Raw genomic sequence first — 230,686 nt, forward strand, 5'->3', positions numbered from 1 at the left:
CGGCGGCAGCGGAAAGCACTTCCACCACGGAGTCCAGGCCGAAGGCCACCAAAGCTGCGGACGACGCTACCGTTCCCGCACTGATCGCCACCACTGCCTCGATGATGTTGTAGGTGATGGTGACCGCAACGAGGAGCCTGATTCTGCGGGAGAGCACGGCCCGGCGCTCCAGGGTGGGTGCCGACGGGTGAAGTGCCCCGGCGCTCATCAGCAGCAGTCCTTCGAGTCGCTGCTGCATTCGCAGTCCGACGCCACGGCAACGACGCCGAGCAGGTCCGTGAGGGCATGGCCGAGTTTGGGGTCAGCCAGCTCATACTTCGCCTTGCGGCCCTCGGGGACGGAAACCACCAGCCCGCATCCGCGCAGGCAGGTCAGGTGATTGGACATGCTTTGGCGGCTGACTCCGATCAGCTCCGCAAGGTCGCTCGGATAAGCAGGAGCCTCCCGCAACGCCAGCAGGATCTTCGCCCTTGTCGGGTCCGACAACGCATATCCGAATCTGGCCAATACGGCCGAGTGCGTGAGTGTTTCCATGACAGCCCAAGGTACAGGGCTAGCTGGATTCACGCAAAGCTGTATCAATGGGCAAAAGGATCCTGTTAACCCAATCTTCCCCTCGCCGTCACGCTCCCTCCCCCGCCGAGTAAGCCGCCGCCAGCACGGTGGAGGGGTGAGGATCGCAATTGTTGCCGAATCATTCCTGCCGCTGATGAACGGGGTTACGCACTCCATCCTGCGGGTGCTGGAGCATCTGCAGGAACGGGGCGACGATGTGCTGGTGATTGCGCCGTCAACGCAGGACGCGGAAGTCCTCGATGTTGTCCACGGCGCGTATGTTCACCGGCTTCCCTCAGTGCCGCTGGCCGGGTACACCAACGTGCGGGTTGCGCTGGGAGGTGTGAATCGGGTCAAGCGAATCCTTGCCGATTACGCGCCCGACGTCGTCCACCTCGCCTCTCCTTTTGTCCTGGGTTGGCGGGCGGCCCAGGCTGCGCACCAGCTCGGCATCCCGTCGGTGGCCATTTACCAGACCGAGGTCCCCAGCTACGCAGCCCGCTACGGCGTCCCGTTTATGGAGAACTGGGCCTGGAACCGGGTAGAGAACATCCATCTCCTCGCCAGCAGGACGCTGGTGCCCTCCACTTTCGCGCTGAACCAGTTGCGCGGCCGCGGGATTCCGCGGGTGGATTTGTGGCGGCGCGGTGTGGATACCGTGCGGTTCAGCCCGGGAAAGCGCGACGACGGCTGGCGGGCTTCGGTGGCGCCCGGCGGTGAGCGGATCATCGGCTACGTCGGGCGGCTGGCGGTGGAAAAGCAGGTGGAAGATCTTGCCGTCCTGGCCGATATCCCTGGCACCAGGCTGGTGATTGTGGGCGACGGGCCCCAGCGTGAAACCCTCGAGGACGCCCTGCCCCAGGCCTTGTTCCCCGGCTTCCTCGGCGGTGATGAGCTGGCCCGCGTTGTTGCTTCCTTTGACCTTTTTGTTCATCCCGGCGAGCTGGAAACCTTCTGCCAGACCATCCAGGAGGCCATGGCCTCGGGAGTGCCGGTGGTGGCTACGGGCCGCGGCGGGCCCCTGGACCTGGTGGAAAACTCCCGCACCGGCTGGCTCTACGAACCGGGAAACCTTGCCGAGCTGCGGCGCCGGGTGGTGGACCTGACGGGCGACGACGCCAAGCGTCGCGCCTTTGCTGCGGCAGCCCACGCTTCGGTCCAGGGCAGGACCTGGCCCGCGCTCAGCGCCGAGCTGGTACGCCACTACCGCCAGGTCATGGCCGAGCACAGCACCGCAACCACTCCGACAGTAAGGAACCCGGCATGAACATCTCCGTGATCGGCTGCGGCTACCTTGGCGCCGTCCACGCCGCCACCCTGGCCTCCATGGGGCACAGCGTGGTGGGAATCGACGTCGACGCCGCAAAAGTTGACCAGCTGGCACGAGGCTTGGCGCCGTTCTACGAGCCCGGCCTGGACGAACTCCTGCAGGACGGGCTGGCCACCGGCAGGCTGAGGTTTTCCACTGACTTCGCGGACACCGCCCACGCACAGGTCCACTTCCTGTGTGTGGGTACACCGCAGTCCAAGACCTCCGACGGCGCCGACCTCAGCTACCTGCTTGCCGCCACCGGAGCGCTGCTCCCCCACCTCGGCCTACGCGCCGTCGTCGTCGGTAAATCAACTGTTCCCGTGGGCACCGTTGACGAGCTGGGCAGCATCCTGGCTGGGCGCCCTGACGTGATCCTCGGCTGGAACCCGGAATTCCTCAGGCAGGGAACCGCGGTAAAGGATTCGCTGGTGCCGGACAGGCTGGTCTATGGGGTGCCCGGCGGGAAGAATTCAGTGGAAGGCCGGGGCGTGACAGCCGCTCTGGACACCGTGTATCAACCCCTGCTCTGCGCCGGGATTCCGCGCCTGGTGTGCAACTACGCCACGGCGGAACTCATCAAGTCGGCGTCGAACGCGTACCTGGCCACCAAGGTGAGCTTCATCAACGCCATGGCCGAGCTGTGCGATGCCTCCGGCGCCGATGTCAACGAGCTCAGCGAGGCGATGGGTATGGACCCGCGGATCGGCGGCCGTTACCTGCACGCGGGTTTGGGCTTCGGCGGGGGCTGCCTTCCCAAGGACATCCGCAGTTTCCGGACGCAGGCTGCCGGGCTGGGCGTGGACTCTGTGGACGAGTGGATGGGGCTGGTGGATTCGGTCAATACCGGCCAGCGCTCCCGCACCGTGGAGATCGCCCGTGAACTGTGCGGCGGCCACTTGTCAGGCCGGACTGTCACGGTCCTGGGCGCCGCCTTCAAACCTGACACGGACGACATCCGCGATTCCCCTGCCCTGGACGTGGCGCTGCAGCTCGCGGCCACAGGTGCCCACGTGACCGTGACCGATCCGAAGGCCATCAACAACTCCTGGATGCGCTACCCGCAGCTGCGCTTCGAGCGGTCCGCCGAGGCTGCTCTCGATGATGCCGAGCTGGTGCTGCTGCTCACCGAGTGGGAGGAATACCGCAGGCTGCAGCCCGCCGTCGTCGGAAAGCTCGTACGACGCCGGGTGATGCTGGATGCGCGCAACGTCCTGGACGCCGGCTTGTGGCAGGCGGAAGGCTGGACCCTTAGGGGCCTGGGGAGGAATGCCGGCCTGGCCACTGCATCCCTTGCGCTTTAGTCTCTGCCCCCTATGATTTCCACAAGGGGGAGAAAACAAGATGGCTCGATTTAATACCGAATACCTTGTTTCTATTGTGTGATGTCGGAAGCCCAAAGAGAGGCGTCCGCCGCCGCCGCTTCGGAGCTCGATTTCAGCCCTGACGCGCTGCTGATTCTGGGCCCTGACGGCACCATCCGACGCGCCAACTTGGCTGCAGAGCGCATGTTCGGACGGTCCAGGGAAGAGCTGCTGGGGTCTGACCACCGGATCCTGCTGGCCGAGGGGTTCCTTGAAGCCATCGTGTGGGAATACGACGTCCTGCGGAAAAGTCCTGATCCTGTCCTCGGTAATCCGCCTATCGAGCCCATCTGCCTGCGTGGCGACGGCACCGAGTTTCCCGCCGAAATTGTCTGCTCCCTGCTTCCGGGACCACAACCAGCGGGTTCACAGCCGTCAGGCCAGTCAGCGCCCTCACTGGCAGTGTCCGTCCGGGATGCCACATATCGGACGGTGGGCAACGCACTCGCTGAGGAGGCGTCCCAGCTGAGGGCGATGGCGTTCCAGGATCAGCTCACAGGGCTCGCCAACCGGCAGTTGTTCAACGACCAACTGGCCCAGGCCATGCGGCGGCCGCGGCATATCGCCGTCGACGTCATCCTGCTGGACCTGGACGACTTTAAGGAAGTCAACGACATCCATGGCCACCACGCGGGTGATCAGATGCTGATCGAAACCGCGCGCCGTCTACGTTCCTGCGTAAGGCCTAACGACACCGTTGGGCGGCTCGGCGGGGACGAGTTTGTGGTGCTCTTGACCAATGTCGCGGATCCGGGCGCCGTGGCGGAACGCATCATGGAAACGCTGAACGTTCCGGTGAACATCGGCGGGGCGCAGCTCAAGCCAAGCCTTTCCCTGGGCCTCGCGTCCATGAGTGAAACCACCATGGAGCCCTCGGACCTGCTGCGGCAGGCGGATGTGGCCATGTACGCGGCGAAAGCCGGGGGTAAAAACCGGTACATGCGGTTCCGGCCGGAAATGCTTAAGGCCCTGGCCCAGCGCAATGACATGGAGGCCAGGCTCCGCGTTGCGGTGCTTCACGGCGAAGTGAAGGTGCAGTACCAGCCCGTCGTTTCCACCGGTTCAGGGCGCGAGGTGCAGTTGGAGGCATTGGCCCGCTGGGAGCGCGACGGCGAATTCATTCCTCCCGGTCAATTCATTCCCATGGCTGAGCGCAGCGGACTGATCAGCGATCTTGGCAACAGTGTGATGGCACGCGCCTGCGTTGAACTGCAGCCGTGGCTTGCTGCGGACAAATCCCGCTCCCTCAGCTTCAACGTGTCCGGCGGTCAACTGCACGAGCACGATTTCGCCGACGTCGCGCTGCGTATTGCATCCTCTTGCAGGGTTGATCCTGCACAGCTGGTGCTCGAGGTTACGGAGAGTGTGTTCCTGGATCCTGGCTCGCAGGTTATTGACCAGTTGAAGCATCTCCGGCGGGCACGGATGCGGGTGGCACTCGATGATTTCGGCACGGGTTATTCGTCCTTTGGGCGGCTGCAGGGCCTGCCCGTTGATTCGGTGAAAATCGATGGCAGTTTCGTCTCCATGGTGCGGACGGGCGCGGAGAAGCTTCCGCTGCTCAGTTCAATGATCACCATGGCGCACGCCCTGAACCTGTCCGTCACGGCCGAGGGTATTGAGACTCCTGCACAGGCCGAGTATCTGATGGATCTGGGTTGTGATTTCCTGCAGGGCTATCTCTTCTCGCGGCCGGTTTCTGACAACAGATTGGACATGGCCATGACACGGGCTGAAACTGCCATGGAGTCCGTCCGTGGGCTGCGGGTTGGCGGCCGGCGGTGAGGCCGAAGTGACTGCAGGAGCACGGAAAGAAATGGACCGAGGAAATGATTCTTCGCCATTGATAATTGACCTTTGCACCTTATGATGTGCTTGGGGGAAGGCGCATTATGAATAAATCTAGGTCTCAAAAAAAGGGCTCTATGGAACCGTCTTTACGCCGTGCTGCAGACGTCAATGGTGAGGTAATTCCCATCTCGGGGATTGAGCACCGCTCTGTGTTGGAGTCCAGCCCGGACGCCATCCTTGTCCTGTCCGCGGACGGCACTATCAGCCTGGTGAATTCGGCAGCTGAACGCATGTTCGGGCGCGCACGGGCTGACTTGATCGGCGCGGATCACCGCATACTGCTGGCTGAAGACTACCGCCACGGATTCCTCAAAGTGTTCGACGCCCTCCAGCGAAGCTCGCCGGAAACTCCATTGCAACCATTCGAGGCTTTCGGGGTACGCGCCGACGGCAGTGAATTCGCCGGGGAGGTGGCCTGTTCACTTTTTGAGGCCGCAAACGGTACGTATATGACGGTCACGGTCCGCGATACGGCCCACCGGAAGGAAACGGACGCCAGCCTCCGCGAAGCGATGTCACTGCTCACCGCCACGCTTGAGTCGACGGCGGACGGCATCCTGGTGGTCAGCAGCGACGGTCAGATCGCCGGCCTCAACGATCAGTTTGTGTCCATGTGGGGCATTCCCCGGGAACTGCTGGACTCCCACGACGACGACGCCGTGATGAAGTTCGTGCTGGACCAGCTTTCCGAACCGGAGAGTTTCCTGGAGAAGATCAAGGAGCTCTACGCGAATCCGGATGCTGAAAGCCACGACGTTTTGGAGTTCCTCGACGGCCGAACGTTTGAAAGGTATTCCCGCCCGCAAAAAGTTGCGAATGAGGTTGTGGGGCGCGTCTGGAGTTTCCGGGATGTCACGCCCAGGAGGAGGGCCCAGGAGCAGGCCAAGAAGGCTATGAATGACCTGGCCGAACAGGCCGCGCAACTGAAGGATCTCGCCTTCAAGGACCCCCTGACAGGGCTGGCGAACCGGCAGTTGTTCAACGATGAGCTCGCCGCAGCCCTGCGAGATCCGGCCGGCAGTTCTGTGGACGTCCTGCTGATTGACCTGGACGACTTCAAGGAAGTCAACGACATCCTGGGGCACCACGCCGGGGATCAGATGCTCATTGAAGTGGCTCGCCGCCTCCGGTTCTGCGTCCGGCCCAATGACACCGTGGCAAGGCTGGGCGGTGACGAGTTTGTGGTGCTTCTGACCGATGTTGAGGACGCTGAGGAGGTGGCTGAGCGGATCGTCGATTCCCTCAACGTTCCCGTTTTCCTTTACGGCACCATGCTTCGGCCCAGCCTGAGCCTGGGGCTTGCTTCACTGAGCGAAAAGCCCCTTGAACCCTCGGACCTGCTCCGGCAGGCCGACGTCGCGATGTACGCGGCGAAGGCCGCCGGGAAGAACCGGTACATGCGGTTCCGGCCGGAAATGATGGCCGCCCTGGTGCAGCGCACGGATATGGAAGCGAGCCTGCGGCTGGCCGTTGACCGCGGCGATATCTACGTGAACTACCAGCCGGTGATGACTCCGCGGCTTGACGCTGTGATGCAGTTTGAGGCGCTGGCCCGCTGGGACCGCGATGGCGAGATCATCCCACCCACGCAGTTCATCCCGCTCGCGGAGCGCAGCGGTTTGATCGGAGCCATCGGGGCCCTTGTTCTGCGGCGCGCCTGCACAGAGATGGGCCCGTGGCTGGCCGAGGACAGCACGCGCACCCTCGCCGTTAACGTTTCCGGTGTTCAGATCCAGGAACCAAACTTTGCTGAGGGTGTGCTTCGGGTTGCCGCCTCCTGCGACGTTGACCCTGGGCAGCTGGTCATCGAGGTCACCGAGAGCGTGTTCTTCGAAGCCGACTGCCCGGTGCTGGAGCAGTTGAACCAGCTGCGCGACGCCGGCATCCAGGTTGCGCTGGACGATTTCGGCACCGGGTACTCGTCCTTGGGGCGGCTGCAGGATCTACCCGTGGACACTGTGAAGATCGATCAGTCGTTTGTGTCCATGGTCCGCACCGGCGCAGAGAAGCTGCCCATCCTCAGCTCCATGATCAACATGGCGCACAACCTGGGTCTTCTGGTGACTGCCGAGGGCATCGAGACCCCGGAGCAGGCCGCGTACCTGATGGATCTGAAGTGCGATTCCCTGCAGGGCTTCTACTTCTCGCATCCGGAGCCCGAGGCAGGCCTGGAAATGGCCACCCTGAGGACCCTGCACGCGTTCGAGTTGATCCACAAGCTGCGGGTAAAGCCCTAACGGGTCAACTCTGAAAGTACTGGGCAGAAAACTCAGCTGAGGGCTCAATCGGCTGTATCACGTCGATGAGTACTTGATCGGGTCCAATGAGGATGAAGTGGCGCTGCCCGAAATCTTCCGAGCGAATGTCCTGCGCCATCGGGAGCCCTCCCCGGACGATCAACCGCTCGTACTCCGAGTCAACGTCATCGACCTCCACATTGATCAAAACACCACCCGCCGGACGGCCGAACCCTTCGGGAATCGTCGTGTGGGCATGGTCGAGTAGCGCCAGCTCCCACTGTCCGCGCCTGAGGCTCACGTACCAGTCCGATTCAAATGTGGTCTCGTAGCCAAATGCAGTCCGATAGTAGTCCGCCGATCCCGTCACGTCGCTCGACATGAGGACGGGGTAAGAACTGATCATCGCCACTCCTCCATTTATATACATACACCGTGTATGTATATGGGCTACGATACATACACGGCGTATGTATAGGCAAGGGGTCGAGATGGCACGAGCCACCCAGGAACAGAGCGAAGCAACAGCCCGGACAGTCTTAGTGACAGCCCAGGAGCTTTTTGCTCAATACGGCTATGAGGCAGTTGGACTGGAACAAGTTGCGGCCGGCGCTGGGGTAACGCGCGGAGCGGTTTATCACCACTTCAGAAGCAAGAAAGGGCTTTTCGAGGCCGTGCTCGATGAAGCTCAAAGCCAGGTGAGTGCTGCCATCTCCCAGGCCGCACCCGGAGAAGGGTGGGATGCCATCGAAGCCGGCTGCAAGGCATTCCTGCGGGCAAGCATCTCGCCAGGGGTGCGCAGGATCATGCTCGTCGACGCGCCCGCCGTGCTCGGATGGGCAACATGGCGGCGCTCTGACGCCAGACACTCCGCACGATTACTGGAGGAAGGCCTGGAGAGCCTCATCGGGCCGGAGGAAGACCGCGCTGCAGTCGCTGCGCTGCTCTCAGGGGCAATGAACGAGGCAGCCATGTGGATCGCCGAGGGTGGTGAGATCGGCTCGGCGGAACGTGCCCTCGCACGCCTTCTGGATTCCCTAAGATCCTCTTAAGTTCAACGGCGCTCCTGCCTATATCCACGGCGAATGAGTAGGTCTAGACTCAGCTCACACCTCGCATCGTGGCGCAATAAAAAACTGGGGCATAAATGAATACTCGTCAGATTTCCCGCGGGCAAGGCTCCGCTCTACTTCCGGTCTGTGCACTGGCCATGATCACTGCACTCAGTGCATGCGGTGGCTCACCTGCAGGCAGTCTTTCAAAGGAAGACACTTCCTCTGCGGCCCCTGAATCCACGCCCTCCCCTAGCGAAAGCAAGATTGCCGGCACCGGTTGCAGCTCTGAGGCGAGCAAAAAGTCGCAGTCCACGGAAAGCTACATCTGCACCATCGACCAGGCAGGCAAGCTGGTGTGGCTTGAGGCTTCCGCTTCCAAGGACCTGACAGATAAGCGGGCTGCGGAGGCAGCAGCCAAGGCCGCCGCTGAAAAGGCAGCAGCAGAGGCAGCTGCGGCGGAGAAGGCAGCTGCAGACAAGGCGGCACAGGACGCCGCAGCAGCGCAGGCTGCTGCGGATGCGGCAGCGCGGCAAGCGGCTGTACCGCCACCGGCTCCCGCACCTGCTCCCGCACCCGGGAACTGCGACCCCAACTACTCGGGGGCATGTGTTCCGATTGCATCGGACGTTGACTGTGCCGGCGGAAGCGGCAACGGTCCGGCGTACGTCCAGGGTCCTGTCAGAGTTGTGGGATCGGATATTTATGGACTCGATGGGAACGACAACGACGGCATCGGCTGCGAAGGCTAGAAGAAATTCTTTGCCTGGACCATCTGCTCGCTGCGGACCCAGAGCTCGCGCGCCAGCTCGGCGTCGTAGGCCTGCGTGTTTGCCTTCGACAGAGCCCGCTTGGCGTAGTACGCGCCCGAGACCCAGTCCTCCCCAGGCTTCGACGTTGCGAGCCAGACGAGTGTATCCGCGCCCTGCTCCGGGGTGAGGAGGAACCGGTTCAGGATCGTCTTGTAGGCGTGCCTGAAAGGGCTCGTGGACTCGGCCGCGAAGTTGGTGGCCACAACGCCGGGGTGGAACGCCGCCGTCGTAATTCCCGGGGTTGCCCCCTCCCCAATGGTTCCGTCAACGCCAAAGCGGCGGTGGAGTTCGCTGGTGAAGAGGATGTTTGCGAGCTTGCCGGTGCCGTAGGCGCGGTTGGTGGAGTAGTTGCGGGACGAGTCCAGATCGGTGAGGTCCAGCTTGCCATAGCCGTTGGCCGCGCTTGAGGTGTTGATGACGCTGGCCCGGCTGGCCGCGAGCACGTCCATCAGCAGGGTGGTCAGCAGGAACGGGGCAAGATGGTTCACCTGGAAGGTCTTCTCGTAGCCGTCCACTGTCAGTTCGCGCTTGCCCATGATGCCGCCGGCGTTGTTGGCCAGGACGTCGATGGTTGGATAGTTGCTCCTCAGCGCCGCGGCAAGCTCCCTGACCTGCGAGAGGTCTGCGAAGTCGCTCAGGAAGTAGTCAGCGTCGAGCTCTTTGGCCACCGCTTGCGTCTTCTCCGGTGAACGCCCGACGACGACAATGCGCTCCCCTGCCCGGCTCAACGCGCCCGCGGCTGCTGCGCCGATGCCGTCGCTGGCTCCGGTGATGACAATGGTGCGCTGGCTCATGGTGTCCTATTGTTGGGCTGCTTTTCGCGGCGGGGTGGCGCTGGTACAACGACGGCGCCGCGGGTTACGTTCCGCCCATTCCCCAACTACCCATTAGAGGCAGCGCGGCTGATACGCGGGATCGGCGGGTCCTGAAGTCCTGCCGAGGGTGTGGCTGACCAGTTGGTGGACTACGGGATCGTTGGGCGTCTGGTCGTGTTCGAACACGTCTGCGGGGCACTTGTCCTGGATGGTGATGTTGGTGACTTGGCGGGCCGGGCCGGCGAGGAACTGGCTGTTATACGGAATAACAATCTCGTCGTACCTGGTGGAGATCACTGTGTAAGAGGGGCCCGCCACGGTGTCGCCGATCGAGTTCAGCGTCTGCATAAACGCCGAGCCGGCCTGCTGATCGGCACAGGCTGCGCAGCCGAAGTAGACGAAATCGGGCTCCGGGAGGAAGCTTGGCGGCGGACTGATCGCACCCTCAGTGCCGTGGTTGGACGGGGCAATGCCGATGAGCTGGTTGACGTACTTCGCTCCGCCGAGGAAGCCCATGTAGTAACGCGGCATCATCCCGCCCTGGCTGTGGCCCACCAGGTTCACCTTTTTGGCTCCGGTCGCTGCACGGACGGCATCCACGAACGGAGCCAGTTCCCTCGCAGAGTCAGCCACCGGCGCTGTTGCATATACGCCGTTCGTCTCACCGTAGTTGAGGGCGAAGACGCAGTAGCCGGCATCCTTGAGATACGGCGACAGTGTGCTCCAGTTCTTGACCATGCTCTCGAACGTTCCGGGAACCAGGATGACCGGGTAGGGGTGTTCAGCGCTCGGCTTACAGGACCAGTCATTGGCGCCCGGAGGGGAAATCTCGACGACGGCGGCCTGGGCGGGAGCCGCAGTCAGGGAGGCAGCCAGAACGAGGCCGGCAGCGAAGGACATGATCTTCTTCAGGGGTGATTTGCTGGACAGGGTTTTAGGGAGCGACATTGAAACCTCATCGTTTTAGTGTCTGTTGGCGTGGGTGGCGAGAACTGCGGACGGGCCGGATTGTGAGCCTCGTCATCGAGGATTGGGTGTTTCGATGCTAGGCAACCTGGCCGCTTTTTCGATGGCACTTGCACGAATGTGCGGCATGAAACTGCCCGCGGCAGGCAACCCGCATCAACACCCGGTCCCGTCTTTTGCCCCAAAGTTACTGACGGGTAGGACCAGTGGGTGCAAGCTTATGGCGCGGTCCGTTCACTCCGCTTGCACAGATGTTCATACCGCGAGGCCTTCGTTCCGCCCTCTTTGCGGCATCGGAGCACTCTCGCTACCCTTGAAAGGTAAGCATGCTTAGCGTCATGCTGAACGGCTGGATTCCAGCCACAGTCCGTGTTCAGACCAATCTTTGCGGAGGAGCACCATGACCGATCAGTACACGTTCCAGAACCCTGTCACAGCCTATGAGCACATCGAACCGCCCAAGCAGCACCAGCCCGAGCCCGGGCTCGACGCCAAGCTGATCCCGAAGGCCGATCTGGGCGAGGACACCTACCGCGGCACCGGCCGCCTGGACGGCCGGAAGGCGATCGTCACTGGCGCGGACTCAGGCATCGGCGCAGCGACGGCCATTGCCTTCGCGAGGGAGGGTGCCGACGTCGTACTTTCCTACCTTCCCGAAGAGGAAGAAGACGCCACGCGCATCGCCAACCTGATCGAGAAGGCGGGCCGCAAGGCCGTCAAGGTTCCTGGTGACCTGAAGGATGCAGCGGTATGCCGGGATCTGGTGGATACAGCCGTGCGCGAGCTTGGCGGCGTGGACCTGCTGGTGAACAACGCGGGTAAGCAGGTGGCGCAGGAGGACATCGGCGAGATCAGCGACGAGCAGTTTGACCACACGCTGAAGACCAACGTCTACGCCATGTTCTGGCTGACCAAGGCCGCCGTGCCGCACATGCCTGCCGGCTCCGCCATCATCAACACGACGTCGGTCCAGGCGTACAACCCGTCGCCCACGCTGCTGGACTACGCCACCACCAAGGCCAGCATCAACAACTTCACCAAGGGCCTGGCGCAGCAACTGGCCCCGAAGGGCATCCGCGTGAACGCTGTGGCGCCCGGACCCATCTGGACCCCGCTGCAGGTGAGCAGTGGCCAGCCCAAGGAAGAGCTCCCCGAGTTCGGGCAGAGCACTCCCCTGGGCCGTGCCGGGCAACCCGCAGAGCTCGCCCCCGCTTACGTGTTCCTGGCGTCACCGGAATCGAGTTTCGTGATCGGCGAGACCCTGAACGTCAACGGCGGCAGTCCCACGCCGTAGACGTGACAGAAGCCGCGTGACCGAAGCCGGACGGGCCCTTCCTCATTGCACTGGGGAAGGGCCCGTCCCTTTCAGGCTTCAGAATGAATCCGCGGGTTCCGCGCCGCAGGGCCAGTTGATGTGGAGAAGACAGCGGCAAAGATCAACGTTTTCCAGAGTGTCACCCTCCACGGAGTTATGCAGGGGCCGGGGCGACCGGACGAGGACACCCGTGGTGGATTCAAACATGGCGGGTGGGCCAACGGCTATCAGGACTCTGTTTCCATGAACTTCGCGGCGGAGGGAATGGCTGCTGGCGGCTCTCTCCTCTTTGGCCACCGCACGTACAAGGACCTGCTGGACTTCTGGACATCGACGCCTGAGCCCAACCCGTTTACGTCTGTGCTGTTGAACTCGCAGAAGTACGTCGTCTCCAGGTCCTCGGACACTGTTTTGGACTACCCCAACTCGACTCTGCTCGCCGGCGAGGCCGCCCAGACTGTTGCCGCGCTTCATGAGAACGACGACGGCGACCTCACCATCCTGGGCAGCCGAGAGCTCGTCCGGACCCTGCAGGCAGACGGCTTGATTGATGAATACATTCTGCAGATCCACCCGATCCTGCTCGGCTCCGGCACCAAGTTGTTTGATGAGGGCCAGCGGGTGGATCTGATTCTGGAGCGCTCAATCACGACGACGACGGGCGTGATCATTGCCCAGTACTCGACGCACTAGAACACTACTTGTTGATCGGTTTATTCAAAGCGAGGCTGATGGTTTGTCCCGGCACGAGCTCCCCTGACGGCGGGCCGACGGATTCGTACCAGACTCCGGCGCCGGGGACGAGCGGGCGGTTCGCCGATGCCAGGTCCGCCAGCCCCGTCAGGCCGAAACGGAGCACTATCTGCGTCTCGCTGTCTCCCGGGGCAGTGGTGTAGGTGAGAGGAATCCCCTCGGCATCGGCAGTGAAGGTACCTTGGGCGCCGTCGATCTTTTGTTCGCCAGCCATCAGGTTCACTTTGGTGCCCGAGGGAATCGGTTTGTCTGGCACCAGGGAAGGGTTATATTGCAGCAGTTGCGCAGTAGTGGATCTGAATTCGTAGCCGAGACTGTCGAAGGAGTCGCCGTCGACGGTGGTGTAAGTGACAGTCTTACCAAAAGAGTTGGTGACCTTTTTTCCCTTACCGGATCTGCTGTCCACCGGGTTCTTCTGCAGTTGGATGTGCTTCCCTGCACGGACAAAATACTGGTTGCCCTGTTCATAGACGAATGGAACTTTGTTCGCTTCCGCCAGCTGCTCCCTGGTAAGTCCGAACCGGTAGGTGATGCCGTCCAGTGTGTCATCAGCTTCGATCACGTAGCTGTCGGGAATGCCGTCCGCGTCAAACGTAGCAGCGCCCTTCGCGCCGAAGATCGGCCCCGGAGCGGGGAAGAGGCGAAGCTTCATGTTTGGGCTTAGCGGGGTCCCAGGCTCCATGCCGTTGAACTCAATGAGTTTCGCCTCGGAGATGCCAAAGAAGGCAGCCACCGATTCCGAGGTGTCACCGGGGACAGTGGTGTAGAAGTCTGCATTGCCGAAAGAATCAGTAACCGTGGCACCTGCCAGTGACGGCTTTCCTGGATTGGCAAGCGCCGCCCCGGCTGCGGTGGCGGTGGGTGTCGCCGTCGCCGTCGGTTCCGGAGGTGGCCCGCCGGACGTGCACCCTGCCAACCCCGATGACAGCAAAATGGCGAGAAACGCCACTCCCCAGCCCTTTGACCGGAACGTCCTAATGCTTGAGAAACCGCTATTCCGCACTGCCAACCCCCAAAGTGTCCGGAGCCTAGCCTAGCGGGTCACTGACGTTACGAAGCGCCCCAGTAATCTGGGCTAATGACTCCACCGCCTTGCCCTTGTGAACCGACTCGAGAAGATCCGCTGGCATGAACGAACCTATAGCCCCTGTACGTCCAACGCGAAAGCGAAAGGGCAAATCAGTTGTGGCGCGCATCATCGTCTACACGGTTTTGGGCGGAATCATCGCGTACCTCCTCGTAATCGGAATCATCGAGCAGCGTGAACAGGGCTCCTACACAGGGACCGCTGAAGTCGTTAAGTCGTACCAACAGAAGAGTTTATGCACCATCGACGTGCAATTGTCCGACGGTACCGAATACAGCTATGTCATCCGCGTCCGGGAAAGAGGCTATTGCGAGACCTTTACTCCCGGGGCAACCATCAACATCAAAAACGGCAAAGTCGCCAACCCGGATGGCGTGAAACCCTGAGCCAAAATGGATAGGCGGTAACTCAAGAAGTTACCGCACCGGGTGCAGTTCCTTGCTCCAGAGGACGCCGCCGTTGGCATTGCGCAGGCTGACAGTGAAGACGTCGTCCTCGCTCAGGTCCACGTGGCCGAAGTACTGGCTTTCGCCGCTGCGCGGGGATTCGTTGGCGTAGGCTCCGGCTTTGAAGAAAGCCACCTCGGGTCCGAAGGTGCCGTCCAGCTGGCCGGGGCCGAATGTTCCGGCATTGATGGGCCCAGCCACAAATTCCCAGAACGGGTCGAAGTCCTGGAACGCCGCACGCTCCGGCGAGTAGTGGTGGGCGGCGCAATAGTGGACGTCCGCCGTCAGCCACACCACGTTCTTAACCCGGTTGCGCTTGAACGCCGACAGTACACCCGCAATCTCGAGTTCCTTGCCCAGGGGTGCTCCGCCGTCGCGGTTTGCGAGGGACTCCTGGTTCACCGGGCCATCAGGCACGATCAGTCCCAGCGGCAGGTCGGCCGAGATGACCTTCCACGTGGCCTTGGACCGGCTGACCTCCTTGATGAGCCAGTCCGCCTGCTCCTGGCCCAGGATGTGGGTGAGGTGCGTTTCCTTGCCGTCACTGTTCGGGTCCTTGAAGGTGCGCATGTCCAGGCAGAAGATGTCCAGCTGCGGGCCGCGGGAGATCTTGCGGTAGATGCGGGCGGGCTCGAAGCCGGTACTCCCGTCGCTCACCTCCGCGATCGGCTGGTACTCCTGCCACGCCTGGCGGCCCCGGGCGCCAAGCACGTCCACGCGGCGTTCGGTGTAGCGGGAATCGGTGAGGATCTCCCCCGGATACCAGTTGTTGGTGGTCTCGTGGTCATCCCACTGGGCGATCACCGGAACGTCCGCATACATGGCGCGTACGTTGCGGTCCATCAGGTTGTAGCGGTGCCGGCCGCGGAACTCGTTGAGCGTCTCGGCCACCTTGGATACTTCCTCAGTGACCAGGTTCCGCCAGACCTGCCCGTCTTGCTCGGTCACCTGGGCGGCGATGGGTCCGTCTGCGTAGATGGTGTCGCCGGAGTGGATGAAGAAGTCGGGGCGTGTGGCGTGCATGGCAGCGTAGCCGCGCATTCCGCCGATGTCCTCGTTGATGCCCCAGCCCTGGCCCGCGGTGTCGCCGGACCAGACGAAGCTCTGCCCGCGGCGTGTCCGGCTGGCAATCGCGCCGAGGCCGTTCCTGTTGGAACCGGGGGCCGTACTGAAGGATCCCTGCGCGGTTTCCCCGGCGTTGCCTTCGGGATCCTCGAAGTGCATGGTCAGGGCGAACCGGGTGCCGCTTGGGAGGTGTTGGGCGTTGATCTTCGACGTAAAGTCCGTGGCTTCGCTGGCGATACTCCCCCGCAGCACCCGATGGAAGGCGCGGCCGCCGCGGAGGGGCTGCCCGCCGTCGTCGACCGCCAGCAGGCTGGCCACCAGCCGGCCGGGGCCCGACGCGCGGGACCAGAGGACACCGGAATCGGCCGTCACATCGCCGGTGGCGATCCCGGACGGGAGCAGCAGCCGGTTGCGGACCAGCGCGACGGCGGCGGGCCGGGCAGCGTAGGCGGTGGAGGCCCCACCCGAAGCAGCGACGGGAACGACGGCGGCGGCACCGGCGGCGGCAAGGGCACCTTTGAGGATGTTTCGGCGGGTGAAAGCAGTCATGCGTTCATCCTTGATGGCAGGAGTGAACCGCCGGTGGCTGGGGCGTGAACGTCAGTGCAGCATTGGCTCCTGAAGGGGTCCGCCAGCGTTAAAACAGGTGCAGACTCCCCTGTCTCAAAGGGGAGCCTGCACCTGTTGTTACGGCTGCTTACTATCAGAGCCGCTTCCGGTCACCGCAACATCGGGGGCAGTGGTGACCGAAGCTTTAGATTCGGGTGGCTGCACCTTCCTCTGTTTGTGCTGCCTGGGTTTGGATTAGCTGGCGCCGCCGGACACCAACCAGAACCGCACCAGTGAGCAGTGCGAGCAGCCCAAGCAGTGCTGCTCCGGTGACAGTGGCGCCGGTGTTGGCCAACGGTGCCGGTGCGGCCGGTGTGGTGATCGGGTTGGTGGTGCAGAGGGGATCACCCGTTCCACACGCCGCCGCTGGTTGGCCGCCAGTCTGGAACACAAAGTTGGCCAAGGTGTTGTCTCCCCGGGCGCCGTCTGCCTTGACCTGCACGGTGTAAGTCACCGTCACAGTCTGGTTGGCTGCGAGTTCACCGCTGATGGTGAACGCGCCGTTCGTTATGACCGAGGCGGCCAGGGCCGGATCCGAGGATACGGGAGCCTTGATCACGTCAGCGTCATCGAGCACACCGGCCATCAGATCGGTGTAGTCCACGGCGAACGGGCCGGTTCCGGTGTTCTTGAATGTCAGAGTGTAGGTCAGTTGCTTGCCGGCGGATACCGCTGTACCGGATTCCGGATCAACACTCTTGGTCACAGTCAGGTCCGAAACATAGTGCGTGGTGCTGCGGTTCCTGGTGGTCCCGCCGGGTGTTTCGGCGGTGATTGTGTTGGTGATGGTTCCATCGCCGGCGCCCTGTGGGGAGACGGTGACGGAGTACGTGATGGTGACGACGGCACCCACGGGGAGGTCCCCGGTCCAGACCAGGGTGGGTGCGGTGACATTCACTGTTCCCGCGGACGCCGTGGCGTCGTTGTTGAACGTGGCATCGTCCAGGACAGCTGACAGGTCATCGCTGATGCTCACCCCCGTCAGGGCACCGGGACCGGTCTGGGCCACGGTGACCGTGTAGGTGATCTTTTGACCCGGGGTGGCCGTGGCACCGGAAGCCGGGTCCGAGGACTTGTCCACCGTGTAAGCGCCCACCGGGTGGGTGGTGGTGCAGCCCGGAGTTTGACCCTCGACCGGAACACATCCCGGGGAGGTTACGACGTTAGTCAGGATCTGGTCTCCTGCCGGGGGCGTATTGACCGTCACCGAGTACGTGATGGTGGCCGTTTCACCAACCGGGATCGTGCCGTTCCAGGACAGTCCGCTACCAACCACAGAGACAGTGCCTACAGAGGCGACGGCGTCGTTGTTGTAGGTGGCGTCATCCAGAACAGCACCGAGGTTATCGGTGAGTACAGCGTTGGCAGGAGCGGAGCCGGTCTGCGTTACGTTCACCGTGTAGGTAACCACCTGGCCGGGCACAACCGTGGAACCGGAAGCGGGGTCGGAGGACTTCACCGTGGTGTAGTTGGCAACCTCAATACCGGCGGCATCGGAGTTGATGCTCGGAGGTACCTGCGAGTCGGCAGGGGTGTCCGCCGTTGCCGAGGCCGTGTTCACAAACGTCGACGCCACACCTGCACCCAACGTGATTTCGAATTCGTGGGTCTGCGTCGCGCCCGGAGCCAGGGAGGCAATGGTGAAGCCGCCCTCGGCCGGGTACCTGTCATCGGCGACAACAACATTGGTCAGAGTTCCCTGCCCCATATTCGTGACCGTGATCCGGTACGGGACGGTATCGCCCGTGCGGAACGTCGGATAGTCCACGGCGTCGTTCGCATCGTGCCAGACACCATTTATATCCCTGACTTCCTTCTTCAGCGACGCCGAGTAGAAGTTCGCGACACTGATTGACGCCGAGGTGCGCATCACCAGTTCGGTGTGCTCGGCCCGGCCCTGGGCACGGTTCACAAGAACATCCCCACCGGTCACACCGGCGGTCTGGATCGCAACCGTGAAGGCCTGCGTTGCACCAGGTGCCAGCGCCGGCCCGATTACACGGACCGCGGTTGGGTTCGCCGGCTGGACAGTAGTCCAGCCCACCGTGTTCCCTGCGACGTTGCCTGCGGTGCCGTTCGCTGCACCGGCGGGGTCATCGCTCAGTGAGGCCGGATCGGCCGTCGTGTAGTACACCGTGGACCCTGCAATGGCAGTGACCCCAGTCAGCGCGTAGGAGCCGCTGTAAGAGGTGCCACGGCCATCACCGTTGAAGGGCAGGATGTCGATGGTGTCCGTGAAGGCCTGCGGCAACGGGTCGAAAGACTTCATCGTGACAGTCCACGAGCCGGCGCCAACGCCGTCGCCGTTGAGGTTTGGAATGAACGCCTCGTCAGCGGTCTTACCGATCGAAGTGAACCCGTCGGTTGCAACCGTCACCTGCGCCGTTGCCGGCCCTGTTGTAATACCGCCAAACGAGGCAGTTGCAGAGTTGGTGAGCGTCTGCCCGGGGGTAACCGTACTGTCGGCAACTGCCTGGTAGGTCAGTGCGTGATCGGCGTTTGTACCCACCCCGTTCAATGTCCAGGTCAGCACCTGCTGGCCGGAACCATTGATGGTCACGGCAGGTTCCGGCGTGGCTGAACCGGCGACATAAGTCACTCCCGAAGGCAGTGTGTCGACGATCTGGTAGCCATCCACGGTTGCCGGGATGGTGCCGGCGCCGTTTGCCGAATAGTTGAGAGTGTAGGAGGCGGGGGCACCGGGGCTCACAACACTCCGGTCAACGGACTTGCTGATAGCCGGCGTGGCAGTCACGATCCGGAGGACGTCGCGGAAGCCTGTGGTGCAGGGGTACCGCGATCCGGGCGTGGGCGTTATGCATCCGGTGCCGTTCCACCAGTTATTCAGCGGTGCATCGACGATGCCGGAGAAGAACGACCACACGTCAGTCCCGGCCGGAGTGGTCGGTTTGATCGTCTGGGTGATCACCGGGGTGATGTGTGGGTAGTTGGAGAACTCGTTGAATTGCGCCTGGGTTCCTGTGATGCGCATGGCCTTGACCGTGGTTAGGTCCGCGGGCTGCGTGGTGGTCCAGCCGCCCACAGTTCCACAGTTGAAGGCGTTCGGGTCATAGCTGACGCTGGTTGGGTCCAAGGTGGCGTCGTTCCCGACGTAAAACTCGGTTGTTGTGCCGATGCCGGCAGCACCGGGCTGGCCCCAGTGCCATCCGGCAAAGGTAACGTGCCTGGTGTCCAGCGCTGAGCACATTCCAACCTGCCGATCGGCTGGTCGTTCGCCGTGCAGCTGCATACCGGTGTCCATGTACTGGCCGACCGTAGTTCCTGCCGCCACCCGGTAGGTGTCGTCCCATTGGGTGCCGCCGTTGCCGGTGTAACCCCGGCCCCAACCTGATGAGTAGAGACCTGGTGTTGTCCAGGCCTTGGACTCGGTGTTGTTGGCTGGATCGTCCTGGGCCGTCTGTGCTGCCGTTGACGTGTAAGTGGGCGCATCCGAGGAGAGTACGGCCGACCCTGACGCCGATGTGAGAACGCGGATCCAGATCGACCCTGACGCCAGCGCCACTTGGTCGACCGGCAGCCGGTTGCCTGCCGAATCAAGGGTTGGCGGGTTGGCTGGTTCGTAGTCGATGCCTGTGATGGTCAGCTGGAAGGTGTTCGCGCCCGTTTGCGTGATCACACATGTGCCGGCCGGTGAGGTCATTTGGTTCGCAGGCTGGGTTCCACCTGACCACGGGTGTCCGTCGGCCCGGGGCGGACCTTGGAAGGGAGTGCAGCCCTGAGGGTCAACCTGAACCGCTCCACCCTGGGGGGAAGAGATGTTGAGGTTATAGGTGATGCTCTGCGGACCCGGCTCACTGCCTTTGTCCTTGCTCAGAGTCCAGTTGAAGTCCATCCCGAAGTAGCCGCTACCAGCCACGAAGTTAGGCGTGCCAACGCCCCAGCGCATGTCCATTCCGAAGGTGTTGACGATGTTGATGGGGCTCAAGTCGGCAGTCTGGCCTCCGATAGCGCCCGCTGCGGTGATCTGGCTGCCTGTGGGGCCATCCGCCACTACAGGCGTCTGGATTACGACGGCAGTGCCCTGATCAAGGGTGCCAAGGTTGCAGGTAAGCGTGGTGCCGTCGGCCGAGATGGAGGAGACCGGGGTTACGCCGGTGGTCAGACACAGGCTCGGGACAGAGTCGAACCGCCCGTTGGAAACTGTCGCCGTGAAGGTGACGTTTTCGACCGGGGCATTCGATGGAGCGGCGGCGTCGTCATTGACATTCAAGCGCCAAATGCCGGTGACAACATCTCCAGAAGTGACAGAGGCGGGAGTTCCGGTCTCCCAGTCTGCTTGGAGCTCATATACGGGAGCTGCATTCGCCACACCCGCCGGAAGCAATGCGAGAGTCAAAGCCGAAATAACAGTAACCACACCAGCCGCGAGACCCCGCTGCTTTCCTGACCCTTTTGGAGGACTATCCGCACGGGGCACATCGCCCCGGACCTTCCGAAAACTCAGCGGGTTGCGAAAAAGGTTCAACTGACTACCACCTGACGGTACGGATCAGGGCACGAACGCGACCCCGATGATTCTTCGGGTCGCATCATTCACAGCTGAAGGCTCTGTAATTTGCTTCCCCCCATGTATGAATAGTAGAGGCAAACGAGGCACTGTCAATTTTTTGATTAACGCTAACAAGGCGGACCATAATGTAAGGGAACTTAGCAGTTTCGAGAAAGTAAGTTTGCTTCTATTAGTACTGAATTTGTCCTAACAAACTTTCAGTCTTGGGCCCTGCTGAAGGGATTCCTAGGCCCGGAGCTCGCCGCCAGCCTTTAGTCGAGAGGTATCTCTTACTTGATGCCAATTGATTGGAGCAAAGCTGAAACAATCCATCCGACCGGTTTTATGGTTAACAATGGTACATAGCATTTCGTCTATGACAGTGCTGGCAAAAACAAACTATGAATGTCCAGCCAGTGAATTCTGCTCTCAAATTTTCTGCTGTTCTTAGAACATCAGCAGAACAAACCCGGCAAGGGTGCAGACCATCCCTGTCGCGGTCAGGATCCACCCGATGGTCGTGATGGTGTTGTCGTGCCGGTGCGGGTCTAGGCTCCATCTGCCGGGGTGGCATACGTCGTAATGGAGCGCTACTTCGCTGCCTGTCTCCAGGCCTTTCGTTTCCTCCGCGGTGAGGAGGGAGAGGTGTGAGGTGTCGTCCCCGTCGGACCAGCGGAAGCCCTTGAATCCTCCGGCTTCCACAACCTCTGCAGTGGTCACCGTCCAAGGGCAGCGGCGTCTGGCCAGCACCCAACCAGCGATCAGCAGCGGGATGCCAGGGATGAAGCCCACCCAGGTCATGAGTTCCAGGATGGGACCAAGAACTTCTACGGGTCCGGGCATGATTCGATCATATCCGCCGATTTTGTGGCAGCCGGACCACAGGATCCTGAGCTTCGCAAGCGCTGCCCAGGAACGGCCCCTTTTCCGTCGACTCTGCCCTTGATGCGGCTGAAGGACTACGATTTGCCCACCGGTTGTGCCGTTCCTGACGCCAGGAGAATGCAATGGCTACCTTCCTCTTCGCAACGCTCGACGCCGGCGGGAACCTGCCTCCCGCCGTCGGGATCTCCCGCGAACTGGTCAGCCTCGGTCACCGGGTCCGCTTCATCGGGCATCCCCGGCAGGAAGCTGCGATCAGGGCATCCGGCGCCGAGTTCCGGCCGTACAGCCACTCGCCAAGGATGGCCCTGGCGGAGCAGCTGCCCACACTGCAACAGATCTCCATGCTGGTGTCCGTCTTCACCGACGCGGGAATTGCCCAGGACGTGGTGGAGGAAGCCCGGAGGGAACGGGCGGACGTGGTGGTGGTCGATTGCCTGCTGCTGGGCGCCCTCGATGCCGCCGCAAAGGCCGGGCTTTACACCGTGGCGCTGGTGCACAGCTTCTATGCCTTCTTCGACGGCCCGTTCCGCCGGACGCCGATCACGGCGATGCTGGCACTTCGGCGGTTGGGCCCACGCCGGGTGATGAGACGGGCCAACCGCATCCTGGTGTGCGCGGACCGGCAGCTCGATCCAGCCGGGCGCCCAGGCAGGAAGGGGGCAGGTGACCGGAACGGGAGGGTGGTGTGGTCGGGAGCAGTGGTCGACGTCGACCGCCCGGCTCCCGCTCCCTCCCCCGGTTCCACGCCACGGGTGTTGGTCAGCTTAAGCACCACTGCCTTCAACGGGCAGGAAGCATTTATGCAGAAGGCCCTGGATGCGGTGGCGGACCTGCCGCTCGACGTGATCCTCACAACCGGACCCGCCATCAACGCCGACAGAATCTGGGCACCGGCAAACGTCACCGCGCACAGCTATGTTCCGCACCGGGAAGTCATGCCTGACTGCGTTGCGGTGCTCGGACACGGCGGGCACGCCACCACCATGCTGGCACTGGCGCACAACCTGCCGCTGGTGATCGCCCCGATGCATCCGTTGCTCGATCAGCGGATGGTGGGCAAGGCTGTGCAGGACGCCGGCGCAGGGCTGCTGATCAAGCCTTCGGCGTCGGTGGAGGAGATTGCCAGTGCCCTCAGGACGGCTGCAGACTCGGAGAGCCTGCACCTTGGGGCCGCCACCGTGGGGCAACGGCTCAGAGAGGCCGACGGCGCCCGCACCGGCGCGAAGTTCCTCGCGGAAATCGCTTGATGCGCTTGGGCGCAAATGCCCGGCCACACGTCCGAGTCCACGCAACCGAATCAGCCACCCGCCACTCCCCCGGCCCGAGTCCAACCATGCGGACAGCTGCTGGGCTAGGCTCACGTTATGACGCCTTCCGTCGGCCGCCTGCGGCTTAGCGATTAGGGATAACGTATGGACCTGTTTGAAACAATTATGTTTCCGTTCCAGTGGCTGGTGTCCGTCATCATGGTCGGCTTCCACGAGGGCCTGAGCAGCATCGGAATGCCTCCGGCCAGCGGCTGGACCTGGACATTTTCCATCATCGGGCTGGTGCTGGTGATCCGCGCCGCCCTGATCCCGGTGTTCGTCAAGCAGATCAAGGCACAGCGCGGAATGCAGCTTTTGCAACCCGACCTGAAAAAACTGCAGGACAAGTACAAAGGCAAAAAGGACCAGCTGTCCCGCCAGGCCATGGCGCAGGAGCAGATGGCCCTGTACAAGACGCACGGCACCAACCCTTTCTCGGCCTGCCTTCCCCTGCTGATCCAGATGCCGTTCTTCTTCGCACTCTTTACGGTGCTCGCCGGAATCAGCCCAGCGAAACAGCGCGGCGAGGGCATCGGTGCCATGAGCCCGGAGCAGGTGGCGCAGTTTGATGCCTCCAGCATCCTGGGCGCGCCGCTGACGTCCGCGTTGCTGCACGGCGGCTTCGAGAATGTGGCGGTCACGGCCCTGACTATCGTGATGATTCTGGCCATGACAGCCACACAGTTCATCACCCAGAAGCAGATCATGGCCAAGAACATGTCCGAAGAGGCCATGGCCAGCCCGTTCATGCGGCAGCAGAAGATGATGCTCTACATCCTGCCGGTGGTGTTCGGGGTGGGCGGCATCAACTTCCCTATCGGCGTCCTGATCTACTGGACCACCACCAACCTCTGGACCATGGGGCAGCAGTTCTTTGTGATCCGCCGGATGCCGACGCCGGGATCCCCCGCCGCGAAGGCCCTCGCCGAGCGCCGTGCAGCCAAGGGTCTTCCGGCCATGTCCAACCCCGGAAGCCAAAAAGATCCCCATGCGGAAGCCGCCGCCGCAGCTGCGATAGCGCATGCCAAGGGACACCAGCGCGTCCAGCCGCACCGGAAAAAGAGGAAGAAGAAGTAAGGCGTGGGCGCGTCATACGAGTTCCGGGGCGAGCTGTGGCATCTTCCTGAGGAAGCCGGGTGGCATTTCGTCACGCTTCCACAGGACCTGGCGGAGCATCTCCGGGAGGACTCGGCAGCTTTCCGCAAGGGCTTTGGTTCTGTAAGGGTTAGCGCTTCCATCGGCGGGCACCGCTGGTCCACTTCGGTGTTCCCGGATACCAAGACCAACTCGTACCTTCTGCCGGTGAAAAAGGCGGTCAGGAAGGTGGCGGGCATCCGCGCCGGAGACGAGGTCGACGTCGAACTTTCCCTGCTGCTCGAGGGCTGATTTCATTCGGGGAGGCTTCACCAACAGCGCGTTCCCGCGGCTCTATCCCGGCGCATTTCACAGGACTACTATGCAGGTGCGGTGCTGCGTTGAGACCGCACAGCGGCGAGTGGCGAAGCAACTTCATGGAAGGACAATGTCATGGAATGCATCACGTGGTTCGCTCCGGTCCTGCCCGGGAGGCTGGACGAGTGGAAGTCGCTCATCGAGGAGATCCACGGCCCCCGCGAGGAGGATCACCGGCGTTCCCGTGAGCGGATGGGGCTGACGCGGGAAGTGGTCAGCCACATGGAGACACCGCAGGGGGACTTTGTCTGCCTGTTCCACGAGGGCGAGGATCTGGGCCGGTCCTTCCAGGAGGTGGCTAACTCAAACGATCCGCATGATCAGTGGTTCAGGATGAGCCGCCGTGATCGAACATCCGGGTTAAACAAAAGCAGGTTAAACAAAAGCAGGGCCGGTCAATGACCGGCCCTGCTCGAAACCTTTACGGCTCCGGACTCAGAAGAGTTAGCTATAAGCTAAGTCTTAGAGAGCCTGGATGTTTACGGCCTGAGGACCCTTGGGGCCCTGCTCGGTTTCGAAGGAGACCTTCTGGTTCTCTTCGAGTGAGCGGAAGCCGGAGGAAGCGATCGCAGAGTAGTGTGCGAAAACGTCCTGTGAGGAGTCATCGGGGGAAATGAAGCCGAAGCCCTTTTCAGCGTTAAACCATTTGACGGTACCAGTAGCCATTATTTTTGTCCTTCGTGAAGGTGGAGGAAAAGTCCCGACTTTCGGGTCCTCCGGTGTGGGGTGTTCAAAACCGCTACTTCAGAAGAACGCGGACTTTCGACCGCGCGTACTGCCTGAACTACGAACTGCTAAAAACACAACAACAAAAACGACTCTACACGAGAATCTCCAGCGACGCTTAACCCTCCCCGCCCGGGCGCGTCGCGGAGGTTTATCAATTGCCGGAAGGGCCCTTCTTATCTGCCTCCACCCACGCCCCTTGTAAACAGGGCAGCCGGGCCTGTACCCGGCATTCTGACAGGCATATCCTGCAAGCAAGTCCACGCGTAGCCCGCATTTCGCAGCCCAGGGAGAATGCCACATGCAGATGCCAAAGGCGTCCGACGCCGACAAGGAACACTTCCGCTCCGTCCTGCCGCAGGACGCCGACGTTGTGGTCAAGCCGATGTTCGGCAATCTGGGCGCCTTCGTCAACGGCAATATGTTCGCCGGCCTGTTCGGCCCCACCATCGGGGTCAAGCTTTCCGAGGCCGACCGTGCCGAACTCGAGTCCACCGAGCGGACTGTTCCGTTTAGTCCTGCTGAACGCCCCATGGGCGGCTACGTCGGGCTGCCGGAAATGTGGAACGGCGACGGCGGCGATGACTCCGCAAGGGAAAGGGCATGGATTTCGAAGGCCTACGCCCATGTGGCCGGGCTGCCGCCCAAGGCTCCGAAGTAGGCGGCTCCGCGATAAAAGGGGAACGAAACCCGGACGTGTAAACGGGGTTTCCCGGGCAAGGCCAAATGGACTAGCACCTTTACGGTGTGAGAAGCTTCACAGGTTTTGCTGTGGTGCACGCCACTGCGTCCAGTGGCCGCGCGCAGCACCAATCGCATCACCCGCGCTCTTCCTGGAGGGAACCCACACTTATGAGCGACGTCCTATCCGCCATCAATAACGTGATCTGGAGCGACTGGCTTGTCTATCTCTGCCTCGCCACCGGCGTCTACTTCTCAATCCGCACACGCTTCCTGCAGGTCCGGCACGTCAAGGGAATGATCCTGCAGCTGGTCCGGGGTGAGAAGTCCGCCTCGGGCGTCTCCTCATTCCAGGCTCTGGCGATGTCCCTGTCCGGCCGTGTCGGCACCGGCAACATCGCCGGCGTCGCTACCGCGATCGCCTTCGGCGGACCGGGCGCCTTGTTCTGGATGTGGGTTGTCGCCTTCTTGGGCGCGTCGACGTCGTTCGTCGAGTCAACCCTCGGCCAGATCTACAAGACTCGCGACCCGCTGACCGGCGAATACCGCGGCGGTCCGGCTTACTACTTCTCCCGCGCACTCGCCCACACCAAGGGCGCAGGGTTCTTCAAGATCTATGGGTACGTTTTCGCGGCCGTGACCGTTCTGGCCTGTGGCGTTCTGATGCCGGGTGTCCAGGCCAACTCGATGGCCACCGCAATTGGCGGCGCATGGACCATCGAGCCATGGATGGTGGCCGTTGGCTCCGTTATCCTCCTTGCGTTTGTGATTATTGGCGGCGTAAAGCGCATCGCCAGCGTCGCCTCATTTGTGGTGCCGTTTATGGCCGTCGGCTACATCTTCCTCGCCCTGATCGTCGTCTTCATCAATGCCGCTCAACTGCCGGAAATCCTCGCGCTGGTGTTCCGCAGTGCCTTGGGGATGGATTCGGCCCTCGGCGCCATCATTGGCCTGGCCGTGATGTGGGGCGTCAAACGCGGCGTCTACTCGAACGAGGCCGGCCAGGGAACGGGTCCCCATGCCGCTGCCGCCGCTGAAGTGTCGCACCCGGCGAAGCAGGGCCTGGTCCAGGCCTTCGCGGTTTACATCGACACGCTGTTCGTGTGCTCGGCCACCGGCTTCCTGGTCCTCTCGACCGGAGCCTATCGCGTATTCTCGGGAGGCTCCGAAGACGGTGAGATCCTCGCCGAGGGCGGCCTGCTGTCGGCCACGGCCACTGTGGGTCCTCAGTTCGTGCAGACCGGATTCGACTCCGTCTTCCCCGGCGTTGGTGCAGCTTTCATCGCCATCACGCTGATCTTCTTCTGCCTGACCACGGTCATCGCCTACTACTACATGGCGGAGACCAACCTGCGCTTCCTCGTGGGCAACTCCTCGAACAAGATGATTCCAGGCATCCGTGCCAGCGTGGGACGTGTGACCACCATGGCCCTGCAGGTGCTGATCCTCATCGCCGTCGCCTACGGCTGCGTCAACACGGCCGCCGACGCGTGGGTGATGGGTGATATCGGCGTCGGCCTCATGGCCTGGCTCAACATCGTGGGTATCCTGATCCTGCAGAAGCCAGCCCTCAAGGCGCTCCACGACTTCGAGCGGCAGGAGAAGCTTGGCCTCGACCCCGTCTTCGACCCGAAGCCCCTCAACATCACCGGGGCCACCTTCTGGGAGTCCTACAAGACGGCCCGCGCCGAGAAGGAATCCGCGCGGATTTAGCCCGCTGGGCCCACCGTGCGCCGCCGTTCACGCGGCGCACGGTGCCCGACGTTAATCCGGGCCGCAGTACTCAGACTGCAGCGCTTTCCGCGAGAAATATTAAGCCCAGACATCTTCGCTGGCCTGATGGATATTCGCTGACCCAATTGTTTGATAAATTATGCTTGCCGCTCCGCAATGTGCGGGCCGGGGGGACCCATCATTCGGAAATTTGAAAGGCATCATTCATGAGCACTCCGCAGTACCAGGGCTACGCGCCCGCACCCGCTCCGGCCAAGACCAACACGCTGGCTATCGCGTCACTGATTTCATCGTTCTTCATCAGCCTGCTCGGCATCATCCTCGGGCACATCGCCCTGAACCAGATCAAGACCACGGGTGAAGGCGGCCGCGGCCTCGCTATCGCCGGCCTGGTCATCGGCTATGCATCCGTAGTTATCGGCATCATCGTAGTCATCGCTGTCGTCGGAACAGCCGCCGCTACGCAGAGCTGATCGTCCTTCAAGAACCCCCGTCCGGCGCGTCCGGGCGGGGGTTTTTGGCGTCTAGGCCGGCGACACCCAACTTCCACCTACAAATCCGAAGGATGAGCATGAACGATAGATACGAGCAGGGAAAGTCCTTCACCGGGAGGCCCAAGGATTGGGACGAGAAGTACGGCCCTTGGGGATACCCGGAAGGCTACACACCGCCGCTGACAGCGGTTTCGCCGATCCAGAATCCGCGGTATCTCCGGATTGCCGGCGTGATCTTCGCTTTCGTGGCACTGGTAGTAGATGTCACCTTCATCGTGCTGATCGGCAGCGGATACTCCGTAGGGGAGATTTCCCTCCCCATCATCATCACCTCGATCCTGTGCACGTACATGAGTGTGTGGTGCTTCTACCTGGCCGCACGCAGATCCAAGTGGATGCGTGAGCGTAGTTCCGCAGCTGGGACACACAAAGGGTAAGGAAGCCTGGGGAGATGACGACGTGTTGAGGCACTGATGGCTGGAACACACCAACTAGAGGAGAGCAGCCTTGGAGGAGCGCCGTCTGCAGCACACTCTGCTCGGGATCCGCTCGGGATGGGTCCCCCACCATGTTCGTTTAATCAATCAATCGGCATTTTCAAAGGAATGTTCAACTTATTGAACATTTCGCTATGGTCCCGGCCCGGGCGGCTGACCTGCTGAGTGGTGGAACGGCCCGCCGCACTTTGGCCTGAGGACCAACGTGCGGACATCTTAGACGTCCAAACCCTGTGGCGGGTTGTCGAGCAGCGGGGCAAACAGTTCCACTTCAGCTTGCGGTATTCCGCAGGCGTCAGCGGCTCCCCGCCAAGACTTCAGTGCGTTGGCGACAGAGCCGAAAATCATGTCCCGTTGGCTGGGCGAGACAAAGTATTCGGCTGCAGCAAGGAGAGCCTTCATTGCGTCCTCCCGAGTGGTCGCTCCATCAACTGCAGTGCTGCGCTCCGCCCCTGTGTCGGGGTTTGGATTAACGTCAAAAGCAGGTGAAAACCGCCAACCGCTGCGTCCCCGGATGAAGCCGTGGTTTCGCAGGTGGTCGTCGGTGTTGTTCACTGCAATGTTGAATGCGATCCTCCGGAAGAGTTCCTGGCGGTCGGCAGTGGCATCTTCGGAGTTTTCGTCGATCACATCCAGGAGATCGAGGTAGTCGCCATGGGCGCCGCCGCGTTGTTGAAGCATCGTCATGGCGGAGACGTAGCCAACCCTTCTCTCCCCCTCCCGGTCGAAGCGGTCGAGTACCAGAACGGGATCCGTATCGCCGACGTGCAAGAGCTGATGCTTGGGAACCGTGATTCCAGCAGTGCCAGCCATCTCCAGCAGTGCGGCTTCCCAGGCTATTACGGCCCATTGGTCCCCCTGGTGGGTGAATTTGGCGATGGCCATGCGACCGCCGTCTTGCACTGATGCCTTGGGCCGCGCACCGCCAAGGCTGCCGGTTCCGGCGTCGAGAAGTTTCTTGAGCGCACTCAGGTTATCCGGATGGTCCTCGACGTCGCGAGCGGCTTGGCGGAGCTCGGGCAACTGCACGAGTTTGGGAACGTCGGTTCCGTCACTCAGGTGGGGTCCGTCTCCCAGCCGGAAGCGCAGCGCACCCTGCCTGGTACGGTCAGAGACGCCGAGGAGGAAATCCCGTGCGGTGAGGGTCCCAGGGTTTTTTCCGAGCTGACGGGCCTCCGCCTGGAGCCGTTTGGTGATGATGTGGCGCCCCCAGCGGTCCGGAGAGGCATCATCGAATGCTCCGGGCACTCCTTTCACGGTGTGACTGCCGCCCGTGAGAGGAAGGGCCGGATCGATGGCATAGGAGCCGGGCAAGGCAAGGTAGTCCGGGGCGTAACTGAAGTTGGTGGTATCCACTCCCCGCTTGGCCGTGATGAACGCACGGCCAACGTGCACCGCGCCTGTTGCCATGTCGAGATCAACTTCGATGGGTACGCTCATCTGCGTACCCTCTGAGGCAGCTCCTGATCAGCCCGTGCCCGACCGAAGTCGCTCTCGTAGGGATCGAAGGCCACATTGAGCTGTTCGCTTAGGCCGAGGACGCGTGCCACATCTAGGAAGGCTTCGAACCCGACTCCGAGCTCTCCGTGTTCGAGCTTGCGAAGCGTATTTCGGCTGAGCCCAGCCCGGTCGGCTACCTGTTCGGCGGTGAGGCCAAGCAGCTTGCGCCACGTAACCAACTGCTCGCCGATTGTGCGTGCAGTGCGCTGTGTCTTTGGGGACGTTCTCTTGGTAGCCACCCTTAGATGATAAACCCATAAGGGTTATTATCGCATCCATAAAGTCGGTTTATGCTCGCATCTGTGACCTTTAACTTACCGTTCTCCCTACGACGGGCCCCTACTCTCATTGATTCTGATCCCGCCCAGGCGACCGCTCAAACAAAAATGTCATAGCTTGCATCGAGGCTTGGGGCATGCCAGAAAAGTGCTGACTCCGCGTTCCAGTTGATCTGTCGAATGAAAGTTGAGACAAACCGTGAACGAACTGTCCGAAAGACTTAACTCCCTCCTAGCGTTTGCAATCTGGATTGTCATCACTGCTGCAATCTGTCTCTTGCTCATTTTCTTGGCAAGCCGACTCAACCGCCGACGACTGCTGAAGCGTGCATGGGAGGAGACACCGACAGATACAGCCCGCGATTTGCAGGGGCTCCTGATCGATGCGATCAAATCCAAAAGCTCAAACCAGCGTACCGAGGTCCTCGTTACGCCTTTCTGGAAGGGCCGGAATGTCTCCCGCTATGTGCGTACAGCGCTGATTGAAGAACTTATCGATGCTGGGATCGTTACGGCGGCTCCAAGGTCTTATACGAATGAGTTCACAAAGTTTTTCGCCGACGCCTGGTCCGATTTTTTCTGTCTTCCGCCTTCGAAGCTTACGTTGAGCGACCAAGACTGGCTGCTGATGGTCAACAGCAAAATGACCGGTCAGGGAATCGTCATCGAACGACTGGTCATGACTGTAGGCAGTCACAACTCAAGCCACACAATCGACTCCGGTGGCGGCGCTGTAACCGGCGTGGCTCAAGGCGGCCGAGATGCACGAGTCAAAATCCGCGATATCAAAGCAGACACCACTCCCACCAACATCGATTCGCTCTATCAGTTGCTGCGAGCACGTCGTGCGGATGAGGCGAATACAGAAGATCCCCGGATGAGGGCTCGAATCAGAACCCACGCCGATCTGCTTGAGCAAGACATCGAGGAGCCTGAATCAGCTGAAACTCGCGAAAATCTGCTGGACCGGATAACCGGCCTCGTCAATAAGTATGGCGAGGCAATGACTACGACGATCAAGGTAATCGGGGCAATAGCACAGAGCTCACCATCTTTCACCAAAGATTAGGCCGCTGCAGGCTCACAGCGAGAGTCAGCTCTCCTGTCGTTGCAGCCACCACAAGGTGGCCGAGCCAAGCGATCTGCCGCCAGCTCCGCGACGGGGACACCATCAAATAGAAAACGGGCAGTACGCCAGTAATGTCCGCAGTACCTACCAGCCGCCGTCGCCACTTCAACACCCCTCACGACGTCGGGCGAGGCAGGCTCCGGTGTTTGGCTCAGTCCCTGTGGCGTGCGAGCAGGCTGAATGCATTCGGAACCTGGCCCTCCCACGCAGCGGCCGCCGTGCCTTCGGGCCGCCAGAACGGTTCGGCGTGCTCCTCGAAGTGCAGGATCTCGAAGTCTGCAGCGATGATGGCCATGATCGTCTCGGCGAATGTCCGCTGGTACTCCACAGCACCGCCCGCAGGAAATGAATCATTGACGTGGCTGCGGGCGAAGTACCCACGGTCACTCCGCACCTCCACCTTGTCGCGGTCCCAGCTCCACAGCGGCGTCATGGGGTGTGCTTCATAGATGAACAGGTGGCCTCCCGGTCGCAGGAGGCGGCGCATCTCGGTCAGCCAGGCCTCCAGGTCCTCAACCCAGATCAGCGCGCCCTTCCCGGTGTAGACGAGGTCCGCCATGTTATCGGGGAGGCCACTCGCCGGCAGCGTCGCGGTCACATACCTGCAGTCGACGCCGAGTTCGTCCGCCCGGCGCTGCGCTGCGGACGCGGTTGTGGGGCTGTAGTCCACACCGGTGACGCTGCGCGCACCAAGGCGTATCAGAGCGACGTCGTCGATGCCGTGGCCGCTCATCGGGTGCACCACGTCGGCGCCGGCGACGATGTCGCGCAGCAGGGTTTCCTCGACGGGGAGCAGACGCGCGTGCCTCGCCTCCTCCAGCACCTCTCGGTACTCGTCGACGTACTTCTGGGCCGCTGATTCCCACGCCTGCTGCGTGTTGTTGTGAGCGCTCATTTCCCCACCCTTCCAGAGAAAAGGTGCTCTCGCCATCCCCCGGGGCAGTCGGATTGCTGCCTACAGCGTTGAGCGGCGGAAGTAGCGTCAGGCGCGTTCCACCGGAAGCCACAACTCGGTGGTTGCGGTGCTGAAATCGGCGGCGCGGTCGAGGATGGCCACCACCGAGGGGCCGGGCCGGAGCCGCCAAGGGTTGGAGGGGAACCAGTCTGCGGCGGTCGCCGCCCACGTAGGCTGGAGGGCTGCCGGGTAGGGTCCGGTGGTGCGGAACACCGCCCAGGCGCCGGCCGGGACCGGGATGGCGTCAAGGTCCTCGGGCACGGGCGTTCCTTCGCTGACGGCGACGCCGTGCAGGTAGGTCAGCTCGCTGCCCTCGGTGTAGTCGGGGTCGACGTCGGCGCTCACTTGCAGCAGTCCTGCCGGTTCGGTGTTGCCCAGTGCCTTGAGGCGAAGGTGTTCTGCGTCGGGCAGCGAGGCAATATGCGCTTGAATGTGCGGGTTGGGGCCGTGGTGAATGAGCGGCACCCGGGCCGTGTGGCCGACGAGCCGGAAGGCCGGTTGGTCCGCGATACGCATATCCATGGTGGTATTCCCTTCTACGGTCAGGCGGAACCTGAGCTCTTGTTGTGAGCGGAGGGGTCCACCGTTCCGGCGCGCATCGCCTGGGCTGACACCGTGCACCGCCCGGAAGGCCCGGCTGAATGCCTCGGTGGAGCCATAGCCAAAGAGCACCGCGGTCTCCAACAGGTCGCGGCCTTCAATGACATCGGCCGCCGCTACGGTCATCCGCCGCCGCCGGATGTACTCGGACAACGGCATGCCCGCCAGTGAAGAGAACATCCGGCGGACGTGATACTCCGTGGTGCCCAGGCGGCTGGTCAGGCCGGCAACGTCGATCTCCTCGCTGAGGTGCTCCTCGACGAAATCGACCACTTGGTTCAGAACTGCAATCACGGTTTCCCCATTCGGAATCAAGCCTGCTACACCGGAACCTGCCCGCACCCGACTATTGCGGTCCGATTCGGTCGCGCTCCGCTTCGGCTGCCGGGCCGAATTCAGGGGGCGTGGGTTCTCCGACTTGCTTCAAAAATCATGATTGGTTCTGAGGCAGAGCCGGTAAATGGTGTGCCGTCCCAATCACTCCACGCTTGCAGGACCGTCAAACCCGCACGATTCAAGTCCGCGGTGATCTGGTCCACAGTCCTGAACTGAAGACGCTGCTCGACGTTGACTATGTGGTTCGCGTCGATGAACTCGTTGTGACACTGCATGGTGAGCACCCCGTCGGGGTCAAGCTCCGTTGTCATCGTGCTCTCGCGAAGTCGACCGACGACAGTGTTCCTCTCGGATCCCGGGTCATTCCAATTGGTCCAGGCCCGCGTTTTCGGGTTGCGGGTTTCAAAGGCCAGCACACCTCCGGGTTTCAAACCTTGGGCTATGTCCCTCAATGTCGCATGCCAGTCATCCCCGAGGATATGCATCGCAACGTTTCCAGTCATGATGACGAGGTCGTTTTCGCCGGCGTCGATCAAGTTCGATGTGCCTAAGCGCCATTCGACCGAGTCCACCGCTCCTCGAGATGAGGCAAGCGCAAGCATTGCCGCTGCGGGATCAATACCGACGACCTTCCTCCCCGGAGCCGCGAGTGTGCCCGTGAGGATGCCCGTTCCGCATCCTAAGTCCGTGATGCGAGTCGCATTGAGGTTTGTTGCCAGCGCACGGTAGTAGTCATGATCTGGGCCGTCCGGGTTGTCGCCGTCGTATATCGCTGCTAAAAAATCGTCGTTGTACTCGTCATAATCCATACCGGCTTCCCCGTGCTCCATCCCTATTGCCATTCTTCGTCGCACTCACCATAAGCGGATGCTTACCGGACTAAAACTTCCCGAACATTAGGAGCGCCATGCGTGTTCCAGTTGAAGAGCGTTAAGTGCCAGAGCTGCGGATGTTTCCGTGAAGGGTCGATTAACCCATTGGCGCCCAAGCTCTGCAGAGCTTCTCGAACTTTCCATGAAGGCGGCGTAGCACCCGCAGCAACAGCTCCTTGCCAGTCCGCCGCGGCGTCAGCGGGACTGATCGCAACGGACTTCAACGCTTCGTGATTACGGAGGTCAATAATCCGGTTGGCCTCTACATCGAACTGCAGCATTTCAAGATCGGGGGTGCGATGGTCAGTGTGGGCGATCATTGCAGCAGCAACACCTGCAGGTGACGAACTAAGGTACAGCGTTGGGACGTCTGGCGGCGAATACCGGCCGGCAGAGCGGGATCCTGCCAGAGCCGCATCGCGGTAGGCCGGATCTACAGCACGGTAGAATGAACCTTCTACAGTGCGCATCAGAGCACTTTCCCATCTGACTACTGGTTGATCTCGCTGCATGGTCTCATTATCCCCACCGTCAGTTCAGGGATTCACACTGAATCATTCCACCAAGGGATGTCCGGATTCAGCCGGGCAGCGACGGCATTGAAGGCCTCGTCGTGCACGTCAACGTACCCGGTTCCATCGACGAAGATCGCACCCGATTCAAAGGCCGTAGCGAACGTGTCAATCATTGCTGCGAGAGATCTGTACTCAACAGGGTGTTCCACCTCTTCAAAGCGGAAATGGCGGACAACGCGAGCAGGAGCGTTGCTGAAGTCAATCAAATAGAAGTCCCCACCGCCGTCCGCGAACACCGGAAACCAGTTCGGGTTCCAGCGCTGGTCGTTTCTAAAGGCAGCATAGTTTGTAACGGCTTCAGCCAGTGAGAGCAGATAAAACCCAGGTATGAGCCACAGGTCTCCCAAGAGCGCTGCCTCAGACCCTGAGCCCGTACCGTTGTGCCATCCATACAAGGTTTCGAGCTCCGGGCAATACGGGAACCCCTGTGAGGCCACGGCCTCCCGTACTTGGCTTATGGGTATGCCAGGGTTCAGGAGCCCCCAAGCTGCAGGAACTCGGCCAACCTGCAGGGCAGCGTCGAATCGCTCAAGGGCGTTCTTGGTCAGAAGGTCGCTCATGATCCATAGGCTACTGGTGCGAGGGCCTTGTCTTGCGCATCACCAACACACCCAGAAAAGCTGAGAGCCTGCCCGTCAAGGACGCTTCACGAGACACCCATATCGATCGGGCTTGCGCCCCTCTTGGGCTCCCCGTGGGTCAGAAGCTAGGCTGGCGGGGTGCGGATCGACGGCGTGGAACTCTGGGCACTCCTGCACGAGTTGGACGATCCAGCGCACCTGGAAATACCGCAAGGATTTGACTGGGAAGCCACCCGCCGACAGTTCGACTGTCTCGTAGCCCGGCTCAACGCCGCCTTTCAGACCACTTGCGCGACGGATCGGAGCATCGAAGATGCCACGTATCACGCCCAGGTAACCGTTACTGCCGACGCAACCGCTACCGGCGAGAATCTCGTAGTCCGAGTCTCGAACTTCGGCAATCTCGCCGTCCTGGCGCTTGAGAACCCGGGAGCTTATAGCCAAGAGGAGTTCGACGCGCTCGTACGCGAGAGTGACCTCGCACGCATCTCTGAATGCCTCGATGAGGGAGACTACACCCTCGTTCCAGAAGCGCCGCTCTGGAAGCCCTACGACGGCCGCGTTCCTGCCCGGGTGTTCCCGTCAAGCCAGCCGAGCTGGTGGATCAGGTACTTCGACTACCTATAGCGGCCACGACGACACCGGCAACAGTCACTGACACTGCCAACAGCCTCAGCAACACATCCTGGATGGCCGGGACGAGATCGACCTTTCCCGCAAGTCGATGCCTCCGCATTCGTCTCTGGCTACTCTCACTTATATGGATACTCCGTATCAACCGAACGGGACAGGTTTCGATGCTTTGGACGAACTCGACCAGGTCGACTGGAGCAGGCTTGAACACGGCTACGGAAAAGGCATCGTCTCGGTGGCCGCCGCCGAAGACGTAACACTCGCCATCGCAGGGGACGTCTCGCGATCGTTGGCTGCGCTTGCCACTGATCCTTCCCTAGCTATCAGTGGCGGGCTCTACTCGAACATCTGCCATCAGGGCACGGTATATCAAGCAACGGCCTATGCCGTGCCGTTCATCGCAGCTGTCGCGGCCGGCGATGTTCCAGACGAGACCCGCGCACCTCTGATAGCGCTCCTGGGCGACATCTCGATCGGGGGAAGCTATGTAGCTCCCGACGGATCTCACTCGGGCGCCTTCGGAGACCACGTAGACGTCCTCGTCACGGAATCGCTTGCCGCTTCGATGGAACGCCTTTCAACGATCCGAACGCCCAGGCTTGTGGCGCTGATCCAAGCTATCCAGTCGCTTCTTATCCAATCGACCGACGCGCGCCGTGACGCAGTCGAGTCCGCCATCGACTTTGCACTTACGCCGCCTGCCACACCCTGGGAACGGCGCCCGTAAGCCGGTCTAACCCGGCCTCTTGGCCTCGTCCTCATCACAGAATCGCTCTTCATGACGACGGCCTTCGGATAGTCGCAGGTTGTCGCCTGTTCGTAACTGCTGTGGGAGATAGACTCCCTGTTGGAACACACGGGGAGGGCCCCGGACATAAGCGGGGAGAACACCACATGAGCCAAGAACTTCAGCCGCAGGAGGACCGTGTCGGTTCTCAGAAACACCCTTGGTGCTTACTCCTCATGACGCGACGAGATCACGCCATTGGCGTTTCTGGTTAGGTCTTTTTCACCTGCTTATGGGACTGCTAATCGGCTTGGTGACCATTGCGAGCACCGTGACGGTCAATGAACAGATGCAGGAGATGCAGTCCGCGGGTCAGCGACCACCGGGCCCTTGGCTTGCCGCAGTGATTGCCATCGTTGTCGGTTTCAGCGTGGTATCCGTCGCGGGGGTAGTTATTGGCATCTGGAATCTCAGGACCCTGAAAGCAACACGTCGACCGCCGTTGATCGCTGCAATCGTCGTGTCTTTCACATCCATCGTGCTGATAATGATCTTTATTGGCGGACCCTGGGACGACCCTGTAAAAGTCGGCTGGTCTCTCCTACATGCGCTGGTCGCTGTTTGGACCGTTGGAATTCTACGGCTGAAGAAGGTTCCCACTCCGCTGGCTGCCGCTAGCTAAAGGTCCATTTGCTCCCGCCGCATAGATGATGAAGGCCGTGACGACTGCACTGCGCAGCTCCAGAACACACTGGCTGTTCCACTTCCTTAGAACTGGAGCCAGCGTCCGCCCCTTGGTAACCGGGAAGACCTCGCAAAGCTGCTTTTGCCAAGCAGTTAACCCCGCATTCACATCATCCTTAGAACCCGTCCAACCGGCCCTCGTACGGTTGAAGCCATGGACAACATTTCGCGCAGGTCCCTTCTTTCCGTCGGCCTCGGGGCCGGACTGGTCGCCGCCCTGCCGGGTGCCGCCGTCGCCACTTCCATTGCGGACGACGCCGGGCTCCGCACCGATCCGTTCCTGCTGGGCATCGCGTCCGGCGAGCCGTGGCCGGACGGTTTCGTGATCTGGACCCGGCTGGCACTGGACCCGATCGCCGAGGACGGTCTGGGCGGCATGCCCTCCCGCAACGTCCCGGTGGCGTGGGAAGTCGCCGAAGATGCGGGCATGCGCACAGTGGTGGCCCGCGGCGTCGAGATTGCCCGGATCGAAACCGCCCACTCCGTCCACGTGGAGCTGAAGGGCCTCAGGCCCGGGCGCGAGTACTTCTACCGGTTCCGCACGGGCCGGCATGTCAGCGCGGTTGGCCGTACCCTTACCAGCCCGGCCCCGCACGAAACGCCGGCGGCGCTGGCCATGGCCTTCGCCAGCTGCTCCCAGTACGAGCACGGCTACTTCACCGCCTACTCGCGGCTGGCCCAGGACCACCCGGACCTGGTGCTGCACCTGGGTGACTACCTGTATGAGTACAAGAAGGACAGCTACGTGATCGGCGGCGGCAACCCGCGCGACCACCAGGGTCCGGAGACCTCCACCCTGCAGGGGTACCGGCAGCGGCACGCGCAGTACAAGTCCGACGCCGATCTGCAGGCAGCGCACGCCATCGCACCGTGGCTGGTGGTGTGGGATGACCACGAGGTGGACAACAATTGGGCGGACGAGGTTCCGGAGAACACGGACGCCGCCCAGCTGAACGACACCACCGAGCGTTTCCGGCAGCGCCGTGCCGCCGCGTTCCAGGCGTACTACGAGAACATGCCGCTGCGGGCCTCGTCCGTGCCGGCAGGCTTCGACATGAAGATCTACCGCACCATCCAGTGGGGCCAGCTGGCCAACTTCCACATGATGGACACCCGGCAGTACCGGGACGATCAGCTCGCCGGGGACGGCTGGAGGAAGAACGTGGCCGAGCGTCTGGCCGAGGACCGCACCATCACCGGGGCGGAGCAGGAGAGGTGGCTGCTGGACGGCTTCAGGAACTCCACCCAGCGCTGGGACATCCTGGGCCAGCAGGTGTTTTTCGCCGAGCGGGACAGGAACCAGGCGCCGGAGATCGACGACGTGTCCATGGACGGGTGGGACGGCTACGCTGCGTCCCGCCGCCGGATCACGCAGGGCTGGGTGGACGCCAACGTGCGCAACGCCGTGGTCCTCACCGGCGACGTCCATCGAAACTGGGCCAACGACGTCAAGGTGGACTACAAGGACCCGGCCTCCCCCGTGGTCGGCTCGGAACTGGTGTGCACCTCCATCACGTCCACCGGCGACGGCACCGGCTCCAGCACGGATCCTGTGATGGCCTGGAACCCGCACCTGAAGTTCTACAACGACAACCGCGGCTACGTGAACACCCGCATCACGAAGGATGCGATGACCGCTGACTTCAGGGTGTTGGACTACGTCACGACGCCGGGCTCCCCCGTCAGCACCAAAGCCTCCTTCGAGATCCAAGACGGGGTGCCGGGGCTACAGGCGCGGTCGTAGATCCCTCTACCAGTGCCCGGCCGGGATTCACTGGCCGGGCGTTGCTGTTTCGGGCGGAAGTACGATCTCTCTGGAATCCTGGCAGGGAGCCAGGATTCCTTGGCGAGGCCAGCAGGAAGGACTGGAACGACGACGAAGCTAGGTTGCGTTTTACGGCTCCCTTAGCATCGGCCAACAGCGGCCCATCCCTCAGACCCCACCACCACGCGTGGATGTTATTTAATCGACGTAGTGGATAAAACCGTCCAAAGTTGGACATAAATATTCCAAATTGACTCTCCGCCTGCTACGATCGCTGTAGCTTCTATGGAAGGAAAGCATATGGACCCTCTGAGCACCGGCCATCATCTTCCGATGAGCCTGAGAGACGTGGCCCCCTTCGTAGAGGCCGATCCCGGCTTAATCCATGTGGGTAGTTGGTCATGACTTCGGCAGCACCGCAAATGGTCTCGCTCGTCCGAGAAGCAAAAGGCTGGACACAGAAAGAACTATCCGAGCAACTGCAAATGACACAGGGGTTCGTGTCCAAAGTCGAAAACGGTCTGATTGCTCTCTCCGGCGAACGACTGGAAAAGTTCGCCCAAATTCTGGGCTGCCCCGTTGAACTTCTGGTGGAGGAGCACCCCATTCGCGGCCTGGAGGTGACCTGTTTACACCACCGTCGTAGAGGTTCACTCATGCCGGTCGGCATTAAGAAGCGCGTCGAAGCCATCACGCATCTTACGAGAGTTAGCGTCGAAGGCCTCTTGACGGGAATCGATATGGTTACGGACGCGCAGCTGGATCGGATGCCGCCAGATCAGTTTGAGAACGGACCGAGCGAAGTCGCACAGGCACTTCGTGCTGCCTGGCGAATTCCGACTGGCCCCATTCGGAATTTGATTGGGCTGCTCGAAACCGTCGGCATCATCGTCGTCATCCGCCCCCTAGGAACCCACGCACAGGATGCTGTTAGTACTTGGCCTCATGAAATTGGACGCCCCCCCATGATGCTCATCAACTCGGGTCTGACCGCCGATCGTCAACGCTTTACCGCGGCCCACGAACTCGGCCACCTCGTTATGCACGTCATGCCGGGGGCGGACCAAGAGCGAGAAGCGAACGCATTCGCGGCGGAGTTCCTGGCTCCGGCTGAAGAGATTAAGCCAATGTTGGAAGGGATCCGGACAAGCGATTTTCACAGGCTACTGGATCTGAAAGTGCAATGGGGAATGTCAGTGGCCTCTCTAATTCAGCGGGCGAAAGACCTAGACTGCATCAGCGACAGGCAGTTCAAGGACTTCCGCATCAAGCTCAGCCGCCTAGGCTGGACCAGCCGAGAGCCAGTCGAGCTGTTACAAGAGAAGCCCTCAATTGTCGATCGTGTTATTGGTGTGCACCAGAACGACCACGGATACACGGTCGACGACCTTGCCAAGGTCAGCAGACTGACTCCGGCATCTCTGCGGCGTTATTACCTACATGAACCCCCCGTGCAGCTGGAGCGCACTCAATTGAGATTGGTATAAGGCAATGGCTGACAAAACGGTGAAACTATATCGTCCGACACCGACTTCGCATAGTCCACTGCCCGGCGTCCGCGAGGCAATGTTCACGACAGCCAAACATACGCAGGTCAAAACAGTCGCAGAAGTTTGCCAGGCCGAAGGGCTCGGCGCCATGTACACCGTCGATCCGCGGACACGGAGCAGCAAGGTCAGTTCCATTCTCGATGCCCACCGTTCTGTAGCAGGCTCGGACACGGGGCTGCTCCTTGACCCCAACAGGTACTCAGGAAGAAACCGAACCTTGGGTAACGCGCCCATGGACATGGACTGGGTACGGGTACAAGAGAATGCTGGCCTCGCCTACATTTCCACGCCGAGCGGCTACATAGCCGGAGGCGATACAGAATCATTGATATGTACGCTAGACCAGGCGAGCAAGATTCAGGCTGGGACTTCTACGCCAGTTCTTGCAATTCTTCCCTTGGAATGGAAATGGCTCACCCAACGGTCTAGAGAGCTTGCAGATCGAATCGGTCAATACGGGGCCCCAGTCGGTGTCATGTTTGAAAATGAGAATGACCCGCTAAGCACCGCAGCTGCCATCCGTGGCCTTCAGCACGTTCTCGAAGCAAACTCCAGCGTGGCTGTGCTCCGGTGTGATCTGTCCGTAATAGGGGCGCTTAGTCTTGGTGCTTCGATCGGCTCCTTCGGAACGAGCTCAGGATTACGCCACTTCTACCCCATGAAGGATAAGGACCCGAAGCTTCCCAAGTACGCGCCCAGCGTCTTAGTTCCGCAGGCACTTAAGCTGGCCCGGCAGGACAAGCTAGCAGAGGCTATCGCTCACACTCCCGATGAGCTGTTCTGGTTGTGCCACTGCTGGATCTGCCAAGGGCAACGCTTGGATGGGCTTCTAACGGAGGAGAAAATCTTCTCTCACAATTTAGCCGTCACAACTTCCATTCTGAGCAGCGTCATAGAACCAGGGAACTACGCAGGAAGCCTCGGATCCTGGCTGGCAAAATGTAGCGATGCGACGGTAGTCAACATGGACATTGAGTTCAACGCCGACGAGAAATGGAAGACCCCGGGGTTCTTAGGTGCATGGTCAAATGCTACGTTCAGGAGCAGTGTCGGGGAGCCGCTTTGAGTCAAGAGCATGCTGAAAGAGCTGCTCAATCCGCAACCTCCTCCAAGCTGGATGAAGATCGGTCCCTAGCTTCCTTCCTGAATCTCCACTGACAAGCATTTCAAGGCCTCCACTGGTAGACCGGACAACCGCGGTTCCGGTGTAATCACATTCCATCGCCTCGAGAGGATTCAGCTTAATCCCCGGAGGCACAGCGACTATGGCGCGCGCCAACAGCGCAAGAGACGCAGCGCTCCGTCGCGCTGCAGGGAAACGTTCGACGATAATGAATGCAAAGGGCTCTAGTACTTGGGGAATGTCCTCGTCAAACCCCCGACCGCGGAAGTGGCCGGCAAGCCGCTCCATGCTGGTAATAGGTCCTTGGCGCATTTCAAGCCGCACACGTAGTGCACGCAGATCCCAACTAACCACGGGAAGCACAAGACCCCCCGCGATCCGACAGGCCGGCAGCAGACTGCCTGCACCGACGACGCTGTCAACAATCTTCTGACCAACGGCTTCATAGTCACCACCGGCCCAATACTCAACGATCCCACCCGACTTTTGTTGGGTCTGCCTATGCGCATTAATGATATTTGCCAAAAAACTTCCTCTCGCCGTCTACACCATGCCACACCACGAGACAGCATGCAGGCAGACGCAGAATTAATGGGGGTTGTGCGCCCTAAACAGAACCGGCTTATGTACAAGGCGCCTTCCCTAGATAGCCGTCGAACCGACCATTGTGCGGCATGGGGCCCAGCGATACGATGCTGGCGGGGAGAGGTCCTGGTCTCGCACGTAGACCGTTAGGGGCAATCCAATGACTGATTTCTTCACCATGCAGCCCGGCGAGACCGCGGCGCCTTTGCCGCCGGGACCCGTCCTGTGTATGGCAACTGTCGGCATGCGGCGCATCCACCGCTTTTTCCTGTGGGCGTACGACGAGGCGCCGGGACTGGTGCGCTCCGCCGCAGCCGGCGACACCGCCCGCGCCGCTTACGTGGGCGACGCCCTGGGGAACTTCGACAAAGTGCTCCACTTACACCACGAGGGCGAGGACCAGAGCATGTACCCGCAGCTCGCGGAGAGGGCACCGGCGTGTGCGTTGCACGTGGCGCAGATGCTTGAGCAGCACCGGCAGGTGACGCAGCGGCTCGAGAGCATCGAGCCGCGCCGCCTTCGCTGGATGGAGACGGCAGACCCTGAGGTTGGCCAGGTCCTCGCTGCGCGCTACGAGGACCTGAAGGCCGTCCTCAACATTCACCTGCGCCGCGAAGTCACCGAGGTGATGCCCGTCGTGGACAGGGTGCTGACCGAGAAGGAAATGCAGGAGGGCGCGAAGCACGGGATCGATCAGCTCGACAAGAAGTTCCTGGTTGGCTACCTCGGGATGGTGTTGTCCACGAATCCACCCCAAGACCAGAAGGAAATGATCAAGGACATCCCCGCACCGGTGCGCCTTGGCTACCGCCTCGTGGGGCGCAGGATGTTCCGGAAGCAGTACGCGACGCTCTTTCCCGGACGCCCGATTCCCGAGACGCTGTAGGCCGGAGCCGCCTTTGCGGAGTCCGTCGAAACTTACGCGCCGCGGCCCGCAGACACCAGTTCGCGCTCCGGCGCGTGCTCACGGGCTGGACGATCGCTGGCGGGCTCCAGCCTTTTGTTTGCCCAGCGGCGGAGGGGCTGCTCCACCAGGCGGAAGGACGCCCAAGCCAGCAGCACGGTCAGGGCCGCAGCCAGGGCGATGCGCAGCGGCAAGTCCGGAATCAAAGGCATCAGCAGGAGGTACACAGGGATGTGCCAGAGATACATCGCGTAGGACAGGTCGCGCCCGGGTCCGGCAAGCCAGGGGTGGCTGAGGACCCGCGCCATGAAGCCGGCGGGCTGCAGGACAAGCGAGCCGATCAGCACCGCGGCCAGCAGGGAAAGCACTGTGGGGCCGGCGGTCCAGAAGGCGCTGAACCAGCGGCCGGGCATGTCTGGTTCCTTCAGCAGGAACAATGCTGCCGCCATGATGAGGGCAGCCAGCGGCGCACCCCACCGTGCAGCAGACTGAAGGGAAAGGTGGAGCGTGGAACCCGGGCGGATGCTGGTGAACAGCAGGGCCAACGCGCACCCGATCAGCAATTCATCGGCTCTGGTGTCCGGCCCGTTGTACAAGCGTCCCAACGGCGCACCGCCAAAAACCAGCAGGGACCGTTCCAGCAGGAAGGCCACGGCCAGGCCAGCCGTTGCCCAGGCGACTGTGGAGACCCGCCAGAACTTCAACATCCCCAGCAGGAGCAGCGGCCACACAAGATAGAACTGCTCTTCCACGGCGAGCGTCCAGGTGGGGCCGAGCGTCTCCCCGGTGATCGAGCCGCCGAACACCCCGATGTGCGCCAGATTCATCACGTACGAGGCCGCCGGCAGGACAAACCCCGCTTGACCGCCCCACGCGGAGTCCGGAAAGACTAGACCGACGGCGACGATCACCGCGCACAACGCCAGGAGTGCGGGCCATAGCCGGGCGAGCCGCTTGGCATAGAAAACACTCAGCCGCAGCCGTGCTGTGGCGAGCCGCTCCTTGAGGATCAGCAGGGTGATCACGAAGCCGCTGAGCGTGAAGAAGACGTCCACCCCGATGAAGCCGCCCGGGACGAGTTCGGTTGCCGTATGAAAGAAGAAGACCCCGACCACAGCCACGGTGCGAAGCCCGTCTAGGGCGTGCTTCCGTCCGGAGATCAGCCCGATTTCGGGGGCTGCAGGACGCTCTTCGGCTGATAATTTTCCGCTGCTCGACCTAAAATCCATCCGTCCAGCCTACATAACGTTTCGGTAACTGCCCTGAATGGAGTCTGGACGCAGGCTTGGAACGTGGGCTGAGCCCTCGAACTCAGACTTCTTGTTCGCGAGATTCAACCGGCCCAGAACCCGCCGAGAATAGGGTAACGAGCGTCCCCACAGCACCAGCGCAACCCCCTGCATCGGGCCGTTCATTGCACCGTTAACTCGAGGATCAGTTCGACGTCGGCCGTGAGGCAGCTGTCTTGCCTCAACGCCGCCCGCACGTCGGGACGGCAACAACGCCTCCGTCACTACCGCACATCGCTTCGGCGGACCAGGCGCCTCTTCTGGATGCGGGCAGTCGCCTTCCCGGGGCGCCTCAATGTCGTTCATCGAGTCGGCCCTCGGCGAGATCTACAGGCCCTGACCGGTTGACCAGCGAGTACCGCCGCCTTGCCCATTACTTCTCCCACGCCTTAACCCACACCAAGGGCGCCGGATTCTTCAAGGTCTATGGCTACGTCTTCGCCACCGTGACTGTTCTGGCCTTTGGCATGCTAATGCTGGGTGTCCAGGCCGACTCACGGCCACCGCAATCGGCGGCGACTGGGCCGCTCGAGCCCTGGATAGTTGCCGTTGGCTCCATCATCCTCTTGGCGATTGTCATCATCGACGGCGTGAAGCGCATCCCAGCGTCGCCGCGTTCGTCATGCCGTCGGCTACATCGTCCTTGCCATGATCGGCGTCTCCATCAATGCCGCTCTGCTGCAGGATTCGCTGGTATCCTGCGAGTCCAAACACTGGATAAATCACTTCATTCGGAGGCCCACATCAACCATCCGGCTGGGGCAGCAGATGGCTGCCCCAGCCCGCTCGTAAAGCGATTGGTCGGAATCAGATCTTACTCCTCATCAGGTTTCTCCTCTATCAAGAGGCTCTGAGAAGTCGACTGACCCGTCATCGCAAAGTCAACTGGACCCCCGACATAGTCAACAAGCCGCGATTTGATCACATCACGGTCCACCGCCGGCAATTGGAGGACTAGCGCCACTGCCGTCTCTGCTGGAGATGGGTCACGGCGTCCGTTTACGATCCACCTGAGAACATGTTTCTTGTCCCGGCCGTTCAGTTCCGCGATACGGTCCCACACCTGCTCGGCCGAGAGTCTGCTTTCTGTGAAATGCTTGACACTTTCATTGCAGCGTGCGCATTCAGTCACAAGGTCGGAGGTAGTTGAGCCCGAGCCGTGCTTGTGAGGGTTGACATGTCCGATGGTGAGACGTGCCGTGGTATCCGGATCGTCGGGGTACGGTTCCCCGGCAAGAATTCCACATCGAACACAGCGATGGGAGTCACGCTTCATGACTTCCTGGCGCATCCGGGCGGTTACTGTCCGAAGACCGGCCGCCCTGTGTTCCCGCTCCCAGACGGGGAGGCCAATTTCTTCAAGCATCAGCTCATCGGACCCGAGCGAAGCACGGTCACGATACGTAGATATTTTCCACCCTGCTGGTCGCAGATCCCGCATGCGCCTGTCGATCTGTTCAACGCCCGGCATTGCGTCCCTCAGCTGCTGTTTCCTAAAGGTCCCCCCTTCACCAACTTCCGTTGCGAGCCAAAGGGCAACACGCACCCTGGTTCCTACATTTGCGTCCCGCCAGTTGGGGAGGGGCTCAGCTCCGACCATTTTCATCATCAGTTCCCTGTCTTTCCACTCTTCGTCACCACGATTAGTCATCACGCATTTGCATGCATCACTCGTCAATACAAACTCCATAGTACTTGCCGCCACTTGCCGCGGCAAGTGGCGGCAAGTACTTGAAGATCGGCTCAGTTCAGCGTTGGTCTACCGTGATGCCCCGAGTGGATGCGTGACTTGTCAACCATCTGGCACATTTCGTGGTTCAGGGTTTTGTAAGGGCTCCGTCTCTGGGAATGGGAAAGAGGACGGTTTGCAAGGCGATGAGCGCCTGGTTTGTGGCGTTTGACATAGGCTCGTTTCCGGTCGTAGTAAGCCAGCGACGGCGGTGTGCAGGCCGCGAACGCGGAGAGGAACAAGGCACGTTTGATTTCTTGTTCCCCCGCCTGCTGGTGGGTTCGCCCCTGATCGATGTCTCGGAGCGCTTGGTGACGGGCGATGCCTGCCGAGTAGAAAGGCCAGATGGGCGGCTCTGGAGAAGTGCTTGCCGGCGACTTGGGCGAGGATGCGGTGCAGTTTCTGACGCCGATGCCGGCGATCGAGGTCACGACCTTGTGAAGAGTGTGGGCCTTCACGAGTGCTTCGACCCGGGCAACGATGTCATCACGCTGATGGCGCAGGGCCGACAGCTGTTCGGCCAGTTTCGGTAGCACGATACCGGCGGCGCTGTGCCCACGACTACAACGGTTTGTTCGCCCTCGCCGTGAAGATCGCTTCGGTGAGGCGTTCTGCTTTGGGGGGGGAGTGTGCTTCTTCGGCCATACTTTGACGTGTCTGCGGCCGATGGTCTTGAGCGCCGCGCGAGTCGGGTATCGCGTGAGCAGGTCGGCCATGGCTGGGTGGTCGAGGTGCAGGGCCAGGGTCGGCTCAAGGGCCGCTGGATCTGGGTCAGCAGCGAGCGGATCGGGTTGGAAATGGCGTTGATCTGGGTAGAGAGGTCGTCATCGAAGCCGCTGAGCACGCCGAGCTCGACCGGCGGCTCATCATTCAGGGCGATGGAGTGGAGGGTGTGCGGCATGGTGCGTGCTGGCTCTGCGATGGTCGCGGCATCACTGGCACCGCTTATCGAACCTCCCGCAGTAGCCCCACAACGTGGCTGGGATCCCTGTCGAGGACGAAACTATCGACATAGACAATGCCGTCGAGATCTGGATACTCCAGCTGCATATGGGTCGCAGCCTCAACGAGCCGCTTCGGCATGAATCCTTGTTCCGCTGACTCCAAGGGGTGCCGCAGGATTATGCCAAAACGGCCGTCCGCCTTCTTGTCCCAGATAGCACATGCAGCACTGACGTTGTCGACCGAAGTCATGGAGTACGCTGCGGCCCACCTCTGGATAGCGCCTTGATGTTGGGTGGCATCCACGATCAGTTGCTTCCCGTGCAGCACGTCAAGGAGGTCCTTTGCCAGGCGCCAGTCAAGAAGTGCGTGGTAAGCCATGTTGGAGTAGTCACGCAGACAGCGGTAACAGGAGGAAGTGCATTCGATTGCGTGGTCTCCTGCGAGCTCTGCCAGGTACAAATCGATCTTACTGAGGAACGCTGGCAGCACGTCTGGCTGCCCAAGATGGCTGCTGAATCCCGCACCGTTTTCGAGTGTGTCGGCCAGGAAGGCGAAGGTTGTCGGCTCATCTTCCTGCAGTCCCGTGAAAATCCCTGCGGTGAATTCCTGCGGCTGAATATCCAAGTGGGAAGCCGCTACAGTTCTCATCAAGAATCCCAACGAGTACCAAGCAGCTCGACGGCCCTGTATCGAATCGGTGGCACCAAACGGTTGCTTTAGTCCCGACGTCAAGTTCAGCCTCAAGCCTTCGGCCTCGATGGTGGAGTTCCGCGGTCCCAGGAAGAAGAAATCGGTGGGCTGGATCGTTCCCAGAGCGGAGATAATCGGCGTGGCGGAGGGGTCTGTGCGCAGCCTGCCGGAGCCGTCTAATGGAGATCCATCAATGGGAGACCCATCTGGAGCCGGGGCTAGATAGCCGCCCCAATAATCCGAGGATTTCATGAAAGTGAATGAATTGCCTGAATTGTCATTGATAACGTACTTGTGAGCCGGACCCGAGTACGCCGCCATGCTTTCCGTTTTACTTGAGGTGAGCGTGTCGAGATCCGTCATCGCCCTGGTTGACGTCGACCGGGGAGTCCAAGAAAAATTGCCGTCGAAGTCCCTAGCCTTCCCCGCCCGGTAGCCAAGTGGTTCTCGAAGGTCGATAGTGCCGAAGCTGCCGGAATCTGCCCCGCATCGGGGACAGGCCGTGTCCGTTGGCTCTGAACCCGTTGGCCTGTTCTCCACGTAGGCGCAATGCCGACAGAGATCGACTAGCCGCTGTTCACCGAGAGGGTGCTCTTCCGTAGCAACCGACGGGCCCGCCGGATAGTACGACGTGACACCGATGACGGGGTAGATACGTCCGTCTCGGACAAGTTCACTTCCTGGTGCAAATTGGCTGACCGCCATTGCCGAATCACGATCAATAACGTTATCCGGAGGCCAGGGGAAGGAAGAATTGGGCTTTTGCAGGTACAGGTTGCGAACCTTTGACGGAAACCCAAACATCGGCAATATTCCTTCTTCCGCCAAGCGCTGGCTGAGGTCTGAATGGCCAGGGATACCGCTTTCGGCAATCTCAGAGATACGGTCGAAGAGAGGGCAGAGAGAGTCAACCGCAGTTTCCGCTGTTGAGTTGGGCAAGTTGGACAAGATCGCCAAGCCATCTGCCACTTTTTTTACTGTTGCACTGTTGCCCTCTACCCATGCCAACAGGAGGGGTTTCACGGCAGACCAATCGGCAACTTGTCCGAATTGTCCGTGGGTGTTGCTCCCCAAACCCGAGATGTTGTCATCGATGGAGATGACGTCGGCCAAATCATTGAAGGCACGTCGTAGTACTTCGCTCCTAACCGAACGTATATATATTTCCGGGCGGCTGAGGGCCAGGTAGGGCTTGGGCGTTGGCTCATTGGTGATCAGCTCAGGGCGTCCGAAGTAGTACTCATCGTGACTGCGTCCTCTACAAACTGTCAGAGAAATTGCCATCGGAGTAGACCGGCGGCCGGCGCGTCCGACCCGCTGCTGGTAGTTGAACCGGGTCGGCGGCATGTTAGCCAGGACCACGGAATCCAGTGCCCCAATATCGACGCCCGCTTCCATTGTCGTGGTCACCGAAAGCAGTTCGATCCCGTCAGTTTTCTTGTTTTCTGATTGGTTTAGAAACACATCCTGGAACCGAGCCTGGCGGGACTGGGCGTCCAAACGGTCCGTCTGCCCGCTTAGTTCAGCCGTGTTCAGTCGGAACTGGCCCTTCCCATTAATGGCGTTGAAGCCGTAGTAGTCAGGGTCGGCCGCAGCCGTTACAGCGTCATTTGGAAGGTCCCGGCAGCAATAGGTACACACTCCACAGCCATAGATTAAATGCTGTCGGCGACAGTTTCCACAAATCCAGGCAGACTTGGTGGCACCTTGAATGGTGACGGCCCCCGGCTGAATGAGGAACTCGATCACTGCGGGCCCCCAAACCGTCGTCACGGTCGACTGAACTTCGTCCACATCCAGATTGTGCGTTTTCGCGACAGCAGCCCAGAACTTCTTCAACCGACGAGGAGCGGACAGAGACTTGTTCCTAAGCCCTGCGAATCGGCGCATGTCTGCAAGAACGCGCAGACTACCCTGCGCAATAGCTGTCGGCGATGAAGGCGAAGTCTCAATCTCAGGTTCCGCATCGATGCGTCCCAGCCAGCCCAGGCCCAGTGATTCGTAATCTCGGCCCGCACCGGAGAAGAGACCATCGACCACCTGTTCCTCCAGCGATTCATTGATTCCCCGTAATAGGTCTTCCTGAGTGGTTGAAAGGCCAGTTTTCGCATCCCCCGCAGGCTCCCATCGATATAAATGAGACCACGGGATCGGCGTCTTTTCGTTTGTTTGTTGCAAGGTCGCGCGGGGTCCCCCGGGATTCATACCGATGTCAAGAAGCCGACGGGCCACCATGGAGGAAAGAACAGACAGAGACGGACGACGTGTCAAGGCGAGCGATGCAGTGTCCTCACTGACGTCCGATTCACCATCCCAGACATCGCGCAGGGCCATGAATGCACTCAGATCTTTACTGCGGAGACGAGCAATTGCCTCTCGTGACTCGTCACTTCGGCGCCCATCCACAAAGTGCTCTCTAGCGAGTTCGACGTCGGCTTTGACCTGCCCAAGAGTCGAGATCTCCTGATGGAGGAGGAGCCTCAGAAGATCCTGGTAATGCCGCAGACTGATGCCAGAAGACAACTTGGCCGCATCCTGACGGCTGTCGGCGAAGACGATGGTCTTGCGGCTGGAGGGCCCGAGACTTTGGAGAAGCTCTGTGATCAATACTTGATTGATCTTTTCAAAGCCAGTACGCATCGCTCGAATGGGTGACCGCTGCCGCTTCTTATCTCCCGCTGCAACAGGACCATCCTTCGTATGTGTAATTTCCCAGTCGTCACTGCAGGTCGGACAGCGTGTCGGAAACGGCGAGAGCTCCTGGGGGTTTCTCCGCGAGGACGCAGCGTTCTGGCCACGCGCCTGCGCCAATAGCACGTGGAAAGTCCACCCCGTGAAGTCGTCGTCGGACGACGGGCGCAGTTCACCGGTTAGCGGCTGCAGGCGGGACCGTCGGAACGCATAGGTGACTTTGCCGCTGTCCTTGTTCCACTCTAGGTCGTCCAACTCCGGTCGACGCTTCTGCGGCCAGTACAAGAGATAATTGTCTGCCGTGCGCTCGAGTTTAGCTTGGTCCGGTAGGTGTTCGAGGTCGGACAAGTCGGCCAGCAGGGTATTTGCTTGCCCCGGTTTTTGCGTAGACCCAGACGGAACGTATCCCCCTAGGAAGACATCACCACAGTTTTGGCAGTAGAGAAGTTCCAGCACCCGCGAGCCGCACACGCACCTGCTTACCGGCTCGCTGTAGAGGCGGCCGATAGGACGCTCCGGACTCGCATCATTGCCAACGTGCGGGCATCGCGGGTCTGTGCATGCCCACATACCTGGAACATTGCGGAAGAAGAGATGGCTTCGCAGTAATGGCCACTTGGTGGCTCCCGCTTCGGACTCGGCGGCCATTTTGAGGAGGCGATGGACTGCGTTGCCTCGGGCGTCCTCCGGAAGGGCTGAGAACAGGTGTGTGCTGAGTTCCTTGATACGCCTTGCCTGAGGCCTGTCTGTTGCCGCGCCCTTTGTGTCGCGGAAGAAGGCGTTAGCCAACGCAGATGCTGCCGCTGCCTCATCCTGAGGCGTCGGCGTCTCATCCTCGCTCGCGAATGCTGTTCCAGACAGGTCAGATTCCGAGGTCTCCGGGCGTACGATCTGGCCGGGAAGGAAGTCGAAAGTCTCCCGAGGGACCGCGAAGAATTGCTCAACGTAGGCATCGTCTCGGCCCGCTTCAAGGGATGCTGAAGCCGCAATGACTTGGAGTTGGTCGCTTCGATCATCGAGTCCGAGTCTCATCTTGAGATTTCGGATGAGGAGCGCGACTTCTGTTCCGGCAGTCCCACGATACGTGTGCAGCTCGTCCACGACCAATGTGAATCTATGTTCAGGGTTTGCTTGGAGCCAGTCGCGTGTCGAGTCGAAATATTGACGGTCGCGATCGCGGAGGAGCAACACGTTGAGCATTGAATAGTTCGTGATCAAAATGTCCGGTACGGCGTCCGCCATGTCCCACCGGGACAGCATCTCTGCTCCACCCGGATGCGGCACAAAGTACCGGGATTCATCGTCGGGCAGCATTGCCTGGCTGCGCTCCTGAGTACCGTGCATGAAAGAGCGCAAGTTTTGCAAAGCCGTGCGGTTTCCCGGAGCCCCGGTGACTGGCGTCGCGCCGGTGTACCTGCCGAAGTAAAATCTGTGACCACGCCGATTCTCATCGAGCCATTGCCGCGCCGACGGGCTGTCGATGGCCTTGCGCAGACGGACCAGCTGATCGTCGACAAGGGCGTTCATAGGGTAGAGAACGATGGCGCGTACTGCCTTCGTTCGACCTGTCTCTGTCTGCCGCTGTGGGACGAACGGCCCATTTGCCGATCGCCACCACTCGACCGGGGCAGCACCGTTGCCACTCCACGATCGCGACTCGGCGAGAAGGTTGGCGAGCAGCGGCAATAGGAAAGCCTCAGTCTTTCCAGCCCCTGTGCCGGCCGTGACGACTACGTTTCGCTTTTCACGAGAGGCCGATATGAGGGCCGCCTCCTGATGTGTGTAAAGCTCGCGCCCCGAAGGTATCAGACCTCTTGCGGCAAAGTCCCCCAGCTCAGTCGGGGCATTAGCAAGTAGGGCAGATTCCTGAACCGAACGTCCAGTCGTCCGATATTCCGGCCTGAGTTCAATAAACGGTTCACGGTAGACGCCATTGTCCTGATCCAACAGGTGGCGGCGTTCAGCTTCTAGAGTGCGGTCGGCGAGGCCGAAAGGTGTGTCGTAGTACCGGAAATATGAATCCCGGAGATTCTTGAAGGTTTCGACTATGTCCACAGCCATGTTGCTGCCGCTCCCTCTACTGTGAATGGGATCATCAGGTTGTCCGAAGTTGTTGGTGCAATGACTTTGCCACTAGGTGGGCCACGGAGAGCGGAACGTTACGGTAGGTCCGCACACTCGTTCGTCTGGTCAGCGGGACCATACCACTGCACAACGTGAGAGCTCTGCGGTGAGGCGCAGGCAAAGGCAGGACCTCATCCACTAACAAGGTACCTACCGGTTCGCCGTCATCGTCCTTCACGCGGAACTCCAGAAGATCCGACCGCCGCATTCCATTGATCAGGCAGATACCTTCATCGTGGCTGGTGGCAGCCCAAGTATCCGCATCCAAAATCCAGTAATTGAATCGTCCGTTCGCTAGCTGTCTGTACAATCCATCCCGATGTGGGAAATCGACGTCGGTGAAGCCCTCCGAAGTCGTGAACATCTGCACGGGCGAGCCCAATCTGTTGGGGCCACTAGAAATCGTGGCTGCTCTAATGGGTGTGAGACTGCGGGCGACCGAAACGGCGGCGCAAGAAACGAAGGCTGCCTCAATTGCCTCGGCCATGTCGCGGAGCTCGCCTTCAGTGTCATATTCAAGAAGAAGGGTGGCTGGATCAGTGAAGTTATCATTTTCCATCGTCAAGGGCCGCAGAACGTGAAGAGCTAACTCGGAATCTACCTGCTCGTCGAATCCGACAGGTCGTTCCCCCAGAATGAGCGCGAATGCTGAGGAGCCAGGCAAATGGGTTAGTATCCGAGGACGAATTTGCCAGGTGTTCTTGCTCCACGACAGGTCGATGTGGCCAAGGTCTTCCAAACGTCGAAGGTACAGGCGGGCTCCTCGTATGTCCGAAACCCCGGACATAAGCGAGGCTGCAGTCCGGGTCGCGTCCGGTAATGTCCCGTATCGACGGGCGCTAAGCCAGTTAAGAAAAAGGTCACCGTCCATGGATACCCATCCCTATGAACTGTGCCAGATATTCACGCCATTGATGATCGGGACTTGTGATCGTCACCGGAGTGATGCGGCGCCAGAAATTCAGTGAAATTTGGTCGAGGGGACCAAACTCGCCTCGCTCGTCCCGCATACATTGCGGTTGAGACAATTGTCCGTTGCGCTCGGTGACGGCCCACGTGGCATCGTTGGGAACGGAGACCTTCCAGTTGAACGATGCCGGAAGGCCGCTTGGGAGAGGCGGTTCACGGTGCTGGCGGACGCGACCCCAGGACGTGATCAACCATATCGTCGCGTCCTTGCCCCGACGGCAGGCGATATAGGTCGGTCCAGAATCGTCAGACAAGGGATCGGTGAGGTCCTGTAAAGGTGAGTCCAAACTCGCTTCCAGAAAGGCGTCGGTGCCGGCTTTTTGGACGAAGAAATTCAGCGTGAGGCCATCCACTCTTACTTCATGCTTCCCCTCGCTCATTGGGCCTAGGTATCGAAGTGGTATCGCTGCGCCGTTCGCCTTCAGTGGAGGCTCTTGCTGCACACCATCTAGTTCCACATGCACGTACCGTTCAGAACCACCGGGCGGTATCAAGAGATCCGGCTCTCCGCCCTGCAGATAGTGACGTCCACCAACACTAGTCCTCAACGGAAGTCCGTTGACGAGCCGAGGCGACGGACCGACGTCGACTTTGAATACATGCGTATAACTATCCCCAGACGTGAATTTCGGTTCGGTCTGGTTTGATACGAACACGTCGGCGAACAGAACCCAGCCAGGGATCAGCTGATTCCGCAACCTGCGGTATCCGGGCTCAGTGCTCTGGTTCAGCAATTCGATAGTTGCCGCAGACTCGGACGCTCTGACCATCAACAGATGCTCGAGCCCGGGCTCCATCGAGTCCACCGACTGCCATTTGCCCGATTTAGGTTCGATGCCAAGAATCCAGGCATCTTGGACATCCTTGGTCAGCACAGCCCGTTTTCCAACCGCACGGAAGGGTCTGTCTATAAACCCAGCGACTTGGGCTAAGGCGCCTCCGCGCAGCTCATATGTGGAACCATAAGTTGGACGAGCAATTGATATAACCGGACCATTGTCCGGCGTCATTTCATCGGCTTCGAGGTCCTTGTGTAAGGGGATTACCCATCCAACAGTCCATTCCTCCAAATCGATACAGAGACGGAGCGAGAGGCGAATCCTGTTTCTGGCCTTAGAAATCGTTGACCGTTCTTCGGATGCGAGCTTCAGAAGCACATCTGTCAGTAGAGGATTGGATGAGTCCTGTTCCACAAGACGCAAGAACGCTTTGGAGAGGCCTCGAGGGCGGTCCAGCCAGTAACGAAGAAGCCGCAATATCTCATCCGATGACGGAGCGGATCGCCTGTCTAGGTGGATGCGTTCAAAGAAATCAGCCAGTCTCTCCCTGTCGGAGGTTTTCAACACAGTCTGAGAGAGTGGGTAACCGATCAGATTGAAAAATCGGTGGGTATTGATAGTGCTAGGTCCGAGCCTGTCCTGGTGATCGGCTATCCACGAATGCAGCTGTTGCCACATGTTGGCCACTTCGTCAAAGTGCTTTCGAACTCCCCTAACCCGCAAATCGTTTGGCTCGCATGACATTAGGTCCGCCAGCCGAGGATAGTACGCCGTCGAAGAAAACTCGCCGTCATTCCGCATCCTCGAGCCAGCAACCACCGTCAAAGCAAGCAACGGCAGACACGGGGGCGGATCCTGCTGTGGGCCTGTTATCCAAGAATCGATCCGGTGACGGATCCAGTCCAGTACACCTATTTTGTCCGTTTGCCTTAGCTCCGACATCACAGCTGAGCGAAGTGACTCCGTGGCGTCGGCGGCGTCAGGTAACATCCGGCTCAGTTCCTCGTCATCGAGGAACATTATGATAGGCGACTTCACGTGATTCGGCCGAAAGAATTCCTCCGACAATCTGGATTGCCACTCTTCGTAGCTGCTGTTGGTTCTCAAAGTGACCTTGTCCCCTGCATGTGGCAACTCTAGCTGGCACCCCTGACAATCTGGCGTCCGAAATGCATGCATCCGGGCAAGCAGGACATTAGACCTGGTCGTGTTGTTCACTTGAGACGACCAGTCAGAGATCAAATTCTTGGACGGAGCGACCGTGCAATAGGGTGAGGGCATGTTGCCCTTTGAGCTGGACAAGCCGTCCATCCCTGATGATCTTGAACTAGAAGCAGTCGCCGCGACGCTCCTAGCCATGGACCCCGATGGCGGCCGAATGGCCAAGGTGTTCCGCGCAACCTTTGACCAGCTCTATGACGGACAGCGAACCGGCCGGTACCGGTGGGATCAACTGTTCAAAACAGAGAAGACCCACTACGGGACTCTCATCGAGATCAATCTCCAGCGAGAATTTGAGTTCGATGACGGCATTATCCTCGATTACCGCATTGCTGGGTTCGAAGTTGATTGCAAGTACTCAGCCACCGCAGCGTGGATGTTGCCTCCAGAGAGCATTAATCACTTAGTGCTTGGATCCGTCGCCAACGATAAAACAGCCAGGTGGAGCATCGGTCTCGTCCGTGCCACTCCAGAAAACCGCAACGTGGGTATGAACCGGGACCAGAAGGGCAGCCTGAACGCCCTCGGGAAATCTCGTATCCGCTGGCTTTTCCGAGACCACCCCATGCAACCGAACATCTTGCTGCAGCTCCCTCAAAACGACGTCGACAAAATCTTCGCCCCAAGAAGCGGTCAAGCCAGGGTTAACGAGCTCTTCCGTGTAGCCACGAACTGGAGAATTTCTCGCAATATCATCGCGACCGTCGCGCAGCAGGACGATTTTATGAAACGGGTTCGCGAGAACGGTGGGGCACGCAGCGTGCTGCGATCAGAAGGCTACCTCATTCTTGGTGGTGATTATTCGGCGCAAACGGCCATTGCTCGGTCACTTGGTTGCACCGTGCCTGAACCGGGGGAGGTAGTCAGTGTCAGGGTTGGCCCCGTCGACTTCGCCGTGGCCAATTCAGTCGAGTTGGAAGGTCGATACTGGACAAGCATCGATGGAGAACAGCCGCACACAGGGCCGGCACCAAAAGTCCTGGCACAATGAGCGTTGATCTTCTGTCGCTGCCAAAGACAGACAGACTGGAGCTCTCGGAGCTGAACAGAAACGCCCCCGAGCCTTTAGAGTACAAAGTCTTCTCGACGATCCGTCAACCAGGATGGAAATCTGTGCCCACCTTGGCCGCAATCGGCCCTACAAGACCCTCAAGAGCTCACCAACGGCGCAAGGCCGCAGCTAGCTAGCCGCGCGCAGGTGGCGCTCTACTGACTCTTCGAATTGCTTGTTGACCGGAGCCTTGACGCCCAGCGCCGTGGCTATAGAAGTACCGATCGCCGCCGCGACAGGAGGTGGGAAGGCATTACCAATTTGCCGGTAGACCGACGTCTTCTTCCCCGAGAACTGCCAGTCCAACGGGAACCCCTGGACCCTGGCAACCATCTCGTTGGTCAAGCGAGGAACGTGATCCAGCGGAGTCTCCGGCCCTGGGACTTCGTTGGCGATGCCTTTGCCGTCGACGCCTAATTGGAGCCATGCCGCCTTAGCTCGCGTCGGGCCAAGATCAGCGCCGCCGTGCTTCTTAGATCCGCCGACAACAGTCGGAGCTACACCGTTGGCCCTGGAGGCCCAAGCCTCAGCGCCGGCCCAACCACCGCTCTTCATCAAGGGAAGCAGAACTTTTCCTACCGTTGGTGGCGTGCCGTGTGCAGCGGGCCACTCAAACTTCTTGTTGAATCGCTTTTTTACTGCGACAAGAATGAACCTAGGTCGCAGTTGAGGAACGCCGAACTCGCTGGAGTAGAACAGCTGCCAGTCCGCTTCGTACCCAAGGTTGCCGAGCGCATCGAGGATTGATTGCCTATAGGTGGAGAATCGTGCCGAGGCCAGCCCTCTAACATTTTCCAGCATCACGGCCGATGGCTTAGCTTCTTCCACCAGCCGCAGGGCTTCAGGAAAGAGGTCCCGCTCATCGTCAGCGCCCAGCTGTTTGCCGGCGATACTAAACGGCGGGCAGGGCACTCCCCCAGCGAGCAAATCTATGCCCTTATAATCCTTGCCGCTAACCTCACGGACGTCGCCATGGTGAACTCTCCACGAAGGGCGGTTGAGCGTAAGCGTGGCCGCCGCATCTTTATCAATTTCGACGGCCAAAGAGTGCCCAAATCCGGCTTGCTCCAAGCCAACTGACTGTCCCCCAGCTCCGGCGCAGATTTCGAGCACAGCAAGTTTGGAGGTAGTCATGTTTTTCATCATCTCATTTCGACGGGTCTGGTCTTGGCTCTTGGAGTTAGTGTGTCTCATGATGCCAGCAGCCTCTGACATTCACGTGGAGTCGATACAACCGCCGCGCCTTCCATCAAGATGGGCAAATTCTTTGTCTCCACGTTTGAAGCGATTGCCATTTATTACCGGGCAAGCGTCAACGCAGAACAGCCATCCATGGGCATCTAGCATCGTCAATCCTCTGTGAGAGGGTGCCGACTATGACAGATCTCGCAAGAAGCGCTGGCATTTCCTAGTCACTTGGAGTGGTGGGACCTTCAACCTTTACCCCGCCTCTGCCGCCCAGTTATTGACGAGTTCCACGACGAAACGACGAGGTCGGCACCGCCCTATTCGTCCCCGGAAGCTGTGGTGTTTGTAGCACCTGGGGAATCAGCTCGTGACTGTGCGGCCTAGCGGTAAGGTCCTACTCGGTTCAATGGTTTCCACTCGGTGAGGGCAGTTTAGAGGCACGATAAAATCAGCGCGGCCTGTCGTGACGCAATCTAGCCTGACGGTGCATACTTTCACCATGTGGGAGACGTTCTGGCCTGACACCCTTGTAGCCGTCATCGGATCAGTCCTGACTGTTGGTATTGCTTACGGCACTTTTCTGCTCCAACAACGGCGCACAGAAAAGCAAGTGCTGACCAATCTGTTTCACGATCTGCACCACAGACGCGCCCTTCGACCCATCACCGCCAGGCGGGCGCGCGGTGGTGCAGAGTCAGACGACTTCAAGCGCATCAGTGTCAGTATGCTGGAGGTGCGTGAGCAGATCCGTACAGCCAGGAACAGCCTTCCCCCTCGTTCCCATGCGAGCCCGATACTCTCCGGGATGCTCGTGGCGTGCAACCGCCATCTGAGCGAATCCGCCCGTGATCCTGATAACTACCAGATTGAGCTCATGGTGCTCCGGGCTTCCCTGCATTCCCGAGTCGTCGAAATATGCAAGAAGGTGCGTGGTTTGGAGGCCATGCCGCCAGGTGCGGCGATGAACTAAACCACACGAACAGTGGACAACCACCAGGGGAGCCGTCCCACCGTCCTCAGCCACCAGGGGACAGCTTTCTCCTTAAAGCCGTCTGCCGCGGATGCCTTCCAAAGCTGGGTGGCATCCATGGCAGAGCTTTTATCTGGGAGGCGTTGGCTACTTGTCGCAGCCGATACCGTCTCCGTCCCGGTCAAGATGTTTCCCATAGCCTGGAGTACCCGCGTAAATCGGTGCGGCTCCTGCTTCACGGGCCGCCGTGCAGTTGGCGTATTGGACGGCAGCCGGGGCCGGTGGAGCCACCGGAGCTTGAGGCGCCACGGGAGCCGGGGCCACCGGAGCCGGCGCTACCGGAGCCGGCGGCGCAACCGGAACCACCGGGGCGACTACCTCAGCAGGCACAACCGGTGCAGGAGTGGGCGTCGGCGTCGGAGTGGGATCCGTGAGGTGCTTGACGCCGAGTTTCACGGTAGACCCCTTCGCCACGGACGTTCCTTCCGTGGGGTCCTGGGACGTCACCTGCCAGTTCTTCTTTACAAGGATCGACTTGCCGTCGGCGGTATCCACAGCCTCGACCTTGAGCCCGAGATCTTTCAGTTGATCCGTGGCCTTGTCTAGCGTCAGGCTCATCACGCTTGGAACAGAGACAGCATCCTCAGCCGCTGCAACAGCGGTTGCAGCTCCTGCCGCCTGCTTGCCACTGCATCCAGTCAGCATTAGGCCCGCTAGCAAAACAAGGGCCAGCGCGGGTTTCACAGACGGCTGCCAACGACGCTCAGGGCGGGCTGGAGCAATTGAACTATTTATCATTTTTCCCCCTTGGAAAATTTGAAACTGTGGAGTGATGGAATCGGTTTAGGTCTCGCAGGCTACGCCGTCGGAGTCGCGGTCCAGCGCGGCTCGGTAACCGGCCTGCCCGGCATAGATGGGCGCGGCACCTGCTGCCTTGGCCGCCGTGCAGTTGGCGTAGTAGACGGCAGCCGGCGCGGCAGGAGCCGGTGCCGGCGCCGGAGCGGGAACGGGAGCTACAGGTGCGGGGGCGGGTGCCACAGGAGCCGGAGCAGGAGCTACCGGGGCAGCTGCCACCGCTGGTGCAGGTTCAGGAGCTGGCGCAGGCGCAGCTGGAGCCTGCTGATTTGTTGGTGCGAGCTGACCGCTGCAATCGGCGAGAATCCTCGCCATTGCGTCGTGCTCCGCCTGGGTAATCCAAAGGCTGTAGGTTGCCTTCACCGAAATCTGCCGGGCAACGTATTCGCACCGGAAACCCTTATTCGGTGGCAGCCAGGTGGCCGCGTCGCCGTTGCCCTTTTTCATGTTGGTGGGACCGTCTGTCGACTGCAGGTTCAGTGGGTCATTGGCGAAGGCCGTCCGCTGTTCCATGGTCAGCTGCTGTGCGCCCTTCTGCCAGGCGTCGCTGAGGGCAACAACGTGGTCGATCTGGACGGCGCTACTGGTCGCGGCCCCGCGCAAGAAGTTGATACCGGTTCCCGTGTAGGGGTCAGCCAGAATGCCGGACTGCACCTTGCAGGGGACGCTGTTTGTGTACCTGATGCCGGTTAGGTCGCGTTTGAGCATGTCATTCCGGGTATCGCAGCCGTTACGGTCGACGTCTGCCCACGCCTGTCCGAAAAGCGCGCGGTCATATCCCGTTTTCGGTGCCCGGCCTTTGATGGGAAGGGTGGCCAGAAGGTCCATGGCTTTGGTGGCGAAGGCCGGCTGCGTCTTCGGAGCCGTTACGGTGACGCCCTGCGCCAAGAGGTACGGGGTATCAGGATCAAGCGGTGCGCCTGTTGCCTGGGCAGTTGGAGCGGACGACGGCGTCGGGGCGGCTTTGGCACTTGCGGCGGCTATCGCGGTGGCTGGTGAAGCATTTCTCTCGGAGGAGGCGGCCTCAAGGTCCCCCGCAGTCGTTCGTGGCAAGGCGACCGCGCCGGCGACAAACAGAGCAAAGGACACGGCCAAGGCGATGGCCCCCGCCTTCCGCTTCTCCGGCAGCCACGCCCAGGAACGGCGTCCGGTGGCCAGGACATAGAGACCGGTCAAAGCGGCCGAGATGCCAAGGAAGACCAAGGCGCCTCCAAGGCCGCCACTGAACGCCCCAAGAATCATGAAGAGGCCAGTAATGCCTCCGACGATGAAAGTGGAAGCGCGTGGGGTGCGGGGCGGCTTTGTTTCAGCAGAAGGTGCTGGCCCCAGGAGCGGCTCATAGTTCGGCATTTATTTCCCCCACTAACAAAGGCGCGGAAATTAGCCGGACCTTTTTTCATTCGATAATTGCGCCGAAGCCGATCCTATTTCTTCGAACATCCGGGGGACCTGAAACTGCGAATATCCTTGGAAAGTTTCATAAGTCTTGAGCGGTTCTTGATCAAGGCACGTCGCAATTGAGCATAAATACGACGCAGGACCGGAAATCGAGATATGAATCTCGAATTTGTTCCTAGGTCCAATAAGGAGGTGGACTAAGAACCGCGCCTGACTGCTTTTATATCCACCGTCACCGCACGAGGCGTTCTGGGACGGCACACCAATCCGGCTTGCCGGATACTGGAACGTCCATCAAAGAGTCGTGGGTCACACCCCTCCGCAGCAGTCAGGTGGACAAGCCGGGCTATTTTCGGGGATGAAATTACACAGCCTGGGCGTCCGGCGGGATTCGCTGCCTACTAGCCGTCCGCGTCAGAAATGTTCTTGAAGTCTGAAACAGACTGGAGGAAACCGCGGGACACGAAGTGCGGATTGTTGGTGTTGTTGAGCACCTCGATCAGGACCGAATCTCCATCCTGAGCCAGAATGCGATACTTATCGCCAGCCCGCAGTGTGAGTCCACCATTCTCTTCGCCGTCTGAAGTAACGTCAAAGAGTTCTCCCGTGGTGTCGGAAGTAGCGCTTTTCTTCCTCTTCGCACTTTTCGTGATTTTGCCCAAACCCAGTGTGCCCGCAACGGCCACCACGCCACCGATAACAAACCCTCCGCTGGCAACGACGGTCGCCAGCATTCTAGGCCCACCGACTTTCTTGGCGAGCTCTACAACCTTTTAATAGTCACCCAAATTGCTCATTTACGTCCCTCGTCAAGTAGTAATCTCGCCGATCCTAACAGCTCTGTGGACCTCATCAGATCAGGAAGCGGCCGCAGCCAGTCACGGAACGGACGTAAGTCACTGAGCTAACCGGCACCTGCCCGCCACTTGCAGCCGGCCCGGACCAGGGGCATAATGGTTAGCGTGGCTAATTAGCACTGCTAAGTATTTCCGGCAGAAGGAGCAGCAGGATCATGAGCGCCACCGAAACGTCGAACGCGGAGCCCAGGGACAGCATCAAGCCGGACATCCTTGCCATCGACCTTCGGACAGCCGTTATGCGCACCTCCCGCCGACTCCGGGTCGAGGCAACGGGCGACGTTATCACCCCCGGCCAATACACGGTCCTCGCCCAGCTGAACGCCAATGGCCCGCAAACCCTCCGCACTTTGGCCGACCGCGAGCACGTACAGGCGCCGTCCATGACCCGGATCGTCAACGCCCTGACAGAGCACGGCTTCGTCACCAGAACAGCCCACCCCAACGATGGCCGCCAGGTTCAAGTGGGAATCACCCAGGCCGGAAAGGCTGTCTTGGAAGAGGCCAGGGAACAGCGCACAGCCTGGCTGGCCCAGCGCGTCGCCGGACTCAGCGAGGAAGACCGCGAAATCCTCAGCCGCGCCGCCCACATCATGCAGGAGATGGCCGGCAAATGAGCGCCATGTTTCGCGCCCTGGAAAACCCCAACTACCGCATCTGGGCCAGCGGGGCACTGGTCTCCAACGTCGGCACCTGGATGCAACGGGTGGCCCAGGACTGGCTGGTCCTGACAGTCCTTACCAACCACTCGGGCGTCGCCGTCGGCATCACCACGGGCCTTCAGTTCCTTCCCATGCTGCTGCTCGGCCCATACGGCGGCGTGCTGGCCGACCGCTACCGCAAGCGCACCATCCTGCTGTGGACCCAGCTGGCCATGGGCCTCTGCGGCCTGGCCATCGGACTCCTGGTGGTCACCGGCACTGCCCAGCTCTGGCACGCCTACCTTGCCGCCCTCTGCCTCGGACTTGCCAGCGCCATTGACGCACCGGCACGCCAGACCTTCGTCTCCGAACTCGTGGGGCAGGACAATATTGCCAACGCTGTGGCCCTCAATTCAGCTTCCTTCAACACCGCCAGGCTCACCGGTCCTGCCATCGCCGGTGTGCTCATTGCCTGGGTCGGCACAGGACCCGTGTTCCTCCTCAACGCGGCCAGCTTCGCCGCCGTCATCATCTCGCTGTTCCGGATCCGCACCTCGGAACTGGCACCTAGCTCCCCCGCGGTCCGTGGCAAGCACCAGGTTGCCGAGGGCGTGGCCTACGTTCGCCGCCGTCCGGATCTGATGCTGATCCTCGTCCTGGTGGGCCTGCTTGGAGCGTTCGGCATGAACTTCCCCATCACCAATGCGCTCATGTCTACCACCGAGTTCGGAGTGGGAGCTGGGGAGTTCGGGCTTCTGGGCTCCATCATGGCCGTCGGCACCCTGGCCGGTGCGCTCTTCGCCGCGCGCAGGGCCGGACCGCGGCTGCGGTTCCTGCTCGGCGGGGCGCTGGGGCTGGGGTTCTTCACGCTGGTTGCCAGCGTGTCGCCGTCGTTCTGGCTCTACGCCGTCATCCTGATCCCTGTGGGCCTGGCGTCCATCACCTTCCTGAACAGCTGCAACACCAGCATCCAACTCTCGGTGGAGCCGCAGTTCAGGGGGCGCGTGCTGGCCCTGTACCTGGCCGTGCTTCAGGGCGGGACTGCCCTGGGGGCGCCGCTGATGGGATGGATCGGCAGCGAATTCGGTGCCCGCTGGTCGGTGGCCGCCGGTGGCATCATCGTCCTGCTGGCAGGCGTGGCTGCCGTGATCGTGGTCAGCCGGAGGAACCAGCTCACCTTCCGGGACGCCCTGCGGATCGCGTTCAACCGGAACAGCCAGCCCGCCGTTTAGGATCGACGACGGCGGCACCCCAGTTGGGCGACGCATCAACTTGGAACGATGCTTGCAGGTAATCAAGAGATGGAGAAGACGATGCTCAGAACCAGCCGTACATGACGCCTCGCACTTTTGCGGGCAGAGCGTACGTATATGTCGCCTTCATCGGAGGGTTGTGGTCTGCTCAGTGGCTCCTGTTCTGGGCAACCGGTGGAGCAATACCAGAGCCGTCACTTTTCGGGCTGTTCATGCTTGCCGTGATCTCACTCTTCTGGTTTTTCATGCCGCCTAAACCGTGGTTTCGGCTAAGGAACAAACCCGAGAAAAATTAGGGAACTGAACCTACAGAGAACGTGTGTGGCCCGGCTGTTGGCGCAGCCGGGCCGAACGCCTTCCTCGCCCGGCGTGGGCGACGGAGTACGGCATTCGGGAGGCACCCTAGCTTGGACGCTCTGCAAAAATGGCAGTTGCCGGATCCTTTATAGACTTCAACCGAGGTTGCTGATGAAAACAAATATCGCCATAAAAGTACGGAACTACTGGTTGCTTTTGGCCGCTATGTACGGACTGACCTTGAGCGTAGTAGCAATGGCCGACTGGCCGTGGCCCCTAGTCATGGGGATTGCCTTTGTTGTGTTCGCCATCTTGCAGGGCATCCAATACCGGCAAATCGGCCGTAACATCCAGGGCAAACTCGCCACCGCCAGCCCAGGAATTGGAATAGTCGGCAGCTTATTTGGAGCGGGTGCCGTCCTCATTCACGGTACGCCGGTCGCCATCTGGGCAGGGCCCGTACTGGGTCTGATCACCTTCATCAGCATGTACCTGTATCTGCAGCGTTTTGGACGCTTCTATCAGGGGCCATCCGAAACAGCTGTCTGATAACCGGCGCCACTCCGCCCGGCCCCGTACCCGCACTGACCGTGGTGCGTTCCTAACCCCGGATCCTGATGAAGCCCGTCTCATAGGCCAGGATCACGGCCTGGGTGCGGTCCCTGACGTCGAGTTTGGCCAGCAGTGAGGCAACATGTGACTTGACCGTCTCGCTGCTGAGGAACATGCCGGCGGCGATTTCGGCGTTGTTCAATCCCGCCGCCAAGTGTTCTAATACCTCAGCTTCCCGGGCACTAAGCCTCGCCAGCGTCTGACTCCTGTGAGCTGTCCCGTAACTGCCAGCCAGTTGGCGGATGGCATCCGGGTAAATGATGCTTTCCCCCGCGGCCACGGTGCGGATGGCTTGGATGATCTCCTCGGGCGGGGAGCGCTTGAGCAGGAATCCCGCAGCACCACTTCGCAATGCCTCGTAGACGTAGTCATCGCTGCCGAACGTCGTCAGGACGATCACCTTCGGCGCGCCATCCGCTGCGGCCAGCAGTGTGCGGGTGGCCTGAAGCCCGTCGATGAGGGGCATGCGGACATCCATCAAAACGACATCAGGCCGCAGGCTTCTGACGAGAGCAGGCACATCAGCCCCATCGCCTGCCTCGCCGACCACTTCCAGATCGTCTTCGCCGCGCAGAATCGCTTCCAGACCGGAGCGCACCAATGGTTCGTCGTCCACAATTGCCAAGCGGATCACAGCGGCGTCCCTTCATTCCCCCAGGGCAGGCCTGCTTCGAGGAGCCATCGCCCGCCCGTCTCCCGCGCTTCCAGCGTTCCACCCAGCATAAGGGCGCGTTCCTTCAGGCCGCCAAGACCCCGGCCTCCAGTGCGGATTCGTCCGCCCCGGACCTGCGTACTGTTGGCGACGGCGATGTACAGGCTCCCTGCGCTGCGGTTCCCCTGAACTTCAAGCTGCACGGAACAGCGTAAATCCTCTGCGTACTTCATGGCGTTCGTCAGGCCTTCCTGGATAATCCGGAATGCTGCGCGCGAAACGGCCGGAGGCACCGCCGTCGTACTTTCCGGAACTGAGGCTGACACCTCCAGGCCGGCCGACCGGCTCTGTTCCAGAAGCTGTCCCAAGGACTCCAGGGAGCGGCCCTGGCTCAGCAGGACCGCTTGTTGGTCCTGCCCATCGCCTGATGGCGAGCGCAGGATCCGAAGTACCTCGTCGAGTTCGGCGAGCGAGGAGCGTCCTGCGAGTTCGACGGCGGCCATCGCCACATCTGCGGCCTCCGGATCCGCTGCCAGCAGCCGACGCGCCGCACCGGCCTGAAGCGTGGTTACTGTGAGCGCATGGCCTATTGAATCGTGGAGTTCCCGGGCGAGTGCATTTTGGCGGGCGAGCTCGTGGCTTCGGCTCTCCGCTTCCAGCCGGAGCTCGCGCTGGGTGGGTCCGAGCAAGGCCTCAGCGGCCGGCTTCAAGCCGGCGCCCAGCACCAGTGAACCCAGCAGAACTGCGGCGCAGAGGCCAAGGAGCCAAGGCAGCGACGTTGCCTCAGGCACTCCCGGGGCAAGCTGTGCCAGCAACGCGTCAACCGTGTCCCGCCGTCCCGACGCGACCAGCAGCGGCGTGCTGATCAGCGTAGGGAGGGAAAACAGCAGACCAGCGACGAAGAGCAGCCCGCCCACCGTGGAGTAGAAATACCAGACGGCTCCCCTGATCCGGGAGGGCCAGGCGGTGCTGGCCGAGGCTGCGATTCGAGCACCAAGAAGTTCGACGGCGGCGATCCGCTGCATCGCTTGGGTGACCTGAAGCAGTGGCGGCACAAAGACGGCGGCGGTTGCGATAGCCAGGGCCGAGGCGGAACTGAACCAGTCCCTTCCAGAAACGAGCAGCACATCCACGGCCCAGGCCAGCACAGCGGCGATCGGAATTGCGACGACTCCTCCGATGACCAGATGGGTGGCATGGCGAAGCATCCGCCGAAATCGGGAGGGCAAGGCGTTGGTGAACAGCTGGCCGCGTCGAGGGAAGCTCACAGGTGCCATTCTTTGCTATTTCGGACGGTCAGTCACGTCGCCGCGGCGCATCAGCCAGTAGCCGTAGGCTGCAGAGGCCAAGGCAACAGCCCACACATGCAAGAGCAGAATCGGCCCAAGAATTGCCCAGTTGTCCCAGCTGAAGGGCGGAATGCCATCGCCGCCCGGCGCCGCAAAGGCGAGCCTGAACATGTCCGTGCCGGCAGGGACCAGGATCATCGCAACAAGGCCCGCCGGCACCACTGCAAGGCCAACCGGAACAGGCCTGCCACCAGCCGACGGCACCCAATGGGGCCACCGCCTGCCCCAGCGCTGGATCAGCCCCAGAGTCAGCAGTACGCCGAGAGTGGCCATGGTGGCCAGACCCAAGGCAGAGTTCGCACCTCCCGCAGCCAGCATCTGCTCTGCTTCTTGCGCACGGATGCCCAGGGGGATTCCCGCGGCCCAGAAGAAACGGGTCACGGCGTACAGTGCCGGGATGGCTGCCGCCAGTACTGTGATTGCCACTCGATGCCTGAGCACCAGGCGGCCGATTCCGCCTGGGGTTGTCCGGCCGCCATGAGCGGGAGCTTGATGGCTCAGCCTGAAAGTCAGCAGGAACCACATGCCGGCCAGAACGAAGAGCAGCAACTGATGCGTGAGGTCCGGAAGGGCCAGCTGTTCGGCACCGGGCAGTGTTCCTGGTGCAGCCCCGACGGCGATCATCAGGATCAAGGGCAGGTAACCCAGCATGGCCAGCAGGCGCGTGTCACCGACGATCACGAGGGCCATGAGCAGCGAAACTGCGGTCATCGCCACCGCTGCCCACTTGATCCCCACCCCGCTGACTCCCCGCAGTACCGGCACCGCGATCAGTGCCCCCGTCGCGGCAAGCACCAGCAACAGGGTGCCCACCGCCTCTGTGGGGAGGAAGCTCCGGTTGCCGGCGGCGAACGGGGCGCTGTTCACGGCGAATCCATGCCCGCTGGCCAGCCAGGCGGCGCTGGCCACCAGATACAGGAGCTCCATGCCCAGGAGCGCTGCAGCATTTCCCTTGATTGTTTTCATTGTTTTGCTTCCTGCTCTGCAGAGGGCGAGGACTCGAATGGTGTTGCCGAGGTGCGGCGCAGCCAGTACGCATAGGTGGCCAACGCCAGAGCCAGTGCCCAGGGAATCCATAACAGCATGGGGCCTACTGCTCCCAGGAAGTTTTCCGCTGCCTGCTCGTCCCTTCCTTGGAGCATCTCAAAGGCGCCGGCCAGGACGGGGACCCCTGCAGAGAATATGGCGAGCGAGACGATGGCTGCCGGCACCACTGCCATGGCGACAGGTACAGGCCTGCCGGCCAGCCCGGGCATCCACCGCGGGAAAATTTCACCCCAGCGCTGTGTCAGCCCCATCGTCAGCAGGGCACCGGCGATGGCCATTCCGGCCAGAGTCAGTTCCGCCGGCTCCAGCCGGCTCGCCTTCAGCTCCGCCAGGAATGCGTCGGTGATGCCCAGGGGAACGCCGGCCGCCCAGAAAAGCCTTGTGGTCGCATAAACAAGGGGGACGGCGACGGCGAACCCGGCGGCCATTGCGCCCCATCTGCCGGCAAATGACGCCAGGGGCGGCGGTGTCGCGGGGCGGGCAGCCCGACGGAGCAGGAACGCGAGCCTTACCCAGAACGCCGCCGCGCCGAGGACCAGCGCCTGGTGGATCACCGGAGGCCAGTCGAAATTTAGCATGGCGTCCCGGAATGGTTCGTGGAACCAGCCGAAGAGAACCATGGGCAGGTATCCGAGCAGCATCAGAACCCTCTGGTCCGCTACAAGGAGCAAGCTCACGGACAGCAGGACAAGGGAGTAGATGCCCGCCATTTTGACGGTTGCTGCTGAGACCATGCCATCCCTGCGCCGGCTCTGATTGATGATCATGCCCGCTACTGCAATGGCTGCCGCCGCGAGGGTGACCAGGAGGATTGCCGCTGCCGGCCAGCCCAGCCAGGAGAGCCAGCTTCCGTCCGCGTGAACGGCATCGCCGGCACCCATCGGAAATGGCCGGCCACTCAGAAGCCAGGCCAGCACTGCCAGGAGGTAGAGGATGGAGCCGTACAGAGCAGAGCGGGCAGCGCTGGTGTGCGAGCGGCGCTTTCTTGTGGGCCCGGACGGGATGTGCCGTTGATTGGTTGTTTCCATGCCTCCAGTCTTCGGAGTATTCCTCTCCTGTGACTCACCGTGTTGAGTGAATGCCTTCCCCCATTTGGGGGAATGTTCCTGGCCTCGGCCCTGGACGAGGACCAGCGGGGTCTCCGGGAAACTTGCCGGACGGCTGCGCTCAGCGCTTGCTGGGCGACCCCAGATCCGCCTGCCCGGCAGGGGGCTGGCAATGGCCCTCTCCCGGGCGGAAAATTGAAATCCGAAGGGTGGAGAGAACGAGGCATTGAGTCGGGGCACCGGACTTACCCTATGGGGTCTTGATTCAGTTCGGGCTGCTGGAAAGGAACCGTCGCAGTTCCCGTGGGAAGGGCGGGCAATGGACAATTACGAGGGGTTCATCGAGCGGCTCGACTCTGCCACCGCCAATCTCGAGAGGCGGAGGGACCTGCTGGATAGGTCGCTGGACATCGTGCTGGTGCTGTTCAGGCAAAACATCACCGGTCTTCAGCTGTGGAGCCAGCGGAGAGGGCGTGTCACCGATCTGCTGGACAGGCACAGCGGGCGACCAGCCGGATACCGCGCCCTCAGCGAACTGAACGACGCCGCCGTCCGGATGGAGATTCTGTTCCGGAACCGGACGCGACGGATCGATGAGCACATCGCCGTTATCCGCGAGCGCACAAACGTCATTGATAAGTCGCTCGTCGAATTGGAGAAAAGCAGGGCGAAGCTCCACTCGTCCCGGGTCGTGTCGCAGGACCGGGAAAATCTCAACAAGGCCATCGCTGAACTCTCCGGCACCGCTGACAGGGCCATTACCGCCGTCCCGGACGCCCGCCTGCGGGATGCCCTTCGGGAAGCACGGGAGGCCATCTTCCTGGCCGAGGCCCTACTGGAAGTAAAAGGTATCCAGCCATGACACTTTCGACACCCGAGCGGAGAGTTCTCGCCACCTTCACATCCGAACAGTGGAGCGGGAGGCCAGGCCAGGAAGCTTTCAGCCGACTCATCGGAAGCGGCCTGTTGGGACTGGTTGTGTGCCTGCTCCTGATGATTCCCGTTCCTTTTCTCAGGAACCCCGTAGCTCTGTTCCTGTTTACCGTCCTATTTGCAGCCTTGTCCACCACAGTGTCGGTCAGGACCAAATTCTCCAATGAAACCCAGTTCCTTCAGGAACTGACGGCCGACGTGAACGAGACCATCCTCCAAGTCACCGGCAACCCGAAGGACCAGCTTTCAATCGAGGATTTTCAGGATCTGATCGAGTCCGGGAACAGACTCCCGCTGAACATCAACGGGCTCTCAGGGATTGACCTCCGCGTCATCCAGAAACGCTCGCAGCAGGCTGGGGATCCTGCTGCAAAGTGGAATGCAAAAGTCACCACAACAACCCGAGTGGTCCTGACCGTCACTCCTCCCGATTACGGGATTGAGAGCTTCGACCGATTATTGGCTGCAGCCGAAGACATGTGAAAGGGCTCCTGTGAGCGTGGCCTCAGTCCGCCGTCGTCGTGGTGAGCCGGACCGCCGCCGTCGGGCTTGGGATAATGGATTCATGACCGATCAGGATCAGGACCGGGACCCCTGGGAGGAGTTCGACCGGCTTAAGCCCGCTGCCCCGGATCGTGTGCCAGGCTACCCCGGCGGAGAGCCAATGGGCTTTGGCTTCCGGACCGGTGTTCGCAGGGCACGCGTGGCCTTCGGGCTCGCCGTTTATGCGCTGGCACGAGTGTCTCCACGTCGGCAGAACGGTCACTCAGGTGTCGCTGAATGCGCTCTGCGCTCGAGCGACTCTGCCCGGTAGCGGATGGTACCCGAGCGCGCCTGCCAGGATCCAGCCGGAGTCGCTCTGCTAGCCTCGGCAAGGCTAAGAACGGATTTTTGGGGGACAAACGAAGTGAAGAACAGCGTGCAAGGGACGTCCGGGCTGGGAGTCAGTCCGCGCCTTACCGCCGCGCAAAAATGGTCAATCGCTCTGTCACTGATCGGGGCAGTAATTTGCGTGCCGGCTGCAGCTTTCTTTGGATTCGCCCTCGGGTATTACCCTTCCCGGATGGAATGCACGCCGGAGACGTTGGGTTCGGGCTGCTACGAAGGGGACCTCCTATATGCCAGCATCTTCTTCATCGTTCTTTTTACCCCGTTCTTTGTAGTGTCCCTGAACGTGGCCTTACGGCATCACAAAACGAGCCGACCGCTCGCCAACTGGTGGCCCCTCGCCGTCCTATCCGCGGTTACGCTAACAGTCATTGCGCTGTGCGTCCTCTCTGCTACTGCAAATCCGAACGAATACTTCTAGAAGCAGAAAGCGATGCCATAGTGGTGCCGGCGGACAGGCTGACCTTCCGGGATGCGCTCCGGGTCACGCTCAGCAGGAACTGCCACGCGGCCGTTTAGGATCGACGACGGCGGCGACACCGGAGCGCCGCCGTCGGCAGCGAATTTGAAAGCTGAAAAATCAGCTTCCATTTCATCTTTTCTCAGCGCAAATTCATGCAGCATTATTAGCTATGTTGTGGCCCAAAGATTTGCTCGTAAAACTCCTGGGAAATTGCAGCGCAAGTGGTCAGGCGCCGGGCTCCAGCAGCGAGCAAGTCAAGCCGCCGGACCATGTTGTGGTCTTTGTTCACGGCATGGGCAAAGCACTCAAGGGCGGAACGCTGCAAGAGTGGGCACAGCCGTTGGCACAGAGCCTCAGCGATTTCTCATTGGATGATGTGCCCAACAGTGCATGTGCGCCGCTGATCATCGATAAAGCCACAGCGGTTGGTGACACCCCTGAAATGCGCATGTGGGTCCTCCGGGAACATGAGCAAGGAAAAGAGCCCCTTTATACATCCATCCTCATGACTGAAGCCTCCTGGGGCGCAGATTTTGCACCAGCCACGGCCAACGACACCTATTGGTGGGGCTGGAAGATGGCCCCACGAGTATTCGACCGGTCAATGTATCTTTTGTGGTGGAACCTTTACCCGGGACGCATCTCCTTGAAGAACCCATTCTGGTTCCTAAAAAGGCTCCAGCAAATCGTCCTGTGCACAGTGGCGGCCGTGGTCGGTTTTATTCTTCTCGTTCCGGCACTCGTCCTTCTCGGCGTACTGATATTGCTTGCGAATGTTCCAGGAATCGGACGTTTTGTCGGCGCTTTCGTGGCACTCTTCGCGGATTTTCTGGGCGACCCGCAGGTCTGGAAGCGCCGTCCACTTCAGGCCGCGGCCATGCGGCAGCGGATCCGCCAGACCCTGGCGCCGTGGGGGAACCAGAATATTCCCGTCACACTGGTGGCCCACAGCCAGGGGGCCGCGGTGGCGGGGCAGGTTCTTTTCCAGCACGGCAAGAACGGCAGGATTGCGACGGTCACAAACTTTGTGACCGTCGGCAGCGGGCTCAGCCTGCTCGGCTACGCCCGATGGGGCGGGTCCGGGACAGATCCGGTAGACGACTGGATGAAGAATACAAATATCCGCTGGATCAACATGTGGGGAAAGTTCGACTTCGTTCCGGCCGGACCGATCAGTACCGATCTCAACGGGACCACCCCCGTGTTCAAGAAGGTTTTCGATCGGGACAATCCGGAAGAAGCGGGTCCCGGCCCTGAAGAGCATCCTGTCTACAACCGCGCTGCAGTCATTTACGATCACATTGTCTACTCCCGAAACCGCATCGAAGTCATCGACCCCATTGCCCGGCTAATCCTCCCGGCCAAGGCGGTGCATGATGGTAGGCCGCGGCCGCCCGAACACGCTGTGCCTATCGGCGACCAGGGTGACCGCAGGCTGAAACCGCACCGTGTCCTGGTCAAAAGCCTTACCGCCGCACGTGCCCTGTCAATCGGTGCAGGGATAGGAATGGCTCCCGCATTGCTGTTCAAACTTAAGTCGTTTGACTGGGCGGGGACTCTACTGCAATGCAGCACCAGCGAGGATGAACCCGGACCTTGGTGGTCCGTATGGCTCTGCAACGCCTCGGGTTTTAGCTGGGCTGCCGCCGGGGACTGGTTGGTTCTGGGCATTTTCGCTGCCGTTATTGCGGGTGTCTACATCGCCATACTCAACGGTCCACTCTGGCGGAGTTGCCATGGAATGGTGGAACGCCGACGAAAAGAAGCACGGAGGAGGCCTCACGGCAAACCCGGAGACCTCGCCCGCAACCGGCCAGGTAAGAAAACAGGGAAACCTTGGCGCGGCGTGTACCTGTACATTGCCGGTGCCTGCGTTGCCACGCTGGTACCGCTCTTTTTCGTAGCAGGAACAAGCGCAACGCTGGTGGGCGTCCTGATCGCCGTCGTCCTGTTTTCTGAAAGTTTCCGGGGGATCGGAATCACTCCGCTTGCCGCCCGGCGGACTGCATAGCGGTTCTGCATAGGACGCGCCCATCGAGTCGAAAAAAGCTAACCGACAGTCGACGGGTCTGGCCGCCCCAGCAGCGGCCAGTCCGTTCAGGGCGTTAGCGCAGGACGCCGCAGGCGGCCGGATCTGTTGCTTCAGCGGGCAGAGCCGGGTTTAGTTCGCTTCCACCTTCGGGGTCACTGAAGTTGTAGGTGCCATTGCCGTCGTAGTCCAGGCCGTGGATGACCAGGACGGCTTCGCCGGCCCGGATGGAATCGGCGATTTCCTTGGCGGTGCCGAGTCCGTCTGGACCGGGGTAGCCGGTTCCGGCGACGTCGGTGAATTCGATGTTGTCCCGGCTGTAGTTGAAGATCCCGTCATGGGCGACAGGGAACCGGGTGACGTCCAAGAAACTGTCGGGGGTGGTGTCCCCGGTCGTGTTCAGCGACACGACGACAGGCCCGTAGGCGGGTATCCCTTCAACGGTGTTGATGCGCCCGTCCCAGTTTTCGTCCAGAGCCAGGGTCGGGCACTCGTTCAGGGCCTGGTTGCCGTAGTGGATGTGCTGGGCGTGGGGCGCGTCCGGGGTCAGGCCTTCAGCATGGACCTCGATGTGTTCGATCTTCTGGTTTTTCACCACGGCGGTGGCGGTTCCGGAAGCACCGGAACCGTTCAACTCATGAAGCATAGCTGTGAGCGTCACCGACTTATCTGACGCATTGCCGTTGTTGGCCAGGACGGGGCCTGCACCCATCGACACCGCGGTGATGACCACTGCTGCCGCTCCGCCAAGAACCAGGCTGGATTTTCTTTTCATGTTTTCGCTCCCTATCACGGGGCCACCGAGGATTCGGCGGTCTTATGTGATTCGCGCCACAACACATTGGGGATGGGTGGAGGCGTCTACCCCTCTCGTTGGCCGCGCCGGCCTGTCGGGGAGGCTTCTGGCGCATGCGGCAGTCCGTGCGGGCCCGGGTGACGAATAGGCTGCGTGGGGTAGTTTCCTGATGGGCGCGCCGTCCGGTGTGTGGAGGAGAACCCCGGTGAAGGGGATTGTCATGAAAACCATTACCCGTATGTGGGCCGTCGCCGCGGCCGTTTCCCTGGCAGGCATCACGGGGTGTGCAGCCCAGACTGGGGACTCGTCCGTCCCGCCTGCGGCCAGTTCCGGCGCCCCGTCAGTTGGTGGCTCGGCCCAGGCCGGCGCAGCGGCCATCACGATTAAGGATTTCAAGTATGAGGTGCCGGCGTCGGTGAAGCCAGGAGCGATGGTGACGGTGACGAACGGGGACAGCGCCCCGCATACGCTCACGGTCAAGGATGACGGCGGGTTCGATATTGAGGTCCCGGGTGGTGGGACGGTGACTTTCCCGGCGCCGGGTACCCCGGGTGAGTACGACATTATCTGCACCTTCCATCCGCAGATGACCGGGACGCTGGTCGTGAAATGAACCGCCCGGACCTGAGCCAGCGCGACCTGATTCTGTGGATATTGCGCGTCGGCGTCGCGGCATCCCTGGTGGTCAGTGCCGTCATCCATGTTCAGCTTGCACCGGGCTATCAGCAGGCGGCCCCGGGCGGCTTCGGCCAGGGCACCACGTTTTTGGTCCAGGCCGGCGCCGCCGCCCTGGCAGCGGTACTCGTGCTAATCAAGGGATCCCGCATGGCTTTCGCTGCCGCCGCCGTGGTGGCGTTGTCGTCCTTGGCCGCGGTCCTCCTTTACCGGTATGTCCAGGTCCCTGCTATCGGCCCGCTGCCGTCAATGTATGAGCCCGTCTGGTACACGGCCAAGGTCATCACTGCCCTCGCCGAAGCAGCCGCAGGCGCCCTGGCGGCAACCGGGTACGCCCTGCTACACAAGAGCCGGGCTGGATCAGGGCGGGTTTCCCGGGGCCGGCGCCGCGGCGCTCCGGCTGCCTGACTCTTCCTCTGGTGGCCGCCGGAAGGCACCTCCGGTCCACCCGCACGCAACTGGCGCGGAGAAATATGTGAACCCTGCCACATCGGTACCCATCCTTTTCTGGAGTTGGTGCGAAGTACTGTTGTCCCCTTTTCCGGGGCACCAACATCACACCCGTGTATGAGGAGATTTTCCTAATGAATAAGACACTCCGCTTTATGGCAGTCCCCACTCTCGCTTTGGGCGCTCTTGCCCTCTCCGGCGCCCCCGCAATGGCCCACGACGGCTCCGACCATTACCAGTCCACCCTGGGCCAGCTCAACGGCAGCGCAGGCTCGGGCAGCATCACTGTTGATGTCACTGGCAATCAGGCCCACGTGGTACTGAACGTGTCGGGCATGCCCGCGACCTTCATGGACGCCCCGTACCCGCACGTCCAGCACATCCACGGCGGAGCCCAGGGCGTGTGCCCGGACCCGTCCGCGGACAAGGACGGCGACCAGGTCATCTCTACCACCGAAGGCGCCCCGTCCTACGGCGGCATCGTCACCACCCTCTCTACCAGCGGCGACACCAGCCCGGCAGCAGGCCTTGACCTGAAGGTCGGCGGCCAGGGAGCCGCTTACACCGTTGACCGCACCTTCGAACTGAACGCCGAGACCAAGGCAGCCCTGGAAGCAGGCACCGCAGTGGTCGTCGTTCACGGCCTTGACCCGGCAACCCTCAGCGCGGCAGGGCAGGCCGCAAAGAGCGACCTAGCACCGACCCTTCCGCTGGCCGCCACCTCCCCAGCACTGTGCGGAACCTTGACGGCCGGGCAGATGAAAATGCCCGCCGGCGGCGCAGCAACCGGTGTCTCCACCGAAACCGGCACTGACACCGGAGCCGTCGCCCTCGGTTCGGGCTTTGCCCTGATCGCCCTCGTCGGCGGAGCGTATGTCGTCCGGCGCCGCAACGCAGCAGCCTAAGCACCGGCTGAGCGGATCGATACAGTGACAACCAAGAACCTCGGCCACCGTGGAGGCCCCCTGGCCGCCACGGCGGCCGGGGCTCTGCTCGCTCTGTCCCTGGCCGGCTGCGCCACCACAACCGCGGATGCTGGGTCGACACCTCCGGCCTCGGTCTTATCCCCTGCTGCGCCTGCCGCTCCCAGCGCTCCCCCGTCCGCGGCCGCCCCGGCACCCGCTGCACCCGCTGCACCCGCCGCGGTTGCACAGCAGCTTCCCCCGGTCATGGCCGCTTCGGCTCCCGTCACCCTGAACATTCCCTCCATCTCGGTCCGGACCGACCTAATCCACCTGGGACTGGAGGATAACGGCTCCCTGAAAGTCCCACAGGACACCGGCAACGGCGCACCAGCCAGCTGGTACGACGGTTCCCCCACCCCCGGCGAACGCGGACCATCAGTCCTGCTGGGCCACGTCAATGCCCTGGGCGGCAACAAGGGTGTCTTCGCTGAACTGAGAAAACTCACCCCTGGCGCTGAAATCACCATCTCCCGAATCGACGGCAGCATCGCCGTGTTCACCGTTGACCGCGGCGCCCTCTACCCCAAGAACGAGTTCCCCACCTTCGAGGTCTACGGCAACACCGGCGCCGCCGAACTCCGCCTGATCACCTGCGACGGCTACGACCCCGCCACCGGGGAATTCGACGATAACTACGTCATCTACGCCACCCTCAAAGCATGACAACGGCCCTCCACCCCCAAAGGTGGGCGGCCAGGATGGAAGAGCCATGAAACAGCACCCACCCTTGCTGGCCTCCCTGGCCCTGTCCGCGCTGCTGCTCTCCGGCTGCGCCACAGCGGCCGGATCCGTCACCGCACAGTCCAACGTTTCGACGCAGCCCCCGGCAGCAGCAACACCTGACGCCGGGCACACCGGAAGCCACGGCGGCGGACACCATGGCGGATCATCCTCACCTGGTGCCACCGGGATTGAGGGTCCCAGCGAAGCCGCCAGGATGGTGTGCGGGGACCAACCCATGGACCGTCTCACCGCAATCCTGGACCTTGAACAGGACCCGCACACCATCAATGACTGGGCCGACAGCACCTTCACCTGCACCTACCACCTGGATGAAGGCGACCTGGTCATCTCGGTCAAGGAAGCCAAGAACAAGGCCACAGCACTGACCTACTTCGATGCGATGCAGGCCCTTGCAGTAGACGCCAAGCCCATCGAAGGCCTCGCGAACCTAGGCTTCCCCGCCTACGAAACCGCAGACGGATCAGCGGTCTTCCAAAAAGACAGCTTCATCCTTCAGGTGGACGCCACCGACCTGCCCGCCAGCCTGGGCCCGGACAACATCACCAGGAACGCCCTCGCCTACCAGCTCTCCACCACCATCCTCGCCTGCTGGATTGAACACTCCTGACACCTATCTCTCCACACAACAACACACTCCAGGTGGCACCCATGAAAGGTTCACCCATGAAAGCACCCATCAGGACCGCCGGCGCACTCGGACTCGCGGCAGCAGTACTTGCGCTGGTTGTGTCCGGTTGCAGCAACCCCGGCATGTCCGGGTCCGAAACGACCGCTGTCCCCACATTGACCGAACAGTTCCCGTCAGCGCCTGCCGCCACCACCGAACCTGCTCCCTCAGCCTCCGGCCCGGGCGAAACACCGGGGGAAACACCGGCGACAATCCTGATCAGGGGCTTCAAATACCAGGGAACGGACACCGTGGTCCCCGGAGCGGAAATCACGGTCACCAACGAAGACATCGAAGCGCACACCATCACCGCAGACACCGGCAACGCCTTCGACGCCATCGCCAAAGTCGGTACCACCACTTTCACCGCCCCCATCGAACCCGGGAGCTACCCCTACCACTGCATCTTCCACGGCAACATGAAAGGCACCCTCACGGTGAAATGACACTCCGGCCTGATTTTGCCCGTCCTATGGCGTGCAGGTCCATGCCCGGCCTGAGCGAGGATCGGATCCCTCACCTAAGTTGAGGGCCCATAACGGGAGATCCCCGTCGCAGGCTCCGCGGCCACCGTCTACGGGATGGACGACGGCGCAACCGGACAGCCGCCGTCGGGCTTGGGATAATGGAAGCATGACTGACCAGGACCGGGACCCCTGGGAGGAGTTCGACCGGCTCAAGCCCGCCGCCCCTGACCATGTGCCGGGCTACCCCGGCGGAGAGCCGCTGGGCTTTGGCTTCCGGACCGGTGTGCGCAGCGCAAGGGTCGCCTTCGGTTTCGCCCACTGACCCGCGCAGCCAGCGCGGCATACAGTGCTGAACTTCACAGGCAGAACACCTCATTGATCCGGTAAAATTTATGGAGGAATTGTTCGGCCAGCAGCGCCCGGTTCCAACCACTCCCCCTTGAATGGAACCCCTTCCCCCATGTCCTCCGCGATTTCCGCGCCGGCGTCCCAGCGTTTCCCGCTGGCCGCCATGATGGTCCTGGCCACCATCGCCTTCACCGCCATCACCACCGAACTTCTCCCCTCCGGCCTGCTCCCCCAGATCAGCACGGGCCTGAACGTGTCCGAGCCGGTTGCCGGCTACCTCGCCGCCGCCTACGCCGCCGTCATCGTGGTCACCGTGGTGCCCGCCGCGCGGCTGCTGGGCAAGGTGCCGAGGCGGCCCCTGCTCGTGGCTCTCGTCCTGACGTTCGCGCTCAGCAACACCCTGGTGGGCCTCGCCCCCAACTTCACCGCAGCGATGGGAGCCAGGCTGGTGGGTGGCCTGGCCCACGGACTGCTCTGGACCACCATGGCCCCCTACGTCACACGCGTGGTCCCCGCCCACAAGGTAGGCAAAGCCCTGGCGATCGTCTTCAGCGGCAACAGCCTGGGTCTGGCCATCGGGGCGCCCATCGGCACCGCCCTGGGAGGCCTCCTCGGCTGGCGCGCGTCCTTCCTGTTCCTCGGCGGCTTCAGCCTGTTGCTCGCTGGCCTGGCCTTCTGGCTGCTGCCGTCCTCCCGGCGGGCCGCCGGCGAAGCCAGGCCCTCCCTGCGAAAGGCCATCGCCCAACCCGGGGTGAAACCCATAGCAATTGCATGGCCGCTGATGATCCTGGCCCACTTCGCGCTCTTCACCTACATCGCCCCGTACATCCGCGACGCCGGCCTGCCCGACTACTCCATCAGCCTCGCCCTCACCGTCCTGGGCGTCTCCGGCCTGCTCGGCATCTGGATCGCCGGCCTCACCGTTGATTCCCATCCCCGCCGTTCGCTCCTGATTACGACGGCGGCAGTCGCCGTCTCGATGCTCCTCTTGCCTTTTGTGGGCGGCAGCCTTCCCTTTGCCCTGGTGCTCATGACGGTGTGGGGTGCCGGGCTCGGAGCCATCGGCATCTACAACCAGTCGGCAATCCTCCGGGCCGGGCGCGAGAACAAGGATGCTGCCAACGGCCTCACGGTCCTGACCATCCAGCTGGGCATCACCATCGGCGCCCTCTACGGCTCGGCGGCCTTGGTGGTGGCCGGCCCGCTGCTTGTGCCCGCCGCCGCGGCACTCCCGGTCATCGCCGCCCTGCTGGTCACCTTCGGCGGAAAGACGGCAGCTTACCCACCGGGCCCGCGGGAATCAGTCTGGAAGAGGCCGCGGCCGGTCGACGAAACCGAGGGCACGGGCCGGTAATTGCTATCCCCCGAGGATCCAATCCAACGCATATGTACTCCTTGTTGTGATGAGCGTAGGTTCTGAAACAGAATCGATTGCACCATCACGATCAGAGGTCGACACATGCGGACGTCGACGCCGTACATTGCTTCACTCACCCTGGCCGTTTGCCTGTGCAGCTGTACATATGACTATCCCGGACCTCAGGAAACAACACGCGCCGCTGCGTCAGCATCGGCACCCACAACAGCACCGGAGCCCGCACCCTTCACGGTGGACCCCGGATATGTCCCGGGCATGTGGGGCGATTTAGCCGGCGACGGCGGAGTCAGGGTTCTGGAGGAACGCGGGCTCAAGTACGGGGTGCTGGAGTATCTGGGCCCGGGCAGCGGCTACGGCAACGGCAGAGACGTGGACCTCAGTGCAGGGCTTCAAGGATGGGACATCCTGTATACGATTCCGGGATGCGGAAGGAGCGTCGACGTAAAGGCCGGTGAACCGGTCCAGATTTTCGTCATGCGTCTGGCCAGGCCAAGGCCGAACTGTTGGTATTTAGGAGCGCCCATCTCCGCGACGCTTTGTGGCGTCAGCAGCGTCCCGTTCTGCAAAGCAGCGACTTAGGTGTTGAGGTCCGGCCTATAACCTCCGTTGCCTGAACATCGGGAACAGCTCGCGCACCCGGGCCACCGTCTCAGGTGAGACATCCACTGCACGGACCACGGGCTCCAGTCCAAGGTCAGCCTCAATCACTCCCATTGGATCAACCAGAACGCTCCGTCCCACCGAGACCGGCGGTGCCTGGCACACCCCCGCCAAATACACGCTGTTCTCGATGGCCCGCGCCGCGTTCAAGGCCAGCCACTGCTCCGTCTTGTGGGTGCCCGGCACCCAGGACGAGCAGACCAGCAGAACCTGCGCGCCGGCGTCGGCCAGTGACCTGGCCAGCTCCGGGAACCTGAGGTCGTAGCAGGTCATAAGGCCGAACCGCATTCCCCCGTGGTCGAACACCACCGGAGCGGTGGACGGGCCCGGTTTGATGAACGTCGATTCCCCGAAGCCCTGCGCATCGAAGAGGTGGATCTTCCGGTAGAAAGCGAGCCTGTCGCCGTCGGGCCCGAATGCCACCAGGGTGTTGTGCGCCTTGCCGGGTTCCTCCGAGGTTTCCACTACGCCGGCCACCAACGCGATGCGGTGGCGGCCGGCTGTGCTGGCGAGCTCCTGGCAGATGGGACCGTCGAGCGGCTCGGCCACCTCGGGGAACGTCGCGTCCACCTTCTTCTTCTCGTATGTGGCGTATTCCGGGAAGGCGACCAGCCCGGCGCCGTCGCGCGCTGCCTGGGCGGCGAACCGGTCCATCGCGGCCAGGTTGGCCTGGATGTCGGAGCCCGACTCCAGCTGCCCAAGCGCTATCCTCACGGTCTTTCCTTCCCTTAGTCAGGCGGCGGCCCGCATGAAATACCCAGACTCAGGCGGCCGCCTCAACCGTCACCTTCTCAGTGGCCGTCATTTCCGGCGGTGCCGCCTTGAAGCCGCGTGTGATCAGGGCCAGGACCAGGACACCCAGCACCAGCCAGGACACTCCCAGCGTAATGGCGTTGCTGTCCAGCTGGGAGAGCAGGTAGGCGCAGATGAGGGCGCCGATCACCGGAACCACCACGTACGAAAGGGGGTTCAGCTGGTTCCCGGCACGGCGCTGGCGCACATAGTGGAACACCACCGAGGCGTTAACCAGCGTGAAGGCGGTGAACGCACCGAAGTTGATGAACGACGTCGACGTCGCCACGTCCAGGAAGATCGCGATCAGGCCCACGATCCCGGTGATCACCAGGTTCACCACCGGGGTATGGAACTTCTCGCTGAGCCGGCCGAAGACCGCCTTGGGCAGAACCGAGTCGCGGCCCATCGCATACAGCAACCGTGAGGCGCTGGCCTGCGCGGCGATGCCTGAGGCGAACTGCGCCACCACCAGGCCGGCGAGGAACACCGCACCGAACAGCTGGCCACCGATCTGCAGGGCGATGGAGCTGGCCGCGGAGGCTGAGTCCTCGAACACGCCACCGGGGTGGACCAGCTGGGTCACGTAAGATACCGCCACGAAGATACCGCCGCCGATCAGGGCAATGAGCATGATGGCCCTGGGCATGTTCTTGCGTGGTTCGATGGTCTCCTCGGTGAGCGTGGTGACGGCGTCGAAACCGAGGAACGAGTAAGCGGCAATGGCGGCGCCGGCGGAAATGGTGGCGAAGCTCGAGGTGTCGTTGAAGAACGGCTGGGTGCTGGCCAGGCCGCCTGCCCCGGAGGTTGACATCACGTTGCCGATGGACAGGGCCACAAAGAACACGATCACCAGGAGCTGGAAGGCCATCAGGACGTAATTGGCCTTGTCCGCCACCTTGATGCCCAGGATGTTCAACGCCGTGGTGATAGCGATGAAGCCCACGATCCAGACCCCGATAGGGATTCCGGGGAACTGCGCGGTCAGGTAGGAGCCGCCGATCAGCCAGATGACCATGGGCAGGAAGAGGTAGTCCAGCAGGATGGCCCAGCCCACCATGAACCCCACCCGGGGATCGATGGACCGGCGGACGTAGGTGTAGGCGGAACCGGCCACTGGGTAGGCGATGGCCATCCGGCCGTAGCTGTGCGCGGTGAACAGCATGGCCGCGAGCGCCACAAGGTACGCGGCTGGCGCTGCGCCGCCGGTGGATTCGGCGATGATGCCAAAGATCCCCAGCACAATCAGCGGGGTCAGGTACGCCAGGCCGAACAGGACCAGCGAGGGCAATTTCAGCGTGCGGGTGAGTGTTGTTGTCACTGTGTTTCCTTAGGGCTTGTAGGACGGCGGTGTCCAGGTGGCCGGGTTGATCCGGCCTTGGTAGACGGAAAGTTCGACGGCGGGCTCCCCCTCGCGGAACTGCGACCAGGGGCGGTTGAGGTTCTCCGTGCCGTGGGTTCGGACGCGGTCGACGGCGGCCAGGTCCAGTTCCGCTGTGAGCAGCTGCGGCTGATCGTCCGGGGCTTCGGCGAGGGTGTTGCCCTCGGGGTCCACGATGATACTTTGGCCCTTGCCTGTGGGACCGGCGCAGTTGACGCTGACCATAAACACCTGGTTCACGATGGCGTTCGCCTTGGCGAGGATCAGTTCCTGTTTGCGGTCAGGGGTGGTGGTTTTGACGACGTTGAGGATCACGTCGGCACCCATCCAGGCGAGCTGGCGGGACACCTCCGGGTACCAGGCGTCGTAGCAGATGTTCAGGCCCACCCTGCCGATGCCGGGCAGGTCCACTGTGGTGAACCTGTCGCCGGGGTCGTAGGGCTCGAACGGGCGCCAGGGGAAGATCTTCCGGTAGTAGCCGGCGAGCTCCCCCTCTGGGGACAGGACCAGCTGGGTGTTGAACAGCTGTCCTTCGGGTCCGCGTTCGCAGACGCTGCCGGGGACCAGCCAGATGTTGAGGTCTTTCGCGAGCTGCTTCAGCTCCTTGACCCGCGGACCGTCCAGCGGTTCGGCACTTGCCTGGAGCATTTCAGTGCGCTGCAGGTCCGGGTCTTGGTCGCCGAAGAGATGCAGCTCGGGGAAGACCACCAGCTTGCTATTGGGTTGGGCTTGGAGGGCTGCTTTGACCTCGTCCGCAAAGACCGAGACGGGCTCGCCGATGAGCCGGGGCCGGGCTTGAGCAGCGATGAGGGGAAGGGCGCGTTGCATGGGTTATCTCCGCGTTGGGGATGTGACGTGTCTTATATTAGATCAGAATGATCAAATTATGGGAAGGGGTAGGTTTGGGCCGTAAAGTAGCGGATATGACCCGTCAGCTGGAGGACACCGCCGAGCCCTCTCCCATCGGCGCCGGCAGGATGCCCGGGCTGGAACGGCGCAGCGCCATCGACGCCGTCCGGCTGCGGATCGGCATGGCGATTTCACTGGGACTGCTGAAACCCGGGGAGCGCCTGCCAGACCAGGAGGACGTGGCCCTGGGCCTGTCGGTCAGCCCGATCACCGCCCGCCGCGCGCTGGCGAGCCTGGCGGAGCAGGGCGTGGTGGTGCGCCGCCGGGGCCGGGCGGGCGGAACCTTCGTGGCTGATTCGCCACCTACGGACGTTTTGGCAGAGCTCTCGGCGTCCCCGGCTGAGTCGCAGGCTGTGAACCGGCTGGTGGACCGCAGGCTGTTGTTCGAATGCGCAGTGACGCATTACGCGGCCGTCAACGCCACGGCTGAGCAGCTGGATGAGCTTGAGCGGCTGACGCGTGAGATGGCGCAGTCGAGTGACTGGTCCTATTACCATCGGATGGACGAGCAGTTCCATCAGCTGGTGGGGACGGCTTCGTGCCTGGACACCGCCGTCGAGGTTTATCACGAGACCCTCGCTGAGCTGTACGACTACTTCATCCCCTACCCCATCGAGAAGCTGCACAAATCCAACCAAGACCATGTGGCCCTGGTGGCAGCCCTGCGGGCCGGAAATGTTGAAGAGGCGGTGGAGGTGTCGCGGAAGCACGTGGACATCCTGCACCGGACGATGTTTATGGGGCTGGCGCAGGGCGGCACTGGCGCGATGCGGGACTGATTCTGCTGCTGCTTTCTGGCTCCCACGGGAACGAACCACGACAATACTTCGATTGGCACCGGCAACACCACTCTGTCGCCCACAGCGGACAAAATAGGGCTACGCTCGCCCAGTTCGCCCTTGTCATCTCACGAGTTCTGTCTAGCCTTTGTGCGATCGAAGCGGTCCAGTAGTTAGAGCGCGGCCGAGTCGTATTGTGCGCGATTTTCGTTCCGCCTCGGCTACGCCCACTAAGGTTCTTCCAGTAGTGGCCGAGCAGTTGCGATCATCCGGGAGACAAATGAAGAACCAGCCAAGACTTGTCCCGGCAGTTGTCGGAATGCTGATCGCCGGGGTCACGGCCTGCGCCGCATCAGCGGAGACACCGGAGCCAACACCAACTGCGGTCGCGTCCGAAGCCTTCTCGGAGTCTGAACTGGCAAAGCTGGTCATGTTTGGCCCACGGGACGGAGAGAAGTTCACCGTGGTCCCTTCCCAACAGATACGAAAGGCGCGCGACAAGGTCAGGGCTGCTATGTCGCAGTGGGAGTCGGAGCCCTCAGACTGCGCCGACATGCCCATAACAAGCGTCCTAGACCTCCCGGAAAACGCTGCCATCACTGCTGCGACTAACGGCACGCCGACGACGGCGGGGACAGTGTCCATCAGCCTTGTCTCCGAACTGGATGCTGCGGGATTGGAGCAGGCCCTCCACGCCAAGGCCGCCCTGATTGACAGGTGCCCGAGGGTTGTTATGCGTTCGGGCGCGGGTCCGATTCACGCAACAGGGAAGCACGTGACGGTCCCGACCAGAACACCGGGTTCGGTTGCGGTGCAGACAAGCGTCGACTTCCCTACAGGAGAGAAGAAGACCACGGTGTTCATCACTGCCGTAAAGGGTGGTGTAATGCTGAGCGTGCAGACCTCCGGCAGCACTCTCTCCGAAGCGGACCTCGGGGCAGCCGCTGAGATACTGGACCGAGTTGCCGACCACATCGAATGATCCCGAGGTACCGGCAGCAGGCGCGACCGAGGCACCAAAGAAGTAGTTCCTGTCGTTGGTGCCGGCAACTTTTGAAAACGACAAAGGGCGCGCCCGGCCAAACCGGACGCGCCCTCCAGGAAGCGCAACCCGCGAAACGGGTCACAGCACCTGTTTCAGTCGATAAGCACCGACTGCTTGGCACCCTCAGGCGATTCGACGGCGGGCGGAACCTTGCCCGAGCGGTGGTTGAGCCAGTTCGCCACCGCAAGAAGCGCCACGAGTCCGAAAGTGCTCAGGAGCTGGGGACGGGAATCCTCGCCGATGAAGCCCACGGTAAAGATCGCCGCGAGGATGAGGAGACCGAAACCCGTGAGCCACGGGAAGCCGGCCATCTGAAGGGGAAGCTCCTCCCCGTCGCGGTCGGCGCGGAGGCGCAGCGCGAGCTGGGCGAGGAGCGCGGACGTCCACACCAGAAGGCAGGTGGAGCCCACAATATTGAGCAGGACGGGAAGGACCATCTCGGGGAAGGCCAGCTCCAGCACAACCGTGACAACGCCGAAGGCGACGCTGGCCAGGACCGCAACAACCGGGACCCGGGCCTTGGACACGGAAGCGAGCAGGCGTGGTGCTTCGCCCCGCTCGGCGAGGGAGTACGCCATCCGGGAGGCACCGTAGAGGTTGGCGTTGAGTGCGGAAAGCAGTGCCGCGACGGCTACCAGGGTGATAGCTGCGGCTGCCCCGGGCATGCCCGCGGCCTCCAACACGGCGGCAAACGGGCTCTTCAGCCCCGCCGAACCAACAGGAACCACCGCCGCGATAATGAAGATGGCACCGATATAAAACACCAAGATGCGCCACAGCACGGTCTGGACTGCTTTCTTCACACTGCGCGCCGGCTCCGAGGTCTCGGCTGCCGCCACGGACACGATCTCGGTGCCGCCGAATGCGAATGCCACCACGAAGAGCGCCGTGGCAATCCCGGCAAAACCGTTGGGCGCGAAGCCGTCTCCCATGAAGTTGGCCAGGCCCGGCGACTGAACGCCCGGCAGCCAGCCGAAGAGCAGGGCAGCACCGACGAACAGGAACGCCACGATGGCCGCCACCTTGAGCAAAGCGAACCAGAACTCGAACTCGCCGAAGTTCTTCACGCTGGTGAGGTTCACTGCCGTCAGCACCACAATAAACACGAAGGCCATCAGCCATACCGGCAGTCCGGGGAAGATGGTGGACAGCAGCCCTGCCGCGCCCAGCGCTTCCGCGGCGATGACAACCACCAGCTGCAGCCACCAAAGCCACCCCACCGTGGCACCGGCCACCGGCCCGTAGGCCTTGGCGGTATAGACGGAGAAGGCTCCGCTGTCCGGATTGGCGGCGGCCATTTCGCCGAGGGCCCACATCACCAGGATGATGAGGGTGCCCGCGACGAGGTAGGAGATCAGCACCGCCGGGCCGGCAGCCTGAATGCCCGCTCCGGAGCCGATGAAGAGGCCCGCGCCGATGGCGCTTCCGAGCCCCATCATGGTGAGCTGGCGGGGTTTGAGGGCTGCGCCGAGTGCGCGGCGGCCAGACGTCGTTGTCTGTTGTTCCATGGGGATTCCTCTGGTTGTAGGTGGAACGGATTGGGATTGAGGTCAGTGGTTTGTCAGAGTGTGGTCTGCCAGGAGCCGGAGAACACGGTCATTGGATGCGGGGCTGGCAACGGTGATCCGAACGCCGTCGCCCTGGTACGCCCGGACCATGATGCCAGCGCGGTCAAACGCGTCCAGCAGCCTCAACTGGAGACGGTCATCCGCACGGATCCACAGGAAGTTGCCCTGGCTCGCCTTCAGTTTCCAGCCCTGGGCTTCCAACTGGGGAGCCATCCGTGCGCGCTCCTGCTTGACGGCGTCGACCCGGGCTTCCATCTCCTCCCCCGCGTCCAGCGATGCGATGGCCGCCTTCTGGGCCAGCGCGCTCACGGCGAAGGGAAGGGCGGTCCGGCGCAGTCCCTCGGCGATGGCCGGCGCCGCCACGGCGTATCCCACGCGCAGGCCGGCGAGTCCGTAGGCCTTCGAGAAGGTGCGCAGGATGGAGACGTTCGGGTGCTGGCGGTAGAGCGCCAGGGAATCAGGGCCGCTGCCCGCCTCGGCGTACTCCACATAGGCCTCGTCGATCACCACGAGGATGTCGGAGCGGACGGACTGCAGGAAGGCCTCGATCCGGTCATGGCTGATCGGGACGCCGGTCGGATTGTTGGGCGTGCAGAGCAGGATCACCTTGGTGCGGGCAGTGACGGCCGCGGCCATGGCATCGAGGTCGTGAGCCTCAGCGTCGTCCAGCGGAATACGGACCGGCCGGGCACCTGCAAGTTCAACCAGTATGGGATACGCCTCGAAGGAACGCCAGGCGAAGATCACCTCATCCCCGGCGTCGCACAGCCCGGTGATGATCTGCTGGAGGACGCCGACGCTGCCGGGTCCCACCGCGATCTCGTCGGCAGTGACGCCGAGGTGGCCGGCAATCCGTCCGCGGAGTTCGACGGCGGCCATGTCCGGGTAGCGGTTCATCGTCCCCGCCGCCGCGGCCACCGCAGCCACGGCCGCTGGAAGCGGCTCGTAGTGGCTTTCGTTGCTCGCGAGGGCCGCGATGTCCGTGCCGGCGCTGCGCCGGCCCGGGACGTAGGGCGGGAGGCCGGCGACGGCGTCGCGGAGGGTGGGAAGCGCGGTATCCGGTGCGGTCAGGAGCTGATCACTGGTCATGAAGATCGATCATGAGAGTGACCTGCCCCACATTGCAAGATACGCTCTATCCTTTGGGACTTCTGCTCAACTTCTCCTTCTTATGGTGAAAATATGCCCACCCCGAACCCTCGCACAGTGCATTCCCTCGACAGCAGCACAGGCTACTGCCGGCCCCTGCTGACCTCCCGCCGTCGTGTCACTTTGTCTCCTCCTGATGCACGAAGTCGGATTCCCAGTTGTCCTTGGCCGCCTGGTCCTTGGTGACGGCTGTGGTACCAGGCACCGCCCGGTTCAGGTGCAGGAATTCGAGGTGGGTTTCGTAGTGGTCCAGGACATCGGTGATGACCTGTTCCTTGCTGTAGCCGGCGAGGTCGTAGCTGTGGCTCCCCTCGAGGGAGAAGACCTCCATCCGGTAGTACTTCGGTTCGAGCCCGGCATTTCCGGGCGCGTAGGACGGGGTGTCGTACTGGACCGGGTAGATCTGATATTTGAACGGGCGCTCGTCGCAGAGCTTCACCAGCAAGTCGACGTGACGGATGCCGCAGGTCTCGATGATGCCGGTCGTCAGGCTCACGTTGGCATCCTGCGCCTTCAACTCGTCGTGCACCTCCTGCAACGCGGGCAGCGCCACGGTGTCCACGAAGCGGTTCGCCTGCTTCGGCCCCGGGTAGGTCATGGCACGGTTGAGTCGCTGCCGCCAGGTACGCGACGACGGTCCGTCCGCGCTGTGGCCGGAGATGATTCCCGGCAGGCTCGCGCGGTAGCTGTCCGCCAGCGCGTTCTCCACGCGCAGGGCCTTGTAGAGGCCCAGCATGATGAACAGCAGCAGGATCGAGAGCGGCAGACCCATGATGATCGTCGCGTTCTGCAGAGTTGTCACACCGCCGACGGTCAGCATGGCGAGGGTCAGGAGTCCGGTCACCAGGGCCCAAAAGACGCGCAGCCACTTGGGTCCGTCGGCGTCGGCGTCCTTCAGGTGGCTGGTGAAGTTGGCCATAACGAGGGCACCTGAATCGGCGGAGGTGACGTAGAAGAGCAGCCCTGTGAAGGTGGCCACGCCGATGATCAGCGGCGCCGCGGGGTACTGCTCGAGGAGGCCGTAGAACGCCCGCTCCGGCTGGGCCATCGCCGTCTCCCCGAAGGCAGCATTACCGTTCATCACGATGTCGAGGGCGCTGTTGCCGAAGATCGTGATGAACAACAGGATGAACGCGAAGGGGACCATGAGCGTGCCCAGCACAAACTGTCGGATGGTGCGGCCGCGGGAGATGCGCGCCAGGAAGAGCCCTACGAAGGGAGCCCAGGCAATCCACCATGCCCAGAAGAAGAGCGTCCAGCCCTGCATCCAGTCACCGGGCCGGTCATAGGCGAAGGTGTCCAGCGTCATGGCCGGGAACCGGCTGAGCACGTCGCCGGTGTTCTGGATGATCCCGTCCAGCAGGAAGCTGGTCTTGCCGGTCAGGAGGATGAACACCATGAGGGCGAGGGCGAGGATCACGTTCAGCTCGGCGAGCCGGCGGATTCCCTTTTCGACGCCGGAGAGCACGGACGCAGTGGCCATGACAACGGCAACGACGATCAGGCCGATCTGCACGGCGACATTCTCAGGCAATCCGAACATGAGGCTGAGCCCGTAGTTAAGCTGCACGACGCCGATGCCCAGGGAGGTGGCGATGCCGAAGATGGTCCCGAGGAGGGCTGCGATGTCCACACCGTCACCGAGCGGACCGTTGATTTTCTTGCCGAAGATGGGGTACAGCGCGCTGCGGATACTCAGGGGCAGATTGTGCCGGTAGGCGAAGTAGCCCAGGGCCAGTCCCATGAGCGCATACAGGGCCCAGCCCGTGATCCCGTAATGGAACAGGGTGAGGACCATGGCATGCCGGGCGGCCTCGATGGTGCTGCCATCACCCTGCGGGGGAGCCAGGTACTGGGTCACGGGCTCGGAGACCGAGAAGAACATCAGGTCGATGCCGATGCCCGCTGCGAAGAGCATCGACGCCCAGGTGAACATGCTGAACTGCGGCTTCGAATGGTCCGGGCCGAGCTTCGTTTTGCCCACCCGGGTCAGGGCGAGGACCAGGACGAACACCACCACGGCGGTAACGATCAGGAAGTAGTACCACCCCATGTTGGTGGATACCCAGGTGACCATGGACCCGATCAGGGCCTCGGCGCCTGCTGCATCGCTGATGGCCCAGATGGCGATAGCGAGGATCCCGGTGGCCGATCCGATGAAGACGGTCCAATTGACGCGGGTTCGAGCCTCGGGGGTCGTGTCACCGCCTCCAGTAACTGTTACGGGCGGAGCGTCGGCTATCTGACTCATATCGTCCCTCTCATTGTGGCGCCATTGGACGCGGGTGAAATCAACGGCAGGGCAGTAATTGTGGGCCCCGGCCGCTTCCCCCAAGTGTTTTTGCCTAGTCTGGCTGTGCCTGCGCAGGTTCCCCCGTGAGAGGAGCCGAAGCGACTCCGCTGGGTGTGGCGTAGGTCATATGAGGACACTAGTTCAGGTTGAACAAGTGTTCAAGACTTGTAATGAACAAATGTTCAAGATAGTGACGCGCTGAGTACCGCCTCCCCCGTCGTTGTTTCGCCGGTCCGGCTGGCGCGGATAAGGTCAGCGCAGCGCTCTCCGATCATCATGACGGTGATGTTGGGGTTGACCGTTACGTGTTCAGGCATCACGGAGGCGTCGGCGACGCGCAGGCCGGTGACTCCCTTGACCCGCAGCTCGGGGTCCAACGGCGACATGTCATCGTGCGCTGGACCCATGCGGACGGTACCGACGGGGTGGTAGACGGTGTTGTGCGTCTTGCGGATGTAGTCCTGCAGTTCCTCGTCGGTCTGCGCCTCAATGCCGGGCGAGAGCTCGCGGCCGGCCCATTCGGCCATGGCAGGCTGGGCGGCGATTTCACGGGCCTTGCGGATACCGGCGACCATAACGCGCATGTCATGGCCCTCCGGATCCGTGAAGTACCGCGGATCCACCATCGGCTTGTCGCGGAAGTCCCGGCTCCGCAGCCGGACCGTGCCGTGGGAGCGGGCATGCGTGACGTTTGGGGTGAGGCTGAAGCCGTTCTCCGTGGTCGGATAGCCGTACCGCAGGGTGTTCATGTCGAACGGGACGGAGCCGTAGTGCATCATCAGGTCCGGGCGGTCCAGGCCCTCCTCGGTGGGGGTGAAGATGCCGATCTCCCACCACTGCGTCGAAGTCTGCACCATCGGCTGCTTGGCCTCGAACTGCACAACGCCTTCGGGGTGGTCCTGCAGGTGCTCGCCGACGCCTGGGGAGTCGACCAGGACCTCGATGCCGTGCCCGGCGAGGTGCGCGGCCGGGCCGATGCCGGAGAGCATGAGCAGCTTGGGCGAGTCGATGGCGCCGGTGGACAGGACCACCTCGCAGCGCGCGGAGAGCCGGTGGGTCCGGCCGAACGCCGAGTCCACGACGTCGACTCCGGTGCAGCGCTTGTCCGCATCGAACACCAGTCGGCGGGCGCGCAGGCCGGTCAGGAGTGTGAAGTTCTCCCGCTCGATGATCGGGTGGATGTAGGAGACCGAACTGGAGGAACGGGTGCCGTCCGCGCGGCGGTTGATCTGGAAAAAGTTGGCGCCGTTGATAACGGTGGTGCCGGTGTTGAACTTCGCGCGCGGAATGCCGGCCTGTTCGCAGGCATCCAGGAGCGCGACGCCGGCGGGGTCCGCCGGGGGCACATTCATCAGGTGCACGGGGCCTGAGTCGCCGTGGTGCGGCGCCTCCGGACCGGCATCCTCGTTGGTCTCCAGCCGCTGGTACAGCGGCCAGGCCGCCTCAGCGTTCCAGCCGGTGGCGCCGTACTTGGACTCCCACTCGTCCAGGTCTTCACGGGGGGCCCAGAAGGCGATACAGGAGTTGTGGCTGGAGCAGCCACCCATGATTCTGGCACGGGCGTGGCGCATAAAGGAGTTGCCGTTCTCCTGCGGTTCCACCGGGTAGTCCCAGTCGTAGCCGGATTCCAGCAGCTCCATCCAGCGGTCAAGCTGCAGTACCTCGGGCACGCCGCGGTCGTCCGGGCCGGCCTCCACCAGCGCCACGGACACGGCCCGGTCTTCGCTCAACCGGGCCGCGACTGCAGCTCCGGCGGATCCGCCTCCGATGACGATGTAGTCGAACTCACGGTCGTTGAGGTTTTCGACGTTGTCGATGTGCATCTAGTTCTCCTTGCCGTGGTCAGCGAACCATCCGGTCACCTGAGGGCCGGTGTTCTGGTAGATGTGCTTGGCTTCCTGGTATTCGGCCAGGCCCGTGGGGCCGAGCTCGCGTCCGACGCCGGACTGGCCGAAGCCACCCCACTCGGCCTGCGGGAGGTAGGGATGGTAGTCGTTGATCCAGACTGTGCCGTGCCGCAGCCGGGCGGCCACACGCTGTGCCTTTCCGGCGTCCTGGGTCCAGACCGCCCCGGCCAGCCCGTAGATGGTGTCGTTAGCGGTGGCCACCGCCTCGTCTTCGGTGCGGAAGGTCTCGACGGTCACTACAGGGCCGAAGGCTTCGTCCACGACGACGGACATTCCCTTGCGCACGCGGTCCAGGATGGTTGGCTGGTAGTAGAAACCGGCGTCGTACGTCTCCCCAACAGGCGCAGCGCCGCCGCACCGCAGCCGCGCACCCTCCTCCACTCCGCGTTGGACGTAGGCGTTGACCTTTTCCCGGTGGGCCGAGGAAATCAGCGGCCCGGTTTCGGCGGCCTCGTCGAACGGGCCGCCGAGGCGGATGCCCTGGGCGCGGCGGACCAGCTCGTCAACGAAGCGCTCGGCGATCGATTCCTCGACCACCAGACGCGCCCCCGCGGAGCAGACCTGCCCGGAGTGCACAAACGCCCCGTTCAACGCATTGTCGACGGCGGCGTCGAAGTCCACGTCGGCAAACACCACGTTGGGGTTCTTGCCGCCAAGCTCCAGCGCCACCTTCTTCACGGTGCCGGCGGCGGCCGCGGCAATGCGCTTGCCGGTCTCCAGCCCGCCGGTAAAAGAAACCAGGTCGACGCCGGGGTGTTCCGAGAGCGGTGCGCCTGCCTCTGCACCGGGGCCGGTGACGAGGTTGGCGACGCCGTCGGGCAGGCCCAGGTCCTGAAGCAGCTGCATGGCCAGGATGGCGGTGGACGGGGTCAGCTCGGAGGGCTTGAGGACGAAGGTGCAGCCGGCGGCCAGCGCGGGCGCGATCTTCCACGCAGCCTGGAGCAGGGGGTAGTTCCACGGGGTGATCAAGCCGCAGACACCCACGGGCTCGTAGACTATCCTGCTGACGACGGCGGGGTCCCCGGCGTCGACCACGCGACCGGACTGCTGCCCGGCGAGCCTTCCGAAATATTCGAAGCAGGCGGCGATGTCGTCTACGTCGATCCGGCTTTCGATGATGCGCTTCCCGGTGTCCAGCGATTCGGCGCGGGCGAATTTCTCGCGGCGTTCGCGCAATTCCGCGGCGACCTTGAGCAGGAAGGCGCCACGCTCGGGTGCCGGGACCGAAGCCCAGACGCCGGAGTCGAAGGCCGCACGGGCCGCAGCGATGGCGCGCTCGGCATCTTCCCGGCCGGCCTCGGACACCGTGGCAACCAGTTCGCCGTCGGCCGGGTTGCGGATTTCGCGCACCGCGCCGGACGCGGCAGGCTCCCACGAGCCGTTGATGAACAGGGTGGATGCGGTATCGGTCATGGTGTCTCCTTGAGTAGTACGGCGACTGGAGTAGTACAGCGACGGGCTCGTCGACGGTCTTGTAGTCGGTCTCCCGGTCCGCCTGATGCGGGACATATCCGGAACCGTGCTGCAGCGTGGGGCGTCACGGTGCCGGTGCAGTAGCCATGCGGTAGCAGCCTTGGCTGCCCTCAAGCGGGGACCGCTCGGTCCGCTAGTAATTCCCGCCACCCGCTGCGGTTAGTGAGGTCTCCCGGGCCGCCGCCCGTCGTTGACTGGTGTGGCTTGGGTCATATGAGCCAGCGTAGTGCATCTTGAACAAGTGTTCAATACTCCTGTTGAACAAATGTTCAATAATGGGGAGTCCAACAGCGGACACAAGGGCGCTGCCGCCGGATGAGGTGGGCCTCCGGACTCCCGGGGCCGTGCCCGTTTTCCCGCTAAGCGGCGAAGGCGATCTGCTCCGTGCGGGCGATGCTTCTCTGGATGGATGCCTTGTCTATGCCAAGGAGCGCTGTCAGCCACATGCCGTTCTGTACGACGACAATGTCGGCCGCCCGCTCTCTGCAGACATCGCGGGAAAGCTCGGGATTGGCATTCCCTATCAGCGTCGCGAGCCCATCGAGATACCGCTCGAACGCCGCCGCGTTGATCTGTGCAAAGTCTTCATGGGCCTGCGCTAGAGCCCACAGGTGGAGACGCAGGGAGAGATATCGCGTGGTCAGGAGTTCCGGGCCCGCGACGCGCCGGAGGGCCTTGCGGAGCTGTTCGTCCGGGGGTGACGCCGGGTCGGGCTCCACCAGCCTCAGGTCATGCTCGTCGATTCGCTGCAAGGCCGCACGGACCAGGCTTGACTTGTCTTCGTAGTAGTAATTCACAAGCCCCAGTGCCACGCCGGCTTCGCGCGCCACGGCGCGCATATTGACACCAGAGATGCCGTGGCGCGACAGCAGATCCAGCGCCGCCTCGAGAATGCGCGACTGCCTGTCAACCTGTCCCCCGGACTTCACGCTGCTTGTATCCACCCGGCCAGACTATGGGGAAACCTGGATGCGTGCATCTCGCTTTCACATGATCGACCACGGAAGTGACCTGCCACACATTGCAAGATACGCTCTACCCATTGGGACTTCTGCTCAACTTCTACTTTCAATGGTGAAAATATGACCACCCCGAACCTCCGCACCCTGGATTCCCTCGATGGCAGAATCATCCTGGCCTTGGACAAGGATCCCGAAGCCAGCGCCTTGGCACTCTCCCGGACACTCGGCGTCGCACGGAACACCGTCCACGCCCGGCTGGCAAGACTTGAGCGCAGCGGAGCACTCCGCTCCTTCAGCCGCCGGCTGGATCCCGCCGGGCTGGGATATGACCTGATGGCCTTCCTCTCACTGTCCATCAGCCAGACCCGGACAGGCTCGGTGGAAGACGGGCTCGCCGCCATCCCGGAGGTCATCGAGGTGCACGCCACCACCGGCGACGCGGACCTCATGGCCAAGGTGGTGGCGCAGGGCACTGCCGATCTCTACCGCGTCACCAACCAGATCCTTGAAATCGACGGGATCGAACGGACCAGCACGGCCATTTCCATCCTGGAACTCATGCCGCCCCGCTATGACGGCCTCCTGAGCCGGCTCTCGAAGCAGGAATCCAAGCCTTCCGACTAAGCGCGGGTGACACACGCCACAAGTGGGCATATTTTCACTCTTGCTGGTGCTCTTCTGCCAATTGTCCCTATCAAAACCAACTCTCTTGCATCTCTGTGAACCAGCGCACAAGATTCCTGCATGACTTCACTTACCGTCTCCGGCCGCGTGGCGCAGGTTCTCAGCAGCTATCTCAGTGACGTCTTCGGCGTTATGGGCAACGGAAACGTCTACTTCCTGGACGCCGCCGAAAAGCTGGGTCTCCGCTTCTCCGCGGTCCGTCATGAAGGCGCCGCCATCGCCGCGGCCGATGCCTACTACCGGGCGTCAGGACGTCTCGCTGCAGGCACCACCACCTACGGTCCCGGCTACACCAATGCGCTCACCGCCCTCGCAGAGGCGGTCCAGGCACAAACCCCTGTGGTGCTGGTTACCGGGGACGCCCCGAGCAGCGGCGCCCGGCCCTGGGACGTGGACCAGGCGGCAATTGCCGCGGGCCTCGGAGCGGCCACTTTCACCGTCACGCGCGAAGCCGCGGGCTCCATCACCCAGCAGGCGGTGGAGTACGCGCTCACCAAGCGCACCGCCGTCGTGATTGCCATTCCCTACGACCTCGTGGCACTCGAGGCTGCCGAAGAGAACCTTCCAGCGCCGCTGACGCCGATGGTGAGTGACGACGTCGACGGCGGCCTTGTGCGGGTAGCGCGCCTGCTCGCCGGGGCGAAGCGGCCGTTGATCCTGGCCGGCCGCGGTGCCCATCTGGCCGGAGCGGGCCCGGAACTTGGGGAGCTCGCCGACCGTCTGGGCGCACTGACCGCCGGAACCGCCCTGGCGCTCAACCTCCTCCAGGGCGAGGGATACCTCGGCGTCGCGGGCGGCTTCGGCACGGATACCGCTGCCGGGCTCATGGGTGAGGCCGATGTGGTGCTGGTGGCAGGGGCGAGCCTGAGCCAATTCACCATGCGGTTCGGGCACCTCCTTGGCCCGGACAGCACTGTCATCCAGATCGACACCGCCCTGCAGCCGACGCACCCCCGGGTGGATACCTTCGTCCGCGCGGATGCGAAGACAGCTGCGGGACAAATCCTCCGGCTGCTGGATAGCCCGGCCTCGCCGGACACCAGCCGCGCAGAAGCCTGGCGTGCGGAAGCCCGCACGCGTCTCGCCGACGGAGCGGCCCATCACCCCGGTTCCGACGAGACTCCGGACGGCCGGCTTGACCCGCGCGCCCTCGCCACGGCACTCGATGCCGTGCTGCCGGAGCGCCGCACGGTGGTTCAGGACGGAGGGCACTTCCTCGGTTGGGCACCCATGTACTGGCGCATCCCGCGGCCCCAGGACCTGGTGATGGTGGGGACCGCCTACCAGACCATCGGGCTGGGCCTTGCGAGCGCCGTTGGGGCAGCCCGCGCACTCGAGGACGGCCGCACTCTGGTGCTGGCCTCCGGCGACGGCGGTTTCCTGATGGGCCTGTCCGACCTCGAATCGCTGATCGGGGTGGCGAGCAGCGCCGTCGTCGTGATCTACAACGATGCCGCCTACGGAGCCGAAATCCATCAGTACGGCTCCCAGGGCCTCACCGAGAAGCCCATGCTGATCCCCGAGGTGGACTTCAGCGGCGTCGCCCGCGCGCTCGGTGCCGAGTCGGCGATCATCCGCTCGCTGGCGGACCTTTCCGCGCTTCAGAAGTGGATCGGCGCCGGCGCCAAGGGAACCTTCGTGGCCGACTGCCGGATCACAGCGAGCGTCCGGGCCCCATGGCTGAGCGAGTGGATGGAGGCCCAGCAGGCGGCGAAGGCGGCGGTGGCGGGCTAAGCAATCCTGGCCGCCGCAAACGCGCGGCGGGATTCTACTGCCGGCCATGAGCTGGACGGGTGGGAAGCAGCCAGGACTCCAATCCATGATTGAGTCAGCAGGTCACAGACCATGAGGCCATGAGGTCAATCGCTGTTGTGAAGGCGTCCAGGTGCGGTCTGTTCAGGAATGCGTGGCAGGTCCCGGGTACAGTGTGCTGCTCGACGTCGGCGCCCGCGCTCAGCAGTTCGGTGGCGAATTGATCACCGGATGCGCGCATGGCATCGAGGTCGGCATTGATCATCAGGGTCGGGGGGAACCCGTCGAGGTCATGGCCTCCCGGGAACGCGTAGCGATCGGTCAGCGCGGCCCGGGAGCCCGCATAGTTGCGGTTCACTGTATTCAGGAGCCACCGGGAGTGTGTCAGCCGGCGGTGGTCACGTACCCGTAGCTGGATCTCGCGCGACCGAGGGTGCGACGAGTGGAAAAAGCCGTAGGCAAGGACGACGCCTCTTGGTGCCAAATCCATATCGAGGGCCCGGAGCGCCGCTGCTGACGCAAGGCATGCCCCGGCGCTTGCACCGCCAAGAACCACCCCTCCTGCGGACTGGCTGCTGACACTTCGAAACACTGTCAAGATGTCCTCCACCGGGAGGGGAAACCGTCCTCGGGGTCGCCCTCCTCCTCTGCCGACCCAGGGCAGCCCGGGAAGCGGGGCAAGGCGGTAGTCGACCGTGACGACCGGGAGCCCTCGTTGAGCAAATGCCCAGGCAACATCGTGTGCTTCAGGCTGATCAAGACCGCCAGCAAAGAAACCTCCGCCATGCGCCCAGACGATCGTCGGAACCTGTGTTGTCTCCGGACTCTCGACTGCTGGGTGGTACCAGCGGATCGGGACTAGACCGTGTGGCCCGGTCACTGAACCGCACACGGTTAGTTCATTCACACCACTGAAGGACACCGCCATGCACTCGACCATAGCGTCAATCGCCCGGCGGCCGCGTGGGGAGCCTTCTCCCCCTTTGCACCACCCGCCATGAGGACTACCGTGAGCTGCATCAGTGTCCACCGCCGTCGAGGAGCCGTCATGGCCGGGTTTGTGACTTCGATTCCTTTGACTCCGCGATGGAGAATTCCGGCCGGCCGGAAACATCGGAGTTCGCTGCCAAAATGGCGGCACTGTGCGATGGACCTGTGATCTTCCACAATCTGGATGTCATGTGGGAGGACACCGGAGATGGTGAGCAAACCGGCTAGATCCAGCACAGGGCTTCCGTGAGTCCCGTTCCCTAGCGGGCCGCCGTCGTAATCTACGACGGCGCCCGCCGGCAGAAGCGATCCCAAGCCTTCCCTTCAGGTGGCAGACGTTCTCCGGAGGATGGCTAGAAAGCGACCCCGCAGGTCAACAGCGCATTGGCATAGGGTGTGGCTTCCCCTGTCCGGATGAACAGCCTGGCAGACCCCGACATGGCTTTAAGCTCCTCATGACTGACGTAGCTCAGCTGCCCGATGCGGCTGCCTACCCAACCTTCGGTGTCCGCGCCAGTTGCTTCCTTCGCCAGCGTGGCACTTTCGAACACCAGGTCCCCCACCAGCGCCTCCAGAACCTCGGCAAACCGCGGTATGCCTTGGACCAGGGCCAGGTCAACCACAGGGACTCCGCGAGGGGCGGGCATGCCGCAATCGGCCAGCAGCACGAGGTCGCCATGGCCCAGCCGGCTCAGGGCAGCATTGAGCTCGGCGTGGAGAATCCCGTGCCGCTTCACGGATTCACCTCAGGCAGAACATCGCCCAGGGTGGGATAAGACGGCTGGGTTCCATGCCCTTGCACCGCGAAAGCACCAACCCGGACAGCAAACCTGGACGCCTCAAGAAGCGACTCGCCAGCGGCAAGACCCCTACTCAAAGCGCCCACAAAGGCATCGCCGGCGCCCGAGGTATCCACTGCCTGGACCCTTGGGGCCGGTACCAGATACGTGCCCGCAGCGTCCGCGCAGATGGCGCCGTCCGCGCCCCGGGTGAGGACCACAGACGGGATCCCCTGTGCCCGCAGAGAGAGGACCAGGGCCTCGTCATCTGCCGGCACCGGGGCAAGCGGGTCCAGCTGTGCAAGCACCAGGGCTCCCTCGTGCTCGTTGACCACCAGCGGGTTCGCCCCACGGATAACCGCGGGGTCGACGGCGACCACCGGGGCGAGATTCAGCAAAACCCGCCCGGTTGCAAGGCTGGCCGCCGCAGCGATCCCCTCGGCAGGAATTTCACCCTGCAGAACCACCACGGCCGCTTCGGTAATCCGGGCAGCAGCCGACTCCACCGCCTCGGCGTTCATCGAGGAGTTGGCCCCGGGGATGACAACGATGGTGTTTTCACCGCCATCCGCGACGCAAATGACAGCCACCCCCGTGGGTCCGTCCACAGTCCTGACGGCGCCGAGGTCCACCCCCGAGGTTTTCAGAAGTGCCGTGGCCAGCGCGGCGTTCGGATCGTTGCCCACCGCACCCACCAGGCTTACAGTTGCGCCGCATTGAGCCGCAGCAAGGGCCTGGTTGGCTCCCTTCCCTCCTGGAAGCAGTGTGATGGAGCTGCCGAGCAGCGTCTCCCCCGGCAACGGGTGACGCGTCAGGCGCACTACCTCATCCAAGTTGATGGAGCCAACTACAGCGACTTTTCCGCCGGGCCCTTGCTGTTCTGTCACTTGCTGAAGTCTCCGATGTTGGTCTTGTTCACGGTGACGACTGAGACCGGGACCGTGGCGTCGATCTTCTCACCCTTGAGGACCTTGGCGGCCTGTTCGACAGCCAGCTGACCCAGCTTGGCCGGCTGCTGCGCGATGGACGCCACCAGGGTGCCGGCTTTGATGGCGGCAATCCCGTCAGTAGTTCCGTCAAATCCTACGACCTTGACGTCCTTGCCGGCCTTAGCGCCCAAAGCCTGTACTGCGCCCAAGGCCATCTCGTCGTTTTCAGCGAAGACTCCTGTGACACCGGGATTGGCCTGGAGCAGGTTAGTGGTGACATCCAATGCGGCTGCCCGATCGAAGTTGGCGGTCTGCTTGGCCACAATCTTGATGTCAGGGAAGGCCTTCATGCCCTCTGCGAAACCGGCGCCCCTGTCCCGGCTGGCGGAGGTTCCGGCTACGCCCTGAAGTACGATCACAGTGCCCTGCTTGCCCAGCGCTGCAGCGAGTTCCTCCGCAGCCTGCTTGCCGCCGGCAACGTTGTCGCTGGCCACCAGAGAGTTCAGGGTGGCGTTGTTGACCGTGCGGTCCACGCCAACCACCGGAATGCTTGCCTTGGTCAAGGCTGCCACTGAGGCTGACGCTGCATCAGAATCGACCGGGTTGACGATCACGGCCTTGGCGCCCGAAGTCTGGGCGTTCGCAAGCTGATTGGCCTGGGTTGCGGAATCATTCTGTGCGTCCACCACATCCAGCTGGATGTTTGCGGTCTTGGCGGCGGCCAGGGCGCCGTCGCGGACCTCGACGAAGAAGGGGTTGTTCAGGGTGGAAAGCGCCAGAACCACTTTGGGATTGCTGGCTGCGGCTGAATCTGTACCGCGGTTGCAAGCCGTGGCTCCGGAAAGCAGGAGGCCGCCGACGGCGGTCAGTGCCAGGGCACGCTGGAGGGAGAGCTTCATTGTTCTGTCCTTTGGTTTGGGGTTTGGAAAAGAAGTTGGGGTTGGGAAATCTGTTGGAGCGTTAGCTGGAACGCGTCTTTCGACGAAGAACGTCCATGCCCACAGCCAAAGCAATAACGACGCCGATCACCACTTGCTGCCAGAAGGAGGTCACGTTGAGAAGATTCAGGCCGTTGCGGATAACCACCAGTACCAGCGCACCGACGATCGTGCCGGAGATCCGGCCGAGGCCGCCCGCCAGGGATGCCCCACCGATCACGACGGCGGCAATGGCGTCGAGTTCATAGCCCGCCGCAGCCTGGGGCTGGGCAGAGTCCAGCCGGCCAGCCAGCAGGAGGCCTGCCAGGGCGGCAAAGAGCCCTGCCAAGGCAAAAACAGTGACGGTAATCTGCTTGACCGGCAGGCCTGAGAGCCGTGCCGCCTCTGCGTTGCCACCAACGGCGTACATTGAACGGCCTATAACGGTCCGGTTCAAGATAAAGGAGGCTACAGCTGCCGCGATCACCAGGACGATGATTGGCGTGGGGACGGGCCCGATGTTGCCGCCCAGGAAAGAAACTTCCGGTGGCGTCTTGATGGGCCGGCCGTCTGAGATGACCAGTGTGAGGCCGCGGGCAACGCTGAGCATGGCCAAGGTGGCGATAAAGGAGGGCAGTTTTCCGTAGGCGCTGGCAACACCGTTGACGATTCCCACCACCAGACCTGTCAGCAGGCCTGCCAGCAGGGCCAGGCCCCCGGGCAAGCCGGACGAGACAAACATGTAGCCGGAGACCATGGCGCTCAGGGCAGCCACAGAGCCGACCGAAAGGTCAATGCCGCCAGCCACGATCACGAAGGTCATACCGAAGGCCAGGATGGCCACGGTGGAGACCTGGATGCCGATGTTGAGCAGGTTCGGCCCGGTAAGGAAATCGGGCGTGATGATGAACAGCGCCAGAGCCAGGACCAGCAGGCCCACCAAGGCGCCGTTGTTCGCCAGGAGCTTTCTGACATCAATGCCCTGAGATGGCCGGGTCAGGGTTGCAGTGGACATGTTGGTGTTCCTTGTCTGGGTCAATGGGGACTGTGACGTCGTCGTCTCGGTATTCGGGGCTCTCATTGGTCTTCATCCAGGTCCCGGGCCGCCAGGGTCATGACGGCATCCTGGGTGGCATCGGCTGCGGAGAGCACCCCGGCCACTTCGCCGTCGCGCATCACAAGAATCCGGTCGCTCATGCCGAGGACTTCAGGTAGCTCGCTCGAGACCATCACGATGGCGCCGCCGGCGGCGGTTATTTTGTTCATCAGTTCGTAAATTTCCACCTTGGCGCCAACGTCCACGCCGCGGGTGGGTTCATCGAGCAGCAGCACCGAAGACGCAGCCATGATCCAGCGCCCAAAGACGGCCTTTTGCTGGTTACCGCCCGAAAGGGATCGGATTGGCTGATCGATGTTATGCATGCGGATGCGCAGCTTCCTGGCAATGTCTTCCGCTTTTTGGCGTTGACCGGCGAAGTCGGCCAGGCCCAGACGGGAACTGGACTTCAGCGTGGCGTAACCCAGGTTTTCGTTCACCGTGGCGTCCAGCACGAGTCCTTGGACCTTCCGGTCTTCCGGGACGTGCCCGATGCCGGCGGCTATGGCTGCCCCCACGTCCCCCTTGGGCAGTCTCTTGCCCCGCACGACGACGGTCCCGGCGTCGTGCCTGTCCACACCGGCGATGGCACGAATGACTTCAGTCCGCCCGGCCCCCACCAGGCCGGCAATGCCCAGGATTTCGCCGGCTTTGACGTCGAAGGAAATGTTGCTGAAGCGGCCCTTCGAACCCAGTCCCTCGACAGCGAGGACAGTCTGGGGGTTTTCTGTCTCGACGATGCGGCGAGGGAATTGATCGTCGATGCTGCGGCCCACCATAAGCCGGACCAGCTCGTCCTCATGGGTGGATCCAGGTACTTCGGCGATGAACTCGCCGTCACGCAAAACACACACGGAGTCGCCGATTTCGGCAATTTCCTCAAGGTGGTGGCTGATGAAGAGCATGCCGACGCTCTCCGCGCGGAGTTCGTCCACTACACGGAACAGGTTTTCTGTTTCATGTTTGGTGAGCGCTGCCGTGGGTTCGTCCAGAATCAGCACCCGGGCGTTTATGCTCAGTGCTTTCGCGATTTCCACCAGCTGCTGCTGTGCGATGCCGAGCTCCCCCACCAGGGTGTCCACGTCCACGCGGAGTCCGATGCGGTCCAAAGCCATCCTGGCCTGACGCCTCAATTCACGCCGGTCCACCATCCCGAATTTCTTGGGAGTGCGTCCCAGCATGATGTTTTCGGCGACACTCATGCTGCCCACCAGATTGAGTTCCTGGTGGATGGTGGCGATCCCATGAGCCTCGGCCGCACGGGTATTTGGAAGAGTGACGGGTTGGTTGTTGATGAGGATCTGACCGTTGTCCGGCTGGTAAACCCCGGCCATGATCTTGATCAGCGTTGACTTTCCCGCGCCGTTTTCGCCCAGGAGCACTTGAACTTTGCCCGGGTAGACGTTAACAGTGACGTCCTTGATCACCTTGACGGGACCAAAGGATTTGCTGATGTTCTTCAGCGTGACAAGCGGCTCGCCGGAATGCTCTGCGGCGTTGCGGTTGGAGGAGCGATCGGTCATTTCAATTCTTCCTCTGGGTTTTCACTGGACCGGAATGGCGGTGTGAGGATGACTCGCGGACAATGAGTTCGCTGGGCAAAGACACCGATTCGGGTTCTTCGCCGTCGATGACTTTCAGCAGCAGATCCACCGCTATCCGGCCCATGTCCTCCACGCTGTGGGCAACGACGCTCAGTGCCGGGTTGAGCAGAGCAAACCAATTGATGTTGTCAAAGGCCACCAGGGCAACGTCCCGTCCGATCAGGACGCCGCGTTCATGGAGTTTTGCCACGGCACCGACGGCCATGGGGCTGTCGGCTGCGAGAATTGCCGTGGGTGGATCCTTGAGCTCGAGCAGCCGCTCGGTGGCTAAAGCACCGCTTTCAAGCTGGAAGTCGCCGAAAACCGTCAGGGCCGGGTCCTGATCAAGTCCGGTCTCCAGCAGGGCATCCTCGAATGCGCGGTAACGCTCCCGACCCGTAGAAATTGACTGCGGCCCGGCGATGTAGCCGATCCGCCGGTGTCCTTGCTCCGCGAGGTGCCTGACCGCCTGGCTGATTCCCGGGCGGCTGTCCGTGGTCACACAGGGGACGTCAACGCCGTCGATGGTTCGGTCCACAAAGACTGTGGGGATTCCGCGGTTCACCAGAGAACTGATGGAACCCTTCGCGTCACCTTGCGGTGCCACGATCACGCCATCAACACGCTGGTCTATCAAGGTGTCCAGGAACCGGTTCTGCTGGTCCTCGAGTTCATTGGCGTTGCCGAGGAGAATGACGTACCCGGTTTTCAGGGCTGCCTGTTCCACCGCATGCGCCAGATCGGCAAAGAACGGGTTCCGCACGTCCGACACCAGTAGGCCCAGCACATTGGTCTTGGCCGAGCGAAGGCTCCGGGCCTGGGCATTCGGCCGGAAGTCCAGTTGCTCGGCAGCCGCAGTGACCCGCTCCCGGGACGCACTGGACGTGGCGGGGTGTCCGGACAGCACCCGTGAGGCCGTGGCCAAAGAGACCCCGGCCAGCGCTGCGACATCCTTAATGGTGACACCGGTCATCGCAGACACTCCTTCGTGTGGTTGGTTGCGTGGGGCTCATGGAATCGTTTCCATGAAATCGTTTCCACAAGTGTAAACAGCTGCTCGGATTTGTGTCAACCGTCACGAAGCCGCCCTGGCGCTCCCGGTCCGGATCCGCCTGGACCACTGGTGCAGGACGGCGGGAACTCCGGCTGGGCACTATGTACTGACCAACCCCGCGCTAAGGGAATTCATAGGTCAACCGCCTAGCATGTCCCGTATGAAAGCTGCCAGAGACGCCCGCTCCGCCGCCGTTGTGATCAACGCCGGATCACGCCGAGGGGCGGCCCACGAGCTTGCGGTGGACACCATGCGGAAGGCAGGCGTCCCGATCTCCGCCGTGCACCAGGTGCTGTCCGGGGCAGAACTGGCCGGGACGCTTGATCGGGTGATTGCGGACGGGCATGACCTGATCGTGGTCGGTGGAGGCGACGGGACGGTGACCTCCGCCGCCGGCCGCATTGCCGGAACCGACGTCATGCTCGGCGTTCTTCCACTGGGCACCGCCAACGATTTCGCCCGCACACTGGAGATACCGGACAACCTTGCCGAGGCCTGCGCCACCATCGCAGACGGGAAGGTGGTGGACATCGACCTCGGCCGGGCCAACGGCCATCCGTTCCTCAACGTCGCGTCCGTAGGCCTCTCCGTAGCTGTTACCGAAGCTCTCAGCCCCCGCCTCAAGCGGTACATCGGGCCGCTGGCATACGCCATAGCCACCCTGAGCGCTTATGCCCGGCACAAGGCGTTCCCTGCCCGTCTCGAGTTCCCGGACGGCGACCATCAGCCGATGGAGCTCGAAAGCCTGCTTCAAGTGGCCGTCGGCAACGGCCGGCACTACGGCGGCGGCAACACGGTCTCCCCCACGGCCGGAATCGACGATCACACCCTGGACCTCTACGCCATCCTGGCGGGGCCGCTCCGTGAGCACGTGAGTATCGCGCGGCTACTCAAGGACGGTAGCTTCATCAAACACGACCGGGTGCATCACCTGACCACCCGACGCGTACGGGTGGTCACCGAGCAGCCGCTGCCAGTGAACCTCGACGGCGAAATCGCCACCTCCACGCCCGCGGACTTCACCATCCAGCGCAACGCCGTCCACGTCGTCGTACCTCAGAGCAGCACCAGCGCGCTGTTCGACGGACCCGGCGCCGGGAACTGGCCGCCCGTAATTCACGACGGCTGAAGCTTGTGACTATTGGGGAACAAGCCTCCACAAGGACGTGACCTCGGCCGTGCGCGCCTCGAACAAGGGATCATCGCGGTCCGATGCCTTCGGATGCGTTGGCGTGGTGTCCAGCCGTTCCACCACCTTTAGCCCGCCCGCCTCGATGGCGGTCAGCAATTCCTCACGTGACCGCAGGCCAAGGCGCTCAGCCAGATCGGAGAGGACAAGCCAGCCCTCGCCGCCGGGCTCCAGATGGTCGCGGAGTTCATTCAGGAAGCGGAACAGCATCCTGCTCCCGGGGTCGTAGACGGCGTTGTCCAGGGAGGAATGCGGCGTGGCGGGAATCCAGGGCGGGTTGCACACGATGAGCGGTGCCCGTCCTGGTGGGAACATGTCAGTCAGGACGGCCTCGGCACGGTCCTGGACACCGAGGTTCCGGAAATTCTCAGCGGCGCAGGCGATGGCCCGGGGTTCGTTGTCCGTCGCCACCACGCGGCTGACACCACGGCGCGCCAGGACGGCAGCGAGCACCCCGGTGCCGGTTCCGACGTCGAACGCCAGCATGTCAGAGGGCAGCGGAGCGGCGGCCACGAGATCCACATACTCGCTCCGGGTGGGGAAGAACGTGCCATAGTGCGGGTGGATGCGGCCCTGCAGGGCATCCACGTAGACCCCGTTCCGACGCCATTCGTGTGCTCCGATTGCCCCCACAAGCTCATGCAGGGACACCACGGAAGATTCGTCGATTTCACCGTACGCCTCCGCGGCAGCCTCCCGGATATCCGGTGCGCGACGCAGCGGCACCACCGGGCCCGGATCAAGGGGGACCAGCAGCAGGCCGAGAATGCGCGCGCGATGCGAGCGGGACTGCCGATGCTTATAGAACTTCTCGGCCGGAGTTCCTGCGATCTTCTTTCCGGCGCCCGTCCGCCGGTCCAGGGCGTTGAGGATCTGCCGCGCGTTGTGGAAGTCACCGTGCCAAAGCATGGCGATTCCCTGTGACGCCATCCGGTATGCGTCACCGGCCGTGAGCGAGTCGGAGACCACTTCGACGCGCGTCGGCGCCGGTCTGCCGTTGGCCGAACGCCATCGCGCGGTCATGCTGGCACCAGCCTCGACCCAGGTCACGACGGCGGGCTCATCCACCTCAGCTGTGCGGACGGGCTTGGGGTCCGGCGTCGGGATTCCCCAGGAAGCTGGCGGGTCAGTAGAGATAAAGGTCCATTCCAAAAGTCCGGGGCTGGATCGGCGACTGACGGTTGCAGCGGCGATTCGACGACGTTCAAGGCTTCGGCCCTCATCCGGTAGCTAACGGAGCTTGGTCGATGGCAGTAGGAGCCCTTGAACGTACCTTGTCAGGATACGGGGTGGTGTGGCCGCCACGCGCCCCGGCCTGCCCGCCCTCGATATACTCCAAATATGCCGATTACACGCCTCGACCGAGGCAACCACACTCAGCCGTCCGCCCCCAAGCCATACGGGGACGACCTGTGAGCGGCGGTCTCGTCGCCCTGCTGGACGACATCGCAGCCATTGCCCGCATAGCGGCTGCGTCGGTGGACGACGTCGCTGCCGGAGCGGCCAAGGCCGGGGTTAAGGCCGCCGGCGTCGTAATCGATGACGCCGCCGTCACCCCGCAGTACGTGTCCGGGGCGGACCCGTCCCGCGAACTGCCCATGATCAAGCGGATCTTCTGGGGTTCACTCCGGAACAAACTGCTGATCATCCTGCCGGCCCTGCTGCTCGTCAGCGCCTTCATCCCCTGGGCCATCCCGTTCATCCTCATGCTGGGCGGCACGTACCTTTGCTACGAGGGTGCCGAGAAGGTTTGGCACAAGCTCCGCGGCCATCACACCGCGGAGGAAGATGCGCCGGCGGTTGAACGCGGCCCCGAGGCCGAGGCGAAGGTAGTCAAGGGCGCCATCACCACCGACTTCATTCTGTCCTGCGAGATCATGGTCATCTCCATGAACGAGGTGGCGAGTGATTCCATCTGGTCCCGTGCTGTCATCCTGGTGGTTGTTGCCATCGTGATCACGGTGGCCGTTTACGGCGCCGTCGCGCTCATCGTCAAGATGGACGACATCGGGATGCACCTGGCCGCAAAGGATTCCGCCGGTTCCAAGCGCGCCGGCGAGCTGCTGGTCAAGGGAATGCCCGCCGTGCTGACCGCCATAACCTTCGTCGGGACCATCGCCATGCTTTGGGTTGGCGGCCACATCATGCTGCAGGGAGCATACGATCTGGGCTGGCACGGCCCGTATGACATAGTCCATGTCCTCGAGCACCCTTTCGAAGAAATTGCCGTGGTTGGCGGTTTCCTGGCCTGGCTCGTAAACACCTTGTGCTCGGCCGTCATCGGGCTCGCCTGGGGTCTGGTCATCATGGCTATCGTGCATCCGCTGCTCAAAGTGCTGCCGTTCGGCAAAAAGAAGGGCGGGCACGAGGAGGGCGACATCCGCGCCGAACTTGCCGGCTACAGGCCAACGAAAGAGAACGCGGATCCCGACTCTTAGCCCGTAGCTTTTAGCCCGTATTCGCCGGGGGAAACAATGACGCCCCGCAACAACTGATGGCCACCCCATAGTGCCGGGGTGGCCATCAGTTTCAGTGCGCCATCAGTTTCAGAGCGCTTTCGGTTTCAGTGCGCTGCAGGTGTCAGTGCGCTGCAGTTATTAGTGCTCGGCTTCTGCTGCAGCCTTCTTCTTGGCGCTCTTCTCGGCGTCCTTCCCGGCACGCAGAACCTCCGCCTCGTGCTGCTCTTCGGCTTTCTCCTGGTGAATAACCTCTGCCAGAAGCTTCTCCATCTCTTTGGCCACGCCCGCGGCTGAGGCGGGGTTCTGGCCAGTCACCAGGCGCTCGTCAACCACCACCTTCTCCTCGAAGACGTCAGCGGAGACGTGGGTGGCGCCCTGTTCCTCAAGCCGGTCTGCCAAAAAGAACGGGATGACCTTGTCCTTCCCTGCGGCAACCTCTTCGTCGTTGGTGAAGGCGGACACCTTCCTGCCTTCTACGAGGCGAAGCCCGTTGGCCAATTCCACGTTCAGCAGGCCGGCCGGTCCATGGCAGACCGCGCCCACCACACCGCCGGCGTTGTACACGCTGGCCACCAGATTTTGCAGGCCTTCGCTGTCCGGGAAGTCCCACATAGTGCCGTGGCCTCCCACGAGGAAGACGGCGTCGTACTGCTCGGGGTCAACGACGTCGGCGCGGGCAGTGTTATAGAGCCCGGCGCGCGTAGTCTCATCCTCCGTAAAGGCGACCTGGATCGGATCCCCCGAGTCCACCTCGTCGCGCGGGGGCTGGCCGCCCTGGATGGAGGCAAAGTCGACGAAATGCCCGGAATCCTTGAACACCTTCCAAGGATGTGCAGCCTCGGCTACGTTGTAGCCGGTCTTCTCTCCGGTGTCGCCAATCTCGGAAACGCTGGTCAGTACCATGAGGATTTTCTTCATGAAGTGCTCCTTTCGTCCGAGTCCCACCCTACGCCTGCAGCCTTAGGGCAGCCTGAGTACCTCGGACGCACCTCTGGGAAAATCTCAGATAGTGGCCAGGGTGCCCTTGGCGCTTTCCACCAGAACATGGGTGCCTGCGGGTACGTGGACCACTTCGCCGTCAATCTGGCAAGGAACAGCGTCCCGCGTCGTGAAGGCATAGCTGCTGACGCTGGGTTGATTCCCCAGCCCCAAAGTGACAGCCCGCAAGGTCATCAGCGCCATCTTCCAGCGCCCGGAGTGCGGCAACGTCACCACCTCGAACTGGCCGTCGTCGGGGTGGCTGGACTCGCTGACGGTCCCGTACTTCGCCATCCGAGAGATGTTAGCCAGGATCAGGCTGTCGAACCGGCCGGTGGCGCCGTCGGCCCTGACGAGCTCAAACGGCTTCAGATGACCGAGGGTCCGGGCGACGGAGAGGAGTTCGAGGATTTTCCCTTTTCCGCCTTTTTCGATTCCGATGGCCATCAACGGAGTAAGCCCGAACCCTAAATAGGAGTGGGCGTATAGAACCTCCCCGCGATGGGCTCCGCCGAACGTTATACGCAGTAAATCGATGCGATAGACCCGGCCTTCGCGGATGCCATCCGTCAACGTTCTCGCCGTCATGCTCCTGTGATGATCGTTGGCGTTGCCGGCAGGAAGCACAGTGCACACCGCCCTGCTGGCAGGAACGTCCATCACCCCGTTGACCACCTCGTTGTACCCGCCGTCGCCGCTGACCGAGACTATGAGCGGGGCTCCTCCCGCCGCCACGGACCGTGCAAGATCACGCGCGTGCCCCGCATACTCCGTCGGCATCAGGTCAATCCGCAGATCCGGCAGATCAGCGGCGAGGTCACGCTGCAAGTCATCAATCCGCGTAGCCATTCCGGCTTTGGCCGGATTGAAGATCAGGGCCACGCGGTCAAACGGGGTGGCAGGTGCCAGTTCATCAGCCATGTGCCCATCCTCCGAGTCCAGATTGCGGTCGAGTCCAGCCTAACCGGGCCTGCACGTGCAATGCGTGGGTGCCCCCCGTTTGAGGTGCAACAAACTGGGCGGGGAGGGGATCGCATCAGCGGCTTTCCGCGGCACGCTGATCGACCGGCTTGCGGGCATGAATGAAGATCATCCACAGCAGCTTCTTCTTGCCAGCACTAGACTCAATCGACACCCAGGGCACCCGCCCGGCACCTCAGGAAGGATCATCTTTATGCGGAAGCTCGTGTACTACGTGGCCACGACCCTCGACGGCTACATCGCGGGCCCGGACGGTGCTGACCCAAGCGGAGCGGACTACTTCCCACTGACGCCCGATGTTCTCCAGTACATCGTCGAGCACTACCCCGAGACTCTTCCCGGCCCGGCGCGGGCCGCCCTGGGCATCGGCAATCCAGGTCGGACGTTCGACACAGTCCTTGAAGGACGGGCGTCCTACGAGATCGGCCTCGCCGCCGGCTTGACCGACGCGTACCCCCACCTTCGCCATCTCGTATTCTCGACCACGCTGGAAAGCCGCGATCCCGCCGTCGAGATCGTCCGCTCCGGCGCCCTGGAACGGGTGCGCGCGCTCAAGGCCGAAGAGGGCAAGGACCTGTGGCTGGTGGGTGGCGGCACGCTCGCCCACTCGCTGCTGCCAGAAATCGACCGGCTCGTGCTCAAGCAGAACCGGTCAATCATCGGATCTGGCATCCCGCTCTTCGACGGTCCGTTCCAGCCCCACATGTTCCGGCCTGTCGACGAGACCCTGCTCGACTCAGGCTTGCGGGTCCTCACTTACGACCGCGCCTGAAAGCACGCCGGACACCTCCGATTCCCAGGTGAGCGTTCGGCTAACGGGCACCAAAAGTGCGGTGATCGACCCCTCTACGGAGTGCCGCCGGGGCGTCAGGGCTAGGCTTGCAGGATGGAAGAGGTTCTCCTGGCTGGCGGCAACGCCACCGATGGTGTGGTGCGCGTCGGATCGACAGTACGCAAACCATGGACGGCCGCTACACCGAGTGTGCTCGCATACATGAGAGCCATGAGCGACGCTGGCGTTGATGTGCCTGCCGTCTATGGGAAGGATGCCCAGGGGCGACAAGTGACAGAGTTTGTCCCCGGTTGCCTTGCCATGGACTCGCCCCCGCTGTCGCTCCCCGCGCTGTCCAGAGTAGGCCGCCTGGTGCGCGCTATTCACGACGCCAGTGCAGCCTACGTGCCAGGCTCCGACTCAACCTGGACCACACCGATTCCGGCCCCCGGAGCCGAGCTGATCTGCCACAACGACCTGGCCCCGTGGAATCTCCTCATCGGAGAGCGATGGGTCTTCATCGACTGGGACGGGGCCGCACCGAGCACGCGTCTATGGGACCTCGCGTACGCCGCGCAGGCATTCACACTGAACGATGCATCGGCGGATCCACTTGAGGCGGCGCGGGCCCTGGCGGCCTTTATTGACGGCTACGGTGCCGACGACGAGCTCCGGGCAGCGCTCCCGGTCACCATGTGGCAACGGACAACTGCAATGTATGAACTGCTCAAGAATTCCCATGTCACGGGATCCGAACCGTGGGGGACGATGTACACGACCGGCCATGGGGACCACTGGAACACCGTGACCCAGTTCGTGAGGGACAACGAGTCACTTTGGGCCGAAACGGTGCGGGCTGCCCGGTAGCTTTTCCTCAAACGTACATCCACCCAGTGGTCAGAAACGATCGTGGAATCCAATTGACCTACAGAAGGTCGCCGGATCCACGCGCTGAACCAAATGGGTCCAAAAACAGCCGTTTCTGACGCGTCCCTCAGACGGCGCTGATTGAGGTGACCTCATAGACCAGGGCCGAGCTCGCGGCCGTTCCCCGGCAGGTCAACTGGTGCGGCGCGGCGCGGCGGGCCTCCAGTTCGACGTCGACACTCGCCGGATGAGGCGGGCGGCCGGTAACGCGGATCCGCCAATGATCGCCGTCGCGGACGGTCCCCGCGACCACATAGTCATGCCGGCGGACCGGGCCGAAACGTCTTAAGATAGCCGCAACTGCGGCCTGCTGCGCCGGGACGAGATCCGTGTAGCCACGCAGATACTCCCCGTGGATACGGCCGGCCAGGTGCTCTTCGATCGTGGTGACAGATGACTCGGCATCCAGACGGCCGTAGTAGACGCCGTCGGGAGCGACAACAACGTTGCCTGCGAACCTGTCACCCCCAATGTGCGAGCATTCCCACACCAGTTCCGGCCAGCGCTCACTCAGGGCACGTCCCACGGGCCTCCCCCACACGGCACAGCATTGGTCACGCTGACTGTGAGTGCAGACCAGGATGACGGGCGGATGGCCGAGCTCTCCGGGGGCGCTGAGGGCTGTGGCAATCCCGGCCAGATCTTCATCCTTGCTCCACGTTCCCCATAGCTGACGGTAGGCGCCTGAGCTCTCATGGCGCAGTACGGCCCAATGGCTCTGGCCCTCACGGCGGCGGGGGCCGGTCCGCCTCACCAGCAGCACGCGCGCCCGCGCAGCCTTCGCGGCGGCCAACACGAGCGCTTTGGTTTCAGGCTCGAGATCAAGCCCCTCGAAGCCATCCAGCGGCCACCCGCCCCGGTGCTCGATGAGGACCCAGACGACGCCGTGCGACGCCGTGCCGGCAATGGGATCGCCGCGCAACCGGGCGGCTTCAGAGCAGAAGAAGCGCTCCGTGGCGGCCACTTCGGCCGTGGCGGCAACGTCACCGTTCACATCGCTGGTCAAATCACTGTTCAAATCACTGTTCAAGGGGAACGAGGACCCCCGCGCGCAACAGTCTTTCAACGAGTTCGACGCCGAGATCACCAGCGGTGTAAACCTCCCCGTCGAGGAGGCGCCTCACAGACGGGAGATCGGCCTCCGGGAAGTCGAGCCAACCGACGCGCGTGGTCAAGCGGGCGCCCTCCAGCCGGGCTTCCAGCGCATCCCGGAAGCGCACCCGGGACGCGGGGCCCAGCCCGCTGACGGCGGCGAGCTGGGCCAGTGGTCCCAGAGGTGCGGGGCGTCCCTGTCCCCGCCGGGTGCGATGGAACAAAGAAGTGGAATCAGCCTGAGCGAGGGCAGCGGCGAGGCGCTCGCGGACGACGTCGATCTCCCCGTCTGGCTGGTCGACGCCCAGTGGCAACGTACGGCGCATCTCGGGATCGTCGCCCAGCGCGGCGAGCGCGGCCTGGGCGAGCTGTTCGGCCAACGCGTAGCGGGTCCAGCTGTGGATGCCGAGCGTGAGGTGGATGGAGACCTCGCCCTGCGCCTGGGCGGCATGCAGCCAGCCACGCGGCAGGTAAAGCGCATCCCCGGGCTCGAGCACAGTATCAATGTAGGCCCCGCCTTTCGCGGCCTCGGCCACGTCGGAGCGGCGGTCTGTCCAGGGTTGGTCGCGCAGCGGGTCCGGGTGCACAGGCTCGTGGATGATCCAGCGCTTGGTGCCCTCGATCTGCAGGACGAAGACGTCGTGGACGTCATAGTGATCATCGAAGCCCCGGTTCTGAGGGGGCGTGATGTAGGCATTGGCCTGCACCGGATGCCCGAGCTCGGTGCTCAGCCTGCTGCTGAGGTCCGAGACCGGCTCCCAGGTGCGGTGCAGAGCCTGCAGGACGAGCGTGGCGCCGTCGGCGAATTTGCGCCAAAGTGCCGTGTCATCGAGCTGGTCACCGATGGTGGCGCCGACGCCGGCGGGAGACGTGAATGACGCGTCGGGAAATGTTGTGCCACCCTTTGCGACTCGGAGAAAAGGGGTGCGAAGTCCACGGCGCGAGATCAGTTCGTCGACGGCGTCTGCCGAGAACAGATCGGAGAAGTCGCCGGCGGAACGTGTAAGCAGCGCCGTTCGCCCCCAGATGTCAGCGGCGAACCTCTCACGGCCAATGTTGATCAGACGTGTCTCCAGGACCCCGCCGCCCTTTACGGCAGCGGGGTCCTGGAAGTCAGTGCGGGTGGTGCTCAAAATTCAGATGCCCTGTCCTGCGGCTCCTCCATCGGCTCCCCCGTCGGCACCGCTGTCAGCTCCTCCGTCAGCACCGCCATCGGCTCCGCTGTCTGCGCCTCCTTCGGCTCCGCTATCGGCACCACCATCGGCTCCGCTATCGGCACCACCATCGGCTCCGCTGTCGGCACCACCGTCGGCACCACCGTCGGCACCACCGTCGGCTCCGCCGTCGTGCATACCTGGGACGCCGGACGCGCCACCGTCCGCAGGGCCTTCCTGGCTCGGATCCTGCTCTGGACTGGTCATGCTTCCTCCCGAGAATCGAATCGTTAGGATCAGCTCCGTCACCGGCACCTGATCACCCAACCGGGCGATCCTTCAGCGACACCGCCCGTGATCACACTAACGGCACCGGCCCACTGCGGAACAGCCCTTTTACACCTCTGGAGCCAGAATCTTAGGAGGCCGCGGGTGGGCGGCGAGCGCCGCCGTCGTACTCCCCTCTTCTTGGCACGCGGTACGTTGTTTTCCCGCTGCTCACGTCCTACCGTGAGGGGACGGTCGGCAGAAGTGCGGGTGGGGCATGCGAGCTATTTCCTGGTCATCGCGACGTCTTTTGTCATGCCTCGTGGCTACGGTTCTCTTCGCCTGCGTGAGCGGGGCAGCCGTCGCTGCGGGAGTACCGGCAGGACCGACTGCCACCGAGCAGGGCTACGAAGCATTGGACCGGTACCTGCAGGAGCAGATCGACGATATTGGTATTCCGGGAGCCGCCGTCGTCGTCGTCCAACACGGGGTGCAGGTGCATTCGGCAGCATTTGGCAACGCCGACTCCGGACGGCCCATGACACCGCAGACTCCCGTGATGCTGGCTTCAACCACCAAGTCCCTCACCGCGATTGCCGTGATGCAGCAGGTTGAGGCAGGCCGGCTGGAGCTGGATGAGCCGGTGCAGACGTACCTGCCATGGTTCAGGTTGAAGGACAGCCGCGCCTCTGAGATCACGGTGCGGCATCTACTGCATCAGGCAAGCGGCATGGCTTCCAAGGACACCGCGTTCGAGGCTTCCACCGCGCAGGGCCCTGAGGCCCTTGAAGTGGGTGTGCGCGCGTTGTCAGGTGCCGCGCTCGTGGGTGTCCCGGGTGAGGCGTTCGGCTACGCCAATGCCAACTTCAACATCCTGGGTTTGCTGGTGCAGACTGTCTCCGGCCAGCCGTTCGGGGAGTACATGGAGCAGCATGTCTTCGACCCCCTGGAGATGGCGCATGGCCACACATCTCGGGCTGCTGCGCTCAAGGACAACATGGCTGCCGGGCATTCTCTGTGGCTCGGCTCATTCTGGCTGCGGACCGAAGTGCCCGCAGGCACCACCGGAATGCCCTCGACCACCATGTTCGCCTCCGCCGAGGACAAGAGCCACGAGCTGATCGCCCTGTTGGACGAGGGCCGCTACGGTGATCGGCGCATCCTCCAAGCAGCCAGTGTGGAGACGTTGCTTGAGCCGCGGGTGCAGATCGACGAGTCCAAGGAGTATGCCATGGGCTGGTTCACCCGACCGCTGGTGGAGTCCGTTGATCCCGCTTTGCAGCCCGATCCGGAGACTTTGCCCTTGCTCGTGGAGCATCAGGGGGAATGGGGTAACTCGCACACCTACCAGGCCCTGGTTCCCGACTCTGAGCTTGGCGTCGTCCTGGTGATCAATGGCAACGACACGTCCGCGCCGTCCCGGCTGAAGGCCATCGATACCAATGTGCTGCGCATTCTCCACGGGCAAGACCCAGTCCCCACGGTAGTGCCCGAGGACTGGCTTCAGCGCTATAGCTGGGCGGTTTCCCTGGGGCTGCTGCTCCTGGAGCTCCTGAGCCTGTGGCTCTCGTTCAGGGTTTTGCTCCGGGTACCCATTGGAGGCCGACGGCGGTTGCCGCCTCTGGCGCTCGCGGCTGGCGCTTTGGTACTCGACGGCTTTGCCCTTTGGCTGTGTTTTATCTACGCCCCCACCAAGTTCGACACCAACCTGGCCGTCATCGTCCGGCAGTTTCCCGACGTCGGACTCAGCCTGGTGCCGGTGCTCGCGCTGGCAATTATCTGGCCGGTCCCCCGAACGCTGTGGCTGCTGCTGACTATGTGGACGCGCCCACCAGCCACTTAGCGCCGGATGCGGTAGCGGATGTTGTGGCCTCGGGTGTATCCATCAACCTCTAGCTCTACGCGTGACGCCAGTACCTCGAACAATCTCCGCCCACCGCCGGACAGCACCGGAATCTGGTCAATCTGCAGCTCGTCCAGCACACCTGCCTCGATGGCCCGCTGCGGTGTGTACGCACCGTGCACCAACACGTCCCGGCCGTCCGCCGCAGCCTTGGCCTGAGCCATCGCGCTCTCGATCCCGTCGGTCACGTAGGTCACTAGCGGGTAGTTCGCCACTGAGGGACCGGGCGGCCGGTGGCTGGGCACAAAGATCTGCATGCCGTGATGGTCGCCGCCCCAGTGGTCGACCTGCTCTACGGTGCGCCGGCCGGCGAGATTGTGAACCGATTTCTGAGCTTGCAAGCTCTGTTTGTAAGGGGTTCCCCGTTGGGACGTTATTCGGTCTGCATCTAGAATCGGGGGCATGTCGGAAACCGGCGAGATGGTATTCAGCGACGGGGTCATTGTGCTACGCCCACTGCGGGTTGAAGATACGGCAGACCACTTTGCCGGCGAGGATACCGAGTTGGTGCGTTGGCTGAACGGCGGCCCTGGCACCACCGAATCCGTTCGGCGGTATGTCGAGCAGGTTCAGCAGATGTGGGAGAACGGTGGACCCGTCTTCACCTTCGCCATTCGGCTCGCGTCAAAGGATACCCTCGTTGGAACCATAGACGTCCAGCTAAGACAAGACGCCTACCGATCCGGGCAGGCCAATTTGGCCTATGGGCTATACCCTTGCTGGCGCGGTCGCGGGTTCGCCACTCGCGCGGTCAGCCTTGCTTTGGAGTTCTTGCGTGGCGACGCCTCGGTGCGTTCGGCTCTGATACGAGTCGAACCAGGAAACGTGTTGTCCGCTGCAGTGGCCATTCGGGCCGGCTTCACCCTGACGACGCCGGCTGCCGGGACGGGCGACACCCATGACTGGTATGAGCACGCAGTCTGCTGAAGCTGCCTAACTCCCCATCTTTAGTGCAGGGATGGACCTATCCGCTGGCCGCTACTGAAAGCGATGGACGGGCGGATTCACTCATGTACACCTGAGGCGAGCGGCGCTTCTAGACGGGTGCCGTCGTCGTACTCCAATTACAGTGGCAGGTACTGTAGCTGAAGTTTTTGGGAGGAGCATGATGCTGAAGTACCTGCACGAAAGGTCAGAAGCGCGGATCGCAACACCGCGGCGACGCATCTATAACTATGTATCGGCCGCGGTCTTGTTGGCTACCGGATTTTGGGTTTTCTCCACGAGTGCACCCGCATGGATCTTCCTTGCTGCTGTTATTCCCGTCGCTGCCTTTGACGTCTTCCTCACGGGCAAGTGGGTAAGGGCGGACGCCTTGCGATCGTAGCCTCAACAGGCTGTTGTCCTCCACAGCCAAAATACCCATAGAGGCTGTCCGATCTGGTGGGACAATTAGGAAACGAACGGCGCCAGCCGGCAGGAGCTCCCTGCAGGTCTCCTGCGCGGCCGGGCACAGGAGCTCTGCGATGACGCGAATTCTGATGATGGGTCCTCCAGGAGTGGGCAAAGGCACCCAGGCGGCTCGGCTGGCAAGCCATCTCCGGGTTCCGTGGATCTCCACGGGAGACCTGTTTCGTGAGCAGGTGCGCAATAAAACGCCGCTGGGCCTCCAGATCCGGGACCTCATGGGCTCCGGCCACTATCTTCCGGACGAGATCGCGGATGAGCTGGTTTCCCACCGGCTCGAGGAGCTCGATTCCCGGGACGGTTTTATCCTGGACGGCTACCCCCGAACCGCCGCGCAGGTGGAGGCACTGGATCTTGTGCTGGCTGCATCTTCCGTCCACCTCACCGCCATCGTGGTACTTGATGCTGGCAGGTCTGACATCGTCGTCCGACTTCTTCAGCGCGCCGGCGAACAAGGCCGTGCGGACGATACTCCCGAAGTGATCGAACGCCGCCTGCAGGTCTATGCCGACGAGGCCGAGGAACTCTTCGGCTGCTATGCCGATCGCGGGGTCCTGCTCCACGTGGACGGCATGGGACATCCCGACGCCGTCGCGGCCCGGATCTGGGAAGCACTGCGGTTACCCCCGCAGTAGGAGCATAGGTCTCATTGTCGGAGGCATGGATCCCGGCCAGGAAGACCTCTTATGCAGATGCCCGAGTCTGGGAGGCGTAAGTAACTTCCCCTACCCAGACTCGGGCCAGCCGCAGCGGCGGTATTCTCCCTTAGGGTCTTCGACTACAAAGAGATTCGACTACAAAGAGAAAGGTGGGCAGCCCCGTCGTTCCTTATGCTCTGGCGCTTGCTGATTGACCGATTTTAAATGGAAGTTTGAGAACAGGTCAGTGCTGCGGCGATCCTCGCCTCTGAGACGGAGCGCGTAACTCAGCAGGGCGTGGTTGAGCATGTTCAGTCGTGGCCCTTCCTCGTGCCCGTTCGGTGACATATGGTCGATCACCCAAGCCATTGGGGAACTGTTTTGGTAGTGGCTACTGGGCGTGAAAAGCCTGTCTTGAGCGCCGATCTCTCCGAGGATGCTGAGGACGTAACTCACCGGGTAAGGCCGGTTGGTTCGATCGAAATCGGTCCGATCAAGGTCCGGGAACGAGTTGACGAGCCGTCCGATAGTTTCGTCTGTTATGAGGTCCATGCGCCCCGTGATCATCGCGGTCTGGATCATGTATGGGTAGGCGATGCCGTTGAGAAAAAAGCCGTCGCCGGGGTCGATCTGGTGCCACTGGCCGACGATGCCTTCAACGAACTCGTCAAGAGAGGGAAGCTCGTTCGACAGTTGGCCAAGGTTGTGCAGTGCCACAATGTAGTACAGGCCCATGTGGGTGCGTTCCACCGGTGAGATAGTGCCCATAAGGTTCTTGATTTCAGCCAGCCGGTCTTTGCGGTAGCTGAGGTATTCGTCGCGGCCGGACATGGCGATCGCGTTGAGCATAGTTACCAGCGGGTAGACCTTGGCGAAGCTTGGCGTCATCGGGTTCGGGAAAACCGGCGGGTCAATTTCGTCGGCCCGGTCCATGCAGTCAAGAGTTTGCTTCATGTAGTCGGTCTCTTGATCGAAGATGAATTGGTCGTACCCGAGCAATGAGATCACGGACAGCAGCATGGATCCGCCTCTGCCGCGGAAAAAGGGGGACGGGACACGGTTCAGAAGGTCCAAGGCCTCTGTGATGTGGTTCCTGGAGCCGGTTACGAGCCGGGCTTTCAGGCCCAGTTGGCCAATGGCCAAGAATACGGCGGCGCTGGCGGAGAGCTTTTCGTAGTCGCCGTGGTGACCTTGGTTTTCGTCGTTGATTTGGTTCGGATGAATGTCCTCGAGCATCCCAAGCATCTCGCCGGGAAGATCGAGCCTGCTATTGACCAGGAGGCTTCGGTCGAGGCCGAGCTTCGCTACCGAGTCCATGAGGATGCAGCCGGCCATCAATTTGAAGTAGGGGTTGGGCTCTTCCCGGAGCGCGGCTACGACCTCTCTCACGTCCGACTCAATGGATTTCGGCGAAGTGATGGTGCTGGGATCGGCGATGTCGAGGATTAGTTTAGTCAGAAGCCGGGAGTACGTGGTGAAAGTATTCGTTGGTACCTTTTCTGCCAGGTGATCGAGAGTTTCGCGGAGTTGGGACGCAATGACGGGGTCATACTCGATGGGGTGCTGACCGAGTCCAATCCCTCGGACCATGCGGCTCCATGGTGTTGCTATCATGCGGGACTCGGTGGTCAGGTCAGCCAGGCTGGACACAGGCATTGTAGTGATCATGCGGCTTCTTCCTTCAGGCTGGAGGAAAATGGAAGATCAGGTGCATCGATGCCTAGGAAGTCGGTCCGACTCCCCTGGAGTAGTTCGAGGGCCCAGTTCAGCCACTTGATGCCTTCGCAGTAGATGGCCACTGGCCTGCGTTGTGTCTGGTACGTATCGAGCAAAGAGCCATCTAGCTCCGCCTGGAAGTGGAACGGTGGCATTGCCGTGAAGTGCGTGCCCATAAGGAAAACGAACCTGATGAGCCAGTAGGGGTCGTTGCTCAGGTGGTGGGAGTCTGGGTTATCGAGGTCGTGGGCTGCTGTCATCACGCTTCGGAAGTAATCCTCCATGCCTCGCGGGTTCGCATGATCGACCGCAAGTCCGGTCATCTCTACGTCCCGGACCTGGTAGGCACGCTGGTATGGATTGCCCTCATGGAATGCGATTTCGATCCGTGCGGGTTGGCCGGGCCCCGTCTGGACCTGAAGGTCGAACTGCTCGAAGTGAATCTCGTCGTAGTGCCCGATCGAGTTGTGCCAGGGCTTGTTGTCATACATTGCGTCGTCTCGGGTCTCTCCGCCAGCACTGTGAAACCCGATCGCCCTGGGGTCAAGGAACTTGATTCCGAGACTGGCAGGCGTAATGGCATCCAGGGCTGCACGGATCTCGGCCGGTGAGGCCCCTGATTCGACGGTTTGTTGTGCTCGTAGCAGCGGCTCGACTCTGCTGATTTTGATGTTTTCGGTATTGGTGTCGCCCATCACCAGAGAATGGAAGCGGGGTTCAAGGACCTCCAGGTATTCTGGATGGCTACGGAACTGGCGCAGTAGTTCCAGGGTGTTCAGGTAAGTGATGCCGTTGATGACGATCGTGTCGTTGTCCAGCAGGCTGGCGCTGAACGTCGCCGGTGCTGTCCGACGGCACAGGTCGAGGCGATCCTCGATCTTGCGGAAGTACGACTCTTCCAGAGTGTGAGTCTGGTTTGGGGTCCGGTTGACGCTGTGGACGCGTTCGTGGAGGAGCAGCATCACTTGCTCGTAGAGACGGGCGGTTACGATTGGCGGCGGGGTGTGCTTCTCGATGAAGCGGCTGATTTCTTCTCCTGGTATATAGCTCATTTCATAGATCAACTCGCGGTAGGTGTTCCTGCCATCCTGCTGCAGATGCTGAGGGACCGGAATATCGCGTTCGACGATTTTGAGTACTTGAGGAAAGTAGTCACACGCGGATTCGGGTAAGGCCTGAAGATACTCGGCCTGCTTTTTGGCTTTGGCGAACGGCGGGAGCATTACTCCTTTACCATCGCGATTCCATTGGACAGTGGTCAGAGCCTCGCTTAGGACCTTGCGGACCGTGATGGTTTCCTCCCCGTCCCTGCGAACGAAGATTGTCATCGATTCGCTTCCACCCTTGCCGAACCCGACGATCCGCTCGTTGGCGTTGATGTAGGCGTAGACGCTCGTGCAGAGCAGGCGTCGTCCCTGGGCGTAGCGCACCACCTGCTCGTTCTCGTTCGTGAGGCCAAGCGTAGACTGCCTCTCGAAGTCGTCAAGGCCGGGGTTGACACGCATCTGCCAAATCTCTGCCGGGTTTACGACAGTAATCACGTCCGTGTGGAAGGGGCCTGCGTCGATTCTTTCGGGACTGAGTGCGGTTCCGAGAGCGATGATCTGGCAGTTTCCGTTGAGGTGAATGCGACGGACGTCATCGCCGAGACCGCCCTGGGAATCACCCAGGACAGCGACGGTTGCCTCCTCCAGATCCTTGGTGCCCAGCAGCGGGACCCCCTCGGGGGAGACGACCGGGATAGTGGCTGCCTTGAGTGAGCCCAACAACCGCTTCATGGCAGCGTGGCCTTGTCCGTCGGCGCAGAAACGCGCTATGTCAGGCAGCGTGGCACTGCCGCTCACGGCTAGGGCTGTCAACCAGCCGACCCTGTCGCTGCCTTCGAGGTAATAGTTGCTCTGCGCGGTCAAAGAAGGCCGGTGGATATGCAACAGCCGAGCGAGGGCGTACTGGTACGCAACGCGGCTCATGTCAGTCCCGGGAACAAAGCGCCACTCACCGTACGAAGCACGCCGGAGGCTATCTGTGATTTCGCGCCACACTTCTGCTGTCACTGGTGGCGCGTCGACAAGCTGCTGCGCCCTGCGGTCCAAATCCGCAGTCGTGAGACCAGCCAAGCGGTCGAAGTGAAGCACAACGGTCTCCGGCTTGGTGAGGTTCACCGCAAGCCGGTCCACCACATGGTTGTTTTGGGTAATCACCTTAAGCTCGGTATAAACGTGGCCGAGACCGGCCGGATCACCGTCAATGCGTTTCTTTTGGCGAGCCCGCACGACGAGCTCGCCACTGGCGATGTCGACGCTGTCCCGGAAGGTACTGGTGTTCTGGAACACTTCGAGAAGCTCGTAAAAGGTCGGTGCCCCGGCACGGTCGGCCTGGAGCATCTCATCAAGTATGACCCGGCCCATGGCGCGTTGTAGATACTGCTCACATAGATCACTACGTGATGCAAGCTGGAAGAGTTGACGCAAAGTGTCGTAGTGAATCTCGGTCAGCTGTGTTCCGATGGTGTGAAGCTCGTGCAGGTCTGCCATCAGCCTGCCCACGAGCTTCACCGACCGAATAAAGAGATCAGTGTTCTCAGGTGCGCCGGTGTACGCCATCACAGGCACATTGATGTCGTTCTCCGCGAGCAATGTCACAGACCTTCCTCCCAGGCCCACTTCCACGACCATGTCCGGGTCCAGAGTGAGCACCGTCTCGGCCGTGGCACGGGAAGCCATCACCTCATCTGACATGGCCAGGACAGCGTCTTGGATCTGGTGGGCGGTGGTCAGGAACCCACCGGCATTGTTAGCGACGACAGGGACCCGCGGATCGTGAAACGTTATCCCTTCGGCCTCGATAAGCCGTTGGAATGCGCGGCGGACGTCGCGCATACGCCCGGAATGCGCAAGAAACTTCGTTGGCGGTTTGAGGTATTCGGCAGTCACCGCCGGGTGGTTTTCCATGAAGGTTTCAAAGCCGGGCTTGGCCCCGGCACGCACATAGACGTTGATCTGGCGGCGTGAATATAACTTATGGACCTCCACATCGATGGCCGAGAAGGCGTGCCTTATCTCGTCCTGCAGCGCGGCGAGGGTCGCGGGCTCGGCCTTCAACCCGACCACGTGGGCTGCCTCCGGCACTAGCTGCCGCCCTTTGATGCTGTCAGGCAAATATCGGACCACATGTTCAGCAAGCCGGTCATCGGGTGGGGTAGCGCCTTCAGCGGCCACAAGCATCATCGGCGTGAAGGCCTGGGCCAACCGAACGCCGTCACCGACAGAGAGAGCGCCGCTCGCCACGGCAGAGGCGAGGATGCCGAAACTCTCTCCTGTATAGGCAATGAAGCTGATTCGGGCACCGCTCGCCTCGGTGGTAGCGCGCAGGTGCGCTTCCAGAGCCAGGTTGTGAACCAAGAGGGCAACGCCGATAAACCCTTGCTTCTCCAACGGACCCTGAGGCAAGTTCTCCGGCACCATCAGCAACTTTGCGCATTCATCCCCGTAACCAAGGGTTCGTGCCGCTTCGCGGTAAACGTCAACCACTGCAGGAATCCCAGAATCAAGCAGGCCCCGGCCCAAATCCTGGTACGCCGACCTGCTACCAAGGCCAGGGAAGATCCCGACCAGACGGCGACTCTCCGCCAAGGTGGTCCGTCGGCTGCGTTTATCGGTGTGTTCGTCAGGCATTGTCATGGTCGTCATGCTCGGTTTCCCCGTTTCGTGCGGTTTTGTGCAAGTGATTTGGGGCGAACCAGAGGCAATCAGTGGACGGCCGGCGGCTTCTCCCCAAGGGGCGCCGTTGCTATCCCCGACATATCAAACCGCATGCGCGGTTTTTTTTCAAGTGACACTAGACACCCCCGTCGAAACGGGTCAGGTCATCCTTTTAAGTCCGAAGAGGGAGGGGCCAGGCTCAGGCGAGTGTGGCACCCTTGCTGCCAGTGAGATCCAGCCTGCGTAGGGTTCGGTCGTCGACCAGCCCGGGAGACAGGACCTTCCAGACGTCATGGATTCGCTCAGCCAAATCGACCCTCCCGGAACGCGCTTGCGACACCAGCTGCGCGCCGGTAATGCTCGACACGATGACGTTAGCTGCCACACTGGGCGCTACGACCAGCTCATCTTCGGCTTCGTTGAGGATCTCGTTGACGGCTTCAATCCAGTTCCCGTATGGATCTTCAGCTTCATCAATGTCGAACGTGGAACGCTCAAGGGTCAGCCGGATGCTGGCCCGCACCAGTGGATCGACACGCAGGGCCTGGACAAAACGGTAGCTGAGGTCAATCAGCCGCTGAACCGGACATTCTGCAGGCTTGGTGTTTTCCTGCCGCCAATTGGACTGTTCGGCAATGATGGCACTTGCGAGACTTTCCTTGGATTCAAAGTGGAAGTACATTGCGCCCTTGGTCACGCCAGCCTCTGTCAGGATTTCCGAGATCGTGGCAGCAGCGAATCCGTGCCGTTCAAAGACCCTGGCACCCGCCAAAAGTACCGTGTCCCGCGTCGTCTTGGCACGCTTCTGCATTTTTCATCTCTCTTCTGATCATGAACGTTCATTACAAATTCGGCAGTAATTTGACAGCACTCACCGAGAGTCGCGTATCTTCAGTTAAGGAAACCGTCTGTGCGGTTTTCTTATTGACATTTTAACTCACATCGGGGGATCCATCATGCTCGCACGAGCCGAGAATTTGGCGCAGACTCCGATCAACGGCGATCGAGCGGACCGGGCAGCCACTAGCCGGCTCGCCCACAGGACATACCCCGAGTCATGCCTCCTGGCGGATTGGCATCAGACCGGGCCCGATCAGTTCAATCTGCAGACGAACTTCACCGGCGTTGATCCCTACTTCCAACAAGCCCAGGGCGCACTGGACGTCCTCTTAGCGGGCGAGACCGTCCGTCAGGCAGGCTTGTTCATCTCTCACGCTCACTATGGTGTGCCCCTGGGCTGGGCCTTTGTCATGTCAAGTCTGTCCGCTGAAGTCCTCAGCGTCCCTGCAGGCCCTCTTATCGGCGTTGAGGCGATCGTCGTCTGCCACGCCCGCAGGAGCCAAAAGGGCGTATTGCGCACCATGGATATCTACTTGGAGTTCGTCCAGAGCGGGATCCTCCTCGCTCGCGGATCCGGTCATCTAACCGTCCTTCCTCCTCACCTCTACGAGCGGATGCGGGGAGCTATGACACCGCGAACCCATGTGAGCTCCCTGTCCAAGCTGTCGCAGGCCTCCGTGGGATGTCGTGCGCCAGATGACGTGCTGATAGGCCTGGACGATACTGGTGCACTGCGGCTGGCAATCGACACCAGCCATCGTATCCACTTCGATCATCCAGCGGACCATGTTCCGGGCATGGTAGTGCTCGAAGCCGCCCGCCAAGCCCATACCTTCACCCTGGGCACCCAGCCAACATCCTTCACTGCCCGGTTCCATCACTACCTTGAAATGGTTCCTGAGGCCTCGATCACTGTCGCCAAAACGAAAGCCGGGACGACCACCCGAGTCCTCCAGTACGGCCGAAACGCTGTCGACGTCGATATGGGCTGCTCCCTGTGACCGCGCTCCTTGTGACAGGCGGCTCGGGGTTTGTCGGCAGCGCCGTGGCTCGTGAGCTTGCCAGCCGACCAGGAGTCCGCGTCCGTTGGGCGGTTCACATGACACCTCCGCCTGTGATAAAGCCCGGTGACGAGCTGCGATCGGTTGACCTGTCAAACAGGTTCACCGTGCGCCGGCTGGCTCAGGGAGTCGACGCTGTCATCCACCTCGGTCACCGAGTCGTGGGCACACCGGCCGAATTAGCCGCCGTTAATGATCTCGGGACCGAGTCCCTTGTTGAGGAAGCAAGCGCCCGAGGCGCCCGCATGGTCGCCCTGGGGACCGCCGCCGTCTACGGTCCGGGGCCGTGGTCAGGCAGTGAGATCCATTCACTTCGTGAATCCCCCGTATCAGAGGTCAGCCGGACCCGGGCCGCCGGTGACCGCTATGTTTTGAACACCGGAGGCGTGGTGATACGTCCGCATCTTGTTATCGGCCCCGGAGACCGTTGGGTCCTTCCGCGGGCTGCGGACCTGGTCGCCGCTCTGGGGTGGGTCGCCGGAGGAAAAGCGCGGCACAGCGTTATCAACGTTAATGACCTGGCCCGCGACCTCATTTCAGCAGCCATCGATGGCCCGTTACGCGGGGGCATACGTTTGGCCGCAGCACCTGAACCTACGACGCTGCGGTCCGAGATCATCGCTGAACTTCGCGCCAGTGGGAGGATACCCGCTCACAATAACTTTGCCTGGGACCGGGCATTGGCGTACGCCCGCGCCTCCCCCGATAAGCAGCTCGAACATGACTTGCGGTTCCTTGCCGTAGATCACTTTCTGACTTGCACCTGCACGACGTTGTGACGAACAGGTAGCTAATTATTTGCTTGCCAGCATCCATATGTTGGCGGGCATCTGCGCCGATTTTAAGCCGGCACATCCAAACAAATGGCTCTCCCTTGAGGGACCACAACTTAGATCTGAAAGAGGATTGTTATGCCCATAGGACTCCTAGCCCTAGCCCTGGGCGGTTTCGGGATCGGACTCACCGAGTTCGGAATTGTCGGACTTCTGCCTGAGGTGGCCGCGGATTTCGGAATCACTGAATCGACGGCCGGTTACCTGGTTTCCGGTTACGCCCTCAGTGTTGCCGTCGGAGCTATCGCACTCACCGCGGCCATCTCCCGCTTCGACCGCAAGAAGTCTCTTGTCGCACTGATGGTTCTGTTCATCGCAGGCAACCTGATATCAGCGATCGCACCTACTTATTCAATGCTCATGGCCGGCCGTATCGTGGCTGCACTCTGCCACGGCGCGTTCTTCGGTGTTGGTGCCGTCGTCGCGGCCGATATGGTCGCTCGTAACAAGCGCGCATCCGCCATCGCCCTGATGTTCGCAGGCCTTACCGTGGCCAATGTTGTCGGCGTACCTCTAGGTACCTTCCTAGGTCAGCAGGCCGGCTGGCGGTCTACCTTCTGGGCCCTCACTATCATCGGTCTCATCACCATGATCAGCGTCCAGCTTCTGGTCCCCAAAACCGCAGCGACTGGGAGTGGCAGCCTGCGCGCCGAGATGGGCATTTTCCGCCGGCCCCAGGTATGGATTTCCGCCCTTCTCAGCGTACTTTCCTTCGGTGGCCTCATCGGAGCATTCACTTACATCGCCTTCACGCTCACCGAAGTCAGTAACTTCGCTTCCTCTGCGGTGCCTTGGCTTCTCGTTCTTTTCGGCGCAGGAACGTTCGTGGGCAACTTCCTCGGAGGAAGGGCAGCCGACCGTTCCGTCACCGGATCTCTGGCCATTATCCTGGGAGCACTGACGGTGATTCTGACTGTCTTCGCGCTAACCGCCCAGAACCAAATCATGACCATTATCTGTCTGCTCCTCATGGGCGCCATCGGCCTCGCCACAGCACCTGGCCTGCAATTGCGGATCATGAAGTTCGCCGAAGACGCACCAACTTTGGCGTCTGGCACGAATATTGCCGCACTCAATGTCGGTAACGCCCTCGGCGCCTGGCTGGGTGGGCTCGCCCTTTCCGCCGGTCTCGGCTTCGTTTCGCCGCTGTGGATCGGCGCTGGGATCACTGCCTTGGCACTCGTTGTTTTGCTGATCGGCATCACGCTACCGTCCAACAGAATCCCCACCCCGGCCGTGGTCAAAGAGCCGGCGATGACGGGCGCCGCTACCTGATCAAAGCAGCGACTGAAGCGTCTTTGAGGGAACCCTCGCCTTGTTGCGGGGGTTCCCTTTGCGTGTTGGACGTCGACGCCGTCGCGGCCCGGATCTGGGAGGCACTGCGCTTACCGACAGGCTGACTGCCCTAAAGGAAATGGCGCGCCCTGTGGAATACTTCCTAGCATCCGCCCCCGCGCTGAGACGTGCTGTATCGGGCGGCTATCCGTAAACGCACTTCTGGGGGAAGCGAACAGTGAGCTCAACAGAGCCGTCCGGCACGGCACAATCCGATGCGCACTCACCTGTATCCACGCAGCCATACGTCACCGCCTCGGCTCCTCGCCCGGAAGCACCGGCACCCCTTCCAGGAGGCCCTGCCGGGGGCGGCTCTGACGTTAGCAGCAAGTCCTTCCTCATCACCTGGCTGCTTGCCCTGCTGGTAGGCGTCCTGGGCGTCGATCGCTTCTACCTGGGCAAGATCGGTACAGGACTGCTTAAGCTGGTCACCCTTGGAAGCGTTGGTGTCTGGGCGCTTGTTGACCTCATCCTGGTCCTGACGAACAAACAGCGGGACAAGCTCGGCCTCCCGCTGGCGGGATACGGCGAGCACAGAACGATCGCGCTCATAGTGACCGGCGCCGTCGTTCTCCTCAGCATCATCTTCAACTACGCCCTGGTCGCTAACGCGGGCGGCGGCGAAACGTGCGGCTGCGGCTGACCCAAGAGGGCTCCTTCATGCGGACGGGCCGGCGCCGTGAGGCATCAGGATTGAGACGACGGCGGTCATAGACGACGGCGGTCATAGACGACGGCGGGCGAAGTCCCGGATCACGTCGGCCAGGAATGGCCCACGGCCGGAAGATGGTCCCTCATGGCCAAGCGAGGGTACAACGGCGAGTTCAGCCTGTGGCAGTCTCTGATACAGCCGTACCGAAAGCTCGAGCGGGATCAGTTCGTCGCGGTCGCCGGCCAGCACCAACGTCGGGATCCGGATTGCCTGAAGCTCCTCTTGATGGAGGCCCTCGTAGCCCAGCCACATCTTCGCCGTCTGCCCGATAAGCCTCTGCCAGTGCCCTTCTCCCCCGCGGTGCTGCTTCTTCACGTGGTCAGCCCATTCGCCGAGTTGGTCGTCCAGGTACGCAAGGTCAGGGACGCCGTCGTCGTCGGCGCCGAGCAGCGCCCGGTGCGCTTCGCGGAGGCCACCGGCGTCGAAATCAGGGTAAGCGGCTCCCACGATCAGACCGCCGGCGAGCGCCGGGTGGCGGACAGCGAGCTCTAAGGCGATCTGTCCCCCGTCGCTCCAGCCACCGACTATTGGTCGCCGCAGCCCGAGAGCAGTAATCAGCGCTGCAGTGTCCTCGGCTATCCCGCCGTATGAAAGTTCGCCGGCCGGGTTGGTGGACCGGCCATGACCGCGGCTGTCCGGCGTGATCACGCGGAACTCTGCGGCCAGCAGCGAAACAATCGGACCCCATTCCGGCCCTGCACCCAGCCCGCCGTGGATCAGGATGATCGCCGGTCCTTCACCATGGTCCTCGTAGTGGATCGACGCGCCGTTGACTTCGAGGCGGCGGCCGGTGTCGTCGTCGTTCATTCCCTCCACAACACGAGGTCAGTGGCCGAGCGGGGGCGGCGGGACCTGATCGTCCCTGCCGATGTTCTGGGTGCCAACGGGTTCGCCCGGCTCGTTGTTGGATCTCCTCGTGATCAGCCAGGTGATGAACCACAGCACAATGCCGATGGCCATCAGCAATCCGGCCACCTGGTACTGGATGGGGTTCCGGCCCACCCATGGACCTGCGAGGAAGGCACACAGCAGGGCCGCCAGCAACGGCAGCTGCCCGGGCGAGGTGAAGAACACCTTGCGGTCGGGGTCCCGCTTGCGGCGAAGCACCAAGCAGGCCACGTTAACTACGGTGAACACGCAAAGCAGCAGGAACGCCGTCGTGCCCGAAAGATTGGCCACAATATTGCTGCGGGGATCGCTGCTGACGTACCAGATCAGCCCCAGTGCGAGAACGGTGGAGAACAGGATGCCTGCCCACGGCGTCCGGCGGGTCGGCAGTACCTTGCCCAGCGCCCGGGGCAGGACGCGCGCCTTGGCCATGCCGTAAATCAGGCGGCTGGCCATGAGCATGTTGATCAGGGCGGTATTGGCGACGGCGAACACGGCCAGGAACGGGAAGATCCTGTCGATCGGGAAGTCCGGCGAGCCCTTGTGCACCACTTCAAGGAGCGCGGCGCCCTCAGCCTCGCGGATGCTCTCAAGCTCGGTGGGCGAGAGCACACTGACCACGGAAACTGCCACCAGCATGTAGAGCAGCACCGCTATGCCGAGGCCGGTGAGCATGGTCCGCGGAAAGATCTTTTCGGGCTCCTTGGTCTCCTCCACCATGTTCACCGAGTCCTCGAAGCCCACCATGGCAAAGAACGCGATGGACGTGGCTGCGGTAACTGCCAGGAAGAGGCCTTTGTCCTGGTAATCGTTGAAGACGAAGATCTCGCCGGCATTCCCGGTGCCCTGCGTCAGCACAAAGAAGCCGACGCCGATCACGATGCACAGCGCGACCATCTCCACCAGGGTGAGCACCACGTTGAACTTCACGCTCTCCCCCACACCGCGCAGGTTGATCGCCGCGAGCAGCAGCATAAAGCCCATGGCGACGGCGGTAATCATCTCCCGCCCGGGCACCCCCATCCAGCCATTGATCTCCATGCCGCCGAAGAAATTCTGGGCAAGGACGTTCGCGGACGTGGACGCGCTGGTGATACCGGAGCAGACGACGGCGAACGCGACCAGGAACGTGACGAAGTGGATCCCGAACGCCTTGTGTGTGTAGAGCGCCGCCCCCGCAGCCTGCGGATACTGGGTGACCAGCTCAAGGTAGGAGAACGCGGTCAGCGTCGCGACAATGAAGGCGAGCAGGAACGGCAGCCAAACGATGCCGCCAACTTGGCCGGCCATGGTGCCGGTGACCGCATAGACGCCGGCGCCCAGGATGTCCCCGACGATGAAAAGGAGCAGGAGCTTGGGCCCGAGGACCCGTTTGAGCTTCGGTTCGTCCTTCTCGGGCGTTACGTCGAAGACTTCGTCAGGTATGGTGCTCATGGTTTTCCTCCACGGCCGGTACACATTCCCTACAGCGGGGCCAGCATCCGGCCCCGAAGACCTACTTCACTGTCTCTCTGTAGGGGCAGTTTGGCAAGATGGTGGCGGAACTGTTCCGAGGCCCGTGTCCCTCAGTCTCCGGTAGGTTGGGATTCGCCGTCCATCCGGTCACGGGCGCAATTCACGACGGCGGGAAGGTCCAGCCCGTAGGTGGGTCCTTGGCCGGAACTGTACTCCTGAATCCGGGCCGCACCGCGCTCAAAGAGCCGCAGCGCACCAACTTTGTTCCCGCGGGCCGCGTGGGTGAGCCCCACGCAGATCTGGGCGAGTCCTTGCCAAAGGTTGCGTTCTTCGGCCGGGCCGTCTTTCCAGCGGGCCTCCAGTACCTCATGGGCGGCAAAGGGGCGGCCGGCTTCCACAAGACTTCGGGCCGACACCAACGTCTCCGCCGCGGGTAGCGGCTCCTCCGAGACCGGCTCGACTCCAGCGCTTCCGTACGGCAGCGGCCGGCCAAGAGCGTCCCGCGGCCGGGCCTGGCGTGGGCGGCTTGAAGCATCCCGGTCCCTGTCGCCCGTCATTGCTGTTGCCGCTCTGAATGCCCCTGAACCTCGTGAACCTTCATAGGCCCAAGCCTATGGCCTTGCCGCAAATTGCTCCCGGCCCCCAGCGTTGGCATACTTCACGTATGTCTTCCCTCCCCGCGACGGCCGCCGACGACGTCATCAACCTGCCAGCCCGCGCCCAGTTCGAGGCGTTCCTCGACGAACACCGGCACGAACTCAACACCTGCCTGGACGGGCTGACCGAGGAGCAGGTTCGCCGGTCCTTGGTGCCGTCCCGCACCACGCTGCTGGGCCTGGTGAAGCACGCGATTTTCGTGGAGAAAGTCCTGTTCGATGAAGCCATCACACGTCGGCCCCGGTCCGAGATCGGCATCCCCGCCACCCCTGACGAGTCGTTCATACTCGACGACGGCGACACCATCGCCAGCGTCCGCCGGGCACACCTGGAGGCCTGCGAAGCATCCCGCCAGCTGGCTGCGTCGCTGGGGCTGGACGATCTGATCCACGGCAACCGGCGGGGCCCGCTCCCCCTGCGCTGGATGTACCTCCATGCGATCCGCGAGTTTGCCCAGCACTGCGGCCACGCCGACATTCTGCGCGAGCAACTGCTGGATCAATAGCGGGCGCCGTTCACCCGCTCACGCGCACGGAGCCATGCTACGGCGCCAAAGACGAGAGGCAGCTGGGCCAAGGCGTAAATACCGTGGAACAGGTAATGGCTGAGGGCCTGCTCTGGCGCGAATGGTAGGAACGGCAAGGGAAGGACGCTCAGCACACCGCCGCCGACGAAATGCAGCAGCCCCCAGACAAGCAACGCCATGGTGGCCGCGCGCCGAAATGGTGAGAACCATCCGGCCACCAACAGGGCGGTGATCAGGAATGGGATAAGTGATTCAGGGCTTAGAAAACCATGCCGGGGCAACTCGGCGAGATTGTGAACGAACATCCCGGCCCAGCCAATCAATGCTCCCGCGGGTACAGCCAGATCCCGCATTGAGTGCCTCATGCCGCTGATTGCCGGTTCCGGTAGGCCGACCAGAACGTCAGGATATGTTGGGCCACTTCAGCCGGTGCAATCAGAAGCGGAGCCACATGGCCACCACCGGAGACCCGGGCAAAACGTCCGTCCGGCACGGTCCGCGCTGCACGCTCGGCTTCCTCCGGATCGTTTAGCGAATCATCCCTGGCCGCCAGCATCAGGGTTGGGACCTGCAAGCGAGGCAGGACGGGGCGGAGGTCGGGACGGTTCAGCATCACGGACCGCATAGCCCAGTATTTGCCGCGTTTGTTGCCTCTGCGGAACGCATCACTAACCGCTGCTGCAGCCGACGGCGAAGTCCTGTCCGCGCCGCGTCCGGCGAGCGCTTCCACAATTGATCCGCTGAACAGTCGCGGGCCCAAAATCCTGTAGAGGAAGACCAGCAGACCCGTCTGGGCTTTCTCTGCTCTGGTCAGGGGAAACGGTGGTGTGCCGATCGTAGTCAGCGTCCGGCAACGTGCAGGGAACTTCTCCGCAAAGACGATGCCTACATGGCCGCCCCAGGCGTTGCCCACCCAGTCCACCGGCGTCGAAATGCCCATAGCGTCCAGGATCTGGGCAGCAGCAGTGGCGCAGTCCTCCAGGGAATAGCGCTTGTGTGGCCCGGGGCTGTCACCGTGCCCGGGGCCATCCACCATGAACAGCTCGCGCTGCGGGCCCAGCTCCTCCACGACGCCGTCGAAAGTTCTGGAATCAACAAAAAGGCTGTGCCACAAGAGCGCTGGAGCACCGCTCCCGGCACGCCGGACCATCAGTGGGCCAAGCGTGGTGTTGATCGTGGTCTCCGAAATCATGTCCTGGCCTCCAAGAAAGCATCTTCGGCATTTTTTAGGGAAATTTGCTTCGGTTTCCGAAGTATATGAGATACAGTTTCCTCCGTGTCCATGCCGCCGTCAAGAGATTCCGAGCATCCAAGGCTGCCCGTCGGCCAACTCCTGGTACGCCTCCTGGCCGAGTTCCGGCGTGAGCTCCTGGACGAGGCGGACTCTCACGGCTACGGCGACATCCGTCTGGCTCATCTGCAAATCACCGGCAACATCGGCACCAAGGGAATCCGTCTGACAGCCTTGGCGGCACGGGCGCAGCTCAGCCTGGCTGCCACATCGGAACTGGTTAACGAACTTCAGGAACTGGGGTATCTGGAACGCAGGCCTGATCCTTCCGATGCCCGGGCAAAGCTTATTTTCCCATCCGCGCGAGGATTACAGATGCTACGCGAGGCATCGGCCAAGGTCCTGGAACTGGAGCAGCTTTGGGGCTCGTATGCGGGCGAGCAGCGCTTTGAAGCAGCCTTGCAAACACTCCAGGACGTCCTGGACGCCACGCGCAGTCTGACAACAGGACGGTCGAACATCAACGGCGCAGCCCCGAATTGACCACGGCTGCTCAACTAACGGGCGACTTCCGTGTTCAGCGTGCAGCCGCGGTGGCCGTCCTTGGACGGTCCGCCACCCTCCACATGTAAGTCCCGACTGTGGCCACTGCCAGCCCAAAGGGTATGGCGAGGAGAACGGCAGCCGTCTGCTCATTCGCCGCCAGGAGGATCACGCTGGTCACAAGGAGGAAAATGCCAAGCCAGCGAGGGAGCACACCAGAGCGGAGAATAAAAACACCGATGAGCACGAAGCCTGCAATGACCGCAAGCAGTCCTGGAATCACGAAGAACGGCATCCAGGGAAAATCACCATTGAAAAAAATGGCTTGGATGAGCCCGCCCAGAAACAACACGGCGATTCCGGCAGCTGCACAAATCACTCCAGCATTCGCCAGTTTCTTGTGGCGGCCAGCTTGGCGGGCCAGCCACGTCAGGCCGGTGATCCCTATCAGTATCAGGATGGTCGCGACCGGAGAGATCACCGAAACGAGGCCGGTCGCTAGCCGCATTGGGCGGGTATCGCACTCCTGACCAATGCACCCAATGGGCTCAAAGGAATGCAACAAGGCGGCAAGGCCACAGAGCAGCCCGCCCAATACCGCAGCCATTCCAGACCAGCGGAGAATCTGCGTGGTCCGGGTCCGGTCTTGGGATTTTCCTATGGTCATGGCTGCCCACGATTCTTCGGGAGACCAGGGAACAATTGCTCTCATCGTGGCCCCGCCGTGACGCCTAGTCAACACGTCAGCAAGAGCAACAGTTCGCTATTGGGATGGGACACCTAAACTAGGAGTTAACGTCTTCCTCCATCTCCGGGAGCACATCATGGAGACTGAATTCGCCGATGTCACTGGTCATGACGTCACCACCATCACCTGCGTCTGCGGGAACACCGTCGACGGCGAGGGCCTCATCCAAGCCAATGCAGAAGGCATCCCGGTGCACGGTGACGACAAGACCCCCGTGCCGGCCGGATTGGCGGAGTGGCCCGAAGATGAGGACATCTACACCCTCTGTCCCAAATGCGGCAGGGTGTACCGGGACGCCGTTATTGAAGAGACGGGGAGAGCTCCGGTTGCTTTTCGCGTAGATGCTGCCCATGGCGCAATCGCTGAGGCCATCCGGATCCACTGGGAGCAGAACCCATAAAACCTGGCGCTGTCACACGGCAGTGGCCCCGCCCAAAAGGCAGGGCCACCCGTGCACCACTATTTGCCGATAAAAACGGAGCAGCTGCTTTCAGCCGAGGAAGAGGACCAGGTCCTCGCAGAACTCGCGGTTTACCGTGTCTTCCTGCCCGTGGCTGACGGTCACTCCGAGGTCCGCGATGAACTCGTCATCGGAGGGATCACCAGGCGTGCCGCCATGATCAATAAGGATCTCGTACCTGAACATTCCAGTGTCCATGAAGAGACGTTCACCGTCCGGGCCGTAGACCTTCTGGACACCCGAAACAGCAATCTCGATTGTCAGCGTCCCATCCCCGTTGTCTGTAATCTTGTGATCCCGACCCTTGCCCCTATTGGTGACCGTCAAAGTCTTGCCATTCACCGTATTCGTCCAAGTATCCGTCGCCTGGACCGGGCCCCCGCCATAAGCGAGGCCGTCACCGCGAACAACAAAGAGGAAATTTCCCGTGGCATGCCATCCGTGCAGCACAGGGAAGCCTACGACCCCCGGACAGAAAGTCGGGTCCCCAACTTGAAAGATTTCACTACCGGAATCCACGAAGTGATCGTGTTCAAGTGGCTTTGCCATTGCCGGGGCAGCCGCTGCGATCGACAGTCCGATCACGGAGATCATTGCTCCCAAGGCGACGCGTAACGTGTGCTTCATTGCATCCTCCTCAATTGGTGGCCCGCAGCAGCGAGCCAGAGATTGTCTGTTCGTTGCTTGCGTCCACCCATGCCGTGAGGCGCACAGGCGTCAGGACGGCTTAATCGGGTGGATATCGATTCAGAAGCATCACGCATTCGAAAGCCGGGAGGGTCGTGGCTCGACGGTGATGCCGCTCCGCCACTTCTCACTGCGTCACTTTTCACAGGGGGCACCTCCCACATGAGTGATGTGTCCGGAGCCCAGTTCAGCGGAGTTTTCTGATGGGAAGAACGGTACTCTCACGGCGCCTTCGGCACCAGAGTTGAACTTCGGGTGCGTTTTCCCTGACAAGCGCATGGATTTTCTCGGCCAGCTTGCGATCGGAATCGGGCAGGGGATACAGCCTGATGTGGGTTACTCCAGGATCTCAGCGCGGCGCAGGCGGACGATCTCCTCCACCACGTCGTCGGGAACGGGATGGTCCGGGGTGAAGCGGATGGTTCCTTTGGAAAGGGAGAAGCCGTCAAGCTTATTTGCGACGGCGTCAACCACCTCCGGCGAGAAGGGGAAGATGGAGAGGTGCTTGGCGGCTGCAACAAACCCGATGAGTGGTTTTCCATCCAGCTTCAGGGCCGGCATCCCGTAACTCACCCCGTCAACTGCCTCCGGAACCAAGCCGCGCGCGATCTCTACAACCCGTTGCAGACAGGCGCGATCCTGTTCCGGCAAAGCGGCCAGGGAGTCGTCAATGGAGCCCATCCGGTCATTCTAATCCCGGACCCAGCCTGCCTTGATGTGCGCACTCAGGTCGACACCGAATTAATACTGTACGATCGTCCGTATAGTTACGAACGCGGTCAGTTGCTTCTCCAGGTTTGCCCCATTCGTAGCCCAATCCGTGGCGGCAAAAAGTCGGCACTCTGAAATTTAAGATTCAAAGGAAGACCCATGCAGACAAGACTGACGCATATCGGCACAGCAACGATGCTCATTGAATTTGGTGGCCTCACGTTCCTCACCGATCCCGTGTTCGACCCTGCCCCCACCGAGTATGTGTCCGGACCGGTTGTCCTGCGGAGCACCATTGAGCCGGCCATAGCTGCAAGCGACCTTCCACCATTTGACGCCGTGCTGCTCAGTCACGATGAACACCCTGACAATCTGGACGAGGCCGGCAGGAGATTGCTGGAGGGCAAGCCCGTGATGACCACCGAGAGCGGCGCGGGCCGACTGGGCGGCCAAGCAGTTGGCATCGCCCCCTGGAGCAGCCACACGTTCTCCGTGGGAGAGAAATCCGTGATCATCACGGCGACGCCTGCGCATCATGGTCCGGCCGGTGACGTAGTTGGATTCATCCTCCGGGTCCCGGGGGAAGAGAAGGTCCTCTACATCTCAGGCGATACCACTTACGAAAGCGACCTTGACCAAATCGGTGAAAAATTCTCGATCGGCGTAGCAGTCCTGCACCTCGGCGCGGCAAAGTTCGCCATACTCGGGGACCAGATGATCAGCCTGGACAGCGCGAACGCCGCGAAGTTCACTGCCTCCCTCGGCGCGCAGACGGTGGTGCCGATCCATTTCTCCTCATGGGAACACTTCACCGAAACGGAAGACGAGATCGCGGCATCGTTTGCCGAAGCCGGCCTGACTGACCGCCTAACATGGCTCGCCCCAGGAGTGCCACACGTCGTTGAGGTCTAACCACCAGCGGCGGCGGCGAAGATCTACAAGGCCGGAATCACCGGCTAGAAACCAGAAGTACGACGGCGGGCCTGCTGCAATCGCAGCAGGCCCGCCTTTTGTGTCGGTCAGCCTGCTTCTAGACTGACCCGCTTTGTGGAGACCACTCAGCTTCTATTTCTTTACCGTGACCTTCACCGTGGCCACCGGATCCCCGTCCGAGCCCGTGGCCGTGATGGTTGCAACGCCTGTCGGAGTGCCCGCAGGTATGGTCAGGGTGACCTTCGCCGCGCCCTTTTCGTCCGTCAACACCGATCCCAGCGTTGTGGCCCCGTTGCTCAGGACCACCTTGTCCCACCTGTCGAATCCGGCCAGCGTGAACGTCAGCGCACCGCCGGGTTTAACGCTCCCCGCGCTGGCTTTCAAGGACGGTGCCACATCCGCGGTGATCCTCACCGTGACGGTGCGGATCCTGTCGGCGTTGCCTGCCTCGTCAAAGGACCGGTAGCTCACCACAAAGTCGCCAATTGTGGAGAACTTCACTGAGCCACCTGCCTGGATGTTGGTCCAGGCGCCCTGGTTCACCTTGTACTCGATCCTGGCGACGCCGGACAACGTGTCCCTCGCCGAGAAGAGCACGCTTACCGGGTTCCGGGGCGTTCCAACAGCCGAACCGGGCGTGGTGAGAGCCGACGTCGTCGGCGTGATCTTGTCGATCCTCACCGAAACACTGCCGGCAGAACCGTCAACCACCACGTTGTTCTTCAGCAGGCGGTGGTCAACCGTATGCAGTCCACTGGTGGAGATAGTGAACGGCTGCGCTGCGGATCTCCAGGCGCCGCCGTCGAGACGGTACTCAGCCACGGATCCTGAAGGCGCCGCGATGGTCACAGTCACGTCCTTCGCATACCAGCCCTCGGCCGAGGGCTGGGCTGCCGACGCCAGTGAGACAGTTGCCTTGGCGACGGCGGCTGCAGGCACCAGCGCGGACTGCGCTGCATTCACGTTGCCGGCAACATCGACCGCACGGTACTCAACGGTGGCCGCCCCGGCACCAACCGTGACTTCGGCACCGGCACCTGCCACGGCTGTCCATGCCTCGGCTCCGTCAACCCGATACTCCAGTCCGGCTACACCGGACCCCGGCTCCGCGTCGGCTCCGGCCAGCGCGACCTTCCGGGCCACGGCGTCCACCACAGCCGACGCTGACGGGACTACGCGGTCAATCTTGAAGGCCCGATCCACGACGGCGGATACGTTGCCGGCGGCGTCCACGGCGCGGACGTTCAATGAAGGACTTCCATCAGCCAGCACCAACGGTGCGAACACGTCCCAGGTCATGCCGCCATCGCGGCTCACCTCGATCCGCGGCGCCGCACCGCTGTCATCAGTAGCAGTTGCCGTCACATTCACGATCGACTTCCACCACCCGTTCGTGCCATCGGGTGCGTCAGGAGACACCGTCACGGTCAACACTGGCGCGGTGGTGTCCGGAGCGGCAATAGTGATGGTCGCAGCCTTCGCCGCCGAGGTGTTTCCTGCTGCATCGGATGCCCGGTAGTCCAGCTTGTGCGCACCGGCTCCGGAGACCGAGACCGGTGCCGCGTACGTGGTCCAGGGAGCGCCGTCGAGCGAGTACGTCAGCGCATCCAGACCCGAACCGCCGTCGGCATCGCTGCCGGCCAGAGTCACCTCGATCGGGCCCAGCGACTTTCCGCCCTGGTCGTCGAACACTGCCGAAACCTGCGGCGCCGTAATGTCCCGCCGGACCTCCAGCGTGGTGACCGCGGACTGGTTTCCGCCATTGTCCGTAGCCCTGACCTCGACGGCGGACGTGCCCTCGCCGATCGCAACGGCCGCCGAATAGGGCAGCCAGGCACCGCCGTCGAGCCTGTACTCAATGGTCACGGCGGAATCGTCAGTAGCGGAAGCAACCAAGGCCACATCTCCCGTGTACCAGCCGTTGCTGCCGGTGGGGGCAGCAGGATCCAAAGCAGCGGTCAGTACCGGCGCTGCAGAGTCCGAAACAACAACCTTGATCTGCACGTTCTTGTACGCATCAGCCAGTTCTTCGGCTGCCGTCATGTTGAAGACCGGCTGGCCGTCAAAACCGAAGTGCACCGTTGCTGCCCTGGCGTGCCGCCCTGGATCAAACAGGCCTCCGTCACCCTGATCGCCCGGGCCGGATACCTCTCCGACGGTCCGCGAGTGGAACACGATCACGGGGTTTCCGTACTCGTCCACAGTGAAGGAGTTGTGGCCCGGGCCTGCCTGGCCGGGAACGTCCGCTGTGGTCAGGATGGGATACGGGTTCTTGGCCCACGACGCCGGGTTCATCAGATCGGCGCCCTCTGCAGCCGTCAGCAACCCGATGCAGTAGGCCGCGTCCACGGTGGCTGCGGAGAAGGTGAGGAACACCTTCCCGTCCTTCTTGATCACGGCAGGACCCTCGTCCACCGACTGGCCCGCGTTCTTCTCCCATGCCATGGTGGGCGTGGTGAGCAGGATCGACTTGCTGGTCAGCTGCGACGGATCAGCGGGATCAATGGTGGCCATCCGCAGGTTGGACGCACCGGGCTTTTCGGCCCACACCACGTAATGCTTGCCGGCGTTCTCGAAGTACGTCATGTCCAGCGAGAAGCCTCGGAAGGCCTCCGTGTCACCGGCTGCGGGCTTCATCCGGCCCAGTTCGCGCCACTTGCTGCGGTCCATCAGGTCGGTGCCATCGAGCTTCAGCACCACGGGCCGGATGCTCCACACACTGCTGTCGATGCTGGCGGTGAAGAACACGTACCAGCTGTCGCCAACCTTGTGCAGTTCCGGTGCCCAGATGTACCGGTTCAGGGCGGAGGTGTTCTCGTCCCAGATGGTCACCTCGGGTGCGGTGCCCAGCCCTGCGATCGTGGTCGCCCGGCGCAGGGTCACGCGGTCGTAGCCCTCCGGGTCTCCGCTGCCCACCATCGGGTAGGAAGCGGTGAAGTAGTAGTACCCGTCATCGCCCTTGATCACGTCCGGATCGGCCCGCTGCGCCACAAGCTTCTCCGGATAGGTGGGCCGCTGGACCGTGCCGTTGACCGTGTACGTTCCCGGCTTTCCGGATTCGACGGCGGCAACATCGGCAGCGTTCCACTGCACGCCCATCTTGGTGGTGGAACCGTTGTTGTACTGCACGTCCGACGTCGTCGGCAGCCTGAGCTGCGCACCGCCGTCGAGCTTTACATCACTGAACGGAGCAACACCGGTGTTGAAGAGCCGGCTGTGCTTGGCGATCACCCGGTCATATTCAACCTTGGTGAGCCCGATGGAGGACGCCTCCAGTGCACCCGCGGGGAACGTACCCTGACCTGCTGCGGGCACAGCCGGCACCTCAACAGGGTCCGTGAAGGAGGTGAAGTCCTTCGTGGTGACCTGGTACGTCTTGCCGTCACCCAGGGCCACGAACGTCAGCCGGTAGGCCGCGATGCTGTTGTCGTACTTCACGGCGACAGACTTCGCTGCAAGGTTCCTGCTGTTGAACGGGACCAGCCGCTCCCCCGTGAACGCAGTCAGGTCCGCCGAGTCGTAGACGTAGATCGACGAGGAGTTGCTGTCCACCGTGGCGACGAGGCCAAAGGAGCCGTCCACCTTCCGGAACAACGTGGGTGAACCGAACTTCACAGCACCGAGGGTCGGGTAGAGCACCGCACGGCCGTTGTTCAGTCCGGCGTACGTGCCGCCTTCCGCGTTCTGGGAAGCAAGGTGGAGCGCATCCGTGCGGGCAGTGTTCCCTGACTGGATGTACGTGCCGATCCGCCCCGCGTCCGCTGCCAGCACCTTCACGGTGTAGTTGCGGACCTCGGTCAGGCTGTCGGCGGCGAACGTCGCCGACAGCATGACCGAGGCATCGGTGGACGGCCGGGTGACCTTTCCTGCCCCGGAGAGGACCTGGGCGTCCGAGGACCGCCAAGAGACGGCTACGTTCCCGATGGTTGTGGGGAGGCTGATGTCCTCCGTCACGACGCCGATGGCGGGGTTGTAGGAATCGGCCACCAGTTTCAAATCCTTCTGCGGAGTATTCGCTATGACCGTGAAGGTAAAGGTGCGGGTGGTGCTCTGGCCTGCGAGTTCCAGGGTCGCGGTCACGGTGACCGTGGCGTCCTCGGTAGCTGGCCGGGTGACCTTGCCGTTCGCGTCCAGGTGCGCCGGGTCCGAACTCGACCAGGTGATCTTGGACCCCTTCGCCCCGGCGTGCGGCAGTGTCAGGTCCGCAGCGATGGTCTCCGGGCCAAGGTTCAGCGCGGCAGCATCGGCGTCCAGGGCAGCCTTGGCTACAGCCGGATCCGATCCCGCATAGAACGCGTTCGCCACGTCAGCATCAGAGAGCGCCGTGCTGTAAACCGACACGTCCCGCACCCCGCCCTTGTAGAACGGGTCCGGATATGAAGACCGGCCAATGTACCCCACCAGCCCGGTGCCGAAGTCAGACACGTTCCGGGTCGTCGCCACCGTGCCGATCTTCACGCCGTTGTAGTAGCCCGTGATCGAGCCCGGCTTGATCACCGTCGTATACAGCGCCCAGTCAGTGCCCGTCGCCGGACCCGCAACACCCATGGACAACGTCGTTGGGGAAATACCGGCCTCGGTGCCCCACGGTGCCGAAGCGTTCAAACTGTCAGTGATCACCGATTTGAACAGCCCCTGCTGGTTCCGCGGGTTCAGCAGCCAGTACTGGCTCGGTGGCGAGGCGGCCGAGCCGAAGAACATCGCCGCGTAGTTCCCGGAGCCGGTCTCGTTCTTCAGCCACGTCGAGACCGTCAACGTGTTCTGGCCATCAAACATCCCGGCCGGCAGCTTCACATGCGCCGCGCCGCTCGTCGAGGAACCACCGGGCAGCATCAGATCCTTACCCGAAACCGTCGCCCCCGAACCCACAATCGTTGCCGTCTTACCATTCCCCGAAGCATCAGGAACAGAGGTCCCGGCAACAGCCGAGAAATCATAACGCGCCATCAGCTTCGGCCCCACCACCTCCGGCGAGGACTGTGCCGACGCCGGCGAATCACCGATGGCGTTGGTGGCCACTACCGTTGCGTGGTAGCTTCCGGTTTCCAGCTCGGAGAATCGCGTGGACGTGACGGACGCATCCACCTTTGAAGTCCGGTAGATGGCCCCGTCCGAGCGGTAAAGGGTCACGTTGTACCCGGTAATCGGCGAACCGCCGTCGACCGGCTTTACCCAGGACGCGATCAGGGCCGAGGGCCCGTCCAGTGTCAGCGACGGCGCAGCCGGAGCGGCCGGGGCCACCTCCTCGCCGGTCGAGGGGTTCTGGGCAACAACCGTCAGCTGGTATTGGCGGGTGACGGTCTTGGTGCCGAGCGTAAGGGTTGCCGTGAGCGTGACCGGAGCATCGGCGTCGGCCGGGCGGGTGACCTGACCGGTGACCGAGATGATTGCGGGATCCGAAGATGCCCAGCTGATGGCCGAGCCCTTGGCACCGCTCGTGGGGAGGGTGAGGTTCCCGGTCACCTGGGTGGGGCCCAGGTTGATGGCATCGGCATCTGCCTGGAGTGCGGCGTCAACAACGGCCGGGTCCACGGTGCTCAAGTAGTAGTCCTTTATCTGTTCTGCCGTCTTCGCGGTGCTGTGCACCAGGACGTCCTTGACTCCGCCCTTGTAGAAGGGGTCGGGGTAGGAGGACCGGCCAATGTACGAGACCAGGCTGGAGCCGAAGTCACTCACCTTCCGCGTGGTGGCCACGGTGCCGATCTTGGTTCCGTTGAAGTAACCGGTGATCTGGTTGGGTTCGATGACTGTGGTGTACAGGCCCCAGGAATTGTCCGTCAGAGGACCGGCGATGCCCTGCGCGGCGTTGGTCGGCGAGATGCCGGCCTCGGTTCCCCACGGCGCGGAGGTGCTGTTGCCGTTGGTGATCACAGACTTGAACCGGCCTTGGGAGTTGCGCGGATTCAGCAGCCAGTACTGGCTCGGCGGATTGCTCGCTCCCCCAAAGAACATTGCGGCGTAGTTTCCGGAGGCAGTCTCATTCTTGAGCCAGGCGGAAATGGTCAGCGTGTTCTGGCCATCGAACGTTCCAGTGGGCAGTTGCACGTAGGCAGCCGTGCTGTTGGCCGCGCCGCCGGGCAGGGTCAGGACATTGCCGGCGACCGTTGCGCCGGCGCCTTTGAGGACACCGTCACGCCCCCACGGGGACGAGTCCGGCACCACGGTTCCGGTGACCTTCGAGAAGTCGTAGTGGAGGAGGGTGTCGCTGCCGGCGGGGATCATGGAAATGATGGCCGTGGCGGTCAGATCCGTGCCGGTGACTGCTCCGGTCACGGTGACGTTGCCTTCGCGGGTGTAGTAGTCAGCAGGCGCGGGAGCGTTCCAGGTGACGGCCAGATCCCGCGTGCTGTTGTCGGCGAAAGTCACCGTCGCTGTGCGGGGCAGTTTTGCGGGGGTTCCAACGACGGCGGCTGTCTTGACCTCGGCCACGGACGTCGCCTTGGGCAGGTAGGTGCCCATGAGGGCCTTCTGCTCGGCAGCCGTGATAGGCATGATGGTTCCGTGGCGCGGGGCCGGGGACGGCAGGGAGTATCCGGTCGGAACCGCCCAGTTGGCGTTCTGCAGACTCTGGGAGAACAGCGGAATGTACTTCCGTCCGCCGAATTCGTCAACGAACAGGTAGTAGCCGGGGCCGTTGACGTCGCCGTCGTTCGCCTTGAACACGGTGGGGCCTTCGACGGCGGCCGTTCCGGCATTCTTGCCGATGCAGGTGGCGTCGAGCTTCCAGGTGTCAGAGGTGGCGGAGGTCACCGTGGTCACGGCGGTGAGGCTGGTGGAGTGCTCCTGCATGATGTCCAGGCAGCCACTGGCCTGGGCCTCGTCCTTGGTGAAACGGTAGTACGTGCCGTTCTCGGCGATCACCGTACTGTCGATCCTGGACTTGCCCGTGTTCTGCCAGACCTTCGCCGGGCTGAACGTCACGAAGTCGCGGGTGGTGGCGTAGAGCATCTGGTTCGGCTGGCCCTCGCTGTGGTCCGCGGTGGTGTAGAGCTTCGAGGCCCAGAAAACGACGTACTCGCCGAGGCTGGAATCGTAGTAAGCCTCGGGCGCCCAGGTGTTGCCGGCGTTGTCCGGGGAGATCTTCACGTGCCGCTGATCCGACCAGTTAACGAGGTCCGTGGACTCCCAGATTTCGATGTACTGGCTGCCTTGGCGCTGCGAAGCATCCCACGTGGTGCCGCTGCCGATCGAGAGGTCGGTGGCGATCATGTAGAACTTGTCGCCCTCCGGGGAACGGACGATGAACGGGTCACGCAGGCCCTTGGTGCCCATGGTGGAGGTCTTTACCGGCTGGCCACCGTTGAGGGACAGCCAGTTCCGGGCGTCGTTGCCGTTGCTGGCGCCGAAGTAGATCTTCTCACCGGCGATGGAGTCCCCGGTGAAGTACGGGAACATGTACGCCTCGAATTTCGGCGTCTCCGGGAGGGCGGGGACCACGGCGTTGAACGTCTTCGTGGTGGAGGCGTCGTTCCTGGTGATGGTGGCGGTCAACGTGACGTCGTCGGTTGCCTGGCCGGTGGCGGGGCGGTGCACCACACCGCTCGGGTCAACCACCGCATTGTCCTCTGAGGCCCACGCGATCGAGGTTCCCTCCGCGCCGGCCGACGGAAGCGTCAGGTTCCCTCGAACGTCGTTGATGTTTGTTACAGCAAGAGCGCTGGCGGCTGCCTGCACCGCAGCTGCATCCTCAGGAGTGACGGCGAGCGCGGGCTGCGCCGGCCCGATCACCAGGGTTGATGCAATACAGAAAGTAGCAATGGTGGAAGCAACCCGTAGCCAGGTACCGCTCGTTGTCATGAACACTCCTCTGTGTTTGACTCCCGCCCAGGGCAATTGGGGGCAAGCTTGCGCCGCGGGCGGATAGAGCGATGTGAGCGCTCACAAACTGGAACTTTAGAGCGGACGGAGGCTTTAGGCAATAGGCAGGCACTAAAGTTGCCCTCGTGACGGGGTAACTGCGGCCTTTGTTACGCGGTGAAGACGGCCCTGGCTGTAGCCCCTACAAGGGCAACAGACCTAAATGAAGCAGAAGCTTATGAAACGGATGCAGGCTCCTGGATTGTCAGGAGCCTGCACCTGTTCGACGCCTGGGTGGTCTCTCCAGCGCCGCGTTTCGGTCATCGCCGCGTCGGGGGACGGGCGGTGACCGAAGTTGTGGGTTAGAGCAGCGCCCCTTCCTCTTCCTGGTCGGCCTTGCGACGGCGGATGAAGATCAGGCTTCCGCCGGCTGCCAGGAGAAGGGCCCCGAGGAGCAGGAGTCCGCCGATGGCCTGGGCACCGGTATCGGCGAGGTCCGCTGCAGGTGGGATGACCGGCACGATCGGGGAATCGACCGGGTTGGTGGTGCAGAGCGGGCTGTCTGCTGCACAGATCGGCTCTTCACCGGTGGCTGCGACCACGTTCCCGAGGGTGTGGTTCACCCCTTCGGCGTAGGGCTTGACCGTGACGGTGTAGCTCACTGTCGCCGTGTTGCCGGTGGCCAGGGCCCCGGTGAACACGATGGTTTCGCCGCTGGTGGTTGCTGTCACGCCGCCAGTGGTGCTGGTCGGTCCGGCTTTGAGCGTCGCGTCGTCCAGGACATCTTTCATGTGGTCGGTGTATGCGATAACCCCGTCGGCTGCTTCCTCGTTCGTTGAGGTGTTGGTAAATGTCACCGTGTAGGTCACGTCCTGCCCGCCGATGACCTTCGTTCCGGAGGCCGGATCGGCTGTCTTGGTCACCACGATGTTGGAGACGTAGTTGACCGTGCAGCCCGGGTGTTCCTGGTCCGCCGGGATACACTCGGCAGGAGCTTCGGCGCCCTCGTTGACGAGGAAGTTCCCGAGCCGGTCATCACCGCGCTGCCCGTCAGGGTTGAGGGTCACGGTGTAGGTCACGGTGACCAGCTGGCCCGGGGTCAGGGATCCGGTGACCGTGAACCGGCCGTCAGCCACGGGTGTGACTGTCAGTGCCGGGTCTGAGCTGGCCGGAGCGGAGGTGAGGGTTGCGTCATCCAGTATCTGAGTCAGGACGTCGTCTTTGTTCACCGCCACGTCAGCTGTTCCGGTGTTCTGGAAATGCAAGGTGTAGGTCATGACCTTCCCCGGCTGCACTGTTGTCCCGGAGACCGGGTCAACCGTCTTCCAGGCATCCAGCTCACCGATGAAGTGCTCCGTGACCGGCAGCGGGCAATCCGCCTCGACCAGACACGTCGGCACATCCGGGGTGAGGACGTTCCGGGCGGTGTTGTTGCCGCGTTCACCGTCAGGGTTGATGGTGACGTGGTAGGTGACCGTGACCGTCTGTCCCGGCTGGATCTGGCCGGTGGTCCGGATCTGGTCACCCGTCCTGACAGCCGTGACGGCCGGGATGGAGGAGACCGGCTCCGAGGACACTGTCGCGTCGTCGAGGACGTCGGCGAGGTTGTCGGTGGAATCCACCGGACCCGCTACCTGCCCGTCATTGGTGAACGACAGGGTGTAGGTCACGACCTGTCCTGCGTTCATGGCTGTGCCAGCGGCGGGGTCTGAGGACTTGCCAGGCACAACGTGAGGCAACAAGGTGATCACGTTGGCAGGAGGGTCACATATCTCCGGCGCCGTGCACAGTGCCTGGGCTGTATTGGAGAGTGCATGGTCGCCGTCGTTGGTTACGGTCACGGTGTAGGTGATGGTCGCGCTCTGCCCGATGCCCAACGCGCCGGTCCAGTTCAGGGAAGGTGCCGTGTAGGACAGCTGGCCTCTTGTGGCGGTCGCGTCGTTGTTGAACGTTGCATCGTCCAGGACCCCGGTCAGGTCGTCAACTGCAGCAGCCGGCGCCTCCGCGGTGTAGTCAGCGGCCCCGTCGTTCGTGACGGTGACTGTGTAGGTCATGGTGCCGCCGGTGTTCACGGGTGTTGCCGTTGCGGTGCCTTTTGTCACCGAGACGTGCCTGATCGCGTTGGTGGTGCGGCAGGTTGTGTCACCGGGAAGGCAGTTGGCATCCCCGCCGAGCACGTTTGCCAGCACATGGTCACCCTGTTGGGCGAACGCGTTCACCGTCACCGTGTAGGTGATGGTGTAGGTGGCCCCTGCCGGGACGGATCCGGCGATGTCAATCTGTGAGCCGTTGAGCACGGCGGTGAGCGCGGCGTTGGACGACGTGGGCCCGGCGGTGATTGTGGCGTCGTCCAGGACGCCGGAGGCGTCGTCGGACTCATCGACCGTAGCGGTTGCCTGGCCTGTGTTCTCGAAGTGCAGCGTGTAGGTCACTGCCTGGCCAGCACCAACAGGGGTCCCGGATGCCGGGTCCACACTCTTGCGCGTCTGCAGCGCCGAGCCGGGGATCCGGACCGACCGGCAAGGTTCGGCGGTGTCCTGGGCAAGTTCCGCCGGAACACAGGCGACGTTCACCAGGTCATGGTCACCGCCGGTTGAATCGTAGGTGACCGAATAAGTGATGGTTGCCGTGCCTCCGGCAGGAAGGGCACCGGACCAGTTCAGCTTCTGCTCTCCGGAATCAAAGGAAACCGTTCCGGTGTTGGCCGTGGCGTCGTTGTTGTAGGCGGCGTCGTCGAGGACGTTGGACAGGTTATCGGAAGCTGTTCCGGGAGCAGCGGCCGTGAAGTCGCCGGCTCCGGCGTTGTTGACGGTGACCGTGTAGGTCACCACTCCGCCGTTAGCTGGTAGCTCTGTGGTGTTCGCTGTTTTGGAGATCGACAGCCGTGGTAGTTCCGTCACGGTTGTTGCGCACGCGGAGCCGTCCGCTTCAGCGTCCGGAACGCAGGCGCTGTTGCTCACCTGAGCATCGCCGCCGGGCTGCAGCGTGACGGTGTAGGTGATGGTTGCGGTTTCGCCGATCTTCAAGGGTCCGGACCATGTGAGGTTTGTGCCGGTGAGTGTCGGCTGGGCTGAGGTTGACCCGTCGGAGAAGGACACAGCGGCGTCGTTGTTGAATTCTGCGTCGTCGAGCACACCCGAGAGGTCATCGGTCATCGTTGCTGGTGTTCCGGCAGTGTAGTGGCCGGTTCCCGTGTTCGTTGCCGTCACTGTGTAGGTGATGGTGTCCCCGGGGCGGGTGTCGGCGGTGGCGTCCGAGGTTTTCCCAAGCGACAACGCCGGGTTCAGCACGGTCACAGCGTAGTCTTCGACCTCACCACCGGCAGCGCTTCCCGTCGGTTGAGGATCGGCGATGACTTCACTGAAGATCCGGAACCGTGCATAGGAGTCTGCTCTGGCGGTTCCCCCTGGGAAGACCAGCTGGTAGCTGTTCGTCCCTGAATTCGCCGGGACCGTCGCGGTCACCCGTTCGGTGGTTTGGAAGCCGCCGTCGCCGTTGAGGTCGATCCAGCCGGCCAGAGTAACGTCAGCGTCTGAGTCATTGGTCGCGGACACCGACACCGTTGAGGCCTGGTTCCGTGTGATCACGATAGGCCCGGCGATGCTGTCCTCATCGGCGCCGTCGCCGGTTGCGCCAGTGGCGGGCTGGCCGTCGGGCTCGATGTCACGGAGAGTACCCAGGGTCGGGCCGTTGGCCACATGTGCTGCACCGTCGCTGGAAATCAGCGTGCCGTACGAGTCCGGTGCGTCACCGAACTCACAGGTCGACATGAAACTGATGTCATCGATGGCCAGGTCGTTGCCACTGCCGCCGGGGGCGGTGTTCATCAGCTCCAGCCGGACTGTTGATTGCGACGCTGCGAACTGCAGCGCGAACCGCTGCCACTCCAGGGAGGATGTAGCCGCAATATCGCCGGTGTCCAGCTCCGACAACACCAGATCGGTCGCAGGGTCCACGACCCGGAACTTCACGTTGGGCAGAATGGGAGATCCTACGTTGTTCGCGTTCGTGATCCACGCTGCGAAATCGTACGTGGTACCGGGAACCAATCCTGTGAACGTGCGCTGGAAAAAGTGCCCAGGGGTGAATGATGCGTTGATGACCATCATCCGCCCGTTGGTGTCGTCCATTGTGTGATCTGAGGCTGTGTGCCACCATCCGCCCGCGGCGCCCGGCAGGGCTGACAGCAGCGCATATTCGCCGTCGTTAACGGCTGCGGAACCTTCGTAGAGGTACGTCGTCTGACCACCGGGCAACGGTGCACCGTAGCCTGTCCCTGCACCGAAGGTTTCCACGAATGGCGCCGCGCAGGAGACCGGAACCAGGGTGGCGACCCGGGCGAGGTAGTCTTCCACTTCTCCGTCAGTTGCTGCGCCCAGTGCGCGTTCGTCTACGGCCGGGGTGTTGGGATCATCGAGGAGCTGGTCCGTTGTGAGACGCAACCTGACGGATGGTGTAGCACCGTCCTGGAAAGTCGTCAGCCCGGAGAAGTCCAGGCTGGCGCTGGTCGCACCGGCAGGCACCGCAACGGAGGCAAACTCGTTGGCTTCGAAACTTCCGTTGATGTTCGCGTCGATCCAGCCGTAGAGCGTGGCGACCGCACCAGAGCTGTTGGTTACCGACACCGGAAGTGTTGTGCCTGTCGAGCCGGGGTTCAGGGTGATGGGACCGGTGACGCCGTCCTCGTCTGCGCCGTCACCGGTGGCGGCAGCGTTGGGCTGGCCGTCGTCTTCGAGGTCGATAGTGGCTCCGAGCATCAAAGGTGCCGTGCCAGTGGCCGAGTCAAAACCCTTCACAATGTGGCTGGGTCCACCATCTGACTGGAGCGTTCCTGCTGGTGCGTCACCGAAGTCCTCGCAGGGCTCATTGCTGGCGAAGCGGAAGTTGTCTATGAACAGGCCCGTGTTTTGCGCCGCCGGTGCGGTCTGGTTCTGCAGTTGGATTGTTGCCGATGTGCCAGTGGCAGTGAAGGTCTGGGTGAAAGTGGACCAGGTGACTGTGTAGTGTCTGGTCTCTGGCAATCCGCTGCTGCCGTTAAGAACGCCGTTAACGGAGGGCGAGAGTGAGGCCAACGATGTGAAAGGGCCACCTTGGCTAAGCAGCACGGACCCACGCGAGGCCCCCGCTTCGAGACCGCTGTAGTCGATGGAGAACGTGTACTCCGCTCCCGGGACCAGACCAGTGAACGTCTGCTCCATCGTCGCCGGCGCACTGCCCCAAAGATCGATGCTTTGATCCCCGTCGCTGGCATTGTTGTAGTACCGGAGAATATCGACCGTGCCGGCGACCGTGCTCCAGCCGCTCATTGTGGGCTGCCCGGTGCGGAACATGTTGTATCCGTCGATGTAGGCGTCCCCTGCCGTCGGGTTGTCAGGGTCTTGGATGTTCGGTGTCTCAAACGAGCCGTTTTGGGCAAGGCTGCACGCCGCTGAGACCGCTGCACTGGCTGGCAAAGCTGTCGTAAGTACGTTCGTTACGGTCAAAAGCCCGAGCAGCAGCATCGCAACCAGCGATCCCGCTACGGTTCGCATTGCTCCGGACCGGGGCGGTCGCGTCCCCACAACAAAATTTGGTCTCTGACTTGGATAGTTCAACTGTGTTCCACCTGACGGTACGGATCAGGGCACCAACGCAACCCCAATGATTCTTCGGGTCACAACATTCACAGCTGAACGCACTGCCATTTGCTCCCCCCAACGTAAATACTAAAGGTAATTTTTGACCTGTCAATTAGGCCGTTTACGCTAACAACTTTGGTCGTGAATGCAAGGTTGCTTACCAAATAGGGGACATTAATTTTGCATGCTAACAGCACCCAGTTTGTCCTGACATGACTCACTGTCGCGACCCGTATCGCTGCTACTAGTGCGCCGGAGGGGCACAAGCCTCGTAGGGCATAGCCAAACATGAAAGAACTTTAATTCCATTGTTGATGTCAAAGGAAAGCGGTGATTTACCGAAGGCATGTGGAACGCTCTTGGCTCTCTATATGTTTACGTAATTTCCACATTTAGCAGCAACAAAAAGACTGCAGCCAATTCTGAGGGGCGCCTACAGTTCTAACCACGGAAAGAGCAAAAGATGACGCTGGGGCTCGGTGAGACCTGCTACCTGAGGGGCGGCGGGTAGTTGAATGGTTGGCGCGTGCGGGCACAGCTGATGGAGGAACGCTGAGGACTTCGCAGCAATCGCCCTTTGGTGACTTCGTCCCGGAAGCCTTGTAGTCTCTTGGGCACTGGACCAGCGCTATTTAAGAGCACATCCCGCTAGCAAAGGAGCAACGATGCCCGCCGCCGACGACGAACTTCAGGTCCTGGATGAGTGGAGCCAGCGCCTCGCCCAGGCCCTGCAACTGCTGGACCTTGAGATCGATCAGCAACTGCTTCTTAATCTGGCCCGGAAATCCGCCGACTCGGTGATCCACGCAGCCGCACCGGTCACCAGCTTCCTGGTTGGCTACGCTGCCGGGCTCGAAGCCGGTACGGGAAGCGCTGGCTCCAAGGCGTCGTCGGGAGCGGCGATCCGCAAGGCGTCCGACGTCGCGTTCCAGCTGTGCGATCAGGGAGCCGACGGCGGCCCCGCCAGCAAGGGCTGGGCGGATACGGCGCAGTAAAAGCGGTCAGTCTCGAGCCAGGACAGCAGGGCGTGCTGTGCGGAGGTGTCGGTCAGGTGAGTGGTCCTTCCGGAGATGAGTTCACGTCGGATTCGGTGGCGAGGTCCTGGGTGTCGGCGTTCCGGAGCTGCGCCCATTGGCGCAGCCGTTCCGTGATGGCTCGCTCGTAGCCGCCGGTGGTGGGTTCATAAAAGGTTTGCCGGGGCATCCCGTCCGGGAAGTAGTTCGCGCCGGAGAACCCTGTCTCGGTGTCGGGGTCGTACTGGTACCCGTCGCCGTAGCCGAGGTCCTTCATGAGGCGGGTCGGGGCGTTGAGGATGTTCGCCGGCGGCATCAACGAGCCAGTACGTTTCGCAGCGGCGCTCGCCTTATTAAACCCGCGGTACACGCCAATCGACTTCGGCGCTGTCGCGAGGTAAATGACCGCCTGTGCGATTGCGAGTTCTCCCTCGGGTGAGCCGAGGCGTTCGTAGACGTCCCAAGCTGCGAGGGCCTGCTGGACGGCGTTCGGGTCGGCCATGCCTATGTCTTCGGTGGCGAACCGGGTGATGCGCCGAGCGATGAACAAGGGGTCTTCACCGCCGTCGAGCATCCGCGCCAGCCAGTAGAGTGCTGCGTCCGGGTCGGAGCCGCGCATCGACTTATGCAGCGCGGAGATCAGGTTGTAGTGGCCTTCCTGCGACTTGTCGTACAGCGGTGCCCGTTTCTGCACGGCGGCGGCGAGGACGGCGGGGTCGACAGGTGCGGGCAGGCCTTGCACCTGCTCGATCATGTTCAGCAGGTACCGGCCGTCACCATCCGCCATCGCGATCAGCGCCAGCCGGGCCTCGTCAGTGAGTGGCAGCGGCCGACCGAGGAGCGCTTCGGCGCGGGCGATGAGGGTATTGAGAGCGGCGTCGTCGAGTCGCTTCAAGACGAAGACCTGGCACCGGGACAGTAGCGCGCCGTTGAGTTCGAAGCTGGGGTTCTCCGTGGTCGCGCCGACGAGGACTATGGTGCCGTCTTCGACGTAAGGCAGGAAGGAATCCTGCTGGGCGCGGTTGAAGCGGTGGATCTCGTCGACGAACAGTAACGTGCCCTGACCAACCTCGCGCCTGCGTTGGGCTGCTTGGAACACTTTTCGGAGGTCGGCGACACCGGAGAAGGTGGCGGAAAGGGGTTCGAATGCGAGGTCGGTTTGCCCGGCGAGCAGCCGTGCGATTGTGGTCTTCCCGCATCCTGGTGGCCCCCACAACACCATCGACACCAGCCGTTGCGTGCCGACCATCCGGCCGATCGGCGCGTCCGCGGCGAGCAGATGGTCCTGCCCGATGACATCCTGCAAGGTGTGCGGACGGAGCCGGTCCGCCAGAGGCCGCGAGGCGGCGTCATCAACGTCGAACAGCGACGGCGTCTCACTCACTGCGATGCTTCCGGTGGCGGCCGCCGGCGAGGTCGTAGGAATCCTGCACCAGGTCTCCGATGAGCTGCTTCGTGAACCCGGTGCCGGGCCCGATGGAGATCCAGTGTTGCTTGTCGAGGTAGCGTCCTACCCTGATCGTGTCGAAGTCGCGGCGGAGCGCATCCCCGCGGTGAGGGTCGACCTTCAGGGTAATGATCTGCAGGTCAGGATCATCGTCGGTCACGATGAGGAACACCTTGTCGTGCACTTTCCACACATCAAGGTGCGGCGTGAACGGGCGCCCATTGGTGACGGCGTCGAGCGATGCCGCGACATCACGGGCGTACTGCTGAAGCGTGTCACCCTGCATGTTCATCCTCCTGGGGTCACTGACAGGAACAAGCCTATCCGGGCTCGAACCGGGACATTCCTGCCTGGACCCCTAGAACTCCAGAACGCTCAGTTCCTCGGCTGGTTTGAAGCCCAACCGCTCGTAGAGGCGGCGGGACTCGGAGGAGGGCGATAGGAGAATTCGAACCGCTCCGATGCTCCGGGAGAACTCAATGGCTGCCTGCACCAGCTGCTTTCCGATGCCCATGTTCCGGTGCTGCGGCAGGACATAGACGTTTCCGAAGTAGACCCAGCATGACTCCGCCGTCCCCGGCTTGGGCATCCGATGGAAAACCATGACGTTGAGCATCCCAATGAGCTCCCCGTCCTGTTCAGCCACCAGGACTTGGCGTGGGTTGGCTTTCGCCCACTCGAGGAAGACCTTCTCGAAGTCGGGATCTTCGATATCAGAGGGTTCCTGCTCCCCGGCCCAGATTGTACGTAGCCTGGCAAGGCGGGGGTTATCGTCAGCGGTGCCCTCACGAACAATCAGCATGGAAGTACTTTAGTGGGCTCCGTCAACAGAAGGTTGCCTACCCCGCCGCGGACGGCTCATCCGCCAGCTCCGCAGTTGGTTCCAGCCGAATAAGGACGCCTTTGGACACCGGCGTGTGGCTTCCCTCGGCGACGCTGTCCAGCGGAACCAGCACGTTGGCTTCGGGATAATAGGCTGCCGCACACCCGCGGGCTGTGGGATAGGAGACCAGCCGGAAGTTCCGCAGCACCCGGTCAATGCCGTCCGTATACACACCATGTACGTCCACATACTGACCGTCGCTGAGGCCAAGCTCGGCGAGATCCTCCGGGCTGACAAACACCACGTGGCGGCCCTTCTTGATCCCCCGGTAACGGTCGTTGTGCCCGTAGATAGTGGTGTTGAACTGATCGTGCGAGCGCATGCTCTGCAAAATCAGGGTCTTGTCCGGCCGCTCCAGATACTCCAGCTCGTTGACTGTGATCATGGCCTTGCCCGTTGGCGTGTTGAAGGTCCGTGAATCCCGGGGGCCGTGCGGCAGGAGAAAACCATCGCGCTGGCGGATCCGCCTGTTGTAGTCGTCAAAACCCACCACCACGTGCGAAATGTGGTCGCGGATGAGATCGTAGTTCCGCTCGTAGCCTGCCCAATCAGCCTGGATCCGGTCACCGACAACCTTCGCGGCGAGCCGGCTGATGATGGCCACCTCGGACAGCAGCCTGGGCGCAACCGGCTCCACTTTGCCGTAGGAGGCGTGAATCGCGCACACGGTATCCTCTACGGACACGAACTGTTCGCCGTACTCCTGGACATCGATCTCGGTACGTCCCAGCGTGGGCAGGATCAGCGCTTCCTTGCCGGTGACGGTGTGGGAGCGGTTGAGCTTCGTAGAGACCTGCACGGTCATCTCTGTGTTTTCCATAGCCGCTTCGGCGGCGTTCGTGTCCGAAATAGCAGCCACGAGATTGCCGCCCACCGCGACGAAAACCTTAATCCCGCCGTCGCGCATCCGCCGGATGGTTTCGACTGAATCCACGCCATGCTCACGCGGCGGCTCGAAGCTGAATTCCCTGCCCAAAGCGTCCAGGAAAGCGGGTGGCATCTGCTCCCAAACGCCCATGGTCCGGTCCCCCTGGACATTGCTGTGGCCGCGGATCGGGGAGGCCCCGGCGCCCGCCTTGCCGATGTTGCCGCGCAGCAACAGGAGGTTGATGATCTCCTTGATGGTGGCCACAGCCTTTTTCTGCTGCGTGAGACCCATGGCCCAGGTGATGATGACCTTGTCTGCCTTCAGGTAGCGCGCAGCGAGTTCATCGATCTCTTCGCTGCGCAGGCCGGTGGCCTTGAGCACCACGTTTTCATCCAGCGTGGCGAGATGTTCTTTCAGCTCTTCCAGCCCCTGGCAGTGCTTCTGCAGGAAGTCATGATCCAGCACCGTTCCGGGGTTTTTTGCTTCGGCGTCGAGCACCCGCTTGGAGATCGCCTGCAGCAGCGCCATGTCCCCACCGATGCGGATCTGCAGGAACTGGTCCGCCAGGTCGGTCCCCCGGCCGATGATGCCCTTCACCTTTTGCGGGTTCTTGTACCGCATGAGGCCGGCTTCCGGCAGCGGGTTGATGGCCACGATCTCCGCGCCGGCTTCCTTTGCTTCCTCAAGGGCGGTCAGCATTCGCGGGTGGTTGGTGCCAGGGTTTTGGCCCATCACAATGATCAGGTCTGATTTGGCGAAGTCCGCGTACGTGATGCTCGCTTTGCCTACCCCGATGGCCTGGCCCATCGCCCAACCGGAGGACTCGTGGCACATGTTGGAGCAGTCAGGGAGGTTGTTGGTGCCGTAGGCGCGGACGAACAGCTGGTACAGGAAGGCGGCCTCATTCGACGTCCTGCCGCTGGTGTAGAACGCAGCCTCATCCGGGCTGGCCAGGCCTTTCAGCTTGTCCGCAATAATGGTGAAGGCCTGGTCCCAGCTGACCGGACGGTAGTGATCCTCCCCCGCCGGTTTATAAACGGGTTCCGTAAGGCGTCCCTGCATTCCCAGCCAGTACTCGGTCTGCCCGCGAAGTTCACTCACGCTGTGCTCGGCCCAGAACTCCGAACCGATCACCACGGGCGTGGCCTCCCAGGTGACGGCCTTGGCGCCGTTCTCGCAGAACTCGAACGTTTTGCGGTGGTCCGGATCCGGCCACGCGCAGCTCATGCAGTCGAAGCCGTCTTTCTGGTTCAGGGCCAGCAGCGTCTTCCGCGACCGTTCGAGCCCCATGTGCTCGATTGCCGGTTTCATCGAATGGTAGACACCAGGGATGCCTGCCGCCCATTTCTTCGGGTGGTCCTTCACCTCGACGTCTTTCTCGTCGACCTCTTCCACCCGCGGGTTTTTGTCCGTCACGCTTGTCCACCTCTTGGCTTTCAGAACGGCCGTCAATCAGCTCAAGTCTAGTCCGTCCGCTCCCGCCACAGCAGTGCCACAACGAACGCCACCGCGCCGAGCCCCAGCATCACCAGCACCATCGAGCCCCAGTTGGCCTGGTTGACTCCACCGCCATAGAGGACGCCAATCAGCACGGTGGCCGTGATCGCACCAAGGTACCGTGAGGTCTGGTAAATCCCCGCCGCCACTCCCCTCTCCTGCGGTCTCGTCGATACAAACATCCCCTGGCTCGAGGAGATGCTCACCATCCCGTACGGCACGCCCAAAAGCGCTGTGAGCACCAGCACCAACGGGACGGCGAGGGACCCGGTCAGCAGCCACATCGCGCCGGAGGCGAGGGTCAGGAGTACGACGCCGGCGATCAGCACCCGCCGCACGCGGAACCGCTCGATCGCGCGGACAGCGAACGGCGTCGAGATTACGGACATAGCAGCCAACGGCAGCATCAGCAGGCCCACAATGCCGGGATCGTAGCCACCTGCTTCCTCCAGCAGTTGAGGCAATCCGAAGAAGGCGAAGTAATAGAGGCCGTTGAAGAGGGCGAAGCCCACGTAGACCAACAGGAGCGGGCGGTTCCTGCCCAGGAGCCGCAGGTCCAGGAACGGCGGGGTAAATCTCAGCTCACGCCAGACAAACAGCACGGCCAGCAGCGTTCCGCCGGCCAGCAACCACCACCGGAAATCCGGAAGCACGTTCAGCAGGGACATCATCACCAGCATGAGGGAGCCTACAAATGCGAAGATTCCAGGAATATCGGAGTCGCGCAGCAGCTCGGACACTTTGCCGTGTTCCCGCCCGGTGTCCGCAGGTGCGTATTTCCAGACCAGGAACAGTGCCGCGAGGGACAGCGGGACGTTGATCAGGAACAACGCCTGCCACCCCAGCAGGCTCACCAGCACGCCGCCGATCACTGGCCCCACAGCAGCCGCGGAGGTGTTGGACATCTGGATTCTGCCCAGCGGCCGGGTGGATTCGACCTTCGCCAGACGGGCAATAGACCCCACCATGACCACCGCGCTCGGGTAGGCGGTCGCTGTCCCGAGGGCCATGAAGGCGCGCGCCACGCAGACGAGCAGGAAGTTCTGTGAAAACGGGGCGAGGGCACAAGTCACAGCCACCAGGGCCATACCGAACAAGTAAAGCCTCCTCGGCCCGAACCTGTCCGCCAGCCTGCCCATCACTGGCTGCCCGGCGGCTGAAGTGAGGTAGAAGACGGTGATCACCCAGGTGACCGAAGCGACGTCGAGCCCGAAGTCCGCGCGCAGCACCACCAGGGCGACGGCGATCATGGACGAGTTCAGCGGGTTCAGCGCGGTGCCGAGGCTGAGGCCGGTGACGGCGAGTCCGGTCCGGGGAGTGTTGCTCACGGCAACAGTCTGGTCCACGGCAAGGACGCATCACGACTCTATTACGAGTGATTTGCGTCCCACCCGGATGTTCCGGCTGGGCGGAACAGGGGAAACCCAGGGGTCAGGACCTCGCGCCCTGTACCAAGGCAGCGTCGAGGAACTCCAGGTGGGCCGCCGTGACAGGGACCCGGCTGCCATCGTACTCCGGGTGTTTGGTCAGGAATTTCTTGATGTACGGGCACACCGGGACAATGGTCAGGCCCTCTTCAACCGTCTGATCCAGAGCCTGTGCAGCCAGCTTTTTGGCAAGGCCCTGGCCGCCGTATTCCTCGTTGATGACTGTGTGATAGAAAATGCGCTGGCTGGGATCTGTGCCATAGGTCCTGTAGGCGGCCCTGCCGATAACCTTGCCGTCGTCGAGCACTTCGAATCGTTCGCACTCCGGGTTATGCCGGATGGTGATCCCTGACATCGCAACTCCCTGGTTCTTTCTGAGATTTACTCAGGCCGTTTGGTTTGTCCCCAGCCTAGCCGTGACCAGGCAGGGTCATGGAGGTTAAGCAGCAGGACCCGGCGAGACGGGTGTGCCTGCCGGGTCCTGCTGCCAGCACGTCTTGCGTACTGGGGGTGGCGCTACTGCGCCGTGATGGTCCAGTCGCCATCGGACCGGACTTGGATAAAGCCGGCCTTCAGCTGGACAGTTCCCTCATAGGGACCTATTTCATTGACTGCCAGTTCCGGAGAGTCTCCGCCAAAACCGATCACAATGAAGTTTTCTTCGCCCGTGTTCTTCACGGTGGCCTTGGAGGTGTCACCCTCCAGGAAAAATACCTGGTCGCCGTGTCCGCCGGCTGCCCCGCTGGCGAACTCGACCGTTCTGATGTCCTCAATGGTGAGCGTCCAGGCGCTGTCGGCCTCCACCGTCAGCTCCGTTGTTGCAGTTCCATCGGCGTCCACCAGGTGCGAGCCGGTGTAAGCGCCGATCGCGTTGACCAACAGGCCCTGCGTACCGTTGGTTTTCAGCACCGTGTTCGCAGTACAGGCGTCACACGTGAAGCTGATGATGGCCGGAAACCCTGCCAGATCCACGGTCTTGACGTCGTCACCAGTGCCGGTGAGTGTCTGAGTGGCCAACGCGTCGTTTTGCTGGGAGGCGGCGCCGGAGGGCTCTGCCTGGCCTGATTCTTCGGCATCCTTTGCCATAGGGGCAGGAGTCCGGAGTTGATGCTGCGAGGCTGCATTCTGGAAGGCGATGCCCGCTGCGGCGCCGGTGATGCCGCCCACCACCAGACCGCTGAAAATCAGGACACCGGTAACGATGCAGGCCAAGACCCTGTACCGGTCATAACCTTCAAGCGGCTGCCGGTTTTTGTCGGTCTGCTTACCCACCAGGATGATGATGAGATCCACCAGTGTCCAGATACCAAGTCCACCCAGGGTGACCAATTTCAGGATGCCGGTCCCGATTTTCCCCAGGTAGAAGCGGTCAACGCCGAGGCCACCGATCAGCACGGACAGCAGCCAGGTGATGAGGAAGGACTTCTGGGGAGCAAACGGGCCCTGCGGAGCGTACTGGCCCTGCGGGTACGGGGCCTGGAAAGACGGATCCTGGGGAGCATAGTGGCCCTGCCCGAAGTCGCCCTGCGGTGCATAGGGACCCTGCGGAGCATAAGGACCCTGCGGTGTCGGGTACGCGCCGTTGTCCGGGGAGGGCGGGGGCAGCGGGGCAGATGGGCCGGACTGGCTCATGGGTTCCTTTCGGGACGGCGGCAGCGAGGCGTCGCAGCCCGGGAGTTAAGGGTTGCTAAGTGAAATGGCAGAGATCGCAGCAGGGGATGGCGCGGCTGGGCTCAACAGGGAGAACCTGGAGTTGAGTGAGGGGTACTCGCAGCCGACAGTCTTATGGCATGCACATGCGCTGATCGTTCCCCCAATAACACGCTGCGGCGTTTTCGCCCTGAATGGAATAGTACACAAGCGCACGCTTTGCCCGCACCTTCGCTCCCGCTACTCTGGATCTCACGGCTAAAGCAACCTGGCCGAGGATCCGTTCCGCCGGGGAGCAGCACAATGACGCATCAGCCAGCCGACACCGAACTTCGCGAAACAGCCTCAGCATGCTTCGGTTGGGAAACACTTAAGAACGGCCAACTCAGCGGTATGCGGGCACTCCTCGCCAGTCGCGATGTGTTGGCAGTGATGCCCACCGGATACGGTAAATCAGCCATCTACCAGGTCGCCGCCCTTCACCTGCACAGTGAAACGCAACGCCCCGCCGTCGTGGTTTCACCCCTGATTGCTTTGCAGGAGGACCAGGTTGACGGCCTGCTCGAGGTGCTGGGACCTGGCGCCGCGGTTGTCATCAACTCCTCGCGCAGCGACTCCGAAATCCAGGAAGCCTGGGAATCGGTGGAAGGCGGAGACGCCGCGTTCCTCTTTCTGGCACCGGAGCAACTTGCCAAAACCGCGACGATGGAACGGCTCGCTGCCCTGGGCCCGTCGCTGTTCGTGGTGGACGAGGCCCACTGTGTCTCTTCCTGGGGTCACGATTTCCGCCCGGACTACCTGCGGCTAGGGGAAGTGCGGTCGCAGCTGGGCAACCCGCCGGTCGTGGCCCTCACTGCCACTGCCTCTCCCCCGGTCCGCGACGACATCCAGCAGCGGCTGCGGATGAAGGATCCACTGGTCCTGGTACATGGTTTCGATCGTGCCAACATCCGCCTCGAAGTGTTCCGGCATCATGAGGACAAGCAGAAGCGGACCGCCGCCACAGAACAGGTGGCAGAACTGGTAGCCAGACTGCAGGGCCCCGGACTTATGTACGCGGCCAAACGCAAGGACACAGAGAAGTATGCCGCCAGCCTTGCCAAACTCGGGCTCCGCGCAGAGGCGTATCACGCAGGCCGTCCCTCAGCGGATCGTGAGCGGATCTATGACCGGTTTATGGACGGCGCCCTCGACGTTGTGGTGGCCACCACCGCCTTCGGTATGGGAATCGACAAGCCCGACGTCCGCTTCGTCATCCACGCGGACATCCCCGAGTCCTTGGACAGCTACTACCAGGAGATCGGGAGAGCAGGGCGCGACGGCGGGCCGGCAATGGCGGTACTGCACTACCGCGCCGAGGACCTGGGCCTGCGCAGGTTTTTCGGGACGCACACTCCGGATGAGGAATCCCTGCTGGCTGTCCTTGAAGCTCTCCGCGCCGCCGACGGATTACTCACTGCCAAGGCACTGGCAGAAGCAACAGGATTCGGCGCTCGGCGCGTCACTGGCTTGCTGAACCAGCTTCAAGAGACCGGATCCGTTACGAGCGGCAAGAAGGGCGCAAAGCTCAAAGCAAAAGCCGAACTTTCCCACGTAGTGGAGCGCGCCGTCGAACTCGCCGCAATACGCCAGCGCGTTGACACTTCACGGATCCAGATGATCCGCGGTTACGCCGAGACGGATGGCTGCCGGCGTCAGTTCCTCCTCGGCTACTTCGGCGAGGAACTGCCTGAGCCTTGCGGCAATTGTGATACCTGCACAGACGGATCGGCGTACGACATTGATGACGCTGCAAGCAACGGTGCAGGCGAACCTTTCCCGTTGCAATCCAGCGTGGTTCACAAAGAATGGGGGCCGGGGCTGGTGATGCGGCAAGAGGATGACGTGATTACAGTGCTGTTCGAGCAGGAGGGCTACAAGACCCTCTCCCGCCAAGCTGTGGAGGAGAACCACCTGCTCAAGCGAGTGGTGTGAGTTCTTCCAGGGTACGGAAGCCGTGCTGCGCCGAAGGCGAGAGCGTGAGCCGGACAAAGTCGGCCAGTTCATCAACCCGTTGTGTCAGGTCCTCGCGGGCGGTCAGCACGTTGGACACCATCTGGACACCGGTGAAGCTGGCCACGAGGTACCTTCCAAAGGCCCGCGCGTCCAGCTTGGCGGAAATCTCCCCGGAGGCCTGTCCGTCAAGCGTGAGCTGTTCCATGATCTGCATCCAGTCGGTATAGGGGCTTCTGATGCGATGGCCGAAGGTTGATGACTCCAGAGTCAGCCGGATCCCAGCCCGCACCACAGGATCAGTCTGGAGAAGACTGGCAAAACACGAGCACAGCGCACAGATGGTTTCTACCGGCCCCAGGTTGCGGGCCACGACGTCAGCAGCTGACTCTTGCGTCCTGGCATGTTGATCGTCAATGACGGCCAAGGCAAGGAGTTCCTTGGACTTGAAATGGAAATAGAGGGCGCCGCGGGTCACTTCCGCTGTCTCAGCAACCATTTGAAGGCTGGCGGGCCCGTATCCCACGTCTTCAAAAACCGCAGCCGCACCCCGAACTATCGCCTTGCGGGTTTCCACCGCCCGGTCCTGAAGTGGCACGCAGATTTCCTCTCCGCAGCTTGCGCTGCTTTCCCGGTTCCACTGCGCAGGATCCCGGTCCGGAGCCGCAACAGCCATGGTCAGTCTAGGCGCAAGAACTCCCATTTAGTCGACAATCCAGAATTCCTTGAACTCGCCGGTGGCCGGCGTCACCGACTCCTCAACGTTGTCCACCCGGCCAGGCGTATGGTCTGACCTGAGCCAATTCCTGAAATCCAGCACCAGCGGCTGGGGACCTTCGACGACGACGGCGACAGTACCGTCGGCCTCATTCCTTACCGTCCCGGTGAGGGCAAGCTCGTCGGCCTTGCGCTGGGTCCAATACCGGAAGCCCACAGCCTGGACCATTCCTTCAACACGTGCCGTCAGCCGCACATTCTCTGCTGCGTCTGGTCCGGAAATCTCACCCATGCCTCCAATGTAACCGCCGCTCTCAGGCCATAGAAAGAGCCCCTGTCCCGGATCCATTTCCGGGCAGAGGCCCCTTCTCTTGACCGCACCGACCTGCTGCGTGGACCTAGCTGGCTGGCCGCAGCGAGGTGATCATCTTCTTGATGTCCCTGTATTCCTGGGTTTCCATATAGGCCTGCGGAGTGTCCACGTGCGGCTCATTGCCCGGCGTGGTGTCGAAGGGGTTGTAGATGCCTGAGAACATCGCAGCGTTCGGTGGCCATGTGAAGAATTGGAAAATCGGGCAGGCGTCAGGGCCTGTCGGTTCCGGGCCTGAGGTGATCCCGTAGCTGAGCACATTCATCTTCATCGGATCCGTCTGGGCGGCATCCATCCGGGATTCGAAGATGAAACGCGGGGTCTGACCTGACTGCGCCAAGGCCGGAAGGGGTTCGGCATCCAACAGTGCGTACGGCTGCCTCTCAGTACACGTCGAGCCGACGGCCATGTGCGTACGCAGGGTGGCAAGCGGCTTTCCGTTGGCGTTCTTGATCTCCACGAAGACGCCACCGCCGGCAGGAGTTTCTCCTGCCGGATCCTTGATAGTCCATGCGGAGGGGTAGTCAAACATCAAATCCCGGTCCGTGGTTGTGTAGCGGGCCCAGCCTTCTGACGCCGTGGATGCTGTCCCTATGCCGGAAGCTGCTGGGGTAGCAACTGCTGTGGCGGTTGGTGACGACGTCGACGTCGGGCTTTCGGAAGTGGTGGAAGTTGCAGTGGGGGTTGGGGTGGGCGTTCCTGTTCCGGGGGCGGAAGCTGGCGCTCCGCAGGCGACCAGCAGGAAGGAAAGGCATAGTGCCCCTGAAACGGCAAGGGCGGACGGCGCAGTGCGGTGCATCTGTAACTCCTGTTTTTTCGTGAGACCGCCGGTAATTCATCAATTGTGGACTTCCGATAATTGGACGAACAGCATTAATTCCAATCGATATCGAAAAGTTGCCGATATAACGAAGGCCGTTAGACAGGGCGGCTGCGTGGGACGGGTTCGTTGCCCGACTGTGGCATCTGATCAATAATCGGAACCGTTGACCAAGGCTAACGAGGAGAACAGCGATGACGATCCAGATGGAACCGGCAAACGAATCTTCAACAAGCACTGAGGACAACGGTGAACTGGAGGCGGGCCGGGACTGGTTCCACGGCGCCGTCGTATATCAGATCTACCCCCGCAGCTTCGCTGATTCCAACGGAGACGGTATAGGCGATTTGCGCGGCATCATCAGCAAGCTGGATTACCTGCAGAAACTGGGGGTCGACGTCGTCTGGCTCTCCCCCATCTACGCCTCGCCTCAGGATGATAACGGTTACGACATCAGCGATTACCGCAGTGTTGACCCCATTTTCGGCACCCTTGACGAGCTTCAGGAGCTGACCGACGGACTCCATAAGCGGGGCATGAAGCTGGTCATGGACCTCGTGGTGAACCACACCTCGGACGAGCACCCCTGGTTTGTTGAATCCCGCTCGTCCAAGGACAACCCGAAGCGGGACTGGTACTGGTGGCGCCAGCCGCGCGACGGCGTCGAACCCGGGACGCCGGGGGCGGAACCCAATAACTGGGGGTCCGCTTTTTCAGGTCCCGCCTGGGACTACGACGAAATCACCGGCGAGTACTACCTGCACCTGTTCGCAAAGAAGCAGCCCGACCTCAACTGGGAAAACCCGGAGGTGCGGGCCGCCGTGTACGACATGATGAACTGGTGGCTGGACCGCGGCGTGGATGGATTCCGCATGGATGTCATTAACTTCATCTCCAAGGACACCGCGCTTCCGGATGGGCCACGTGCCGACGGCAAACTTTTCGGCGACGGCAGCCCCTACTTCATGTCCGGACCGCGCATCCATGAATTCCTGCAGGAGATGCACCGGGAAGTGTTCGCCGGCCGCGACAAGCCCCTGTTGACCGTGGGCGAAACGCCTGGCGTGACGGTAGAGGACGCCGTCCTGTTCACGGACCCCGCACGGAAAGAAGTGGACATGGTGTTCCAGTTCGAGCACGTCGCTTTGGACCAGGAGCAAGGCAACAAATGGCGTCCCAAGAAACTGGAACTTACCGAGTTGAAGCGTTCCCTGGGCCGTTGGCAGGACGCCCTTGCCGAACGCGGCTGGAACAGCCTCTATTGGGGTAATCATGACCAAGCGCGGGCAGTCTCAAGATTTGGCGACGACGGCCAGTACCGTGAGCTCTCCGCGAAGATGCTGGCCGGCATCCTGCACCTCCACCGCGGCACACCATATGTGTACCAGGGTGAGGAACTGGGCATGACCAACATGACCTTTGGCGCCATCAGCGATTACCGGGACATCGAGGTGCTCAACCATCACCGGGAAGCCACCACCCACCTGAGGCACACCGATGCCGAGGTCCTCGCTGCCCTTGCCCCGCTGAACCGGGACAACGCCCGCACTCCGGTCCAGTGGGATGCCACCCGGCACGGCGGGTTCACTACTGGATCCCCCTGGATCGCCGTCAACCCGAATGCCAACCACATCAACGCAGCAGCCCAGGTGGACGATCCGGACTCGGTGTTCAGTTTCTACCAGAAGGTCATCGCGTTCCGTCACGAGGATCCGGTGATCTCCGACGGCGACTTCACCATGCTGCTGCCCGATGACCCCCACGTCTACGCCTTCCGTCGCTCGCTGCCGGGCGTTGAAATCCTGGTGCTGGGAAACTTCTCCGGCTCGGAACAAACTGCCCACGTAGATAAGAGTTGGGCCCAGGCAGAACAGGTGTTGGGCAACTACACCTCCAGGCCCGACCTACTACTCAAGCCATGGGAACTGAAGGTCTTCCGTCGGCTCGGGTAAATCCTGCAGGGTTATTCAAACCCAGACCTGTTATTCAAAATGGTCCGGACGTATCCTGATCTCGCCGTCGAACAATCGGAACCGAGCCACCATCGAGGGGGCACCATGACTATCCCACCTACCCGCGAACCTGATCCCTTTCCGCCGGAACCTGGCCCCCATCCGGGATCGCCCGATCCCACCAACCCGTTTCCGCCGGAGCCCATTCCTTCACCGGAGCCAAATCCGGCTCCAACCCCTGGGCCTCTGCCCATCCCGGATCCGGGGCCTGTTCCGCCAAATCCGGACCCCACAAGGTTCTAGGGGCTACAGCGGTTTTCGCGGAGCAGAATCGCATTCCCACGAGACAGCCCGCCAGTGCTTGGAGCATTGGCGGGCTGTCCTGCTTTTGTGAGCTTGTGGCGTCAGCTTGTCATGGCCGGCTGGTGGCAGATCCCAGATTCACCGGGTCTTCGTCAGTGAGGTATGCATCCTCAGCATGGGCGGCAAGGTCGATCCCGCGCAGCTCGTCCTCTTCGTGGATACGCAGGCCAATGGTCATGTCCAGGACCTTGGCAATAACCCACGTCAGGACGAAGGAATATGCCAGCACGGCACCCGTGGCCAGAGTCTGGATACCCAACTGCTGTGGCCCGCCGCCGTAGAAGAGGCCGCTGACTCCGTTGGGAGCGCTGTCCGTGGCGAAGAAGCCCACCAGAAGCGTGCCGATGATGCCACCCACCAGGTGCACACCAACCACGTCCAGCGAATCATCGAAGCCGAGCCGGAACTTCCATTCAATGGCCAATGAGCAGACTGCACCTGCAATTGCACCGATGGCAACAGCGCCCAGCGGGCTGGCCGCCCCACACGCAGGGGTGATTGCAACGAGCGCCGAGACGAGCCCGGAAGCTGCGCCCATGCTCGTGGCCGCACCCCTCCGGAGCCGTTCAACCAAGGCCCAGGCCAGCAAGCCCGCAGCCGCCGCCACAGCGGTGTTAAGGAAAACGACCGACGCCGACTGGCCGGCACTCAGGGCCGAGCCTGCGTTGAAGCCGAACCAGCCAACCCACAGGAGGCCTGCGCCGACGAGTACCAGGGGCCGGCTGTGCGGCTTGGAGTGTTCCATCTTGGGCCAACCGGAGCTGCGGCCCAGGACAAGGGCCAGCGCCAGGGCCGCGACGCCGGCATTCATGTGCACGGCGGTCCCGCCGGCAAAGTCGATGGCCTTGATCCCGCTCGCTATCCAGCCACCAGTGACTGAGCCGTCCGCGGAGGTGAAGGCAAAGACCCAGTGGGCGATGGGGAAATAGACCACCGTGGCCCATACTCCGGCAAACACCATCCATGCCCCGAACTTCATGCGTCCGGCGGCGGCACCGGCAACCAGTGCCGTGGTGACGCAGGCAAAGAACAGCTGGAAGGCGGCGAAGAGGGCCGGAGGTATGGCCGCGTCCGGGTCCTCCGCCAGCAACTTGTCCATGCCCAGGTACTCGGTCACATCCCCAACGAGTCCGAGTCCGCCAACAGAGTTTCCGAAGGACATTGAATAGCCGAAGAATGCCCACAGCACGGCCACCAGGCTCGCACCGCCGAAGCACATCATCATCATGTTCAGGATCCGGCGAGACCCCACCATGCCGCCATAAAAAAGCGCCAGGGCGGGGATCATCATGCACACCAACGCGGAACTCGCGAGGATCCAGGCGACATCTCCAGGGTTCATTGGGGTAACTCCACTCATAGTCGGGTCCGGGCAGCTTGCTGAGACCGACGCATGCCGTCACCTAACATCTTTATTCTCGGACTGTGCCTTTGGGTTTCGCCAGCGTTTAATTCGTTGGAATGTTGGGTTACCTGGTGAACCGTGAACGGAAGCGGATGACGTGCGGAATCCCTCTGGGGCCGCAAAGCACAAGAGCCGGATCCGTTGACCGGATCCGGCTCTCAACCCCGAATAGCAGGGTTACGCGAAGATGATTACGAGTAGCGGATATCGTGCGTGCGGTGATCGTACTGAATGGTCAACGGTCCGCCGACGTGGTGCAGTTCGTGATTGGCGCCGTCGAACGCCCCAAACGCACCGTAGTTCTCGTCCCAGGAGCGGTTGAGCGCGATCTTGAAGGTGTAGTAACCTGCCGGCAGATCAGCGGAAAGCTTCCACAGCTGGTCCAGCTGGTCCAACTGCAGCTGGACCTCGTCGTACTGCGGTGCCCAGTTGTCCGGCGCACCCAGAAGCGTATTGAAATCACCGGCGACGGCGACTGCCTCCGGCTGGTCAAACGTCTCGACCGTGGTAGCTGGTACGGCGTGGTCAGCTGAAGCCGAGCCGACGTCGGGAACAACCGTCGGAGCGACGGTCGCGGACTTCTTGGCAGCAGGCTTGCGGGTCCGGACGGCCTTCGCCACCGGCTTCACAACGTCCTCGATCAGCTGGGTGGCCTTGTCCTGCACCTTGTCCGCTACCTTCGCAGCCTTCTTGACGGCAGGCTTCTTGTCCTCGGCCTTCTTCGGCGCAGACTTCTTCGGAGCGGCCTTCTTCGCTGCCAGGTGGGCAGGTGCCACCGTGGGAACGGGGAGATCGGCCGGAACTGGAGTGCCGGCGTCGAGCGCTGCCCCAAAAGCGGAAGCGTCAGGGAAAGCGACAGTGGCGCGCAGGCCGTCGTCGGTAATGGTCCAGCCCGAACGGCCCTTCACCAGCCATCCTGCTTTCACGAGTTTTGCAGTGGCCGAGGTCAGGGTCTTGTGGCCCCTGGGAATGCCGCCGCTCAGCAGCACGCCCTCATGTTCGTTGAAAGGAACGCGGGCCGTTGCTTCGCCCAGCACGGCGCCGGCGTTCGCGGATTCGCCGGACCACACCCCTTCGGCTAGAACCTCAAGTACGGCTTTCAGACGAAGGTTGGTGTTTTCAGCGGTGTTCCCCATGGGTCTCCTTTAGAAGCGATTGATGCACCAGCAATTTTGCCAAGGAATTATTAAATAAGCCCACTGAAAACGGTTAACTCTGTGTGTCGTGAACCACTGTGACAGCGGAAACAGGGCGCTGATCCTGTTTACCCATCGGTAACCCTTATTCTGTCGGCTCACCGAGGAGACGGGCGATTCCGAGATAAGAACCACATCAAACCGTCCGGAAACCGTCCGGTTATCAAACGCCCGATATGCCCAGCTCTGCCAGCAGTTCGGCCTTCCGTTCCTCTGATGCAAACGAGGACCGGATGGAATTCGAGGCAAGGCGCACGCGGTCAAACTCGGAGAGACCCAGCACTTCCTGCAACTTCGTGAAGTTATCGTCCACGTAGCCGCCAAAATAGGCCGGATCATCCGAGTTCACGGAGACGTTCAGCCCCACCGCCAGCATGTCGGGCAGCGGGTGCTTGGCCAGAGAATCCACAGCCCTGAGCCGCACGTTCGAAAGCGGGCACACAGTGAGCGGAACCCACTCGGCCACCAGGCGTTCTACCAGCGCTGGATCCTCCATGCACCGGATGCCGTGGTCAATCCTCTCCACACCCAGCAGGTCAAGGGCCTCCACAATGTACTCGGGCGGGCCCTCCTCCCCGGCGTGGGCAATCAAGTGCAGTCCGGCATCACGGGCCATGGCAAATAGCCGTTGGAACTTCCCAGGAGGATTTCCCACTTCTGCCGAATCCAGTCCTATCGCCGAGATCGGCGCGTTCATGGCGAGCAAGTGCTCCAGTACAGCGAGCGCCGACTCCTCGCTCAAGTCGCGCAGGAACGCGGCAATGAGCAGAGTGGAAACTCCGAACTCCTCTTCCGACGTCGCCAGAACCGACGCCACACCGTTCACGCAGGTTTCGAGCGAAATGCCGCGCGCCAGATGAGCCTGCGGATCCATCATGATTTCCGCATGCCGAACGCCCGCCTGCGACGCCCGAGCAAGATATGCGCGGGTCATGTCGGCGAAATCCTGCTCCGTCTGCAGCACGGACATGTTGGCGTAGTAGAGATCCAGGAACGACTGCAGATCAGTGAACTCGTACCGTGCCCGCAACTCGTCCAGGTCCGCGTACGGCAGTTGGATTCCGTTGCGTTCGGCCAGCGCGAAAATGAGCTCCGGTTCCAGCGTCCCCTCAATGTGCAAGTGCAATTCCGCCACCGGCAGCATCCCGGGAGGAGTGGGTTCCAGCTCGTGCGGAAGGGAGTCTTCAAGCGGCTGGTCAGCGCCGTCGTCGTGCGTGGTCATCTCGCAAGAATAGTCGTCCGGCGGCAAAAAAGATCGGGCGCGGTTAGGAGCTGTCCGGCGGCCATCCACGACACACCTTCCCGTTGACGATTTGGCTTCCGCTATCAGCTGTCCTAGCGTGGAGGACAGGCCCGCCAAGCGGGACCCAAGAATGCCCGGTGCTGCCACTACCAGATACTGCCCGGCCGGCAGACACCGTATACGACCTCTATTTGTCAGGGGCGGGCAGTGGCGCAACGACCTCCGGGGACGGATCGAGCGCAGGTGGCCCTCAGGAGCATCCTCACCCATGAAATCATCAACTCTCACTACTGCCGCGCGCCGTGGAATCACTGTGGCCGCCGTTTCCGTAGCAGGGCTCGCACTGTCTGCAAACGCGGCCAGCGCTACAACTGCTGCCCCCACAAACACTTGGGACGCCCTTGCCCAGTGTGAAAGCGGCGGAAACTGGAGCACCAATACGGGTAACGGCTACACCGGCGGATTGCAGTTCAGCTCAAGCACGTGGGCTGCCTACGGCGGCACCGGCTCAGCGGCTGATGCCAGCCGCGAACAGCAGATCGCGGTAGCCGAGCAGGTCCAGGCCAGCCAGGGCTGGGGAGCATGGCCTTCCTGTGCCGCCCAGCTCGGTTTGAGCGGGGGCGCGACGGCGACAGCTCCGCAGAGCGTTCCTGTCCAACAGGTTCCCGCTGAGGTTCCGGCTACGGCAGCTGTCACGCCGCTTGCTGCTGCCCCGCTTGAATCCGCTCCCCGCCATATGGCCGCGGTTCCGCTCAGCGGCGAGACCTACACCGTTGAGAAGGGCGACACCCTGAGCAAGGTTGCCGAGAAGCTCAACATCACAGGCGGTTGGCAGACCCTTGCCGACGCCAACCTCGATACGCTCGCGGACCCTAACCTGGTCTTCGAGGGACAGGTACTGCAGCTGCCGGCATAGCCAGGCAAACGGGTAGTACTCGTCCAAAAAAGAGAAGTACGACGCCGGAGTGTCCCCCATGAGGGAACTCTCCGGCGTCGTACTGCTTTGGGGTAATTTCTTGGCGCTTTGTTGGCTAGGCGGTTTTGTTGGCTAGGCAACCTTGTTGACTAGGCGGCGACGGGCAATTCGCGGACGATCCGGACTTTCCACGCGGTGTCGTCGCTTGTGTCCAGCAGCGCCACGGTACCCAAGGCGAGATGCAGGGCGACGCGCTTGGCGGCCAGCAGCTCCAGGTAGAGCTGTTCGTTCATTCGCGAAGGAGAATCGATGACGAACTTCACGGCGTTGCGCATTTTGCGGTAGTTGTCGCTGCGCTCACGGTGCATGTGGAGCTCCAGCTCGTGACGCTGGCGGAGCTTCGGCTCATGCTTGTTTAGCCAGGAAACTGAAGCGTGAACCCCGATCACCAGGGCAAGTGACACTCCGTAAATCCACCAGCCGGTGGACAACAGGAAGAGCGGGAGGTTGGCGACAGCCACCACTGCGATGATCACCCGGGCCGCCACAATGCGGTTCAACGCCTGGGCCACCGAACCGAGGGCAGCGCGGAAACCGTGCTGCTCCTTGATCGCAGCGGCGGGATCAAGGGTGAATTCGTCAAGCACCAGGATGCCCTTCGCGTCCGGGCTGAGCATCTGTCCGTACTTTGGCTGCGGTAACGCGGCTGGAGTGAGTGTCATGAGAGTTCTTCCGGGCGGCGGTGGCTGGTGGAGGGTCTATTAATTTTAGTCCTGTTACGGCGTGTTGTCGTTGGTGTCTCACCATTTGGTCGAGTAGGCTACGCCGCACACTTCTTCAACCATGATAAGCCATCCCATTTTCGGGGATTCGGCGACCATTTGGACTCTAACCGCGGCGGCTCCACACTGGAGGGATGCAGACCTTCCTCCCGTTCCCAGATTTCCACCAGAGTGCAGCGGCGCTTGATCCCGCCCGGCTCGGCAAACAACGCGTCGAAGCCTTGCAGATCCTGCGTGCCTTGGTCATTCCGGAGTACGGCTGGCAGTCCCATCCCGCAACCCGCATGTGGATGGGCTACGTCCCCGCCTTGACGCTCTACGGCCTGGCCATGGTGGACGAATGGACCAACCGCGGGGGTGCCGACACTACGCGGGAGAAAATCACTGAGTTTGCCCCGCAGGCAGCCCACCGTGCCTACGCGGAAAAGATCCCGATGCCTCCATGGCTGGGCGATGCGGATCTTCACCTGAGCCACCGCTCCAAACTGATCGGCAAGGAGCCGCGTTTTTATACCGAGGTTTTCCCGGGCACGCCTGGTGACCTTGAGTACGTGTGGCCGGAGCCAAAGCATGTGTTCCTCCCCGTAGACCCCGAAGAGAACCTGCTGTGGATTCTTCGGGCACCGGTGGGCGATTCCGATCCCGAAAAAATCGAAACCATCAGCCTGCCGGCAGTTAGCCGCTCAGGGGCTGTGCCAGCTCCCGGCAACGATCCCGAGGGCGAGGACTATCAGTTTGTTTATGCGGAGACGGGATCGCGACGCCCGGCCAAGCAGGCCAAGAAGCTGCCGCCCAAGCAACTCGTAAAGAAGCCGTCCCGGAAGCGCCAGCGCCAGGAGGAAGCCTTCCGCACCCTGCCCGGCAAATCGAACGTTGCCATCCCATTGGAAGAGGGCGGCTCTTTCGCAGTCGGCAAGGTTCTGGGACGGCCCATCACCCTCCCGGACGGCAGCTTCGGGCGCAACTTTGAGGTCACCGAAGTCATCAGCCGCTCCGCGTTCGACTACCCGGCCCTGCTCCAGGATCCCAGGGTGTTCTTTCCGGTTCCCGCGCCGCTGCCTTAAGCGCCCATATGCCGTCAGGGGGTGAGCCGGACGAAGTACTCCCTCACGGCAGGGCTCTGGCAGACTGGCCAGCATGACAGTACTTATGGCCGGTTGCGGCGATCTTGGGACCGAGGCCGGCCTGCGTTTTGCCGCTGCCGGCCATCGGGTGGTGGGTTGGCGGCGCTCGCCGGAGAAACTTCCGCGCGAAATTGAGGGTGTCGCCGCCGACCTGACATCGGGCAACCTTCCATCAATCCCTCCCGACACCGCGGCCGTGGTCATCGCCATCGCCGCAGAGTCATCAACCGAGGCAGCGTACCGGGCTGCCTACGTGGACGGACTTGGGAACGTTCTGCGTGCCCTGGATCGTGACGATGTCAGGCCCCGGCGCGTGCTCTTCGTCTCGTCCACCGCCATCTATGGAGATGCCGACGGCGGTTGGGTGGACGAAGATACGACGCCGGCCCCTGGCGGATTCTCGGGCCGCATCATCCTTGAGGCAGAAGAACTGCTGCGTCACCACTTTGAAGGCACCGGAACAGATTCCGTTGCCCTGCGCCTGGGCGGGATCTACGGCCCCGGGAGGACACGCCTGATCGATCAGGTGCGCAGCGGAAGCGCTGTCATTCCAGCCGAGGTTCGCTACACCAACCGCATCCACCGTGACGATGCTGCTGAGGCCATCGTTCACCTGTGCAGCATGGAACTCACGCCTCATCCCGTTTACCTGGGAGTAGACAACCATCCTGCCGACATGGGCGCAGTCCTGCGGTTCCTGGCCGAGGAACTGGGGCTCCCCCACCCACCGGCCGCACCACGGGAACCCGAGGCCCCAACCGGCCGGGCGGGCGGGGCCGGCCCGGCGGGCGGGGCCGGCCAGGCGGGCAGGGCTGGCCAGGCGGGCGGGGCCGGCCAGCCAGGCCGGGGTGGCAACAAGCGGTGCAGTAACGAGCGGCTCCTCGGCACCGGCTTCGAGTTCAGCTTCCCCACCTATCGGGAAGGGTACCGGGCAATGCTCGAGGGCAAAGGCGTCCGGCACCCGTAAGGCCGGATTTGCAGAGGTAATAATGCGCAATTGTGCGTGCGCATGTTGCAACACTCTGTAACGAATGCCGACCCTGAGATGCCGTCGACTTAGCGTGAGGTGGTCCGACTTCCCGGCCACTCCCCCTGATCCGGAGCCTACAGATGCCGCAAAAATCAAGCACGGCCCTGCAACCACAGCAGGCGAGCGCGCCAGCAGATCCGACAGCTGACCCGTCCGTTGACCCCACTGCTCAGGAGGGCAGCGGGCTCCTGCGAACCATGGGTCCGCGTCACCTGATCATGATTGCCATGGGCGGTGTGATCGGTTCCGGGCTGTTCCTTAGCTCCGGGTACACCATCTCGCAGGCGGGCCCCTTCGGAGCGGTGCTCGCCTATCTGCTGGGCGCACTCCTGGTGTATCTGGTGATGGCCTGCCTGGGCGAGCTTGCTGTCGCCTATCCCGTGGCCGGCGCCTTCCACATTTATGCTGCCCGTTCCATCGGCCCAGCAACAGGGTTCACCACGGCCTGGCTTTACTGGCTCTGCTGGGCTGTGGCGCTGGGTTCTGAATTCACCGCCAGCGGGATTTTGATGCAGCGTTGGTTCCCGGGAGTCGACGTCTGGATCTGGTGCGTGGTGTTCGCAGCCTTGGTTTTCGGCCTCAATGCCTTCTCCGCCAGGTTCTTTGGTGAAGCAGAGTTCTGGTTTTCCCTGATCAAGGTTTCTGCCATCGTCGCGCTGATTGTTCTGGGCGGCGCCGCCCTGTTCGGCTTCCAGCCCTTGAACTCCGAGGCCGGCCCACCCCTGCTGCTCACAAATTTCGTGACGCCCGACGGTCTCTTTCCCAACGGACTCACAGGAGTGCTGGTAACCACGCTGGCCGTCTTCTATGCCTTCTCGGGTTCGGAACTGATCGGCGTCGCGGCCGGTGAAACCAAGGATCCCTCCACATCCATTCCCAAAGCGCTGCGGGCAACGGTTCTCCGCCTGCTGATCTTCTTCGTCGGCGCAATCACCGTCATTGCGGCGACAGTTCCTTACGGGCAGGTGGGCCTGGATGAAAGCCCCTTCGTCACTGTCTTCAGCGGTCTGGGTGTGCCTTACGCCGCCGACATCATGAACTTCGTGATCATCACAGCCCTTCTCTCGGCTGGTAACAGTGGCCTTTTCTCTTGCGGACGCATGCTCTTCTCCCTCGCGGACGAAGGCCATGCGCCGAAGGCCTTCCGCCGTGTCACGCGCCGCGGAATCCCGCTGATCGCGCTGAGCGTGAGCATGGTAGGCGGTGTGGCGTCCCTGTTGTCGAGTGTGATCGCTGCCGAGTCTGTTTACCTGGTGCTAGTTTCGATTGCAGGTTTCGCAGCGGTTGGCGTCTGGATGTCCATCGTGGCCTCTCACTTCTTCCATCGCCGGGCCTTTATGCGCGACGGCGGCGACGTCACCACGCTGCCGTACCGCGCGCCGTTCTTCCCCTTGGTACCCTTGCTGGCTTTCGCCATCTGCCTCGTATCCCTCATAGGGCAGGCCATTGATCCCAATCAAGTTGCAGCCCTGGCCTTCGGATTGGCCTTTGTGGCCGCCTGCTATCTGTACTTCCGCCTGCGCTACGGCTCGGGCAAAACCGGGCCACGCACCGCCGTCGACCGCTCCTCCAAAATCGAAGAGAGCGACGTGTCCCGATGATCTCACCCCCGGGCCCTGAGCGGTGGTTCGCCTTGGTGCTTCAGGTGAGGTGTTGGAAGGTTAGGTATGGAGTTCCAACACCTCATTGAGACAATTGGCCGGTACATGGACTTGGTGGGCGTCGCCGTGATGGTGATTGGCGCCGTCGTCTCCGTCCCGATGGCCTTGCGAGGCCACCAGCCCAAACGCTTGCCGCAGGGCGCCGCTCCCATTTCTGTCTACCGCGCCTACCGGCAACTCCTTGGGCGCTCCATCCTGCTGGGGCTCGAACTCCTCGTGGCCGCCGACATCATCAGAACCGTCGCCGTCACACCCACCTTCGAGAGCGTTGGAGTGCTCGCGATCATCGTCCTCATCCGGACGTTCCTGAGCTTTTCGCTGGAACTTGAAATAACGGGGCGATGGCCATGGCAAAAGGAGCCTGATGAGGATCGTGAGCGTGGGACGGCCGGTGCGGGGGCACGCGCTTAGACCACACGCTAGGCTCGGTCTATGACTGAATCCACCACCGCGAAAGCCTCCGAACTCCTTCGCCTGCACCAGGCACCGCAGATTCTCCAGCTCGTGAATGTCTGGGACTGTATAACCGCCAAAGTGATTGCAGACCTCCCCGGTACGGCAGCCCTGGCAACGGCCAGTCATTCAATCGCGGCATCCCTCGGCTACAAGGATGGCGAAGGCACTCCCGTGGACCTGATGATTGAAACTGTCGGACGAATCGCAGCGGTCACGGAACTCCCTGTTTCAGCTGACCTTGAAGCGGGTTACGGCGACCCCGGTGAAACCACGCGGAAAGCGATCGGCGTCGGGATTGTCGGCGCCAACATCGAGGACCAGATGCTACCCATCGCCGACGCCATTGTCCAGATGGCCTCCGTCGTCAAGGCTGCAGAGTCCGAGGGAATTGATTTCGTCCTCAACGCCCGCACAGATGCTTTCCTTAGGGGCAAGGACCGCAACCCGGCCGACGTTTTGGCTGACGCAATCGAGCGCGGCCGCGGGTACCTCGACGTCGGCGCCACCACTGTTTTTGTTCCCGGCCTCCTCGACGAAGCCACCGTTGCTGCCCTCGTGGAAGGAATCGGCTGGAACAAGGTGTCAGTCATCAATGTGCCAGGATCCTTGCCTCCCGCAAAGCTCCAGGAGTTGGGCGTAGCAAGGATTTCCTACGGTCCATGGAGCCAGCGCGTTGCCCTCACGGCTTTGGCTGACACCGCGGCTGATCTGATGGCCGGCGGCACCTTGCCTGATGGGATTCGGGGGCTCAACTAGCTCCGTTTCGGGGCTGGACTGTTTCGCGTCTCGGGTGGGTGGGCTTATTTTGTCGTACCCCTTTGGCAGAGTTGTTCCATGGAAGCCGTTGGAGAACACGCCCCGAACCAGGCCACGCGCCTTGGGCTGTTCTCCAACGCCCGCTTCTTTGAGGATCCGGCGTCTGAGCTTCCGGGGCGGGCGGGGTTGCGGGTGGTGCCGTCCCCCGCTGCATCCAATCGAGGTGTGATTGCGGAGGAGTCAGCCGTCCCCGCAACGCCGGTTTTGGGCAGCGGTATGTCCGGTGCGGTGGCGGCGAGTCTTGAGTTGTTGGGAACGGCGCGGACGACGGCGGCCGGTGAGCTCGCACTGTCCGGTTTCACTGACGCGGCGGACTTCGCCGGCCAGGTCGAGGAACTCTCCCGTACGGTGGAATACCTCCAGGTCCTCGCCGCCGCAGCGGTGGACCGTACCCGAACCGAAGCCACCAACTCAAACACTTCGGCCGGGTGGACCACCGGGTGGGGCACTGAAACAGTGGAAAACGGGGCCGGCAGCGCTTCCGGTCGGGGTGCTGCCGGATCTGCTGCTCCTGCCAGTCGGGGGTCTGCTGTGCCGGTTGGGGATGGGTGCCGGAACACTGCCGAGTTCCTCCGCGCCCGGCTGCGGATCAGCATCGCAGAAGCCCGACGCCGCCTTGCCCTGGCCGCAGCGCTCCTGCCCTCCACCGGAATCACCGGCCAACCCATCCCGCCCGCCCGGGAAGAACTCGCCACCGCCTACGCCACCGGGACCATCCCCTCCCGCGCCGCGACCATCATCACCCTCGCCCTCGAACGCGCCCAGCACGTCACGGACCCGGACACCCTGAACCGGATGGAACACGCCCTGACCCGCACCGCCACCGAAGAAGACCAGGACTTCCTGACCCGCATCACCCGCCGCTGGGCAGACGCCATCGACCAGGACGGCACCGAACCCTCCGAAGAAGAACTCCGCCACCGCCAAGGAGCCTTCATCCGCCACACCCGCCGCGGACTCCACCACCTCGAAATCTTCGCCACCACCGACCAATACGAAAACCTCCTCACCGCCATGAACACCGCCACCAACCCCCGCCTCCACACACCAGGGCCAGGAACAGGGACCCCGGCAGCAGAAGCAGGAGCAGGAACAGAAGCGGCAGCAGAGGATCCGCCCAGAGCAGCAGCCACAGACGTGGTATCGGATGAATCAGCCGCAGAGACAGCAGCCCTGGACCGCAGAACCCGGCCCCAGCAACTCCTCGACGGCCTCATCGGAGCCTGCAAAACAGCCCTCACCACCACCCACCTCCCCACCACCGGAGGCCTCCGACCCCAGGTCATGGTCACCATCGACTACCAAGACCTCCTCACCCGCCTCAACCACACCCACACCAGTACAGGCACAGCCACGCGTTCGGGCACAGGCCCAGGCATCGGTTCGGGCACAGGCCCAGGCATCGGTTCGGGCACAGGGACGGGGACCGGGACGTTCGCGTTCACCGGGCCCGTCACCGCCTCCACCATCCGCAAAATCGCCTGCGACGCCGACATCATCCCCATCCTCCTCGGCAGCGAAGGCCGCATCCTCGACATCGGCCGCACCACCCGCATCTTCCCACCCCACATCCGCAAAGCCATCACCGCCCGCGACCAAGGCTGCACCTTCCCCGGCTGCACCATCCCAGCCCCCTGGTGCGAAGCCCACCACACCACCTACTGGTCACACAACGGACCCACCAGCACCGACAACGGCACGCTCCTCTGCAGCCACCACCACCACCTCATCCACAAAGAACAATGGACCATCCACATGCCCCACGGCATCCCCTGGTTCATCCCACCACCACACATCGACCCCACCCAACAACCCCGACAAAACCACTACTTCCACCAATAACCCGGACGCCAATTAGACACGCGGAAGCCGAGCCACAACTGGAAGTGGCTCAAACGAAGGATGACTCAAACGCGCGGAAAAAGTGACAACAGGTCTGCCTAACTGCGGACAACGCGCACACGCCGTCGAATGACGGGGAACAGCAGCAAGTGCTTTGGGAGTAGCGAATGGGATGCGCCAGGACACAAGAACGCCCCGATCCCTCACAAGACAACGAGCAAGAACCGGCAAACGCGCTGACTCATGCCCACTTGCTGCGGGCGCCTAGGTAGACTCGGGCGCGGGTGGCCCATTCGTGGCACGAGAAAGCCCCAATTGGATCCATGAAGATCCGGTTGGGGCCGACTTGCTTAGGGAAACTCGTGCTGCCCAGCCAGCAACTGGGCGGGACCTGCCCGTCAATGTGTCCGTTGCAGAGGTCTGCTCAGATCCAGCCTTCGGTGCCCGCGGCACCCGACTTCAGTCCTCGGGCAGCCGACCGGGCTCGTAGTCCCCGGGCTGGGCGTCCTGCCAGCCGCGGTCTTCCACGAAGGTTGCTACCAGCGTGCCCACTCCATCCTGTAGGGAATTGGAAGGGTCGTCATACAGGGACCCTTCGGTTGCCCGGCTGTGGAGAATGAGTTGTTCGGCCTCGAGCTTGGCCTCCGGAACTGTAGCCCCCATGATCGCCGTTCGGGCAGGCAGTTCGGGAGTATGGATGATTTCGGCACGGGTTTCCGAGAGGGGAATTGTTTCCCCAGCGTTTATTTCATCGTGCGGGAACTCGAACTCGGCGTTGTCCGGGGCGGCAGGAATCGTGTACTCAAGGAAATACGTCATTGACCCAGCGTCGCAGAAACCTGGGACTGCCGGAAGTGTCTCTGCCCGCGTGGCGCGCGTCCGTATCCCGGTACCACCCCCGACGCCGTCCCTGTACCCGGAGGGCACCAAAACGAGGGTCGATTCAAGGGGTCATCGACCGGCAGCGTACCCCTGAGCGCCACGTGGATTGGCCGCGGCCTGCAGTATTCCGGTAGGCGGATCCCGCGTCACTGCGGACAATCGGCCCAAGGTCCATCCTCCGGCCAGGGTGATCCGATGCCCTCGGCGCTCCAAACCGGCAATGACCTCAGCGCCCAGGCGGTCTTCGAGAACCGCTCCGCCAGGTTCCCAGGTGCGAGGCCAAAAGGAACCGGGCATGGAGGTGGTGTGAAACGTAGGCGCATCTATGGCCTGTTGCGGTGAGTACCCACCCACGATGGTTCGCAGGAGGTAGGGCAGCTGCCATTGGTCCTGCTGATCACCTCCTGGAGATCCCACAGCAGTCACCGCGTGACCGTCGCGAAGAATCAAGGTAGGGGTGAGGGTGGTCCGAGGCCGTTTCCCGGGAGTCAGGGTTGAGGGAGTTCCCGGTTCCAGCCACGTCATCTGCAGGCGGGTGCCCAGGCAGAAACCCAGTTCGGGAATCGCCGGCGACGACTGCAGCCAGCCACCAGAGGGAGTTGCAGAGATCATGTTCCCCCAACGATCCACCACGTCAATATGGCAGGTATCGCCGCGGGTCTCCCCCGTCGGCTGCACGGTCGGTTCGCCCAGACCCGCGGGCACGGGACCCTGTGTCGGAGTGACGTGCTCGGTGCGGAGAGGTGGCATGTACGGGCTTCGACCCGGCACTGTTCCCGGCCTGAATTCCAAGGACGCGTCCTTTGTGATGAGACGTCGGCGCGCCTCGCAGTACTCGGGCGACAGAAGATACTCGAGCGGCACATCGGTGTCGCCGTAGTAGGCTTCCCGGTCAGCCAACGCCAGTTTCTGCGCCTCCAGGATCGTGTGAATTCCAAGTTCAGTGGAAGGATCAAGATACTCGTCGTCGAACCCGTCAAGAATCGCCAGGGCTTGCAGAAGCGCCGGGCCTTGCCCCCACGGTCCAGTCTTGGCTATGGTGTGGCCGCGGAAGTCGAAAGTCGTGGCGGGCTCATAACTCGCCTCAAATCGTGCGAGATCTTCCAACCCCAGGACCCCGGAGTGATCCTTGCCGGACGAATGCCGGTGTGGGGTCTGCACCGAATCGGCCATTGCATGTGCGACGAAGCCCTCCCGCCACTCGCGTCTGGCCTCATCAATCCGGCCTGCCCTCGACGCCGATCCAGAGCGCCCGACCTCGACCAGTCGCTGGAGCGTGTGGGCATACGCCGGGTTCCGGATCAGCTCACCCTCGGCCGGGATCCTGCCGTTGGGTGTCCACAACTCCGCCGAAGTGGGCCAGTGTTCTCTGAACAGCTCAGCGACTACGGCGATAGTGTTCCCGACGCGGGCCAGCATCGGGTGACCGTCCCGCGCATATCCGATGGCAAACTGCAACACTGATTCCAGCTCCCACGTACCGTAGTCCCGCAGAAGCAAAAGCCAGGCGTCGACGGCGGCAGGAACCGCTGCGGCCAACGCCCCTGATCCCGGAACCAGGTCGATGCCTTGAGCCAAATAGTGTTGCCGGGTTGCTCCCAGCGGCGCCGGGCCCTGACCCATCAGAACCACAGGCTTTCCTGGTTCAGCCGCAGCGGCAAACACGCCGGTTACATCACCGCCAGGCCCATTCAGATGGGGCTCGACAACATGGAGCACGAAAGCGCCTGCTACGGCGGCGTCGAAAGCGTTGCCTCCGCGTTCCAGCACTGCCTGCGCCGTGGCTGTGGCCGTCCAGTGCGTCGAGGCACTCATCCCGAACGTGCCTTGCAGCGTGGGCCTGGTAGTGAACGGAGCCGGCTCGGTGAACGTCATGCGTCAATGCTAATTCTGGGTGACCTCACTTCTTTGGCCCCGCGCTGAGGATTGGTCCGGGCCGGCGGAGCCGTCAGTGTCTTATTTCCCGAGACCTGCCTTCCGTAAGGCTTCAGCCATCGCCGTGTTGACCGGCGCTGGCTTGCCGTCCTGGCCGGGCTTGCCGCCCTGAGCTGGCTTGCCCTTCTGGGTGGGCCTGTTCCCGGAGGCAGGGCGAGCGGGAGCCGGTTCGTCGTCGAGCCTTAGGGTGAGCGAGATCCGTTTCCGCTCGGGGTCAGCCTCCAGTACTTTGACGCGGACAACCTGGCCGGACTTCACCACCTCACGGGGATCTGACACAAACCGATTCGCAAGTGCCGAGACGTGGACCAGGCCGTCCTGATGCACTCCCACGTCCACGAAGGCCCCAAAAGCTGCCACGTTGGTGACAGTCCCCTCCAGCACCATTCCGGGCCGAAGGTCTGAGATCTTTTCGATGCCGTCGGCAAAGGCCGCAGCAGCGAAAGCGGGCCGCGGATCACGGGCGGGTTTCTCCAGCTCAGAGATGATGTCCTTAACCGTGGGCAACCCGAAAGCGCCTTCGACAAAGTCCTGGGCGTTGATGGTCGCCAACGAACCCGCGCCAGTGGAAGGACCGACCCCGGCACCGATGCCAGACGTTTTCACTCCGGCGGCTGCCATGATTTTGCGCGCTACAGGGTAGGCCTCGGGGTGAACACTGGAGGCATCAAGAGGCTCTGGTCCGCCACTGATCCGCAGGAACCCGGCGCATTGTTCGAAGGCCTTGGCGCCCAGCCTGGGCACTTTCTTTAGCTCGCTGCGCTTAGCGAACGGTCCATTCTCGTTCCGGTAGGCAACGATGTTCTCGCTAAGCAGCGGTCCGACTCCGGCGACCCTGCTAAGCAGCGCCGGTGAGGCAGTATTGACGTCCACGCCCACGGCATTCACACAGTCCTCCACCACAGCATCCAGGCTCCGATCCAGCTTGGCCGGAGTGACGTCGTGCTGGTACTGCCCGACGCCGATCGCCTTCGGCTCGATCTTCACGAGCTCGGCCAGCGGATCCTGCAGCCGGCGCGCAATGGACACGGCGCCGCGGAGGGAGACATCCATCCCCGGCAGTTCGGCCGCAGCCAGTGCTGATGCGGAATAGACGGAAGCCCCGGCCTCAGAAACCACAAGTTTTTGCGGTTTGTTGCCTGTGCCCGCCCCTACCCTTTTGATGAGTTCAGTAGCCAGCTTGTCCGTCTCCCGGGATGCCGTTCCGTTGCCGATGGCGATAAGTTCGACGTTGTGTTGCCGGGCAAGGCGCTCAAGGGTTGCCAATGACTCGTCCCACTTGCGCGCCGGTGCGTGGGGATAAATGGTGTCCGTGGCCACCACCTTCCCGGTGCCATCCACTACCGCAACCTTCACACCCGTACGGAGCCCCGGGTCCAGTCCCAGCGTGGACCTGTTGCCGGCTGGCGCGGCAAGCAGGACATCCCGGAGGTTGTTGGCGAACACCCGAACGGCTTCGTCTTCGGCAGCGGCGAACATCCGCGTCCGGAGATCGGCCGTCAGCCGGGCAAGGACGCGGGACCGCCACGCCACCTGCGCGGTCTGGATGAGCCAGGAGTCTGCAGGGCGCCCGCGGTCGGCAACCCCGAGGAACCTGGCCACAGCGGACTCGTAACGCGCGCGCGCGCTGGCGAGGGCGTCGTCGTCGGACGGCTCTGCTTCTGCGAGATCGAGGTCCAGTACGCCGTCCTTCTCGCCCCGCAACAGCGCCAGTACACGGTGGGATGGCATCCCGGTGGGGGCTTGGGAGAACTCGAAGTAGTCCGCAAACTTCTGGCCGTCTGCTTCCTTGCCCTTCTTCACTCGGGAAACCATCCGGCCCTGTGTCCAAAGCCGGTCCCGGAGAGTCGCGGCAAGATCGGCGTCCTGCGCTACACGTTCCACAAGGATGGAGCGGGCTCCGGCGAGCGCTGCGGCGGCATCATCAACAGAGTGCTCCGGATTCAGATATTTAACGGCCTCGCGCTCGGGATCCAGTTCCGGCCGTTTGAGCAGGGAGTCAGCCAGCGGCTCCAACCCCGCCTCCTTGGCAATCTGCGCCTTGGTACGCCGCTTGGTCTTGAACGGCAGATAGATATCCTCCAGCCGGGATTTGGTGTCAGCCCCGGCGACGGCGGCATGGAGTTCCGGAGTCAGCTGGCCTTGGGCAGTTATAGCCTCAAGGACGGCCCGACGGCGGTCCTCCAGTTCGCGGAGGTAGCGGAGGCGTTCCTCAAGCTCACGGAGCTGGGTGTCATCCAGCGTCCCGGTGGCTTCCTTGCGGTACCTGGCGATGAACGGCACCGTTGATCCGCCGTCGAGCAGTTCCACAGCAGCCTTTACCTGCCAGGCCTTGACCCCAAGTTCCTGGGCGATCTGGGCATGGATCACGGCGTCAGGCGTGGCGGAAGGAGACGTGGGTTGCTGTAGGTGGTTCACCCGAATCATTTTGCCTTACCCCGCCGACATTCTGTCAGGCCAGTCCGGGAGGCCTGTCTGATCGGGGCACTTACGGGAGCAGAAAGAAGCGCCACAGAGGCGGTCTCCGTGGCGCTGGTTTGCCTATGAGTTTGCCTGACTTACGAGCTGCTGGACTGCATCCTCTTGCGTTCCGAGATGTGCTCCACCAGTTCGCCCACTTTCTCCTCAGAGTAGTTGCGGGCGATGTCTCCCTGGCTAATGATGCCTACCATCTTGTGGTCGGCAATAACCGGGAGACGCCGGATCTGGTACCTTTCCATCATTTCGATGGCTTCGTCAATGTTGGCATCGGCGTCGACCCAGTGGGGCTTGCCTGTGGCGAGCTCTCGGGCCATCATCTCGCCTGGATCACGTCCAGCGGCAACGCACTTGAGCACGATGTCCCGGTCGGTGATCATGCCCTTCAACCTGCCATCATCACCACAGATCGGCAACGAACCGCAGTCAAGGTCCATCATCATCCGCGCAGCATCCACGAGGGACTGATTTTCCGTAATACATCGGGCGTTCGTAGTCATGAATTCACGGACAGCACTCATTGGTCCTCCTTCATCGATTGAAATATCGACGCAGGCCCCCGGCTTGCGCCGACAAATCCAGCGTACGCCTGGGCGCCCACCAAGTCGACGGCGTCAGGAACCTCCTCAGTGGGAGTTCCGAACGCTCGCTGGACAACCGATTCAGCGGATTCAGGCGGCCTACTCGGCGATGTCCTCAGCCCAGAGCTCGGGATGTTCCTGCTGGAACGCCACCATCATGTCGATGCACCGTTGGTCGTCCAGAACCAGCACCTCGACGCCGCGGGAGCGCAGGAGCTCAAACTCCCCAGGGAAGGTCCGCGCCTCTCCCACAACTACCCGTGGAATCTTGAACTGGATGATGGTTCCCGTGCACATCGCACACGGGGCAAGGGTGGTGTACAGCGTCGTGTCCCGGTAATTCTTCTGCCGGCCGGCCGCACGAAGGGCGGACATCTCCCCGTGGGCAATGGGATCGCCCTTCTGCACGCGCTCATTGTGGCCACTGCCAATCACCTCGCCACCCCTGGTCAAGGCAGCACCGATCGGAATTCCGCCTTCCCGCAAGCTCTGCACGGCGGCGTGGACGGCTGCTTCGAAGGCGGGACCGTCGGCCAAGGGCGTGTCCGATCGCGCAGGTGCCCCGGGCTGGTTCACGGAGGGCTGCTTCAGGGAGGGCTGCTGGTCAGTCATATGCCTCAGACCCTACCTCCCTGAACAGGGCTTCAACAGGGCTGCTCATCCTGAAGCAATAATGTCAGCCGCTTTTGATAGCTTGGCAACAGAAGGTCGGCCAACGGAGTTAGCGGCATTTTGCAAGCCAACTCGGGCCGGCACCAAGGTGGCAGCCATGTCACTGCGCATCAATGAGGAGCGGGGTCGCGTGTTTCTTCTTGAACCAGAAGTTCCTGGGCGGGAACAGGACCTCGTGTTCTCTGCGAGTGACCTCGTCACAGCGGCCACTTGCGAATATCAACTGCTCCGGAAACTCGACGAAAAACTCGGACGATCCCCCCGCGCCGTCTTCGAGGCAGACGCGATGTTGGAGCGAACCGCGAAGCTTGGCGACCTCCACGAGCACAGAGTCCTGGATAAGTTCGTTGAAGAGTTCGGGCCTTGGGACCCTTCCCGGCAACGTGGAGTGTACGACGTCGCGCCCGCCTCCGATATGGACCGCGCCACGCTGCTGGCCAAACATTCGGAATCTATTGCAGCCCTGCATTCGGGAGCCGACGTCGTTTTCCAGGCAGCGTTCTTTGATGGCACCTTCCATGGGCGCTCCGATTTTCTTGTGAAGCAGCCTGATGGCCGCTACGCCGTTTATGACACCAAACTGGCCCGGCACGCAAAAGTCACGGCACTGCTCCAGTTGGCTGCCTATGGCGATCAATTGCTGGGAGCAGGTCTCGAGCCGGACCCGCTGGTCACCCTTATCCTTGGCGCCACAGTGGTCACCGCTGATGGCAGCTTCGAGAACGTGCGCAGCAGCCACAAGCTGGCTGACGTCCTCCCGGTTTTCCGCGAGCGGCGCGAACGCTTTTTTGAACTTGTTGGCGGGCACCGGGCGGTTCCGTACCCCGTGGTTTGGGGGGCACCTGGAGTCGTTGCATGTGGAAGGTGCGATTACTGCCAAGAACAGGTCAAGGCTACGGATGACGTCTTGCTGGTGGCAAGGATGAACTCCAGCCAGCGTAAGAAACTTCATGAGCAGGGCATCTTTACTGTGCATCAGCTCGCCGAAGCAGATTTTCCAGATGCGAATCCCCCGCTCCTGAGGCTGCAGGATCAGGCACGGATGCAAACCGGTTTTGGGCCGGTGGACGGAAGCGTCCGCTACGCCAAAGACGGCGAAGAGCACGCTCTGAGCTACCGGGTGATTCCGGAAAACACTTTGAGGGAACTTCCGCCTCCTGACGACGGCGATATCTTCTTCGACTTTGAAGGAGACCCCCTGTGGCAAGAGGATGCAACCGGTACCTGGGGTCTGGAGTATCTGTTCGGTGTTGTTGAAGCGCCGGTCGAGTCTGGCGTGGCCGGGGTGTTCAGACCCTTCTGGGCACACACCCGCGCCGCCGAAAAACAGGCCTTCCTGGATTTCCTTGACTATGTCCAAGACCGGCGGGCCAAATACCCGGACATGCACGTCTATCACTACGCCGCTTATGAGAAGACCGCCCTGCGTAAGCTCTCGGTGATGCACGTTGCCGGTGAAGACATCGTGGATCAATGGCTCCGTGACGGGCTCTTGGTTGACCTTTATCAGACGGTCCGCAACAGTATCCGCATCTCCGAGAACTCCTACAGCATCAAGAAACTCGAGCCCTTGTACATGGGCAACAATCTCCGTTCCGGCGACGTAACTGACGCAGGAGCTTCTGTGGTTGCCTATGCTGATTTCTGCGAAGCACGCGACAACGGACTGGACGACCTTGCCGCCGAAATCCTCGCCGGGATTTCCGATTACAACCAGTACGACTGCGTTTCCACGCTGGAACTGAGGAACTGGCTGCTCTACCTGGCCCGCCAACGCGGGATCGACTCCTCACACGCTGCCGCCGCATTGGCCGAAACCCAGCCCACGAAAGAAACACCAAAAAGTGAGGCACCCCCGGCTGGCACAGACCTCAGGTCCTCGGAGATCGTCCTGCACACCTTCCTGGACGAGTGGGCAGGATCCCGGACGCAGGCCGCCAAGATTGCCGGCACCATCGAGGATGTCGGACCCGATCCTGATGCCCACGCCGTTGCTATGGTGGCCGCGGCTGTCAGTTATCACCGCCGTGAGCGGAAGTCATTTTGGTGGGCCCATTTCGACCGCTGCGAGAACGGACCCGAAAGCCACCATCACGACCGCAACGTCTTTCTCGTGGAGCAGGCTGAAATCCTGGACGACTGGCGCCAAGAAGGAGCGAAGCTGCCCGAACGCCGGGTGAAGCTCACGGGCAGCGTCAGCGCGGGCTCGGACCTGAAGGTCGGCAGCACGTGGTTCCGCATGTATGACAGACCGCTCCCGTCTGGGCTGAAAGGCACGGGAAAAGACGGCACCGGGCGCGGCGGATGGTTCGGAACGGAAATCCTGGAGTTGGGACATGAGGACGGACAGGATGTTGTCATCATCCGGGATCGGCTTCACCGGAAAATCGACCCCTACCCCGCAGTACCTATCGCCCTTACCGAGGACCAACCTCTCGCAACCAAAAGCCTAGAGCAGGCGCTGGCATCGTTGGCTGACAAGGTCGCTGCCTCGCTGTTGGACAGCAAGCCAGGCCACCCCCGGTTCCCTGAGCATCCAGGCCTGGATCTTGTCCGCAGGGTTCCCCCACGCCTGCGGAGCCGTGCTGCTCTGCCGGAAGTCGGAAATGGCCCGGATCGTTTTATCGATGCCATCACCGAAGCTGTCCTCGATCTCGACCGCTCCTACGTTGCTGTTCAGGGCCCTCCCGGCACAGGCAAGACGCATGTGGGTTCCCACGTGATCGCCCGTTTGGTTGATCGTGGATGGAAGGTGGGAGTAGTTGCTCAGTCTCATGCTGTGATCGAGAACCTCATGCGGACTGCCGTGCAAAAAGCGGGAGTGGACCCGCGGAAAGTGGCCAAAGACGTCAAGCACAGCGATTCCCTTCCGTGGGACAACCGATCTGCCGCCGACGTGGAGCGGCTCCTCAATTCCCCCGATGGCGCACTGGTAGGCGGAACTGCCTGGACGATGACCGGCGCCACAGTCCCTGCCGGTTCGCTGGACCTGCTGGTGATAGATGAGGCAGGCCAGTTCTCGCTCGCTAACACCTTGGCAGTGGCGCAGGCCAGCCCTCGGCTGTTGCTTCTCGGCGACCCCCAGCAGCTTCCCCAGGTGAGTCAGGGGACGCATCCGGAGCCCGTCAACGAGTCGGCGCTGGGCTGGATTTCCGACGGCCACGCGACGCTGCCACCCGACTTGGGTTATTTCCTTGCGGACTCGTGGCGAATGACCACAGAGCTATGCAGGGCAGTCTCGGAGCTTTCCTACGAGGGACGGCTGCAGTCGTCTCCCGCAGCTGATCAGCGCATGCTGGACGGCGTGCCCGCCGGAATCGAGACCGTCTATGTTCCCCACGGTGGAAACACCACATCCTCCACTGAGGAAGCCGCAGCAGTAGTCCAGCAGGTCCAGCGGCACCTCGGGCTTAAATGGCACCACGACGACGGCGGGAGCCGCCTGTTGGGCGAAGCGGACGTTCTGGTGGTCGCGGCGTACAACGCACAGGTAAACGTGGTCCGCGATGCCTTGGACCAGGCAGGGCTCAGGGCGGTTCGCGTCGGCACCGTCGATAAATTCCAAGGGCAGGAAGCCGTCGTGGTTATCGTCTCCATGGCGTGTTCAGCCGTCGCTGACGCTCCCCGGGGCATCGAATTCCTGCTATCCCGGAACCGGATCAACGTTGCCGTTTCCCGAGCCCAGTGGCGTGCGGTTGTAGTGAGATCTCCCCAACTGACAAATTACCTTCCCTCCCATCCGGAGGGTCTGGCACAACTTGGCGGATTCATAGGCCTGTGCCAGCGGGGAACCGCACGCTGTTAGCTGCACCCTCACGGTGCAACCGTATTGCGGTGCCCCGCGGCCACTGCAGCGTTATTTAGTTCTGGTACGCCGGGTAGTCGGTATAACCCTCGGCACCATCACCGTAGAAGGTGGCGGGGTTTGCCTCGTTCAGGGGCAGCCCTTCCTGCCATCGGCGGACCAGGTCCGGGTTGGCGATAGCCGGACGGCCGACGACGACGGCGTCAGCATGCCCGTCCGCCACCAGCCCCATTGCCTCATCACGGGAGGTCACCATGCCGAAGCCGGAGTTGACCAGGAACGGTCCCCCGAAGCGCTTCCGGAGGCCCTGAATCAACTCGCCCGAAGGATCCTGGTGGAGGATGCTCAGGTACGCGAGGTTGAGCGGCTCGATGGAATCGACCAACGCTCCATAGGTGGCCAGGACATCAGATTCGTCCGTTTCCACTACGTCCTGGATGTTGTGTTCCGGCGAGATGCGGATCCCCACGCGGTCGCCGCCCAGCACTGCAGCTACGGCCTGAGCCACCTCAATGACGAAGCGGGCACGATTCTCAGGAGAGCCACCGTAAACGTCATCGCGCTGGTTGGATGCCGGGCTGAGGAATTCATGGAGAAGGTAACCGTTGGCGGAGTGAAGCTCGACGCCGTCGAAACCTGCCGAAATAGCGTTCACTGAGGCTTGAACGAACTCCTGAATAATTGCAGGCAGCTCCCCCGTTCCCAGTTCGCGGGGCTCTGGGTAGGCCACTTTGCCCAGCGGAGTATGGATTTCGCCCTCGATGGCGATGGCGCTCGGAGCGATCACTTCATACCCGCCGTTTACGGTTTCATGGCTGACCCTGCCGGCGTGCATGATCTGGGCGAAGATTCGCCCACCTTCGGCGTGAACGGCCGCGGTGACGCTTTCCCATCCTGCCTGCTGCGCTTCAGTAACGAGTCCCGGCTGGCCCGAATATCCTTGGCCTGCATGGCTGGGGTAGATTCCCTCGCTGATGATGAGTCCCAAGGAGGCCCGCTGGCGATAATGTTCTGCCACCAGGGATCCCGGAACACCCTCTTTTCCTGCACGGACGCGGGTCAGTGGTGCCATTACAAGCCTGTTGGGCAGCTCGAGCTCGCCAAGCGTCAGCGGAGAAAACAACATGCGCAAATCCTTTGATTGTGAGGAGTATCCACCCTCCGCAACTTGTTTGCACAAGCAACTATTCCGCCTGAGACGCAGATCACTTGGGCCCGATAAAGGGCTATGGGACGCTTGGGACTCCAGGGCAGCCTTGGCCTTGAGGATTGTCAATGCAGTCGTCAGCGTAGTTGCGCGTGATCGACCTCCAAACGCTGACGGTCTGGGGAGGCGAACTGAACTGGCCCTGCTCAGGGATAGGCAAGGCCGGTCCGTTGTTGACGGAGTACGTGCCTTGGAAGTAAGTGGTCAGTACAACTTGAAAGTCCCCGGTTTCGGTATAGACGTGGCTGGTCCGGGTCTTTTCGCCCCAACGGTCCTCGGGCAGAGGGCCACCCACGAAGGTGGTGGGCCCAAGGCTGGCGCCGTCCCCGTAGTCGAACGAGTACTCGAAAGGCTTGGCGGTGATATGAACGTGCTGACCTAAAATCGTCACGTCAAATTGCTGCTCCTCTGCGCTGCCAAAAACGTTTGTCTCCGCTCCTCGCAGAGTGTGAGGACTGGGCTGTGTGGTCAATTTAGCTGGTTGAATTGGGAGATTTTTGAACTCCGCCGCTACACGCGCTGCGATCCGTGGAAGAAGGTCCTCTGGACGTTGATCGTATAGACACGTCGGCCCTCCAGCCGCGTCCCAATCCGTCCACTCAGGGTTAGCGATCGCCCTAGGTGCAACCTTCCACACAACAGGGATTCCCTCTTCGCCGTCTTCTTCTCGGGGAGGACAAACGCGCTGGCCCGGCAAACAGTTGATCTCCAGGCTGTTGTCATCCGCCTGACACTGAAGGTCCGCTCTGTATTGATTAGGATCCTCAGTTACTTGTCCCGGAACGATCGGAACTATTTCTCCGGTTTCCCTATCTAGCGTCCAGTTGGTGGCCCCTAGTTCAACACCCTTTTCTTCGTAGCCGATGACGATTGGGGGATCACCGGCTTGAGCAGCTTGGGGGGTTAGCGAAATCAGCAAAAGGGCCAGCACAACACCCAACACTGGATACGGCTTGCGGCTATTCACCTTATGAGCCCAAGATCCGTAAACACCCATCCATCCGTTCCAAACACTGCCGTTACTTGGCTAGCTGAATTGGAGGTAGCTGTCGGCTGCTGATACAGACCCGCACCTGGTTTGTGGATTTCGATTTTCTGTTGGACCACTTGAATAGTTGCCTGATGAGTGGCGACTCCCGGTTGGAATGAGGCAGTAACTGAGGCCACTTCTATCTGTCCTCCGACGATCCACCGTCCGTCTTGCCATGCGGTCGCTACTCCACCAATCAAACCCTTACAAAAGACGCAACTTGGATCACTTCCGCTTGAGACCGGAGCCACGTCTCCCGTCTCATAGGCGTAGCTCAGCGACGCGTACCAGTACTTCGCGAAAGCCTCCAGCCCCTCCTTGGTTTCCGCCTTCGCTGCTTCGGGCATGACCGGAACAGGGACGTTCTGCGCCTTGCCCTTTGCATCGGCTGGCTTGTAGGCAGCGCTGGGGGTCGGCGTAGGAGTTGCGGTGGATGTTGACGGCGCTGGTGCGGGCGTACTGGACGTTCCGGTTCCGCCCGGGGCGCCACCAGCACATCCTGAGAGTGCTAATGCGCCGGCGGCGACTGCCGCGACCGCCAAAACCCCTAGACGCGTGTAGACCGAATTGCGAGCAGTCATGAGCAGCTGTCCCCCGATAGTTTTCGTGACACGTGGTCCGAACATTGCTTAAAGGGTAGCTGAGGTGACATTTACCAAGTCGAAGTTATCCACAGGCACCTGAAGTAGCTTTTTACCACTAGCACGCCCAGATAAAAAGTCACATGGAGCGAAGAAACGCAATAGAGCATCCATGACGGCACAATTCCCCCGCGGAAAAGGATCGTTTATCGAGCCCCCGCATCAACAAATTACATTTCCCAACACGGCAGGAATCGGGCAACAGCAGCGTGAGACCCCGGGAAATCCAGAGCCATCACGGCCAGGAAAACCCGGAGAAACCTAGACTGGAACCATGGCAGATCGGCTGACACCTGAACGGCGCAGCTGGAACATGTCCAGAATCAGGGGCAAGAACACCAAGCCGGAGATGCTGGTCCGCCGGTTTCTGCACGCCAAGGGCTACCGCTACCGCTTGCACGGAATGGCGTCCGGCGGAAAGTTACCCGGCAGGCCGGACCTTGTCTTCGCCAGTCGTCGCAAGGTCATCTTTATCAACGGCTGCTTCTGGCACTTTCATGAGTGCCGGGTAGGCCAACATGCACCAAAGGCCAATGCAGACTTCTGGGAAATCAAGCGGAACAAGACCAGAAAGCGCGACGCCGATCAACGCCTTCAGCTGGAAAGCTCAGGTTGGGAGGTGCTCACCGTGTGGGAGTGCGAGCTTAAGAACCTGACACAACTGGAACACCAATTGGACGAGTTCCTAGCCGCTCGCACTGGCACTGGCACTGGAACCTAAAGTTCCTATCAGCTGGCACCTAAAGTCCGAATGAACGCCCAGAAAAATCCCTGGGCAGAATCACTCCTGGGATGGAGCAAGCCTGTAACCAATGCCTCTGACCGTCTGCAGCCAACGGGGGTTCTGTGGAGTGTCGCCAAGTTTCTTCCGCAGGTTTCCCATGTGGACCTCAACGGAGCGTTCGTCGGCGTCGGAAATGTACCCGCCGACGTCGTACGGCTCGTCGCGGAGTCTGCGCACCAGCTCCGATTTTGTCCGGACGCGCCGTCCTGCTTCCAGCAGCGCATACAAAAGCGTGAATTCGGTCCGCGTCAGGTTGAGCTCCACCCCGTCCACAACAACGGTTCGTGCCTCATAGCTCAGTTCCAGCCCATTGTGGACAATCAGCTGCTCAGACGATGGAGCAGCTACAGGTTCGGACGCCGGAGAATCTGAACGCGGCCGCCGCATCATCGCCGCGACACGCGCACGCAGTTCCCTTGGACGGAATGGTTTGGTCAGATAGTCGTCCGCACCGGATTCGAGCCCAATAAGGGTATCGAGTTCTTCGGCACGCGCCGTGAGCATCACGATGTAAGCGTCGGAGAATTGGCGGATCTGCCGGGCAACCTCGAAGCCGTCGATATCGGGCAGGCCAAGATCCAAGGTAATAACGGCTGGATTCAGCCTTTTGGCTGCTTCAACGCCCTCTGAGCCGGTACTGGCAGCGTGAACATCAAAACCGGCTTGCGCCAGGACGACACGCACCAGTCCTCGAATGTCCTCATCGTCTTCGATGACAAGACCTACACGTGATTCGCTCATCGCAGCCCCCTCAGTCCGCTAGCCCCGTCTGCAGTATAGCTCGCGGCGGATACCCTGTTGTTATGAATGCAGATAACCGCCTTATTTCGGCATTATGCGCATGAGTGCAGACAAAACGTGGAATATCCCATCAGGGCGCCTTATGTTTTTCAGGCGGCCTTTCCACAAGTACTCCCTGCGTGGCCGTGTGGGCCTCAGTCAAATGCCGTTGTCAGTGACAACAGCACTGACTGCAGTGCTGGTCATAGCCTATTTTCCGGCGTCTCTGACCCATCCGCTTTTCATCAGCTTCCTCGTTTCACAGGCTGTCATCCTGGTTCTTTGTTACGCCGTGCCTTGGGAGCGGCTCCCCTACCCCAGCTTTCTCATCATTCCCTTGCTGGATTTCATTTCCATTGGGTTGGGCAGGGAAGGAGGCCAGGAGGGCCTCACCGGTATCAGTCTGATGGCAGTCCTGCCTGTCATCTGGTTGTGCGCCTCCGGTCTGTATCCACGGGCGGCGATAGCCGCCTCCTTCTTTGCCCCTCTGGCCATCATCTGGGTTCCCCTGATTGTGCACGGGCATTTCAGTGGGCAGGACTTTGCCCGCTCCCTGCTGCTGCCTGTAGTTACCTTAGGGATCGGTATGTCGGTGAGTGTCCTGACGCTCAGCATGATGCGGCAGCAACGGGACCTCGAGGCGAAAGACGAACAGCTGAGCGCAGCCCTGGCCACAAGCACCCGGCAGGAAGACATCCTCAACACTGTGCTGGAAACCGTCCACCTAGGTGTCGTCGCCGTCGACGCCGATGGTCACGACATTCTGATGAACCGCAAGCAGCGCGCACATCACCGGCTGGCGACGCCTCCTGACATCAACGATCCGGACGAAACCCAACTGCTTGTCTTCGAGGCTGACCGCGTCACCCCGGTGCCACCCGAGTCGCGGCCCGTCCGACGCGCGGTCCAGGGAGAAACATTCACGGACTACCTCGTGTGGCTCGGAAACGGCCATGACCAGAGGGCCATGACTACCAGCGCGCGGGCAATGAAGGACCGTGACGGCAACTTTGTCGGCTCCGTCGTAGTGTTTGGGGACGTGACTGAACTCGTCAACGCGCTGGCGGCCAAGGATGACTTCGTTTCCAACGTGTCCCATGAATTCCGGACACCGCTGACGTCGATTCTGGGGTATGTGGAAATCCTCATGGACGAGGGCAAACTGACAGAAGCGGAGACCTATCCGCTCAAGATCATCCGCCGCAACTCCGAGCGCCTGCTGTCGCTCGTTTCGGACTTGCTGGCCAGCCGGAGGGGCCAGCTCATCGTCAGTCCGCGTCCGGCAGATATGGCCGAGTTGGTGCGGGCAAGCGTGAGCGCTGCCATCCCGCGTGCAGACACCTCCGGAGTGCGGCTCCTTGCGGAAACACCGCCAACGATGGATGCCCACGTGGACTCGGCCCGGATCTCACAGGTCCTGGACAACCTGGTCTCCAACGCTATTAAGTACTCTCCCAACGGTGGCGAGGTGGTGGTCTCGTTGCGGCCGGACGATCGGTATCTTGTGTGCGAGGTCAAGGACACCGGGATGGGAATGAGCGAACATGACCAAGCCCACGTCTTCACCAAGTTCTTCCGCTCCGGCACTGTACGCAGCACCACCATCCCCGGTGTTGGTCTGGGGCTGTCCATCAGCAAGGCAATTATCGAGGCCCATGGCGGCACGATCGAGCTCGAAAGTGCCGTGGGCCAAGGAAGCACCTTCACGTTCAGAGTGCCGGTGTAAGCGGGGCATAAGTCACCGGCATAAGTCGCCGCCGCAAACCGCTGCACAGCCAGTTCCCAGGCAAGCTCGCTGGAGACAGAACGCCCTCCTGCCGGTACCATTTATTCAAACCGGCAGGTGGTCTCCCCAAAGGTAGAACTGACCTAGGAGAGTATGCGATGCCCCAAAAACGCATGACAAAAGCAGAAGCGCGTGAGAGCGGACCCGACGCCGGTAATCCCCCAGGAATCGACAAAATCCCCAACGTGGAGACGCTTCGCCATCAGGCGTCTGACATCATCGAGTCGATCCTCGGCGAGACCGAAGCGGATGGCTCGGAAATCCGAGACCGCTTGAGACTGTGCCTGAGCTTGAACGTGGGCAATCCTGAGCGCGCGCTCCTCCAGCACCTCATGTCCCTCCGCAGCCGGAGCCTGGCGACCCGAAAGGTGCCCTCTGAAGTAGCGTGATCTCAGCCGTATGGTGCCATTAGTCCGGCTGTGACTGCCGGACCACATCGCCCCACGATTCCCTGGCAAGGTCCGCAATGGAAGCCAGAATCAGGGGTGCCGGCAGGGACAAATCAATGGGATATTCCACGACGTCGATGTCCGTGTTGAGGATCCGGCGCAGCTTTATTTCTCCTTGGCCCGCGTACACCAGCCACGCGGTGGGAACCTGCAGCGCCGTGCAGTAGGCCAGCATCTGGAAGTGATCCGCTGAGACGGATGCGCCAATGTCCGACGCCGCCCGGTACTTTGCGTCGTACACCGCCACCGGGCGGCCGCCCAGAAGGTGGACGGCATCGGGAGTGACGGTGAGGCGGTCAGAGTCCCTGACGGCCTCGTTTAGCGTCGCATCGTACCGCAGCCTGGTCTCCCCGGGGTAGGCGGCCATGGCTTGCCGAAGGGCTGTGCCCACAAAGTCTGCGAACACCCGGGACATATCCACCACAAAAGCGGCAGTATGCTGGTCTCCCTCGCCAGCCTCGGCTGAAGCATTCCTGAGAATGACTTCAGACAGGCGCAACACAGAGTGATACCGCAGGTTCATCCGGCTTGCACGCCAGCGCGGCAGCGGAGCGCCGGACTGGAGCCGGGTGACGCCGTCGAGCTTCCCCTTGAGCTGGCGCAGCCTGCTCAACACGTCCGCGCGCACACCGGGAACCTTTGACATGCGGTCCAAGGCGGCCCGGAGGATCCGGTTTTCCGGGATGTCCTCCGTGAACTCGTCGTAGGAAACTTCAAGGGGTACCAGCATGCCGGGGCGGCGCGAGATCTGGTCCGAGATCCGGATCCGTCCCTTCACCGTTCGCAGGGATTCATCAACATTCAGATACCCCTGCAACAGGCCGCGTGTCAGTGCCCGCTCTGCCAATTGGGCCAGGGATTCTGCCAGCGCGCTCCAGAGCTCCGAGTCCTCCACGGCGTTTACGGCATCGTCGCGGAACCCCTGATTGCCGGCGTAGCTCAACAGGAAAAGGAGCCGGCTCAGATTCAGCCGATCTTTAGGCCTGACATCCAGCTGAACGGTCCCGGTGCGGACCGAGCCCACCATTCCTACCGGTTCGATCCGGTACAGGCCTAGGCCCATGGGCGATGCTTTGGCCAAACCGCTGGAGTTGATAAAGGCGGCACTGGCGGGGTCGAGCCTGTCGACGACGCCGACGGAGAGCTCATCCAGGACTATGTGCCGCTGCTTTTGGATGCCCCTTCCGGCCGGCTGGATCTGTTTGCTCCGCTGACTCTGCGAGGCTGGCTTGGCAGACTCCAACACCAGCTCAGCGGTCCGCAAGACGACCCAGCAGCTGGTCCAGGCCGAACCGCTCTTCCAATTGCGCCCGGTTCAGCTGGCCATGATAGTGCTCCTCCAGGAGCGGCATCAGCTCGTACTTCCAGATCCGGCGGAGCCCTGCTGGCGTCTGGGCCGCCTTCTTCATGAAGTACGACGGCCCGATCATCAGGTCACGGTCCCACTCGTCGATGGCCGCGTTAAGGGCGTCCAGGAGCAGGGCCGGCGTCGTATCAAGCTTGCGGGACTGCAGGAACCGCAGCAGCGTGCCCTTCACCGGCTCCGTTGTGGGGTGCAGCTCAATGAAGGAGAAACGACGGCGGATGGCGGCGTCCATCATGGCGATGGACCGGTCGGCGGTGTTCATGGTGCCGATGATGTACAGGTTGTCCGGCAACGTGAACGGCTCGTTGGGGCTGTATTGGAGGTAGATGCGGTCGTCACGGTACTCCAGGAGGAAGTACAGCTCGCCGAAAACCTTGGCCAGGTTGGCGCGGTTCATCTCGTCGATGATCAGGAAATACGGCTTGGTCTCATTGCCAGGCTTCGCTGCCTCCTCGGCCAACCGCCGCAAGGGCCCTGCCACGAGTTTGAAGGACACCTGCCCCTCATCGGTTTTGTCCGGGCGGAAGCCTTCAAAGAAATCCTCGTACGCGTAGGAAGGGTGGAACTGGACAAGCTTCACTCGCTCATCCGTGGTGTCCCCTGCCAGTTCAGCCGCGAGGTGCTTGGCCAAGTAGGTCTTACCCGTCCCGGGAGGGCCGTACAGGACCAGTTGCCGGTTCTCCTCAAGAAGTTCGGCTATCTCCTGCAACGGTTCCAGGTCCATATGCAACGATGCGGCGAACTCCGGCGTCAGGGGACGGAACCCCTCAGGGCCTGGATCTACGACGGCGGCCGGCGCTGCGGCGTCGTCGTCCTCAGCTTCCGCTTCGGCCGGCAACAGAGCCTGGAGGGCCTGGATCACCCGCGTGACATCCACGATGATTCCTGAGGCGGCCAGCTGCCGCTGGACATGGCGCGGAAGGTCGGTCATGGTGTGGGTTTCGTCGAACCAGCGCACCTTCCGGCGCATCCGCCGGTTGTCGTCGTTGTGTTCCGGTTCGCCGAGCACCACGCCGATCCGGACGCCGCCGGAGCTTTGGTAGAGGGCAAGATCGCCGGGCTTCATGACGGTCAGGAACCCAAAGACCGCGGTCTTGGTGTCTTCGCGTTCCACGTAGCCAAGGTGCTTGTAGTCCTCATCCACCGCATGCTGGACCAGCCCAGCCGTAACGCCGGCGTCAAGAAGGCGGAGGTGTTCGACGTCGAGAGTCACCTTTTCATCGCCCTGCCAGGAAGTGAGGAGCTCGCTGTTGTCGTGGTGGGTCCGCAGAAGCCAGGCGCGGCGTCCCGGGTCCCCGACTTTTCGCCACTGGCTGACGAGCTGCCGGGAGTACCAGTCGATGCGCTGCCCGGCCTGTTCGTCCAGATGAAGGCGAATCCGGTGGATGTCGGCAGTGATTTCCTCATCGCTGTCACCGTTGGCGCCGCCCACCAGGGATGCGAAGGCGTCCCTGATTTCCTGCCTCTCAACATCAGCCACCACGGGTTCGAAGTAGCTGGGCCAGGCGAGATACTCGATGCTTCGGCGGATCGCCGGCTGATCGTCAGGCGTTCCCGCGGCAAGCTGGTGGAACGATAGGGGGTCTTGGAGGGCATCGGCTATAACAGCTGTGGGCTGCTGGTCCACGTGCTGGACAAACCTGCACAGCCACTTCAGGTGGTCCCAGATTGTCCAGTTGAATTCGGCTGTGCGGTCGCGGATAACGCCATGGTCCGTCATGCCCTGATACAGCTCGTTAGGCAACTCGAGCGGGGGCTCCAGCCAGGAAGCAGCCTCGGCAACTCTGGCGCGCTTGACCTTGAGAGACTTGACCTCGTGTGCCAGCGGGAGTGACTGGAGGAACAACAATTCCACTGCCAGCTGTTTGGCGTTCCGGGAAGCATCCTGCAGGTTCTCCCGCAGGTTGGTCATCATGGGTGCCTTGGAGTCTGAGACGCCTCGTTCCAGGCGTTCCAGCAGCTCAGAGGCAGCGTCTGCCGTCCAGGTCAGCGTGAGGCCGTCCAAGGCCGAAGGTCTCCCCTGCAGACCTGCCCCAAGTACGAACCAGGCGGCATCTTCGATCTCCTTGGAGATACCGAGGGCACGGGGCATGGAAGTCTTAAGGGCAGGGGTCATCCGACAAATTTACAGGCTTAAGCTGGGTGTCAGCACCATAAAAGTTATATTTCAGAAGCCACAACGGCGAGTCGGAGCCGACGCGCCTTCAGGTGGTTACTTTACTGACGGTAACTTCTTCCGACCGAAGGCAAAATAGCTTCCCGGGCCGATGAAATTGATCAACGTGGCAACCCTCCACATGGTCTTGCTGCCCCTGATCTGCTCTGCCGGACGCCGGGAGATGTCACGTTGCGCGGCAAGAAGCAGGGTGAGCTGGACGGCTCCCACCAGCACCGTCCCAAACCGGGCCTGGGGTGGCATGTCCTTCCACTTCACCCGGTTGGACGATTTCGTGTCAGCCCGTCTCTTGCGTGCCATCTTTGGCTCCTCTTCAGGTTCTGATTGCTACGTTGAAACTAGTGGACAAATGGAGCAAGTCTCTGCTTTTGATCGGGAGTCAGCCTTAACACGTGGCCGCTCTCCTCATCCACAAAGGCCAGGTGGGTGGTGGCCCTGACACAATCCTCGCGAGTGACGGGATCTTGCACAAGGTAGTGGATATCGAAACTGGCGCCTTTGACGGCACCGATCCAGACTTGAACCACCGCTGGAACGTTCCGGTATTCGAGGGTCCGCACGTAGCGGATCCGGTGCTCCACCACCAACGCCAGGGTTCCCTCCTCAACGTCGTTGAAGAGGGCAACCTGCGGTTCCACTCCGGCTAGGCCCGCTCCACGGGGCGGGCCGAAGGCCGCGATCCGTGCCTCCTCCAACATGCGCACCACCTGCACGTTGTTGATGTGACCGTAGGCATCCATATCCCCCCAGCGCATGGGTACAAGTACCTCAAGGCGACGGGCTTCCGCCGCGGTCAGCTGCGCACCGCTGCGGACTCAGCGGTGAAGGCCGATTCTTCGGCATCCTCACCCGCGAACTGCGACATGTACAGGCGGTAGTAGGCGCCCTTCAGCTCCAGCAGCGCCTGGTGGTTTCCTTGCTCCACAATCCTGCCGGCTTCCATCACGAGGATGGTATCGGCGTCGCGGATAGTGGACAGGCGGTGGGCGATAACGAAGCTTGTCCGGTCAGTCCGGAGGGCCGCCATCGCCTTTTGCACCAGGACCTCTGTGCGAGTGTCCACGGAGCTCGTCGCCTCGTCCAGGATGAGCAGTGACGGATTGGCGACAAAGGCCCTTGCGATGGTGATCAGCTGCTTCTCACCGGCACTGACGTTGTTGCCCTCCTCGTCGATGACGGTGTCGTATCCCTCGGGCAGCGCCCTGACAAACCGGTCAACGAAAGTGGCCTTGGCGGCTTCCATCACCTGGTCATCGCTCGCGTCCAGGTTTCCGTACTTGATGTTGTCATAGATGCTGCCGCCGAACAGCCAGGCGTCCTGGAGAACCATGCCTACCTTGGACCTCAGTTCGGACCTGCTCAAATGCGTGATGTCCACGCCGTCCAGGGAAATACTGCCGCTGTTCAGTTCGTAGAAGCGCATCACCAGGTTTACGAGGGTTGTTTTGCCTGCGCCGGTGGGCCCCACGATTGCTACCGTGTGGCCCGGCTCGGCATTGAAGGAAAGGTCCTCGATGAGCCGCTTGTCCGGCGTGTAGCCGAACGTGACGTTGCGGAACTCCACATGGCCGTCAGTCTTGGCCGGCAGGTGCTCAGTGGCTGTCTCGGCGTCCTGTTCCTCGGCGTCGAGCAGTTCAAAGACCCGCTCTGCAGAGGCAACACCAGACTGCAGCATGTTAGCCATGCCCGCCATCTGTCCCAGGGGCTGTGTGAATTCGCGCGAGTACTGGATGAAAGCGGTGGCATCGCCCAGGCTCATCCCGCCTGAAGCCACCCGGAGCCCGCCAACAACCGCAATGCCAACGTAGCTGAGGTAGGAGACGAACTGCATCACCGGAAAGATGATCCCGGAGACGAACTGCGCGCCGAAGCTTGCCTTGTAGAGGGCCTCGTTCCGCTCATCAAAGCGGTCCATCATGTCGGCGTCGCGTCCGAAGACCCGTACGAGGTCGTGACCGGAGAAAGATTCCTCGATCTGGCCGTTGAGCTGGCCGGTGTTCTTCCACTGTGCAGCGAAGAGCTTCTGGCTGCGGCTGCCGATGATTCCTGCGGCGACGCCCGACAGCGGCAAGGCCACCAGGGCAATCAGGGCAAGCTGCCACGACACAATGAACATCATGATCACAATGCCGATAACGGTCAGGAGTGAGCTGACGAGCTGGGCGAACGCCTGCTGGAGTGCCTGCTGGATGTTGTCGACGTCGTTGGTCACCCTTGAAAGAAGGTCGCCGCGCTGCCGGGTATCGAAATAGTTCAGCGGAAGCTTGTTCAGCTTCTTCTCAGTATCGTCCCGGAGCTTCCGGACCACCCGCATGACCAGGACGTTCAGGACGTATCCCTGCAGCCAGAGGAACACGTTGGCCACAAAGTACATCACCAGGACGACGCTGATCAGGAAGGCGAGTTTCTGGAAATCGATGCCCACCCCGGGGACGAGTTCCATCCTGCTGACCATGTCCGCGAAGTTGTCCTGGCCCTGGCTCCGCAAGCCTTCGACGAACTGGTCTTTGCTAACGCCTGAAGGCAGTTGCTTTCCGACCACACCGCTGAAGATCACGTCCATCGCCTGGCCGAGGATCTTCGGTGCGATCACATTCAGGACCACAGCTACAGTCACCATGGCCAGGACCAGGTAAATACCCGCGGCCTCGGGCTTCAACAGGCCCATCAGCCTCTTGGCGGAGGGCCAGAAGTGTTCAGGCTTCTTGGCCGGCACGGAGCCAAACATCCCGCCGTCGGCCTCGCCCGGTACAAACTCTTCTTCGACGAAGTCATCGTCGTCTTCCAACAGATCCGTTCCTTGGGAATCCTCTGGCTGTGCCGGGTCTTCCTCGCCGGGGCGGGTGGACAGTTTCTCGTTGGTGCTCATGCCACTTCCTCCGCGCTCAGCTGGGACTCAACAATTTCCTGGTAGGTGGTGGAGTTTTCGAGCAGTTCTTCATGGGTGCCACGGTCAACTATGCGGCCCCTGTCCAGCACCAGAATTTCATCGGCATCGGCTATGGTGGACACGCGCTGGCCCACGATGATTACTGTGGCATCTGCCGTTTTTGCTTTCAGGGCCCGCCGCAATCGAGCGTCCGTTGCGACGTCAAGGGCCGAGAACGAATCGTCAAAGAGGAAGACCTTCGGTTCCGTCACCAGCGCCCGGGCGATGCATAACCGTTGCCGCTGGCCGCCCGAAACGTTGGTGCCACCTTGGGCGATCCGGGCACCGAGACCGTTCTTCTTGTCCCTGACGAAGTCCGCCGCCTGCGCCACAGTGAGGGCATCCCATAGCTCCTCATCCGTGGCCTCGGTCTTGCCGAAACGCAGGTTGTGTTCGATGGTCCCGGAGAACAAGTAGGGACGCTGCGGCACCATGGCCACCCTGTCCGTGATTTCGGAGCGGTGCAGATTGGTGACAGGGACGCCGTCGAGCAGCACTTCACCGGAACCGACGTCGTAAAGCCTGGGCAGCAAGGACAACAGGCTGGTCTTACCGGCACCGGTTGAACCAATTATTGCCAGCGTTTTCCCCGGCTCGGCGGTGAAGCTGATGTTGCTCAGTACAGGTTCCTCAGCGCCCGGGTACGCGAACGAAACATCACGGAATTCGACCCTGCCCGCTTTGTGGGCCGGCGCCACCGGGTTGAGGGGCTCGTGGATGGAAGGCTCGACGTCGAGCACCTCACCGATGCGGTCAGCACAAACCGAGGCCCGCGGAATCATCATGGCCATGAAGGTTCCCATCATCACGGCAATCAGGATCTGCAGAAGGTACTGCAGGAAGGCGGTGAGGGCTCCCACCTGCATTTCGCCTGCCTCCACGCGCTGTCCGCCGAACCAGAGGACGGCGGCAGTGGAAACATGGAGGATCATGCCGATGGCCGGGAACATCAGGACGAAGAGGGCACCGATTTTCAAGGAAACGTCAGTGAGGTCCTTGTTGGCTTCACCAAAGCGTTCTGTCTCATGCGGTTCCCGGACGAAGGCCCGGACCACCCTGATGCCGATGATCTGCTCGCGGAGGACTCCATTGATGCGGTCGATCTTCGTCTGCATGGAGCGGAAAAGGGGCATTAGCCGCACAACAAGATAGCCAACCACCAAAATCAGCACCGGAACTGAAACCCACACGAGCCAGGAGAGGTTGAGGTCTTCCCGGAGGGCCATGATGATGCCGCCGATGCACATGATGGGCGTGGCCACCATGAAGTTCAGGCCCATCAGCACCAGCATCTGCACCTGTTGCACATCATTGGTGCCCCGGGTGATCAGCGTGGGGGCGCCGAAAACGTTGACGTCCTTTGCCGAGAAGCTGCTGACCTTCCTGAAAACGCCACGGCGAAGGTCGCGGCCGATCGCCATGGCAGCCTTGGAGCCGTAGTACACGCCTGCTATCGCGGTGGCTACCTGGATCAGCGCGACGCCCAACATCCAGGCGCCCGTACGCCAGATGTAGTCGGTATCGCCGCGTGCCACACCTTCGTCAATGATCTGCGCGTTGAGGCTGGGGAGGTACAGGGCGGCGATGGTCGAAACCAACTGAAAGGCGATGACGGCAATAATGTATGGCATATACGGCTTGGAGTAGCGCCGTATGAGGGTGAGGAGCATGCCCACGGATCCTTAAAGGAGAAGAAGAGCGCAGATTGGATAAGAGAAGTAATAGCAGCGGGGGCTGACAGTATCAGGGTTCCCACTCTACGAAATCTGTTGCCTCTGCGAAACATTCTCCGGAAAGATCATCCGAATGGAGTATTCCTTGGCGAAGGCGAGTACTCGAAGCTGCATCCAAGTAGTCCATGGCTGAAAAGTCGAGTACACACTACTCGTGACTTCTAAATCTTTATCCCCATAGCCTCAAATGGTAAGCATACTGATGATTCAGTGGAGGGTGGGCTGAGCCCGGAATCCATCTGACTCGGGGTTGAGCCGGCAGCTCGCGCGGAGTCGTCAGTTATACCAGTCGGTCTCAGATGGAGATCAATCATGAAACGATTCCTTGCAACGATGGGGATCGTAGGCCTTTCTTTCCTTGGCGCAACAGCGCCGGCCAACGCAACCTCGGAGCAAATCACAATCTGTCATGCTACCGGTTCTGAAACTCACCCCTACGAAGAGATAACGATCAACACAAGCGGGCTGAGTGCGCATGAGAACCATCAATGGGGCGAAGACATCATTCCGGCACCCGCAGCGGGATGCCCAACAGGCACAACGCCACCTATCACCCCGCCCCCGGGGCATGATGACAAGAAGGTGACCATCTGCCATGCAACCGGGTCCACCACAAACCCGTACGTGATCATCACTATCGACGAGAGCGCACTTCCGGCCCACCGCGACCATCAGGAGGGCGAAGACATCATTCCGGCCCCGGCAGCGGGATGCCCGACAGGCACCACCCCACCTCCAGGACCTGGACCTGATGGCAAGAAGGTGACCATCTGCCATGCAACCGGGTCCACCACAAACCCGTACGTGATCATCACTATCGACGAGAGTGCACTTCCAGCGCACCGCAACCATCAGGAGGGTGAAGACATCATTCCGGCACCCGCAGCAGGATGCCCGGCAGGTGTGCCACCAGTTGTGCCGCCGAAAGTTGTGCCTCCAGTAGTTCCGCCGGGTGTGCCGCCAGCTATGCCTCCGGCAGGGGCTGCAGCAGCTCCACCAGCCGCAGCACCACCAGCCGCCGCAGGCGCAGCCAGGGGCTCTGTTCCCGCAATGAACCCCGGATTCAATGCCCAGACCGCTGTTGCCAGTGAAGGGGAAACTGGTATCCCGGCCGCCTGGACCGGAGGCGCCGCACTCCTGCTCACAGCTGCTGGAATTCTTGCCCTCCGACGGCGAGATCCAGCCACAGCCCACCACACGGTAGACGAGTAAGTCGGGCTAACCGAGAGGGTCGGACTAGAGAAGGAGCGGACGGGCATCGCACCACCAGGTGCGGTGCCCGTTAGTCCTCCCCAGGAACGAGAAGCTGAGTGACTTTAGGCCAGTACGGCAAGCACCCTCCCCCTCCCCCTACCGCCAAACGAGGTCCGGGAAGGCTCCTCAACCGCGGAGGAATTTTGTTGCTCGTGTGCGGAGTCCTGGGCTTCTTCGCCCTGGCATTCCTGCCAGGCCTCGTGTCTGCAGGTGGTTCCCTGGGCACAGGCAGCTCCATCAAGCCCGAGGGCAATCCGCTGAATTCCCGGACCGCCACGTCCGTTCCGGTACCCGCTCCGGTTCAGACCGTTAGTTCCCTGCCGGCTGCTGCCCGCCCCACCCGCATCACCTACCCCCTGGCCGGGATAGATGTAGCAGTCCATCCCTTGGAGCCAAGCCAGGAAGAGAAGGTCTCCCGTACCCTCGTTCCACCCCGGACGGTGGACGGCTACTGGCTGGCACCGTTTGGTATTCCAGGGGCAGGATCAACCAACACGACCTACATCATTGGACACAGTTGGGAGGACCGGGATGCTCCCTTTAATCGCCTGAGTTACGCTTCGGCTCCAGGGCAGGAGTTTGATGCGGTGACTGAAGCGGGCACCGTGCGCTACAGAGTCGATTGGGTTACCACGTATCTTAAGGACACGCTCAAGGACAGTCCCATCTGGGAGGTTGTTCCCAATCGCCTGGTCCTGATCAGCTGCTACACAGAAGACTTCTGGGGCAAGAACGTGGTGGTTGTGGCTTCACCTGTCACCAGCTAAGCGTCTCTTACTGGTTCTGGCGGAATCACCTATCCAGGTGCGTCGGGGCGAACATCTTAAGCAGGGTCTCAACCACGACGACGTTCGGTCCTTCCGCAGCGAAGGCTGCCTTCAGGGCGTCCCCCACTCCCTGCGGTTCAACACGGGTGGCAGGAACACCGAAAGCTTCGGCCAGCTTCACGAAGTCAGGCCGGGCAAGCTCCGTAGCGGTTGCCTTGCCGAACGCATCGATCATGTATTCACGCAAGATGCCGTAACCGCCGTCGTCGACGATCAACCACGTAACCGGCACGTTGTGCTGTTTGGCAGTAGCGAGCTCAGAAATGGAATACATGGCTGAACCATCGCCGGAGACCGCCAGTACCCGCGCAGCAGAGCCAGACCGCCCTGTTGTTGCCAGGCCCACGGAACCACCGATGGCCGCCGGGAATCCGAAGCCCAGGCCACCGGCGCCCTGGGCAGAGTGGAATTGCCCATCCTTGGCGTCCCAGCAGCTCCAGCCCCAGTAGGCGGAGATGGTCATATCCCAGAATGTCTGCATGTCCGCCGGCACAGCCTCGCGGATGTCAGCCATGAATGCGAGTTCCTTGGCCAGGTCCTGGGTTCCCAGTCGCGCCCGGACTTTAGCCAGGGTCTCCTGCACCATGTCTTCAGGCGTTGAACCATGCCAGTCCGGCGCCGTGGATACGCCCGCACTCTGCAGGGCTTCATCCAAGGCAGAAAGCGCCTGCCCGGCATCGGCACGGATCCCCAGGCCGGGGCGATTGGATTCGAGGACCCGGGGTTCGGCGTCGATCTGAATAATGCGTCCGCGCGGTTCAAACGTGAAGTAGTTGGACGTGACCTCACCCAGGGATGAGCCGATCACAATCAGGACGTCGGCGTCTTCGAGGACATCAGTGACGTAGCGGTCCTCGATCCAGGATTGCAGGGAGAGCTCGTGGCCCCAAGGGAAAGCACCGTTTCCACCGGGAGTGCAAATCACGGGAGCATGCAGCTTTTCGGCCAGGGACAGCAGGGTTTTCTCGGCCCGGCCCCGCCGCGTACCGCCACCGGCGATGATGGCAGGACGCTTCGCCGTCGCCAGCCACTTCACTGCCTCCCGAATCAATTCCACGCGCGGCGGATTGTCCGCGGCCTCAGCCAGCGCGTCCTCAACCGGGGGCACCATGATGGGGTCCAGCAGGACGTTCTGCGGAATCTCCAGCCAGACAGGCCCTTGCGGAGAGGAGATGGCTTCCGTCCAGGCGTCCTGAATGGCCGACGGAATACCCGAGGCATGCTGGATGAGCCGTTGGCTCTTGGTGACATTGGCGGCCGAGGCCTTCTGGTCATCAAGCTGATGGAGCATGCCTTTGCGGCGTGCCCCGAGCCCCTCGAGAGGGATCTGGCTTGCCACGACCACCATGGGAACGCCGGTTGCATACGCTTCCTGCAGGCCTGCCAGTGACATGAGGGCACCGGGGCCGGTGGACAGGAAGAGAACCCCCACCTCTCCGGTTGCCCGCGAATAGCCGTCAGCTGCGAATGCAGAATTGTTCTCAACCCGCGAGGAGACGAAGTGCAGGTTTCCGCGGCCCATAGCGTCGAAGAGGCCCAGAGCGTGCTGGCCCGGAATGCCGAAAACCGTTTTGGCGCCGAGCGCCTCGAGGGTCTCGACGACCAGATCCCCGCCGTTCCGGACCGGTGCCTCCGTTCCGGTCACTGCGCATACCCCCCGGTGGACGAAGGCGCGAAGCCTGCGGACCGGCGCGGTTCCTGGCCAAGGACCTGCTGCGCGTACCCGTTCGAGGCGCCGAAGCGGTCCCCTTCGACGGCGTTATCTGCCATCAGTGTGACAATCTCGTAGGCGACGTGGCTGGCGGCGACTCCTGTGATCTCCGCGTGGTCGTATGCCGGAGCCACTTCCACGATGTCTGCTCCGACCAGGTTCATTCCACGGAATCCGCGAAGGATCTCCAGCAGTTCACGGCTTGAGATGCCGCCTGCTTCCGGGGTGCCCGTGCCTGGTGCAAAGGCGGGATCCAAAACGTCAATATCCACCGAGATATACAGCGGACGGTCACCGATGCGATCCCGGACCTTGGCCACCGTCTCCAGCACGCCCTGGTAGTAGACGTCCGCAGAGGTGACGATGCCGAACCCAAAGCGGTGGTCGTCGTCGAGATCTTTCTTGCCGTAAAGCGGGCCACGCGTACCAATGTGGCTGATGGCTTCGGTATCGAGGATGCCCTCCTCAACTGCCCTGCGGAACGGCGTCCCGTGGGTGTATTCGGCGCCGAAGTACGTGTCCCAGGTATCCAGGTGGGCGTCAAAGTGGAGCATGGCGAGGGGTGCCCCCGCCCGTTCGGCTGCTGCCCGCAAGAGTGGAAGTGCGATGGTGTGGTCTCCGCCGAGAGTGACGAGCTTACTCCCCCGGGCGGTGAGATCGAGGGCATTCTGCTGAATGGTTTCGATGGCTTCATTGATATTGAACGGGTTCACCGCCATGTCCCCGGCGTCCGCTACCTGAATGTTCTCGAAGGGGCTCACGTCCCAGGCCGGGTTGTACGGGCGAAGCAGACGGCTGGCCTCACGCACATGGTTGGCTCCGAACCGCGCTCCCGGCCGGTAGGAAACTCCCGAGTCGAACGGGACGCCAACAACCGTCACATCGGCCGAGGCAACCTGGTCCAGCCGCGGCAGGCGGGCATAGGTGGCTGCCCCCGCATAGCGCGGAATCCGGGCTGAATCAATCGGTCCGATGTTGCCATTTGCTTCAATGCGGAGCTCTTCCAAAGGAACGCCTCTCCTTCGAGGATGGATCACTGGTTGTGACTGCCATCATACCTCCGATGTTGTCTTATGTGCACCGGACGTTTACCAAAGCACCTTCATGCAGTCCACGCCGAGCAGGAGCGCCTTGAGTTCCCGGGCCTAGCGGCTGGCGGCCGGAACCAGAATCCAGAGCACCTCTACAGGGTCATCTGTCGGGTTGACCCAGGTGTGCGGCTCGCGGCCCGGGAACGTCACGGTGTCGCCGGAGGTGAGCTGGTACTCCTCATTGGTCAGGATCAGCTTGATGGCTCCCTTGATGACGTGGAGAACGTCAACATCGCAGTCGACGGCATAGAGCTCGGATTCTCCACGCCCGCGTGGCTCGATCACAGCCTGGATGAGCTGGATCCGCCGTTCAGAACGCGCGGTGAGCAGCCGCTCCACGATCCCTTGGCCCCCGAGGGAGATCCTCGGGCCGTGGTCCTTTTTGGTGAGGTGTGTTTCAGGGGCTGCAAAGAGATCCCCGATGGAGATGGAAAGCACCTGGCAGAGCGTCACCAGTGAAGCCACCGACGGCGAGGTCAGGTCCCGCTCGACCCGGCTCAGGAAGCCCTTGGTAAGCCCTGTGGCGTCCGCGACCTGCTCGATGGTGAGCCGCTGTGATTGACGCGCTGCCCGGATTCTCGAACCGATGGCAACCGGAATATTGCTGGGTTCAACTGGTAGAGCCTTCATTTCTGAACCTTTCACGGCTGGCCGCTCGGCCCATCTCAGGAGTCATCCTAACGGCCAGGAAGGAGTGTGACGCAGAAATTCATCACCCGCTCAGCCGCGTCTTTCAAAACATCGGCTCTCAAGAACAAAGGCACAATGCACGACGGCGGTACCTCCCGGGTTGGGACCCAACCTCGGGACGTATCGCCGTCGTGGTTAACCTCGTTGCTGGCTGTCAGTCTTCCTCGAAGTCCGGTTCACGGAATTCGTCGTCGGTGTCCAGCGGCACCACCCTTTCCTCTTCGTCTAATGCGTCGTCATCCGCGTCCCATTCCTCCACAGGAACGTCTTCTGCAAAGTCATAGGCGGGATCGGACTCGACAGTCCGCCTCACTGGCTGGTGGCTGGGAACTGGCTCAGCGGAATCCATAATGCAACCTCCGTGTAGTAGTACATCGATCGGTATGACATTGGAAACATCACAACACCCACGGCACAGGGGGTCAATAGCCGGAGAAACCCCCGCCAGCACAGCTTCGGCCATGCCGCAATTTTGAGGCACTCCTAAACTTCACGCTAAGGATTACCGGCCGAAATTCCGCGGAAATGCGGGGTACTCTGGAAAAGCAATGAGGCCGAACCATGCCTCGTCAAGCCCAGGAGCCTCCGTGTCTCAGCACGCTAAATCTGATCACCCTACCAATCCACTGCCCTCGGCGGCCGGAACCCCCAGCCCCGCCGATCTCAAACGGTGGCGGCAGTACCTCGCCGACGAGCGGGCCGAGGCCGCCGTTTACCGTCACCTCGCCCAAAACCGCAGCGGTGAGGAACGCTCCATCCTGTTGGCCCTGGCGGAAGCCGAAGGCCGCCACGAAGCACACTGGCTCAGACTGCTCGGCGGCCACGCAGGCAAACCCCGGCCGGCATCATTCAGGAGCCAGATCCTGGGATTCCTGGCACGGCATTTTGGTTCCGTGTTTGTCCTTGCCCTCGCCCAGCGCGCAGAGGGCCGCTCACCGTATGCCGAGGATCCCTCCGCCACTCCAGCCATGGCAGCAGATGAACAGATCCACGAAGAAGTAGTGCGGGGCCTTGCCACGCGTGGACGAAACCGTCTGGCCGGGACCTTCAGGGCAGCAGTCTTTGGGGCAAACGACGGCCTTGTCAGTAACCTTTCCCTGGTCATGGGTATGGCTGCCTCGGGCGTTGGGAGCCAGGTGGTGCTGCTGAGCGGCGTTGCCGGATTGCTCGCGGGGGCACTTTCCATGGGCGCCGGAGAGTTTATTTCGGTACGGTCCCAGCGGGAACTCCTCGCCGCCACCCGCCCCACCCAGGTAACCCTCGCCGCCGCACCATCGCTCGACATCGAACACAATGAACTCCTGCTGGTTTACCTGGCCCGGGGAATGTCCCGTGAAGCTGCCGAACACAGAGTCAAGGAACGCATGGGTATGTTGTCGTGCGATTGTGATCCGAGCCTGTCGTTGCATCCTGAGAGCACCGACACTCCCGATCAGCATGAAGCAGTGGGGACGGCCTGGAGCGCAGCCGCCTCCAGTTTCTGCTTCTTCGCCTCCGGGGCAGTGGTGCCCATTTTGCCGTTTGTGTTCGGCTTGACGGGTGTGGCAGCACTAGTGGTGGCATGCGTGCTGGTGGGGCTGGCACTGCTGGCCACCGGCGGCATTGTAGGTCTCCTGTCGGGTACTTCCCCTGCGACCCGTGGGCTGCGTCAGTTGGCAATCGGCCTTGGCGCAGCCGCAGTCACGTACTTACTGGGCATGGCCTTCGGCGCGGCAGTAACCTAGCCGCTAATGGAAAGCCCTACAAACCGGGACAATCTCCGGCACATGACACCTCACCGGCCACCTAAACACCGGAGTCCCCTCCGGAAGGCCGGGCACTGGATCCGGAACCTTCTGGTCACGCTGCTCATTGCGGTGATGGCGTTTGGGGCGGCAGGGCTGGTTTACGACGACCCCCGGGTGACGGGACTGCTGGGCATGGATTCCCGCGGAGAGTCTCATTCTGAGCCCATTGCCACGGCACCAGTGCAGCAGACCGAAGCTGCGGGGGTGGCCCGGCCGGACGACGCGCCGCCTCCCGGGCTCGAAGAAAGTGACGCTCCTCTGGGTGTGCCGGAATTACAGTCGATTACCAGCCAGTCCTACAAGTTCCTGGTGGTGAACGACGACGGCAGTCCGGTGGGCTATTCGCCTTGCCGGCCGCTGCATTATGTTGTGAATGAGACCCTTGCCCCCGACGGCGCCACCCATCTCGTTCATGACGCCATCCGGACCATAGGTACCGCAACTGGAATCACCTTTATTCATGACGGCTCAACTGCCGAAGAACCCTCGGATGAACGGGACCCCTACCAGCCGGCCACTTATGGAGATCGCTGGGCCCCTTTGCTGATCTCCTGGACCACACCGGAGGCCGCCCCCAAGCTCAAAGGCCAAGTCATCGGGACCGGCGGAAGCACACACTACAGTTTCAGTGGTGGCCCCAAGACATTTGTCACCGGCAGCCTGGAACTGGATGCCGCCCAGATTGACCTTGAACTGGAACGCCCTGACGGTGCCCAGTACGCCACGGCGGTGATTCTCCATGAACTCGGGCATGTAATGGGACTGGAGCACGTGGATGACCCACTCCAGCTGATGTACCCGGAAATCGGCACTCCGGACGGGCTGGCAGCTGGAGACCTCAGCGGCCTCAGGGAACTGGGCCAGACACAGTGCCGCAAAGACCTGTAGACGCAGGGTCCCGCTGGGCCTAGGCTGACTCCAACCATCAATTCCGGCCACCTCCGTCAGCCGCCCAGAGGGCAGGGGGTCATCAAAATTCACATACAGTCCGGGCCATCAGGCCCCTCCTCCCAACATTTGCACGAGCCTGCCGCGCACTGGGGAACGCGGATCACCGCCTTCATTGCCGCAACGGTCATGTTCGTTTCCGTCGGGGTGTTTCTTTACGGCGATTTCAGGCCCCTCACATTGCTCGGCCTGGATTCCGGATCTTCCGGATGGGGCCCGATGATGGGGCAGCGAAACGCACCAACACCAGGCCTGGGCGAAGCCCCGGAGCCGTTGGGCGCCCCTGCCCCTTTGACAGAACTCAGCAGCTCCTACGTTTTCCTCCACTACAACGAAGGCATGCCGGTGAGCTATTCACCATGTCGGCCCATCCGCTACGTAGTGAATGCTGAAGAGGCACCCCCGGGCTCAGGCGCTTTGATTGACGCTGCGGTGCGGCGGATCAGCGAGGCATCCGGCTTCAGGTTTGTTTTTGACGGGAACGTGGATGAACAGCCCGCCATGGACCGGGCCAGCTTCCAACCCAACCGCTACGGGAACATGTGGGCCCCTGTCCTCATTTCCTGGACGGATCCTGAAACAATTTCTCAGCTCAGCGGCGACACCGTGGGGATAGGCGGAAGCACGCGAGTGAAACACTCGTCCGGGCATATGGGCTACGTCAGCGGGCAGGTCTCGCTGGACTCGCCACAAATCCGGAAGATCATCAGGACCCCCGGCGGGAGTGCGCGGGCCATCGCCGTCATCCTTCACGAGCTCGCGCACGTCCTGGGCCTGGGCCACGTTCCGGACCCTTCCCAACTGATGTTCGAGCACGGAACGCCGCTAAGGGACTTCGGGCCGGGCGACCTGAACGGGCTCGCCAGGCTCGCCGAGGCACCCTGCACCAGGATGCTGTGAGCCCTTGGCTGGCTCCGCCGATCCAGCGTCAGTCAGTTTCCAGTCAGTTGGTTTCCAGGACCTGAAGTGCTTCCTCCACCGTGTCCACCAAATGCACTTTGGCAGCCATCTCGCGACCCTCAGCCAGGCCGGCCAGCAACTGCCAGGCGGGATACCGCTCCTGCCAATGTGCCCGGCCCACCAGGATCATGGGCTTGATGGTCTCGGGTACACCGTAGTAGTTCTCGCACGCGTCCTGGAAAATCTCCTGGACTGTGCCTGCAGACCCGGGCAGGAACACGATGCCGCCATCGCACAATTCGAGGAGGATAGCCTCCCGGATGGCGTTCGCGAAGTACTTGGCAATGTGGCTCGCGAAGTAGTTGGGCGGCTCGTGGCCGTAGAACCAGGTGGGAATACCCAAAGACGGCGTCCCGTCCGGATGGCGTTCGACGACGGCGGCCGCCGCCCGCGCCCATGCGGACACTGAAGGGCGGTATCCGGGAACTTCGGCCATGCTTTCGAGCTCATTGTGGAAGGCAGCTTCCGGAATTTGGCTCAGATATGCCCCCATATTTGCCGCCTCCATGGCGCCCGGTCCGCCGCCGGTAGCCACGATGTGACCGCTGCGTGCGAGCAGGCGCCCAAGGGTTCCTGCAGCAGCAAACTCCGGGGTCCCACGCTGGGCAGCGTGTCCTCCCATGACTCCGACAGCGACCTGGCCCGAGCCCGTCCCGGAACGCCTGAACGCTTCAAGGGCCTCGCCGATTGAGTGGTCATGAAGGGCGGCCGCGAGCGTCGCGTCGATCCGGCGGCGCCTTGGCTGAATGCTCCATTGATACACCTTGGCGTCCGGTGAGGCCTCGTAGGGCGCATCGGCAATTCCCTCGTAGAGCTCCTGGGCACTGTAGAGACGGCTGCGGTAGGGGTTGAACGGAATACCATCCAGCCGCGGAAAAATCAGGGCCCCGCGGCTTCGCAACGACGCCTCCACACCGTCGTCGAAAGTGCAGCCGAGGAAGATGCTCCCCTCAACATTCAGCGTCAGCAATGGCTCCGCCCTGCCGCGAAGATCCAAAGATTGGGCATGCCAGCCGTGCATCGAGCGGGCGCCGGCAACCAGTCCGTCGAAGCGTTCAAGGCTGTCAACGTCCAGCGTTCGGGGGCTCGGATTCAAGCTGCCGTGGGCGTCCATGGAGCCAGCCTAGCCTGCAGGAGGTCGCGGTGTTCAGACCCTCCAGCGGTCCACTTCCACCGCCACTGTGACCGGCATCCCCGATTCAAGTGAGGCCTGGGCAGCGTCGGCTACCCGTGAAGCAGCAACGGCGTCCTCAGGAGTGCACGGGTTCTCACGCTTACCCAGGATGACCTCCACAAAGGCCGCCAGCTCCGAGCGGTAGGCCTGATGAAACCTGTCCGCGAAGGTCTTGTGCGGAGTGCCGGCCGGGAACGTTATCCCGGGTTCCGCGGATGCCATCGCTGCCTGGTCATCCAGCCCCACCATGACTGATCCTGCGGAACCCTGAATCTCGAGGCGGACGTCGTGGCCAGCCCCGTTGTAGCGCGAGGCGGACACCGTTCCTACCGTGCCGTCGTCGAACGTCACCAGGGCGAGGGCTGTGTCCACATCCCCCACCGCCCCGATGGCGGGGTCCCCGTTGTTCGATCCTTTGGCATACACCTCAACAATTTCCCTCCCCGTCAGCCAGCGGAGAATATCGAAGTCATGGACCGAGCAGTCCCTGAAAAGTCCGCCGGAGGTGGCCAGGAACTCCACGGGTGGCGGAGCCATGTCGCACGTGACGGCACGAAGGGAATGGATCCAGCCCAATTCCCCGGCGGCGAAGGCACGTTTCGCTTCGACATAACCCGCATCGAACCTGCGCTGGTGGCCGATCTGGACAACTCCCCTGTTCTGCCGGATGAGTTCAAGTACGGGCAGCGAGTCCCCAACGTTCATGGCCACCGGCTTCTCGCAAAACACGGGTATTCCAGCCTCCACGCCTGCGCGGATGAGGCCGGGATGCGTGGCAGTACCGGTGGCAATGACCAGGCCGTCAATGCCTGAATCCAGGAGTTCCTGGACGGTGGGTACAAAGCCGGCGCCCAGTCGGGCCGCCACCGACCGGGCATGGTCGGCAGCGACATCCGTGACCTTCAGGAGCACCTCAACGCCATCAACAGGATCGGCAAAAGGACCGTCGGATCCCTCATTGAGGGAGGCGATGTTATTGGCGTGCAGCACGCCAATGCGCCCCACCCCGACGAGTCCTAGAGTAATGCTGTTCATCCTGCTCCTGCGGTTTAATCTCAAGGGTGAGGTCTGGTGTTGCGGCTGAGCTAGCGCGTTGTTCCTGCAACTTCGGCCTGAACTTCCTTGACCACATCGCTGTGGCCGCCGAGCTGTTCCAGTTCGTGCGCAAGCTCGGCAAGTTCGGCACCGCCTGCCATTTGGGCCGTCAGCTCATCGAGGGTGATGTCCTTCTTGTCGTAGTAGCCGATTGACTTGCCGCGTTTGAGCAGCAGGAACCGGTCACCGACGGGGAAGGCGTGGTGGGGGTTGTGGGTGATGAAGATGACGCCCAGGCCCCGGTCCCGTGCCTGCAGGATGTAGCGGAGCACCACGCCTGACTGCTTGACGCCGAGAGCGGCGGTGGGCTCGTCCAGGATCAGGACCTTCGCGCCGAAGTACACCGCCCGGGCGATCGCAACGCATTGACGTTCGCCGCCGGAGAGCTGGCCGATGGGCTGCTCCACGTCGCGGAGGTCGATGCCCATCTCCGCGAGTTCCTTCTTGGTGATGTCCTTCATCTTCTGGACGTCCAGGCTCTTGAACGGGCCGAAGCCGCTGGTCAGCTCCGAGCCGAGGAAGAAGTTGCGCCAGATAGGCATCAGCGGAACCACGGCGAGGTCCTGGTAGACAGTGGCGATGCCGGCGTCCAGTGCATCCCGGGGAGAATCGAATTTCCGTTCCTCACCCATGATGTGGAGGACGCCTTCATCGTGCTGATGGAGGCCCGCGATGATCTTGATCAAAGTGGACTTGCCTGCGCCGTTGTCCCCGAGCACACAGGTGACGCGGCCGTTATCAACAGCCATGGTGACATCACGGAGGGCCACGATGTTGCCGTAATGCTTCCCGACATTCTCCAGGGACAGCAAATGCACCGGTGTGTGGGTCAGCGGGTCCTTCTCGTCCTTGAGCAGTTGCTGCTGGTCTATCTGTTTGGCGTTCATAGTGAAAACCCCTCTACTTAAGTTCCGCGCGACGCTTGACGATCAGGTTGACGATAGTGGCGAGCAGCAGCATGAGCCCCAGGAAGAACTTGAACCAGTCCGGGTTCCACTGCGCGTAAACAATGCCCTTGTTGGCCATCCCGAAGATGAAGGCACCGATGGCGCCGCCTACCGCCGACCCATAGCCGCCGGTCAGGAGACAGCCGCCGATCACCGCAGCGATGATGTAGAGGAACTCATTGCCCACGCCCTCACCGGACTGCACCGAGTCGAAGGCGAACAGATTGTGCATTCCGAGGATCCAGCCGCAGAAGCCAACTGCCATGAAGAGTCCGATTTTGGTGGCCTTGACAGGAACACCCACAGCGCGGGCTGCGTTCGAATCGCCGCCAACGGCGAAGATCCAGTTGCCCACCTTGGTGCGGAGCAGCACCCATGAGGCCACGGCCACAAGGGCGATCCAGATAAACACCGTGATCTTCACGTCTACGCTGCCGATCGTGACGGAGGAGGCGAAGATGGCTTGGGCAGACTTGAAACCGTCCATGTTGGAGATCGACGGTGACGAGACCGAGCCGCCGATGAGCCGGGTCAGGCCCAGGTTCAGACCGGTCAGCATGAGAAAGGTTGCCAGCGTGACGATGAAGCTGGGGAGTTTGGTCTTCATCAGGATCCAGCCGTTGACGAAACCAATGGCTACGGAAACCACCAGCGCCAGGATGACGCCCACCCAGACGTTAGTGGAGAAGTACCAGCTGAACATTGACGCCGTGAGGGCCGAGCTGATGACTGCCACACCGGTGGAGAGATCAAACTCCCCACCGATCATCAGCAGGGATACCCCAACGGCCATGATGCCAATGGTCGAGCTGCCGTAAAGGACGGTTGCAATCGCGTTCGGCTGGAGGAACGTCTGGGATACGAGTGCAAAAAAGACAAACAGTACGACGGCGCCAACCAGCGCCCCTACTTCGGGACGCCCCAGCAGGTTCTGGAGAGGATTGCGGACGGCCACGCGTTCATCGACGGCAGGTGGTCGGATCAAAGTCTGAGTCATGATGGTTCTCCTTAGTGCCTGGCCCGGGAGCTCCCGGGCCAGGCTGGAAAGCTGATCTAGCGGATGCCTGCTTCGGTGAACTTGAGGGCGTCAGTGGCTGCAGCCTTATCGATAATGGCCGGTCCGGTCAGCACAGGCTGTCCGCCGCCGATCTTGAATCCGCCGCGCTTGTTCTGCCAGAGGGAGTCGATGGCGCCATACCCTTGGAGCCACGGCTGCTGATCCACAGTGAATTCGATCTCGCCATCCGCGATCTTCTTGGCAAGCTCCGCGTTCAGGTCGAATGAGGCAACCTTGGCCTTGCTGCCCGCCGAGGAAATGGCCTTCAGGATGGTCAGCGTGTAGGGAGCTCCCAGCCCGATGACGACGTCCACATCGGCTGTGGCCTGGAGCTTGGCAGTGACAGTGGAGGAAACCTGGGTCATGTCCGTTCCCGTCACATACAGGATTTCAGTACCGGGTACCTTGGCCTTGACGCCGCCACAACGGGCCTCAAGTCCTACGTGGCCCTGCTCCTGGATCACACAAACCGGATGCTTGAGGCCTAGGGAATTCAGCTTGGTTCCAACGGCTTCACCCGCCAGCTTTTCGTTCGAGCCGAAGTGGGTAAAAGCACCCAGCTGGGCAGAGACGGATTCACCGGCGTTGAGGCTCACAATGGGAATCCCTGCGTCTGCGGCCTTCTTCAGGGCGTCCTTGAGTGCGTCCGGCTTAGCCAAGGTCACGGCAATACCGTCAACCTTCTGGTCCACGGCCTGCTCAATCAATTGAGCCTGCCGGCCACCTTCGGGATCCGAGGTGTAGAGGAGTTCCACATTGTCCTTTGCGGCTGCTTCCTCAGCACCCTTGCGGACGATGTCCCAGAACGTATCGCCCGGCGCGGCGTGCGTGATCAAGGCAATCTTGATCCTGTCCGTGGAAGCCACCTGACCGGCTGCGCCTGCATTCCCTGAATCGGAGGGCTTGCCTCCCGTGCTCGAGCAAGCACTTACGGCCAGTAATGGAACAACGGCCGCCGCCAGGACAACCTTCCGCCACGAAAATCTCTTCACGTTGATCTCCTTTATTCGGCTCCCGTCGTCAGCTCCGTCGCTTCAGCCCGCTTGCCGTCTGTAGATGATCTTGGTGAGTGGCAGGAACAAAGTCAATAGTTTGTCCTGACATTAGGATGTTTATACGAAGTTAAGCGCTTTCCCTGGCAGTTATTACTACCGGCGCGGTGGCCGCCTGCTATTATTCAAAAAAGGCAGTATGTCCTATCAAGCGAACATGCAACCTGACAGGAGCGGCCCTGGACGCAGATGGCCGCAGCAAAAGGGAGCGCTCATGGCGAAGCAGCTAAATCTCAGTATCGACCGCTCATCCCCAGTGCCGCTTTACCATCAGGTGGTTCAGGGCATTGAGTCAGCAATCCATTCCGGGCTGTTGGAGCCCGGCAGCCGACTTGAAAACGAAATTGACCTCGCCGCCCAGCTCAACCTTTCCCGGCCCACCATGCGCAAGGCCATGGATGAACTGGTCCGCTCGGGGCTGCTGGTCCGTAAACGTGGAGTGGGGACGCAGGTGGTTTCCAGCCAGGTCCGCCGGCCCCTTGAACTCTCCAGCCTTTACGACGACCTGAAGAACAACGGCAGCAAGCCCACAACGGATGTCCTGATGTTCGCCCATGACGAGGCCGATGCTCCCACGAGGGAAGCGCTGCACTTACCGGCCGGCGCCAAGGTCTACCACTTCACAAGGCTCAGGAAGGTAGGCGGAAAACCGCTTGCCCTGATGGAGAACTGGGTGCGTGACGATATCACCACCATCAGCGAGGACCTTCTAAGGGAACAGGGTCTGTACGCCATCCTTCGAAACGCCGGCGTCAATTTCCGCTTGGCAACGCAGCGCATCGGGGCATTGGTGGCCAACGACTACCAGGCTCCCTTGCTCGAAACGCAGGTTGGCTCGGCGCTCGTGAGCATGGAGCGCACCGCCGTGGATGACACCGGACGCAATGTGGAGACGGGTCATCACGTTTACCGGGCGGATTCCTACAGTTTTGAAATGACACTCGTCCAGCGCTGAGCGAGGACCGACACGAACCGGAGAGTTTACTTATGGCCGAATGGGTGTACCCACTGGGAACCGCTGCTGAAGGTGAGTGGGACGTCTCGCTCGGAACCTCGGACTCATCCCTCGCTGTTGAAGGATGGGAACATACGGGGCTGAAGGTAGCCACATTGGCCGCGGGCTCCGCCGTCGAGCTTCCCCCAGCAGCTGAGGAACGGATCGTCATCCCCCTCAGCGGAGCCTTCGCCGTTTCCGTGGATGGCCGTAAGCATGAGTTGATGGGCCGGGCCAACGTCTTCAGCGGACCCAGCGATGTGCTGTATTCAGGCGCCGGCAAGGCCGTCACCATTTCAACGGCCGACGGCGGGAGGGTGGCGATTGCGACCGCCCCCGCCAAGGTGGAGTACCCCACGAGGCTTATCGCTGCCGCTGAAATCCCGGTGGAACTCCGCGGAGCCGGCAACTGCTCGCGCCAGGTCCATAATTTCGGCACGCCGGCGGCCCTGGAGGCCGACCGCTTCATCGTCTGCGAGGTCATCACTCCCGCAGGTAACTGGTCCTCCTACCCTCCCCACAAGCACGATGAGGAGAAAGAGGGCGAAACCTGCCTCGAGGAGATCTACTACTTCGAGACGCAGGTGGCTGCCGGCGGTTCCAGCGATGCCGATGCCATCGGTTACCAGCGGGTCTACGCCTCAGACGAACGCCCCATCAACGTCACGGCAGAGGTCCGTACCGGCGACGTGGTCCTGGTCCCGTATGGCTGGCATGGACCCGCCATGGCTGCACCCGGCTATGACCTGTACTACCTCAACGTCATGGCAGGTCCGGGACGGGTCCGCGACTGGCTCATCAGCGATGACCCCCATCACGGCTGGATCAGGCAGGCCTGGGAGGGCCAGGACGTGGATTCACGGCTGCCCTTCGGAGGCTAGGTGTTATGGGACCAGTGACGGATCAGGTTCTTTGCTTTATGCGCTGACCTTTTGCGCGTACTGCTTGATGGTTTCCAGCTGGTAGCGGGAAACCTCCTCGGCGGCATCGTCTTCAGCAAAGACGCTGGAAACCATGACGGTGTTGTCCCTGTCCAGGAAGCCGATCTCCTTCAGGCCGCCAAAGAACTCGTCCCAGTTGACGTCGCCGTCGCCGATTTTGAGGTGCTGGTGCACCCGGACAGGATTGCCCGGCGGATTGGTGATGTAGCGCAGCCCATGCGAGGCGTGGTGGTCCATGGTGTCCGCAACATGCACCAGGCGCAGCTTGTCCCCCGCCGCCCTCATGATCTCCAGCGCAGCGTCCTTCATGTGGAAGCTGTGCGAAGCGACGTACACCAGCCCCACGTTCTTGGAGTTGAGCCCCCGGATCACCCGGATCGCGGCCAGCCCTTCTTCCACAAAATCGTCCGGATGCGGGTCGATGAGCAGGTCGATCCCTTCGCGTTCAATGATGGGCAGGAGCTCCTCCATGGAACGGTAGAAGGCACGCTCGGACTCTTCAGCCTTCTCCGGGCGTCCGCTGAACTCGGTGTTGATGGTCCCCACGCCGAGGTCCACCGTGATCTGGATGGCGCGTTTCCAGTATCGGACGGCTGCCTCACGGGCATCCTCGTCCGGACCGGACCAGCGCAGCACCGGCAGGACCGAGGCGATTTCAATACCGGCGTCCTTGCTGGCCTTCTTCAGTTGGCCCACCAGCTCGTCGTCAGCCTTGGGATGGTTGAAGAACGGGATGAAATCGGCATGCGGTGTCAGCTGCATGTACTGATAGCCGAGATCGGCCACCAGCCTGGGAAATTCCAGCAGGGTGTGGCTGTGATGGAAGGGCGTGGGATCAAGAGCTATTTTCATGCGGGCACTCCGTCGCGGTCTAGTTGTAGAGTGCGGGTTTGGCGTTCAGCTTGACCGCTACCTTCTCGCCGTTTTTCTGGGCTTCCACACCGGCTTCGCAGCAGGCGGCGGTGGCATACCCGTCCCAGGCGGAAGGGCCGCCGAGTTCACCGCGGCGCGCCGCATCCACCCAGGACTGGATTTCGACGTCGTATGCCGCCACGAAACGCTCCTCGAAGCCGGCGGTCACCTGGCCGCCCCAGCGTCCGGCGGTGCGCGTGTACAGGCCGCGGTCGCCGCCGATGCTGACAATGCCCTCCTCGAAGGTGGCTTGCGTCGCAACTTCATAGCCGAAGCGCGCGTTGACGAAGATTTCCACATCGGCGAGGACGCCGGACTCAGTTTCGATCAGAACGTGCTGCGGATCGTGCTGGCCTGCCGGAGCGTTCCTACTGGCCTTGCCGAGCCGGACCTGCACACTGGTGATTTCCTCGCCCGTAAAGAAGCGGACGGCGTCGAACTCGTGGACCACAGAGTCGTTGATGAGCATCTCGTTTGTAAATCCCGGCGGAGTGTCCGGGTTCCGGTGCTGGTGGTGCAGCATCAGCAGTTCGCCCAGATCGCGGTTGCGGATCACGCTGCCCAAGGCAGCATATTCGGCGTCGTAGCGACGCATGAATCCGACCTGGATGAGCTTCTGTCCCAGCTCCTCCTCTGCCTCCACTATCCGCCACGCTGACCCGGCGTCCGGAGTTAAGGGCTTTTCACACAGAATGGGGAAACCCTTGGGCAGCGCTTTGAGCAGAATGTCCTCATGCAGGAAGCCCGGGGTTGCGATCAGGACGGCGTTGACGTCGCCATTGTTCAGGGCCTCCTCGGCATCTGTCAGAGCCACGGCTCCCGGAATGTCCGCCACTGTCGACTGGGCGCGTGCCAGGTCAACGTCGACGACGGCGGCGACTTCAGCGCCGTTGATGCGGCTGTTGAGTCGCTGGATATGGTCAGCGCCCATGCGGCCGGCGCCGATGACAGCAACGCGAAGGGTTTCAGTCATTTGTTCGTTCCTTTGAGTGAAAGTTGCTAGTTGACTGCGGTGCGTGAGCCGCAGGAGAGCAGGTAGTTACGCGTGCGCTTGGCGATTGGCATGGGCACGTCAAAAGCCACGGGATACATATCCTGTTCCACGATGCCAAAGATCGGCCGGTTCAATGCCTCCACAGCGTCAATGACCGCGCGGAGATCGGGCAGCCCACCGGGCGGCTCCGTCATAACACCGGCCAGGTTGGCGGCCGCCCAGGTCATGTTCTCCTCGTTCACCTTTTTCAGGATGTCCGGGTTGATCTGCTTCAGGTGGAGGTACCCAATGCGGTCCGGGTAATTTTTGATGAGGTCCAGGCTGGAAGCGCCGCAGTATTCAGCGTGGCCGGTGTCCAGGCACAGGTTGAGGTACTGGCTGTCGGTGGACGCCAGGAGGGTCTCGATGTCCTCCTGCGCTCCGACATGGGAATCGGCGTGCGAGTGGAACTGCTGCTTCAGGCCGAAGTCCTCCAGGAGAGTTTTGCCCAGCCGGTTGTGGCCTTCGAAGAGATCGCTCCAGCTCTTATCGGTCAGCTCTCCGCTTTCCACCGCTTCCCCAGTAACGTCATCGCGCCACATCGCGGGGATCACCACTATATGCTCACCGCCCATGGCCGCAGTGAGTTCGGCAACCTTGCGGGCTGGTTCCCAAGCAGTTTCCCACTGGTCCAGCCCCCGGTGGAAGGCGGTGAACACTGTTCCTGCGGTGACTTTCAGATCCCGCTGTTTTAGTTCCTCGGCCAGCCGTGCCGGGTCTGTGGGCAGGTACCCGTACGGGCCCAGCTCAATCCACTTGTAACCGGATTCCGCCACTTCATCCAGGAAACGTTCCCATGGAGTCTGCTTGGGGTCGTCTGCAAACCAGACACCCCAGGAGTCCGGGGCCGTCCCGATAATCAGCTTGTTCTCAGTCATTGCTGTTCCTTTTGCGTCGAGTGCTGAGTTGATGCCCTTTTGGAGGCTCAAAAGGGCATCTGCTCAGCAATCGCTGTTGGGTGGGGGTTAGTTGGAGGGGAAGTTGTAGGAGGCGCCGGAGGCGTGGGTGGGTTCGGGCCAGCGGGAGGTGACCACTTTGCCGCGGGTGTAGAAGGAGACGCCTTCGGGGCCGTAGATGTGTTTGTCCCCGAAGAGTGAGGCTTTCCACCCGCCGAAGGAGTGATGCGCCACCGGGACCGGCAAGGGCACGTTGATCCCGATCATGCCCACATCCACCGAGCGCTGGAACTTCCGGGCGTTCGCTCCGGAGGAGGTGAAGATCGCCGTGCCGTTCCCGTACGGGTTCGCGTTGATCAGGGCGATCCCCTCCTCCAGGCTGTTGACCCGCACGACGACGAGCACAGGTCCGAAGATCTCCTCCGTGTACGCGCTCATCTCCTTGCTGACGTGGTCGATCACTGTCGGGCCCACCCAGAACCCGTCCTCGTGCCCGGGAACCACCAGGTCCCGGCCATCAACCACCATCGCGGCCCCGGCCGTTTCGGCTTCGGTGACGATCCGCACAATCCTGTCCCTGGACTCCGGCGTGATCACCGGCCCCATCTCCGCCCCGGACACCCTCCCGTTGTCCACCTTCACAGCCAGCGCCCGCTCCTGAACCTTTTCCACCAGCAGGTCAGCGGCATCCCCCACGGCGACAGCGACGGAGATCGCCATGCACCGCTCCCCGGCCGAGCCGAACGCTGCCGCGGCCAGGTGGTCAGCGGCGTTATCCAGATCAGCATCCGGCAACACAATCGCGTGGTTCTTCGCCCCGCCCAACGCCTGGACCCGCTTGCCATGCTTCGTGGCCGTCTCATGCACATACCGGGCAATCGGAGTGGACCCGACAAAAGAAATCCCGTCCACATCAGGGTGGGTCAACAACCCGTCCACGGTGTCCTTCCCGCCATGCAGAACCTGGAACACCCCGTCCGGCAACCCCGCGTCCTTCCACAGCTTCGCGAGCAGCATCGACGCCGACGGATCCCGCTCCGAAGGCTTAAGGATGAACGCGTTCCCCGTCGCGATCGCCATCGGCGCCATCCACAACGGAACCATCACCGGGAAATTAAACGGCGTGATCCCCGCAACCACACCCAACGGCTCCCGGAACGAAAACACATCAATGCCCGTGGACACCTGGTCCGAGTAGTCGCCCTTAAGGAGCTGCGGGATGCCGCAGGCGAACTCGATGACTTCCAGGCCGCGGCCGATCTCGCCCTTGGCGTCGGAGAGGACCTTGCCGTGCTCGGCAGTGATCAGTTCGGCGAGATCGTCCACGTGGGAGGCGACGAGTTCGCGGAACTTGAAGAGCACGGCGGTGCGCTTGGCGAGGGAGATGTCACCCCAGCTGTCGGCGGCGGCACGCGCCGCTGCCACCGCCGCATCCAAATCAGCACGATTCGCCAACCGCAACTCCCCCGACACAGCACCAGTCGCAGGATTGTAAACAGGCTGGGTACGGTCACCCATACCCGGCGTTTCCGCCCCATTGATGAAGTGATTGATCGTGGTGGTGCTTTGGTCTGTGATAACAGTCATGATGCTCTTCCTTGAGTTCTCGAAAGTCGAAGGGGGATTCAGCCGAGCAGCTTGCGCTGGCGGGTTTTGTGATCTGTGTAGGTTTTGAAGGCCTGCCGGGTGGATTCGAGCTCGGAGACCTGGGAGACGGGAACATCCCACCAGGATTCAGAGGCGGGAGCGTCCAATAGCGGGTCGGATTCCACGTGGATAAGGATGGGACCGCCCTGTTCCGGCGCAGCCTTGGCATCGCGAACGGCCTGCTCGAGTTCGGCGATGACCTTCTCCCCTGGTTCAATGCGAATGACCTTCACGCCCAGGCTTTCGGCATTCAGGGCCAGGTCAACGGGCAGTGTTTCGCCGTCGTCGAAGCTGTGCTGTTCCTCATCCAGCGCCCTGTACTGGGTGCCGAAACGCTGGGAACCGAGGGATTCTGACAGCGAGCCGATGGAGGCGTAGCCGTGGTTCTGGATCAGGACCACGATCAGCTTGATGCGTTCGGCGACGGCGGTAACCAGTTCGGTGTGCATCATCAGATAGGAGCCGTCCCCTACCATGACCACCACATCCCGGGAAGTTCCGCCCGCGGCGGCTTCGGCCAGCGCCGCACGCTTGACGCCCAACCCGCCGGGGATCTCGTAGCCCATGCAGGAATAGGCGTATTCGACGTGGTACCCGAACGGGTCGCGGACGCGCCACATCTTGTGAAGGTCGCCAGGGAGGGAACCCGCAGCGCAGATCACAACGTCCTGGGCGTCCATGGCCCTGTTGGTGGCACCGATGATCTCGTTCTGAGCGGGCAGCGGAGTGAAGCGTGTATCGAAGGCCTCATCGACCGTGGTGTCCCAACGCTGCTTCTCCATCGCAATGGACTGCTCCAGGTCAGCGCCGATGCGATATCCGCCCAGGGCCTGGTTCAGCTTTACCAGCGCCTTGCGCGCATCGGCGACGATCGGCAGGGAGGTGCCGTGCTTGTAGGCATCGATGGGAGCCACGTTGAGGTTGATGAACTTGACATCCGGGTTCTGAAACGCCGTGCGGGAAGCGGTAGTGAAGTCTTCGTAGCGGGTACCGATCCCGATGATGAGGTCCGCTTCGGCAGCAATGGTGTTAGCCGCCGTCGTGCCCGTGGATCCGATGGCCCCCAGCGAATACGGGTGATCCCAGGGCAGGACGCCGACGCCGGCCTGGGTGTTGCCCACGGGGATTCCCGTGAGTTCGGCCAACCTTGCAAGTTCGTCATTGGCGTAGGCGTAGAGCACCCCGCCGCCGGCAATGATCAGGGGACGCTTCGCGGCCCGGATGGCAGCGGCCGCCCGGCGGATGTCGTCGTCGTCGGCCTCTGGACGGCGAATGCGCCACTCACGCTCGGCAAGAAATTCCTCCGGGACGTCCAAGGCTTCGGCCTGGACGTCCTGCGGAAGCGAAATGGTGACCGCCCCGGTCTCGGCGGGGTCGGTTAGGACCCGCAACCCGTGGTGGAACGCCGAAAACAGCTGCTCCGGCCGGGAGACGCGGTCAAAGAACTTCGACAATGGCCGGAACGCGTCATTGACGGTGATGTCGTAGGCGTAGGGCTGCTCAAGCTGCTGCAGGACCGGGTCCGCGGCGCGGGTGGCGAAGGTGTCGCTGGGAAGCAGCAGAACCGGAAGCCTGTTGGCGGTTGCCAGCGCCGCGCCGGTGAGCAGGTTGGAGGAACCAGGACCGATCGAGGTACTGACGGCGAACGTCTGGCGCCGGCGCGTGTGCCGGGCGTAGCCCACAGCCTGGTGAACCTGGGCCTGTTCGTTTCGTCCTTGGTAGTACGGCATGATGCGCGGATCCTGCTGCTGGTACTGCTTCAGGGCCTGGCCCACTCCGGCAACATTGCCGTGGCCAAAAATCCCGAACGTTCCGGGGATAAGCCGTTCGCGGTAGTCCAATCCCCCGATGGAGTCGACTGTGTACTGCTGTGACAGATATTCGACGACGGCCTGGGCAACCGTCATTCTGCGTGTAGCTGATGCCATAAGAGTTACTCCGATACTTCTGCTGGTGTGCCAACGCTGGTATGGCTGAGGCGGCTGTGCCGGAGCAGGGAAGCGGCAGTGGCTACGGCGCCGGTCACGTCCCCATCCTGCGGGTAGAGCAAGGTACGCCCTACAGTCAGGCCCTGCACGTTGGGCAACGACAACGCTGCCTCCCAGCTGGCGAAGATCTCATCCTGGCTTCCGTCCGGATCTCCACCCAGCAGCACGGTGGGCATGGTGGTGGCGGCCATAACCCGTTCCATGTCGGCTACAACAGGGAGCTTCATCCAGGTGTAGGCGCTGGTTGATCCCAGCCCCTCGGCGATGGCCACCGACTTGATGACGGCTTCGGTGGAGAGGTCGTTGCGCACCCGGCCATTCTCGCGCAGGGAGAGGAACGGCTCCACCATGGCTATCAGCTTGCGCTCTGCGAGCGAATCGATGGCCTGCGCTGTGGCTTCGAGAAGCGATACCGTGTCCGGATCATTGAGGCAGATACGCGTAAGCATCTTGCCACCGTCTGCACCCAGCGCCTCAAGGGCAGCCGCGGTGTGGCCGGTGAAGCGGTCATCGAACTCGTTGACCAGACCCGCCAGGCCGCCTCTGTTCATCGAACCGAACATGAGCTTGCCGTCGAGGGCGCCCAGCAGGAGCAGGTCATCCATCACATCCGGGGAGGCCAGGATCCCGTCGACGTCGGGGTTGGCAAGGGCTATCTGTAGGCGGTCCAGGAGTTGGCGGCGGTCCGCCATGGCTATTGGATCAGCGCCAACGCTCAAGGCTCCCCGTGCGGGATGATCGGCAGCGACTATGAAATTCTGTTTGCCGTATTTAGGGCCCGGATGGCGGCGCCGCGCTTTGGCTGCGCGCGCTATTGCATCGGGATCCTCAAGCCGGATGGTGCTCAAGTGCTCATAGCGGCGGGGATCGTCGTTGACCGCCCCCGTGACGTTTCCGGCAGCGACAGTCACAGGGACGCTCCTTCTGCGGCGTAGTCGCCCTTGGCGTACTCCGCGGGGACGAGGCGTCCGCGTTCCGACAGCAGGGAGGTCACCTCGGCCGGCGTGGGCATCGCATCTGCGCAGGAGAGCCGGGAGGCTACGATGGCCCCGGCCGCGTTGGCGTAGTCCAGGATCTGAGGAAGGGGCCAGCCGGCAAGGAGTCCGTGGCAGAAGGCGCCTCCAAAGGAGTCACCGGCACCCAGGCCGTTGACAGTGACAACGGGTACGGGCGCGGAGACAACACGTTCAGTCCGTGTCTTGGCCATTACACCCTCCGGCCCGAGTTTCACCACAGCAATTTCGACGCCGGCGGCGAGCAGGCGGTCTGCCTGCTCGTCCGGCGTGCCCTCGCCTACAGCCACTGCGCATTCCTTGTCATTGCCGATGGCTACAGTGACGTGTGGCAGCACCTTCGCAATCTCCGTGCGCGCCGCCGCCTCGTCGGGCCAGAACATGGGGCGGTAATCGAGGTCAAGGATGGTGTGCTGCCCCGGTTTTAGGCCGGCGCGGGGCCTGGCCAGGAGGGCCCGTAGGTGGGCTTCCCTGCTGGGCTCCTGGCAGAGGCCCGTCACGGTGGACCAGAAAATTCCGGCACCCTGGATCGCGGCCAAGTCCAGCTCATCACCCTTGATCTGCAGGTCCGGCGCTGTTGGAAAACGGTAAAAATAGAGGGGAAAGTCGTCCGGGGGCTTGATTGCGCAGAAGGTTACCGGCGTCGGCCATTCCTTGACCGGGAGGACAAAGGAATCATCAACGTTGAACTTGCGGAGTTCCCTGTGCAGGTAGTTCCCGAAGGCATCGTCGCCGGTACGGGTGATCACTGCCGTCCGCCGTCCGTGGCGGGCCGCCGCGACGGCGACGTTGGAGGGGGAGCCGCCGAGGTACTTTCCGAAAGACGTCACATCCTCAAGGTCAACGCCAATATCGTTCGGGTAGATGTCTACACTGATTCGCCCGATCGTGAGCAGTTCGTGGGTCACGGTAATCGCGGACCTTTCTGGTTTCAACTCTGTACCTCCAGCAGCCAGGGTTCCGGCAATTTCAGCCCCGTTCGAAGCGGAACTACACGCTCTACTTTGCCCTATGTCCAATGTCCTGTCAAAGGTTTGTACTGACATATTTACAACTTGTTTTTTGCAAAAAAATGAACTCCGGCCCTTGCGGTTCTCCCACTCAGTGAATAGTCTTAAACAACCGATAGGTTGATAAAGCTACTAGTTGATTATGCTTCAATGAGCGAAGAAATGGAGGTGGGAAACCGGAATGGACGGCGACGACGCACTCCTCAACTTGGCATTCCTTGCCTTGGCTGATCCGGTGCGCCGCCGCATCATCTCCCGCCTCAGCCGGGGGCCTGCCACGGTCAACGAACTGGCCGAACCGTTCGAGATCACCAAGCAGGCCATCTCGAAACACATCCAGGTTCTCGAACAGGCACAGCTGGTCACCCGGACCCGTGATGCCCAGCGCCGGCCCGTGCACCTGAATCCCGCACAGCTTGAGGCCCTTACTGCATGGATTGACCAGTACCGTCTGGTCCGCGAGGGGCAGTTCCGAAACCTCGATGCCGTGCTCCGTTCCAATGCCGCCGCGAGCGGCAAAGAGGCAAAGGACTAATCATGAGTAACGCCCTGCAACTCACCGTGCCGGACGGTGTGCCCTTTATTGACTTCGAACGCGAATTCGATTTCCCGGTGGCCGACGTCTTCCAGGCCCACAAGAACCCTGAACTGATCGCTCAGTGGCTCGGTCCGCATGGCACCAATGTGGAGATCGATCACTACGATTTTCGAAGTGGAGGCGGCTACCGGTACCACCACACCGGCCCCGACGGCGTGAGCTACGCCTTCAGCGGCATCTTCCACACAGTGCGCGAGAATGACTTCGCCATCCAGACGTTCGAGTTCGACGGTTATCCGGATGTAGTCAGCATAGAGTTCCTCACTTTTGAGGATCTGGGTGGCAACAGGAGCCGGCTGAGGGGCCACTTAGTTTACCCCAGCCAGGAAGCCCGCGACGGCGTGGCCGCCTCCGGCATGGAAGGCGGTATGTCTGAGGGTTACGAGCGTCTGGATGAGCTCCTCGGGAGTTCAGAGGCTGCCGGCAACACCGAATCAGGGAGGGTTCGGGCATGACGAATCAGCTGAAGCTTACAGTTCCGGAGGAATCCCCATACGTGGACTACGAGCGCGAGTTCGATTTCCCGGCAGCGTCCGTCTTCCAGGCCCATTCCGACCCCACCGTCTTCGTTCAGTGGATCGGGCCTCGCGGCCTGAATACCAGAATTGACACCTTCGATTGCCGGCCCGGAGGAGCCTACCGCTTCGTCCAAAGCGGCGACGACGGCGTCGAGTACGCCTTCCGCGGCGTCTTCCACACTGTCCGCGAAAATGAGTTCGTCCTGCAGACCTTTGAGTTCGAGGGCTACCCCGGGGACATCGTGACGCTGGAGTATTCCACCTTCGAAGACCTCCCGGACGGGCGTTCACGGCTTACCGGCCGGTCGCTTTATCCAAGCTTTGAGTCCCGGGAGCGCTATCTGAAGGACGGTATGGAATCAGGAGTAGCCGCGGGCTACGAGCAATTGGACGAGCTCCTGGGTGCTTAGGAACCACGCCTTAAAGTACGATGGCGTCCGGTCACCTTCCCTAAGAAGGTGACCGGACGCCATCCCCAGGCGCTCCCACCGCTCGCAAGCTCGCAGCGGGTCCCTCGCGCCTGTGGGCCCTGGTTTGTAGTGCCTAGAGGGCTGCGTAAACCTCGCGCAGCAGCTTGGCGGTCTCGGACGGCGTCTTGCCGACCTTCACGCCGGCTGCTTCGAGGGCTTCCTTCTTGGCCTGGGCGGTACCGGCGGAGCCGGAGACGATGGCGCCTGCGTGGCCCATGGTCTTGCCTTCAGGAGCGGTGAAGCCAGCGACGTAGCCGACTACCGGCTTGGTGACGTTGGCCTTGATGAAGTCAGCGGCGCGCTCTTCAGCGTCGCCACCGATTTCGCCGATCATGACGATCGCCTTGGTCTCGGGATCGGCTTCGAACGCGGCCAGTGCATCGATGTGCGTGGTGCCGATAACCGGGTCTCCGCCAATGCCGATGGCAGTGGAGAAACCGAGGTCGCGGAGCTCGTACATCATCTGGTAGGTCAGGGTGCCTGACTTGGATACCAGGCCGATGGGGCCCTTGCCCGTGATGTTTGCCGGGGTGATGCCAACGAGGGCCTCACCCGGGGTGATGATGCCGGGGCAGTTCGGTCCGATGATGCGCGTGACCTGGTTGCCTTCGGC

General features: G+C 62.0%; 205 protein-coding genes and 1 pseudogene (2 of these 206 cut by a window edge). 89 read left to right on the forward strand and 117 right to left on the reverse strand.

What is annotated here, in order from left to right; all coding sequences use genetic code 11:
• Positions 1-208, reverse strand: the beginning of a protein-coding gene (locus tag M1E02_RS15730) for a cation diffusion facilitator family transporter (RefSeq protein ID WP_479378188.1). 428 nt of this gene lie to the left of the window's left edge; 208 of the gene's 636 nt are visible here — the first part of the coding sequence; its start codon is at positions 206-208; its stop codon lies off the left edge, out of view.
• Complete coding sequence (locus tag M1E02_RS15735) at positions 208-534, reverse strand: ArsR/SmtB family transcription factor (RefSeq protein WP_479375150.1); 327 nt, start codon at positions 532-534, stop codon at positions 208-210. The genes M1E02_RS15730 and M1E02_RS15735 overlap by 1 nt, the downstream gene beginning before the upstream one ends.
• Positions 535-670: 136 nt before the next feature.
• Between M1E02_RS15735 and M1E02_RS15740 the strand changes: the two genes are divergently transcribed.
• The 4 genes from M1E02_RS15740 (at position 671) to M1E02_RS15755 (ending at position 7,316) form a co-directional block, all read left to right on the forward strand.
• The gene (locus tag M1E02_RS15740) at positions 671-1,822 is read left to right on the forward strand and encodes a glycosyltransferase family 4 protein (RefSeq protein WP_479375151.1); all 1,152 of its coding nucleotides are present in this window, start codon (positions 671-673) and stop codon (positions 1,820-1,822) included.
• On the forward strand, positions 1,819-3,168 hold the full coding sequence (locus M1E02_RS15745; protein ID WP_479375152.1) for a UDP-glucose dehydrogenase family protein: 1,350 nt from the start codon (positions 1,819-1,821) through the stop codon (positions 3,166-3,168). The genes M1E02_RS15740 and M1E02_RS15745 overlap by 4 nt, the downstream gene beginning before the upstream one ends.
• 81 nt (positions 3,169-3,249) lie before the next feature.
• Positions 3,250-5,013 carry a putative bifunctional diguanylate cyclase/phosphodiesterase gene (locus tag M1E02_RS15750; RefSeq protein ID WP_479375153.1) on the forward strand — a complete coding sequence of 588 codons (1,764 nt, stop codon included), beginning with the start codon at positions 3,250-3,252 and terminating at the stop codon, positions 5,011-5,013.
• 140 nt (positions 5,014-5,153) lie between these two features.
• Positions 5,154-7,316 carry a putative bifunctional diguanylate cyclase/phosphodiesterase gene (locus M1E02_RS15755; RefSeq protein WP_479375154.1) on the forward strand — a complete coding sequence of 721 codons (2,163 nt, stop codon included), beginning with the start codon at positions 5,154-5,156 and terminating at the stop codon, positions 7,314-7,316.
• A gap of 4 nt (positions 7,317-7,320) precedes the next feature.
• Here M1E02_RS15755 and M1E02_RS15760 read toward each other — a convergent pair whose 3' ends face one another.
• Complete coding sequence (locus tag M1E02_RS15760) at positions 7,321-7,722, reverse strand: VOC family protein (protein ID WP_479375155.1); 402 nt, start codon at positions 7,720-7,722, stop codon at positions 7,321-7,323.
• Between the two features lie 85 nt (positions 7,723-7,807).
• Between M1E02_RS15760 and M1E02_RS15765 the strand changes: the two genes are divergently transcribed.
• The gene (locus M1E02_RS15765) at positions 7,808-8,368 is read left to right on the forward strand and encodes a TetR/AcrR family transcriptional regulator (RefSeq protein WP_479375156.1); all 561 of its coding nucleotides are present in this window, start codon (positions 7,808-7,810) and stop codon (positions 8,366-8,368) included.
• 95 nt (positions 8,369-8,463) lie between these two features.
• Complete coding sequence (locus M1E02_RS15770; RefSeq protein ID WP_479375157.1) at positions 8,464-9,120, forward strand: hypothetical protein; 657 nt, start codon at positions 8,464-8,466, stop codon at positions 9,118-9,120.
• Here M1E02_RS15770 and M1E02_RS15775 read toward each other — a convergent pair.
• Positions 9,117-9,974: an SDR family NAD(P)-dependent oxidoreductase gene (locus tag M1E02_RS15775; protein ID WP_479375158.1), complete on the reverse strand. Its 858-nt coding sequence runs from the start codon at positions 9,972-9,974 to the stop codon at positions 9,117-9,119. The two genes, M1E02_RS15770 and M1E02_RS15775, sit on opposite strands and share 4 nt — an antisense overlap.
• A 93-nt stretch (positions 9,975-10,067) precedes the next feature.
• Positions 10,068-10,943: an esterase/lipase family protein gene (locus M1E02_RS15780; RefSeq protein ID WP_479375159.1), complete on the reverse strand. Its 876-nt coding sequence runs from the start codon at positions 10,941-10,943 to the stop codon at positions 10,068-10,070.
• 418 nt (positions 10,944-11,361) lie between these two features.
• Between M1E02_RS15780 and M1E02_RS15785 the strand changes: the two genes are divergently transcribed.
• Both M1E02_RS15785 and M1E02_RS15790 read left to right on the forward strand, forming a co-directional pair.
• A complete protein-coding gene (locus tag M1E02_RS15785) occupies positions 11,362-12,255 on the forward strand; it encodes a glucose 1-dehydrogenase (protein WP_479375160.1) in 894 nt (297 codons plus the stop codon).
• Positions 12,256-12,375: 120 nt separating this feature from the next.
• Positions 12,376-12,969, forward strand: coding sequence for a dihydrofolate reductase family protein (locus M1E02_RS15790; RefSeq protein ID WP_479375161.1), 594 nt, complete (start codon positions 12,376-12,378; stop codon positions 12,967-12,969).
• 4 nt (positions 12,970-12,973) lie between these two features.
• Here M1E02_RS15790 and M1E02_RS15795 read toward each other — a convergent pair whose 3' ends face one another.
• Positions 12,974-13,978, reverse strand: a complete 1,005-nt coding sequence (locus tag M1E02_RS15795) for a LysM peptidoglycan-binding domain-containing protein (RefSeq protein ID WP_479375162.1) — start codon at positions 13,976-13,978, stop codon at positions 12,974-12,976.
• 179 nt (positions 13,979-14,157) lie between these two features.
• On the opposite strand from M1E02_RS15795, the gene M1E02_RS15800 reads away from it, so the two are divergent.
• The gene (locus M1E02_RS15800; protein WP_479375163.1) at positions 14,158-14,502 is read left to right on the forward strand and encodes a hypothetical protein; all 345 of its coding nucleotides are present in this window, start codon (positions 14,158-14,160) and stop codon (positions 14,500-14,502) included.
• Positions 14,503-14,532: 30 nt separating this feature from the next.
• Here M1E02_RS15800 and M1E02_RS15805 read toward each other — a convergent pair whose 3' ends face one another.
• The 3 genes from M1E02_RS15805 to M1E02_RS15815 form a co-directional block, all read right to left on the reverse strand.
• On the reverse strand, positions 14,533-16,176 hold the full coding sequence (locus M1E02_RS15805) for an alkaline phosphatase D family protein (protein ID WP_479375164.1): 1,644 nt from the start codon (positions 16,174-16,176) through the stop codon (positions 14,533-14,535).
• A gap of 205 nt (positions 16,177-16,381) precedes the next feature.
• The gene (locus tag M1E02_RS15810; RefSeq protein ID WP_479375165.1) at positions 16,382-20,593 is read right to left on the reverse strand and encodes a DUF7927 domain-containing protein; all 4,212 of its coding nucleotides are present in this window, start codon (positions 20,591-20,593) and stop codon (positions 16,382-16,384) included.
• Between the two features lie 600 nt (positions 20,594-21,193).
• Positions 21,194-21,589, reverse strand: coding sequence for a hypothetical protein (locus M1E02_RS15815; RefSeq protein WP_479375166.1), 396 nt, complete (start codon positions 21,587-21,589; stop codon positions 21,194-21,196).
• A 164-nt stretch (positions 21,590-21,753) separates the two neighbouring features.
• Here M1E02_RS15815 and M1E02_RS15820 point away from each other — a divergent pair, with 164 nt between their 5' ends.
• The 4 genes from M1E02_RS15820 to M1E02_RS15835 all read left to right on the forward strand — a co-directional run bounded on the left by M1E02_RS15820 (position 21,754) and on the right by M1E02_RS15835 (position 24,792).
• Entirely contained in the window at positions 21,754-22,878 is a 1,125-nt protein-coding gene (locus tag M1E02_RS15820) for a glycosyltransferase (RefSeq protein WP_479375167.1), read from the forward strand.
• A 165-nt stretch (positions 22,879-23,043) separates the two neighbouring features.
• Positions 23,044-24,015 carry a membrane protein insertase YidC gene (gene yidC, locus M1E02_RS15825; RefSeq protein WP_479375168.1) on the forward strand — a complete coding sequence of 324 codons (972 nt, stop codon included), beginning with the start codon at positions 23,044-23,046 and terminating at the stop codon, positions 24,013-24,015.
• A gap of 3 nt (positions 24,016-24,018) precedes the next feature.
• A complete protein-coding gene (locus M1E02_RS15830) occupies positions 24,019-24,324 on the forward strand; it encodes a DUF1905 domain-containing protein (RefSeq protein ID WP_479375169.1) in 306 nt (101 codons plus the stop codon).
• Positions 24,325-24,465: 141 nt separating this feature from the next.
• Positions 24,466-24,792, forward strand: a complete 327-nt coding sequence (locus M1E02_RS15835) for a hypothetical protein (protein ID WP_479375170.1) — start codon at positions 24,466-24,468, stop codon at positions 24,790-24,792.
• Between the two features lie 60 nt (positions 24,793-24,852).
• Here the strand turns inward: M1E02_RS15835 and M1E02_RS15840 are convergent, their stop codons facing one another.
• Complete coding sequence (locus M1E02_RS15840; RefSeq protein ID WP_024365339.1) at positions 24,853-25,056, reverse strand: cold-shock protein; 204 nt, start codon at positions 25,054-25,056, stop codon at positions 24,853-24,855.
• A 361-nt stretch (positions 25,057-25,417) separates the two neighbouring features.
• Between M1E02_RS15840 and M1E02_RS15845 the strand changes: the two genes are divergently transcribed.
• From M1E02_RS15845 to M1E02_RS15860, 4 genes are all read left to right on the forward strand, one after another.
• The gene (locus M1E02_RS15845; protein ID WP_479375171.1) at positions 25,418-25,777 is read left to right on the forward strand and encodes a TfoX/Sxy family protein; all 360 of its coding nucleotides are present in this window, start codon (positions 25,418-25,420) and stop codon (positions 25,775-25,777) included.
• Between the two features lie 191 nt (positions 25,778-25,968).
• Complete coding sequence (locus tag M1E02_RS15850; RefSeq protein ID WP_479375172.1) at positions 25,969-27,510, forward strand: alanine/glycine:cation symporter family protein; 1,542 nt, start codon at positions 25,969-25,971, stop codon at positions 27,508-27,510.
• Between the two features lie 227 nt (positions 27,511-27,737).
• Positions 27,738-28,004 carry a DUF4190 domain-containing protein gene (locus M1E02_RS15855; protein ID WP_479375173.1) on the forward strand — a complete coding sequence of 89 codons (267 nt, stop codon included), beginning with the start codon at positions 27,738-27,740 and terminating at the stop codon, positions 28,002-28,004.
• Positions 28,005-28,102: 98 nt separating this feature from the next.
• Positions 28,103-28,462: a hypothetical protein gene (locus M1E02_RS15860; protein WP_479375174.1), complete on the forward strand. Its 360-nt coding sequence runs from the start codon at positions 28,103-28,105 to the stop codon at positions 28,460-28,462.
• Between the two features lie 276 nt (positions 28,463-28,738).
• On the opposite strand, the gene M1E02_RS15865 is transcribed toward M1E02_RS15860, so the two are convergent.
• Together M1E02_RS15865 and M1E02_RS15870 are read right to left on the reverse strand one after the other, a co-directional pair.
• Positions 28,739-29,962, reverse strand: coding sequence for a type II toxin-antitoxin system HipA family toxin (locus M1E02_RS15865; protein WP_479375175.1), 1,224 nt, complete (start codon positions 29,960-29,962; stop codon positions 28,739-28,741).
• The gene (locus tag M1E02_RS15870) at positions 29,959-30,261 is read right to left on the reverse strand and encodes a helix-turn-helix domain-containing protein (RefSeq protein ID WP_479375176.1); all 303 of its coding nucleotides are present in this window, start codon (positions 30,259-30,261) and stop codon (positions 29,959-29,961) included. Before M1E02_RS15870 ends, M1E02_RS15865 begins: the two co-directional genes overlap by 4 nt.
• A 238-nt stretch (positions 30,262-30,499) precedes the next feature.
• Here M1E02_RS15870 and M1E02_RS15875 point away from each other — a divergent pair, with 238 nt between their 5' ends.
• Positions 30,500-31,369, forward strand: a complete 870-nt coding sequence (locus M1E02_RS15875) for a hypothetical protein (protein WP_479375177.1) — start codon at positions 30,500-30,502, stop codon at positions 31,367-31,369.
• 211 nt (positions 31,370-31,580) lie between these two features.
• Here the strand turns inward: M1E02_RS15875 and M1E02_RS15880 are convergent, their stop codons facing one another.
• The 5 genes from M1E02_RS15880 to M1E02_RS15900 all read right to left on the reverse strand — a co-directional run bounded on the left by M1E02_RS15880 (position 31,581) and on the right by M1E02_RS15900 (position 35,327).
• Positions 31,581-32,324 carry a class I SAM-dependent methyltransferase gene (locus tag M1E02_RS15880; protein ID WP_479375178.1) on the reverse strand — a complete coding sequence of 248 codons (744 nt, stop codon included), beginning with the start codon at positions 32,322-32,324 and terminating at the stop codon, positions 31,581-31,583.
• 87 nt (positions 32,325-32,411) lie between these two features.
• Positions 32,412-33,278, reverse strand: coding sequence for an AraC family transcriptional regulator (locus M1E02_RS15885; protein ID WP_479375179.1), 867 nt, complete (start codon positions 33,276-33,278; stop codon positions 32,412-32,414).
• A gap of 101 nt (positions 33,279-33,379) precedes the next feature.
• Complete coding sequence (locus tag M1E02_RS15890; protein ID WP_479375180.1) at positions 33,380-34,129, reverse strand: class I SAM-dependent methyltransferase; 750 nt, start codon at positions 34,127-34,129, stop codon at positions 33,380-33,382.
• 62 nt (positions 34,130-34,191) lie between these two features.
• Complete coding sequence (locus tag M1E02_RS15895; RefSeq protein ID WP_479375181.1) at positions 34,192-34,662, reverse strand: RES family NAD+ phosphorylase; 471 nt, start codon at positions 34,660-34,662, stop codon at positions 34,192-34,194.
• 74 nt (positions 34,663-34,736) lie between these two features.
• Positions 34,737-35,327, reverse strand: a complete 591-nt coding sequence (locus M1E02_RS15900) for an SMI1/KNR4 family protein (protein WP_479375182.1) — start codon at positions 35,325-35,327, stop codon at positions 34,737-34,739.
• Between the two features lie 159 nt (positions 35,328-35,486).
• On the opposite strand from M1E02_RS15900, the gene M1E02_RS15905 reads away from it, so the two are divergent.
• The 7 genes from M1E02_RS15905 to M1E02_RS15935 all read left to right on the forward strand — a co-directional run bounded on the left by M1E02_RS15905 (position 35,487) and on the right by M1E02_RS15935 (position 43,361).
• On the forward strand, positions 35,487-35,975 hold the full coding sequence (locus M1E02_RS15905) for a hypothetical protein (protein WP_479375183.1): 489 nt from the start codon (positions 35,487-35,489) through the stop codon (positions 35,973-35,975).
• A 133-nt stretch (positions 35,976-36,108) separates the two neighbouring features.
• On the forward strand, positions 36,109-36,708 hold the full coding sequence (locus M1E02_RS15910) for a hypothetical protein (protein ID WP_479375184.1): 600 nt from the start codon (positions 36,109-36,111) through the stop codon (positions 36,706-36,708).
• A 313-nt stretch (positions 36,709-37,021) separates the two neighbouring features.
• The gene (locus M1E02_RS15915; protein ID WP_479375185.1) at positions 37,022-37,390 is read left to right on the forward strand and encodes a hypothetical protein; all 369 of its coding nucleotides are present in this window, start codon (positions 37,022-37,024) and stop codon (positions 37,388-37,390) included.
• A gap of 216 nt (positions 37,391-37,606) precedes the next feature.
• The gene (locus M1E02_RS15920; protein WP_479375186.1) at positions 37,607-39,196 is read left to right on the forward strand and encodes an alkaline phosphatase D family protein; all 1,590 of its coding nucleotides are present in this window, start codon (positions 37,607-37,609) and stop codon (positions 39,194-39,196) included.
• Positions 39,197-39,618: 422 nt separating this feature from the next.
• A complete protein-coding gene (locus tag M1E02_RS15925; RefSeq protein WP_479375187.1) occupies positions 39,619-40,704 on the forward strand; it encodes a helix-turn-helix domain-containing protein in 1,086 nt (361 codons plus the stop codon).
• Between the two features lie 151 nt (positions 40,705-40,855).
• Entirely contained in the window at positions 40,856-41,833 is a 978-nt protein-coding gene (locus M1E02_RS15930; protein ID WP_479375188.1) for a hypothetical protein, read from the forward strand.
• Between the two features lie 802 nt (positions 41,834-42,635).
• Entirely contained in the window at positions 42,636-43,361 is a 726-nt protein-coding gene (locus tag M1E02_RS15935) for a hemerythrin domain-containing protein (protein WP_479375189.1), read from the forward strand.
• Between the two features lie 32 nt (positions 43,362-43,393).
• On the opposite strand, the gene M1E02_RS15940 is transcribed toward M1E02_RS15935, so the two are convergent.
• The gene (locus tag M1E02_RS15940; protein WP_479375190.1) at positions 43,394-44,608 is read right to left on the reverse strand and encodes an acyltransferase family protein; all 1,215 of its coding nucleotides are present in this window, start codon (positions 44,606-44,608) and stop codon (positions 43,394-43,396) included.
• A gap of 404 nt (positions 44,609-45,012) precedes the next feature.
• On the opposite strand from M1E02_RS15940, the pseudogene M1E02_RS15945 reads away from it, so the two are divergent.
• A pseudogene (locus tag M1E02_RS15945) lies at positions 45,013-45,213 on the forward strand (sodium:alanine symporter); the annotation flags it as partial.
• Positions 45,214-45,247: 34 nt separating this feature from the next.
• Here the strand turns inward: M1E02_RS15945 and M1E02_RS15950 are convergent.
• From M1E02_RS15950 to M1E02_RS15980, 7 genes are all read right to left on the reverse strand, one after another.
• Positions 45,248-45,382, reverse strand: coding sequence for a hypothetical protein (locus tag M1E02_RS15950; RefSeq protein WP_479378253.1), 135 nt, complete (start codon positions 45,380-45,382; stop codon positions 45,248-45,250).
• A 100-nt stretch (positions 45,383-45,482) separates the two neighbouring features.
• Positions 45,483-46,346, reverse strand: a complete 864-nt coding sequence (locus M1E02_RS15955) for an HNH endonuclease (RefSeq protein ID WP_479375191.1) — start codon at positions 46,344-46,346, stop codon at positions 45,483-45,485.
• Between the two features lie 65 nt (positions 46,347-46,411).
• Positions 46,412-46,933, reverse strand: coding sequence for a hypothetical protein (locus tag M1E02_RS15960; RefSeq protein ID WP_479378254.1), 522 nt, complete (start codon positions 46,931-46,933; stop codon positions 46,412-46,414).
• Positions 46,852-47,298 carry a hypothetical protein gene (locus M1E02_RS15965; protein ID WP_479375192.1) on the reverse strand — a complete coding sequence of 149 codons (447 nt, stop codon included), beginning with the start codon at positions 47,296-47,298 and terminating at the stop codon, positions 46,852-46,854. Before M1E02_RS15965 ends, M1E02_RS15960 begins: the two co-directional genes overlap by 82 nt.
• A 44-nt stretch (positions 47,299-47,342) precedes the next feature.
• On the reverse strand, positions 47,343-52,784 hold the full coding sequence (locus M1E02_RS15970) for a DEAD/DEAH box helicase (protein WP_479375193.1): 5,442 nt from the start codon (positions 52,782-52,784) through the stop codon (positions 47,343-47,345).
• 34 nt (positions 52,785-52,818) lie between these two features.
• Positions 52,819-53,586, reverse strand: a complete 768-nt coding sequence (locus tag M1E02_RS15975; RefSeq protein ID WP_479375194.1) for a hypothetical protein — start codon at positions 53,584-53,586, stop codon at positions 52,819-52,821.
• Between the two features lie 121 nt (positions 53,587-53,707).
• Positions 53,708-55,282: a hypothetical protein gene (locus tag M1E02_RS15980; RefSeq protein WP_479375195.1), complete on the reverse strand. Its 1,575-nt coding sequence runs from the start codon at positions 55,280-55,282 to the stop codon at positions 53,708-53,710.
• A gap of 592 nt (positions 55,283-55,874) precedes the next feature.
• On the opposite strand from M1E02_RS15980, the gene M1E02_RS15985 reads away from it, so the two are divergent.
• A complete protein-coding gene (locus M1E02_RS15985) occupies positions 55,875-56,807 on the forward strand; it encodes a NaeI family type II restriction endonuclease (RefSeq protein ID WP_479375196.1) in 933 nt (310 codons plus the stop codon).
• Between the two features lie 189 nt (positions 56,808-56,996).
• On the opposite strand, the gene M1E02_RS15990 is transcribed toward M1E02_RS15985, so the two are convergent.
• Positions 56,997-58,001 (reverse strand): DNA cytosine methyltransferase, encoded by a 1,005-nt coding sequence (locus M1E02_RS15990; RefSeq protein WP_479375197.1) that lies wholly within the window; start codon positions 57,999-58,001, stop codon positions 56,997-56,999.
• Positions 58,002-58,554: 553 nt separating this feature from the next.
• On the opposite strand from M1E02_RS15990, the gene M1E02_RS15995 reads away from it, so the two are divergent.
• A complete protein-coding gene (locus M1E02_RS15995; RefSeq protein ID WP_479375198.1) occupies positions 58,555-59,025 on the forward strand; it encodes a hypothetical protein in 471 nt (156 codons plus the stop codon).
• 147 nt (positions 59,026-59,172) lie between these two features.
• On the opposite strand, the gene M1E02_RS16000 is transcribed toward M1E02_RS15995, so the two are convergent.
• The 3 genes from M1E02_RS16000 to M1E02_RS16010 all read right to left on the reverse strand — a co-directional run bounded on the left by M1E02_RS16000 (position 59,173) and on the right by M1E02_RS16010 (position 62,012).
• Positions 59,173-59,823 carry an excalibur calcium-binding domain-containing protein gene (locus M1E02_RS16000; protein ID WP_479375199.1) on the reverse strand — a complete coding sequence of 217 codons (651 nt, stop codon included), beginning with the start codon at positions 59,821-59,823 and terminating at the stop codon, positions 59,173-59,175.
• A gap of 45 nt (positions 59,824-59,868) precedes the next feature.
• Positions 59,869-61,230, reverse strand: a complete 1,362-nt coding sequence (locus M1E02_RS16005) for a GmrSD restriction endonuclease domain-containing protein (RefSeq protein WP_479375200.1) — start codon at positions 61,228-61,230, stop codon at positions 59,869-59,871.
• Positions 61,231-61,679: 449 nt separating this feature from the next.
• Positions 61,680-62,012: a hypothetical protein gene (locus M1E02_RS16010; RefSeq protein WP_479375201.1), complete on the reverse strand. Its 333-nt coding sequence runs from the start codon at positions 62,010-62,012 to the stop codon at positions 61,680-61,682.
• 278 nt (positions 62,013-62,290) lie between these two features.
• Between M1E02_RS16010 and M1E02_RS16015 the strand changes: the two genes are divergently transcribed.
• The 3 genes from M1E02_RS16015 (at position 62,291) to M1E02_RS16025 (ending at position 64,875) form a co-directional block, all read left to right on the forward strand.
• The gene (locus M1E02_RS16015; protein ID WP_479375202.1) at positions 62,291-62,752 is read left to right on the forward strand and encodes a MarR family winged helix-turn-helix transcriptional regulator; all 462 of its coding nucleotides are present in this window, start codon (positions 62,291-62,293) and stop codon (positions 62,750-62,752) included.
• Complete coding sequence (locus M1E02_RS16020) at positions 62,749-64,008, forward strand: MFS transporter (RefSeq protein WP_479375203.1); 1,260 nt, start codon at positions 62,749-62,751, stop codon at positions 64,006-64,008. Before M1E02_RS16015 ends, M1E02_RS16020 begins: the two co-directional genes overlap by 4 nt.
• A 489-nt stretch (positions 64,009-64,497) precedes the next feature.
• Positions 64,498-64,875, forward strand: coding sequence for a hypothetical protein (locus tag M1E02_RS16025; RefSeq protein ID WP_479375204.1), 378 nt, complete (start codon positions 64,498-64,500; stop codon positions 64,873-64,875).
• Between the two features lie 52 nt (positions 64,876-64,927).
• Here M1E02_RS16025 and M1E02_RS16030 read toward each other — a convergent pair whose 3' ends face one another.
• From M1E02_RS16030 to M1E02_RS16045, 4 genes are read right to left on the reverse strand one after another with little or no spacing between them, the layout of a single operon-like run.
• Positions 64,928-65,572: a response regulator transcription factor gene (locus tag M1E02_RS16030; protein WP_479375205.1), complete on the reverse strand. Its 645-nt coding sequence runs from the start codon at positions 65,570-65,572 to the stop codon at positions 64,928-64,930.
• A complete protein-coding gene (locus tag M1E02_RS16035; RefSeq protein WP_479375206.1) occupies positions 65,569-66,858 on the reverse strand; it encodes a sensor histidine kinase in 1,290 nt (429 codons plus the stop codon). The genes M1E02_RS16030 and M1E02_RS16035 overlap by 4 nt, the downstream gene beginning before the upstream one ends.
• Before the next feature lie 15 nt (positions 66,859-66,873).
• On the reverse strand, positions 66,874-67,905 hold the full coding sequence (locus tag M1E02_RS16040; protein ID WP_479375207.1) for a hypothetical protein: 1,032 nt from the start codon (positions 67,903-67,905) through the stop codon (positions 66,874-66,876).
• Positions 67,902-69,014, reverse strand: coding sequence for a hypothetical protein (locus M1E02_RS16045; protein WP_479375208.1), 1,113 nt, complete (start codon positions 69,012-69,014; stop codon positions 67,902-67,904). The genes M1E02_RS16040 and M1E02_RS16045 overlap by 4 nt, the downstream gene beginning before the upstream one ends.
• Before the next feature lie 337 nt (positions 69,015-69,351).
• Here M1E02_RS16045 and M1E02_RS16050 point away from each other — a divergent pair, with 337 nt between their 5' ends.
• From M1E02_RS16050 to M1E02_RS16065, 4 genes are all read left to right on the forward strand, one after another.
• On the forward strand, positions 69,352-69,894 hold the full coding sequence (locus M1E02_RS16050) for a hypothetical protein (RefSeq protein ID WP_479375209.1): 543 nt from the start codon (positions 69,352-69,354) through the stop codon (positions 69,892-69,894).
• Positions 69,891-70,448: a hypothetical protein gene (locus M1E02_RS16055; RefSeq protein ID WP_479375210.1), complete on the forward strand. Its 558-nt coding sequence runs from the start codon at positions 69,891-69,893 to the stop codon at positions 70,446-70,448. Before M1E02_RS16050 ends, M1E02_RS16055 begins: the two co-directional genes overlap by 4 nt.
• Positions 70,449-70,530: 82 nt before the next feature.
• Positions 70,531-70,779 carry a hypothetical protein gene (locus M1E02_RS16060; RefSeq protein WP_479378255.1) on the forward strand — a complete coding sequence of 83 codons (249 nt, stop codon included), beginning with the start codon at positions 70,531-70,533 and terminating at the stop codon, positions 70,777-70,779.
• A 93-nt stretch (positions 70,780-70,872) separates the two neighbouring features.
• Positions 70,873-71,274, forward strand: coding sequence for a hypothetical protein (locus tag M1E02_RS16065; RefSeq protein WP_479375211.1), 402 nt, complete (start codon positions 70,873-70,875; stop codon positions 71,272-71,274).
• Here M1E02_RS16065 and M1E02_RS16070 read toward each other — a convergent pair.
• On the reverse strand, positions 71,271-71,477 hold the full coding sequence (locus M1E02_RS16070; protein WP_479375212.1) for a hypothetical protein: 207 nt from the start codon (positions 71,475-71,477) through the stop codon (positions 71,271-71,273). The genes M1E02_RS16065 and M1E02_RS16070 overlap by 4 nt on opposite strands.
• Before the next feature lie 8 nt (positions 71,478-71,485).
• On the opposite strand from M1E02_RS16070, the gene M1E02_RS16075 reads away from it, so the two are divergent.
• On the forward strand, positions 71,486-73,327 hold the full coding sequence (locus M1E02_RS16075; RefSeq protein WP_479375213.1) for a lipase family protein: 1,842 nt from the start codon (positions 71,486-71,488) through the stop codon (positions 73,325-73,327).
• 94 nt (positions 73,328-73,421) lie between these two features.
• On the opposite strand, the gene M1E02_RS16080 is transcribed toward M1E02_RS16075, so the two are convergent.
• The gene (locus M1E02_RS16080; RefSeq protein ID WP_479375214.1) at positions 73,422-74,120 is read right to left on the reverse strand and encodes a hypothetical protein; all 699 of its coding nucleotides are present in this window, start codon (positions 74,118-74,120) and stop codon (positions 73,422-73,424) included.
• 241 nt (positions 74,121-74,361) lie between these two features.
• Here M1E02_RS16080 and M1E02_RS16085 point away from each other — a divergent pair, with 241 nt between their 5' ends.
• The 9 genes from M1E02_RS16085 to M1E02_RS16125 all read left to right on the forward strand — a co-directional run bounded on the left by M1E02_RS16085 (position 74,362) and on the right by M1E02_RS16125 (position 80,414).
• Entirely contained in the window at positions 74,362-74,754 is a 393-nt protein-coding gene (locus M1E02_RS16085) for a cupredoxin domain-containing protein (protein ID WP_479375215.1), read from the forward strand.
• A complete protein-coding gene (locus M1E02_RS16090) occupies positions 74,751-75,224 on the forward strand; it encodes a hypothetical protein (protein WP_479375216.1) in 474 nt (157 codons plus the stop codon). Before M1E02_RS16085 ends, M1E02_RS16090 begins: the two co-directional genes overlap by 4 nt.
• A 176-nt stretch (positions 75,225-75,400) precedes the next feature.
• The gene (locus M1E02_RS16095) at positions 75,401-76,171 is read left to right on the forward strand and encodes a hypothetical protein (protein WP_479375217.1); all 771 of its coding nucleotides are present in this window, start codon (positions 75,401-75,403) and stop codon (positions 76,169-76,171) included.
• A gap of 24 nt (positions 76,172-76,195) precedes the next feature.
• On the forward strand, positions 76,196-76,894 hold the full coding sequence (locus tag M1E02_RS16100) for a sortase domain-containing protein (protein WP_479375218.1): 699 nt from the start codon (positions 76,196-76,198) through the stop codon (positions 76,892-76,894).
• A gap of 46 nt (positions 76,895-76,940) precedes the next feature.
• A complete protein-coding gene (locus tag M1E02_RS16105; protein WP_479375219.1) occupies positions 76,941-77,582 on the forward strand; it encodes a hypothetical protein in 642 nt (213 codons plus the stop codon).
• A gap of 56 nt (positions 77,583-77,638) precedes the next feature.
• Complete coding sequence (locus tag M1E02_RS16110; protein WP_479375220.1) at positions 77,639-78,088, forward strand: cupredoxin domain-containing protein; 450 nt, start codon at positions 77,639-77,641, stop codon at positions 78,086-78,088.
• Positions 78,089-78,275: 187 nt separating this feature from the next.
• Positions 78,276-78,431, forward strand: coding sequence for a hypothetical protein (locus tag M1E02_RS16115; RefSeq protein WP_479378256.1), 156 nt, complete (start codon positions 78,276-78,278; stop codon positions 78,429-78,431).
• 138 nt (positions 78,432-78,569) lie between these two features.
• On the forward strand, positions 78,570-79,811 hold the full coding sequence (locus tag M1E02_RS16120; protein ID WP_479375221.1) for an MFS transporter: 1,242 nt from the start codon (positions 78,570-78,572) through the stop codon (positions 79,809-79,811).
• 105 nt (positions 79,812-79,916) lie between these two features.
• Positions 79,917-80,414: a hypothetical protein gene (locus M1E02_RS16125; RefSeq protein ID WP_479375222.1), complete on the forward strand. Its 498-nt coding sequence runs from the start codon at positions 79,917-79,919 to the stop codon at positions 80,412-80,414.
• Between the two features lie 15 nt (positions 80,415-80,429).
• Here the strand turns inward: M1E02_RS16125 and M1E02_RS16130 are convergent, their stop codons facing one another.
• The 3 genes from M1E02_RS16130 to M1E02_RS16140 are packed head-to-tail and all read right to left on the reverse strand — an operon-like array spanning position 80,430 to position 83,496.
• Positions 80,430-81,209: a carbon-nitrogen hydrolase family protein gene (locus M1E02_RS16130; protein ID WP_479375223.1), complete on the reverse strand. Its 780-nt coding sequence runs from the start codon at positions 81,207-81,209 to the stop codon at positions 80,430-80,432.
• A gap of 49 nt (positions 81,210-81,258) precedes the next feature.
• Positions 81,259-82,608 carry an APC family permease gene (locus M1E02_RS16135; protein ID WP_479375224.1) on the reverse strand — a complete coding sequence of 450 codons (1,350 nt, stop codon included), beginning with the start codon at positions 82,606-82,608 and terminating at the stop codon, positions 81,259-81,261.
• Between the two features lie 9 nt (positions 82,609-82,617).
• The gene (locus M1E02_RS16140; RefSeq protein ID WP_479375225.1) at positions 82,618-83,496 is read right to left on the reverse strand and encodes a carbon-nitrogen hydrolase family protein; all 879 of its coding nucleotides are present in this window, start codon (positions 83,494-83,496) and stop codon (positions 82,618-82,620) included.
• A gap of 95 nt (positions 83,497-83,591) precedes the next feature.
• Here M1E02_RS16140 and M1E02_RS16145 point away from each other — a divergent pair, with 95 nt between their 5' ends.
• On the forward strand, positions 83,592-84,356 hold the full coding sequence (locus tag M1E02_RS16145; protein ID WP_479375226.1) for a FadR/GntR family transcriptional regulator: 765 nt from the start codon (positions 83,592-83,594) through the stop codon (positions 84,354-84,356).
• A 280-nt stretch (positions 84,357-84,636) separates the two neighbouring features.
• Positions 84,637-85,338 (forward strand): hypothetical protein, encoded by a 702-nt coding sequence (locus M1E02_RS16150; RefSeq protein WP_479375227.1) that lies wholly within the window; start codon positions 84,637-84,639, stop codon positions 85,336-85,338.
• A gap of 155 nt (positions 85,339-85,493) precedes the next feature.
• Here the strand turns inward: M1E02_RS16150 and M1E02_RS16155 are convergent, their stop codons facing one another.
• From M1E02_RS16155 to M1E02_RS16180, 6 genes are all read right to left on the reverse strand, one after another.
• Complete coding sequence (locus M1E02_RS16155; protein ID WP_479375228.1) at positions 85,494-86,909, reverse strand: amino acid permease; 1,416 nt, start codon at positions 86,907-86,909, stop codon at positions 85,494-85,496.
• A 42-nt stretch (positions 86,910-86,951) separates the two neighbouring features.
• Positions 86,952-88,058 (reverse strand): histidinol-phosphate transaminase, encoded by a 1,107-nt coding sequence (gene hisC, locus M1E02_RS16160; RefSeq protein WP_479375229.1) that lies wholly within the window; start codon positions 88,056-88,058, stop codon positions 86,952-86,954.
• A 178-nt stretch (positions 88,059-88,236) separates the two neighbouring features.
• Complete coding sequence (gene betT / locus M1E02_RS16165; RefSeq protein ID WP_479375230.1) at positions 88,237-90,369, reverse strand: choline BCCT transporter BetT; 2,133 nt, start codon at positions 90,367-90,369, stop codon at positions 88,237-88,239.
• Between the two features lie 224 nt (positions 90,370-90,593).
• The gene (locus tag M1E02_RS16170) at positions 90,594-92,234 is read right to left on the reverse strand and encodes a GMC family oxidoreductase (RefSeq protein ID WP_479375231.1); all 1,641 of its coding nucleotides are present in this window, start codon (positions 92,232-92,234) and stop codon (positions 90,594-90,596) included.
• On the reverse strand, positions 92,235-93,731 hold the full coding sequence (locus tag M1E02_RS16175) for an aldehyde dehydrogenase family protein (RefSeq protein WP_479378189.1): 1,497 nt from the start codon (positions 93,729-93,731) through the stop codon (positions 92,235-92,237). It abuts the gene before it with no gap.
• Positions 93,732-94,150: 419 nt separating this feature from the next.
• The gene (locus M1E02_RS16180; RefSeq protein ID WP_479375232.1) at positions 94,151-94,735 is read right to left on the reverse strand and encodes a TetR/AcrR family transcriptional regulator; all 585 of its coding nucleotides are present in this window, start codon (positions 94,733-94,735) and stop codon (positions 94,151-94,153) included.
• A gap of 138 nt (positions 94,736-94,873) precedes the next feature.
• Here M1E02_RS16180 and M1E02_RS16185 point away from each other — a divergent pair, with 138 nt between their 5' ends.
• Together M1E02_RS16185 and M1E02_RS16190 are read left to right on the forward strand one after the other, a co-directional pair.
• Positions 94,874-95,377, forward strand: a complete 504-nt coding sequence (locus M1E02_RS16185) for an Lrp/AsnC family transcriptional regulator (protein WP_479375233.1) — start codon at positions 94,874-94,876, stop codon at positions 95,375-95,377.
• 120 nt (positions 95,378-95,497) lie between these two features.
• On the forward strand, positions 95,498-97,171 hold the full coding sequence (locus M1E02_RS16190; RefSeq protein WP_479375234.1) for a thiamine pyrophosphate-binding protein: 1,674 nt from the start codon (positions 95,498-95,500) through the stop codon (positions 97,169-97,171).
• A gap of 94 nt (positions 97,172-97,265) precedes the next feature.
• Here the strand turns inward: M1E02_RS16190 and M1E02_RS16195 are convergent, their stop codons facing one another.
• The 7 genes from M1E02_RS16195 to M1E02_RS16225 form a co-directional block, all read right to left on the reverse strand.
• Positions 97,266-98,303: an alpha/beta hydrolase gene (locus M1E02_RS16195; RefSeq protein ID WP_479375235.1), complete on the reverse strand. Its 1,038-nt coding sequence runs from the start codon at positions 98,301-98,303 to the stop codon at positions 97,266-97,268.
• A 229-nt stretch (positions 98,304-98,532) separates the two neighbouring features.
• Positions 98,533-98,916, reverse strand: coding sequence for a D-ribose pyranase (rbsD, locus tag M1E02_RS16200; protein ID WP_479375236.1), 384 nt, complete (start codon positions 98,914-98,916; stop codon positions 98,533-98,535).
• A complete protein-coding gene (locus tag M1E02_RS16205) occupies positions 98,913-99,845 on the reverse strand; it encodes a ribokinase (protein ID WP_479375237.1) in 933 nt (310 codons plus the stop codon). The genes rbsD and M1E02_RS16205 overlap by 4 nt, the downstream gene beginning before the upstream one ends.
• Positions 99,842-100,786, reverse strand: coding sequence for a substrate-binding domain-containing protein (locus M1E02_RS16210; RefSeq protein WP_479375238.1), 945 nt, complete (start codon positions 100,784-100,786; stop codon positions 99,842-99,844). The genes M1E02_RS16205 and M1E02_RS16210 overlap by 4 nt, the downstream gene beginning before the upstream one ends.
• Positions 100,787-100,847: 61 nt before the next feature.
• Complete coding sequence (locus M1E02_RS16215; protein WP_479375239.1) at positions 100,848-101,819, reverse strand: ABC transporter permease; 972 nt, start codon at positions 101,817-101,819, stop codon at positions 100,848-100,850.
• Between the two features lie 62 nt (positions 101,820-101,881).
• Positions 101,882-103,423 (reverse strand): sugar ABC transporter ATP-binding protein, encoded by a 1,542-nt coding sequence (locus M1E02_RS16220; RefSeq protein ID WP_479375240.1) that lies wholly within the window; start codon positions 103,421-103,423, stop codon positions 101,882-101,884.
• A gap of 1 nt (position 103,424) precedes the next feature.
• The gene (locus M1E02_RS16225; protein ID WP_479375241.1) at positions 103,425-104,456 is read right to left on the reverse strand and encodes a LacI family DNA-binding transcriptional regulator; all 1,032 of its coding nucleotides are present in this window, start codon (positions 104,454-104,456) and stop codon (positions 103,425-103,427) included.
• A gap of 241 nt (positions 104,457-104,697) precedes the next feature.
• On the opposite strand from M1E02_RS16225, the gene M1E02_RS16230 reads away from it, so the two are divergent.
• Entirely contained in the window at positions 104,698-105,666 is a 969-nt protein-coding gene (locus M1E02_RS16230; protein ID WP_479375242.1) for a lipid kinase, read from the forward strand.
• Positions 105,667-105,675: 9 nt separating this feature from the next.
• Here the strand turns inward: M1E02_RS16230 and M1E02_RS16235 are convergent, their stop codons facing one another.
• Positions 105,676-106,749 (reverse strand): methyltransferase, encoded by a 1,074-nt coding sequence (locus M1E02_RS16235; protein WP_479378190.1) that lies wholly within the window; start codon positions 106,747-106,749, stop codon positions 105,676-105,678.
• A 389-nt stretch (positions 106,750-107,138) separates the two neighbouring features.
• On the opposite strand from M1E02_RS16235, the gene M1E02_RS16240 reads away from it, so the two are divergent.
• Complete coding sequence (locus M1E02_RS16240; protein WP_479375243.1) at positions 107,139-108,164, forward strand: DUF808 domain-containing protein; 1,026 nt, start codon at positions 107,139-107,141, stop codon at positions 108,162-108,164.
• Positions 108,165-108,323: 159 nt separating this feature from the next.
• On the opposite strand, the gene M1E02_RS16245 is transcribed toward M1E02_RS16240, so the two are convergent.
• Together M1E02_RS16245 and M1E02_RS16250 are read right to left on the reverse strand one after the other, a co-directional pair.
• A complete protein-coding gene (locus tag M1E02_RS16245) occupies positions 108,324-109,103 on the reverse strand; it encodes a type 1 glutamine amidotransferase domain-containing protein (protein ID WP_479375244.1) in 780 nt (259 codons plus the stop codon).
• An 84-nt stretch (positions 109,104-109,187) separates the two neighbouring features.
• Positions 109,188-110,084 (reverse strand): diacylglycerol/lipid kinase family protein, encoded by an 897-nt coding sequence (locus M1E02_RS16250; RefSeq protein ID WP_479375245.1) that lies wholly within the window; start codon positions 110,082-110,084, stop codon positions 109,188-109,190.
• Between the two features lie 253 nt (positions 110,085-110,337).
• Here M1E02_RS16250 and M1E02_RS16255 point away from each other — a divergent pair, with 253 nt between their 5' ends.
• Both M1E02_RS16255 and M1E02_RS16260 read left to right on the forward strand, forming a co-directional pair.
• Entirely contained in the window at positions 110,338-110,916 is a 579-nt protein-coding gene (locus M1E02_RS16255; protein ID WP_479375246.1) for a dihydrofolate reductase family protein, read from the forward strand.
• Positions 110,917-111,030: 114 nt separating this feature from the next.
• Entirely contained in the window at positions 111,031-111,783 is a 753-nt protein-coding gene (locus M1E02_RS16260) for a phosphotransferase (protein ID WP_479375247.1), read from the forward strand.
• A 127-nt stretch (positions 111,784-111,910) separates the two neighbouring features.
• On the opposite strand, the gene M1E02_RS16265 is transcribed toward M1E02_RS16260, so the two are convergent.
• The 3 genes from M1E02_RS16265 to M1E02_RS16275 are packed head-to-tail and all read right to left on the reverse strand — an operon-like array spanning position 111,911 to position 114,356.
• Positions 111,911-112,873, reverse strand: a complete 963-nt coding sequence (locus M1E02_RS16265) for a sucrase ferredoxin (RefSeq protein WP_479375248.1) — start codon at positions 112,871-112,873, stop codon at positions 111,911-111,913.
• Positions 112,863-114,068 (reverse strand): cupin domain-containing protein, encoded by a 1,206-nt coding sequence (locus M1E02_RS16270; RefSeq protein ID WP_479375249.1) that lies wholly within the window; start codon positions 114,066-114,068, stop codon positions 112,863-112,865. The genes M1E02_RS16265 and M1E02_RS16270 overlap by 11 nt, the downstream gene beginning before the upstream one ends.
• A 3-nt stretch (positions 114,069-114,071) precedes the next feature.
• Complete coding sequence (locus M1E02_RS16275) at positions 114,072-114,356, reverse strand: hypothetical protein (protein ID WP_479375250.1); 285 nt, start codon at positions 114,354-114,356, stop codon at positions 114,072-114,074.
• A 277-nt stretch (positions 114,357-114,633) separates the two neighbouring features.
• On the opposite strand from M1E02_RS16275, the gene M1E02_RS16280 reads away from it, so the two are divergent.
• The gene (locus M1E02_RS16280; RefSeq protein WP_479375251.1) at positions 114,634-116,199 is read left to right on the forward strand and encodes a serine hydrolase domain-containing protein; all 1,566 of its coding nucleotides are present in this window, start codon (positions 114,634-114,636) and stop codon (positions 116,197-116,199) included.
• Here M1E02_RS16280 and M1E02_RS16285 read toward each other — a convergent pair.
• Positions 116,196-116,600: a dihydrofolate reductase family protein gene (locus M1E02_RS16285; protein WP_479375252.1), complete on the reverse strand. Its 405-nt coding sequence runs from the start codon at positions 116,598-116,600 to the stop codon at positions 116,196-116,198. The two genes, M1E02_RS16280 and M1E02_RS16285, sit on opposite strands and share 4 nt — an antisense overlap.
• A 61-nt stretch (positions 116,601-116,661) precedes the next feature.
• Here M1E02_RS16285 and M1E02_RS16290 point away from each other — a divergent pair, with 61 nt between their 5' ends.
• The 3 genes from M1E02_RS16290 to M1E02_RS16300 all read left to right on the forward strand — a co-directional run bounded on the left by M1E02_RS16290 (position 116,662) and on the right by M1E02_RS16300 (position 118,301).
• On the forward strand, positions 116,662-117,186 hold the full coding sequence (locus M1E02_RS16290; RefSeq protein ID WP_479375253.1) for a GNAT family N-acetyltransferase: 525 nt from the start codon (positions 116,662-116,664) through the stop codon (positions 117,184-117,186).
• Between the two features lie 178 nt (positions 117,187-117,364).
• Positions 117,365-117,586, forward strand: coding sequence for a hypothetical protein (locus M1E02_RS16295; RefSeq protein WP_479375254.1), 222 nt, complete (start codon positions 117,365-117,367; stop codon positions 117,584-117,586).
• Positions 117,587-117,725: 139 nt separating this feature from the next.
• Positions 117,726-118,301, forward strand: a complete 576-nt coding sequence (locus tag M1E02_RS16300) for an adenylate kinase (RefSeq protein WP_479375255.1) — start codon at positions 117,726-117,728, stop codon at positions 118,299-118,301.
• A 159-nt stretch (positions 118,302-118,460) separates the two neighbouring features.
• On the opposite strand, the gene M1E02_RS16305 is transcribed toward M1E02_RS16300, so the two are convergent.
• The 3 genes from M1E02_RS16305 to M1E02_RS16315 form a co-directional block, all read right to left on the reverse strand.
• Positions 118,461-119,972, reverse strand: a complete 1,512-nt coding sequence (locus tag M1E02_RS16305; RefSeq protein ID WP_479375256.1) for a hypothetical protein — start codon at positions 119,970-119,972, stop codon at positions 118,461-118,463.
• On the reverse strand, positions 119,969-123,700 hold the full coding sequence (locus M1E02_RS16310; protein ID WP_479375257.1) for a hypothetical protein: 3,732 nt from the start codon (positions 123,698-123,700) through the stop codon (positions 119,969-119,971). Before M1E02_RS16310 ends, M1E02_RS16305 begins: the two co-directional genes overlap by 4 nt.
• 220 nt (positions 123,701-123,920) lie before the next feature.
• A complete protein-coding gene (locus M1E02_RS16315) occupies positions 123,921-124,532 on the reverse strand; it encodes a ScbR family autoregulator-binding transcription factor (RefSeq protein ID WP_479375258.1) in 612 nt (203 codons plus the stop codon).
• 145 nt (positions 124,533-124,677) lie between these two features.
• On the opposite strand from M1E02_RS16315, the gene M1E02_RS16320 reads away from it, so the two are divergent.
• From M1E02_RS16320 to M1E02_RS16335, 4 genes are all read left to right on the forward strand, one after another.
• Positions 124,678-125,562, forward strand: coding sequence for a ScbA/BarX family gamma-butyrolactone biosynthesis protein (locus M1E02_RS16320; protein WP_479375259.1), 885 nt, complete (start codon positions 124,678-124,680; stop codon positions 125,560-125,562).
• 44 nt (positions 125,563-125,606) lie between these two features.
• Positions 125,607-126,401, forward strand: coding sequence for an NAD-dependent epimerase/dehydratase family protein (locus M1E02_RS16325; RefSeq protein ID WP_479378191.1), 795 nt, complete (start codon positions 125,607-125,609; stop codon positions 126,399-126,401).
• A gap of 132 nt (positions 126,402-126,533) precedes the next feature.
• Positions 126,534-127,730: an MFS transporter gene (locus tag M1E02_RS16330; protein ID WP_479375260.1), complete on the forward strand. Its 1,197-nt coding sequence runs from the start codon at positions 126,534-126,536 to the stop codon at positions 127,728-127,730.
• A 238-nt stretch (positions 127,731-127,968) separates the two neighbouring features.
• Positions 127,969-128,433, forward strand: coding sequence for a TM2 domain-containing protein (locus M1E02_RS16335; protein WP_479375261.1), 465 nt, complete (start codon positions 127,969-127,971; stop codon positions 128,431-128,433).
• Between the two features lie 81 nt (positions 128,434-128,514).
• On the opposite strand, the gene M1E02_RS16340 is transcribed toward M1E02_RS16335, so the two are convergent.
• The 3 genes from M1E02_RS16340 to M1E02_RS16350 all read right to left on the reverse strand — a co-directional run bounded on the left by M1E02_RS16340 (position 128,515) and on the right by M1E02_RS16350 (position 131,402).
• Entirely contained in the window at positions 128,515-129,309 is a 795-nt protein-coding gene (locus M1E02_RS16340) for an alpha/beta fold hydrolase (RefSeq protein ID WP_479375262.1), read from the reverse strand.
• 18 nt (positions 129,310-129,327) lie between these two features.
• Entirely contained in the window at positions 129,328-130,824 is a 1,497-nt protein-coding gene (locus tag M1E02_RS16345) for an APC family permease (protein WP_479375263.1), read from the reverse strand.
• 131 nt (positions 130,825-130,955) lie between these two features.
• Positions 130,956-131,402: a DUF309 domain-containing protein gene (locus M1E02_RS16350; protein ID WP_479375264.1), complete on the reverse strand. Its 447-nt coding sequence runs from the start codon at positions 131,400-131,402 to the stop codon at positions 130,956-130,958.
• 107 nt (positions 131,403-131,509) lie between these two features.
• On the opposite strand from M1E02_RS16350, the gene M1E02_RS16355 reads away from it, so the two are divergent.
• The gene (locus M1E02_RS16355) at positions 131,510-132,007 is read left to right on the forward strand and encodes a DinB family protein (RefSeq protein ID WP_479375265.1); all 498 of its coding nucleotides are present in this window, start codon (positions 131,510-131,512) and stop codon (positions 132,005-132,007) included.
• On the opposite strand, the gene M1E02_RS16360 is transcribed toward M1E02_RS16355, so the two are convergent.
• Both M1E02_RS16360 and M1E02_RS16365 read right to left on the reverse strand, forming a co-directional pair.
• Positions 132,001-132,381 (reverse strand): hypothetical protein, encoded by a 381-nt coding sequence (locus M1E02_RS16360; RefSeq protein WP_479375266.1) that lies wholly within the window; start codon positions 132,379-132,381, stop codon positions 132,001-132,003. The two genes, M1E02_RS16355 and M1E02_RS16360, sit on opposite strands and share 7 nt — an antisense overlap.
• Before the next feature lie 8 nt (positions 132,382-132,389).
• Positions 132,390-133,220: an alpha/beta fold hydrolase gene (locus M1E02_RS16365; protein WP_479375267.1), complete on the reverse strand. Its 831-nt coding sequence runs from the start codon at positions 133,218-133,220 to the stop codon at positions 132,390-132,392.
• A gap of 90 nt (positions 133,221-133,310) precedes the next feature.
• Here M1E02_RS16365 and M1E02_RS16370 point away from each other — a divergent pair, with 90 nt between their 5' ends.
• Positions 133,311-133,802, forward strand: coding sequence for a MarR family winged helix-turn-helix transcriptional regulator (locus M1E02_RS16370; RefSeq protein WP_479378192.1), 492 nt, complete (start codon positions 133,311-133,313; stop codon positions 133,800-133,802).
• 34 nt (positions 133,803-133,836) lie between these two features.
• Here M1E02_RS16370 and M1E02_RS16375 read toward each other — a convergent pair whose 3' ends face one another.
• A complete protein-coding gene (locus M1E02_RS16375) occupies positions 133,837-134,310 on the reverse strand; it encodes a hypothetical protein (RefSeq protein WP_479375268.1) in 474 nt (157 codons plus the stop codon).
• A gap of 316 nt (positions 134,311-134,626) precedes the next feature.
• Between M1E02_RS16375 and M1E02_RS16380 the strand changes: the two genes are divergently transcribed.
• Positions 134,627-134,950 carry a hypothetical protein gene (locus tag M1E02_RS16380; protein ID WP_479375269.1) on the forward strand — a complete coding sequence of 108 codons (324 nt, stop codon included), beginning with the start codon at positions 134,627-134,629 and terminating at the stop codon, positions 134,948-134,950.
• Between the two features lie 90 nt (positions 134,951-135,040).
• Here M1E02_RS16380 and M1E02_RS16385 read toward each other — a convergent pair whose 3' ends face one another.
• Together M1E02_RS16385 and M1E02_RS16390 are read right to left on the reverse strand one after the other, a co-directional pair.
• A complete protein-coding gene (locus tag M1E02_RS16385) occupies positions 135,041-135,637 on the reverse strand; it encodes a hypothetical protein (RefSeq protein WP_479375270.1) in 597 nt (198 codons plus the stop codon).
• A 396-nt stretch (positions 135,638-136,033) separates the two neighbouring features.
• Positions 136,034-136,378 carry an iron chaperone gene (locus M1E02_RS16390; RefSeq protein WP_479375271.1) on the reverse strand — a complete coding sequence of 115 codons (345 nt, stop codon included), beginning with the start codon at positions 136,376-136,378 and terminating at the stop codon, positions 136,034-136,036.
• Between the two features lie 189 nt (positions 136,379-136,567).
• Between M1E02_RS16390 and M1E02_RS16395 the strand changes: the two genes are divergently transcribed.
• Positions 136,568-137,320, forward strand: coding sequence for an MBL fold metallo-hydrolase (locus M1E02_RS16395; protein WP_479375272.1), 753 nt, complete (start codon positions 136,568-136,570; stop codon positions 137,318-137,320).
• Between the two features lie 153 nt (positions 137,321-137,473).
• Here M1E02_RS16395 and M1E02_RS16400 read toward each other — a convergent pair whose 3' ends face one another.
• Both M1E02_RS16400 and M1E02_RS16405 read right to left on the reverse strand, forming a co-directional pair.
• Positions 137,474-145,138 (reverse strand): immunoglobulin-like domain-containing protein, encoded by a 7,665-nt coding sequence (locus M1E02_RS16400; protein WP_479375273.1) that lies wholly within the window; start codon positions 145,136-145,138, stop codon positions 137,474-137,476.
• A gap of 362 nt (positions 145,139-145,500) precedes the next feature.
• On the reverse strand, positions 145,501-150,669 hold the full coding sequence (locus tag M1E02_RS16405) for a DUF7927 domain-containing protein (RefSeq protein WP_479375274.1): 5,169 nt from the start codon (positions 150,667-150,669) through the stop codon (positions 145,501-145,503).
• Between the two features lie 752 nt (positions 150,670-151,421).
• Here M1E02_RS16405 and M1E02_RS16410 point away from each other — a divergent pair.
• Entirely contained in the window at positions 151,422-151,751 is a 330-nt protein-coding gene (locus M1E02_RS16410; RefSeq protein ID WP_479375275.1) for a DUF6457 domain-containing protein, read from the forward strand.
• A gap of 52 nt (positions 151,752-151,803) precedes the next feature.
• Here M1E02_RS16410 and M1E02_RS16415 read toward each other — a convergent pair whose 3' ends face one another.
• From M1E02_RS16415 to M1E02_RS16445, 7 genes are all read right to left on the reverse strand, one after another.
• The gene (locus M1E02_RS16415; RefSeq protein WP_479375276.1) at positions 151,804-153,153 is read right to left on the reverse strand and encodes a replication-associated recombination protein A; all 1,350 of its coding nucleotides are present in this window, start codon (positions 153,151-153,153) and stop codon (positions 151,804-151,806) included.
• A complete protein-coding gene (locus tag M1E02_RS16420) occupies positions 153,146-153,502 on the reverse strand; it encodes an MmcQ/YjbR family DNA-binding protein (RefSeq protein ID WP_479375277.1) in 357 nt (118 codons plus the stop codon). Before M1E02_RS16420 ends, M1E02_RS16415 begins: the two co-directional genes overlap by 8 nt.
• A 72-nt stretch (positions 153,503-153,574) precedes the next feature.
• Complete coding sequence (locus M1E02_RS16425; RefSeq protein ID WP_479375278.1) at positions 153,575-154,018, reverse strand: GNAT family N-acetyltransferase; 444 nt, start codon at positions 154,016-154,018, stop codon at positions 153,575-153,577.
• Between the two features lie 37 nt (positions 154,019-154,055).
• A complete protein-coding gene (locus M1E02_RS16430) occupies positions 154,056-156,383 on the reverse strand; it encodes an FdhF/YdeP family oxidoreductase (RefSeq protein WP_479375279.1) in 2,328 nt (775 codons plus the stop codon).
• 47 nt (positions 156,384-156,430) lie between these two features.
• Positions 156,431-157,792 carry an MFS transporter gene (locus M1E02_RS16435; protein WP_479375280.1) on the reverse strand — a complete coding sequence of 454 codons (1,362 nt, stop codon included), beginning with the start codon at positions 157,790-157,792 and terminating at the stop codon, positions 156,431-156,433.
• A gap of 103 nt (positions 157,793-157,895) precedes the next feature.
• Entirely contained in the window at positions 157,896-158,246 is a 351-nt protein-coding gene (locus M1E02_RS16440; protein WP_479375281.1) for a GNAT family N-acetyltransferase, read from the reverse strand.
• A gap of 161 nt (positions 158,247-158,407) precedes the next feature.
• Entirely contained in the window at positions 158,408-159,523 is a 1,116-nt protein-coding gene (locus M1E02_RS16445) for an NINE protein (protein WP_479375282.1), read from the reverse strand.
• 321 nt (positions 159,524-159,844) lie between these two features.
• Between M1E02_RS16445 and M1E02_RS16450 the strand changes: the two genes are divergently transcribed.
• Complete coding sequence (locus M1E02_RS16450) at positions 159,845-161,515, forward strand: RecQ family ATP-dependent DNA helicase (RefSeq protein ID WP_479375283.1); 1,671 nt, start codon at positions 159,845-159,847, stop codon at positions 161,513-161,515.
• On the opposite strand, the gene M1E02_RS16455 is transcribed toward M1E02_RS16450, so the two are convergent.
• The 3 genes from M1E02_RS16455 to M1E02_RS16465 all read right to left on the reverse strand — a co-directional run bounded on the left by M1E02_RS16455 (position 161,499) and on the right by M1E02_RS16465 (position 163,419).
• A complete protein-coding gene (locus M1E02_RS16455; protein ID WP_479375284.1) occupies positions 161,499-162,131 on the reverse strand; it encodes a ScbR family autoregulator-binding transcription factor in 633 nt (210 codons plus the stop codon). The two genes, M1E02_RS16450 and M1E02_RS16455, sit on opposite strands and share 17 nt — an antisense overlap.
• Before the next feature lie 105 nt (positions 162,132-162,236).
• Positions 162,237-162,542 (reverse strand): acylphosphatase, encoded by a 306-nt coding sequence (locus M1E02_RS16460; RefSeq protein ID WP_479375285.1) that lies wholly within the window; start codon positions 162,540-162,542, stop codon positions 162,237-162,239.
• 106 nt (positions 162,543-162,648) lie between these two features.
• Positions 162,649-163,419, reverse strand: a complete 771-nt coding sequence (locus M1E02_RS16465; protein ID WP_479375286.1) for a hypothetical protein — start codon at positions 163,417-163,419, stop codon at positions 162,649-162,651.
• A 215-nt stretch (positions 163,420-163,634) separates the two neighbouring features.
• On the opposite strand from M1E02_RS16465, the gene M1E02_RS16470 reads away from it, so the two are divergent.
• Positions 163,635-165,392 carry a glycoside hydrolase family 13 protein gene (locus M1E02_RS16470; protein WP_479375287.1) on the forward strand — a complete coding sequence of 586 codons (1,758 nt, stop codon included), beginning with the start codon at positions 163,635-163,637 and terminating at the stop codon, positions 165,390-165,392.
• A 412-nt stretch (positions 165,393-165,804) separates the two neighbouring features.
• Here M1E02_RS16470 and M1E02_RS16475 read toward each other — a convergent pair whose 3' ends face one another.
• From M1E02_RS16475 to M1E02_RS16485, 3 genes are all read right to left on the reverse strand, one after another.
• Positions 165,805-167,097, reverse strand: coding sequence for an ammonium transporter (locus M1E02_RS16475; RefSeq protein ID WP_479375288.1), 1,293 nt, complete (start codon positions 167,095-167,097; stop codon positions 165,805-165,807).
• A gap of 254 nt (positions 167,098-167,351) precedes the next feature.
• Positions 167,352-168,296, reverse strand: coding sequence for a pullulanase X25 domain-containing protein (locus tag M1E02_RS16480; RefSeq protein ID WP_479375289.1), 945 nt, complete (start codon positions 168,294-168,296; stop codon positions 167,352-167,354).
• A gap of 223 nt (positions 168,297-168,519) precedes the next feature.
• On the reverse strand, positions 168,520-169,500 hold the full coding sequence (locus tag M1E02_RS16485; RefSeq protein ID WP_479378193.1) for an adenosine deaminase: 981 nt from the start codon (positions 169,498-169,500) through the stop codon (positions 168,520-168,522).
• A gap of 367 nt (positions 169,501-169,867) precedes the next feature.
• On the opposite strand from M1E02_RS16485, the gene M1E02_RS16490 reads away from it, so the two are divergent.
• The gene (locus M1E02_RS16490) at positions 169,868-170,515 is read left to right on the forward strand and encodes a transglycosylase family protein (RefSeq protein ID WP_479375290.1); all 648 of its coding nucleotides are present in this window, start codon (positions 169,868-169,870) and stop codon (positions 170,513-170,515) included.
• A 149-nt stretch (positions 170,516-170,664) separates the two neighbouring features.
• Here the strand turns inward: M1E02_RS16490 and M1E02_RS16495 are convergent, their stop codons facing one another.
• Positions 170,665-171,237 (reverse strand): hypothetical protein, encoded by a 573-nt coding sequence (locus M1E02_RS16495; protein ID WP_479375291.1) that lies wholly within the window; start codon positions 171,235-171,237, stop codon positions 170,665-170,667.
• A gap of 194 nt (positions 171,238-171,431) precedes the next feature.
• On the opposite strand from M1E02_RS16495, the gene M1E02_RS16500 reads away from it, so the two are divergent.
• From M1E02_RS16500 to M1E02_RS16525, 6 genes are all read left to right on the forward strand, one after another.
• Entirely contained in the window at positions 171,432-172,361 is a 930-nt protein-coding gene (locus tag M1E02_RS16500) for an MSMEG_6728 family protein (protein ID WP_479375292.1), read from the forward strand.
• A 73-nt stretch (positions 172,362-172,434) separates the two neighbouring features.
• Positions 172,435-173,388, forward strand: a complete 954-nt coding sequence (locus M1E02_RS16505; protein ID WP_479375293.1) for an SDR family oxidoreductase — start codon at positions 172,435-172,437, stop codon at positions 173,386-173,388.
• A gap of 143 nt (positions 173,389-173,531) precedes the next feature.
• Positions 173,532-175,052, forward strand: coding sequence for an amino acid permease (locus tag M1E02_RS16510; RefSeq protein ID WP_479375294.1), 1,521 nt, complete (start codon positions 173,532-173,534; stop codon positions 175,050-175,052).
• A 66-nt stretch (positions 175,053-175,118) separates the two neighbouring features.
• Entirely contained in the window at positions 175,119-175,523 is a 405-nt protein-coding gene (locus M1E02_RS16515; RefSeq protein ID WP_479375295.1) for a DUF1622 domain-containing protein, read from the forward strand.
• A 21-nt stretch (positions 175,524-175,544) separates the two neighbouring features.
• Positions 175,545-176,324, forward strand: a complete 780-nt coding sequence (locus M1E02_RS16520; protein ID WP_479375296.1) for an isocitrate lyase/PEP mutase family protein — start codon at positions 175,545-175,547, stop codon at positions 176,322-176,324.
• 78 nt (positions 176,325-176,402) lie between these two features.
• Positions 176,403-178,226 (forward strand): HNH endonuclease signature motif containing protein, encoded by a 1,824-nt coding sequence (locus M1E02_RS16525; RefSeq protein ID WP_479375297.1) that lies wholly within the window; start codon positions 176,403-176,405, stop codon positions 178,224-178,226.
• A gap of 459 nt (positions 178,227-178,685) precedes the next feature.
• Here the strand turns inward: M1E02_RS16525 and M1E02_RS16530 are convergent, their stop codons facing one another.
• The 5 genes from M1E02_RS16530 to M1E02_RS16550 form a co-directional block, all read right to left on the reverse strand.
• Positions 178,686-179,045, reverse strand: coding sequence for a hypothetical protein (locus M1E02_RS16530; protein ID WP_479375298.1), 360 nt, complete (start codon positions 179,043-179,045; stop codon positions 178,686-178,688).
• Between the two features lie 132 nt (positions 179,046-179,177).
• Positions 179,178-180,983 carry a gamma-glutamyltransferase family protein gene (locus M1E02_RS16535; protein ID WP_479375299.1) on the reverse strand — a complete coding sequence of 602 codons (1,806 nt, stop codon included), beginning with the start codon at positions 180,981-180,983 and terminating at the stop codon, positions 179,178-179,180.
• 81 nt (positions 180,984-181,064) lie between these two features.
• Positions 181,065-183,470, reverse strand: coding sequence for a Tex family protein (locus M1E02_RS16540; RefSeq protein ID WP_479375300.1), 2,406 nt, complete (start codon positions 183,468-183,470; stop codon positions 181,065-181,067).
• A gap of 131 nt (positions 183,471-183,601) precedes the next feature.
• Positions 183,602-184,042 (reverse strand): CBS domain-containing protein, encoded by a 441-nt coding sequence (locus M1E02_RS16545; protein ID WP_247048269.1) that lies wholly within the window; start codon positions 184,040-184,042, stop codon positions 183,602-183,604.
• A gap of 159 nt (positions 184,043-184,201) precedes the next feature.
• The gene (locus M1E02_RS16550; protein WP_479375301.1) at positions 184,202-184,714 is read right to left on the reverse strand and encodes a nucleoside deaminase; all 513 of its coding nucleotides are present in this window, start codon (positions 184,712-184,714) and stop codon (positions 184,202-184,204) included.
• 190 nt (positions 184,715-184,904) lie between these two features.
• Here M1E02_RS16550 and M1E02_RS16555 point away from each other — a divergent pair, with 190 nt between their 5' ends.
• Complete coding sequence (locus M1E02_RS16555) at positions 184,905-188,579, forward strand: TM0106 family RecB-like putative nuclease (RefSeq protein WP_479378194.1); 3,675 nt, start codon at positions 184,905-184,907, stop codon at positions 188,577-188,579.
• Between the two features lie 55 nt (positions 188,580-188,634).
• On the opposite strand, the gene M1E02_RS16560 is transcribed toward M1E02_RS16555, so the two are convergent.
• The 3 genes from M1E02_RS16560 to M1E02_RS16570 all read right to left on the reverse strand — a co-directional run bounded on the left by M1E02_RS16560 (position 188,635) and on the right by M1E02_RS16570 (position 191,397).
• Positions 188,635-189,705 carry an alkene reductase gene (locus M1E02_RS16560; RefSeq protein ID WP_479375302.1) on the reverse strand — a complete coding sequence of 357 codons (1,071 nt, stop codon included), beginning with the start codon at positions 189,703-189,705 and terminating at the stop codon, positions 188,635-188,637.
• 100 nt (positions 189,706-189,805) lie between these two features.
• Positions 189,806-190,177, reverse strand: a complete 372-nt coding sequence (locus M1E02_RS16565) for a hypothetical protein (protein ID WP_479375303.1) — start codon at positions 190,175-190,177, stop codon at positions 189,806-189,808.
• Between the two features lie 572 nt (positions 190,178-190,749).
• On the reverse strand, positions 190,750-191,397 hold the full coding sequence (locus M1E02_RS16570; protein ID WP_479375304.1) for a DUF6318 family protein: 648 nt from the start codon (positions 191,395-191,397) through the stop codon (positions 190,750-190,752).
• Positions 191,398-191,731: 334 nt separating this feature from the next.
• Here M1E02_RS16570 and M1E02_RS16575 point away from each other — a divergent pair, with 334 nt between their 5' ends.
• Entirely contained in the window at positions 191,732-192,178 is a 447-nt protein-coding gene (locus M1E02_RS16575; RefSeq protein WP_479375305.1) for a very short patch repair endonuclease, read from the forward strand.
• 60 nt (positions 192,179-192,238) lie between these two features.
• Here the strand turns inward: M1E02_RS16575 and M1E02_RS16580 are convergent, their stop codons facing one another.
• The gene (locus M1E02_RS16580) at positions 192,239-192,982 is read right to left on the reverse strand and encodes a response regulator transcription factor (RefSeq protein ID WP_479375306.1); all 744 of its coding nucleotides are present in this window, start codon (positions 192,980-192,982) and stop codon (positions 192,239-192,241) included.
• 100 nt (positions 192,983-193,082) lie between these two features.
• Here M1E02_RS16580 and M1E02_RS16585 point away from each other — a divergent pair, with 100 nt between their 5' ends.
• Both M1E02_RS16585 and M1E02_RS16590 read left to right on the forward strand, forming a co-directional pair.
• Entirely contained in the window at positions 193,083-194,747 is a 1,665-nt protein-coding gene (locus M1E02_RS16585; RefSeq protein WP_479375307.1) for a sensor histidine kinase, read from the forward strand.
• A gap of 158 nt (positions 194,748-194,905) precedes the next feature.
• Positions 194,906-195,196: a hypothetical protein gene (locus tag M1E02_RS16590; protein WP_479375308.1), complete on the forward strand. Its 291-nt coding sequence runs from the start codon at positions 194,906-194,908 to the stop codon at positions 195,194-195,196.
• A gap of 19 nt (positions 195,197-195,215) precedes the next feature.
• Here the strand turns inward: M1E02_RS16590 and M1E02_RS16595 are convergent, their stop codons facing one another.
• The 6 genes from M1E02_RS16595 to M1E02_RS16620 form a co-directional block, all read right to left on the reverse strand.
• A complete protein-coding gene (locus M1E02_RS16595) occupies positions 195,216-196,454 on the reverse strand; it encodes a 5-methylcytosine restriction system specificity protein McrC (RefSeq protein ID WP_479378195.1) in 1,239 nt (412 codons plus the stop codon).
• A 52-nt stretch (positions 196,455-196,506) separates the two neighbouring features.
• Positions 196,507-198,738: an McrB family protein gene (locus M1E02_RS16600; protein WP_479375309.1), complete on the reverse strand. Its 2,232-nt coding sequence runs from the start codon at positions 198,736-198,738 to the stop codon at positions 196,507-196,509.
• Positions 198,739-198,834: 96 nt separating this feature from the next.
• On the reverse strand, positions 198,835-199,098 hold the full coding sequence (locus M1E02_RS16605) for a hypothetical protein (protein WP_479375310.1): 264 nt from the start codon (positions 199,096-199,098) through the stop codon (positions 198,835-198,837).
• A gap of 38 nt (positions 199,099-199,136) precedes the next feature.
• Complete coding sequence (locus tag M1E02_RS16610) at positions 199,137-199,553, reverse strand: acyl-CoA thioesterase (protein ID WP_479375311.1); 417 nt, start codon at positions 199,551-199,553, stop codon at positions 199,137-199,139.
• Positions 199,554-199,591: 38 nt separating this feature from the next.
• The gene (locus M1E02_RS16615) at positions 199,592-201,667 is read right to left on the reverse strand and encodes an ABC transporter ATP-binding protein (protein ID WP_479375312.1); all 2,076 of its coding nucleotides are present in this window, start codon (positions 201,665-201,667) and stop codon (positions 199,592-199,594) included.
• Positions 201,664-203,397 (reverse strand): ABC transporter ATP-binding protein, encoded by a 1,734-nt coding sequence (locus M1E02_RS16620; RefSeq protein ID WP_479375313.1) that lies wholly within the window; start codon positions 203,395-203,397, stop codon positions 201,664-201,666. The genes M1E02_RS16615 and M1E02_RS16620 overlap by 4 nt, the downstream gene beginning before the upstream one ends.
• A 375-nt stretch (positions 203,398-203,772) precedes the next feature.
• On the opposite strand from M1E02_RS16620, the gene M1E02_RS16625 reads away from it, so the two are divergent.
• Positions 203,773-204,672: a hypothetical protein gene (locus M1E02_RS16625; protein WP_479375314.1), complete on the forward strand. Its 900-nt coding sequence runs from the start codon at positions 203,773-203,775 to the stop codon at positions 204,670-204,672.
• A gap of 194 nt (positions 204,673-204,866) precedes the next feature.
• Positions 204,867-205,481, forward strand: a complete 615-nt coding sequence (locus M1E02_RS16630; RefSeq protein WP_479378196.1) for a class F sortase — start codon at positions 204,867-204,869, stop codon at positions 205,479-205,481.
• A gap of 25 nt (positions 205,482-205,506) precedes the next feature.
• On the opposite strand, the gene M1E02_RS16635 is transcribed toward M1E02_RS16630, so the two are convergent.
• From M1E02_RS16635 to M1E02_RS16650, 4 genes are all read right to left on the reverse strand, one after another.
• Positions 205,507-207,186: a thiamine pyrophosphate-binding protein gene (locus M1E02_RS16635; protein ID WP_479375315.1), complete on the reverse strand. Its 1,680-nt coding sequence runs from the start codon at positions 207,184-207,186 to the stop codon at positions 205,507-205,509.
• A complete protein-coding gene (gene speB / locus M1E02_RS16640; protein WP_479375316.1) occupies positions 207,183-208,259 on the reverse strand; it encodes an agmatinase in 1,077 nt (358 codons plus the stop codon). The genes M1E02_RS16635 and speB overlap by 4 nt, the downstream gene beginning before the upstream one ends.
• Before the next feature lie 138 nt (positions 208,260-208,397).
• Entirely contained in the window at positions 208,398-208,973 is a 576-nt protein-coding gene (locus tag M1E02_RS16645; protein WP_479375317.1) for a helix-turn-helix domain-containing protein, read from the reverse strand.
• A gap of 214 nt (positions 208,974-209,187) precedes the next feature.
• Positions 209,188-209,382: a hypothetical protein gene (locus M1E02_RS16650; RefSeq protein ID WP_479375318.1), complete on the reverse strand. Its 195-nt coding sequence runs from the start codon at positions 209,380-209,382 to the stop codon at positions 209,188-209,190.
• Positions 209,383-209,620: 238 nt separating this feature from the next.
• Between M1E02_RS16650 and M1E02_RS16655 the strand changes: the two genes are divergently transcribed.
• From M1E02_RS16655 to M1E02_RS16665, 3 genes are all read left to right on the forward strand, one after another.
• Positions 209,621-210,757, forward strand: a complete 1,137-nt coding sequence (locus tag M1E02_RS16655) for a VIT1/CCC1 transporter family protein (protein ID WP_479375319.1) — start codon at positions 209,621-209,623, stop codon at positions 210,755-210,757.
• A gap of 42 nt (positions 210,758-210,799) precedes the next feature.
• The gene (locus M1E02_RS16660) at positions 210,800-211,708 is read left to right on the forward strand and encodes a matrixin family metalloprotease (RefSeq protein WP_479375320.1); all 909 of its coding nucleotides are present in this window, start codon (positions 210,800-210,802) and stop codon (positions 211,706-211,708) included.
• Positions 211,709-211,837: 129 nt separating this feature from the next.
• On the forward strand, positions 211,838-212,668 hold the full coding sequence (locus tag M1E02_RS16665; protein ID WP_479375321.1) for a zinc metalloprotease: 831 nt from the start codon (positions 211,838-211,840) through the stop codon (positions 212,666-212,668).
• Between the two features lie 43 nt (positions 212,669-212,711).
• Here the strand turns inward: M1E02_RS16665 and M1E02_RS16670 are convergent, their stop codons facing one another.
• From M1E02_RS16670 to M1E02_RS16690, 5 genes are read right to left on the reverse strand one after another with little or no spacing between them, the layout of a single operon-like run.
• Positions 212,712-213,842: an LOG family protein gene (locus M1E02_RS16670; protein WP_479375322.1), complete on the reverse strand. Its 1,131-nt coding sequence runs from the start codon at positions 213,840-213,842 to the stop codon at positions 212,712-212,714.
• A gap of 33 nt (positions 213,843-213,875) precedes the next feature.
• Complete coding sequence (locus tag M1E02_RS16675) at positions 213,876-214,937, reverse strand: Gfo/Idh/MocA family oxidoreductase (protein WP_479375323.1); 1,062 nt, start codon at positions 214,935-214,937, stop codon at positions 213,876-213,878.
• A gap of 50 nt (positions 214,938-214,987) precedes the next feature.
• Positions 214,988-215,884 carry an ATP-binding cassette domain-containing protein gene (locus M1E02_RS16680; protein WP_461163675.1) on the reverse strand — a complete coding sequence of 299 codons (897 nt, stop codon included), beginning with the start codon at positions 215,882-215,884 and terminating at the stop codon, positions 214,988-214,990.
• A 13-nt stretch (positions 215,885-215,897) separates the two neighbouring features.
• Complete coding sequence (locus M1E02_RS16685; RefSeq protein ID WP_479375324.1) at positions 215,898-216,941, reverse strand: ABC transporter permease; 1,044 nt, start codon at positions 216,939-216,941, stop codon at positions 215,898-215,900.
• A 56-nt stretch (positions 216,942-216,997) separates the two neighbouring features.
• Complete coding sequence (locus M1E02_RS16690) at positions 216,998-217,993, reverse strand: substrate-binding domain-containing protein (RefSeq protein WP_479375325.1); 996 nt, start codon at positions 217,991-217,993, stop codon at positions 216,998-217,000.
• 274 nt (positions 217,994-218,267) lie between these two features.
• Here M1E02_RS16690 and M1E02_RS16695 point away from each other — a divergent pair, with 274 nt between their 5' ends.
• Entirely contained in the window at positions 218,268-219,008 is a 741-nt protein-coding gene (locus M1E02_RS16695) for a GntR family transcriptional regulator (RefSeq protein ID WP_479375326.1), read from the forward strand.
• A 32-nt stretch (positions 219,009-219,040) separates the two neighbouring features.
• Positions 219,041-219,928, forward strand: a complete 888-nt coding sequence (iolB, locus tag M1E02_RS16700) for a 5-deoxy-glucuronate isomerase (RefSeq protein ID WP_479375327.1) — start codon at positions 219,041-219,043, stop codon at positions 219,926-219,928.
• A gap of 36 nt (positions 219,929-219,964) precedes the next feature.
• Here the strand turns inward: iolB and M1E02_RS16705 are convergent, their stop codons facing one another.
• The 7 genes from M1E02_RS16705 to iolC form a co-directional block, all read right to left on the reverse strand.
• Positions 219,965-220,840 (reverse strand): sugar phosphate isomerase/epimerase family protein, encoded by an 876-nt coding sequence (locus M1E02_RS16705; protein ID WP_479375328.1) that lies wholly within the window; start codon positions 220,838-220,840, stop codon positions 219,965-219,967.
• Between the two features lie 19 nt (positions 220,841-220,859).
• The gene (locus M1E02_RS16710; RefSeq protein ID WP_479375329.1) at positions 220,860-221,873 is read right to left on the reverse strand and encodes a Gfo/Idh/MocA family protein; all 1,014 of its coding nucleotides are present in this window, start codon (positions 221,871-221,873) and stop codon (positions 220,860-220,862) included.
• Positions 221,874-221,899: 26 nt separating this feature from the next.
• The gene (locus M1E02_RS16715) at positions 221,900-222,811 is read right to left on the reverse strand and encodes a sugar phosphate isomerase/epimerase family protein (RefSeq protein ID WP_479375330.1); all 912 of its coding nucleotides are present in this window, start codon (positions 222,809-222,811) and stop codon (positions 221,900-221,902) included.
• Between the two features lie 87 nt (positions 222,812-222,898).
• On the reverse strand, positions 222,899-224,416 hold the full coding sequence (locus M1E02_RS16720; protein WP_479375331.1) for a CoA-acylating methylmalonate-semialdehyde dehydrogenase: 1,518 nt from the start codon (positions 224,414-224,416) through the stop codon (positions 222,899-222,901).
• Between the two features lie 38 nt (positions 224,417-224,454).
• Positions 224,455-226,404 (reverse strand): 3D-(3,5/4)-trihydroxycyclohexane-1,2-dione acylhydrolase (decyclizing), encoded by a 1,950-nt coding sequence (gene iolD, locus M1E02_RS16725; protein WP_479375332.1) that lies wholly within the window; start codon positions 226,402-226,404, stop codon positions 224,455-224,457.
• Between the two features lie 5 nt (positions 226,405-226,409).
• On the reverse strand, positions 226,410-227,375 hold the full coding sequence (locus M1E02_RS16730; RefSeq protein ID WP_479375333.1) for a Cgl0159 family (beta/alpha)8-fold protein: 966 nt from the start codon (positions 227,373-227,375) through the stop codon (positions 226,410-226,412).
• A complete protein-coding gene (iolC, locus tag M1E02_RS16735; RefSeq protein WP_479375334.1) occupies positions 227,372-228,385 on the reverse strand; it encodes a 5-dehydro-2-deoxygluconokinase in 1,014 nt (337 codons plus the stop codon). The genes M1E02_RS16730 and iolC overlap by 4 nt, the downstream gene beginning before the upstream one ends.
• A 283-nt stretch (positions 228,386-228,668) precedes the next feature.
• Between iolC and M1E02_RS16740 the strand changes: the two genes are divergently transcribed.
• From M1E02_RS16740 to M1E02_RS16750, 3 genes are read left to right on the forward strand one after another with little or no spacing between them, the layout of a single operon-like run.
• Positions 228,669-229,022, forward strand: coding sequence for an ArsR/SmtB family transcription factor (locus tag M1E02_RS16740; protein ID WP_479375335.1), 354 nt, complete (start codon positions 228,669-228,671; stop codon positions 229,020-229,022).
• 2 nt (positions 229,023-229,024) lie between these two features.
• The gene (locus tag M1E02_RS16745) at positions 229,025-229,540 is read left to right on the forward strand and encodes an SRPBCC family protein (protein ID WP_479375336.1); all 516 of its coding nucleotides are present in this window, start codon (positions 229,025-229,027) and stop codon (positions 229,538-229,540) included.
• Positions 229,537-230,013 (forward strand): SRPBCC family protein, encoded by a 477-nt coding sequence (locus tag M1E02_RS16750; RefSeq protein ID WP_479375337.1) that lies wholly within the window; start codon positions 229,537-229,539, stop codon positions 230,011-230,013. Before M1E02_RS16745 ends, M1E02_RS16750 begins: the two co-directional genes overlap by 4 nt.
• Positions 230,014-230,146: 133 nt before the next feature.
• Here the strand turns inward: M1E02_RS16750 and sucD are convergent, their stop codons facing one another.
• Positions 230,147-230,686, reverse strand: partial view of a succinate--CoA ligase subunit alpha gene (gene sucD / locus M1E02_RS16755; protein ID WP_247048407.1) — the 3' portion only. 363 nt of this gene lie beyond the right edge of the window; 540 of the gene's 903 nt are visible here — the last part of the coding sequence; the start codon falls outside the window, past its right edge; the stop codon is at positions 230,147-230,149.

Source organism: Arthrobacter sp. Z5-13 (genome assembly GCF_056499105.1).

What these genes read in the sequence shown, in the direction of transcription:
- M1E02_RS15735 (WP_479375150.1), bottom strand. Translation starts at nt 534, where the DNA reads ATGGAAACACTCACGCACTCGGCCGTATTGGCCAGATTCGGATATGCG.
- M1E02_RS15745 (WP_479375152.1), top strand. Translation starts at nt 1,819, where the DNA reads ATGAACATCTCCGTGATCGGCTGCGGCTACCTTGGCGCCGTCCACGCC.
- M1E02_RS15750 (WP_479375153.1), top strand. Translation starts at nt 3,250, where the DNA reads ATGTCGGAAGCCCAAAGAGAGGCGTCCGCCGCCGCCGCTTCGGAGCTC.
- M1E02_RS15755 (WP_479375154.1), top strand. Translation starts at nt 5,154, where the DNA reads ATGGAACCGTCTTTACGCCGTGCTGCAGACGTCAATGGTGAGGTAATT.
- M1E02_RS15760 (WP_479375155.1), bottom strand. Translation starts at nt 7,722, where the DNA reads ATGATCAGTTCTTACCCCGTCCTCATGTCGAGCGACGTGACGGGATCG.
- M1E02_RS15765 (WP_479375156.1), top strand. Translation starts at nt 7,808, where the DNA reads ATGGCACGAGCCACCCAGGAACAGAGCGAAGCAACAGCCCGGACAGTC.
- M1E02_RS15770 (WP_479375157.1), top strand. Translation starts at nt 8,464, where the DNA reads ATGAATACTCGTCAGATTTCCCGCGGGCAAGGCTCCGCTCTACTTCCG.
- M1E02_RS15775 (WP_479375158.1), bottom strand. Translation starts at nt 9,974, where the DNA reads ATGAGCCAGCGCACCATTGTCATCACCGGAGCCAGCGACGGCATCGGC.
- M1E02_RS15780 (WP_479375159.1), bottom strand. Translation starts at nt 10,943, where the DNA reads ATGTCGCTCCCTAAAACCCTGTCCAGCAAATCACCCCTGAAGAAGATC.
- M1E02_RS15785 (WP_479375160.1), top strand. Translation starts at nt 11,362, where the DNA reads ATGACCGATCAGTACACGTTCCAGAACCCTGTCACAGCCTATGAGCAC.
- M1E02_RS15800 (WP_479375163.1), top strand. Translation starts at nt 14,158, where the DNA reads ATGAACGAACCTATAGCCCCTGTACGTCCAACGCGAAAGCGAAAGGGC.
- M1E02_RS15805 (WP_479375164.1), bottom strand. Translation starts at nt 16,176, where the DNA reads ATGACTGCTTTCACCCGCCGAAACATCCTCAAAGGTGCCCTTGCCGCC.
- M1E02_RS15815 (WP_479375166.1), bottom strand. Translation starts at nt 21,589, where the DNA reads ATGCCCGGACCCGTAGAAGTTCTTGGTCCCATCCTGGAACTCATGACC.
- M1E02_RS15820 (WP_479375167.1), top strand. Translation starts at nt 21,754, where the DNA reads ATGGCTACCTTCCTCTTCGCAACGCTCGACGCCGGCGGGAACCTGCCT.
- yidC (WP_479375168.1), top strand. Translation starts at nt 23,044, where the DNA reads ATGGACCTGTTTGAAACAATTATGTTTCCGTTCCAGTGGCTGGTGTCC.
- M1E02_RS15835 (WP_479375170.1), top strand. Translation starts at nt 24,466, where the DNA reads ATGGAATGCATCACGTGGTTCGCTCCGGTCCTGCCCGGGAGGCTGGAC.
- M1E02_RS15840 (WP_024365339.1), bottom strand. Translation starts at nt 25,056, where the DNA reads ATGGCTACTGGTACCGTCAAATGGTTTAACGCTGAAAAGGGCTTCGGC.
- M1E02_RS15845 (WP_479375171.1), top strand. Translation starts at nt 25,418, where the DNA reads ATGCAGATGCCAAAGGCGTCCGACGCCGACAAGGAACACTTCCGCTCC.
- M1E02_RS15850 (WP_479375172.1), top strand. Translation starts at nt 25,969, where the DNA reads ATGAGCGACGTCCTATCCGCCATCAATAACGTGATCTGGAGCGACTGG.
- M1E02_RS15855 (WP_479375173.1), top strand. Translation starts at nt 27,738, where the DNA reads ATGAGCACTCCGCAGTACCAGGGCTACGCGCCCGCACCCGCTCCGGCC.
- M1E02_RS15860 (WP_479375174.1), top strand. Translation starts at nt 28,103, where the DNA reads ATGAACGATAGATACGAGCAGGGAAAGTCCTTCACCGGGAGGCCCAAG.
- M1E02_RS15865 (WP_479375175.1), bottom strand. Translation starts at nt 29,962, where the DNA reads ATGAGCGTACCCATCGAAGTTGATCTCGACATGGCAACAGGCGCGGTG.
- M1E02_RS15880 (WP_479375178.1), bottom strand. Translation starts at nt 32,324, where the DNA reads ATGAGCGCTCACAACAACACGCAGCAGGCGTGGGAATCAGCGGCCCAG.
- M1E02_RS15890 (WP_479375180.1), bottom strand. Translation starts at nt 34,129, where the DNA reads ATGGATTATGACGAGTACAACGACGATTTTTTAGCAGCGATATACGAC.
- M1E02_RS15895 (WP_479375181.1), bottom strand. Translation starts at nt 34,662, where the DNA reads ATGCGCACTGTAGAAGGTTCATTCTACCGTGCTGTAGATCCGGCCTAC.
- M1E02_RS15900 (WP_479375182.1), bottom strand. Translation starts at nt 35,327, where the DNA reads ATGAGCGACCTTCTGACCAAGAACGCCCTTGAGCGATTCGACGCTGCC.
- M1E02_RS15910 (WP_479375184.1), top strand. Translation starts at nt 36,109, where the DNA reads ATGGATACTCCGTATCAACCGAACGGGACAGGTTTCGATGCTTTGGAC.
- M1E02_RS15920 (WP_479375186.1), top strand. Translation starts at nt 37,607, where the DNA reads ATGGACAACATTTCGCGCAGGTCCCTTCTTTCCGTCGGCCTCGGGGCC.
- M1E02_RS15925 (WP_479375187.1), top strand. Translation starts at nt 39,619, where the DNA reads ATGACTTCGGCAGCACCGCAAATGGTCTCGCTCGTCCGAGAAGCAAAA.
- M1E02_RS15930 (WP_479375188.1), top strand. Translation starts at nt 40,856, where the DNA reads ATGTACACCGTCGATCCGCGGACACGGAGCAGCAAGGTCAGTTCCATT.
- M1E02_RS15935 (WP_479375189.1), top strand. Translation starts at nt 42,636, where the DNA reads ATGACTGATTTCTTCACCATGCAGCCCGGCGAGACCGCGGCGCCTTTG.
- M1E02_RS15940 (WP_479375190.1), bottom strand. Translation starts at nt 44,608, where the DNA reads ATGGATTTTAGGTCGAGCAGCGGAAAATTATCAGCCGAAGAGCGTCCT.
- M1E02_RS15965 (WP_479375192.1), bottom strand. Translation starts at nt 47,298, where the DNA reads ATGCCGCACACCCTCCACTCCATCGCCCTGAATGATGAGCCGCCGGTC.
- M1E02_RS15970 (WP_479375193.1), bottom strand. Translation starts at nt 52,784, where the DNA reads ATGGCTGTGGACATAGTCGAAACCTTCAAGAATCTCCGGGATTCATAT.
- M1E02_RS15985 (WP_479375196.1), top strand. Translation starts at nt 55,875, where the DNA reads ATGTTGCCCTTTGAGCTGGACAAGCCGTCCATCCCTGATGATCTTGAA.
- M1E02_RS15990 (WP_479375197.1), bottom strand. Translation starts at nt 58,001, where the DNA reads ATGACTACCTCCAAACTTGCTGTGCTCGAAATCTGCGCCGGAGCTGGG.
- M1E02_RS15995 (WP_479375198.1), top strand. Translation starts at nt 58,555, where the DNA reads ATGTGGGAGACGTTCTGGCCTGACACCCTTGTAGCCGTCATCGGATCA.
- M1E02_RS16000 (WP_479375199.1), bottom strand. Translation starts at nt 59,823, where the DNA reads ATGATAAATAGTTCAATTGCTCCAGCCCGCCCTGAGCGTCGTTGGCAG.
- M1E02_RS16005 (WP_479375200.1), bottom strand. Translation starts at nt 61,230, where the DNA reads ATGCCGAACTATGAGCCGCTCCTGGGGCCAGCACCTTCTGCTGAAACA.
- M1E02_RS16010 (WP_479375201.1), bottom strand. Translation starts at nt 62,012, where the DNA reads ATGCTGGCGACCGTCGTTGCCAGCGGAGGGTTTGTTATCGGTGGCGTG.
- M1E02_RS16015 (WP_479375202.1), top strand. Translation starts at nt 62,291, where the DNA reads ATGAGCGCCACCGAAACGTCGAACGCGGAGCCCAGGGACAGCATCAAG.
- M1E02_RS16020 (WP_479375203.1), top strand. Translation starts at nt 62,749, where the DNA reads ATGAGCGCCATGTTTCGCGCCCTGGAAAACCCCAACTACCGCATCTGG.
- M1E02_RS16025 (WP_479375204.1), top strand. Translation starts at nt 64,498, where the DNA reads ATGAAAACAAATATCGCCATAAAAGTACGGAACTACTGGTTGCTTTTG.
- M1E02_RS16040 (WP_479375207.1), bottom strand. Translation starts at nt 67,905, where the DNA reads ATGAAAACAATCAAGGGAAATGCTGCAGCGCTCCTGGGCATGGAGCTC.
- M1E02_RS16045 (WP_479375208.1), bottom strand. Translation starts at nt 69,014, where the DNA reads ATGGAAACAACCAATCAACGGCACATCCCGTCCGGGCCCACAAGAAAG.
- M1E02_RS16050 (WP_479375209.1), top strand. Translation starts at nt 69,352, where the DNA reads ATGGACAATTACGAGGGGTTCATCGAGCGGCTCGACTCTGCCACCGCC.
- M1E02_RS16055 (WP_479375210.1), top strand. Translation starts at nt 69,891, where the DNA reads ATGACACTTTCGACACCCGAGCGGAGAGTTCTCGCCACCTTCACATCC.
- M1E02_RS16060 (WP_479378255.1), top strand. Translation starts at nt 70,531, where the DNA reads ATGACCGATCAGGATCAGGACCGGGACCCCTGGGAGGAGTTCGACCGG.
- M1E02_RS16070 (WP_479375212.1), bottom strand. Translation starts at nt 71,477, where the DNA reads ATGCTGCATGAATTTGCGCTGAGAAAAGATGAAATGGAAGCTGATTTT.
- M1E02_RS16075 (WP_479375213.1), top strand. Translation starts at nt 71,486, where the DNA reads ATGTTGTGGCCCAAAGATTTGCTCGTAAAACTCCTGGGAAATTGCAGC.
- M1E02_RS16080 (WP_479375214.1), bottom strand. Translation starts at nt 74,120, where the DNA reads ATGAAAAGAAAATCCAGCCTGGTTCTTGGCGGAGCGGCAGCAGTGGTC.
- M1E02_RS16085 (WP_479375215.1), top strand. Translation starts at nt 74,362, where the DNA reads ATGAAAACCATTACCCGTATGTGGGCCGTCGCCGCGGCCGTTTCCCTG.
- M1E02_RS16090 (WP_479375216.1), top strand. Translation starts at nt 74,751, where the DNA reads ATGAACCGCCCGGACCTGAGCCAGCGCGACCTGATTCTGTGGATATTG.
- M1E02_RS16095 (WP_479375217.1), top strand. Translation starts at nt 75,401, where the DNA reads ATGAATAAGACACTCCGCTTTATGGCAGTCCCCACTCTCGCTTTGGGC.
- M1E02_RS16105 (WP_479375219.1), top strand. Translation starts at nt 76,941, where the DNA reads ATGAAACAGCACCCACCCTTGCTGGCCTCCCTGGCCCTGTCCGCGCTG.
- M1E02_RS16110 (WP_479375220.1), top strand. Translation starts at nt 77,639, where the DNA reads ATGAAAGCACCCATCAGGACCGCCGGCGCACTCGGACTCGCGGCAGCA.
- M1E02_RS16115 (WP_479378256.1), top strand. Translation starts at nt 78,276, where the DNA reads ATGACTGACCAGGACCGGGACCCCTGGGAGGAGTTCGACCGGCTCAAG.
- M1E02_RS16120 (WP_479375221.1), top strand. Translation starts at nt 78,570, where the DNA reads ATGTCCTCCGCGATTTCCGCGCCGGCGTCCCAGCGTTTCCCGCTGGCC.
- M1E02_RS16125 (WP_479375222.1), top strand. Translation starts at nt 79,917, where the DNA reads ATGCGGACGTCGACGCCGTACATTGCTTCACTCACCCTGGCCGTTTGC.
- M1E02_RS16140 (WP_479375225.1), bottom strand. Translation starts at nt 83,496, where the DNA reads ATGCAACGCGCCCTTCCCCTCATCGCTGCTCAAGCCCGGCCCCGGCTC.
- M1E02_RS16145 (WP_479375226.1), top strand. Translation starts at nt 83,592, where the DNA reads ATGACCCGTCAGCTGGAGGACACCGCCGAGCCCTCTCCCATCGGCGCC.
- M1E02_RS16150 (WP_479375227.1), top strand. Translation starts at nt 84,637, where the DNA reads ATGAAGAACCAGCCAAGACTTGTCCCGGCAGTTGTCGGAATGCTGATC.
- M1E02_RS16155 (WP_479375228.1), bottom strand. Translation starts at nt 86,909, where the DNA reads ATGGAACAACAGACAACGACGTCTGGCCGCCGCGCACTCGGCGCAGCC.
- hisC (WP_479375229.1), bottom strand. Translation starts at nt 88,058, where the DNA reads ATGACCAGTGATCAGCTCCTGACCGCACCGGATACCGCGCTTCCCACC.
- betT (WP_479375230.1), bottom strand. Translation starts at nt 90,369, where the DNA reads ATGAGTCAGATAGCCGACGCTCCGCCCGTAACAGTTACTGGAGGCGGT.
- M1E02_RS16170 (WP_479375231.1), bottom strand. Translation starts at nt 92,234, where the DNA reads ATGCACATCGACAACGTCGAAAACCTCAACGACCGTGAGTTCGACTAC.
- M1E02_RS16175 (WP_479378189.1), bottom strand. Translation starts at nt 93,731, where the DNA reads ATGACCGATACCGCATCCACCCTGTTCATCAACGGCTCGTGGGAGCCT.
- M1E02_RS16185 (WP_479375233.1), top strand. Translation starts at nt 94,874, where the DNA reads ATGACCACCCCGAACCTCCGCACCCTGGATTCCCTCGATGGCAGAATC.
- M1E02_RS16190 (WP_479375234.1), top strand. Translation starts at nt 95,498, where the DNA reads ATGACTTCACTTACCGTCTCCGGCCGCGTGGCGCAGGTTCTCAGCAGC.
- M1E02_RS16195 (WP_479375235.1), bottom strand. Translation starts at nt 98,303, where the DNA reads ATGTTTCCGGCCGGCCGGAATTCTCCATCGCGGAGTCAAAGGAATCGA.
- M1E02_RS16210 (WP_479375238.1), bottom strand. Translation starts at nt 100,786, where the DNA reads ATGAAGCTCTCCCTCCAGCGTGCCCTGGCACTGACCGCCGTCGGCGGC.
- M1E02_RS16215 (WP_479375239.1), bottom strand. Translation starts at nt 101,819, where the DNA reads ATGTCCACTGCAACCCTGACCCGGCCATCTCAGGGCATTGATGTCAGA.
- M1E02_RS16220 (WP_479375240.1), bottom strand. Translation starts at nt 103,423, where the DNA reads ATGACCGATCGCTCCTCCAACCGCAACGCCGCAGAGCATTCCGGCGAG.
- M1E02_RS16225 (WP_479375241.1), bottom strand. Translation starts at nt 104,456, where the DNA reads ATGACCGGTGTCACCATTAAGGATGTCGCAGCGCTGGCCGGGGTCTCT.
- M1E02_RS16230 (WP_479375242.1), top strand. Translation starts at nt 104,698, where the DNA reads ATGAAAGCTGCCAGAGACGCCCGCTCCGCCGCCGTTGTGATCAACGCC.
- M1E02_RS16235 (WP_479378190.1), bottom strand. Translation starts at nt 106,749, where the DNA reads ATGACCGCGCGATGGCGTTCGGCCAACGGCAGACCGGCGCCGACGCGC.
- M1E02_RS16245 (WP_479375244.1), bottom strand. Translation starts at nt 109,103, where the DNA reads ATGAAGAAAATCCTCATGGTACTGACCAGCGTTTCCGAGATTGGCGAC.
- M1E02_RS16250 (WP_479375245.1), bottom strand. Translation starts at nt 110,084, where the DNA reads ATGGCTGATGAACTGGCACCTGCCACCCCGTTTGACCGCGTGGCCCTG.
- M1E02_RS16255 (WP_479375246.1), top strand. Translation starts at nt 110,338, where the DNA reads ATGCGGAAGCTCGTGTACTACGTGGCCACGACCCTCGACGGCTACATC.
- M1E02_RS16260 (WP_479375247.1), top strand. Translation starts at nt 111,031, where the DNA reads ATGGAAGAGGTTCTCCTGGCTGGCGGCAACGCCACCGATGGTGTGGTG.
- M1E02_RS16275 (WP_479375250.1), bottom strand. Translation starts at nt 114,356, where the DNA reads ATGACCAGTCCAGAGCAGGATCCGAGCCAGGAAGGCCCTGCGGACGGT.
- M1E02_RS16280 (WP_479375251.1), top strand. Translation starts at nt 114,634, where the DNA reads ATGCGAGCTATTTCCTGGTCATCGCGACGTCTTTTGTCATGCCTCGTG.
- M1E02_RS16290 (WP_479375253.1), top strand. Translation starts at nt 116,662, where the DNA reads ATGTCGGAAACCGGCGAGATGGTATTCAGCGACGGGGTCATTGTGCTA.
- M1E02_RS16295 (WP_479375254.1), top strand. Translation starts at nt 117,365, where the DNA reads ATGATGCTGAAGTACCTGCACGAAAGGTCAGAAGCGCGGATCGCAACA.
- M1E02_RS16300 (WP_479375255.1), top strand. Translation starts at nt 117,726, where the DNA reads ATGACGCGAATTCTGATGATGGGTCCTCCAGGAGTGGGCAAAGGCACC.
- M1E02_RS16305 (WP_479375256.1), bottom strand. Translation starts at nt 119,972, where the DNA reads ATGATCACTACAATGCCTGTGTCCAGCCTGGCTGACCTGACCACCGAG.
- M1E02_RS16310 (WP_479375257.1), bottom strand. Translation starts at nt 123,700, where the DNA reads ATGACAATGCCTGACGAACACACCGATAAACGCAGCCGACGGACCACC.
- M1E02_RS16315 (WP_479375258.1), bottom strand. Translation starts at nt 124,532, where the DNA reads ATGCAGAAGCGTGCCAAGACGACGCGGGACACGGTACTTTTGGCGGGT.
- M1E02_RS16320 (WP_479375259.1), top strand. Translation starts at nt 124,678, where the DNA reads ATGCTCGCACGAGCCGAGAATTTGGCGCAGACTCCGATCAACGGCGAT.
- M1E02_RS16330 (WP_479375260.1), top strand. Translation starts at nt 126,534, where the DNA reads ATGCCCATAGGACTCCTAGCCCTAGCCCTGGGCGGTTTCGGGATCGGA.
- M1E02_RS16340 (WP_479375262.1), bottom strand. Translation starts at nt 129,309, where the DNA reads ATGAACGACGACGACACCGGCCGCCGCCTCGAAGTCAACGGCGCGTCG.
- M1E02_RS16345 (WP_479375263.1), bottom strand. Translation starts at nt 130,824, where the DNA reads ATGAGCACCATACCTGACGAAGTCTTCGACGTAACGCCCGAGAAGGAC.
- M1E02_RS16350 (WP_479375264.1), bottom strand. Translation starts at nt 131,402, where the DNA reads ATGACGGGCGACAGGGACCGGGATGCTTCAAGCCGCCCACGCCAGGCC.
- M1E02_RS16355 (WP_479375265.1), top strand. Translation starts at nt 131,510, where the DNA reads ATGTCTTCCCTCCCCGCGACGGCCGCCGACGACGTCATCAACCTGCCA.
- M1E02_RS16360 (WP_479375266.1), bottom strand. Translation starts at nt 132,381, where the DNA reads ATGCGGGATCTGGCTGTACCCGCGGGAGCATTGATTGGCTGGGCCGGG.
- M1E02_RS16365 (WP_479375267.1), bottom strand. Translation starts at nt 133,220, where the DNA reads ATGATTTCGGAGACCACGATCAACACCACGCTTGGCCCACTGATGGTC.
- M1E02_RS16370 (WP_479378192.1), top strand. Translation starts at nt 133,311, where the DNA reads ATGCCGCCGTCAAGAGATTCCGAGCATCCAAGGCTGCCCGTCGGCCAA.
- M1E02_RS16375 (WP_479375268.1), bottom strand. Translation starts at nt 134,310, where the DNA reads ATGCGGCTAGCGACCGGCCTCGTTTCGGTGATCTCTCCGGTCGCGACC.
- M1E02_RS16380 (WP_479375269.1), top strand. Translation starts at nt 134,627, where the DNA reads ATGGAGACTGAATTCGCCGATGTCACTGGTCATGACGTCACCACCATC.
- M1E02_RS16385 (WP_479375270.1), bottom strand. Translation starts at nt 135,637, where the DNA reads ATGAAGCACACGTTACGCGTCGCCTTGGGAGCAATGATCTCCGTGATC.
- M1E02_RS16390 (WP_479375271.1), bottom strand. Translation starts at nt 136,378, where the DNA reads ATGGGCTCCATTGACGACTCCCTGGCCGCTTTGCCGGAACAGGATCGC.
- M1E02_RS16395 (WP_479375272.1), top strand. Translation starts at nt 136,568, where the DNA reads ATGCAGACAAGACTGACGCATATCGGCACAGCAACGATGCTCATTGAA.
- M1E02_RS16400 (WP_479375273.1), bottom strand. Translation starts at nt 145,138, where the DNA reads ATGACAACGAGCGGTACCTGGCTACGGGTTGCTTCCACCATTGCTACT.
- M1E02_RS16405 (WP_479375274.1), bottom strand. Translation starts at nt 150,669, where the DNA reads ATGCGAACCGTAGCGGGATCGCTGGTTGCGATGCTGCTGCTCGGGCTT.
- M1E02_RS16410 (WP_479375275.1), top strand. Translation starts at nt 151,422, where the DNA reads ATGCCCGCCGCCGACGACGAACTTCAGGTCCTGGATGAGTGGAGCCAG.
- M1E02_RS16420 (WP_479375277.1), bottom strand. Translation starts at nt 153,502, where the DNA reads ATGCAGGGTGACACGCTTCAGCAGTACGCCCGTGATGTCGCGGCATCG.
- M1E02_RS16425 (WP_479375278.1), bottom strand. Translation starts at nt 154,018, where the DNA reads ATGCTGATTGTTCGTGAGGGCACCGCTGACGATAACCCCCGCCTTGCC.
- M1E02_RS16440 (WP_479375281.1), bottom strand. Translation starts at nt 158,246, where the DNA reads ATGTCAGGGATCACCATCCGGCATAACCCGGAGTGCGAACGATTCGAA.
- M1E02_RS16445 (WP_479375282.1), bottom strand. Translation starts at nt 159,523, where the DNA reads ATGAGCCAGTCCGGCCCATCTGCCCCGCTGCCCCCGCCCTCCCCGGAC.
- M1E02_RS16450 (WP_479375283.1), top strand. Translation starts at nt 159,845, where the DNA reads ATGACGCATCAGCCAGCCGACACCGAACTTCGCGAAACAGCCTCAGCA.
- M1E02_RS16460 (WP_479375285.1), bottom strand. Translation starts at nt 162,542, where the DNA reads ATGGGTGAGATTTCCGGACCAGACGCAGCAGAGAATGTGCGGCTGACG.
- M1E02_RS16465 (WP_479375286.1), bottom strand. Translation starts at nt 163,419, where the DNA reads ATGCACCGCACTGCGCCGTCCGCCCTTGCCGTTTCAGGGGCACTATGC.
- M1E02_RS16470 (WP_479375287.1), top strand. Translation starts at nt 163,635, where the DNA reads ATGACGATCCAGATGGAACCGGCAAACGAATCTTCAACAAGCACTGAG.
- M1E02_RS16475 (WP_479375288.1), bottom strand. Translation starts at nt 167,097, where the DNA reads ATGAACCCTGGAGATGTCGCCTGGATCCTCGCGAGTTCCGCGTTGGTG.
- M1E02_RS16480 (WP_479375289.1), bottom strand. Translation starts at nt 168,296, where the DNA reads ATGGGGAACACCGCTGAAAACACCAACCTTCGTCTGAAAGCCGTACTT.
- M1E02_RS16485 (WP_479378193.1), bottom strand. Translation starts at nt 169,500, where the DNA reads ATGCTGCCGGTGGCGGAATTGCACTTGCACATTGAGGGGACGCTGGAA.
- M1E02_RS16490 (WP_479375290.1), top strand. Translation starts at nt 169,868, where the DNA reads ATGAAATCATCAACTCTCACTACTGCCGCGCGCCGTGGAATCACTGTG.
- M1E02_RS16495 (WP_479375291.1), bottom strand. Translation starts at nt 171,237, where the DNA reads ATGACACTCACTCCAGCCGCGTTACCGCAGCCAAAGTACGGACAGATG.
- M1E02_RS16500 (WP_479375292.1), top strand. Translation starts at nt 171,432, where the DNA reads ATGCAGACCTTCCTCCCGTTCCCAGATTTCCACCAGAGTGCAGCGGCG.
- M1E02_RS16505 (WP_479375293.1), top strand. Translation starts at nt 172,435, where the DNA reads ATGACAGTACTTATGGCCGGTTGCGGCGATCTTGGGACCGAGGCCGGC.
- M1E02_RS16510 (WP_479375294.1), top strand. Translation starts at nt 173,532, where the DNA reads ATGCCGCAAAAATCAAGCACGGCCCTGCAACCACAGCAGGCGAGCGCG.
- M1E02_RS16515 (WP_479375295.1), top strand. Translation starts at nt 175,119, where the DNA reads ATGGAGTTCCAACACCTCATTGAGACAATTGGCCGGTACATGGACTTG.
- M1E02_RS16520 (WP_479375296.1), top strand. Translation starts at nt 175,545, where the DNA reads ATGACTGAATCCACCACCGCGAAAGCCTCCGAACTCCTTCGCCTGCAC.
- M1E02_RS16525 (WP_479375297.1), top strand. Translation starts at nt 176,403, where the DNA reads ATGGAAGCCGTTGGAGAACACGCCCCGAACCAGGCCACGCGCCTTGGG.
- M1E02_RS16530 (WP_479375298.1), bottom strand. Translation starts at nt 179,045, where the DNA reads ATGACGTATTTCCTTGAGTACACGATTCCTGCCGCCCCGGACAACGCC.
- M1E02_RS16535 (WP_479375299.1), bottom strand. Translation starts at nt 180,983, where the DNA reads ATGACGTTCACCGAGCCGGCTCCGTTCACTACCAGGCCCACGCTGCAA.
- M1E02_RS16540 (WP_479375300.1), bottom strand. Translation starts at nt 183,470, where the DNA reads ATGATTCGGGTGAACCACCTACAGCAACCCACGTCTCCTTCCGCCACG.
- M1E02_RS16545 (WP_247048269.1), bottom strand. Translation starts at nt 184,042, where the DNA reads ATGAGTGCTGTCCGTGAATTCATGACTACGAACGCCCGATGTATTACG.
- M1E02_RS16550 (WP_479375301.1), bottom strand. Translation starts at nt 184,714, where the DNA reads ATGACTGACCAGCAGCCCTCCCTGAAGCAGCCCTCCGTGAACCAGCCC.
- M1E02_RS16560 (WP_479375302.1), bottom strand. Translation starts at nt 189,705, where the DNA reads ATGTTGTTTTCTCCGCTGACGCTTGGCGAGCTCGAGCTGCCCAACAGG.
- M1E02_RS16570 (WP_479375304.1), bottom strand. Translation starts at nt 191,397, where the DNA reads ATGACTGCTCGCAATTCGGTCTACACGCGTCTAGGGGTTTTGGCGGTC.
- M1E02_RS16575 (WP_479375305.1), top strand. Translation starts at nt 191,732, where the DNA reads ATGGCAGATCGGCTGACACCTGAACGGCGCAGCTGGAACATGTCCAGA.
- M1E02_RS16580 (WP_479375306.1), bottom strand. Translation starts at nt 192,982, where the DNA reads ATGAGCGAATCACGTGTAGGTCTTGTCATCGAAGACGATGAGGACATT.
- M1E02_RS16585 (WP_479375307.1), top strand. Translation starts at nt 193,083, where the DNA reads ATGAGTGCAGACAAAACGTGGAATATCCCATCAGGGCGCCTTATGTTT.
- M1E02_RS16590 (WP_479375308.1), top strand. Translation starts at nt 194,906, where the DNA reads ATGCCCCAAAAACGCATGACAAAAGCAGAAGCGCGTGAGAGCGGACCC.
- M1E02_RS16600 (WP_479375309.1), bottom strand. Translation starts at nt 198,738, where the DNA reads ATGACCCCTGCCCTTAAGACTTCCATGCCCCGTGCCCTCGGTATCTCC.
- M1E02_RS16605 (WP_479375310.1), bottom strand. Translation starts at nt 199,098, where the DNA reads ATGGCACGCAAGAGACGGGCTGACACGAAATCGTCCAACCGGGTGAAG.
- M1E02_RS16610 (WP_479375311.1), bottom strand. Translation starts at nt 199,553, where the DNA reads ATGCGCTGGGGGGATATGGATGCCTACGGTCACATCAACAACGTGCAG.
- M1E02_RS16615 (WP_479375312.1), bottom strand. Translation starts at nt 201,667, where the DNA reads ATGAGCACCAACGAGAAACTGTCCACCCGCCCCGGCGAGGAAGACCCG.
- M1E02_RS16620 (WP_479375313.1), bottom strand. Translation starts at nt 203,397, where the DNA reads ATGCTCCTCACCCTCATACGGCGCTACTCCAAGCCGTATATGCCATAC.
- M1E02_RS16625 (WP_479375314.1), top strand. Translation starts at nt 203,773, where the DNA reads ATGAAACGATTCCTTGCAACGATGGGGATCGTAGGCCTTTCTTTCCTT.
- M1E02_RS16645 (WP_479375317.1), bottom strand. Translation starts at nt 208,973, where the DNA reads ATGAAGGCTCTACCAGTTGAACCCAGCAATATTCCGGTTGCCATCGGT.
- M1E02_RS16650 (WP_479375318.1), bottom strand. Translation starts at nt 209,382, where the DNA reads ATGGATTCCGCTGAGCCAGTTCCCAGCCACCAGCCAGTGAGGCGGACT.
- M1E02_RS16660 (WP_479375320.1), top strand. Translation starts at nt 210,800, where the DNA reads ATGACACCTCACCGGCCACCTAAACACCGGAGTCCCCTCCGGAAGGCC.
- M1E02_RS16670 (WP_479375322.1), bottom strand. Translation starts at nt 213,842, where the DNA reads ATGGACGCCCACGGCAGCTTGAATCCGAGCCCCCGAACGCTGGACGTT.
- M1E02_RS16675 (WP_479375323.1), bottom strand. Translation starts at nt 214,937, where the DNA reads ATGAACAGCATTACTCTAGGACTCGTCGGGGTGGGGCGCATTGGCGTG.
- M1E02_RS16680 (WP_461163675.1), bottom strand. Translation starts at nt 215,884, where the DNA reads ATGAACGCCAAACAGATAGACCAGCAGCAACTGCTCAAGGACGAGAAG.
- M1E02_RS16685 (WP_479375324.1), bottom strand. Translation starts at nt 216,941, where the DNA reads ATGACTCAGACTTTGATCCGACCACCTGCCGTCGATGAACGCGTGGCC.
- M1E02_RS16695 (WP_479375326.1), top strand. Translation starts at nt 218,268, where the DNA reads ATGGCGAAGCAGCTAAATCTCAGTATCGACCGCTCATCCCCAGTGCCG.
- iolB (WP_479375327.1), top strand. Translation starts at nt 219,041, where the DNA reads ATGGCCGAATGGGTGTACCCACTGGGAACCGCTGCTGAAGGTGAGTGG.
- M1E02_RS16705 (WP_479375328.1), bottom strand. Translation starts at nt 220,840, where the DNA reads ATGAAAATAGCTCTTGATCCCACGCCCTTCCATCACAGCCACACCCTG.
- M1E02_RS16710 (WP_479375329.1), bottom strand. Translation starts at nt 221,873, where the DNA reads ATGACTGAAACCCTTCGCGTTGCTGTCATCGGCGCCGGCCGCATGGGC.
- M1E02_RS16715 (WP_479375330.1), bottom strand. Translation starts at nt 222,811, where the DNA reads ATGACTGAGAACAAGCTGATTATCGGGACGGCCCCGGACTCCTGGGGT.
- M1E02_RS16720 (WP_479375331.1), bottom strand. Translation starts at nt 224,416, where the DNA reads ATGACTGTTATCACAGACCAAAGCACCACCACGATCAATCACTTCATC.
- iolD (WP_479375332.1), bottom strand. Translation starts at nt 226,404, where the DNA reads ATGGCATCAGCTACACGCAGAATGACGGTTGCCCAGGCCGTCGTCGAA.
- M1E02_RS16740 (WP_479375335.1), top strand. Translation starts at nt 228,669, where the DNA reads ATGGACGGCGACGACGCACTCCTCAACTTGGCATTCCTTGCCTTGGCT.
- M1E02_RS16745 (WP_479375336.1), top strand. Translation starts at nt 229,025, where the DNA reads ATGAGTAACGCCCTGCAACTCACCGTGCCGGACGGTGTGCCCTTTATT.
- M1E02_RS16750 (WP_479375337.1), top strand. Translation starts at nt 229,537, where the DNA reads ATGACGAATCAGCTGAAGCTTACAGTTCCGGAGGAATCCCCATACGTG.